General features: G+C 68.8%; 224 protein-coding genes, 3 tRNA genes and 4 pseudogenes (2 of these 231 running past the window's edge). 120 read left to right on the forward strand and 111 right to left on the reverse strand.

All coding sequences use genetic code 11. The features are described 5' to 3' along the window. The 3 genes in view from ACYQZ5_RS09420 to ACYQZ5_RS09430 are tightly spaced (at most 44 nt apart) and all read right to left on the reverse strand, a layout consistent with a single transcriptional unit that may run on beyond the window. Positions 1 to 360 carry the 5' portion of a DUF7346 family protein gene (locus tag ACYQZ5_RS09420; RefSeq protein ID WP_379731406.1) on the reverse strand. It extends 66 nt beyond the left edge of the window, so 360 of the gene's 426 nt are visible here — the first part of the coding sequence; it begins with the start codon at positions 358 to 360; the stop codon falls past the left edge of the window. A gap of 42 nt (positions 361 to 402) precedes the next feature. Then, positions 403 to 816: a DUF7322 domain-containing protein gene (locus ACYQZ5_RS09425; RefSeq protein WP_379731407.1), complete on the reverse strand. Its 414-nt coding sequence runs from the start codon at positions 814 to 816 to the stop codon at positions 403 to 405. A gap of 44 nt (positions 817 to 860) precedes the next feature. Continuing rightward, on the reverse strand, positions 861 to 1,037 hold the full coding sequence (locus ACYQZ5_RS09430) for a DUF7331 family protein (RefSeq protein ID WP_379731408.1): 177 nt from the start codon (positions 1,035 to 1,037) through the stop codon (positions 861 to 863). 108 nt (positions 1,038 to 1,145) lie between these two features. On the opposite strand from ACYQZ5_RS09430, the gene ACYQZ5_RS09435 reads away from it, so the two are divergent. From ACYQZ5_RS09435 to ACYQZ5_RS09460, 6 genes are all read left to right on the forward strand, one after another. Further along, a complete protein-coding gene (locus ACYQZ5_RS09435; protein WP_379731409.1) occupies positions 1,146 to 3,881 on the forward strand; it encodes a DNA-directed DNA polymerase in 2,736 nt (911 codons plus the stop codon). Between the two features lie 68 nt (positions 3,882 to 3,949). Then, positions 3,950 to 4,717, forward strand: a complete 768-nt coding sequence (locus ACYQZ5_RS09440; protein ID WP_379818085.1) for a glycosyltransferase — start codon at positions 3,950 to 3,952, stop codon at positions 4,715 to 4,717. Beyond that, complete coding sequence (locus ACYQZ5_RS09445; RefSeq protein WP_379731943.1) at positions 4,714 to 5,160, forward strand: GtrA family protein; 447 nt, start codon at positions 4,714 to 4,716, stop codon at positions 5,158 to 5,160. The genes ACYQZ5_RS09440 and ACYQZ5_RS09445 overlap by 4 nt, the downstream gene beginning before the upstream one ends. Positions 5,161 to 5,229: 69 nt before the next feature. Further along, positions 5,230 to 5,304, forward strand: a tRNA-Met gene (locus ACYQZ5_RS09450). A 146-nt stretch (positions 5,305 to 5,450) separates the two neighbouring features. Then, positions 5,451 to 5,873: a Rieske (2Fe-2S) protein gene (locus ACYQZ5_RS09455; protein ID WP_379731944.1), complete on the forward strand. Its 423-nt coding sequence runs from the start codon at positions 5,451 to 5,453 to the stop codon at positions 5,871 to 5,873. 46 nt (positions 5,874 to 5,919) lie between these two features. Further along, complete coding sequence (locus ACYQZ5_RS09460; protein WP_379731945.1) at positions 5,920 to 6,069, forward strand: hypothetical protein; 150 nt, start codon at positions 5,920 to 5,922, stop codon at positions 6,067 to 6,069. On the opposite strand, the gene ACYQZ5_RS09465 is transcribed toward ACYQZ5_RS09460, so the two are convergent. The 5 genes from ACYQZ5_RS09465 to ACYQZ5_RS09485 form a co-directional block, all read right to left on the reverse strand. Then, complete coding sequence (locus tag ACYQZ5_RS09465; RefSeq protein WP_379731946.1) at positions 6,066 to 6,953, reverse strand: aminotransferase class IV; 888 nt, start codon at positions 6,951 to 6,953, stop codon at positions 6,066 to 6,068. The two genes, ACYQZ5_RS09460 and ACYQZ5_RS09465, sit on opposite strands and share 4 nt — an antisense overlap. Then, positions 6,950 to 7,549, reverse strand: coding sequence for an anthranilate synthase component II (locus tag ACYQZ5_RS09470; protein ID WP_379731947.1), 600 nt, complete (start codon positions 7,547 to 7,549; stop codon positions 6,950 to 6,952). Before ACYQZ5_RS09470 ends, ACYQZ5_RS09465 begins: the two co-directional genes overlap by 4 nt. After that, on the reverse strand, positions 7,546 to 9,129 hold the full coding sequence (pabB, locus tag ACYQZ5_RS09475) for an aminodeoxychorismate synthase, component I (RefSeq protein WP_459845960.1): 1,584 nt from the start codon (positions 9,127 to 9,129) through the stop codon (positions 7,546 to 7,548). The genes ACYQZ5_RS09470 and pabB overlap by 4 nt, the downstream gene beginning before the upstream one ends. A gap of 44 nt (positions 9,130 to 9,173) precedes the next feature. After that, on the reverse strand, positions 9,174 to 9,755 hold the full coding sequence (locus ACYQZ5_RS09480; protein WP_459845962.1) for a helix-hairpin-helix domain-containing protein: 582 nt from the start codon (positions 9,753 to 9,755) through the stop codon (positions 9,174 to 9,176). Positions 9,756 to 9,847: 92 nt separating this feature from the next. Next, positions 9,848 to 10,660: a shikimate dehydrogenase gene (locus ACYQZ5_RS09485; protein ID WP_379818878.1), complete on the reverse strand. Its 813-nt coding sequence runs from the start codon at positions 10,658 to 10,660 to the stop codon at positions 9,848 to 9,850. A gap of 93 nt (positions 10,661 to 10,753) precedes the next feature. Between ACYQZ5_RS09485 and ACYQZ5_RS09490 the strand changes: the two genes are divergently transcribed. The 4 genes from ACYQZ5_RS09490 (at position 10,754) to ACYQZ5_RS09505 (ending at position 14,045) form a co-directional block, all read left to right on the forward strand. Next, on the forward strand, positions 10,754 to 12,091 hold the full coding sequence (locus ACYQZ5_RS09490; protein ID WP_379818877.1) for a D-aminoacyl-tRNA deacylase: 1,338 nt from the start codon (positions 10,754 to 10,756) through the stop codon (positions 12,089 to 12,091). A gap of 73 nt (positions 12,092 to 12,164) precedes the next feature. Then, positions 12,165 to 13,316: a cell division protein FtsZ gene (gene ftsZ / locus ACYQZ5_RS09495; RefSeq protein ID WP_379731688.1), complete on the forward strand. Its 1,152-nt coding sequence runs from the start codon at positions 12,165 to 12,167 to the stop codon at positions 13,314 to 13,316. A gap of 105 nt (positions 13,317 to 13,421) precedes the next feature. Further along, on the forward strand, positions 13,422 to 13,607 hold the full coding sequence (locus tag ACYQZ5_RS09500) for a protein translocase SEC61 complex subunit gamma (protein WP_053947553.1): 186 nt from the start codon (positions 13,422 to 13,424) through the stop codon (positions 13,605 to 13,607). Next, on the forward strand, positions 13,608 to 14,045 hold the full coding sequence (locus ACYQZ5_RS09505) for a transcription elongation factor Spt5 (protein WP_049980982.1): 438 nt from the start codon (positions 13,608 to 13,610) through the stop codon (positions 14,043 to 14,045). It abuts the gene before it with no gap. A 43-nt stretch (positions 14,046 to 14,088) separates the two neighbouring features. Here the strand turns inward: ACYQZ5_RS09505 and ACYQZ5_RS09510 are convergent, their stop codons facing one another. After that, positions 14,089 to 14,388, reverse strand: coding sequence for a DUF7565 family protein (locus ACYQZ5_RS09510; RefSeq protein WP_379731689.1), 300 nt, complete (start codon positions 14,386 to 14,388; stop codon positions 14,089 to 14,091). Between the two features lie 123 nt (positions 14,389 to 14,511). Between ACYQZ5_RS09510 and ACYQZ5_RS09515 the strand changes: the two genes are divergently transcribed. Continuing rightward, the gene (locus tag ACYQZ5_RS09515; RefSeq protein WP_379731693.1) at positions 14,512 to 15,246 is read left to right on the forward strand and encodes a PHP-associated domain-containing protein; all 735 of its coding nucleotides are present in this window, start codon (positions 14,512 to 14,514) and stop codon (positions 15,244 to 15,246) included. On the opposite strand, the gene ACYQZ5_RS09520 is transcribed toward ACYQZ5_RS09515, so the two are convergent. The 3 genes from ACYQZ5_RS09520 to ACYQZ5_RS09530 all read right to left on the reverse strand — a co-directional run bounded on the left by ACYQZ5_RS09520 (position 15,243) and on the right by ACYQZ5_RS09530 (position 17,601). Continuing rightward, on the reverse strand, positions 15,243 to 15,740 hold the full coding sequence (locus ACYQZ5_RS09520; RefSeq protein ID WP_379731690.1) for a metal-dependent hydrolase: 498 nt from the start codon (positions 15,738 to 15,740) through the stop codon (positions 15,243 to 15,245). The genes ACYQZ5_RS09515 and ACYQZ5_RS09520 overlap by 4 nt on opposite strands. A 130-nt stretch (positions 15,741 to 15,870) precedes the next feature. Beyond that, positions 15,871 to 16,395, reverse strand: a complete 525-nt coding sequence (locus ACYQZ5_RS09525; protein WP_379731692.1) for a CinA family protein — start codon at positions 16,393 to 16,395, stop codon at positions 15,871 to 15,873. Between the two features lie 72 nt (positions 16,396 to 16,467). After that, complete coding sequence (locus ACYQZ5_RS09530; protein ID WP_459845969.1) at positions 16,468 to 17,601, reverse strand: tubulin/FtsZ family protein; 1,134 nt, start codon at positions 17,599 to 17,601, stop codon at positions 16,468 to 16,470. Between the two features lie 84 nt (positions 17,602 to 17,685). Here ACYQZ5_RS09530 and ACYQZ5_RS09535 point away from each other — a divergent pair, with 84 nt between their 5' ends. The 10 genes from ACYQZ5_RS09535 to ACYQZ5_RS09580 all read left to right on the forward strand — a co-directional run bounded on the left by ACYQZ5_RS09535 (position 17,686) and on the right by ACYQZ5_RS09580 (position 28,441). Further along, positions 17,686 to 18,156 (forward strand): DUF7310 family coiled-coil domain-containing protein, encoded by a 471-nt coding sequence (locus ACYQZ5_RS09535; protein ID WP_379818875.1) that lies wholly within the window; start codon positions 17,686 to 17,688, stop codon positions 18,154 to 18,156. Next, positions 18,153 to 18,572 carry a DUF7311 family protein gene (locus ACYQZ5_RS09540; protein ID WP_459845972.1) on the forward strand — a complete coding sequence of 140 codons (420 nt, stop codon included), beginning with the start codon at positions 18,153 to 18,155 and terminating at the stop codon, positions 18,570 to 18,572. The genes ACYQZ5_RS09535 and ACYQZ5_RS09540 overlap by 4 nt, the downstream gene beginning before the upstream one ends. A gap of 62 nt (positions 18,573 to 18,634) precedes the next feature. After that, the gene (locus ACYQZ5_RS09545) at positions 18,635 to 20,569 is read left to right on the forward strand and encodes an ATPase, T2SS/T4P/T4SS family (protein WP_459845975.1); all 1,935 of its coding nucleotides are present in this window, start codon (positions 18,635 to 18,637) and stop codon (positions 20,567 to 20,569) included. Continuing rightward, entirely contained in the window at positions 20,563 to 22,308 is a 1,746-nt protein-coding gene (locus ACYQZ5_RS09550) for a type II secretion system protein (RefSeq protein ID WP_459845977.1), read from the forward strand. Before ACYQZ5_RS09545 ends, ACYQZ5_RS09550 begins: the two co-directional genes overlap by 7 nt. Before the next feature lie 39 nt (positions 22,309 to 22,347). Further along, positions 22,348 to 22,812 carry a DUF7283 family protein gene (locus ACYQZ5_RS09555; RefSeq protein WP_459845979.1) on the forward strand — a complete coding sequence of 155 codons (465 nt, stop codon included), beginning with the start codon at positions 22,348 to 22,350 and terminating at the stop codon, positions 22,810 to 22,812. Beyond that, a complete protein-coding gene (locus tag ACYQZ5_RS09560; protein ID WP_459845981.1) occupies positions 22,781 to 23,188 on the forward strand; it encodes a DUF7285 family protein in 408 nt (135 codons plus the stop codon). Before ACYQZ5_RS09555 ends, ACYQZ5_RS09560 begins: the two co-directional genes overlap by 32 nt. After that, positions 23,185 to 24,030 (forward strand): DUF7284 family protein, encoded by an 846-nt coding sequence (locus tag ACYQZ5_RS09565; RefSeq protein WP_459845983.1) that lies wholly within the window; start codon positions 23,185 to 23,187, stop codon positions 24,028 to 24,030. The genes ACYQZ5_RS09560 and ACYQZ5_RS09565 overlap by 4 nt, the downstream gene beginning before the upstream one ends. Then, the gene (locus tag ACYQZ5_RS09570) at positions 24,027 to 27,101 is read left to right on the forward strand and encodes a DUF7286 family protein (protein WP_459845985.1); all 3,075 of its coding nucleotides are present in this window, start codon (positions 24,027 to 24,029) and stop codon (positions 27,099 to 27,101) included. Before ACYQZ5_RS09565 ends, ACYQZ5_RS09570 begins: the two co-directional genes overlap by 4 nt. Positions 27,102 to 27,137: 36 nt before the next feature. After that, the gene (locus ACYQZ5_RS09575) at positions 27,138 to 27,563 is read left to right on the forward strand and encodes a DUF5791 family protein (protein WP_379732290.1); all 426 of its coding nucleotides are present in this window, start codon (positions 27,138 to 27,140) and stop codon (positions 27,561 to 27,563) included. Further along, positions 27,563 to 28,441: an NAD-dependent epimerase/dehydratase family protein gene (locus ACYQZ5_RS09580; RefSeq protein ID WP_379732289.1), complete on the forward strand. Its 879-nt coding sequence runs from the start codon at positions 27,563 to 27,565 to the stop codon at positions 28,439 to 28,441. Before ACYQZ5_RS09575 ends, ACYQZ5_RS09580 begins: the two co-directional genes overlap by 1 nt. On the opposite strand, the gene ACYQZ5_RS09585 is transcribed toward ACYQZ5_RS09580, so the two are convergent. Beyond that, positions 28,438 to 29,454 (reverse strand): DUF7115 domain-containing protein, encoded by a 1,017-nt coding sequence (locus tag ACYQZ5_RS09585; protein WP_379732288.1) that lies wholly within the window; start codon positions 29,452 to 29,454, stop codon positions 28,438 to 28,440. The two genes, ACYQZ5_RS09580 and ACYQZ5_RS09585, sit on opposite strands and share 4 nt — an antisense overlap. A gap of 97 nt (positions 29,455 to 29,551) precedes the next feature. Here ACYQZ5_RS09585 and ACYQZ5_RS09590 point away from each other — a divergent pair. Further along, positions 29,552 to 29,701 (forward strand) — tRNA-Met (locus ACYQZ5_RS09590). 82 nt (positions 29,702 to 29,783) lie between these two features. Continuing rightward, on the forward strand, positions 29,784 to 30,575 hold the full coding sequence (locus tag ACYQZ5_RS09595; protein ID WP_459845988.1) for an HpcH/HpaI aldolase family protein: 792 nt from the start codon (positions 29,784 to 29,786) through the stop codon (positions 30,573 to 30,575). Between the two features lie 89 nt (positions 30,576 to 30,664). Here ACYQZ5_RS09595 and ACYQZ5_RS09600 read toward each other — a convergent pair whose 3' ends face one another. Both ACYQZ5_RS09600 and sod read right to left on the reverse strand, forming a co-directional pair. Beyond that, positions 30,665 to 30,964: a DUF5827 family protein gene (locus tag ACYQZ5_RS09600; RefSeq protein WP_379733123.1), complete on the reverse strand. Its 300-nt coding sequence runs from the start codon at positions 30,962 to 30,964 to the stop codon at positions 30,665 to 30,667. Positions 30,965 to 31,165: 201 nt separating this feature from the next. After that, entirely contained in the window at positions 31,166 to 31,768 is a 603-nt protein-coding gene (gene sod, locus ACYQZ5_RS09605; RefSeq protein ID WP_379818748.1) for a superoxide dismutase [Mn], read from the reverse strand. Positions 31,769 to 31,911: 143 nt separating this feature from the next. Here sod and ACYQZ5_RS09610 point away from each other — a divergent pair, with 143 nt between their 5' ends. Then, positions 31,912 to 33,099 (forward strand): MFS transporter, encoded by a 1,188-nt coding sequence (locus ACYQZ5_RS09610; protein ID WP_459845990.1) that lies wholly within the window; start codon positions 31,912 to 31,914, stop codon positions 33,097 to 33,099. On the opposite strand, the gene ACYQZ5_RS09615 is transcribed toward ACYQZ5_RS09610, so the two are convergent. Continuing rightward, positions 33,096 to 33,713 (reverse strand): DJ-1/PfpI family protein, encoded by a 618-nt coding sequence (locus ACYQZ5_RS09615; protein WP_459845992.1) that lies wholly within the window; start codon positions 33,711 to 33,713, stop codon positions 33,096 to 33,098. The genes ACYQZ5_RS09610 and ACYQZ5_RS09615 overlap by 4 nt on opposite strands. Positions 33,714 to 33,798: 85 nt before the next feature. Here ACYQZ5_RS09615 and ACYQZ5_RS09620 point away from each other — a divergent pair, with 85 nt between their 5' ends. The 4 genes from ACYQZ5_RS09620 (at position 33,799) to ACYQZ5_RS09635 (ending at position 36,065) form a co-directional block, all read left to right on the forward strand. Then, positions 33,799 to 33,942: a hypothetical protein gene (locus ACYQZ5_RS09620; RefSeq protein ID WP_154018489.1), complete on the forward strand. Its 144-nt coding sequence runs from the start codon at positions 33,799 to 33,801 to the stop codon at positions 33,940 to 33,942. 128 nt (positions 33,943 to 34,070) lie between these two features. Further along, positions 34,071 to 34,568 (forward strand): hypothetical protein, encoded by a 498-nt coding sequence (locus ACYQZ5_RS09625; RefSeq protein WP_459845995.1) that lies wholly within the window; start codon positions 34,071 to 34,073, stop codon positions 34,566 to 34,568. A 43-nt stretch (positions 34,569 to 34,611) separates the two neighbouring features. Next, positions 34,612 to 35,547, forward strand: coding sequence for an RsmB/NOP family class I SAM-dependent RNA methyltransferase (locus ACYQZ5_RS09630; RefSeq protein WP_379818370.1), 936 nt, complete (start codon positions 34,612 to 34,614; stop codon positions 35,545 to 35,547). After that, positions 35,547 to 36,065 carry a DUF7122 family protein gene (locus tag ACYQZ5_RS09635; RefSeq protein WP_379732310.1) on the forward strand — a complete coding sequence of 173 codons (519 nt, stop codon included), beginning with the start codon at positions 35,547 to 35,549 and terminating at the stop codon, positions 36,063 to 36,065. Before ACYQZ5_RS09630 ends, ACYQZ5_RS09635 begins: the two co-directional genes overlap by 1 nt. Positions 36,066 to 36,068: 3 nt before the next feature. Here ACYQZ5_RS09635 and ACYQZ5_RS09640 read toward each other — a convergent pair whose 3' ends face one another. Then, complete coding sequence (locus ACYQZ5_RS09640; protein ID WP_459845998.1) at positions 36,069 to 37,613, reverse strand: DUF790 family protein; 1,545 nt, start codon at positions 37,611 to 37,613, stop codon at positions 36,069 to 36,071. Between the two features lie 253 nt (positions 37,614 to 37,866). Here ACYQZ5_RS09640 and ACYQZ5_RS09645 point away from each other — a divergent pair, with 253 nt between their 5' ends. Next, entirely contained in the window at positions 37,867 to 38,277 is a 411-nt protein-coding gene (locus ACYQZ5_RS09645) for a hypothetical protein (RefSeq protein WP_379731497.1), read from the forward strand. Here the strand turns inward: ACYQZ5_RS09645 and ACYQZ5_RS09650 are convergent. Beyond that, complete coding sequence (locus ACYQZ5_RS09650) at positions 38,274 to 39,635, reverse strand: DEAD/DEAH box helicase family protein (protein ID WP_379731498.1); 1,362 nt, start codon at positions 39,633 to 39,635, stop codon at positions 38,274 to 38,276. The two genes, ACYQZ5_RS09645 and ACYQZ5_RS09650, sit on opposite strands and share 4 nt — an antisense overlap. An 82-nt stretch (positions 39,636 to 39,717) precedes the next feature. On the opposite strand from ACYQZ5_RS09650, the gene ACYQZ5_RS09655 reads away from it, so the two are divergent. Continuing rightward, complete coding sequence (locus tag ACYQZ5_RS09655; RefSeq protein ID WP_379731499.1) at positions 39,718 to 39,870, forward strand: hypothetical protein; 153 nt, start codon at positions 39,718 to 39,720, stop codon at positions 39,868 to 39,870. A 2-nt stretch (positions 39,871 to 39,872) separates the two neighbouring features. Here ACYQZ5_RS09655 and ACYQZ5_RS09660 read toward each other — a convergent pair whose 3' ends face one another. Genes ACYQZ5_RS09660 through ACYQZ5_RS09670 form a run of 3 tightly spaced genes read right to left on the reverse strand, consistent with a single transcriptional unit; the run spans position 39,873 to position 42,447 of the window. Next, complete coding sequence (locus ACYQZ5_RS09660) at positions 39,873 to 40,628, reverse strand: ABC transporter ATP-binding protein (RefSeq protein ID WP_379731500.1); 756 nt, start codon at positions 40,626 to 40,628, stop codon at positions 39,873 to 39,875. Further along, positions 40,625 to 41,413 carry an ABC transporter permease gene (locus ACYQZ5_RS09665; protein WP_379731501.1) on the reverse strand — a complete coding sequence of 263 codons (789 nt, stop codon included), beginning with the start codon at positions 41,411 to 41,413 and terminating at the stop codon, positions 40,625 to 40,627. The genes ACYQZ5_RS09660 and ACYQZ5_RS09665 overlap by 4 nt, the downstream gene beginning before the upstream one ends. Then, positions 41,410 to 42,447, reverse strand: a complete 1,038-nt coding sequence (locus tag ACYQZ5_RS09670) for an ABC transporter substrate-binding protein (RefSeq protein WP_379731502.1) — start codon at positions 42,445 to 42,447, stop codon at positions 41,410 to 41,412. Before ACYQZ5_RS09670 ends, ACYQZ5_RS09665 begins: the two co-directional genes overlap by 4 nt. A 214-nt stretch (positions 42,448 to 42,661) precedes the next feature. Between ACYQZ5_RS09670 and ACYQZ5_RS09675 the strand changes: the two genes are divergently transcribed. Next, positions 42,662 to 43,780: a pyridoxal phosphate-dependent aminotransferase gene (locus ACYQZ5_RS09675; protein ID WP_379731503.1), complete on the forward strand. Its 1,119-nt coding sequence runs from the start codon at positions 42,662 to 42,664 to the stop codon at positions 43,778 to 43,780. Here the strand turns inward: ACYQZ5_RS09675 and ACYQZ5_RS09680 are convergent, their stop codons facing one another. Beyond that, positions 43,781 to 44,527 (reverse strand): proteasome assembly chaperone family protein, encoded by a 747-nt coding sequence (locus ACYQZ5_RS09680; RefSeq protein ID WP_459846002.1) that lies wholly within the window; start codon positions 44,525 to 44,527, stop codon positions 43,781 to 43,783. 110 nt (positions 44,528 to 44,637) lie between these two features. On the opposite strand from ACYQZ5_RS09680, the gene ACYQZ5_RS09685 reads away from it, so the two are divergent. After that, positions 44,638 to 44,913, forward strand: coding sequence for a hypothetical protein (locus ACYQZ5_RS09685; RefSeq protein ID WP_379731111.1), 276 nt, complete (start codon positions 44,638 to 44,640; stop codon positions 44,911 to 44,913). 49 nt (positions 44,914 to 44,962) lie between these two features. Further along, positions 44,963 to 45,253, forward strand: coding sequence for a PRC-barrel domain-containing protein (locus ACYQZ5_RS09690; RefSeq protein ID WP_379731110.1), 291 nt, complete (start codon positions 44,963 to 44,965; stop codon positions 45,251 to 45,253). A gap of 66 nt (positions 45,254 to 45,319) precedes the next feature. Here ACYQZ5_RS09690 and ACYQZ5_RS09695 read toward each other — a convergent pair whose 3' ends face one another. Beyond that, positions 45,320 to 46,771, reverse strand: a complete 1,452-nt coding sequence (locus tag ACYQZ5_RS09695) for a DHH family phosphoesterase (protein ID WP_379731109.1) — start codon at positions 46,769 to 46,771, stop codon at positions 45,320 to 45,322. A 99-nt stretch (positions 46,772 to 46,870) separates the two neighbouring features. Between ACYQZ5_RS09695 and ACYQZ5_RS09700 the strand changes: the two genes are divergently transcribed. After that, positions 46,871 to 46,944, forward strand: a tRNA-Lys gene (locus ACYQZ5_RS09700). Positions 46,945 to 47,373: 429 nt separating this feature from the next. On the opposite strand, the gene ACYQZ5_RS09705 is transcribed toward ACYQZ5_RS09700, so the two are convergent. Further along, complete coding sequence (locus ACYQZ5_RS09705) at positions 47,374 to 47,937, reverse strand: hypothetical protein (RefSeq protein WP_379731108.1); 564 nt, start codon at positions 47,935 to 47,937, stop codon at positions 47,374 to 47,376. A gap of 283 nt (positions 47,938 to 48,220) precedes the next feature. Here ACYQZ5_RS09705 and ACYQZ5_RS09710 point away from each other — a divergent pair, with 283 nt between their 5' ends. Continuing rightward, positions 48,221 to 50,398, forward strand: coding sequence for a hybrid sensor histidine kinase/response regulator (locus tag ACYQZ5_RS09710; protein ID WP_379731107.1), 2,178 nt, complete (start codon positions 48,221 to 48,223; stop codon positions 50,396 to 50,398). Positions 50,399 to 50,450: 52 nt separating this feature from the next. Here the strand turns inward: ACYQZ5_RS09710 and ACYQZ5_RS09715 are convergent, their stop codons facing one another. Then, positions 50,451 to 50,891 (reverse strand): acyl-CoA thioesterase, encoded by a 441-nt coding sequence (locus tag ACYQZ5_RS09715; protein ID WP_379731106.1) that lies wholly within the window; start codon positions 50,889 to 50,891, stop codon positions 50,451 to 50,453. A gap of 91 nt (positions 50,892 to 50,982) precedes the next feature. Between ACYQZ5_RS09715 and ACYQZ5_RS09720 the strand changes: the two genes are divergently transcribed. The 3 genes from ACYQZ5_RS09720 (at position 50,983) to ACYQZ5_RS09730 (ending at position 52,618) form a co-directional block, all read left to right on the forward strand. Then, positions 50,983 to 51,561 (forward strand): DUF8114 family protein, encoded by a 579-nt coding sequence (locus ACYQZ5_RS09720; protein WP_379731105.1) that lies wholly within the window; start codon positions 50,983 to 50,985, stop codon positions 51,559 to 51,561. Next, entirely contained in the window at positions 51,558 to 52,388 is an 831-nt protein-coding gene (locus tag ACYQZ5_RS09725) for an RNA methyltransferase (RefSeq protein WP_379731104.1), read from the forward strand. The genes ACYQZ5_RS09720 and ACYQZ5_RS09725 overlap by 4 nt, the downstream gene beginning before the upstream one ends. Positions 52,389 to 52,453: 65 nt before the next feature. Further along, complete coding sequence (locus ACYQZ5_RS09730; protein WP_379731103.1) at positions 52,454 to 52,618, forward strand: hypothetical protein; 165 nt, start codon at positions 52,454 to 52,456, stop codon at positions 52,616 to 52,618. A gap of 50 nt (positions 52,619 to 52,668) precedes the next feature. Here ACYQZ5_RS09730 and ACYQZ5_RS09735 read toward each other — a convergent pair whose 3' ends face one another. Next, on the reverse strand, positions 52,669 to 53,598 hold the full coding sequence (locus ACYQZ5_RS09735; protein ID WP_459846006.1) for a DMT family transporter: 930 nt from the start codon (positions 53,596 to 53,598) through the stop codon (positions 52,669 to 52,671). Between the two features lie 195 nt (positions 53,599 to 53,793). On the opposite strand from ACYQZ5_RS09735, the gene ACYQZ5_RS09740 reads away from it, so the two are divergent. Further along, positions 53,794 to 54,279 (forward strand): Lrp/AsnC family transcriptional regulator, encoded by a 486-nt coding sequence (locus ACYQZ5_RS09740; RefSeq protein ID WP_379732673.1) that lies wholly within the window; start codon positions 53,794 to 53,796, stop codon positions 54,277 to 54,279. A 19-nt stretch (positions 54,280 to 54,298) separates the two neighbouring features. On the opposite strand, the gene gatE is transcribed toward ACYQZ5_RS09740, so the two are convergent. From gatE to ACYQZ5_RS09785, 10 genes and pseudogenes are all read right to left on the reverse strand, one after another. Then, a complete protein-coding gene (gatE, locus tag ACYQZ5_RS09745) occupies positions 54,299 to 56,173 on the reverse strand; it encodes a Glu-tRNA(Gln) amidotransferase subunit GatE (protein WP_379818377.1) in 1,875 nt (624 codons plus the stop codon). Positions 56,174 to 56,253: 80 nt separating this feature from the next. After that, positions 56,254 to 56,409 (reverse strand): annotated as a pseudogene (locus tag ACYQZ5_RS14880) (hypothetical protein); the annotation flags it as partial. 48 nt (positions 56,410 to 56,457) lie between these two features. After that, positions 56,458 to 56,847, reverse strand: a pseudogene (locus tag ACYQZ5_RS09750) (type II toxin-antitoxin system death-on-curing family toxin); the annotation flags it as partial. Positions 56,848 to 56,914: 67 nt separating this feature from the next. Further along, complete coding sequence (locus ACYQZ5_RS09755) at positions 56,915 to 58,327, reverse strand: class II fumarate hydratase (protein WP_379731998.1); 1,413 nt, start codon at positions 58,325 to 58,327, stop codon at positions 56,915 to 56,917. Between the two features lie 49 nt (positions 58,328 to 58,376). Continuing rightward, the gene (locus tag ACYQZ5_RS09760; protein ID WP_379731997.1) at positions 58,377 to 58,649 is read right to left on the reverse strand and encodes a BolA/IbaG family iron-sulfur metabolism protein; all 273 of its coding nucleotides are present in this window, start codon (positions 58,647 to 58,649) and stop codon (positions 58,377 to 58,379) included. Positions 58,650 to 58,744: 95 nt separating this feature from the next. Beyond that, the gene (locus ACYQZ5_RS09765) at positions 58,745 to 59,332 is read right to left on the reverse strand and encodes a DUF7504 family protein (protein ID WP_379818378.1); all 588 of its coding nucleotides are present in this window, start codon (positions 59,330 to 59,332) and stop codon (positions 58,745 to 58,747) included. Further along, positions 59,329 to 59,682 (reverse strand): hypothetical protein, encoded by a 354-nt coding sequence (locus tag ACYQZ5_RS09770; protein ID WP_459846011.1) that lies wholly within the window; start codon positions 59,680 to 59,682, stop codon positions 59,329 to 59,331. The genes ACYQZ5_RS09765 and ACYQZ5_RS09770 overlap by 4 nt, the downstream gene beginning before the upstream one ends. After that, complete coding sequence (locus ACYQZ5_RS09775; protein WP_379818379.1) at positions 59,679 to 59,963, reverse strand: hypothetical protein; 285 nt, start codon at positions 59,961 to 59,963, stop codon at positions 59,679 to 59,681. Before ACYQZ5_RS09775 ends, ACYQZ5_RS09770 begins: the two co-directional genes overlap by 4 nt. Before the next feature lie 124 nt (positions 59,964 to 60,087). After that, positions 60,088 to 61,068: a flap endonuclease-1 gene (gene fen, locus ACYQZ5_RS09780; protein ID WP_379732858.1), complete on the reverse strand. Its 981-nt coding sequence runs from the start codon at positions 61,066 to 61,068 to the stop codon at positions 60,088 to 60,090. Positions 61,069 to 61,116: 48 nt separating this feature from the next. Then, on the reverse strand, positions 61,117 to 61,752 hold the full coding sequence (locus tag ACYQZ5_RS09785) for a GNAT family N-acetyltransferase (protein WP_379818380.1): 636 nt from the start codon (positions 61,750 to 61,752) through the stop codon (positions 61,117 to 61,119). A 77-nt stretch (positions 61,753 to 61,829) separates the two neighbouring features. Here ACYQZ5_RS09785 and ACYQZ5_RS09790 point away from each other — a divergent pair, with 77 nt between their 5' ends. From ACYQZ5_RS09790 to dnaG, 6 genes are all read left to right on the forward strand, one after another. After that, positions 61,830 to 62,420: a class I SAM-dependent methyltransferase gene (locus tag ACYQZ5_RS09790; protein ID WP_459846014.1), complete on the forward strand. Its 591-nt coding sequence runs from the start codon at positions 61,830 to 61,832 to the stop codon at positions 62,418 to 62,420. 45 nt (positions 62,421 to 62,465) lie between these two features. Continuing rightward, a complete protein-coding gene (locus ACYQZ5_RS09795; RefSeq protein WP_379818775.1) occupies positions 62,466 to 62,867 on the forward strand; it encodes a DUF3054 domain-containing protein in 402 nt (133 codons plus the stop codon). Positions 62,868 to 63,065: 198 nt separating this feature from the next. Further along, positions 63,066 to 63,296: a DUF8015 family protein gene (locus ACYQZ5_RS09800; RefSeq protein ID WP_379733211.1), complete on the forward strand. Its 231-nt coding sequence runs from the start codon at positions 63,066 to 63,068 to the stop codon at positions 63,294 to 63,296. A gap of 51 nt (positions 63,297 to 63,347) precedes the next feature. After that, positions 63,348 to 64,346 carry an ornithine cyclodeaminase family protein gene (locus tag ACYQZ5_RS09805; protein ID WP_459846016.1) on the forward strand — a complete coding sequence of 333 codons (999 nt, stop codon included), beginning with the start codon at positions 63,348 to 63,350 and terminating at the stop codon, positions 64,344 to 64,346. Between the two features lie 4 nt (positions 64,347 to 64,350). Beyond that, a complete protein-coding gene (locus tag ACYQZ5_RS09810) occupies positions 64,351 to 64,728 on the forward strand; it encodes a hypothetical protein (protein WP_379732161.1) in 378 nt (125 codons plus the stop codon). A gap of 152 nt (positions 64,729 to 64,880) precedes the next feature. Next, entirely contained in the window at positions 64,881 to 66,263 is a 1,383-nt protein-coding gene (dnaG, locus tag ACYQZ5_RS09815; RefSeq protein WP_379732160.1) for a DNA primase DnaG, read from the forward strand. Positions 66,264 to 66,269: 6 nt separating this feature from the next. Here the strand turns inward: dnaG and ACYQZ5_RS09820 are convergent, their stop codons facing one another. The 3 genes from ACYQZ5_RS09820 to ACYQZ5_RS09830 form a co-directional block, all read right to left on the reverse strand. Further along, entirely contained in the window at positions 66,270 to 66,743 is a 474-nt protein-coding gene (locus ACYQZ5_RS09820) for a hypothetical protein (RefSeq protein WP_379732159.1), read from the reverse strand. 69 nt (positions 66,744 to 66,812) lie between these two features. Beyond that, complete coding sequence (locus tag ACYQZ5_RS09825) at positions 66,813 to 67,220, reverse strand: GNAT family N-acetyltransferase (RefSeq protein WP_379732158.1); 408 nt, start codon at positions 67,218 to 67,220, stop codon at positions 66,813 to 66,815. Further along, entirely contained in the window at positions 67,217 to 68,572 is a 1,356-nt protein-coding gene (locus ACYQZ5_RS09830) for a DUF92 domain-containing protein (RefSeq protein ID WP_459846019.1), read from the reverse strand. The genes ACYQZ5_RS09825 and ACYQZ5_RS09830 overlap by 4 nt, the downstream gene beginning before the upstream one ends. Before the next feature lie 132 nt (positions 68,573 to 68,704). Between ACYQZ5_RS09830 and ACYQZ5_RS09835 the strand changes: the two genes are divergently transcribed. Then, positions 68,705 to 69,313 carry an undecaprenyl diphosphate synthase family protein gene (locus ACYQZ5_RS09835; protein WP_459846021.1) on the forward strand — a complete coding sequence of 203 codons (609 nt, stop codon included), beginning with the start codon at positions 68,705 to 68,707 and terminating at the stop codon, positions 69,311 to 69,313. On the opposite strand, the gene uppS is transcribed toward ACYQZ5_RS09835, so the two are convergent. After that, a complete protein-coding gene (gene uppS / locus ACYQZ5_RS09840; protein WP_379731683.1) occupies positions 69,314 to 70,243 on the reverse strand; it encodes a polyprenyl diphosphate synthase in 930 nt (309 codons plus the stop codon). Between the two features lie 286 nt (positions 70,244 to 70,529). Here uppS and ACYQZ5_RS09845 point away from each other — a divergent pair, with 286 nt between their 5' ends. Then, positions 70,530 to 70,865: an FUN14 domain-containing protein gene (locus ACYQZ5_RS09845; RefSeq protein WP_379731682.1), complete on the forward strand. Its 336-nt coding sequence runs from the start codon at positions 70,530 to 70,532 to the stop codon at positions 70,863 to 70,865. 24 nt (positions 70,866 to 70,889) lie between these two features. Here ACYQZ5_RS09845 and ACYQZ5_RS09850 read toward each other — a convergent pair whose 3' ends face one another. Then, positions 70,890 to 71,615 (reverse strand): ribosome assembly factor SBDS, encoded by a 726-nt coding sequence (locus ACYQZ5_RS09850; RefSeq protein ID WP_379731681.1) that lies wholly within the window; start codon positions 71,613 to 71,615, stop codon positions 70,890 to 70,892. A 44-nt stretch (positions 71,616 to 71,659) separates the two neighbouring features. After that, the gene (locus ACYQZ5_RS09855) at positions 71,660 to 72,406 is read right to left on the reverse strand and encodes a DUF2797 domain-containing protein (protein ID WP_379731680.1); all 747 of its coding nucleotides are present in this window, start codon (positions 72,404 to 72,406) and stop codon (positions 71,660 to 71,662) included. 155 nt (positions 72,407 to 72,561) lie between these two features. On the opposite strand from ACYQZ5_RS09855, the gene ACYQZ5_RS09860 reads away from it, so the two are divergent. Beyond that, positions 72,562 to 73,743, forward strand: coding sequence for a S8 family serine peptidase (locus ACYQZ5_RS09860; RefSeq protein WP_417353590.1), 1,182 nt, complete (start codon positions 72,562 to 72,564; stop codon positions 73,741 to 73,743). Positions 73,744 to 73,809: 66 nt separating this feature from the next. On the opposite strand, the gene ACYQZ5_RS09865 is transcribed toward ACYQZ5_RS09860, so the two are convergent. The 5 genes from ACYQZ5_RS09865 to ACYQZ5_RS09885 form a co-directional block, all read right to left on the reverse strand. Next, on the reverse strand, positions 73,810 to 73,992 hold the full coding sequence (locus ACYQZ5_RS09865; protein ID WP_379731679.1) for a TFIIB-type zinc ribbon-containing protein: 183 nt from the start codon (positions 73,990 to 73,992) through the stop codon (positions 73,810 to 73,812). A 73-nt stretch (positions 73,993 to 74,065) separates the two neighbouring features. Then, positions 74,066 to 74,698: a rubrerythrin family protein gene (locus ACYQZ5_RS09870; protein WP_379818389.1), complete on the reverse strand. Its 633-nt coding sequence runs from the start codon at positions 74,696 to 74,698 to the stop codon at positions 74,066 to 74,068. A gap of 59 nt (positions 74,699 to 74,757) precedes the next feature. Continuing rightward, positions 74,758 to 75,093, reverse strand: a complete 336-nt coding sequence (locus ACYQZ5_RS09875; RefSeq protein ID WP_379732624.1) for a 2Fe-2S iron-sulfur cluster-binding protein — start codon at positions 75,091 to 75,093, stop codon at positions 74,758 to 74,760. Positions 75,094 to 75,140: 47 nt separating this feature from the next. Continuing rightward, the gene (locus tag ACYQZ5_RS09880) at positions 75,141 to 75,581 is read right to left on the reverse strand and encodes a universal stress protein (RefSeq protein ID WP_379732625.1); all 441 of its coding nucleotides are present in this window, start codon (positions 75,579 to 75,581) and stop codon (positions 75,141 to 75,143) included. A 41-nt stretch (positions 75,582 to 75,622) separates the two neighbouring features. Next, a complete protein-coding gene (locus ACYQZ5_RS09885) occupies positions 75,623 to 75,910 on the reverse strand; it encodes a DUF7964 domain-containing protein (RefSeq protein ID WP_379732626.1) in 288 nt (95 codons plus the stop codon). 126 nt (positions 75,911 to 76,036) lie between these two features. On the opposite strand from ACYQZ5_RS09885, the gene ACYQZ5_RS09890 reads away from it, so the two are divergent. Beyond that, positions 76,037 to 77,689, forward strand: coding sequence for a flippase activity-associated protein Agl23 (locus ACYQZ5_RS09890; protein ID WP_459846026.1), 1,653 nt, complete (start codon positions 76,037 to 76,039; stop codon positions 77,687 to 77,689). 49 nt (positions 77,690 to 77,738) lie between these two features. Here ACYQZ5_RS09890 and ACYQZ5_RS09895 read toward each other — a convergent pair whose 3' ends face one another. Beyond that, positions 77,739 to 78,695: a transcription initiation factor IIB gene (locus tag ACYQZ5_RS09895; RefSeq protein ID WP_379732593.1), complete on the reverse strand. Its 957-nt coding sequence runs from the start codon at positions 78,693 to 78,695 to the stop codon at positions 77,739 to 77,741. A 198-nt stretch (positions 78,696 to 78,893) separates the two neighbouring features. Here ACYQZ5_RS09895 and ACYQZ5_RS09900 point away from each other — a divergent pair, with 198 nt between their 5' ends. After that, positions 78,894 to 79,289 carry a DUF7961 family protein gene (locus ACYQZ5_RS09900; RefSeq protein ID WP_379732594.1) on the forward strand — a complete coding sequence of 132 codons (396 nt, stop codon included), beginning with the start codon at positions 78,894 to 78,896 and terminating at the stop codon, positions 79,287 to 79,289. Continuing rightward, positions 79,290 to 79,910 (forward strand): METTL5 family protein, encoded by a 621-nt coding sequence (locus tag ACYQZ5_RS09905; RefSeq protein ID WP_379818311.1) that lies wholly within the window; start codon positions 79,290 to 79,292, stop codon positions 79,908 to 79,910. Here the strand turns inward: ACYQZ5_RS09905 and ACYQZ5_RS09910 are convergent. Then, the gene (locus ACYQZ5_RS09910) at positions 79,907 to 80,380 is read right to left on the reverse strand and encodes a hypothetical protein (RefSeq protein WP_379818310.1); all 474 of its coding nucleotides are present in this window, start codon (positions 80,378 to 80,380) and stop codon (positions 79,907 to 79,909) included. The genes ACYQZ5_RS09905 and ACYQZ5_RS09910 overlap by 4 nt on opposite strands. A gap of 87 nt (positions 80,381 to 80,467) precedes the next feature. On the opposite strand from ACYQZ5_RS09910, the gene ACYQZ5_RS09915 reads away from it, so the two are divergent. Further along, the gene (locus ACYQZ5_RS09915; protein WP_379732556.1) at positions 80,468 to 81,148 is read left to right on the forward strand and encodes a carbonic anhydrase; all 681 of its coding nucleotides are present in this window, start codon (positions 80,468 to 80,470) and stop codon (positions 81,146 to 81,148) included. A 49-nt stretch (positions 81,149 to 81,197) separates the two neighbouring features. On the opposite strand, the gene ACYQZ5_RS09920 is transcribed toward ACYQZ5_RS09915, so the two are convergent. After that, positions 81,198 to 82,031 carry an MBL fold metallo-hydrolase gene (locus ACYQZ5_RS09920; protein WP_379732555.1) on the reverse strand — a complete coding sequence of 278 codons (834 nt, stop codon included), beginning with the start codon at positions 82,029 to 82,031 and terminating at the stop codon, positions 81,198 to 81,200. A gap of 238 nt (positions 82,032 to 82,269) precedes the next feature. Here ACYQZ5_RS09920 and ACYQZ5_RS09925 point away from each other — a divergent pair, with 238 nt between their 5' ends. The 3 genes from ACYQZ5_RS09925 (at position 82,270) to ACYQZ5_RS09935 (ending at position 86,388) form a co-directional block, all read left to right on the forward strand. Beyond that, a complete protein-coding gene (locus tag ACYQZ5_RS09925) occupies positions 82,270 to 83,220 on the forward strand; it encodes a mechanosensitive ion channel family protein (RefSeq protein WP_459846033.1) in 951 nt (316 codons plus the stop codon). Positions 83,221 to 83,290: 70 nt separating this feature from the next. After that, a complete protein-coding gene (locus ACYQZ5_RS09930) occupies positions 83,291 to 84,316 on the forward strand; it encodes a DNA-3-methyladenine glycosylase family protein (RefSeq protein WP_379732194.1) in 1,026 nt (341 codons plus the stop codon). Positions 84,317 to 84,411: 95 nt separating this feature from the next. Then, positions 84,412 to 86,388, forward strand: a complete 1,977-nt coding sequence (locus ACYQZ5_RS09935; protein ID WP_459846036.1) for a S9 family peptidase — start codon at positions 84,412 to 84,414, stop codon at positions 86,386 to 86,388. A gap of 31 nt (positions 86,389 to 86,419) precedes the next feature. Here the strand turns inward: ACYQZ5_RS09935 and ACYQZ5_RS09940 are convergent, their stop codons facing one another. The 9 genes from ACYQZ5_RS09940 to ACYQZ5_RS09980 form a co-directional block, all read right to left on the reverse strand. Then, positions 86,420 to 87,490 (reverse strand): DUF7350 domain-containing protein, encoded by a 1,071-nt coding sequence (locus ACYQZ5_RS09940; protein ID WP_379732389.1) that lies wholly within the window; start codon positions 87,488 to 87,490, stop codon positions 86,420 to 86,422. Continuing rightward, complete coding sequence (locus ACYQZ5_RS09945; RefSeq protein WP_379818006.1) at positions 87,483 to 88,787, reverse strand: DUF7405 family protein; 1,305 nt, start codon at positions 88,785 to 88,787, stop codon at positions 87,483 to 87,485. Before ACYQZ5_RS09945 ends, ACYQZ5_RS09940 begins: the two co-directional genes overlap by 8 nt. A gap of 68 nt (positions 88,788 to 88,855) precedes the next feature. Beyond that, positions 88,856 to 89,365, reverse strand: coding sequence for a winged helix-turn-helix transcriptional regulator (locus tag ACYQZ5_RS09950; protein WP_379818007.1), 510 nt, complete (start codon positions 89,363 to 89,365; stop codon positions 88,856 to 88,858). Beyond that, positions 89,362 to 89,769 (reverse strand): DUF7471 family protein, encoded by a 408-nt coding sequence (locus ACYQZ5_RS09955; RefSeq protein WP_379818008.1) that lies wholly within the window; start codon positions 89,767 to 89,769, stop codon positions 89,362 to 89,364. Before ACYQZ5_RS09955 ends, ACYQZ5_RS09950 begins: the two co-directional genes overlap by 4 nt. A 203-nt stretch (positions 89,770 to 89,972) precedes the next feature. Further along, positions 89,973 to 91,316 (reverse strand): ABC transporter ATP-binding protein, encoded by a 1,344-nt coding sequence (locus ACYQZ5_RS09960; protein WP_379730845.1) that lies wholly within the window; start codon positions 91,314 to 91,316, stop codon positions 89,973 to 89,975. Then, positions 91,309 to 92,355 (reverse strand): ABC transporter ATP-binding protein, encoded by a 1,047-nt coding sequence (locus ACYQZ5_RS09965; protein ID WP_379730846.1) that lies wholly within the window; start codon positions 92,353 to 92,355, stop codon positions 91,309 to 91,311. Before ACYQZ5_RS09965 ends, ACYQZ5_RS09960 begins: the two co-directional genes overlap by 8 nt. Beyond that, positions 92,352 to 93,572, reverse strand: a complete 1,221-nt coding sequence (locus ACYQZ5_RS09970) for an ABC transporter permease (RefSeq protein ID WP_379730847.1) — start codon at positions 93,570 to 93,572, stop codon at positions 92,352 to 92,354. The genes ACYQZ5_RS09965 and ACYQZ5_RS09970 overlap by 4 nt, the downstream gene beginning before the upstream one ends. Then, entirely contained in the window at positions 93,572 to 94,546 is a 975-nt protein-coding gene (locus ACYQZ5_RS09975; protein WP_379730848.1) for an ABC transporter permease, read from the reverse strand. The genes ACYQZ5_RS09970 and ACYQZ5_RS09975 overlap by 1 nt, the downstream gene beginning before the upstream one ends. Before the next feature lie 180 nt (positions 94,547 to 94,726). Continuing rightward, complete coding sequence (locus ACYQZ5_RS09980) at positions 94,727 to 96,622, reverse strand: ABC transporter substrate-binding protein (protein ID WP_379730849.1); 1,896 nt, start codon at positions 96,620 to 96,622, stop codon at positions 94,727 to 94,729. Positions 96,623 to 97,160: 538 nt separating this feature from the next. On the opposite strand from ACYQZ5_RS09980, the pseudogene nirK reads away from it, so the two are divergent. The 4 genes and pseudogenes from nirK to ACYQZ5_RS10000 all read left to right on the forward strand — a co-directional run. Continuing rightward, positions 97,161 to 98,231: pseudogene (gene nirK / locus ACYQZ5_RS09985) on the forward strand (copper-containing nitrite reductase); the annotation flags it as partial. A gap of 39 nt (positions 98,232 to 98,270) precedes the next feature. After that, positions 98,271 to 98,612, forward strand: a pseudogene (locus ACYQZ5_RS09990) (halocyanin domain-containing protein); the annotation flags it as partial. A 117-nt stretch (positions 98,613 to 98,729) separates the two neighbouring features. After that, positions 98,730 to 99,452, forward strand: a complete 723-nt coding sequence (locus ACYQZ5_RS09995) for a metal-dependent hydrolase (RefSeq protein WP_379730850.1) — start codon at positions 98,730 to 98,732, stop codon at positions 99,450 to 99,452. 84 nt (positions 99,453 to 99,536) lie between these two features. Next, positions 99,537 to 99,932, forward strand: a complete 396-nt coding sequence (locus ACYQZ5_RS10000; RefSeq protein WP_379730851.1) for an OsmC family protein — start codon at positions 99,537 to 99,539, stop codon at positions 99,930 to 99,932. A 6-nt stretch (positions 99,933 to 99,938) separates the two neighbouring features. On the opposite strand, the gene ACYQZ5_RS10005 is transcribed toward ACYQZ5_RS10000, so the two are convergent. Continuing rightward, positions 99,939 to 100,142, reverse strand: coding sequence for a hypothetical protein (locus ACYQZ5_RS10005; RefSeq protein ID WP_379730852.1), 204 nt, complete (start codon positions 100,140 to 100,142; stop codon positions 99,939 to 99,941). A 129-nt stretch (positions 100,143 to 100,271) separates the two neighbouring features. Between ACYQZ5_RS10005 and ACYQZ5_RS10010 the strand changes: the two genes are divergently transcribed. The 3 genes from ACYQZ5_RS10010 (at position 100,272) to cysS (ending at position 103,216) form a co-directional block, all read left to right on the forward strand. Next, positions 100,272 to 100,817, forward strand: coding sequence for a DUF7524 family protein (locus tag ACYQZ5_RS10010; RefSeq protein ID WP_379730853.1), 546 nt, complete (start codon positions 100,272 to 100,274; stop codon positions 100,815 to 100,817). 350 nt (positions 100,818 to 101,167) lie between these two features. Continuing rightward, complete coding sequence (locus tag ACYQZ5_RS10015; protein WP_379732169.1) at positions 101,168 to 101,671, forward strand: DUF7523 family protein; 504 nt, start codon at positions 101,168 to 101,170, stop codon at positions 101,669 to 101,671. A gap of 66 nt (positions 101,672 to 101,737) precedes the next feature. Further along, complete coding sequence (cysS, locus tag ACYQZ5_RS10020) at positions 101,738 to 103,216, forward strand: cysteine--tRNA ligase (protein WP_379732168.1); 1,479 nt, start codon at positions 101,738 to 101,740, stop codon at positions 103,214 to 103,216. A 23-nt stretch (positions 103,217 to 103,239) separates the two neighbouring features. Here cysS and ACYQZ5_RS10025 read toward each other — a convergent pair whose 3' ends face one another. Next, the gene (locus tag ACYQZ5_RS10025; protein WP_379732167.1) at positions 103,240 to 103,539 is read right to left on the reverse strand and encodes a DUF357 domain-containing protein; all 300 of its coding nucleotides are present in this window, start codon (positions 103,537 to 103,539) and stop codon (positions 103,240 to 103,242) included. Positions 103,540 to 103,644: 105 nt separating this feature from the next. On the opposite strand from ACYQZ5_RS10025, the gene ACYQZ5_RS10030 reads away from it, so the two are divergent. Together ACYQZ5_RS10030 and ACYQZ5_RS10035 are read left to right on the forward strand one after the other, a co-directional pair. After that, complete coding sequence (locus ACYQZ5_RS10030) at positions 103,645 to 104,739, forward strand: NAD(P)/FAD-dependent oxidoreductase (protein WP_379818009.1); 1,095 nt, start codon at positions 103,645 to 103,647, stop codon at positions 104,737 to 104,739. A gap of 58 nt (positions 104,740 to 104,797) precedes the next feature. Then, positions 104,798 to 105,082, forward strand: a complete 285-nt coding sequence (locus tag ACYQZ5_RS10035) for a DUF7545 family protein (RefSeq protein ID WP_379731658.1) — start codon at positions 104,798 to 104,800, stop codon at positions 105,080 to 105,082. Positions 105,083 to 105,262: 180 nt separating this feature from the next. On the opposite strand, the gene ACYQZ5_RS10040 is transcribed toward ACYQZ5_RS10035, so the two are convergent. Then, entirely contained in the window at positions 105,263 to 106,780 is a 1,518-nt protein-coding gene (locus tag ACYQZ5_RS10040; RefSeq protein ID WP_379731660.1) for a cryptochrome/photolyase family protein, read from the reverse strand. Between the two features lie 127 nt (positions 106,781 to 106,907). On the opposite strand from ACYQZ5_RS10040, the gene ACYQZ5_RS10045 reads away from it, so the two are divergent. Together ACYQZ5_RS10045 and ACYQZ5_RS10050 are read left to right on the forward strand one after the other, a co-directional pair. Then, positions 106,908 to 107,114, forward strand: a complete 207-nt coding sequence (locus tag ACYQZ5_RS10045; RefSeq protein WP_379731661.1) for a hypothetical protein — start codon at positions 106,908 to 106,910, stop codon at positions 107,112 to 107,114. 51 nt (positions 107,115 to 107,165) lie between these two features. Continuing rightward, a complete protein-coding gene (locus tag ACYQZ5_RS10050) occupies positions 107,166 to 108,143 on the forward strand; it encodes an aldo/keto reductase (protein WP_379731662.1) in 978 nt (325 codons plus the stop codon). A gap of 45 nt (positions 108,144 to 108,188) precedes the next feature. Here ACYQZ5_RS10050 and ACYQZ5_RS10055 read toward each other — a convergent pair whose 3' ends face one another. The 4 genes from ACYQZ5_RS10055 to ACYQZ5_RS10070 form a co-directional block, all read right to left on the reverse strand. Further along, complete coding sequence (locus tag ACYQZ5_RS10055) at positions 108,189 to 109,346, reverse strand: pyridoxal phosphate-dependent aminotransferase (RefSeq protein WP_379731663.1); 1,158 nt, start codon at positions 109,344 to 109,346, stop codon at positions 108,189 to 108,191. Continuing rightward, positions 109,343 to 109,747 carry a 6,7-dimethyl-8-ribityllumazine synthase gene (gene ribH, locus ACYQZ5_RS10060; RefSeq protein WP_379818010.1) on the reverse strand — a complete coding sequence of 135 codons (405 nt, stop codon included), beginning with the start codon at positions 109,745 to 109,747 and terminating at the stop codon, positions 109,343 to 109,345. Before ribH ends, ACYQZ5_RS10055 begins: the two co-directional genes overlap by 4 nt. Positions 109,748 to 109,872: 125 nt before the next feature. Beyond that, positions 109,873 to 111,126 (reverse strand): Glu/Leu/Phe/Val family dehydrogenase, encoded by a 1,254-nt coding sequence (locus ACYQZ5_RS10065; RefSeq protein ID WP_379732525.1) that lies wholly within the window; start codon positions 111,124 to 111,126, stop codon positions 109,873 to 109,875. Between the two features lie 67 nt (positions 111,127 to 111,193). Then, positions 111,194 to 112,045 (reverse strand): HpcH/HpaI aldolase/citrate lyase family protein, encoded by an 852-nt coding sequence (locus ACYQZ5_RS10070; RefSeq protein WP_379818011.1) that lies wholly within the window; start codon positions 112,043 to 112,045, stop codon positions 111,194 to 111,196. A gap of 82 nt (positions 112,046 to 112,127) precedes the next feature. Between ACYQZ5_RS10070 and ACYQZ5_RS10075 the strand changes: the two genes are divergently transcribed. Beyond that, on the forward strand, positions 112,128 to 112,595 hold the full coding sequence (locus ACYQZ5_RS10075) for a MaoC family dehydratase (protein ID WP_379731664.1): 468 nt from the start codon (positions 112,128 to 112,130) through the stop codon (positions 112,593 to 112,595). 7 nt (positions 112,596 to 112,602) lie between these two features. Further along, positions 112,603 to 113,025 carry a DoxX family membrane protein gene (locus ACYQZ5_RS10080; RefSeq protein WP_379818012.1) on the forward strand — a complete coding sequence of 141 codons (423 nt, stop codon included), beginning with the start codon at positions 112,603 to 112,605 and terminating at the stop codon, positions 113,023 to 113,025. 120 nt (positions 113,026 to 113,145) lie between these two features. Here the strand turns inward: ACYQZ5_RS10080 and ACYQZ5_RS10085 are convergent, their stop codons facing one another. Both ACYQZ5_RS10085 and ACYQZ5_RS10090 read right to left on the reverse strand, forming a co-directional pair. Next, positions 113,146 to 114,939 (reverse strand): acyl-CoA carboxylase subunit beta, encoded by a 1,794-nt coding sequence (locus tag ACYQZ5_RS10085; protein WP_379732111.1) that lies wholly within the window; start codon positions 114,937 to 114,939, stop codon positions 113,146 to 113,148. A gap of 99 nt (positions 114,940 to 115,038) precedes the next feature. Next, on the reverse strand, positions 115,039 to 115,902 hold the full coding sequence (locus ACYQZ5_RS10090; RefSeq protein WP_379732110.1) for a 3-hydroxyacyl-CoA dehydrogenase family protein: 864 nt from the start codon (positions 115,900 to 115,902) through the stop codon (positions 115,039 to 115,041). Between the two features lie 164 nt (positions 115,903 to 116,066). On the opposite strand from ACYQZ5_RS10090, the gene ACYQZ5_RS10095 reads away from it, so the two are divergent. Together ACYQZ5_RS10095 and ACYQZ5_RS10100 are read left to right on the forward strand one after the other, a co-directional pair. After that, a complete protein-coding gene (locus ACYQZ5_RS10095; RefSeq protein ID WP_379818014.1) occupies positions 116,067 to 116,822 on the forward strand; it encodes a DUF7409 domain-containing protein in 756 nt (251 codons plus the stop codon). 118 nt (positions 116,823 to 116,940) lie between these two features. Further along, positions 116,941 to 119,037: a hypothetical protein gene (locus tag ACYQZ5_RS10100; RefSeq protein WP_379730570.1), complete on the forward strand. Its 2,097-nt coding sequence runs from the start codon at positions 116,941 to 116,943 to the stop codon at positions 119,035 to 119,037. A gap of 24 nt (positions 119,038 to 119,061) precedes the next feature. On the opposite strand, the gene ACYQZ5_RS10105 is transcribed toward ACYQZ5_RS10100, so the two are convergent. The 3 genes from ACYQZ5_RS10105 to aglJ form a co-directional block, all read right to left on the reverse strand. Then, a complete protein-coding gene (locus ACYQZ5_RS10105; RefSeq protein ID WP_379730569.1) occupies positions 119,062 to 119,190 on the reverse strand; it encodes a DUF7503 family protein in 129 nt (42 codons plus the stop codon). A gap of 133 nt (positions 119,191 to 119,323) precedes the next feature. After that, positions 119,324 to 119,533 (reverse strand): ribbon-helix-helix domain-containing protein, encoded by a 210-nt coding sequence (locus ACYQZ5_RS10110; protein WP_379730568.1) that lies wholly within the window; start codon positions 119,531 to 119,533, stop codon positions 119,324 to 119,326. A gap of 70 nt (positions 119,534 to 119,603) precedes the next feature. Beyond that, entirely contained in the window at positions 119,604 to 120,524 is a 921-nt protein-coding gene (aglJ, locus tag ACYQZ5_RS10115) for an S-layer glycoprotein N-glycosyltransferase AglJ (protein ID WP_379730567.1), read from the reverse strand. A 95-nt stretch (positions 120,525 to 120,619) separates the two neighbouring features. On the opposite strand from aglJ, the gene ACYQZ5_RS10120 reads away from it, so the two are divergent. After that, positions 120,620 to 121,765: a glycosyltransferase gene (locus ACYQZ5_RS10120; RefSeq protein WP_379730566.1), complete on the forward strand. Its 1,146-nt coding sequence runs from the start codon at positions 120,620 to 120,622 to the stop codon at positions 121,763 to 121,765. Then, entirely contained in the window at positions 121,762 to 122,829 is a 1,068-nt protein-coding gene (locus ACYQZ5_RS10125) for a glycosyltransferase family 4 protein (RefSeq protein ID WP_379730565.1), read from the forward strand. The genes ACYQZ5_RS10120 and ACYQZ5_RS10125 overlap by 4 nt, the downstream gene beginning before the upstream one ends. Before the next feature lie 6 nt (positions 122,830 to 122,835). Here ACYQZ5_RS10125 and ACYQZ5_RS10130 read toward each other — a convergent pair whose 3' ends face one another. Then, positions 122,836 to 123,945: a glycosyltransferase family 4 protein gene (locus tag ACYQZ5_RS10130; protein ID WP_379730564.1), complete on the reverse strand. Its 1,110-nt coding sequence runs from the start codon at positions 123,943 to 123,945 to the stop codon at positions 122,836 to 122,838. A gap of 61 nt (positions 123,946 to 124,006) precedes the next feature. Between ACYQZ5_RS10130 and ACYQZ5_RS10135 the strand changes: the two genes are divergently transcribed. Together ACYQZ5_RS10135 and ACYQZ5_RS10140 are read left to right on the forward strand one after the other, a co-directional pair. Continuing rightward, the gene (locus tag ACYQZ5_RS10135; RefSeq protein WP_379730563.1) at positions 124,007 to 125,182 is read left to right on the forward strand and encodes a glycosyltransferase; all 1,176 of its coding nucleotides are present in this window, start codon (positions 124,007 to 124,009) and stop codon (positions 125,180 to 125,182) included. Beyond that, on the forward strand, positions 125,182 to 126,642 hold the full coding sequence (locus ACYQZ5_RS10140) for an oligosaccharide flippase family protein (RefSeq protein WP_379730562.1): 1,461 nt from the start codon (positions 125,182 to 125,184) through the stop codon (positions 126,640 to 126,642). The genes ACYQZ5_RS10135 and ACYQZ5_RS10140 overlap by 1 nt, the downstream gene beginning before the upstream one ends. Positions 126,643 to 126,665: 23 nt before the next feature. On the opposite strand, the gene ACYQZ5_RS10145 is transcribed toward ACYQZ5_RS10140, so the two are convergent. The 3 genes from ACYQZ5_RS10145 to ACYQZ5_RS10155 all read right to left on the reverse strand — a co-directional run bounded on the left by ACYQZ5_RS10145 (position 126,666) and on the right by ACYQZ5_RS10155 (position 129,267). Continuing rightward, positions 126,666 to 127,220: a methyltransferase domain-containing protein gene (locus tag ACYQZ5_RS10145; RefSeq protein WP_379730561.1), complete on the reverse strand. Its 555-nt coding sequence runs from the start codon at positions 127,218 to 127,220 to the stop codon at positions 126,666 to 126,668. A 40-nt stretch (positions 127,221 to 127,260) separates the two neighbouring features. After that, positions 127,261 to 128,157 carry a glycosyltransferase family A protein gene (locus tag ACYQZ5_RS10150; RefSeq protein WP_459846054.1) on the reverse strand — a complete coding sequence of 299 codons (897 nt, stop codon included), beginning with the start codon at positions 128,155 to 128,157 and terminating at the stop codon, positions 127,261 to 127,263. Between the two features lie 183 nt (positions 128,158 to 128,340). Next, the gene (locus ACYQZ5_RS10155) at positions 128,341 to 129,267 is read right to left on the reverse strand and encodes a glycosyltransferase family protein (RefSeq protein WP_379730559.1); all 927 of its coding nucleotides are present in this window, start codon (positions 129,265 to 129,267) and stop codon (positions 128,341 to 128,343) included. A gap of 417 nt (positions 129,268 to 129,684) precedes the next feature. Here ACYQZ5_RS10155 and ACYQZ5_RS10160 point away from each other — a divergent pair, with 417 nt between their 5' ends. From ACYQZ5_RS10160 to thrS, 7 genes are all read left to right on the forward strand, one after another. Next, a complete protein-coding gene (locus tag ACYQZ5_RS10160) occupies positions 129,685 to 130,695 on the forward strand; it encodes a sugar phosphate nucleotidyltransferase (protein WP_379818016.1) in 1,011 nt (336 codons plus the stop codon). After that, positions 130,692 to 131,651 carry an NAD-dependent epimerase/dehydratase family protein gene (locus ACYQZ5_RS10165; protein WP_379730557.1) on the forward strand — a complete coding sequence of 320 codons (960 nt, stop codon included), beginning with the start codon at positions 130,692 to 130,694 and terminating at the stop codon, positions 131,649 to 131,651. Before ACYQZ5_RS10160 ends, ACYQZ5_RS10165 begins: the two co-directional genes overlap by 4 nt. A gap of 61 nt (positions 131,652 to 131,712) precedes the next feature. Continuing rightward, entirely contained in the window at positions 131,713 to 132,771 is a 1,059-nt protein-coding gene (locus tag ACYQZ5_RS10170) for an NAD-dependent epimerase/dehydratase family protein (protein ID WP_379730556.1), read from the forward strand. 44 nt (positions 132,772 to 132,815) lie between these two features. Further along, positions 132,816 to 134,123, forward strand: a complete 1,308-nt coding sequence (gene aglM, locus ACYQZ5_RS10175) for a UDP-glucose 6-dehydrogenase AglM (RefSeq protein ID WP_379730555.1) — start codon at positions 132,816 to 132,818, stop codon at positions 134,121 to 134,123. Between the two features lie 51 nt (positions 134,124 to 134,174). After that, positions 134,175 to 137,567 (forward strand): oligosaccharyl transferase, archaeosortase A system-associated, encoded by a 3,393-nt coding sequence (locus ACYQZ5_RS10180; protein WP_379730554.1) that lies wholly within the window; start codon positions 134,175 to 134,177, stop codon positions 137,565 to 137,567. Beyond that, positions 137,567 to 138,505 carry a DUF368 domain-containing protein gene (locus ACYQZ5_RS10185; RefSeq protein ID WP_459846058.1) on the forward strand — a complete coding sequence of 313 codons (939 nt, stop codon included), beginning with the start codon at positions 137,567 to 137,569 and terminating at the stop codon, positions 138,503 to 138,505. The genes ACYQZ5_RS10180 and ACYQZ5_RS10185 overlap by 1 nt, the downstream gene beginning before the upstream one ends. Positions 138,506 to 138,576: 71 nt before the next feature. Beyond that, positions 138,577 to 140,502, forward strand: a complete 1,926-nt coding sequence (gene thrS, locus ACYQZ5_RS10190; protein ID WP_379731161.1) for a threonine--tRNA ligase — start codon at positions 138,577 to 138,579, stop codon at positions 140,500 to 140,502. On the opposite strand, the gene ACYQZ5_RS10195 is transcribed toward thrS, so the two are convergent. After that, positions 140,503 to 140,658, reverse strand: a complete 156-nt coding sequence (locus ACYQZ5_RS10195; protein WP_379731160.1) for a hypothetical protein — start codon at positions 140,656 to 140,658, stop codon at positions 140,503 to 140,505. A gap of 243 nt (positions 140,659 to 140,901) precedes the next feature. Here ACYQZ5_RS10195 and ACYQZ5_RS10200 point away from each other — a divergent pair, with 243 nt between their 5' ends. The 4 genes from ACYQZ5_RS10200 to ACYQZ5_RS10215 are packed head-to-tail and all read left to right on the forward strand — an operon-like array spanning position 140,902 to position 145,317. Further along, positions 140,902 to 142,185, forward strand: coding sequence for an ABC transporter substrate-binding protein (locus ACYQZ5_RS10200; protein WP_379731159.1), 1,284 nt, complete (start codon positions 140,902 to 140,904; stop codon positions 142,183 to 142,185). A gap of 21 nt (positions 142,186 to 142,206) precedes the next feature. Further along, a complete protein-coding gene (locus ACYQZ5_RS10205) occupies positions 142,207 to 143,250 on the forward strand; it encodes a carbohydrate ABC transporter permease (RefSeq protein WP_379731158.1) in 1,044 nt (347 codons plus the stop codon). Continuing rightward, entirely contained in the window at positions 143,247 to 144,149 is a 903-nt protein-coding gene (locus ACYQZ5_RS10210; protein WP_379731157.1) for a carbohydrate ABC transporter permease, read from the forward strand. Before ACYQZ5_RS10205 ends, ACYQZ5_RS10210 begins: the two co-directional genes overlap by 4 nt. A 19-nt stretch (positions 144,150 to 144,168) precedes the next feature. Continuing rightward, positions 144,169 to 145,317 (forward strand): ABC transporter ATP-binding protein, encoded by a 1,149-nt coding sequence (locus ACYQZ5_RS10215; RefSeq protein WP_379731155.1) that lies wholly within the window; start codon positions 144,169 to 144,171, stop codon positions 145,315 to 145,317. 11 nt (positions 145,318 to 145,328) lie between these two features. Here ACYQZ5_RS10215 and ACYQZ5_RS10220 read toward each other — a convergent pair whose 3' ends face one another. Further along, positions 145,329 to 145,775 (reverse strand): universal stress protein, encoded by a 447-nt coding sequence (locus ACYQZ5_RS10220; protein ID WP_379731154.1) that lies wholly within the window; start codon positions 145,773 to 145,775, stop codon positions 145,329 to 145,331. Then, positions 145,772 to 146,854 (reverse strand): Gfo/Idh/MocA family protein, encoded by a 1,083-nt coding sequence (locus tag ACYQZ5_RS10225; RefSeq protein WP_379818027.1) that lies wholly within the window; start codon positions 146,852 to 146,854, stop codon positions 145,772 to 145,774. Before ACYQZ5_RS10225 ends, ACYQZ5_RS10220 begins: the two co-directional genes overlap by 4 nt. 233 nt (positions 146,855 to 147,087) lie before the next feature. On the opposite strand from ACYQZ5_RS10225, the gene ACYQZ5_RS10230 reads away from it, so the two are divergent. After that, positions 147,088 to 148,047, forward strand: a complete 960-nt coding sequence (locus ACYQZ5_RS10230) for an ROK family protein (RefSeq protein WP_459846062.1) — start codon at positions 147,088 to 147,090, stop codon at positions 148,045 to 148,047. On the opposite strand, the gene trmB is transcribed toward ACYQZ5_RS10230, so the two are convergent. Then, a complete protein-coding gene (gene trmB / locus ACYQZ5_RS10235) occupies positions 148,044 to 149,078 on the reverse strand; it encodes an HTH-type sugar sensing transcriptional regulator TrmB (protein WP_459846064.1) in 1,035 nt (344 codons plus the stop codon). The two genes, ACYQZ5_RS10230 and trmB, sit on opposite strands and share 4 nt — an antisense overlap. Before the next feature lie 132 nt (positions 149,079 to 149,210). Here trmB and ACYQZ5_RS10240 point away from each other — a divergent pair, with 132 nt between their 5' ends. The 3 genes from ACYQZ5_RS10240 to kdgK1 are packed head-to-tail and all read left to right on the forward strand — an operon-like array spanning position 149,211 to position 152,366. Next, the gene (locus ACYQZ5_RS10240; RefSeq protein WP_379818021.1) at positions 149,211 to 150,122 is read left to right on the forward strand and encodes a dihydrodipicolinate synthase family protein; all 912 of its coding nucleotides are present in this window, start codon (positions 149,211 to 149,213) and stop codon (positions 150,120 to 150,122) included. A 31-nt stretch (positions 150,123 to 150,153) separates the two neighbouring features. Next, entirely contained in the window at positions 150,154 to 151,389 is a 1,236-nt protein-coding gene (locus tag ACYQZ5_RS10245; RefSeq protein ID WP_379732570.1) for a mandelate racemase/muconate lactonizing enzyme family protein, read from the forward strand. After that, positions 151,386 to 152,366: a bifunctional 2-dehydro-3-deoxygluconokinase/2-dehydro-3-deoxygalactonokinase gene (gene kdgK1, locus ACYQZ5_RS10250; RefSeq protein ID WP_459846067.1), complete on the forward strand. Its 981-nt coding sequence runs from the start codon at positions 151,386 to 151,388 to the stop codon at positions 152,364 to 152,366. The genes ACYQZ5_RS10245 and kdgK1 overlap by 4 nt, the downstream gene beginning before the upstream one ends. 1 nt (position 152,367) lies before the next feature. Here kdgK1 and gfcR read toward each other — a convergent pair whose 3' ends face one another. Together gfcR and ACYQZ5_RS10260 are read right to left on the reverse strand one after the other, a co-directional pair. Next, positions 152,368 to 152,988, reverse strand: a complete 621-nt coding sequence (gene gfcR, locus ACYQZ5_RS10255; protein ID WP_379818023.1) for a transcriptional regulator GfcR — start codon at positions 152,986 to 152,988, stop codon at positions 152,368 to 152,370. Continuing rightward, positions 152,985 to 154,025 (reverse strand): alcohol dehydrogenase catalytic domain-containing protein, encoded by a 1,041-nt coding sequence (locus ACYQZ5_RS10260; RefSeq protein ID WP_459846069.1) that lies wholly within the window; start codon positions 154,023 to 154,025, stop codon positions 152,985 to 152,987. Before ACYQZ5_RS10260 ends, gfcR begins: the two co-directional genes overlap by 4 nt. A gap of 61 nt (positions 154,026 to 154,086) precedes the next feature. On the opposite strand from ACYQZ5_RS10260, the gene ACYQZ5_RS10265 reads away from it, so the two are divergent. After that, on the forward strand, positions 154,087 to 155,355 hold the full coding sequence (locus ACYQZ5_RS10265; RefSeq protein WP_379818941.1) for an HAD family hydrolase: 1,269 nt from the start codon (positions 154,087 to 154,089) through the stop codon (positions 155,353 to 155,355). Here ACYQZ5_RS10265 and ACYQZ5_RS10270 read toward each other — a convergent pair whose 3' ends face one another. The 3 genes from ACYQZ5_RS10270 to ACYQZ5_RS10280 form a co-directional block, all read right to left on the reverse strand. Next, positions 155,356 to 156,723: an MFS transporter gene (locus tag ACYQZ5_RS10270; RefSeq protein WP_459846072.1), complete on the reverse strand. Its 1,368-nt coding sequence runs from the start codon at positions 156,721 to 156,723 to the stop codon at positions 155,356 to 155,358. A gap of 58 nt (positions 156,724 to 156,781) precedes the next feature. Next, complete coding sequence (locus ACYQZ5_RS10275) at positions 156,782 to 157,762, reverse strand: PGF-CTERM sorting domain-containing protein (protein ID WP_459846075.1); 981 nt, start codon at positions 157,760 to 157,762, stop codon at positions 156,782 to 156,784. 233 nt (positions 157,763 to 157,995) lie between these two features. Further along, positions 157,996 to 159,033, reverse strand: a complete 1,038-nt coding sequence (locus ACYQZ5_RS10280; protein ID WP_379731566.1) for a DUF7827 domain-containing protein — start codon at positions 159,031 to 159,033, stop codon at positions 157,996 to 157,998. 231 nt (positions 159,034 to 159,264) lie between these two features. Between ACYQZ5_RS10280 and ACYQZ5_RS10285 the strand changes: the two genes are divergently transcribed. Next, positions 159,265 to 160,782, forward strand: coding sequence for a cryptochrome/photolyase family protein (locus ACYQZ5_RS10285; RefSeq protein ID WP_379731565.1), 1,518 nt, complete (start codon positions 159,265 to 159,267; stop codon positions 160,780 to 160,782). Positions 160,783 to 160,797: 15 nt separating this feature from the next. Here the strand turns inward: ACYQZ5_RS10285 and ACYQZ5_RS10290 are convergent, their stop codons facing one another. Next, on the reverse strand, positions 160,798 to 161,379 hold the full coding sequence (locus ACYQZ5_RS10290; protein ID WP_379731564.1) for a GNAT family N-acetyltransferase: 582 nt from the start codon (positions 161,377 to 161,379) through the stop codon (positions 160,798 to 160,800). Positions 161,380 to 161,427: 48 nt separating this feature from the next. Next, positions 161,428 to 161,853: a cytidine deaminase gene (gene cdd / locus ACYQZ5_RS10295; RefSeq protein WP_379731563.1), complete on the reverse strand. Its 426-nt coding sequence runs from the start codon at positions 161,851 to 161,853 to the stop codon at positions 161,428 to 161,430. Between the two features lie 253 nt (positions 161,854 to 162,106). Between cdd and ACYQZ5_RS10300 the strand changes: the two genes are divergently transcribed. Beyond that, positions 162,107 to 162,337, forward strand: coding sequence for a UPF0058 family protein (locus ACYQZ5_RS10300; RefSeq protein WP_379731562.1), 231 nt, complete (start codon positions 162,107 to 162,109; stop codon positions 162,335 to 162,337). A 107-nt stretch (positions 162,338 to 162,444) separates the two neighbouring features. Here ACYQZ5_RS10300 and ACYQZ5_RS10305 read toward each other — a convergent pair whose 3' ends face one another. Beyond that, positions 162,445 to 162,897 carry a DUF555 domain-containing protein gene (locus tag ACYQZ5_RS10305; protein ID WP_379731561.1) on the reverse strand — a complete coding sequence of 151 codons (453 nt, stop codon included), beginning with the start codon at positions 162,895 to 162,897 and terminating at the stop codon, positions 162,445 to 162,447. A gap of 80 nt (positions 162,898 to 162,977) precedes the next feature. On the opposite strand from ACYQZ5_RS10305, the gene ACYQZ5_RS10310 reads away from it, so the two are divergent. The 3 genes from ACYQZ5_RS10310 (at position 162,978) to ACYQZ5_RS10320 (ending at position 167,361) form a co-directional block, all read left to right on the forward strand. Beyond that, positions 162,978 to 163,430, forward strand: coding sequence for a bifunctional nuclease family protein (locus ACYQZ5_RS10310; RefSeq protein WP_379731560.1), 453 nt, complete (start codon positions 162,978 to 162,980; stop codon positions 163,428 to 163,430). A 146-nt stretch (positions 163,431 to 163,576) separates the two neighbouring features. After that, positions 163,577 to 166,840, forward strand: a complete 3,264-nt coding sequence (locus tag ACYQZ5_RS10315) for a tetratricopeptide repeat protein (RefSeq protein ID WP_459846082.1) — start codon at positions 163,577 to 163,579, stop codon at positions 166,838 to 166,840. Positions 166,841 to 166,878: 38 nt separating this feature from the next. Continuing rightward, entirely contained in the window at positions 166,879 to 167,361 is a 483-nt protein-coding gene (locus ACYQZ5_RS10320; RefSeq protein WP_379732934.1) for an acyl-CoA thioesterase, read from the forward strand. A 15-nt stretch (positions 167,362 to 167,376) separates the two neighbouring features. Here the strand turns inward: ACYQZ5_RS10320 and ACYQZ5_RS10325 are convergent, their stop codons facing one another. Further along, entirely contained in the window at positions 167,377 to 168,414 is a 1,038-nt protein-coding gene (locus tag ACYQZ5_RS10325) for a S1C family serine protease (protein WP_379818038.1), read from the reverse strand. A gap of 144 nt (positions 168,415 to 168,558) precedes the next feature. Here ACYQZ5_RS10325 and ACYQZ5_RS10330 point away from each other — a divergent pair, with 144 nt between their 5' ends. The 8 genes from ACYQZ5_RS10330 (at position 168,559) to dph2 (ending at position 177,917) form a co-directional block, all read left to right on the forward strand. Then, a complete protein-coding gene (locus tag ACYQZ5_RS10330; RefSeq protein ID WP_379730807.1) occupies positions 168,559 to 170,427 on the forward strand; it encodes an ABC transporter substrate-binding protein in 1,869 nt (622 codons plus the stop codon). Positions 170,428 to 170,651: 224 nt separating this feature from the next. Then, entirely contained in the window at positions 170,652 to 171,740 is a 1,089-nt protein-coding gene (locus tag ACYQZ5_RS10335) for an ABC transporter permease (protein ID WP_379730808.1), read from the forward strand. Continuing rightward, entirely contained in the window at positions 171,740 to 173,293 is a 1,554-nt protein-coding gene (locus tag ACYQZ5_RS10340; protein WP_379730809.1) for an ABC transporter permease, read from the forward strand. The genes ACYQZ5_RS10335 and ACYQZ5_RS10340 overlap by 1 nt, the downstream gene beginning before the upstream one ends. Then, complete coding sequence (locus tag ACYQZ5_RS10345; protein WP_379730810.1) at positions 173,293 to 174,348, forward strand: ABC transporter ATP-binding protein; 1,056 nt, start codon at positions 173,293 to 173,295, stop codon at positions 174,346 to 174,348. Before ACYQZ5_RS10340 ends, ACYQZ5_RS10345 begins: the two co-directional genes overlap by 1 nt. Further along, positions 174,345 to 175,676: an ABC transporter ATP-binding protein gene (locus ACYQZ5_RS10350; protein ID WP_379730811.1), complete on the forward strand. Its 1,332-nt coding sequence runs from the start codon at positions 174,345 to 174,347 to the stop codon at positions 175,674 to 175,676. The genes ACYQZ5_RS10345 and ACYQZ5_RS10350 overlap by 4 nt, the downstream gene beginning before the upstream one ends. Then, positions 175,666 to 176,061: a DUF7555 family protein gene (locus ACYQZ5_RS10355; protein WP_379730812.1), complete on the forward strand. Its 396-nt coding sequence runs from the start codon at positions 175,666 to 175,668 to the stop codon at positions 176,059 to 176,061. The genes ACYQZ5_RS10350 and ACYQZ5_RS10355 overlap by 11 nt, the downstream gene beginning before the upstream one ends. 45 nt (positions 176,062 to 176,106) lie before the next feature. Further along, positions 176,107 to 176,691, forward strand: a complete 585-nt coding sequence (locus ACYQZ5_RS10360) for a DUF7529 family protein (protein ID WP_379730813.1) — start codon at positions 176,107 to 176,109, stop codon at positions 176,689 to 176,691. A 179-nt stretch (positions 176,692 to 176,870) separates the two neighbouring features. Next, entirely contained in the window at positions 176,871 to 177,917 is a 1,047-nt protein-coding gene (gene dph2, locus ACYQZ5_RS10365) for a diphthamide biosynthesis enzyme Dph2 (RefSeq protein ID WP_379730814.1), read from the forward strand. Between the two features lie 4 nt (positions 177,918 to 177,921). Here the strand turns inward: dph2 and ACYQZ5_RS10370 are convergent, their stop codons facing one another. Next, the gene (locus ACYQZ5_RS10370) at positions 177,922 to 178,812 is read right to left on the reverse strand and encodes an immunoglobulin-like domain-containing protein (protein ID WP_379730815.1); all 891 of its coding nucleotides are present in this window, start codon (positions 178,810 to 178,812) and stop codon (positions 177,922 to 177,924) included. A 104-nt stretch (positions 178,813 to 178,916) separates the two neighbouring features. Between ACYQZ5_RS10370 and ACYQZ5_RS10375 the strand changes: the two genes are divergently transcribed. From ACYQZ5_RS10375 to ACYQZ5_RS10385, 3 genes are all read left to right on the forward strand, one after another. Next, positions 178,917 to 180,086: a M24 family metallopeptidase gene (locus ACYQZ5_RS10375; protein ID WP_379730816.1), complete on the forward strand. Its 1,170-nt coding sequence runs from the start codon at positions 178,917 to 178,919 to the stop codon at positions 180,084 to 180,086. 365 nt (positions 180,087 to 180,451) lie between these two features. After that, positions 180,452 to 181,237 (forward strand): prephenate dehydrogenase, encoded by a 786-nt coding sequence (locus tag ACYQZ5_RS10380; RefSeq protein ID WP_459846092.1) that lies wholly within the window; start codon positions 180,452 to 180,454, stop codon positions 181,235 to 181,237. Further along, the gene (locus ACYQZ5_RS10385; protein WP_379730676.1) at positions 181,234 to 182,718 is read left to right on the forward strand and encodes a small ribosomal subunit Rsm22 family protein; all 1,485 of its coding nucleotides are present in this window, start codon (positions 181,234 to 181,236) and stop codon (positions 182,716 to 182,718) included. Before ACYQZ5_RS10380 ends, ACYQZ5_RS10385 begins: the two co-directional genes overlap by 4 nt. A gap of 12 nt (positions 182,719 to 182,730) precedes the next feature. Here the strand turns inward: ACYQZ5_RS10385 and ACYQZ5_RS10390 are convergent, their stop codons facing one another. From ACYQZ5_RS10390 to ACYQZ5_RS10435, 10 genes are all read right to left on the reverse strand, one after another. Next, positions 182,731 to 183,297, reverse strand: a complete 567-nt coding sequence (locus ACYQZ5_RS10390; RefSeq protein WP_379730677.1) for a DUF1684 domain-containing protein — start codon at positions 183,295 to 183,297, stop codon at positions 182,731 to 182,733. A gap of 97 nt (positions 183,298 to 183,394) precedes the next feature. Beyond that, a complete protein-coding gene (locus tag ACYQZ5_RS10395; RefSeq protein WP_379730678.1) occupies positions 183,395 to 184,315 on the reverse strand; it encodes a DMT family transporter in 921 nt (306 codons plus the stop codon). Positions 184,316 to 184,385: 70 nt separating this feature from the next. Beyond that, entirely contained in the window at positions 184,386 to 184,883 is a 498-nt protein-coding gene (locus tag ACYQZ5_RS10400) for a CBS domain-containing protein (protein WP_379730679.1), read from the reverse strand. Positions 184,884 to 184,957: 74 nt separating this feature from the next. Further along, positions 184,958 to 186,442 carry an ABC transporter ATP-binding protein gene (locus ACYQZ5_RS10405; RefSeq protein WP_379730680.1) on the reverse strand — a complete coding sequence of 495 codons (1,485 nt, stop codon included), beginning with the start codon at positions 186,440 to 186,442 and terminating at the stop codon, positions 184,958 to 184,960. Then, positions 186,435 to 187,628 carry an ABC transporter ATP-binding protein gene (locus tag ACYQZ5_RS10410; protein ID WP_379818353.1) on the reverse strand — a complete coding sequence of 398 codons (1,194 nt, stop codon included), beginning with the start codon at positions 187,626 to 187,628 and terminating at the stop codon, positions 186,435 to 186,437. Before ACYQZ5_RS10410 ends, ACYQZ5_RS10405 begins: the two co-directional genes overlap by 8 nt. A 1-nt stretch (position 187,629) precedes the next feature. Continuing rightward, positions 187,630 to 188,703 carry an ABC transporter permease gene (locus tag ACYQZ5_RS10415; protein WP_379730682.1) on the reverse strand — a complete coding sequence of 358 codons (1,074 nt, stop codon included), beginning with the start codon at positions 188,701 to 188,703 and terminating at the stop codon, positions 187,630 to 187,632. Continuing rightward, positions 188,700 to 189,692: an ABC transporter permease gene (locus tag ACYQZ5_RS10420; RefSeq protein WP_379730683.1), complete on the reverse strand. Its 993-nt coding sequence runs from the start codon at positions 189,690 to 189,692 to the stop codon at positions 188,700 to 188,702. The genes ACYQZ5_RS10415 and ACYQZ5_RS10420 overlap by 4 nt, the downstream gene beginning before the upstream one ends. 6 nt (positions 189,693 to 189,698) lie before the next feature. Continuing rightward, positions 189,699 to 191,357, reverse strand: coding sequence for an ABC transporter substrate-binding protein (locus tag ACYQZ5_RS10425; RefSeq protein WP_379730684.1), 1,659 nt, complete (start codon positions 191,355 to 191,357; stop codon positions 189,699 to 189,701). 181 nt (positions 191,358 to 191,538) lie between these two features. Further along, complete coding sequence (locus ACYQZ5_RS10430) at positions 191,539 to 193,794, reverse strand: NADP-dependent malic enzyme (protein ID WP_379730685.1); 2,256 nt, start codon at positions 193,792 to 193,794, stop codon at positions 191,539 to 191,541. A 128-nt stretch (positions 193,795 to 193,922) separates the two neighbouring features. Beyond that, the gene (locus ACYQZ5_RS10435; protein WP_459846099.1) at positions 193,923 to 195,023 is read right to left on the reverse strand and encodes a M24 family metallopeptidase; all 1,101 of its coding nucleotides are present in this window, start codon (positions 195,021 to 195,023) and stop codon (positions 193,923 to 193,925) included. A 106-nt stretch (positions 195,024 to 195,129) separates the two neighbouring features. Between ACYQZ5_RS10435 and ACYQZ5_RS10440 the strand changes: the two genes are divergently transcribed. Together ACYQZ5_RS10440 and ACYQZ5_RS10445 are read left to right on the forward strand one after the other, a co-directional pair. After that, positions 195,130 to 195,972 (forward strand): COX15/CtaA family protein, encoded by an 843-nt coding sequence (locus ACYQZ5_RS10440; protein ID WP_459846102.1) that lies wholly within the window; start codon positions 195,130 to 195,132, stop codon positions 195,970 to 195,972. A 65-nt stretch (positions 195,973 to 196,037) separates the two neighbouring features. Continuing rightward, positions 196,038 to 196,520 (forward strand): hypothetical protein, encoded by a 483-nt coding sequence (locus tag ACYQZ5_RS10445; protein WP_379818605.1) that lies wholly within the window; start codon positions 196,038 to 196,040, stop codon positions 196,518 to 196,520. 3 nt (positions 196,521 to 196,523) lie between these two features. Here ACYQZ5_RS10445 and ACYQZ5_RS10450 read toward each other — a convergent pair whose 3' ends face one another. Then, positions 196,524 to 197,972 carry a replication factor C large subunit gene (locus tag ACYQZ5_RS10450; protein WP_379730910.1) on the reverse strand — a complete coding sequence of 483 codons (1,449 nt, stop codon included), beginning with the start codon at positions 197,970 to 197,972 and terminating at the stop codon, positions 196,524 to 196,526. A 176-nt stretch (positions 197,973 to 198,148) separates the two neighbouring features. On the opposite strand from ACYQZ5_RS10450, the gene ACYQZ5_RS10455 reads away from it, so the two are divergent. Together ACYQZ5_RS10455 and ACYQZ5_RS10460 are read left to right on the forward strand one after the other, a co-directional pair. After that, the gene (locus tag ACYQZ5_RS10455; RefSeq protein ID WP_379730911.1) at positions 198,149 to 198,787 is read left to right on the forward strand and encodes a GNAT family N-acetyltransferase; all 639 of its coding nucleotides are present in this window, start codon (positions 198,149 to 198,151) and stop codon (positions 198,785 to 198,787) included. Then, positions 198,784 to 199,413 (forward strand): GNAT family N-acetyltransferase, encoded by a 630-nt coding sequence (locus ACYQZ5_RS10460; RefSeq protein ID WP_379730912.1) that lies wholly within the window; start codon positions 198,784 to 198,786, stop codon positions 199,411 to 199,413. The genes ACYQZ5_RS10455 and ACYQZ5_RS10460 overlap by 4 nt, the downstream gene beginning before the upstream one ends. Before the next feature lie 6 nt (positions 199,414 to 199,419). Here the strand turns inward: ACYQZ5_RS10460 and ACYQZ5_RS10465 are convergent, their stop codons facing one another. Together ACYQZ5_RS10465 and ACYQZ5_RS10470 are read right to left on the reverse strand one after the other, a co-directional pair. After that, positions 199,420 to 199,905 carry a GNAT family N-acetyltransferase gene (locus tag ACYQZ5_RS10465; protein WP_379730913.1) on the reverse strand — a complete coding sequence of 162 codons (486 nt, stop codon included), beginning with the start codon at positions 199,903 to 199,905 and terminating at the stop codon, positions 199,420 to 199,422. Positions 199,906 to 199,967: 62 nt separating this feature from the next. After that, entirely contained in the window at positions 199,968 to 200,606 is a 639-nt protein-coding gene (locus tag ACYQZ5_RS10470) for a metal-dependent hydrolase (protein WP_379730914.1), read from the reverse strand. 121 nt (positions 200,607 to 200,727) lie between these two features. Between ACYQZ5_RS10470 and ACYQZ5_RS10475 the strand changes: the two genes are divergently transcribed. From ACYQZ5_RS10475 to hmgB, 5 genes are all read left to right on the forward strand, one after another. Then, complete coding sequence (locus tag ACYQZ5_RS10475; protein WP_379730915.1) at positions 200,728 to 201,579, forward strand: TatD family hydrolase; 852 nt, start codon at positions 200,728 to 200,730, stop codon at positions 201,577 to 201,579. Between the two features lie 82 nt (positions 201,580 to 201,661). Continuing rightward, the gene (locus ACYQZ5_RS10480; protein ID WP_379730916.1) at positions 201,662 to 202,249 is read left to right on the forward strand and encodes a DUF2150 family protein; all 588 of its coding nucleotides are present in this window, start codon (positions 201,662 to 201,664) and stop codon (positions 202,247 to 202,249) included. A gap of 39 nt (positions 202,250 to 202,288) precedes the next feature. Next, complete coding sequence (locus ACYQZ5_RS10485; protein WP_379730917.1) at positions 202,289 to 203,947, forward strand: Ig-like domain-containing protein; 1,659 nt, start codon at positions 202,289 to 202,291, stop codon at positions 203,945 to 203,947. Positions 203,948 to 203,949: 2 nt separating this feature from the next. Then, complete coding sequence (locus ACYQZ5_RS10490) at positions 203,950 to 204,801, forward strand: type IV pilin domain-containing protein (protein WP_379730918.1); 852 nt, start codon at positions 203,950 to 203,952, stop codon at positions 204,799 to 204,801. A gap of 63 nt (positions 204,802 to 204,864) precedes the next feature. Continuing rightward, positions 204,865 to 206,202 carry a hydroxymethylglutaryl-CoA synthase gene (hmgB, locus tag ACYQZ5_RS10495; protein WP_379730919.1) on the forward strand — a complete coding sequence of 446 codons (1,338 nt, stop codon included), beginning with the start codon at positions 204,865 to 204,867 and terminating at the stop codon, positions 206,200 to 206,202. A gap of 30 nt (positions 206,203 to 206,232) precedes the next feature. On the opposite strand, the gene ACYQZ5_RS10500 is transcribed toward hmgB, so the two are convergent. After that, on the reverse strand, positions 206,233 to 207,177 hold the full coding sequence (locus ACYQZ5_RS10500) for an aminopeptidase (RefSeq protein ID WP_379818607.1): 945 nt from the start codon (positions 207,175 to 207,177) through the stop codon (positions 206,233 to 206,235). Between the two features lie 95 nt (positions 207,178 to 207,272). On the opposite strand from ACYQZ5_RS10500, the gene ACYQZ5_RS10505 reads away from it, so the two are divergent. After that, positions 207,273 to 208,304, forward strand: coding sequence for a type II glyceraldehyde-3-phosphate dehydrogenase (locus ACYQZ5_RS10505; protein ID WP_379732058.1), 1,032 nt, complete (start codon positions 207,273 to 207,275; stop codon positions 208,302 to 208,304). Positions 208,305 to 208,308: 4 nt separating this feature from the next. On the opposite strand, the gene ACYQZ5_RS10510 is transcribed toward ACYQZ5_RS10505, so the two are convergent. Beyond that, positions 208,309 to 209,538, reverse strand: coding sequence for a phosphoglycerate kinase (locus ACYQZ5_RS10510; RefSeq protein ID WP_379732057.1), 1,230 nt, complete (start codon positions 209,536 to 209,538; stop codon positions 208,309 to 208,311). A 129-nt stretch (positions 209,539 to 209,667) separates the two neighbouring features. Here ACYQZ5_RS10510 and ACYQZ5_RS10515 point away from each other — a divergent pair, with 129 nt between their 5' ends. Continuing rightward, complete coding sequence (locus ACYQZ5_RS10515) at positions 209,668 to 210,009, forward strand: Hsp20/alpha crystallin family protein (protein ID WP_053947354.1); 342 nt, start codon at positions 209,668 to 209,670, stop codon at positions 210,007 to 210,009. Here ACYQZ5_RS10515 and ACYQZ5_RS10520 read toward each other — a convergent pair. The 3 genes from ACYQZ5_RS10520 to ACYQZ5_RS10530 all read right to left on the reverse strand — a co-directional run bounded on the left by ACYQZ5_RS10520 (position 210,006) and on the right by ACYQZ5_RS10530 (position 213,645). Then, positions 210,006 to 210,887, reverse strand: coding sequence for an ATP-grasp domain-containing protein (locus ACYQZ5_RS10520; RefSeq protein WP_459846113.1), 882 nt, complete (start codon positions 210,885 to 210,887; stop codon positions 210,006 to 210,008). The genes ACYQZ5_RS10515 and ACYQZ5_RS10520 overlap by 4 nt on opposite strands. Before the next feature lie 632 nt (positions 210,888 to 211,519). Further along, positions 211,520 to 213,334: a ribosome biogenesis/translation initiation ATPase RLI gene (locus ACYQZ5_RS10525; protein ID WP_379731879.1), complete on the reverse strand. Its 1,815-nt coding sequence runs from the start codon at positions 213,332 to 213,334 to the stop codon at positions 211,520 to 211,522. Further along, positions 213,334 to 213,645, reverse strand: coding sequence for an EMC6-like membrane protein (locus tag ACYQZ5_RS10530; RefSeq protein WP_379731878.1), 312 nt, complete (start codon positions 213,643 to 213,645; stop codon positions 213,334 to 213,336). Before ACYQZ5_RS10530 ends, ACYQZ5_RS10525 begins: the two co-directional genes overlap by 1 nt. A 114-nt stretch (positions 213,646 to 213,759) precedes the next feature. On the opposite strand from ACYQZ5_RS10530, the gene ACYQZ5_RS10535 reads away from it, so the two are divergent. Next, complete coding sequence (locus ACYQZ5_RS10535; RefSeq protein WP_379731877.1) at positions 213,760 to 214,044, forward strand: ArsR family transcriptional regulator; 285 nt, start codon at positions 213,760 to 213,762, stop codon at positions 214,042 to 214,044. A 12-nt stretch (positions 214,045 to 214,056) separates the two neighbouring features. Here ACYQZ5_RS10535 and ACYQZ5_RS10540 read toward each other — a convergent pair whose 3' ends face one another. Further along, on the reverse strand, positions 214,057 to 214,653 hold the full coding sequence (locus ACYQZ5_RS10540) for a riboflavin synthase (protein WP_379731876.1): 597 nt from the start codon (positions 214,651 to 214,653) through the stop codon (positions 214,057 to 214,059). Between the two features lie 91 nt (positions 214,654 to 214,744). Here ACYQZ5_RS10540 and ACYQZ5_RS10545 point away from each other — a divergent pair, with 91 nt between their 5' ends. Then, a complete protein-coding gene (locus tag ACYQZ5_RS10545; RefSeq protein WP_379731875.1) occupies positions 214,745 to 214,996 on the forward strand; it encodes a DUF7533 family protein in 252 nt (83 codons plus the stop codon). Positions 214,997 to 215,150: 154 nt separating this feature from the next. Here ACYQZ5_RS10545 and ACYQZ5_RS10550 read toward each other — a convergent pair whose 3' ends face one another. From ACYQZ5_RS10550 to ACYQZ5_RS10560, 3 genes are all read right to left on the reverse strand, one after another. Further along, entirely contained in the window at positions 215,151 to 216,371 is a 1,221-nt protein-coding gene (locus tag ACYQZ5_RS10550) for a M24 family metallopeptidase (RefSeq protein ID WP_459846119.1), read from the reverse strand. After that, positions 216,368 to 218,239, reverse strand: coding sequence for a UvrD-helicase domain-containing protein (locus tag ACYQZ5_RS10555; RefSeq protein ID WP_379732001.1), 1,872 nt, complete (start codon positions 218,237 to 218,239; stop codon positions 216,368 to 216,370). Before ACYQZ5_RS10555 ends, ACYQZ5_RS10550 begins: the two co-directional genes overlap by 4 nt. Positions 218,240 to 218,311: 72 nt before the next feature. Beyond that, positions 218,312 to 218,485, reverse strand: coding sequence for an HVO_0416 family zinc finger protein (locus ACYQZ5_RS10560; protein WP_202594637.1), 174 nt, complete (start codon positions 218,483 to 218,485; stop codon positions 218,312 to 218,314). Between the two features lie 168 nt (positions 218,486 to 218,653). Between ACYQZ5_RS10560 and ACYQZ5_RS10565 the strand changes: the two genes are divergently transcribed. Beyond that, positions 218,654 to 219,188, forward strand: partial view of an alkaline phosphatase family protein gene (locus ACYQZ5_RS10565; protein ID WP_379732000.1) — the start only. The gene runs 812 nt beyond the window's last position; only the first 535 of its 1,347 coding nucleotides appear in the window; it begins with the start codon at positions 218,654 to 218,656; the stop codon falls past the right edge of the window.

Genomic DNA, 219,188 nt, shown 5'->3' on the forward strand with positions numbered 1-219,188 from the left:
GCCGGCGACCTCACACGTCGTGACCAGGCCCGCCGCGCGGAGTTCGGCGAACAGGCCGTTGAAGTCGCTCTCACACAGTCCGGCGTAGGAGAGCAGGTCGACGACAGCGGTCGGACCGCTGTCGACCAGCGTCACCAGCACGCCCAGCGCGCGCTCGTCGTGGGCGGCCGTCACGACCCGTCGAACCGGTTCGGGGACACCCTCGGCGGCGACGCTCAACGCCCCGTCCCCGACCGGTTCGAGGACGTCCACGTCGACGGTTCGCTCCTCGCCGGTCGCGGGGTCACGGAGCCGTGCCGTCCCCTCGGACTGGGAGAGCAACAGGTGGCGCTGGCCGTCGGGAGTCTCGACCGGTCGCATCGCTCGTCGGTAGCCGGTGGCCGCGCAAAACGCTTCCGGGCCTCACGTGTCGTCGCCATCCCCGATGTCGGCAGCGTCGCCGACAGCGTCGGCGTCTTCCGCCTCCCCTTCCTCGTCGCCGGCAGCGAACCGACGGTACACCCAGTACGCACGCGCCAGCGCGAGCACGCCCCCGGCGACCAGCCCCGCCGAAACGAGGGGGTAGCCGCGGAGCGCGTACACCGTCGGACCGAGCGCGATCAGCAGCACGCCGGCGTTAACGTAGATCACCGCCCCCCAGAACGCGGTCGCCGTCTCGGAGTCGACCTCGGTCAGCTCCTCCTCACCGCCGGCGTTCGTTCCGGTCCGTTCGTGGAGTTCGGCCTCCATGTCCCGCGTCTCCGGGGCCGAGACCCCGTCGTCCTCGCCGTCGAACGTCTCCTCCACGAACGTCTCGACGGGGTCGTCGTCGCTCACGCCTCCCACTCCCCGACCGACCGGCAAAAGGGTTCGCAGTCGTCTCAGCGTCGATCCCCGAGCGACACCGCCGCGTCGCTCCGGAGCCACGCCAGCGGCGCCTCGGCGTCGTAGAGGACCACCCCACCGTCGACCTCGTAGGACTCGACCGTCTCGAAACCGTCGTCGGCGGGTTCGACCGGCTCCGATGCCACCTCCGGCAGGCCACTCTCGTCGGGCATGGGAGGGTCTACCAAACGGTGGAGTATATGCCTTTCGGGGGTGTGCGAACCACCGGCCGCGGCGGTCGGACCACCGTCGTTTTAACGGATCACGGCAAACCACCGCCAATGAGCGAGCGTCAGCAGTCGGGCCTCGGCGAGTTCGCGGGTGCCGACGGGGGCCGACCGGACGAGGAGGCGGCCGTCGTCGCCGGCGACGCCGGCCAGTCAGTCAGCGAGGTGGTCGACGCCGCGGACCTGAAGTTTCCCGACAGCGAGGGCGTCGTCGAACTGAAAGTCTCGCAGGTCGACTACACGATCGAGGGGTCGGGTGCCGAGGAGTACCCCGTCGTCCACGTCTTCGGCCGGACCGCCGACAACGAACCCGAGCACGTCCGCGTGCTCGGGGTCGAGCCGTACTTCTACGTCCCCACGGAGAACGTCGAGGACCGCGCGCTGACCGAGGAGTACGACGCGATCCTCGACACCCGCGAGGAGGACCCCAACGGCGAGCGCTTCGAGTCGATCCGTGGCAAGCCGCTGACGAAGGTGGTCGGCCGCACGCCGCGTGACGTGGGGCAGATGCGCGACGACTTCGAGGAGCACTACGAGGCCGACATCCTGTTCCCCAACCGCTTCCTGATCGACAAGGACGTGAGCGCCGGGCTGCAGGTGCCCGAGCGACGACTCGAGGACGGCCGGATTCAGGTGCGCTACGACGACGAGGAACTGGTCGCCGTCGACGCGCCGACGGCGGCGGACCTCCGGGTCAACACGTTCGACATCGAGGTCGACGACCGCTCGGGGTTCCCCGAGGACGGCGAGGAGCCGATCGTCTGTCTCACCTCCCACGACTCCTACGACGACGAGTACGTGGTGTGGCTGTTCGACGCGCCCGACGCCGAGGTCGACGCGCCGGAAGTGCTCGAGGAGTACGAGCAGATCGCCGACTCGGGCAGCATCGACGTGCGCGTGTTCGACGAGGAGCCGGCGATGCTCGACGCCTTTGTCGAGTACATCGAGGAGACGGACCCGGACGTGCTCACGGGCTGGAACTTCGAGGACTTCGACATGCCGTACGTGCTCGACCGGCTGGAGGCGGTCGACCCCACCACCGAGTACGAGCTCGACATCGACCGGCTCTCCCGGGTGGACGAGGTGTGGCGCTCGGACTGGGGCGGCCCGGACGTGAAGGGCCGGGTGGTGTTCGACCTGCTGTACGGCTACAAGCAGATCGTCATCAAGGAGCTGGAGTCGTTCCGCCTCGACGCCATCGGCGAGCGCGAACTCGACGTCGGGAAGGAGCACTACTCCGGCGACATCGGCGACCTCTGGGAGCAGGACCCCGAACAGCTGCTGGAGTACAACCTCCGGGACGTGGAGCTCTGTGTCGAGATCGACCGCAAGCAGTCCGTGATCGCGTTCTGGGACGAGGTTCGATCGTTCGTCGGCTGTAAGCTGGAGGACGCGCCGACCGCGGGCGACGCGGTGGACATGTACGTGCTGCACAAGGCCTACGGCGAGTTCGGGCTGCCGTCGAAGGGCCAGCAGGAGGCCGCCGAGGAGTTCGAGGGCGGCGCCGTCTTCGAGCCGATCTCCGGCGTGAAGGAGAACGTGACGGTGCTCGACCTGAAGTCGCTGTACCCGATGTCGATGGCGACGATCAACTCCTCGCCGGAGACGAAGGTCGACCCCGACGAGTACGACGGGGAGACCTACCGCGCGCCGGATGGCACCCACTTCCGGAAGGAGCCGGACGGCATCATGCGGGAGATGATCGACGAACTGCTCACCGAGCGCGAGGAGAAGAAGAAGCTCCGGGACCAGCACGACCCCGACTCCGAGGCGTACGAGCGCTACGACCGACAGCAGGGCGGGGTGAAGGTGATCATGAACTCGCTGTACGGCGTCTCCGGGTGGGATCGCTTCCGGCTCTACGACACCGAGGGCGCCGCCGCCGTGACGGCGACGGGGCGGGAGGTGATCGAGTTCACCGAGACGGCCGCCGAGGAGATCGGCCACGAGGTGGCGTACGGCGACACCGACTCGGTCATGTTGTCCCTCGGGGGAGGAGTCTCCAAGGAGGACGCCATCGAGCAGTCCTTCGACATCGAGGAGCACATCAACGAGCGCTACGACGACTTCGCCAGCGAGGAACTCGACGCCGACTCCCACCGCTTCGAGATCGAGTTCGAGAAGCTCTACCGGCGGTTCTTCCAGGCCGGCAAGAAGAAGCGCTACGCCGGCCACATCGTCTGGAAGGAGGGGAAACACGTCGACGACATCGACATCACGGGGTTCGAGTACAAGCGCTCGGACATTGCACCCGTCACCAAGCGCGTCCAGAAGGAGGTGATCGACATGATCGTCCGCGGTGGGGAGCTCGACGACGTGAAGGAGTACCTCCACGACGAGATCACCACCTTCGAGGAGGGCGAAGCGGATCTGGAGGAGGTCGGCATCCCCGGCGGGATCGGCAAGCGCCTCGACGCCTACGACACCGACACCGCACAGGTCCGCGGGGCGAAGTACGCGAACCTCCTACTCGGCACGAACTTCCAGCGCGGCTCCAAGCCCAAGCGGCTCTACCTGAAGAAGGTCCACCCCGAGTTCTGGCAGCGCATGGAGAACGAACAGGGGTTCGACCCGCAGACCGACCCGCTCTACCGCGAGTTCAAGCGCGACCCCGACGTGATCTGCTTCGAGTACGCCGAGGAGGTGCCCCCGGAGTTCGAGGTCGACTGGCCGAAGATGCTCGACAAGACGCTCAAGGGACCGATCGAACGCGTGATCGAGGCGCTGGGGCTGTCGTGGGACGAGGTCAAGTCCGGACAGGAGCAGACCGGCCTCGGGCAGTGGGGCTGAGTCGCCCATCGGCCTGAACGCCGGGGAAGTTCGGACGCTTTTTCCCCGATGGCGCGGAACGCCGCCACATGTCTCGCTCCGTCGGCGTGGTGGTCCCCGCCTACCGGCCGGACGTGGACCGCCTCTCGCGCTACGTGCGCGACCTCGACGAGCGGCTCGCCCCCGCGGAACTCCGCATCGAACTCGACGACCCCGGACCGGGCGACCGGGAGGCGCTGGCCGATCTCCCGGCGACGGTGCACGTCGCCGACCGCCGGCGCGGGAAGGGCGCCGCGATCACCGAGGGGTTCGACGCGCTCGGCACGGACGTGCTCGCCTTCGCCGACGCCGACGGCTCGACGCCGGCCGACTCGATCGCCGACGTGATCGACCCCGTCCTCTCGGGGGCGTTCGACCTCGCCGCCGGCTCCCGGCGCCACCCCGAATCGGAGATACAGTCCCATCAGAAGACGCTGCGGCGCTTCCTCGGCGACGCGTTCGCGTGGCTGGCCCGCCAACTTCTCGACCCGGACCTGCACGACTACCAGTGTGGCGCGAAGGCCGTCTCGGCGAACTTCTGGTCGCGGCTGCGGCGCCACCTCACCGAGTCCGGCTTCGCGTGGGACATCGAACTGCTCGCCATCGCGGGCGCGCTCGGGGGGAAGATAACCGAGGTCCCGGTGGTGTGGGAGGACCAGCCGGAGTCGACGGTCGATCCCGTGAGCGACACGCTCTCGATGTTCACCGGACTACTGACCGCGCGCCACCGCGCGAAGGCGGTCCGGGGCGATCGGCTCCACGAGCTGCTCGCGGCACGGAACGACCGCCCGCCGTTGATCGAGCGGGGTGGGCAGTGAGGGGCATCCCGGACGAACTGCTCGCGATCGACCGGTTCGGGCAGTTCGTCTCCGTCGGCGCCGTCGGCGCCGTCTTCGACCTGACGACCAGTTCGGCGCTGACCGCCGGCCTCGGCGTCTCGCCGGAGATCGCGAAGCTGGTCGGCGCGGAGGTGGCGATCCTCGTGATGTTCGTCGTCAACGAGCGCTGGACGTTCGCCGACCACGGCGACGAGGGCGTCGGCGCGATCCTCCGCCGGCTGCTGAAGTCGAACCTCGTCCGCAGCGGCGGCGTCGCCGTGCAGGTCGGAGTCGTCGCGGGACTGACGCGCCTGCCGATCGTCCTCGAAGCGTTCGGCGTCGACCTCTGGGAGTTGGCGACGTTCCCGATCGCGATCGGCTGTTCGCTGCTGCTGAACTACGTGCTGGAGAGCCTGTTCACGTGGCGCGTGACCGCTGACTGACCACGGGAAGAACCGACAGAGGGCGACCGAAACAGAACGCTTAACCGTCGTACCCGATTTGATACAGGTAGCGGGATGGGATAGCCAGGAGATTCCGCCGGGCTCATAACCCGGAGATCGGTAGTTCAAATCTACCTCCCGCTATATTCTCCTGCCGACCAACGGCGAGCGGCGCGAGCCGTGAGTCCGGTCGGCAGGGATATAGCCACCTCTCGCATTCTCCCGGAACGCCCACTCGACGTCGCTACGGACCCAAACGCCCTTCCTCGCCGACCGAGTAGCCCGACCAAATGAGTGGAGAGCGAATCGCCGACGTCGACGCCGTCCCGGCGGAGAGTAGCCTCCTGTTCACCGTCGAGGACCGCGAGAGCGGCGAGGAACGCGAGGCCGTCCTCGTCGACACCGACGACGGGGTGAGAGCGTGGTTCAACTACTGCCAGCACTGGCGGGACGTGAACCTCGACACCGGCGACGGCGCGGTGGTCCGCGACGGGGAACTGGTCTGTAAGCGCCACGGCGCCACGTTCGAGTGCGACAGCGGCGAGTGCACGTTCGGCCCCTGCGAGGGCGCCGTGCTCGACGAACTCGGAATCCGACGCGCCGACGGCGGCGTGTTCGTCGACGACGACGGCTACGCGTTCGTCCGACTCGGCGAAGCCGAGAACGACGAGGACGACGGTCCCCAGTCGACGGAGTCCCGGATCGGCTTCTGAGTCCGCGAAGGACGGATTCATACCGGCGGGGGCCTTCATCCCGACAATGAGCGAGGAGGACGGCGACCTGTACGACGACGGCCTCCCCGAGGGCGAGACGCCCGAGGAGGACGGGCTGGTGCTCAAGTTCATCGTCGGCGCAGTGCTGCTGATCCTGCTGTACGCGGTCGCGACGATCCTGCTGGCCGCCGCTTAGTAGAACGTCTCCTCGACGCGCTCGCGGTAGCGCTGTGCGAGGAGATCCGTCACCGGCCCGCCGCCGACGCTCGCACCGTCGACGCTCTCGACCGGACGGACCTCCCACGTCGAGTTGGTGCAGAACATCTCTTCCGCCGTTCGGAGCGCGTCCGGGCCGATCGTCACCTCCCGAACCGGGATCCCTTCCTCCTCGGCGATGTCGATCACTGTCGCCCGGGTGATCCCGGGCAGTACCGGCCCCGAGAGTGCCGGCGTGAGCAGGCCGTCGCCGTCGACCGCGAACACGTTGCTCGTCGCCCCCTCGGCGACGTGGCCCGCGGCGTCGAGCATCACCGCCTCGTCGGCGTCGGTGCCGCGGAGTTCGATGCGGGCGAGAATCCCGTTCAGGTAGTTGTGGGTCTTCGCCCGCGCGGGCACGGCGGCGTCGGGAATCCGCTGGGTGGAGACGGTCCGGAGCGTCGCCGGGCCGTCCCAGACGGACTCGCCGTCGAGTCCGCCACGCGGGAGCGGCTTGACGACGATCACGACCGTCGGGTCGACTTCGGGATCGGGGTCGAGCTTCCCGGGCTGGACCCCCCGCGAGATCGAGAGCCGGACGTACGCGTCGTCGAGGTCGTTGGCGTCGAGGGTCTCCCGGATTCGGTCGTGGAGGTCCTCCCGAGCCAGCCCGTGGTCGATCGCGAGCAGGTCACAGGTCTCGGCGAGCCGGTCGGCGTGGGCGTCCCAGCCGAACACGTCGCCGCCGTAGGCCCGCAGCGTCTCGAAGGCGGCGTCGCCGTACTGGAACCCGCGGTCTTCCACCGAGACGGTTGCCTCGTCGGCCGGGCGGAGGTCGCCGTCGACGTGGTACAGCAGGTCGTCCGCGCGTGCTTCGTCGCTCATCGTTCCCACTCTCGACAGATTCCGAGGAAGTTTCTGATCATGGTTTTGCCGTGGTCGGTCAGGATGCTCTCGGGGTGGAACTGCACGCCGACGTGGGGTTTCTCGCGGTGGCGCACCGCCATCACCACGTCCTCGTCGTCGGTGGTCGCCGTCTCCGCCAGCGCGTCGGGAATCGCGTCGCGGTCGACCGCCAGCGAGTGGTAGCGCCCGACCCGGATCCCCTGCGGGAGGCCGTCGAACACGCCCTCGCTGTCGTGGCTGATCTCCGAGGGCTTGCCGTGGACGACCGCGTCCGCGTGGCCCACGGGCGCGCCGTTGTGCGCACAGAGCGCCTGATGGCCGAGACAGACCCCAAGCGTCGGGTAGTCGAGGTCGAACACGTCCATCGAGACGCCCGCCGCCGCGGGCGTGCCGGGGCCGGGCGAGACGACGATCCCGTCGGGGTCGAGATCGCGGATATCCCGGCGGTCGATCGCGTCGTTGCGCCGGACCGTCACCGCGCCGTCGCGCTCCTGCACTGCCTCCCCGAGGTACTGCACGAGGTTGTAGACGAACGAGTCGTAGTTGTCGATCACGAGGATCTCGGGGGCGCTCATCGCTCCACCTCGCCGCCGTCGGCGGTGTCCGCGGCGTCCCCCTGCTCGGGGTCGGCCACGCCGAGGCGGCCCCGATCGAGCGCGTCGTCGACCGCGTCGAGCAGCCCGCGGGCCTTCGCGAGCGTCTCGTCGTACTCGGCGTTCGGGTCGGAATCGTGGACGATGCCCGCGCCCACGCTGAGGTGGTACTCGTCGGCGTGGCGGACCAGCGTCCGGATCACGATGTTGAGCGTCGCGCGGCCGTCGAAGCCGAAGATGCCGATGCTCCCGGTGTACGGCCCGCGGCGCCGATCCTCGAGTTCGTCGATGATCTCCATCGTCCGGGGCTTGGGCGCGCCGGTGATGGTGCCGCCGGGGAACGTCGCCGCCACGGCGTCGGTGAGCGTGCCGTCCTCGCGGAGTCGCCCCTCGATGAGCGAGACGAGATGCATCACCGCCGAGTAGCGGTCGACGCGGCGGTACTCCGTCACCTCGACGCTGCCGTACTCGCTGACCTTCCCGAGGTCGTTGCGTTCGAGGTCGACCAGCATCGCGTGCTCGGCGCGCTCCTTCTCGTCGGTCCGGAGGTCGTCGGCGAGCGCGGCGTCCTCCTCGTCGGTGTCGCCGCGGGGACGCGTGCCGGCGATCGGTTCGGTCAGCAGGCGGTCGCCCTCGCGCTCGAGCAGGAGTTCGGGGCTCGCGCTGACGAGGTCGACGCCGCGGAACTCCAGCAGCCCGGAGTAGGGCGCGGGGTTGACGTCTCGCAGCGCGTCGTACGCCTCGACGGGGTGGACCGCCGCGGGCGCTTCGAGGCGCTGGGAGACGTTCGCTTGGAACGTGTCCCCCTCGCGGATGTACGCCTTCGCGCGGCGGACGCGCTCGCGGAACTGCTCGCGCCCGCACGTGCTCTCGAACGCGGCCGCCTCGGCGTCGACGGGCGCGGGACCGACCGCCGGGTCGCCGACGCGTGCCCGTCGGCCCAGTTCGGCCGCTCTCGTCAGCGCGCGGTCGTAGCAGGCGTCGAGCGTCGCTTCGTCGGCGTCCGCGGGCACGCGCGGGCAGGCGGTGATCCGCAGCGTTACCTCGTCGCCGCGTGGCTCCTCCCACGCCGCGAGACAGTCGTACACGCCGATCTGGAGCGTCGGCAGGTCGCGGTCGTCTGGGGCGCCGTCGCCGAAGGACTCCAGTTCGCGGGCGATGTCGTAGGAGAGCCAGCCGATCGCGCCACAGGGGTAGGGCACGTCGCAGTCGCCGCGGGCGAGCGATTCGCCGTCGAGCAGCCCCGACAGCGCCGCGAGCGTCTCGGAGCGGTTCTGCCCGAATCGGCGGTCGGACCCCTCGGTCGACTCGTGGTCAGCGAGCACCGACTCGCCGGAGACGGTGAGAAACTCCGCGGGCTCGACGCCGAAGTAGCCCCACCCTTCCTGTCCGCCCGACGTTTCGAGGAACACCCCGCCGCGCTCGTGCCGGGCGCGGCGGTAGGCGTCGAACGGGTCGTCGACGACGGTCCGGATCTCGACGGGCACCCGAGCGCCCGCCGGGGCCTCGCGGGCCACGGCGTGGAACTGCTCGGGGTCGGTGATCACCGTCGTCTCGGTCATGCGTCGGCAAACGGCGCCGATCCGCTAAAAACGGGCGGGTTCGGTCACTCGTACTCGTTCGCGCGGTCGATCCACTTCTGGACCGTTCCCTCCGGCGCCGTCGTCCGCTCGGCGACTTCCTCGGCGTCGGCGTCCCGGAGGTCGGCGACGGTCACGATGTCGATCTCGGCCAGTCGCTCGGAGTACGCCGGCCCGATCCCCTTGATCTCGTCGACCGACGGGCCGTCGTCGGCCGCCTCGGACTCCTCCTCTACGTCGGGACCCGTCTCGTCGACGTCGGTGGTCTCGTCCTCGGCGCCCGGCCCGGCCGCCTCCGCCGGCTCGGCCCGCCCGGCGGGCTCCTCCTCCGCGATCTCCTCGTCGACCAACGACTCCGTCGACGCGTCGGCGTCGGTGCCGGCGGCGACGGGCTCGTCGTCGGGTTCGGCCTCGTCGGCGCTCTCGGCATCGCTCGCCTCGTCGCCGTCGTCGCCAGTCGTACCGCTCGATTCGTCGGTTCCCTTCACCGCCGCCTCGCTCTCGGCGTCGGCGTCGGAGCGGTCCTGCACCGTCACGTCGCGCTCGGACCGGCCGTCGCCCTCGTCGGCACCCAGCCCGAGGAGCCGTTTGATCTTCCGGAGTACCATGCTGTCGGCGAAAATGACCCGCGATGGTAAAAAGCCAGCGTCGCCCTCGGCCGGTTCACCCCGGCAAACGCCCCGTCGAGCCGAAACGTGCCTCAGAGCCGATCCCGGAGCGCCTCGTTCATCGCCGCCACCGGCGCGTCGACCCCGGTCCACCGCTCGAACGCGGCGACGCCCTGGAACAACAGCATCCACGCGCCGTCGACGGTCTCGGCGCCCGCGGCGTCGGCGTCCCGCAGGAGCTTGGTCCGGAGCGGGGAGTACACCGCGTCGAGTACCGCCAGATCCTCGTGAAGCACGTCCGCGGGGACGGGCGACGTGTCGGGATCGTCCATCCCGACGCTGGTCGCGTTGACGAGGATGTCGGCGTCGGGAACGTGCTCCTCGAGCGCCGCCAGTCCGCCGGCGTCGACGCCGAGCCCGGAGAAATCGTCCGCGAGCGCCTCGGCGCGCTCGAGCGTTCGGTTTGCGACGAACGTGTCGGCCCCGGCGTCGGCCAGCGCGTAGGTGGCCGCCCGGCCCGCGCCGCCCGCCCCGACGACGACCGCGGACTGCCCCTCGATCGCCACGTCGTGGTGCTCGAACGCGCGAACGACGCCCTCGACGTCCGTGTTGTGTCCCTCGGGAGCGCCGTCGCCGCCGAACGTGATCGTGTTCACGGCACCCACCGCCTCACCGGTCGGGGTCGGATCGACGTGCGGGAGCACGTCCCGTTTGAACGGAACGGTGACGTTGAGGCCGGCGACGCCGATCGCGTCGGCGCCGGCGACGGCCTCGTTGATCCGGTCGGGATCCGGTTCGAGCGTGACGTACCGCGCGTCCAGCGAGCGCGCCTCGTAGCCGGCCTCGTGCATCGGCGGCGAGAGCGAGTGTTCGACCGGCCGCCCGATCAGCCCGTAGACGTCCATGGTCGCCGTGGGCGAGCACGGGAGAAAAAGCCCGCGCCCGCGGCGGGGCCGGAGCCGACGGCTACTTTGCCGGCGGGGTCGGACGCCGAACCGATGACTATCGGGATCGTCGTGTCGCGGGCCGACCACGCCTCGATCCACATCGGGGAGCAGCTGCTCGCGCAGGGGGACTGGACCGAACACGAGGACGAGGAGCGGGCGGACGCCGACGGCGGCGGGACGTACTACCGGGACGGCCCGTTCGAGCTTCGGGAGTTCGACGAGCTCCACATCGGGCTGGGCGACCCCGCGCCGGCGTTCAGCGAGGACCCCCGCCTGCTGGTGTTCGTCTCCCGGCACTCCGGCGAGACGGGCGCGCTGCTGACGGGCCACTTCACGGGGAACTTCGGCGAGGCGGAGTACGGCGGGGGCGAGGGCGAACTCGCGGAAGCGGCGCCGAGCGCGCTCTCGGCGTACGTCGAGGCGCTCGCCGCCCACGCCCCCGAGGGGTACGACGTGGCGATCGAGGGGACCCACCACGGGCCGACCGCGATCGACACGCCGTCGATGTTCGCGGAGCTCGGGAGCGGCGAGGAGCAGTGGGACGACCCCGAGGGCGCCCGCGCGGTCGCGCAAGCGGTGCTCTCGCTGCGCGGGGTAGCGGCCCACCGCGACCGACAGATCGTCGGCGTCGGCGGCGGGCACTACGCCCCGCGGTTCGGTCGCGTGCTGCGCGAGACGCCGTGGGCGGTCGGCCACATTGCCAGCGACTGGCAGTTGGAAGAACTGGGCCACCCGCGAGACGAGGACGCCCGGGCGGTGCTCGAACAGGCGTTCGAGCGCAGCGGCGCCACCCACGCGCTGTTCGACGGCGACCACCCCGAGGTCGCCGATGCGATCGAGGATCTCGGCTACCGGATCGTGAGCGAGACGTGGCTCCGAACCGTCGGCGACCGACCGCTGGCGCTGGTCCGGGCGCTCGAATCCACGGTCGCGACAGTCGACGAGGGGCTTCGGTTCGGCGCCAACGTCCCCGACGATCCGGAGGACTGGAAGACGGTGAGCCTGCCCGACGAGCTACTTGCGACCGCCCAGAACGTCGACGGCGAGGCGACGCGTGACGCGGTCCGGGAGTCGACCGTCGCCTTCGACACGATCGAGAGCGGGACGCGGGCCAACGGCGAGGCGGCGGTGCCCGACGCCGACGCCTACGACGAACTGATCGACGACCTCGCGGCGATCCTGCGGGAGGCGTACGAGGAGGTGGCCGTCGACGACGACGCCGTCGTCGCCCGAGAGGAGGCGTTCGACCCCGAGAAGGCCCAAAAGCTCGGCGTGCCGGAGGGACCGAAGATGGGGATGCTCTCCGGCGGGGAGTCTGTCGAGGTCGACGGCGAGGTGATCCCCCCGTCGGCGGTGCTGAGTCGGCGGGAGGAGGAGTTCCCGATCTGAGCGGTGTCGGTGGTGGCGAGAATCGCCGGAGAGGGAGAAAGGTCAATAGGCTCCGCCTAATACTCAGGGTCAAATGGACTCTATCGTAGAAGAGGCGATCGACGAGGCCGAGGGCGAGGGCGGCGAGGAGCCCGACGCCGCGGCCGAGCAGGAGACCACCTCGGAGACCGGCGGGGAGACGCCGTCGTCGGGGAAGATGACCGACGAGCAGCTACAGGAGGTCCTGCAGGACCTCAAGACCAACATCACGGTGGTCGGCTGTGGCGGCGCCGGCGGTAACACCGTCAACCGGATGCACGAGGAGGGGATCCACGGCGCGAAGCTGGTCGCCGCGAACACCGACGTCCAGCACCTCGTCTCCATCGAGGCCGACACGAAGATCCTGATGGGCAAGGAGAAGACCCAGGGTCGGGGCGCGGGCTCGCTCCCGCAGGTCGGCGAGGAGGCCGCCATCGAGTCCCAGGAGGAGATCAAGGAGTCGATCGCCGGCTCGGACATGGTGTTCGTCACCGCCGGACTCGGCGGCGGCACCGGGACCGGCTCGGCGCCGGTCGTCGCCAAGGCCGCACAGGCCGCCGGCGCGCTGACCATCTCGATCGTCACGACTCCATTCACCGCGGAGGGTGAAGTCCGCCGGACCAACGCCGAGGCCGGCCTCGAACGGCTCCGGGACGTCTCCGACACCGTGATCGTCGTCCCGAACGATCGCCTCCTCGACGCGGTGGGCAAACTGCCCGTCAAGCAGGCGTTCAAGGTGTCCGACGAGGTGCTGATGCGCTCGGTGAAGGGGATCACCGAACTGATCACCAAGCCCGGGCTGGTCAACCTCGACTTCGCCGACGTTCGCACCGTGATGGAGAAAGGCGGCGTCGCGATGATCGGGCTGGGCGAGTCCGACACCGACGACAAGGCCGAGGACTCCGTACAGTCTGCCTTGCGGTCGCCGCTGTTGGACGTGGACATCTCCGGCGCCAACTCCGCGCTGGTCAACGTCACCGGCGGCTCGGACATGTCCATCGGCGAGGCCGAGGGCGTCGTCGAGGAGATCTACGACCGGATCGACCCCGACGCGCGCATCATCTGGGGCACCTCCGTCGACGAGGAGATCGAGGGCCGGATGCGGACGATGATCGTCGTGACCGGGGTCGAGTCCCCCCAGATCTACGGCGGCGGCGAGGCCGCCCAGCGCGGCCCCTCGCCCGACCAACTGCAGGACGTGAACTGATCGCCTCGGCTCTTTTTCGTCGCCGTCACCGGCCGTAGCGACGGTCGCGCCGGCGAAAGCGTATTCAATAGATAGAAAAGGCGTCGGGCTGAACCACACGACAAGATGGACGTCAAATACGACCTCTCGGAGTACGTGCGCGTGCTCAAGCTCGCGAGCACTCCCGAGTGGGAGGAGTTCTCGATGGTCGCCAAGATCTCCGGCGCCGGCATCTTCCTGATCGGCTTCCTCGGGTTCCTGATGTTCGCGATCATGAGCTTCGTTCCGGGCGCGGTCCCGGGTGGTGCGTAGATGCCGATCTACGCCGTCAAGACCACCGCGAGCCAGGAGGAGACCGTCGCGGACATGATCGCCTCGAAGGAGATGCCCGAGATCCACGCCGTGCTGGCGCCGGACTCGCTGACCTCCTACGTGATGGTCGAGGCCGAGGACGACTCGATCATCGAGCGCGTGCTCGACGAGATCCCCCACGCCAACGGGATCGTACCGGGCACGTCGTCGATGACCGAGGTCGAACACTTCCTCTCGCCGACCCCCGACGTGGAGGGGATCGCCGAGGGCGACATCGTCGAACTGATCGCCGGCCCGTTCAAGGGCGAGAAGGCGCAGGTCCAGCGCATCGACGAGGGGAAGGACCAGGTGACGGTCGAACTGTACGAGGCGACCGTCCCGATTCCGGTCACGGTGCGTGGCGACCAGATCCGCGTGCTGGACAGCGAGGAGCGGTAGTTCCTCGTCGATAGTCGACCTTTTTCCGAGAAAACCGTCCCGACTACCCCGAGTTACCGTTGAGTTCGTCGACGACGCTCTGGAGATCCGCGTTCTCCTCGATGGTCTCCTTGATCCCCTCACGCACACGCACGTCGCTCCCGTCGGCGTCGTAGGCGCGGACGTACTCCGCGCGGGTGTGCTCGTCGAACGCGTGGCGGATCGCGAAGTACCCCTCGGGGACGATAGTCCCGCACACCTTACACTCGTGGCGCTGGTGTTCGGTCGTCTGGTGGACGATCACGGCCTCGGGACCGTCGAACTCGCGGCCACAGCCGGCGATCCCGCAGTTCCAGCGGCTCATACGCGGTTCATCGGGGTGGGGGCGTCAAAAGGGTTCTCCCCGACGCCCGGCCTCGAACACGGAGGCTATTTGGGCGACGACCGACTGCGGTGGAACGTGACTACGGCGCCGACGCGGGTGGACATGCACGTCAAGACGCTCGACGGGCGGGTCGTCGAGCGGGCGAAAGCCCGGGGGATCGACGTGCTGGTGTACGCACCCCACTTCACGCGACTGCCGGCGATCCGCGAGCAGGCCGAGCGACATAGCGACGACGAACTGCTGATCGTACCCGCCCGGGAGATCTTCACGGGGAACTGGCAGAACCGCCGCCACCTGCTCGCCGTGGGACTGTCGTCGCCGGTGCCGGACTTCGTCTCCTTCGAGGGGGCGCTCTCCGAACTCGCCGATCAGGGCGCCGCGCTGTGTGTCCCCCATCCGACGCTTCTGAACGTCAGTCTCGGCCGGCCGGAGATCCGCGCCTACGCCGACCACATCGACGCCGTCGAGAGCTACAACGCCAAATCCCTCCCCCACGTCAACGAGCGGGCCAAACGGGTCGCCGAGGAGGCCGGGCTACCCACGTTCGGCTCGTCGTATGCCCACCTCCGGGGGACCGTCGGCGAGGCGTGGACCGAGTTCGACGCCGCCATCGACAGCGAGGCCGACCTCGTGCAGGCGCTGGTCTCCGGCGCCGACCGACAGGTGGTCCACCGCTCGGGCCCGCGCCACCGCGTCCGGAACCTCGCGGAGTTCGCCCACCTGGGCTACGAGAACTCCTGGGGGAAGATCGACCGCCTGTTCCTCTCGGGCACCGAACCTACCCACCCCAACCACATCGCGTACGACGGGCGGTTCGACGACGTGTCCGTCTACTAAGCGCCGATCGTCACGAGGCCGCTCAGCTCCAGCCCCGGCGGGAGGTACTGGGGCAGCAGGTGGACGAACGCCGCGAACACGGCGACCTCGAGCAGCGTGACGACGATCGTGACCACGTCGGCGTACTTGCTGGTGGTCGTCACCCCCGTCGGCGAGCCGAACTCCTCGCTCCAGAACGGGTAGAACAGCGCGATACCCCGCCTACTCCCCAGCATGTCGAGCACGTAGTGGCTCAGGACCCCCGCCCAGACGAAGCCGAGGTTGCCGAAGAAGTAGGGGTACGCCAGCGCGATCCCGAGGACCGGGAGGTTGTGCAGCGTCTTGCGGTGCTTGCCGAACGCGGTGTCCACGTCGGGAAACAGCGCACCCAACACCAGCGGCAGCGACACCTCCGCGATCGCGACGAACGTCGACACGTCACCCGACGGCTCGAGGACGTAGCCGACGCCGATCGCCAGCAGGAGGGCGTTGAGCACGTGACCTTTCTTGTCCATACTCGTGTGCGTGGCCGGCGCCCCGCAAAGCGTTTCGGTCGGCCAACGGCACGCGTCGGCGGTTCGGCGGCTCAGAACTCGGCGGTCCGTTCGTTGTGGTACGTCGAGTCGGGACAGGCGCGACCAACTGTTAGGGTTCCGACAGGTCCCCCGCGTCTTCCAGCAGCAGCGCCAGCGCCTCCCGCGCGATCTGCTCTTTGATCTCGGTCCGATCGCCGTCGAACACGTGCCGGGAGACCTCCGTGTAGGAGCCGCCGGTGCCCCAGTCGGCGGCGTACGAGCGGCCGATGAACACCGTCCCGACGGGCTTCTCCTCGCTGCCGCCCTCGGGGCCGGCGATCCCGGTGGTCGAAAGTCCGAACGTCGTCCCCGCGGTGTCACGAACCCCGGCGGCCATCTGCTCGGCGACGGGCGCCGAGACGGCGCCGTGGTCGTCGAGGCTCTCCCGGGAGACGGCCAGCTCTTGGAGTTTGGCGTCGTAGGAGTAGGTCACGACCGACCGGTCGAAGTAGTCCGAGGAGCCGGGCACGTCGGTCAGGAGCGACCCGATCAGCCCGCCCGTGCAGGACTCGGCGACGGCGACCGTCGCGTCGGTCTCCCGGAGGGCGTCGCCGATGCGTTCCTCGACCGGCGGGTCGGCAGCGTACTCGCGCATGCCCGACGCTGGGGGCGCCGGGAGGAAATAGGCGGCGGGGGTCGGGAAGGAGGATCGGCGGCGCGGCGGCGGTCAGAGCAGGTCGTCGAGCTCGTCGTTCTGGAACGTCTCGGCGGCGTCGCGCTTGCGCTGGCCCTCGGTTCGGTCGTGGGACTCGGCCTGCGCGTCGGCCGCGCGATCCATGAACTCCTGGATCCGATCGGAGCGCTCGACGCCGCTCAACAGGACGAGCGACGAGATCCGGTCGCTGTCGAGCGGGAAGTCGCCGCCGCGGACCTCCATGCTGCCGGTCTCCTCCTCCACCCACGAGCGGGCGCGTTCGACGCCCTTCCGGGAGAGCGAGTCGGGGCGGCCGGCGACGACCAGCAGCGCGGCGTCGGCCTCGCTCGCCCCCGGCAGGCTGGTGCCGCTGAGCAGCGCCTTCCGGGTCGTGCTGGTGACGACGTTGACGTTCTCGTCGGGCTCCTCGCTGGCCTCGGACTCGGCGTAGCCCACTGCCGCGAGCCCGCCCGAGCGGAGGGTGTTGATCACCTCGCTGGTATCGACGACGCTCTGGGCCACGTCGCGGTCGATCCCGCCGCCGCCCAGCCCGAGCGAGCGGTCCTCGACGGGCTCGCCCGCGGCGAGCAGGAGGCCGATCCGGCGGGCGATGCTCTCGTTGATCGCCGCCATCCCTTCGGCGACGCTGTCGCCCGTCTCCCGCCAGGCGTCGTTGTCGATCAGGATCGTCGCGTCGGCCTCGCGGGCGAGCGTCTTGAGCGACCGGCCCGCGTTGGCCTGGTAGAGCGACCCCTCGTCGCGGCCCGGGAGGATGCCGATGGCGTAGACGGGGGTGTCGTACACGCGGCTCAGCTCCTTCGCGAGGACGGGTGCGCCGCCGGAGCCGGTGCCGCCGCCGAGCCCGGCGATCACGAAGATCGCCTCGGTGTCGGAGCCGATCTTGCCGCTCAGCTCGCTCATCACCTCCTCGGCGTCGTTCGCCATCACCTCCGCGCCGAGCTCGTTGTCGCCGCCGACGCCGTGGCCCTTCACCACGTCCTGCCCGATCAACACCGTGTCCAGCGGGAGGCCCTGGAGGTCGGCTTTCGCGCTGTTGACGGCGAGGGCGTCCCGGACCGCGCGGAACCCCATCTCGTCGTCGAACTCGGCCAGCGCCGTCGCCACCTTCCCGCCCGCCTGACCGACGCCAACGAGGACCGTCTTCATGGGTACCCGTTCGCTCCGATCCGCCTTAAGGTTCCCCGCCGGCCGACCCCGGCCCTTATCACCGATCGGGCGACCACCCCGCCCATGCCCGACAGCGACGCGGAACTGGAACGGCGGCTCGCGGCCGTCGAACGCGCGGTCGACGGGGAACGGCGTGGCCCGGCGGTAAGCGACGCCGACGCCGCGGCGCTCGAGTCACGGATCGAGACGCTCGAGTCCAGAGTCGACGAGCTCGACGCGGCGGTACAGTCGGTCAGAGGGTTCCTCGGCGGCGTCTCCGCGGTGAACGAGTCGGTCGAGCGGCGCGCCGACACCGCCGTCGCCGCGGTCGAACGGCTGGAGCGACGCCTCGACGAACGGGACGATGCCCCCGACGGCCGGGGAGATGGCGCGGAGCCAACGGGGGTACCAGCGACGGTCGCCGAGGGGAGCATAGACGAGAACGACAGTGCAGAGAAGACCGATACCGAGGGCACGAGCGACGCCGAAAACGGGAGTGACACCGACGAATCGGCCGAGTCAGGACTGTGCGAGCGGCTCCGGGAGCTTCGGTGATCCGGGCACTGCTCGCGGTCTCGCTCGCGGCCGCGCTGCTCGCTGCCTCGCTTCCGGCGGTCGAGTCCGCGGCGGCCGACCGGACGGCGGCAGAACTCGATCGCGACGTGGACCGACTGGACCGGGCAGCGGAATCGCTGCTCGCCGCCGACGACCCCGGGGCGCGGCGGATCGTCACAGTCACACTCCCGGCGGACTCGCTGGTGGCGGTCGGTGTGGAGACGTTCGTCGTTGACTGCGACCCCGCGTGCGCGGTCCGGTACAGCCTCCAGAACGGCGCGACTCGAACGCGGCGGCTCCCGCTCCCGCTCGCGACGCCGGACGGTCCCGTTCGGTTCGGGCGGCCCGGGAACCACCGGCTACGGCTCGGCCTCGCTCACGGCGACGACGGGCGGGTCGTTACGGTTCGCGGCTGACCGCAGAGCGCCTCGGGAACACCTTCCGAGAGTTCAAGTACGAGAGCGGGGCCAGCCGCGCTATGTCACTGCTTCCGTGGCAGGCCGACGACGACGGGGCGTGTGCCTGCCGGCCGGCGTTCGTCAAGCCCGCCGGGACCGGCGTCGAGGATCGCGTCGAACTCAGGATCGACGCCGACGACTGTCCCGGCGACGGCGACCTCGCGACCGAGCCGGCGTGTCGAGCGACCGCCGTCGACGCGCTCGCCGACCGGGACGCCGACGCCGTTCGGGTCCGCTCGGCGGGGTACGAACGGTGGTACACCGACGGCGCCGTCGGACTGCTCCACGCCGCCGGCCGGTTCGCGGCGCTGGCCGAGCACCACGACGCCGAGATCGCCGCGACCGCGCGGACCGCCCCGCTGCGGGCTGCCCGCGACGCGACCGGTCGCGCCGGCCCGATCGGTCGTCTCGCGGCGGAAACCGGACTCGCAGCGGGCGCGGAGCGTGCCGCCGACCACGAGGAAGCACTTCGCTCCCACGGCGGGCCCGCGATCTCCCGATCCCGGATCGACCACCGGCCGCCGGCCGACGCCCGACTGCGCGGGAGCGTCGAACTCTCGACGGGGGCGACGGCCCGCCGATACGGGCTGGGCCCGGCGGCCGAATCGGACGCGCTCTACCACCTCACGCCCGCGTCGGCGTCGTTCGACGCACGGGCGTTCGAACTGCTCGGCGCGGCGGCGGAGCGACTGGCCGAACGCGACGGCGGTGGTGACCTCGCCCCGGCCCGTGCGGTTCGGGCGGTGGCCGACACCGACGACCCAGTCGCCGAGCTATCGGCGACGCTCCGGAAGCACACCCGCGGCAACGGCGTGCTCGCGGACCTCTTCGCGGACGACCGCGTCTCGGACGTCTACGTCACCGCGCCCGCGGCGGAGACGCCGATCCGGGTCGTCGTCGACGGCGAGACGATGCCCACGAACGTCCGGCTCACGCCCGAGGGCGTCGGGACGCTCGCGTCCCGCGTCCGTCGGAGTAGCGGGCGCGCGTTCTCGCGGGCGTCGCCGCAGGTGGACGCGACGCTCCCCGTCGGCCCGCCCGACGACCGCGAGCAGGTCCGGGTCGCCGGCGTCACCCGACCGCTCTCGCCCGGGCCCGCGTTCGCCGTGCGGCGGCACGACGCCGAGCCATGGACGCTTCCCCGCCTCGTCGCCGTCGGCTCCCTGACGCCGCGGGCGGCGGCGCTGCTCTCGCTGGCCGTCGAACGCGGCGGGACCGGGCTGGTCGCCGGCGCCCGCGGTGCGGGGAAGACGACGACGCTCGGCGCGCTGCTGTGGGCGCTCCCCCGCTCCACGCGGACCGTACTGATCGAGGACACCCCCGAACTCCCGGCCGCGGCACTCCGTGCCGCGGGGCGTGACGTGCAGTCGCTCCGGGTCGCCCGCGGCGACGACGACTCCGCCGAGACGAGTCCCGAATCGGCGCTCCGGACCGCACTCCGACTCGGTGAAGGAGCGCTGATCGTCGGCGAGGTCCGGGGCGAGGAAGCGAGCACGCTGTACGAGGCGATGCGCGTCGGCGCGGCCTCGGGGACGGTGCTCGGTACGGTCCACGGTGACTGCGCCGACGCGGTCCGAACGAGAATGACCGAGGACCTGGGCGTGAGCGAGTCCGCGTTCGCCGCGACGGGGTTCGTGCTCACCGTCGCCGACACGGAACGCGGCCGGCGCGCGGTCGCGATCGAGGAGGTCGAGTCCGTCGCCGGCGGGACCGAGCTCCGGCCGCTGTTCGCACTTGATGACGGTGATCTCGAACCGACCGGCCGCCTCGACCGCGGCGAGAGCAGCCTGTTGGCGGATCTTGCGGCCCCGGGTGAGGGGTACGGCGAGACGCTGACGGCGCTGAACGCGCGGGCCGACCACCTGCGGTCGCTCGCCGCCGACGGCGTGACGCGCCCCGCGGCCATCCGTGCGGAGGAGGACGATCGTCCCGACGCGAGTGAGGAACCGTGGTAGCTCGGTCGTCGGACCGACGGGAGCAGTTCGTTCGGCTCGTCGAGCGAGTCGGGTCGTCGTGGCCACGAACCCCCGCCGTCGACGGGACGTTACGTGACGCCTGTGACCGGCTCGACTGGCCGCTGGCGCCGCAGTTGGTTGCCACGAGCGAGGCGGTCGGGAGCGGTATCGTGATCGTGGGTACGCTCACCACCGTCGTGGCCGGCACGGTCGCGCTGCTCCCGCTCGCGGTCGTCCTCGGCGCGGGACTCCCGCTCGCCGCGCGAAACGCCCCGATCGCCGTCGCGGCGCTGTCCCGTACCCGTGCGGTCGGCGACGCGCCGGCGCTGTTCGGCCGGCTGACGCTCCGACTCCGGGTCGAGCCGAGCCTGGAACGGGCGGTCGCGTTCGCCGGGCGGTCCGGCGACGGCGACCTCGCCGCCTCGTTGCGCGAGCACGCCCGGGATGCCCGCGGAACGCCCGGATCGGGGTTGGCGTCGTTCGCCGCGTTCTGGGGGGAGACGGCACCGGAGATCGAGCGCGCCGCGGCACTGGTCGCCGACGCCGCCGACGCTCCCGCGGACGCACGTGAACGCGGCTGTGAGCGGGCGCTCTCGGCCGTCCGCTCGGGCGTCGAGGAACGCGCCGCGTCGTTCGCGGGCGAGATACGGGCGCCGCTGACCGGGCTGTACGCGTTCGGCGTGTTGCTCCCGCTCGCGCTCGTCGGCGTGCTCCCCGCGGCACGGCTCGCGGGCGTGAACGTCGGCCTTGAGACGCTGGCGGTGCTCTACGACCTACTCCTCCCGGCGGGGCTGCTCGTCGCGAGCGGCTGGCTGCTCGCCAGGCGGCCGATCTCGTTCCCCCCGACCGAAGTCGACAGCGATCACCCCGCCGTGCCCGACCGCCGACGGAGTGCCGCCGCACTCGGCGGGCTCGTGGCCGCCGTCGCGGGCGCGGGCTGTCTGTTCGTGCTGCCGTGGGCCGCCTCCGTCGTCGCCGTGGGCGCCGGATCGGGCGCCGCGTTGCTGTGGCTGTTCGCCCCCGCACGGGAGCTTCGCCAGGAGGTCCGGGAGGTCGAGTCAGGACTGCCGGACGCGCTCACGCTGGTCGGCCGACGGGTCGCCGACGGGACGGCCGCCGAACGGGCGCTCGAAGAGACTGCAGCGGAGCTACACGGCGACACCGGCGACCTGCTCGCCGACGCCGCGGAACGGGGAGAACAGTTGGGAATCCCGACTGAGGAGGCGTTCTTCGGACGGTTCGGCGCGCTCCGGGACGTCCCGAGCCCGCGGAGCCGCGACGCCGGCCGACTGTTCGCTCTCGCGGCGACGGAAGGGGCGCCGGCGGGGGACGCGCTCGTCGCCACGGGCGACCACCTCCGCGAACTCCGTCGCGTCGAGCGCGAAGCGCGCCGGGAGCTGGCGACGATCACCGGCACGCTCTCGAACACGGCGGCGCTGTTCGGCCCGCTGGTCGGGGGCGTCTCCGTCGCGATGGTCGGGCGGATCCCCGCGGACGCTGGTGCGGGCGGAACGCTCGGTGGCGGTGGCGCCTCGTCGGCAGCCGCGCTCGCCCCGGCGTCGATCGGTCCCGTCGTCGGCGTCTACGTGCTCCTGCTCGCCGCGATCCTGACGGGGCTCGCGACCGCGCTGGATCGGGGGATCGACCGGTCGCTGCTCGGCTACCGGATCGGGCTCGCGCTCCCGACCGCGACGGCGGCCTACGTCGCGGCAGTCGTCGCCGCAGGGGCGGTGCTCTGAGCCGAGAGTTCAAGTACGAAACCGGGACCACTCCGGCCCATGATCGGACCTCCCCTCGACTCCGCGGCGTTGCACGCCGGTCTCGTGGTGGCCGCGGCGGCGTTTCTCGCGGTCGCCGGAACGCTCCCCGCTCGCCCCGCGCCCGACGCGGCGGGCGTCGCGGACACCGTCGACGCGGTCGCGGCCGGTGACGCCCCGGCGAGCGCGACACACGAGCACGACGCCGACGCCGTCCGGCTCCGCCCCCACGGGATCGCGATGCGGAACGACGCCGGAACCGCACGGGCGACGTTCGCGTTCGGTCCCGTCGTGCCGGTCCGCGGGGGGCGGCTCCGACGCGTGCTCGTCGGGGCGCTGCCCCGGGCAGTATTCGCTGATCGCGACGCGTTTCGTGACGCGGTCGAAACTGCACGGGAACGCGAGTCCGAGTGGGTCGCGTCGGACGAGATCGCCGTCAGGGAGGTGAGCTGGGATGACTACCGCGTCACGCTCATCGGCGCCTGACCGCGGGCAGGCGTCGCCGACGGCGACACTCGTCGCCGTGGCGGCGGTCGGGATCGGGCTGTCGCTGTACGCGACGGTGTTCGCCGGCGTCGCGCCGACGGCGGACCGCGAGGTCGCGGAGCCGACGCTCTCTCGGGTCCACGACGCCGTCGCGCCGGCCGGTGTCGCGTCGGCCGACCGGCTCGACGTGGCCGTCGACGAGGGACCGACGGGCTGGACACTCAGGATCGAACTCCGTGCCGGGTCCCGACACTGGACGGCCGGCGACGCTCCCGCGCCCATCGAGGGGAGCCAGTCGGCGGGGCGACGAGTCCCGGTGCGGATCGCGCCCGGTCGGGTGGAATCCGGCTGGCTTCGGGTGGTGGTGTACCGATGAGCGCCACCGCACTCGACGCCTGCCTCTGTCTGCTGCTGGTCAGTGCGGCCGCGGTCACGGTGGTCAGCACGCCGACACCGACGGCCGACGAAGACCGTGCCGACGCCGTCGCCGAGACGCTGGCTGCGGCGACCGCGGACGTGCCGTACACGCTGCAGCCGGCACCGGACGAGGGCGGGGACGCCGACACGAACCCGGAGTACGAGCGTGTCGCTCACGGGACGCTCGTCTCGCTGCTGGCCGACGCGGCGGTCCGGACCGTCCGTGTCGACGGTGAGCCGCTCACCGGCACCAACGAGGGGTTCGCGACCGCCGTTCGGGCGACCGTCGCCGAACGGCTGCCACACCGGACACGGGTCGTCGTCCGCTGGCGGCCGTACCCCGGCGCCCACTTGGGTCGGACGTTCACCGTCGGTCCGGAGCCGCCGGTCGACGCCGACGTGAACGCGGCGACGGTTCGCGCACCGAGCGGCGTCGATCCGCCCGCGAACGCGTCGGTCGCGGCGAGCGAGGGCGGGTTCACACGTCTCGGCCGCGCCGTCGCGGCGTCGCTGGTCGCCGGACTGCTCCCGCCCGAGACGGGCCGGCTGGCGCTCGCCGATGATCCGCCGCTCGACGCGCTCGTTCGGCACCGCTACCGACGCGTGAGCCGTCGATACGGCGTCGAGACAGCGGAAGCGATCGAGCGAGGGGACACCCACGCGGCGAACAGTCGGATCGCAGCCGCGATAGCCGACCGCGTCGCGAGTGACCTCCGGCGGCGCGGTGGGCGGCCGGCCGACGCTGCGGCGTCGCTCCAACTGGACACCGTCGAGATTTCCGTCCGGACGTGGTCGCCGTGAGCCTCGCCGACGACGACCGCGCCCGGATCCCGTTCGCGCTCGTCGGCGTCCTGCTGCTGCTCGGCGCCTCCGTGTACGCGACGGGAATCGCGGATCGGGCACAGCCTTCGGTCGAGCGACCCGCAGCGGCCGCGATGGACGGCGTGACCCGGGACGCACGGCCCGCACTCCGAATGGCGGTCCGGGACGCCGCACGCGAGTCCGCCGAAGCGCCGGTCACGGCCCCAGCCGACACGGCTGCGGGTAGAGCGTTGAACGACTCCCGACCGTTCGTCGACGCGCTCAGACTTCGGATCGCCGTCGCGGCCCGCCAGTCGATATCGGAGTTGGATCGCGAGCGCGGCGGCGTCAGGGCGACCGTCGAGCTTCCCCCGATCGATGAATCGACCAACTCTCTCCGGCGTGCGAAGTCGGGCGTCGAAGTCACGTCAGTCGACGGCGGGGCGGCGATGCGTGTGACGATCCGGAACCTCACAATCCGGGCCCGGGAAGGCGATCGAACGGTCGCCCAGCGGCGCCGGAACGTCACGCTCACCGTCGAGACGCCAGTGCTGGCGCTCCACCGGCGGGCCAGCGCCTACGAGTGGCGGCTGAACCGCGGCGCGCTCGACGGTCCCGGGCTGGCTCGCGGGCTGACGACCCGCCTGACCGCGGTGACCATGGCGCGCGGCTACGGTCGCTACGCCGGCGCACCGATCCGGAACGTGCTCGGGAACCGCCACGTCGAGCTCTCGACTAACGGTGCGCTGCTCGCCCAGCAGCGCGCCGCGTTCGGCCGCCACGACCCCGCCGGCGCACGCGCGGTGGACGTAGCGACGCTGAAGGTGGGGGTTCTCGACGTGCTCGGGGGGCGCCACGGCGACGCCGCGGCCGTGACGAAGGCGTTCGTGAACCCCAACGCCGTCGACGGCGCCACGAGCGAGCCGGCGTCGGACGAGTTCACCCCACGCCGACCGGACGCCCCGCCGATCAACGCGTCCCCGGACGCTGCTGCCGACCGTGCGTACCTCGGGTCGATCGACGGCGCGTCGACGGCCGAGAGCTACCGCGTTCGCGGCGAGCTACGGGTCGCGGTCCGCAGTCGAGCGAGCGAGTCGAGACCCGAACCGCGACTGCGCGACTGGACGCTCGTCGACGAGGACACGAGCGAGCGAACGGCCGTCACGACCGTCGAGGACACGTCGACCGAGTCCGACGCCGTCGTCGATATGGTGTTGGACGTGACGACCCGCCACACTGTCGAGCGACGCTGGCGCCGGAACGGGACCGTTCGAACGACCAGCGCCGAGTGGACCGAACACGCCCGGGTCGTAGTACGCGTGATCGCGGCGTACGATCCCGCCGACGGCGCGCCCGATCGGCCGACTGAGCCGCTGTTCGAACCCGGCGGCGCGTTCGGCGGCCCGAACCTCGATGGCGCACGCGAACGGGCGGCCGAGGCGGTTCTCGACGCCAACGGCGGCGCCGACGCCGTGGCCGAACGAGTCGTGACGGGGGAAGGAGGAGGAGACGCCCTCGTTCGGAGCCGGACCGTCACCGCGACGCGGCCGGCGGGGCTCGACGCGTGGATCGCCGCCGACCTGCGGGAGCTCCGCCGCGAAGTCGCGAACGTCTCGGTGTCGATCCCGCGGACTGCGGTCGCCAGCGGCGGCGCGAACGCCCCCGGTCGGCTGGCGGCGGCGATTCGGGAGCGCCGGGGCGCGCTGCTCGACGCGCCGGCGACGTACGACGGCGTCGCCGACCGGGCGCGAGTCGCCGCCCGCGCGGCGTACCTCGACCGCGTGCTCGCGGATCTGGACGCACGCGCCGCCGACACGCAGGAGCGGAACGTCGACTACCGGGACGAGTTCGGGGACCGGGCGACCGCGGGGCTCTCGAAGCTGATCGAACTCGGGCGCGGCGGGACGGGAGAACGGCCGACCGACGCCTACACCGAGCCGGGGAAGTCGGACGACGATATCGTGATCACGCCCGACGCCTCCCCGGGGTATCTCACCCTCCAGTCGGTCGACCACGGACAGGTGCCCAGCGTGCCGACCGGGGAGTCCGCCCACCCCTTGACCGCGCGGACGACGAACTGGATCGCGCTCCCGTACGGTAACGCCGCGTCCGGCATCGTCGACACGCTGCTGGGCGGCGGCAGCCGGCAGGTCAGCCTCGATGCCGCTGCCGGGACGCTGATCGCGGCGAACCGGACCGTGGCGGCGACCTCTCCCGAGAACCGGAGCGACGAGTCGGCGGTGCTCGCCGCGAACCGCGACGAACTGGCTGCCGCCGTCGGGGAGTCGGTCGAGGAAGCGGAGCGGGCAGTCTGTGACGCCGCGACGAACGGTACCGGAGTCGGCCGGTCGACGTGCCGAGCCGCCGTCGTCGACGCTCGCGATCGGTGGCCGACCATCGGGCACCGAGGGCAGGCGATGGCTAACGGCAGTTACGTACCGGCGTTCGCTGCCGCGCTGGCGACCCGCGGCGTCGACGGGGCGACGGCCGACGAGGTGGGCGTCCGAGTTCGGGTCCGGCTCCGCGAACTGAGCGCCGAGCGGGCGGTCGGCGTCCCCGCGGCGACGACCAACCGCACCGCGTCGATGGTCCAGCAGGCGGCCCGCGAAACCGCCCAGAGACAGGTGAGCGGGGCGCTGGAGAACGCCAGCGCGAAAGCGACCCGGAAGCTGACCGGCGCCTCCCGGCTGCCGGCCGGGATGCCCGTCGCGCCGCCGCCGTACAGCTGGATCGCGACGGTGAACGGCTGGAGCGTCACCGTTCACGGGGAGTACCAGCGCTTCGCCCTCCGGGCGCAGGGGGTCGCCCCCGACGGCGGCGGTGGGACGATCCGGTACGTCAGGGACGGGAGCGTGGCTACCCTCGACGTTGACGGGGACGGCAGTGCGGAACGGCTCGGGCGGGGGAAGCGCGTCGACTTCGAGGCGTCGACCACCGTCGTCGCCGTCGTGCCGCCGGGGATGCCCGGCGTCGGCGACGTGGACGGCAACCGGGACGAGCGGTCGCCCGGGTGGCCCTGCCCGGGCGTCGACGGGGACGAGTCGTGTGAGGCGGCCGACGACCCGGAGTAACAACGGTTTTGCCCCGCGGGCGCCGACCGCCGGGTAATGCTGTACGACGCAGTCGAGGCCGACGACGAGGCGTCGCCGGCGGCGTTTCGCACCGCCTACTTCGAGGAGCTCGCGGGGGTCGTCGCCGAACTGGGGGTCGACACTGTCGTGGGGGGGACCGGCCTCGACCGGGCGACCGTCGAAGCGATCGGCGAGGGCGAACGGCCCGAACTCACCCTCGAGGAAGCCTCGGAGATACTGGCACTGACGGAGGGCGCCCCCGACGCCGAGGACATCGCGTGGGAGGCGCGCGACCACGTCCTGATGGGGATGACCACCGCGGTCGTCGACGTGGACACCGTCGCCCGGGAGACCGACATCGGGCTCGACGGGAAGGAGATCCAGCAGGCCATCGAGGGGCGGCTCCCGACCACGCTCAAACAGTTCGCCGCGATCCAGGCGTACATCGACGCCCGACGCTGATGCACGTTCTCGTCCTCGGCTGTGGCTACGTCGGTCGCGAACTCGGCCGACAGCTACTCGACGCTGGCCACGACGTGACCGGAGTCGTCCGATCGGAGACGAGCGCCGAGGCCGTCGCGGCCGACGGGATCGAACCCGTCCGGGCGGATCTCACCGACCCGGGTGCCGTCTCTACGCTTCCCGACGCCGACGCGCTCGTGTTCGCGGCCTCGGCCGGACGAGGGAGCGTCGCCGAGGCACGGTCGCTCTACGTCGACGGCCTCCGGGCGATCGTCTCCGAGTTCGAGGGGCGCGAGTTCCCCCCGGATCGGCTGCTTCTGACCTCCACGACCGGGGTGTACGGCGACCACAGCGGCGACTGGGTCGACGAGTCGACACCGATCGACCCGGAACGGCCGAAGGCGGCCGTGATCGCCGAGGCGGAAGGGATCGTCCACCGGAGCGGTATCGACGGCACCGTCGCGCGGTTCGCCGGGCTGTACGGCCCCGGCCGCTACCGGATCGACGCCTACCTCGACTCGGTCACGGCGGGCTGGCGGAACTCGGTCCACCGCGACGACGCCGCGGGTGCGCTGGCGTGGTTCCTGACCGAGGACGTGGCCCGCGAGGAGACGGTGCTCGTGAACGACGGCACGCCCGTGGACCGGTGGGTGTTCGCCGACTGGCTGGCCGACCGGTGTGACGCGCCGGAGCCGGAGAAACTGACCGTCGAGGAACGGCTGGAGGGGCTGTCGGAATCGGCGTCCCTGCGGGTCGCGAGTCAGAAGCGCTGTCGGAACGACCGGCTGCTCGAACTGGGGTACGAGCTTCGGTACCCATCGGTGTACGAGGGGTACGAGCCGGCGATCGACGCCTACCGGCGCGGCGAGGAACCTTAGCGGCCCTGCCGGAGCTCCTCGATCAGCTGTTCGATCAGGTCGTTCTGCCGTTCGAGCTCGGCCTGCTGGTTTTCGACGGCGTCACGGAGGTCGTCGATCTCGGCCGCGAGGTCGGCAGTGTCGGGGGTTCCGTCTGCGGTGGAACCGTGATCGGCGTCAGTGGAGTCGTCGGCCGGTTCGTCGTCGGTCGCCTCCTCGACCTGTCGGATGAGCTGGTCCCGGGTGTCGTCCTCGGAGTCGGACGCGGCGTCGGATTCGGACTGCTCGTCCGGTTCGGTGTCCGTCGCGATGGACTCCTCCTCGCCGAACAGTTCGGGACCTTCGCCGAACGGCGAGTCCTCGCCGGCCTCGCTGTCGGCGTCGTCGACCTCCTCGTCGGCGTGCTCCGCCCGGAGTTCGTCGAGGTCACGAACGTCGTGGTAGGAGAGCAGCGCGTCGGTGATCGCCGCCTCGACCGCGCGGGCGTCCTCGTTCGGCGCCTTGAACCGCTCCTGCCGGCCGTCGTGGGTGAGGACGACGCTGGTGGCGACGTTCCCGGGCTCGAACGCCAGATCGGTGACGTTCTCGAAGGGGTACTCCTCGTACTCCTCGTCCCAGAGGGCCTGCCCGATGTGTTTGACGACGCGCTCGTCGGTGACGATCAGGGTGAGCTCCGAGAACCGGAACGTGCGCTTGACGGTCTCGCCGGGGTCGGTGATCCCGTTGGCGTCGAGCACGCCCGCGAGCACCGGGTGGAGCACCTCGTCGATCTTCGCCTTCGGCAGCGAGAGCGTCTCCTCGCCGTCGAGCCCGTAGTCGAGCGTGAGCTTCGCCTTCCGGCGGCTCGTGGTGAGGGTGACGCGCTCGGCGTCGTGGGGGAACTCCTCGACGGTCTCGTCGGAGAGCAGCCCCTCCGCGCGGTAGACGAGCGTTCGTGTCGGCGTGACCAACAGTCGATCCTCGCCGCCGAGGTCGACCTCCGCGACCGGCTCCTCGCCGTCGAGGTGGTCCGTGACGGTCTCCGGCAGGGTCATAGATAGCCGTTCACGCCCGTGGGCATAAATCCGCGCCGGTCGATCCGCCGACAGAGATGGGAGGGCTTAAGTTCGACATCCAACTACGGAGGAGTGCGGCCGGGTGGCTTAGCTGGACATAGCGCCGCACTCATAGGGTATCGAGATTCGGTGCGGTACGCCTAGGAAACATCCGCAGCCCACGGGGCCCGCCGAGCCTCGAACCTGGGTCATGCGGAGATCGCGGGTTCGGAGCCCGCCCCGGCCATTCTCGCGGTTCACGAGACGACGAGCGGAGCAGCCGTCCGGAGCCCCGGCGATTTTTTGCCCGTCGGGCGCGCCGAATCTGTATGCCCAACGACGTGCGTACCGACGGGATGGAGCTCCGGAACCGCCTCGCGGCCGGCGAGTCGCCGGTCGGGAGCTGGGTGTCGCTCGGCTCGCCGGCCGCCGCGGAGGTCGTCGGCGGCCTCGAGTTCGACTTCGTCGTCGTCGACACCGAACACACGCCGCTGTCGGTCGAGAGCGCCGGCGAACTCGTCCGTGCGGTCGACGCCGCGGGCGACACAGACACGGTGATCCGGGTGCCGGAGAACGACGCCACGCAGGTCAAGCGCGCGCTGGATCTCGGCGCGGCGGGCGTGATGGCGCCGAAGATCGAGAGCGCCGCCGCGGCCGAGTCGCTGGTCGCCGCCGCCCGATACCCGCCGGAGGGCGACCGCGGCGTCGCCGGCAGCCGAGCGAACGGCTACGGCGCCCACACCGAGGCGTACTTCGAGTCGGCCAACGACGCCGTCGCGGTGCTGCCCCAGATCGAGACCCCCGCGGGCGTCGAGCACGCCGAGGCGATCGCCCGCGTCGACGGCGTGGACACGCTGTTCGTCGGCCCCGCCGACCTCTCGGCGAACCTCGGCTGCTTCGGCGAGTACGACGACCCCGAGTTCCGCGAGGCGTTCGACCGCGTGCTCGCGGCCGGCGAGGCCGCGGGCGTCCCCGTGGGCACGCTCGCGACCGGCCCCGACCAGATCGAGACGTGGCACGACCGCGGCATCGACTACCTAATCGCCGGTACCGACATCGGCTACCTCCGGCGTGGCGCACGCTCGGCGAGGGAGCGGTACGAGTCGCTGTTCGGCGAGTAGTCGAACGGGGAGGGGTCGGTCGTCAGCGGCCTGCTCCTACCGACGCCAAATACCCGGCCCACGCTCGCTACGCGGCAGGGTAGAAGCTGTTACTCCGAGTCGGAGTTTCCGGCCACATCGTCGGGCTGTCGCAGGCCGTAGTAGCCGGGCGCGTCCTCCGCGGGCGGATCGGCGACGACGAGGTCGTCGGCGTTGTTCATCACCCACGGGATCGCCCAGTCGAGCAGCACCGACTCGGTCCCCTCGTCGATCTCCGCGTCGGGGTCAAGCCCCTGCAGCAGGCGGGCGATCTCGTAGATGGTGTACATCTGGTCCTCGACGAGAAGCTCCTCGGGCGTGTAGAAATCACACGGGTGGAGCGCGTCGAAGCTCTCCTTGGCGCGTGGCATACGCCCGTATTCGGCAGGGACGGCGTAAACGCTACCGATCCGGGCCGCCATCGACGCAGCGGGCGCTCCCGGGCGAGCGTCGAAAGAAAGCGGAACGGCGACGCGTTCTGCGTCGTGTTCTACACAGTGGCGTACACAGCCACGGCATCGCGCTCCGAGCAGCAGTCCGACGACTGCTGCCGGTCGCTCGCCGTGACTGGCTTACTCGAACAGCTCGACTGCCTGCTCGTAGCGGGCAGACGGCTCCTCCCAGTCGACGACCTCAAAGAACGCGTCGATGAAGTCCCCACGCGCAGGACCGTAGTCGTAGTAGTAGGAGTGCTCCCAGACGTCGAGCGCGAGGATGGGGTGGCTGCCCCAGAGGGCGCCCTGGTCGTGCTTGTCGACGACGACGTTACGGAGCTGGTTGCTGTAAGAGTCGTAGACGAGCAGGGCCCAGCCGCCGGCGGCGCCGGCAGCGGCCTCGAACTCGCCCTTCCACGCCTCGTAGGAGCCGAAGTCCTCCTCGATACGGTCCGCGAGCGCCCCGGTCGGCTCGTCGCCGCCCTCGGGGCTCATCGACTGCCAGAACAGGTCGTGGAGAATGTGGCCCGACCCGTTGTGGGTCACGTTGCCGATGGCGCCCGGCGAAGAGCCGAACTCACCGTTCTCGCGGTTCTCTTCGAGCGTCTCCTCGGCGCTGTTCCAGCCGTTGACGTAGCCCTGATGGTGCGTGTCGTGATGCCACGTCAGCACCTGCTCGGAGATGTGGGGTTCAAGCGCGTCGTACTCGTACGGAAGCGGCGGCAGTTCGTAATCAGTCATCGGTGAATCACCCACTCGTTGTTGGGTTGCGGTTCATGTTAAAACTTGAGGAGACGTATGGTAGCGGGCCACACACTGCGATCGGCGCTTCGACGTTCTCCGGAACGGGTACACACTTCCGTCGGTGTGCCACAGTGGGGGGTATGAGCTGGCGCGGGGTGTCGCTGGTCTCGGCGTGGCAGTTCACCGCCAGCCTCTGTTTCTACACCGTGTTCGCCGCTACTGCGTTCGTCCGCGAGGGGTTCGGCGTCTCCCTCGGCGTCACGGGGCTGACCGTGACCGCGGTGATGCTCGGGTACACAGCCCTGCTGTTCGCCACCGGCGCGGCGACCGACGCGTTCGGGGAGCGGCCGCTGCTCGTCTACGGCCTGCTCGCGCTGGCGGCGGGGATGGCGTTCGTCGCCGTCGCGCCGTCGTTCCCGGTGCTGCTGGCGGCGCTGCTGTTCGTCGGCTTCGCGTACGCGACGGCGATGCCCGCGACCAACCGCGCGGCGATCCACGTGGCGCCGCCGGGCCGGGAGGCGCTGGCGATGAACGTCAAGCAGGTGGGCGTCACCGCCGGCAGCGCCGTCTCGGCGATACTGCTCACGCGGCTCGCGACCAGCGACGCCGCCGCCGTGCTGGGGATCGTCCGGTTCGACTGGCAGGCGGCGTTCCTCGCGGGCGCCGCGCTGGCCGTCGCCGTCGCGGCCGTCACCGCACTCCGCTACGAGGGGAAGCCGGCGGGCGGGGCGCTGTCGATGCCCGACGTGCGTTCGCTGCTCGACGAACGCGCGTACCGCGGGCTGCTCGTCTCCGGCTTCTTCCTCGGGGCGGCGGTGTTCACCACCACCAGCTACGTCGTCCCCCATGTCACCGACACCGTCGCGGCTACCGCCGGCGTCGCGGGTGCGGTGCTGGCGACGGCGCAGGTGACGGGGAGCCTGGGCCGCCTCGCGGGCGGCGAACTCGCCGACCGCATCCCCGGGCGCCCGACCCGCGGCCCCGCGCTGGTGCTCGCCGGGCAGGCCGCGCTCTCGACGGCGGGCTTTCTCGGGGTCGTCCTCGCCCGCGGCGAGGCGGCGACGTGGGCCGCGTTCGGCTTCCTCGGCGTGTTCATGCTCGGCTTCCCGGGCGTCTACTACGCGGTGATGACCGCGATGGTCGACGACGCGGAGGTCGGCGCCGCCACCGCCGGCGGCCAGACCGCGCTCAACGCCGGCGGCCTGCTCGCGCCGCCGCTGTTCGGCACCGTCGCGGAGACGATCGGCTACGACGTTGGCTGGGCCGGGCTCGCCGCTCTCACGGCCGCCGCGGCCGTCGTCGTCTGGGTCGGCGTCGTCCGGGGTTAGTTCGCGACCAACACGTCGCCGGTCCGCTCGTACTCCAGCGTCGTCGCCACGCTCGCGGCGATCTCGGCGCCGAACTCCCGTTCGACCAGATACAACGCGAGGTCGATCCCGCTCGTCACGCCGCCGGCGGTCACGACCCGCCCGGTGTCGACCACGCGGGCGTCGGCGACCTCGACGCCGGCGTCGCGGAGGTCTTCGACCGCGGACTGGTGGGTAACCGCCGGGCCGTCACCCAAGAGGCCGGCGCGCTCGAGCAGCATCGCGCCCGTACAGACCGAGGCGATCGTCGTCCCGCCCGTGTGGTGGTCGAGGATCTCCGCCGGGAGGTCGCCGGCGTCGTACTCGCGGCGAACGCCGCCCTCGCCCGCGGACCACCCGCCGCCGGGAATCACGAGCAGGTCCGGAGCGTCGTCCTCCTCGGGGTCGGCGAGGGTGCCGTCGACGCCGACATCGAGGCCGTGGCTCGCGACCACGCGCTCGCGTGGCTCGTGGGTGACCAGCGAGACGGTGCAGTCCGCGCCCGCACGGGCGGCGTTCTGGAACACCTCGAACGGGCCGACCGCGTCGAGTTCGTCGAAGCCGTCGTACAGCAGCACGTCGATACGCGTCGTCATGTGGCGGTATGGGCGCCCGGAGCGCAAAAGCGTCCCGGGGTTCCGGGAAGGAAACGGTTAATCCGGGGCAGTCGGGAGCCGAACTATGACCAACTGTCCGTCCTGCGAACGGGAAGTGCGGAAGCTCGAACGCGCGTTCATCGACGCCGACTGGGGTGAGCCGGTGGTCTGGCAGTGTCCCCACTGCGAGACCATCTTGGGGACGACGGATACCGCGACCCACGGGTGAAACAGGCCACGGCCCGCGGTCGGCGGCGGCCGGCGGGCCGCTGTCGGTGACGAGACGCCGTGGGTGTGCCCGCGTCGACGGCCGCGAGCGACAGAAAGCCTATGCCGGCCAGCACGCATGTTCCGGCCGTGTCCCCGAAACGGTATCTCGGTCTCGCACGCGCCGCCCTCCTGCTCGTCGGCGCCGGAGTGTTCTGTTACGGCCTCTACGTCGGTGCGACGATCCCCGAACCACCGCCGAACAGCGACGGGGTTCCGACGGGGTTCGCGGTGATCTTCGTGCTGCTCGCCCAGTCCGTCGGCGCCGCCCTCGCCCACGTCGGCTACGCCTTGCCCGCGGGAAGCGGGCGGTTCCGGTTCGGCCCGCTCGCGGATCGGGCCGCAGTCGTCCGTGCCGGGGCGGCGACCGTCGTGTTCGTCGCTGCGCTCGGTCTGCTGACTGCGCTCGGCTGGGTACTGCCGGAGTCGCTCCCGCGGGCCGTCTCCGGCACGTACGCCTTCTCGTGGCTCGGCGCCGCCGTCGGGAGCCTCACGGGCGTCGTGCTCACCGCCGTGCTCGCGGTCGGTACCGGGCTATGGCGGCTCGTTCAGGACGAACCGATACTCGGCCGTGGCGCCGACGGTTAGCCCGCTCCGAAACCGACAAGCGCCGCGGCCGCCGACCGCCGGTATGAACCCACTCGATCGCTACGAGCGCCTCGTCGACGACGCCGAGGCGTTCCGCGCCGCCTGCGACCGACCCCTCCCCTCGGTGGTCCGGGTCAACGGGATCGCCGCCACCCCCGAACGCGCCCGCGAAGCGCTCGACGAGGAAGGAGTCACGTACGAGATGGTCGACTGGAGCGACCGCCTGCTCCGACTGCCCGACGGCTCCCCCGGCACGACGTGGCCGTACGTCCACGGCTGGCTCCACGGGCAGGAGGAGGTGTCCGCGCTGCCCGCGCTCGCGCTCGACCCCGATCCGGGCGACCGCGTCTGGGACGCCTGCGCGGCGCCGGGGAGCAAGACCTGCCACCTCGCGGACCTGATGGACGACTCCGGCGTCCTGATCGGCAACGACAACAACCTCGGCCGGCTCTCGGCGCTCCGGCACAACGCCGAGCGACTCGGCGTGAGTAATCTGGTCGTGACGAACGACGACGCCCGGAACTTCTCGCTCGACTCGCTGGGGATCGACGCGCTGGACGGCGCGGTCGCGGACGTGCCCTGCTCGTGTGAGGGCACCTGCCGGAAGAACCCCGACGTGCTGGAGAAGTGGTCGCTGGGCCACGTCGAGAGCCTCGTCGGGATCCAGAAAGGGATCCTGCGGCGGGCGATCGAACTCACTCGCCCGGGCGGCGAGGTGGTGTACTCGACCTGTACGTTCGCGCCCGAGGAGAACGAGGCCGTCGTCGACCACGCGATCGAGACCACCGACGCCGAGATGGTCGAGTGGGACGCGCCGCTGGAAACGTCGCCCGGCGTCACCGAGTGGGAGGACCAGCAGTTCGACGACTCGCTCCGGAAGGCCCACCGCGTCTACCCCCACCAGAACGACACGGGCGGGTTCTTCGTCGCGAAACTCCGGGTCGGCGGTGGAGATGCGGGCGAGGAGGTGAGCGCCTAATGGGCGAGAACGACGGCCAGCGGTTCGATCGACTGCCCGCGACGCCCGCGGACCGCGAGGTCGAGGGACGAGCCTCGCGCGAGGAAGTGGTCGACTGGTGGCAGGAGCGCTTCGGCGTCGATCCCGAGACGTTCGACGGCGTGACGTTCTGGGAGAAGGGTTCGGGGAAGATCTGGGCGTTCAGCGCCGAGCTCCCCTCCCCCGTCGAAGCGGAGGGGCTGGGGATCACCGTACTCCGGACCCGACAGGAGCACTGGAAGCCGACGACGACCGGCGTGCGTCGGTTCGGTCGCGACGCGACGCGGAACGTGATCGAACTCGGCCCGGGCGAGGCGGCGGCGTTCGCCGCCGGCCACGACCAGCAGCTCGAGCGCTGGGACGGCGACTGGGGCTACCTGATCGCGGCCCACGAGCTCGCCGGCGAACTCGAACCCATCGGCGTCGGCCTCTACCTCCACGGCGAGCTTCGCTCGCGGGTGCCGAAGGGGTATCAGGAGGAGATGACGACGCTCGACTGAGCGCTACCCCGCCGACTCGCCGTCTTTCTCCCGCACCGTCCCGCCGCCGAGTCCCTCCCACTCGACGCGGTAGCCGAGCGCCGAGAGCGCGGCCGAGGCGTCGGTGAGGCCGTGCTCCGCCAGCACCGCCTCCGCCGCGGAGAGATCCATCCCGGCCTCGATCGCCTCGGCCGCCGAATCGAGCACTGAGGGGCGAACGAGCGTCCGCCCGACGAGGCGGTGCTCGGGGAACGATTTGTCTTCGACCGCGTCGACGCTCACGCCGTACTCGGCGGCCAGTTCTTCGAGGCCGACGGCGTCCGCGTCCGGCACTATCTCCTCGGGCAGCCCCGCGGCGGCGTCGGCCACCAGATCGGCCTCGAACTCTCGGAGGGCGTCGAGAACGTCCTTCACGCGGACCGACCCCGAGTAGGGGATCGCGCGGTGGTCGCGGGCCTCGATCGCCTCGCTCGCGGCCAGCGACTCGTCGACGGCGACGAGCAGCGCCACGTCCTCGACGCTCTCCAGCTGAGAGAGCTTCTTCTCGACGTACTCGGGGGTCCAGAACCCCATAATCTCGAAGTAGACGCGGAAGCGGTCGGCGACCGATTTCGACTCGGCGCCGGCGGGCGCGTAGTCGAACGCGAAGTCCGGGATCATCACGCGATTTCCGGTCTCCAGCAGTTCGGGCTCGCGCACGAGGCTCCAGTCGGTGTCGAGGCTCTCGAAGGCGGCCGCGAACTCCGCCTCGACCGAGGAGTCGTACGTCGGCTCCGCGATCGGTTCGACGCCCGGCACGGACACGTCCTCGTCGGTCAGCGTCATCGTGCGCTCGCGGCCGCGGTCGTCGATCGTCGCCGAGAGCCGCCAGTCGTCGGTCGCCGCGACCGAGCGCAGCAGCCGGGCGAACGCGGTGCCGTAGCGCCGCGTCGCCCGGAACAGCGAGTCCGGCCCGGTCACCACCAACTCCCGCCCCTCGTCCGTCCGCCGAACCTCGTACATCAGGCCGAGTCGCTTCACCGCGCGCACCAGATCCGCCGGCTCCGAACTCCGCACCCGGACCTCGGTGGCGTCGAACAGCGCGGTCTGCGCGAGCGAGAGGTCGTACTGTTTCAGCAGCGTTTCGGGATCCCAGCGCGGCTCGAACGAGGTGAGGATCTGGTTCCCCTCCCGGTCGGCGTACAGCGATCGCTCGACGTCGTCGACCTCGACACCCAACCGCTCGGCCGCAGTCGCGAGTGCCTCCCCGCGCTCGGCATCGCTCGCGACGCCGACCGACTCCGCACTCTCGAACGTCACTCGGCGGGTCCGGCGCGGGGGCACCGGCGCGCGCGTCTCGAACGTCGCATCGCGCTCTAACAGCGCCGCCAGCCCCCGAACCAGCTTGAACGAGTCGGCCTCGCGCTCGGCCGCTTCGAGCGCGTCCCGGAGCCGGGACCGACGTTCGCCGACGTGGCCCTGAAACGTCCCCAGCAGGCTCGCCGCCAGCGCGCGGTCGCCCTCGTCGGTGAACTGGGGGTGGTAGCCGCCGGCGGCCCGCGACACCCGGAGGTGTTCCTTCCGCAGCACACGCGGCGTTGGCGCGGGGAGCCTAAAACGCCGCCGGAGCGGTCGCCCCGGAGTTCAAGTACGATAGCGCGACCAGAGCCGTCGTCGTCTGAACACGACCACGGAGCGGCCGAGGCGGGAGCGCGGAGCACCCTCCGTGGAGCGATCGCGCCGCCTGTTCACCATCGGGGCTGCGAGCCGCCAGTCAACGTTCGACCGAGACCGGAACTCACCACAGGGGAACGCTGATTGTCTCCCCCGAACAGTCACGACTGTGCAGCGACGCCAGTTCCTCCCGCTGGTCGCGGTCGGGCTTGCGGGCTGTGTGAGCGCCAGCGACGGCTCCGGCCCGCGGAACGCGCCGACGGAGGCCGAGGACGGTGAGCCGGTGGAGACCACGCGAGGGCTCAGTATCGTCGACGGGTCGCCGCGCGAGGGCGAGGATGGGGCGCTCGTGCTCGCGATCGGCGTCGAGAACACCGCCGACGGCACGCGAAGCGATACGCTCGTCGGACGGGCGACGGTCGAGACCGACGACTGGACCACCGAGTACGATGCCACCCGGGAGGTCTCGCTCGACGGTGGCGCCGCCGCCGAGGTCGAACTCGTCTTCGACGTGCGCTACGAGACGTGGGCGGGCGGCGGCGGGCTCTCCTACGGCTGGGCCGGGCAGTTCGAGGCCTAACGGCGACGATCGGCGACACGCTCCTCGGCGGTCTCCTCGCTGACGACCTCGTACAGCAGCGCCCGCGAATCGTCATCGGTCGGGCGGAGTATCCGGCCGAGTCGCTGGGTGAACTCGCGTTCGCTGCCCGAGCCGGCGAGCAACACGCCGACGTTGGCGTCCGGTACGTCGACGCCCTCGTCGAGCACGTTCGCCGTCACGACCCGGGAGTACTCCCCGGACCGGAAGCGATCCAGGATCTCCCGACGCTCGGCGGCACCCGTCTCGTTCGTGATCGCGGGGAGGAGGTACCGCTCGGAGAGCCGGTACACGAGGTCGGTGCTCGCGGTGAACACGATCACGCGGTCGTCCCGGTGGCGGTCCAACAACCGACCGAGTTCGTCGACCTTCCGGTCGGCCTCGCGGACGATCCGGCGGGCGCGCTGCTTGGCCAGCAGCGCCTCCCGCGCCTCGGGGTCGCGGCCGGAGCGCTTCACGAGCTCCTGATAGTCGCTCCCGCGTTGCATCGAGATGTTCGATCGCTTGAGGTAGTCGACGAACGTCCCCTGTGCTTCCTCGTAGGCCTCGCGCTCCTCGGGGGTGAGATCCACCTCGATCCGCCGAATCTCGTACTCGGCGAGGTGTTCGCCGGCGAGATCGTCGGCATCGAGCGTGTACACGCGGGGGCCGACGAGGTCGGCGATCGCCTCGTGGGCGCCGTCGGGGCGTTCGAACGTCGCGGTCAGGCCGAGCCGTGCGGGCGCCGCCAGCAGCCGGGCGATCTCGCGGTACCCCTCGCCACCGAGGTGATGAACCTCGTCGAAGACGACGAGCCCGAACTGCCCGCCCACGTTGTCGGCTTTCAGGTACGCCGAGTCGTACGTGGAGACGGTAATCGCTTCCCGGCGTTGCTCGCCGCCGCCGAACTGGCCGATCGCGGTGTCGAACTCCGCTTCGAGTTCGCGGCGCCACTGGTCGAGCAGGTCGACCGTCGGGACGACGATCAGCGTCGGGACGCCGAGCTCGGCCATCGCGGCGATCGCGAGCACCGTCTTGCCCGCGCCGGTCGGAAGCTCCACGATCCCGCGGTCGCCGGCGTCGTGCCACGCGTCGAGCGCCGCCTGCTGGTACTCCCGCAGTTGGTAGCGCGTCGAGAGCGAGAGCGGCTCCGTGTCGAGCACGCGGTCGCGGTAGTCGGCTCCTCGATCGTCGAGCGCGCCCCGGAGGTCGGCGTAGCGGTACGCCGGCGCGCGGTAGCCGCCGGTCCGCTCGTCGGCCTCGAGAAACGCGTACTCGTCGGCGATCTCGGCGAACGTCGAGCCAGCGTCGTCGCTCACGGCCCGAACAGTTCCGTCCTCGAATCGGAGCGTGAGCGTCACGGTCGGCGTTCGGCGCCGTGGCGCTTGTGGATTTCGGGGTCGCTCCGAACCGCTTACCACCGCGGGGCCGATAGCGACGGCCATGACCGACGACACCGACGAGGCAGTCGCGGCGTTTCTCGACGCCGCGGACACCGTGTACGAGGAGTACGACAAGGGGTACATGAACGCCGACGTGGCGCTCTCACAGCTGGAAAGCCGGATCGATACGCTGCGGGACGCCGTGGAGGAGTAAGGCTACTCCTCGATCAGTCCGCGGACGTACTCGACGGTCTCGCCGAAGCCGTCGTCGGCCCGCTCGCGCGGGCGATCGAGGTCCACGTCGACGATCTCCTGCACTCGTCCCGGGCTGGGCGCCATCACGACGATACGATCCGCGAGTGTCACCGCCTCGGTGACGTCGTGGGTGACGAACAGCACCGTCTTATTCGTCTCCGTCCAGATCGACAGGAGTTCCTCGTGGAGCATCGAGCGCGTCTGGGCGTCGACGCTGCCGAACGGCTCGTCCATCAGGAGGATCTGTGGATCGACGGCGAGGGCGCGGGCGATGCCGACGCGCTGTTTCATCCCGCCGGACAGCTCTTTCGGGTAGGCGTCCGCGAACTCCTCGAGCCCGACGAGGTCGAGCATCGACGCGACGCGGCGTTTGCGTGCCGCGTCGTCCATCGGCTGCTGTTCGAGCCCGAACGCGACGTTACCCCGTACGGTACGCCACGGGAACAGGTGGTACTCCTGGAAGACGATCCCCAGATCCGGCGAGGGCTCCGTGACCGGCTCGCCGGAGAGGCGAACCTCGCCCTCGGTCGCCGACTCCAGCCCGCCGATGATCCGGAACAGCGTGGTCTTCCCACAGCCCGAGGGACCGACCACACAGACGAACTCCCCCTCCTCGACGCCGAAGCTCACGTCGTCGAGCGCGTGGACCGGGCCGTCCTCGCCCTCGTACGTCTTCGAGACCCCGTCGACGACGACGCGTCGGTCGGATCCACTCATCGCCACGCCAACACCCGGTTCTGGACCGCGCCGACGCCGCTGTCGAGCACGAGGTACACCAGACTCATCAGCAGGATGTACGCGAGCACCGCGTCCACCGAGAGGTTCTGGGAGGCAGTGTAGAGTTCGCGTCCGACGCCGGAGACGCCCATGAGCTCCGCCGCGATGATCAGCATCCAGCACCGGCCGATCCCGGTCCTGATCCCGGTGACGATCTCCGGCAACGCGGCGGGCAGCACCACCTTCCGGATCAGGCCGAGATCGGTGTCGACGCCGAGGGAGTCCGCCACGTCGACGAACTCCTCGGGGACGCTGTCGACGCCGCCGTACGCGGCGTAGTAGTTGATCCAGAACGCTCCCGCGGCGATGATGAACGCCGCGCCGGCGTGGTTCAGCCCGATCCACGCGATCGCGAACCCGATCAAGGCCAGCGGGGGCACCGGCCGGAGCACCCGCACGAGCGGTGTCGCGACGTCGTCAGCGAGGTCGCTGTAGGCCATCGTGACCCCGAGTGCAATTCCCAGCGTCGTGCCGATCACGGTACCGGGGAGCCAGTGGGTGAAGCTCGCGAGCAGCGCATCCGCCATCGCGCCCGACCGGAGTTCGGTCACGAACACCTCGACGACGGCGACGGGCGACGGCAGCACGTAGGGGGGGTTGAACCACGACGCCACCGTCCAGAGTAGGACGAACGCCGCGACGCCGAGCGTGCCCCGGACGAAGCGTCGACGGTCGTACTCGCCGCCGAACTCGATCCCGAGATCGGTCTCCAGTCGCGTGCTCATTCGAGGCCGTCGTAGAGCGAGTAGTCGAAGATCTCGTCGACGGTCAGTTCGGCGTCGGTCTTGCCGAGTTCGGCGGCGTACTCGGCGAACACTTGGGTTCCCTCCTCGATCGTGTGGGGGTCAGTGATGAAGTTCGAGAGCGGCGAGTCCATGGCCTGCTTCGCCGTCTCGGGGCTGAGCGACGACTCGCCGATCACCGTACTCGCGTGCTCGGCCGCCGTCTCCGGGTTGGCCCGTACGAACTCGGTCGCACGCCGGTGTTGGCGGACGAACTCGGTCCCGGCGTCGCTCCCGCGGACGTCGTCGCTCATTAGCGTCACCGCCGCCGGCTGACCGGGCATGAACTCCCCCGAGGTCGTGACGAACTCGTAGGGCAGCCCCGCGTTGTCGATCTTGGTCGGGACTGGCTCCATGATCGAGGTGCCGTCGACCTCGCCGTTGGCCAGTCCCTGGAACACCGCGTTCGCACCGCCGAGGCCGGTGATCTCGACGTCGTCGTTGGCGGCCGGGTCGATCCCGAGATCGTCGCTGAGCCAGTACCGAAGCAGGATGTCCGGCACCGACCCCTCGGGGAACGTGCCGAACTCGAACGGCCGCCCCTTCTCGGAGGCCCACTGGGCGAAGGAGTCGGCGGGGTTCTCGGGGTCCCACATCGCGAGGAACTCCTCGTGACCGATGATCCCCATCGGCTCCTCGATGTTGGCGGCGACCACCTGTGCGGCGATCCCGCGGTCGATCACGATCATCGCCGGGACGATACCGAACATCGCCACGTCGATCTCGCCGGAGGCGTACGCCTGTACGATGTCGGGACCGCTGGAGAACTCCGTGCCGTCAATCTCGGCGCTCAGTTCGTCGAAGTACCCCTCCTCCTGCATCACGAAGTACTGCATGTCGGGGTAGATCGGCATGTACGCTACGGTGAGTTCGTCGTTGCCGGCGCCGCCGCCCAGACAGCCCGCGAGGCCGAACGTCGCCGCCGCACCCGTCGCCTTCAACGCGTCGCGCCGCGAAACACGGCTGTTCTGACTCATTACGTCCGTTTGTCGGCCACCACTTAATGCACTCCTGCCGTCGGCGAGAACCTCGTTCGGTCAGTGACGCCGAAATCCGGCCGGAGATCGACGGGAAACGCCGCATCTCCGCTAACACCGGCGCCGACGCCGAACGTATCCGTCCGAGGAAGCGGCAATTACGCCCGGTAAACGGAGAGCAACCATTAACGCACTCCCCACCGACCTCGGAGGTATGCCCCAGTTCTCCGACCGCGTGGAGCGTATCGCCATCTCCGGCATCCGGGAAGTGTTCGAGGCCGCCGGCGAGGACGCGATCAACCTCGGCCTCGGTCAGCCCGACTTCCCGACGCCTGATCACGCCCGCCAGGGCGCGGTCGAGGCGATCGAGGCCGGGAAGACCGACGCCTACACCGGCAACAAGGGGATCCCTGAACTCCGGGAGGGGATCGTCGCGAAGCACGAACGCGACCTCGGCCTCGAGTACGACCCCGAGCAGGTGATCGCGACCGCCGGCGGGAGCGAGGCGCTCCACATCGCACTGGAGGCCCACGTCGGCCCGGGGGATGAAGTGATCATTCCGGACCCCGGCTTCGTCGCCTACGACGCGCTGACGAAGCTGACTGGGGCGGAGCCGGTCCCGGTGCCGGTCCGCGACGACCTCACCATCGACCCCGAGGCAATCGAGGATGCGATCACCGAGGACACCGCGGCGTTCGTCGTCAACAGTCCGGGCAACCCCACGGGCGCGGTCTCGCCCGTCGAGGACGTGCGCGAGTTCGCCCGCATCGCCGAGGCGCACGACCTGCTCTGTATCTCCGACGAGGTGTACGGCCGGATCGTCTTCGACGGCGAGCACCGCTCGCCCGCCGAGTTCGCGCCCGAGCAGACCGTCCTCGTCGACGCCTGCTCGAAGACGTACTCGATGACCGGCTGGCGGCTGGGCTGGGTCGCGGCCGCGCCCGAGCGCGTCGAGCGCATGCTGCGCGTCCACCAGTACGTGCAGGCGTGTGCGTCCGCGCCGGCCCAGTACGCCGCCGAAGCCGCGCTCTCGGGTCCCCAAGGCGTCGTTGACGAGATGGTGGACAGCTTCGAGGAGCGACGTGACCTGATCGTCGAGGGGCTGACCGACATCGGCCTCGACGTCCCCACCCCCGAGGGCGCGTTCTACGTGATGCCCGAGGTGCCCGAGGGGTTCGTCGACGAGTGCGTCGCCCGCGGGGTCGTCATCGTGCCGGGCGAGGCGTTCGGCGCGGCCGGCGAGGGGTACGCCCGGATCTCCTACGCGACGAGCACCGAGGAACTGGAAGAGGCGCTGGAAATCATGGAGGAAGCGTACGAGGCGGTGCAGTAGCTACTGGAACATCCCGGTCCGGGAGACCTGCGAGGCCTCGTGCTGGTCGGCCTGCTGCATCTTCTGTGCCAGCTCCTTGCGCTGGTCAACGATCTCCTCGGCCTGGTCGACCAGTCGCTGCGTGTCGATGTCGACACCGGCGATGGGGTTGATCCCCTGTTTGATCAGCGCGTGGGAGCCCTGCGGGTCGGGGAACCGCGGGTCGGTGTCGACCATCAGCCCCACGGCGTCCACGTCGGCGTCGACGGCCTCGAATAGCAGTGCGCCGCAGGGGCCGGAGATCATCCCGCCGTCGTCCGGCGGCGCGACCGCGGCGTCGTCGAGGCGCTCCTGCCCGGCGCCGACGCCGATCCCCTCGACCGACGGCACCTCGTCGGCGTCGCGCTCGGCGGCGAGCCCGCCGAGGTAGACGGGGAGCACGTCGTTGTCGCCGATCCACTCGGTGAGCCGCTCCGCGAACAGCGGTGCGTCCATGACGTGAACCGGCACGTCGCTCCGGAGCGCGACCAGTTCCTCCTCGTCGTCGATGTACAGCCGGATCGGGGAGTTCACGTCCCGATCCGCGCCGTCGAACACCGTCACCGGCGGGATCCCCTCGCCGCGGACGCTCGCGAACTCCTGCATGTCACGCTCGTCGATCAGGTGGTCGGTGGCGATCTTGCCGACCAGCCCGACGCCGGGCATCCCCTCGATCAGCGTCGCGCCCGTCGGGTCCACCGAGTCGTCGGTCACGCGGATCTCGACCATGGGTCGAACGTGTGGCCGGGCGGTGCAAGTGCGTTGTGGCGGTCGGTGGGGCGGCACGGCTCTCCGCCACCCGAAACTTTTGCAGGGCCGCCCCCGTTCGTGACGGACGCATGACTGGACCACCCGAGGATCCCCCGGAGGCACGGCGACTGGACGACTTCTACGAGATCGCGGTCGACGGGCGGACGGTTCTCCGAGTCGAGGAGATCTCCGAGTTCAAGCAGTCCGCCGTCGACGACGCCGTGATCGCACACGTCCTCTCGGGAGTGGGGGAGGCGATCGCGGAGGATATCGAGGAGGAACACGGCAAGACGCCGGAGGAGGTCATCGAGGCGGCCGAGCCGGAGGTCGCCGAGTTCGATCCGGACGTCGGCGAGTGGGAGTAGCGCCGACCGACAGCGAAGAATTATTGTTCATCGGTTCGTCGGCCCGGGTATGAACGTGGATTCCCAAGAGATCACGGCGCTCGTGGGTCGGGAGGTCTACTCCAACAACGGCGTGTTCGTCGGCGAGGTCGAGGACGTCCGCCTCGATCTCGGCGCCGAACAGGTGACCGGGCTGGCGCTGTCGGGGCTGAACGAGGAGTTGTTCCAGGGCAACGTCGAGGGCGACAAGGGCGTGATGGTTCCCTACCGGTGGGTGCGTGCGGTCGGCGACGTGATCCTCATCAACGACATCATCGAACGCCTGCGCGGTCCCGAAGAGGCAGAGGAGACGCTGGCGTAACTCGTTCCCTTCTCACGGCAGTCACGCGATCGAGTTCGTAAAACGGCGAGCATCCGCGCTCGCGGTTCAGGAGCCGTTCGACGTCTCGCCCTCGACGCCCATCGCCTCGAACAGCTTCCGGCGAACCGCCTCCTCGGCGAGGCTGAGCAGCGTGTCGCGGTTCTCCTCGGTGGTCTCGATCCCGCCGAACACGCCCAGCGGGATCTCGACGCTGGCCTGCGTGGAGTGGCCGGCGGCCTCGCCGATCTCGCCGAAGGCGTCCTGCAGCACCTTGCCGATGTTGAGCCGGATGTCCTTCGAGCGCGCCGAGAGGTAGATGGTGTCCTCGGCGATCCCGAACACCGCGGTGGTGGTGATCCCCTCCAGATTGAGGAGGTGTGAGGCGGCCTGGGTGAGCGCGTCGCGGTCGCGGATGAACCCCGCGTTGGAGATCAGGTGGCTCCCCTGCACCTCGCGGTTCTGGATCGCCTCGGCGAGCACGTCGAGCGTCTCGGGCGACATCGACGGCGACTCGACCTGTTCGAGCGTCTCGTGGTCCGCGAACGGGTAGAGGTACGCCGCAGCGGTGAGGTCCGCGGGCGTCGTGTCCCGTTTGAAGTCGAGCGTCTCCGCGCGGATGCCGTACAGGAGCGCGGTGGCCACCTCCTCCGAGGGGGAGATGTCGAACTCCTGCATGTACTTCGTCAGGATCGTCGACGTCGAGGAGACGTTCGGCCGCACGTCGACGAAGCTGGCGTCGATCTCTTCCTCGGGTTCGTAGTGGTCGATAAACACGTCGATCGGCGCGTCGATCTCCAACTCGCCGCTTTTCATGTGGTCGACCAGCGCGAGCGCGCCGTAGGACTCCAGCGCCGGCGCGTCGTCGCGGTCGGTGAGTTCGATCCCGAGGAGGTTCACGAACGCGCGGTTCTCCTGATGGCCGATGTCGCCGTCGTAGAGGATGTCGGCGTTCACGTCGTAGCTCTCGGCGATCGCCCGCAGTGCGACCGCGCTGGCGATCGAGTCGGGGTCGGGGCTGTGGTGGGTCAGAATCGCGAGGTCGCCGTCGGCGTTGCGGAGAATCTCCGCAAGCTGGCGGGCCTTGTACTCCATCTCGCCGGACTCGAGCGTCCGCAGCGCGGAGTCGGCGATCACCTCGGAGGGGTTGATCACCACGTCGGCACCCAGCTCCCGGAGTTCGTCGCCGCTGACGGGATCGGAGGCGCGGACGACGATGAACTGGTCGTCGTCGCGCTCCCGGATCGCCTTCACTGCAGCCTTGTTGGCCTCCACGTCGGAGGCGAGGATCAGCACCACGTCCCGGTCGGCGACGGCGTCGACGACACCGGGGGTGGCGATGTCCTGCACGACCGCGTTGAGGTCCTGATCCCGCAGCGCCTCGACGCGGTCCTCGTCCTTGTCGAGGATGAGGACGTCCTTCCCCTCGGCGTCGAGCGACTCGGCGACGGCGTGACCGACGCTCCCGCAGCCGAGGATGGCGTACGACGACATCGAGGAGATGCTGACCCCGGTGCTCATGTCTACCCGGGATTTCCGCGGGACGACACTTAAGCTCCACCGTTCGCTTCGGGGCGAAAAGGAAACCCTCTTTATCGGCCCGCCGTGACGTGGTCGTGAGGGCCGGTAGCTCAGTTAGGGAGAGCGACGGACTCTTAATCCGTCGGTCGAGGGTTCAAATCCCTTCCGGCCCGCTTCTCGTGTTTCGAACGAACGTGAGAAACCGAGAGCGTCGCGGAAGGATTTGAACGACGGAGCGAGCGGCCACCGGGAGCGAAGTTCCGGTAGTTCACAATCCCTTCCGGCCCATTGTCTTCGACGACATTTCCTGGCGATCCGATTCGCGTGTACACGAACGTTCTGATCCTTATATAGTGATTTTGACCCTTTCCCCTGGTTCAGAGGTTTAGTTTTGTTGCGTCACCGACGCCAGGTCTGCTATGTATGGCGGTCAGCAGGAGTGAATGGCATGACGTATAACTCAATTTCCGCCCAAACTGGCACGCGTAGAATAGTTATCGCTGGGTGCCCATTAGAATGGAGCCGACGATGAGATGAATCAGACAGCAAATGAATATACGAGCTGTAGCAGTCATTTATGATTAAGTCTGTAACTTGATATTTTATGAATTCTTCTCTGGATCATCTATTAGCAATTCTAATTCAACTTCTCTCCCAATCTCTTTCAACTGATCTTTCGCTTCTTTCGCCCTTTTGATGTCGTTTTGTAGACGGCTAATATCCTCTATAATGCCGTGGTCTGAACTGTGTGCGAGATCATTACGTTTTCTCCTTACTCGACTGAGCTCGCCCTTAAGCCCAGAGTCAATCAGTCCGAGGTGGTACAACATAGCCTCTCGATCATGTTGATTGAGGTTCTGTTCAAGGAATTCTATGGAACCCCTTCCATTCGATCCGAAATCAAACACATAGGCATTGATTATGAGGATGCTTTCCTGTTCAATGAGCGCTGAAGTCGTAATGTAGAACGAAATGAGTTCGCTTGCATCTCCGTCTGATAGCTTGTACAACTCCTCTTTCTCGATTTCATCAAGGTTGTCTCCGATCTTCTCTCGTTCTATAATATCGTCTTCTCCGTACTCCTTCAAACTGTTTTGGAGCCGCTCAAATTGCCGTTCTGATAGGCTATCCAGTTCTTCCTCCCCGTCTTCTGATGATGAAGTCATAGAAATAGTTGACAACTCCTTGTTTGAAAGCTCATAGGATACCGACGGCCGTAGCAAGCCTCAGTACGACAGGTAGGGAATCCTGCTTCGCTCCGAGGCGCGCAGAGCGTCAAGGAGGTTGAGGCGGTGAAAATCCCTTCCGCCCTGTGACATTTTCCCCGCGATCACCGACCGGTCAGCCGTCCCTCAGTACGTCACAATCCTCGATATGTGCACTGGATTCACCTCCGAAAACCGGAATCTCTCCCCTACGGTTATCCCGTTCGTTCCCTAACGGTCTGTCATGCCCTTGCCGTCAGACGCGCTACCGGACTACAACGGCCCGGAAACCCCGGTCCAGCGCTCGGTCACGGTACTCCACGTCGACGACGACGCCGACTTCTGCGATCTGGTGTCGATCTACCTCGAACGCGAGAGCGAGCGCCTGGAGGTGCTCACGGCGGCCGACGTCGACGAGGCGCTCGACACGCTCGACGCCGTCGACGTCGACTGCATCGTCAGCGACTACGAGATGCCCGGGCGGGACGGACTGGAGTTCCTCGAGACGGTCCGGGAGCGGGAACTCGACGTGCCGTTCATCCTGTTCACCGGGAAGGGGAGCGAGGAGATCGCCAGCGACGCCATCTCCGCCGGCGTCACCGACTACCTCCAGAAGGAGCGCGGCACCGACCAGTACGCCGTGCTCGCCCACCGCATCGAGAACGCCGTCGAGCAGCACTACGCGACCCGGGAGGTCGAGCGCGGCTTCTCGGCGATCGAGACCGCCCGCGAGGGGATCGCGTTCCTCGACGAGGAGGGGACGTTCCGCTACGTCAACGCCGCCTACGCCGAACTGTACGGCTACGACCGCGAGGAGATGATCGGCAAGCACTGGGAGATGCTCTACCCGGAGGATCACGTCCAGCAGATCCACGAAGAGATCCTCCCGTCGGTGCCGGAGAACGACCGCTGGAGCGGCGAGAGCGTCCAGCAGCGCAAGAACGGCGACCGGCTGGTCGTCGACCACGCGCTCACCTACACCGACGACGGGACCCTGCTCTGTCTGGTGCAGGACATCACCGAGGAGAAGGAGGTCGAGCGAACGCTCGAACGGGAGCGCCGGCGCTTCGAGCAGTTCATCGACGCCGTCGAGGTGTACGCCATCTTCTCGCTCGACACCGAGGGGTTCGTCACGAGCTGGAACCAGGGCGCCGAGCGGCTCAAGGGGTACGACGGCGAGGAGATCATCGGGCGCCACTTCTCGGTGTTCTACCCCGAGGCGAAAGCCGAGATCGGCTACCCCGACGAACTCCTGGAAACCGCACTGGCCGAGGGGTCGGTGCAGGACGAGGGCTGGCGGGTCCGGAAGGACGGCTCGCGGTTCTGGGCGAGAGTGCTCATCACCGCCGTCTTCGACGACGAGGGGACCCATCAGGGGTTCCTCAAGGTGACCCGGGACACGACCGAACAACACGAACGCGTCCGGTCGCCCGACGCGCCGAAGGACCTGCTCGACTACGCGCTCGACGTGCTGGACGACGTGTTCTACCTGTTCGACCCCGAGGGCAACATCGTCCGGGTCGGCGAGCAGGCGACCATGACCGGCTACAGCCGCGAGGAGCTGCTCTCGATGTCGCCGCTGGAGCTGTTCCCGCCCGAGGTCCGCCCGCGGGTGGAGTCGGACATCGAGCGCGCCCTCGAAACCGGCTCGGCGACGACGGAGGCGCCGATCCTGACCAAGGACGGCGAGACCGTCCCCTTCGAGTTCCGGAAACGGCGGATCGTCGACGAGGAGGGGAACGTCTACGTCGCCGGGATCGGGCGGGACATCCGGGACCGGCGGCGGCGCGAGCGCCGGCTAAAACGACAGTTGGCGCAGTTCGACGAGTTCGCCAGCGTGCTCTCACACGACCTCCGGACGCCGCTGAGCGTCGTCCGGGGACGGCTCGAACTCGCTCGCGACACCGGGGAGACCGAACACCTCGAACAGGCCGAATCGGCGCTGGATCGGCTCGACGAGCTCATCGAGGATCTGGCGAGCGTGATGCGCGAGGGCGAACTCGTGAACGACGTGACCGCGGTGGACCTCGGGGCCGCGAGCCGCTCGGCGTGGGACGCCCTCGAGACCGCCGGGGCGACCCTCGCGGTCGAGACCGAGCGGACGATCCGCGCCGACGAGGGCGCGCTGGCACGCCTGCTCGAGAACCTCCTCAAGAACGCCATCGAGCACGGCGAGGGGACGGTGACCGTCACCGTCGGCGACCTCGAGGACGGGTTCTACGTCGCCGACGACGGTCCCGGCATCCCCGAGTCTGAGCGCGACGACGTGTTCGAGATCGGTACCTCCGTCAAGGAGGGCGAACACGGGGTCGGGCTGGCGAGCGTCAAGCAGTTGGCCGTCGCACACGGCTGGGAGATCTCGGTGAGCGAGAGCGAGGCCGGCGGTGCGCGCTTCGAGATCACCGACGTGGAGTCGGTCTGAGGCTCACTTCCCACGTGTCTCTGCTCGCCACCGCCGAGCCGTGGCCGACGGGTCAGTCGTTCCGCCCTTCCAGCGCGCGCTGCCGGAGCCGCTCACCGCGTTCGCTCCCGGTCGTGAGCTCCGGCACCTCCTGCGGTTTCCCCTCGTCGTCGACGGCGACGAACACGAAGTAGGACTCGGTGGTCTGCTCGCGCTCGCCGGTCCGGGGTGCCTCGCGGTCGGCCTCGAGTTTGACGTGGACGCTCGTGCGGCCCGCCTCGTAGACGTACGCCCGGATCACCGCGGTGTCGCCGACGGGGATCGGGCGCTCGAACGACATCTGGTCGATCGAGGCGGTGACACAGCTCTCGCCCGCGAAGCGCATCGCCGAGAGCGCGCCCACCTCGTCCATCCACTTGGTGACGAACCCCCCGTGGGCAGTCCCGTAGTTGTTGGCGTCGGTCGGCTGGACGCGCTCGCGGTTCTCGATGTACGTGTCGAGCAGGTCGGGCACGGGCGTGCTTGGGCGGGGAGGGTAAAGAGCGTGTGCGCCGCCCCGGGCCGGGAACGCGTCCTTTTTGGCCGGCAAGCGGGAACGACCGGTAATGGCGAAAGTGAGCGTCGGCCTTCGCGGCTGGCGGTTCGACGAGGAAGAAGTGTTCACCGACGACGGGGAGTGGGCGCCGCTTGACGAGATGCCCGACGACGCCCGGAACCGGCTGCTGCGTCTCGGCCTGTTGATGGACCAACCCTGCGACGCCTGCTACCTCGAACACGGCGAGGAGGAGAAGCGACGCGCCAACCCCGCGGAGATCGTCTACGGCGAGCCGGGGGACGAGGTGCTGCTGTGCAACGAGCACGAGCCGGACTTCCTCTACTGGTTCCGCGAGGAGGGCGGCAGCGAACTCGCCGGCGAGGAGACGTTCCGCGACGAGTTCCACGAGTGGTTCGTCGCCGGCAACAGCGCGCCCGAGGGGTACGGTCCCGACGAGCACGTCGAGGAGTCGCCGGGCGAACTGCCGAACCTCCCCACCCCCGAGGAGGCTCAGCACCGGCTGGAACAGTCCGTCGAGTTCGAGGAGAAGCGCTACGACCTGCGCGCGCCCGAGAGCGACGACGAGGAGGGCGGAGAGCTCGACGTGTCGGATCTGGATCTGGACACCGACTACCCCGGCAGCGGATGAGCGAGGGAGAGCCGTCCGACGACGCCGGGACGGAGAGGGAGGCATCCGGCAGCGAGGGAGGGCCTGACATCTCGGTCTGTATCGTCGACGCCCAGACGCCCGGCAACGTCGGCACCATCGCCCGGGCGATGAAGAACTTCGGCGTCGAGGACCTGCTGTTGATCGACCCGCCCGAGATCGAGCCGGACGGCGAGGCGTACGGCTTCGCCGGCCACGCCCGGCAGGACGTGCTCCCCGGCGCCGAGGAGATCACGTTCGACGAGCTCTGTGCGAACTACCACACGGTCGGCTTCACCGCGATCACGGGCGAGGACAGCCGCAAGCACGTCCGGTTCCCCTACAGCACGCCCGAGGACCTCGTCGAGGAGCTTCGAGGCGTCGACGCGCCCGTCGCGCTCGTGTTCGGCCGCGAGGACAAGGGACTCTCTAACGAGGAACTGAGCAGGCTGGATCAGGTCGCCTCGATCCCCGCGAGCGAGGAGTACCCCGTGATGAACCTCGGGCAGTCGGCGACCGTGACCCTGTACGAGCTTCGAACGCTCACGCTCGAGGGAACCCAACTGCCCGACACCGAGCCACACCGCGCAGACCCCGAGGAGATCGAGCGACTGCACGACTACTGGGACGAGTTCCTGACCGCGATGGGCCACCGCGAGCACAAACACGAGAAGACCGAGCGGATGTTCCGGCGGCTGCTGGGTCGGGTGAAGCCGACCGACCGCGAGGTCACCACGCTGCTGGGCGTGCTCCGGCGCGCGACCGACCAACTCGAAGACCGTCGGGAACTGCTCGACGAACTCGACGAGGAAGACCAACTGCGCCGCTGACACCGCCGTATTCTGTTGCCGGTCTGACCACAATCATTTTGTGACAGTGGGCAGACCAGTCACTCATGTCCCCGGTCGAAAACCGAGACGAGTTGGTGAAGAACGCCGGCCTCCTGACGATCGGACTGCTCTTCGGCGGTGCCGCGGCGTACCTCACGCAGATTCCGGCTACCGCCGTGTTCGCCGTGGTGTTCGGCGTGCTGATCGTCAGAGAGTTCTCGTCGGCGTAGCCAGTCGAGGGGTACGCCGGACCCCGCAGTCGAGAACCGCTCGACGCGTACTAATCCGCGTAGTGGACTTCGACGCTACCGTTGTCCGAGAGGTCGCTCTGAACGATGCCCTCCGAGCGCAGCCCGAGCCGCGCCAGCGGGTCGTCGGTGGTCGCGAGCGCGAAGCCGGCCGCGACGAGCAGGAACCCCGCCGCGGTCGTCGTCGTCGGCGCGCGGCCGAGCACCGCCCACGCGACCATCGCCGCGGTCACGGGCTCGAGGTAGGCGACGTAGTTCACCCGAACCGGCCCGATCCGCGAGAGCAGGTCGAAGTAGATCAGGTAGCCCACGACGGCCGCGCCGAACACGAGGTAGAGGAACGGTAGCGCCGACTCGCCGCTGACGACGCCGGCGGGGAACGCCTCGCCGCGGAGGACGGCGCCGCCGACGAGCATCGTCGAGCCGAGCAGCATCGCCCAGCCCTGCAGCGACGCCGCCGGAAGTCCCGAGTCCAGCGCGCGAAGGCCGACCGAGCCGGTCGCGAACAGCGCGACGCCGACGAACACCAGCAGGACGCCCGAGAGCGGCACCGAGCTCCCGCCGGGGTTCGCGATCACGACGACGCCCGCGAGGCCGAACAGGAGGCCGAACGCGTCGACGACGCCCGGCGACTCGTCGGCCAGCAGCACGCCGGCGGCGACGGTGGTGAGCACCGGCGAGAGGCTGACGATCACCGAGGAGATCGAGCCGGAGATCACGGCCGTCCCGAGGTAGAGCAGGCCGTGGTAGCCGGCGACGACGAAGCCACCGACCAGCGCGATGGAGAGCCACTCCGAGCGGTCCTGCGGTCGGAACCGCCCGGTCGCGGCGGCCACTCCGGAGATCACCGCACCGGCGAGTAGGTATCGCAGCCCCGCGAACCACAGCGGCGGCACCGAGCCGAGCCCCATCTCGATCGCGACGAACGAGCCGCCCCAGATCGACGCGAGGGAAACGAACAACAGAGCGGCCAGAAGTTGGCCGCGACTCCAGCGAATCGCATTCATTTTCGTGTTTAGACCAAATCTACTGGCGTACTTATGTCTGTCTCTACCGGCTCCGTCGTTTTTGGAACTCTGTTCAGAAAGATGGGTTTCGATTGTTTTTCTCGCTCACTTTTCCACAATCCCTTTGCTTTCCGCTCTCGAACGGGGTGTATGGACGAGCGCGACGTCCGCCTGCTGAAGGCGATCTCCGACCTCGGCACCGGCAGCCCCGAACGCCTCCACGAGGAGACGGACATCCCCGTCTCGACGATCCACTACCGGCTGAACAACCTCCGGGAGGACGGCGTGATCGAGAACGACCTCTACGATCTGGATCTCGACGAACTGGGGCTGGGGGTCACGGTCGTCATCGAGGTGCTGGCGGACTACAGCGGCTCCCACGAACAGCTGAGCGAGCGGCTGCTCGCGATCGAGGGCGTGACGGAGGCGTACTTCACGATGGGCGAAACGGACTTCGTCGTCGTCGCACGCCTGCCCGACAGCGACGACGTGGAGCGACTGATCCGGGCGTTCGAGGACGTCGAGGAGGTCGACCGCACCGACTCGACGTTCGTGATCAAGTCGCTCCGGGACGGGCAGCGGCCGCTGGAGAGCTACTCGCTCGACACGCTGGTGGAGATGCTCGCCGACGAGTAGTTCCGAAAGAGGCCCCGGATCAGGCGCGCTTCTGGATCTCCTCGCGCAGCACCTCGCTCACGAGGTCGCCGCCGGCCTGCCCGCGCAGCGCACCCATGCACTCGCCCATGAGCCCGGAGAAGGCGCCCATCCCCTCCGCCTCGACCTGTTCGGCGTTGCGCTCGACGACCTCCTGCACCGCCTCGCGGACCTCTTCCTCGCTCACGCCGCCGACGCCCTCCTCCTCCATCGCTTCCTCGGGCGTGAGTTCAGGCTCCGCGGCCAGTGCGGTCAGCACGGGGTTGACGCCCTCCTTCGGGAGTTCGCCCTCCTCGACGAGCAGCAGCGTCCCGAGCAGCGCGTCGTCGCGGATGTTCTCCACCTCGACGCCGTCGCGGCTGAGTTCCGTCAGCGTCGACTCCAGCGTGGAGGCGGCGAAGGTGGGGTCGACGCCCGCCTCGACGGCCTCCTCGAACAGCACCATCCGGCGGCCGAACGCGACCTGCTCGGCCAGCCCCTCGTCCAGTCCCAGTTCCTCGGCGTAGCGCTCGACACGCTCGGTCAGGAGTTCGGGCGTCTCCACGTCGCTGGGGTCGGGTTCGACCGGCGGCACGTCGGTCTCGGGGTACATCCGCGCCGCGCCGGGCAGCGGCCGGAGGTAGCGCGTCGTCCCGTCGTCGTTCGCGCCGCGGGTCTCCTCGGGCACGCCCTCGATGGCGGTCCGAGCGCGGTCGGCGGCGGCCTCGATCGCCTGCCCGGCCACGTCGCTGTCGGCGGCGACCAGCGCCACGGCGTCGTTCTCGCCGGCGTCGACGGCGGCTTTCAGATCTTCGACCTCGTCCTCGGTCACGCCGTAGGCCGGCAGTTCGTCGGTGTGGAAGATGCCCCCGGCCCCGGCGCGCTTGGCGTGGTCGGAGAGCTCGGTGCCGAGCCGGCGGTCGGGCTGGATCTCTCGACCGACGAGACCGTCGAAACCGTAGAGGGGGACGGCCAGCACCTCGCCGCCGGAATCGAGCGCGCCGCGGATCACGCCCGAATCGGTGTCTTCGAACACTCCGGCCACGTCGTTGACCTCGCCCACCGCGGCGTCACGGGCTTCGAGTTCGTCGCAGATCGCGAGCAGTTCGACCTGCCGGTCGACCTCGTTGGCGACGATGTCGCGGATGTCGCCCAGTGCCTGCACGCCCTTGATCTCGACGCGGGCGCCCTCCTCGATGGAGACGTTCACGTCCTGCCGGATCGTCCCGAGCCCGCGCTTGACCGACCCGGTGGAGCGCAGCAGCATCCCGATGTGCTCGGCGGCCTCGTGGGCCTGCTCGGGCGAACTGATGTCCGGCGCGGTACCGATCTCCACGAGGGGGATGCCGAGACGGTCCAGCGAGTAGCGAACGCCCTCGTCGGTCTCCTCGACGCGCTGGGCGGACTCCTCCTCGAGCATCACGTCGGTGATGCCCACGCTGCCCTCGCTTGTCTCGATCTCGCCGTTCTGGGCCAGCAGCATCGAGCGCTGGAAGCCGGAGGTGTTCGAGCCGTCGATGACGAGCTTGCGCATCACGTGGCCCTGATCGACCACGTCGGCGTCGAGCAGGTCCGCGATGCTCATCGCGACCTCCAGTGCCTCCTCGTCGATCCGGGCGGGCGGCTCGTCGTCCTCCTCGACCAGACAGGTGGTGTCGTAGGCGAGGTACTCGAACGTGCGGTCGACGCGGCTCTCCTCCATCGCCGCCTCGTCGAGTTCGCCGAGCTCGCTCCGGGTCGGGTGGAGCTCGCGAGTGATGGTGTGGGTCGCCTCCTCGGGCTCGCGGAGTTCGGTGGGCGAGTCGCAGAACAGCTTCGTCTCGGTGTCGAGCTGTTGGTGGATCTCGAGGCCGGCCACGAGGCCGAGCTCCTCGTAGTCGCGGGCGTCGTCGCTCATAGGTAGTTTGGGGGGCGGTGGGGGTAAAAATGGTCGCAGTCGCGGGCGGTCGGGCTACTCGGGGCGGGGTTGGCGAGCGCTCACTCGTCCTCGAGCGCCTCGTAGATCCCGGCGTGGCGTCGGCCGTCGATCTCCCCGATCTCCAGCGCGATCTCGCGTCGCTCCTCGTCGCTCTCGGCCGACCGGTACCGTTCGGAGAGGCGGCGCAGTTCCTCGTCGACAGTCGCCGAGTCGTCGCCGGGAGGTGTCGCGCCCCGAGCGCCCTCGGCGGTCCCGTCGCTCCAGCGGGCACACCGCCGGAAGTAGACGACGGCCGTGTCGGCGTCCACGTCGCCGTCGTCGGCCGCGAACCGGTGGAGCAGCGCCCGGATCTCGTGACCGTACTCGAACGCGCTCCCGTTCAGCGCGTAGAAGACGACGACGGTGCGGAGCGCGGTCCGCTTGTTCCCGTCGACGAACGGGTGCTCCGCGACGAGCAGCCGCATCAGCTGTACCGCCTTCTCGTGTATCGACTCCGGGACCTCGCCGAAGAACCCCTCCGAGACGTACTGCACCGCGGAGCCGACCGACGCCGCAGACCGAACGCCCGGCTCCGTGATCTCCCCGTCCGCGACGATCTGCTCGTGCAGACCGAGAACGGTGTCGGTGGCGGGGTACGCGAGGTCGTCCGTCACGGCCTCGGCTTTCTCGCACGCCCCGATAACCGTTTCCGCTCGGCGGCTCCGAGCCGCGGACCGACTCTCAGTCTTCGTCGCCCAGAATCCCGCGGTGAGTCATCTTCTCGGGGTCAAGCACCGCTTCAGCCTCTTCCTCGGTCAGGTACCCCTCGGCGACAGCGACCTCCTTCACGGACTTCCCCTCAGCCAGGGCCTTCTTGGCGACCTTCGACGCCTTGTCGTAGCCGATAGCGGGGTTGAGTGCCGTCGCCAGCGCCATCGAGCGTTCGACTTGGGCCTCGCAGTGCTCTTCGTTCGCTTCCAACTTCGCGACGAACTTCTCGGCGAACGTCGACGCGCTGTTCGAGAGCAGTTCGGCGGACTCGAGGAAGTTGTGCGCGATGACGGGCTTGTAGAGGTTCAGGTCGATCTGCCCCTCCGCGGCGCCCGCCGAAACTGCGGCGTCGTTGCCCACGACCTGCTTGTGGACCTGGTTCACCGCCTCGGCGACGACGGGGTTGATTTTGCCGGGCATGATGGAGGAGCCGGGCTGGTTCTCGGGCTGCTCGATCTCGCCGAGGCCGTTCCGCGGGCCGGAGGCGAGCAGCCGGAGGTCGTTGGCGATCTTGTTCAGGCTGCCCGCGACCACGCGCAGCGCGCCGTGGGCCTCGCTCATGGCGTCGTGGGCGGCCTGGGCCTCGAAGTGGTCGTCGGCCTCGCGGAAGCCGAGGCCGGTCTCCTCGCTGATGTACTCCGCGGCGAGTTCGGGGAACTCGGGGTCGGTGTTGAGGCCGGTGCCGACCGCGGTGCCGCCCAGCGCCAGTTCCGCGAGCCGCGGGCGGACGCTCTCCAGCCGGTCGATTCCCTTCTCGACCTGCGTGCGGTAGCCGCCGAACTCCTGTCCGAGCCGGACGGGGGTGGCGTCCTGCAGGTGGGTGCGGCCGGTCTTGACCACACCGTCGAACTCCGCTTCCTTCGCTTCGAGTTCGTCGGCGAGCGTCTCCAGCGCGGGCGTGAGGTCCTTCTCGACGGCCTCCAGCGCGGCGACGTGCATCGCCGTCGGGATCACGTCGTTGGAGGACTGCCCGAAGTTCACGTCGTCGTTGGGGTGGACGACGCGGTCGCCGACCTCCGCGCCGATGATCTCGGCGGCGCGGTTGGCGATCACCTCGTTGGCGTTCATGTTCGATGAGGTGCCGGAGCCGGTCTGGAACACGTCGACGGGGAACTGGTCGTCGTGATCGCCAGCGATCACCTCGTCGGCGGCGGCGACGATCGCGTCGGCGGTCTCCTCGTCGAGGTGGCCCAGATCACGGTTGGCCTGCGCGGCGGCCTTCTTCACGACGCCGAGCGCGCGGACGAACCGCCGGCCGAAGGTGCTGTCGGAGATGGGGAAGTTCTGGATCGCACGCTGGGTCTGGGCGCCCCAGTAGGCGTCCGCGGGCACCTGCACTTCGCCGAGGCTGTCCGCTTCGGTTCGGTAGTCCTCTTCGCTCATGCCCGGCCGATCGGCCGGTGCGGCGTAAAACCCTCCGATGTCGGCGAGGCTACTCCTCGCTCTCGCGCTCGGCGTACTCCTCGGGCGTGTACGTCTCGATCTCCAGCGCGTGGACGCTGTCGGTCATCTCGTCGCCGACCGCGTCGTACACCATCTGGTGCTGGTCGACCAGCGTCTCCCCCTCGAAGGCGGGGGAGACGACGACCGCCGCGAAGTGGGCGTCCTGGTGGTTCCGGTCGTGGTGAGCCCGGGGGAGGTCGACTGTCGCCTCCGCGTCGGGGATCTCGGCCTCGATCGTCGCTTCGAGTTCGTCCGTGTCCATACGCTACCCCCGGTCGTGCGGGGTGAAAAGGCAGTCGGTGGGGATCGTCGGGAACACGCGAACCGTCGACGCCGTCGCGGCCGACTGGCTCGGCGTCAGCGCTCGACGACCGTCCCGACGAGCTGGCCGAGCGTCGCGAGCGTCCGCGTCTCGACGGCGCTGCGGTCGACCGCGACCACGCCCGTCACGTCGCGCTCACGCGCCTGTCGGGTGAGGCGATCCAGCAGCCGGACCGCCCGGTCGGCGTCGACGTACATCAGCAGCACCTGCACGTTGTCGATCAGCACCCAGCCCTCGCCGGGTTCGACGTGCCGCATCGCCTCGCAGTAGCGCATCGACAGCCCGGTCAGGTCCGCGGGCGAGACGGCCTCGGTCGTCCAGAGCGGCCCGTCGTAGCGCACCGGCGAGCCGTTGACCGGGATCAGGCCGCAGTTCCCCACCGGCACGCCGCGGTCCCGGAGCGCGGACTCCACCCGGTCGGGCGCCCACGGCGAGACGACGAGGAGGTTCTCGAAGCCGCGCTCGGGCAGTTCGGTCAGCCCGGTGCTCATCGACGGGAGCGTCACCAGCGCCTGCCGGCCGGACTCCTCGGGGAGCGTCGCCGTGTCCTCGGGGACGTCGGTCCCCGCGCGCTCTCGCCCGACTTCGGGCGCGAGCAGCATCGACCGGCTGCCGAAGCTCACTGTTCGCCACCCCCGTCGAACCGGCCTTCGAACGCCGCCGGCTCGGGGTCGTCGTCGGGCGACGGCGTCGGAACGGTCAGGAACGGCCGCGCGAACGATGCGGTGCCGGCGAGGGCGGCAAGTGAGGCCAGCAACACGAGCAGCGAGACGCGGAGACCCGGACCGAACAGGAGCACGTCGACGGCCGCCGCCGTCAGCAGGACGAACGCCGTCGCCAGCGAGAGGAAGCCGGCCGTGTGCGCGACGTTGCCGGAGTAGCGGACGACGGGGTAGACGAGCAACGCGCTGGTGACCGAGAGCGTCAGCGCGTCGAGCAGCGCCAGCAGCCCGACCGGCGTGACCGCGGTCATACGCGGCGCCACCCCGCGAGCAGGACCACGCCCTGGGCGGCGGCGACGAACGCAGCGAGGACGGCAGCGCTGGCGACGACGGCCCGGTAGCGAAGCGGCACCGCGGCGCCGAGCGCGCCGGGGATCGACGCCGCGAGGAAGCCGCCGAACGCGACCGGCAGCGGGCGCAACACGTCGCCGAACGGGGCGTTCCAGTACCCCCGAACGGCGATCAGCGAGAACGCGAACGACCCGAGCAGCGCGAGCGTGGTGGCGACCGTGAGCGCGCGCTCGAGGATCACACCAGTTGGTACTACTGTCACCTGATAAGTCTATCGTCAGCTATACGACGACCACACGACAGGCTCGGGCTTCTTCTCGGGTTTCGAACTATCAGGAAGAAACGACGCTCCCACGGGAGTCGGGCTACGTCCAGTCGTCGAGTCCGGTCTGGACGAGCGAGTCCTCGATGCGCTCGAAGCCGCGCTCGACCTCGTCGGCGTCGACTCCCCACGTCTCGGTCACGTAGCGTTTCGCGGCGTCGATGTCCGGATCCACGTCGAGGTCGAGGTCGTACTCGTCGGTGACCGGCGGGTCGAAAAAGAGCTCCCGGACCCGGTCTGCGTTCTCGACGTACACGTCGTCGGCGTCCATCACGCCCCAGACGTCGCCGTGTTCCTTCACGGCTTTCACGGCCGTCTTGGGGCCGTAGCCGCTGACGCCCTCGTTGAAGTCCGTCCCCATCAGCAGCGCCACGTCCACGAGCTGTTCGTAGGTGATCTCGTGTTTCTCGAGGGTCTTCTGGAGGTCCATCAGCTCCGGATCCCCTTTCGAGGTGAGCTGTCTGAGCGTCAGGGGGGAGCCGAACGTCATCGTGTCGTAGTCCTCGCTGCCGGCGTAGTCTACGTCCCCGACGGCGGCCATGTGAGCACACTGGGCCTCGCCCTCGGCAGGTGCCTCCATGTACGGCACGTCGAGGCGGTCGAACAGCCCGCGGGTAGTCTCGTGGATCGTGTCCGTCAGGCGTTGGGTCCGGGCGTCGAGCCGGGCTGCCTCGACGGAATCACCGGACTCCTCGGCTTCCTGTCGGCGCTGCTCGGCCTTCTCGCGCTGCTCCCGTCTGCGCTCGACCTCGTCGCTCTTGAGGTCGGTGACGCCGCCGTCGAACACGAACACCGGCGTCACGTCGGCCTCGAAGAACTTCGGCAGCCCCTGTACGACGCCGACGAGGTTGGCGACCTCCTCGCCGTCGTCGGTCGTGTACACCGAGTCGGCGGTGAACTTCACCGTCGTCGTGAGGTAGCGGTAGAGCCAGTTGTGCGCGTCGACGGCGACGACGCTCCCCGACAGCGAGTCGAAGGGGACGTCCTCGATGACCGCCACGTCGCGGAGATCCGCGTTGCCCATGGGCCGGGTAGCCGACGCGCGGGCTTGAAGGTGGAGGATCGCGGCCGGTCAGGGCTCCGGCGTCGGCCCCTCGGGCACCGGGACGAGCGCGGGCGCGTCGTCGCCCTCGCGACGGTCGAGGAACGCGCGTTCGTCGTCGCTGAGGTCGCGCTCCTCGTCGGTTCGGAACGTGTCCAGCCCGCACTGGTACGTCGCGGCGTCGCGCTGGCCCGGCCGTTCGAGCACCAGCTCCGCCAGCCCCGTCTCCCGGCCGGTGAACACGAAGCCGGCCTTGTACAGCGCGTGGTACGCGAAGGGGTTGTTGACCGCGATCCGGCAGCGGCGGTACCCCTGCTGCTCGGCGCGTTCGGCGACGAACGCCGCGAGCCGGGCGCCGATCCCCTCGCCACGTCGGTCGTGGCGGGTGGTGATGTAGCGGATCCACAGCACGCCCGGGTCGGTGCGGTCCTCGTTGAACGCGGCGGCGGCGACCACGTCGCGCTCGAACGGGTCGCTCTCGCTCCCCGGCTTGTGGCGCTCCACGTCGGCGTCGACGCTCCGGGGTTCGGCCCGCGGGCCGCCCGGGTCGCGGGCGACCGCCTTGCCCGTGTTGCTCATCACGAACTTCCCCGCGTAGCTGAACTCCCGGAAGTCCAAGCGGAGCGTCGGCCCCGCGGCCGGCCAGCCCAGCAGCGCGAACTCCATATCGGATCGAAACGGCTGGATCCTTATGAGCGTTCGCCGTCGCCGGGTTGATCCCCACGGCCGTCCACCGTAGGGCTATGACCGGCTGGCTCGGCCGCGGCGACGTGCGCTTCTTCGACCGCGTCGCGCGGCTCTACGACGTGGCGATGCCCCCCTCGCGGACCGACTGGGCGACCGAGGCGTTCGCGTTCGCGGAGCGCCCGGTCGAGCGAGTGCTCGATCTCGCGGGCGGAACGGGCCGGGTCGCGGCGGCGCTCGCCCCCGAGTACGACCCCGTCGTCGCCGACGTGTCGGCGGGGATGCTCGACCGCGCGCGAGGCCGCGGACTCCCGGCCGTCCGCGCGGACGCCGGGCGACTGCCGCTCCGGGGCGACGCCGTCGACGCCGCGGTCGTTGTCGACGCCTACCACCACCTGCCCGACCGCGAGGCCGCGGTCCGGGAGGCGTCGCGCGTCGTCGCGCCCGGCGGCGTCGTGGTGATCCGGGACTTCGACCCGACGACGCTGCCGGGGCGAGGGATCATGCTGGGCGAGGCGCTGTTCGGGATGGACTCCCAGTTCGTCGCCGTCGACGCGGCGGCGCGGGACCTGACACGCGCCGGCCTGCAGTCGCGGGTGCTCGACCGCGGCACGGTGTACACGGTCGCCGGGCGCGTCCCCGGCGAGTGAGTCGGGAGCGAAGGAGTCAGTAGGGGGGAGGGGAAACCCGAAGCCATGAGCGAGTCGTTCCTCTCGAAACGGGTCGACGGGTCGGCCGCGCCGCTGGCGGTCGGCGACGCGATCGCGATCCTGGTCGTGATCGCGATCGGCATGAGCAACCACAACTCCCTGACGGGCGTGGTCGCGCTGCTCGAAACCGCCGCGCCGTTCCTGCTGGGCTGGGCGGTCGCGAGCGTCCCGGTGGGCGCCTACTCCGCCGGCGCCGCCGAGTCGGCGAAGGCCGCGGTGCCGCTGGCGATCCGCTCGTGGGTGCCGGCGGCGGTGATCGGCGTCGCGATCCGCGGCGCGCTCCAGAGCAGTTTCGACACGAACCTGGCCATCTTCCTCGCCGTGATGCTGGCCACCGGCTCGGTCGCGCTGGCCGGCTGGCGCTGGGTCGCGTTCAAACTCCGCTGAGGCCGCCGCCCGAACGCTCCGGCGATCGATCGTCGTTACCCTCGCGTCGGGCCAGTACCGGGACGGTCCATAACTTATGGAAATTCATCGGGATGGTTCCGTAGAGTTTCGGTAAACCGTATCGGTGACCACCGTTCGGATTACGTCTGGGCTACGGGAAACAGTTAATACGGATGATTTCGAAGTTCGTACTGGAGTATGACTGGCTACTACGACTACGTACTCGCCCTGATTCCGGGTGTGTTGGTCGGAGTGACGGCAGCGCTCTCGCTCCTCGGGATCCCCTTGCGTGGGGCACTGTTCCTCGGGGCGGGGGCGTCGATGGTCGTAGTCGGCCACGCTCTGTTCGTCCGGACCCCGGCGGTCGACGAGCGGTCCCGGTCGGAGGTACCCCCCCGCTCGGAGCCGCCGGGGACGAACGCCGACTGAGACCGCCGTCAGGCAAGTACTGTTTAGGCGTTCGCCCCCGACTGTGGGGGTATGACCGAGACGCTGTTCCTCCGTAGCGACGACGTCGACGGACTCGCCGATCCCGCGGAGTACGTCGACGCCGTCCGCGAGGGGTACCGCCAGCGCGGCGAGGGCGCCGCCGCCGAGCCGCGAACCAAACTCGGCAGCGGCGACCCGCCGGGGATGCTCACCAGCTACGGCGCGATACTGCCCGACACGGGCGCGATGGGCGGCTACATGTACAGCGCCGGCTTCGGCGCGGAGGACGCGTGGTTCACGACGCCGCTGTTCGACGCCGACTCCGGGGAGCCGCTGGCGGTGCTCGACGGCGCGTCGATGAACCCGTTCAAGACCGGCGCGACGGGCGCGGTGGGCGTCGACGCGCTCGCCCGCGAGGACGCCGACAGCGTCGCGCTCATCGGCTCGGGCGCGCAGGCCCGCGGGCAGCTCCGCTGCACCGCCGAGGTCCGCGATCTCGAAACCGTCTGGGTGTTCTCTCCGACGAAGGAGTCCCGCGAGAGCTTCGCGGGCGAGATGAACGAGCGCCTCGACGCCGCGGTCGCCGCGGTCGCCTCCCCGGCGGCGGCCGTCGAGGACGCCGACGTGGTGATCACCGCCACCACCGCCTCGGAGCCGGTGTTCGACGGCGACGACCTCGAACCCGGCACCCACGTCACCGCAATGGGGCAGTACGACCCCGAGAAGCGCGAACTCGACGCGACGACGATCGAGCGGGCGAAATACGTGCCGGACCTCCGCGACCGGGCGACGAAGGACGCCGGCTCGTTCCTCCACGCGCTGGAAGAGGGCGTCGTCGAGGAGGACCACATCCACGCCGAACTCGGGGAGGTGATCGCCGGCGAAGCCGAGGGACGGACCGACGACGAGGAGATCACCGTGTTCGACTCCGGCGGCACCGGGATCGAGACGGTCGCCGGCGCGTACCTGCTGTACGAGAAGGCCGTCGAGCAGGGCCTCGGGGAGACGATCGAGTTCTCGCCGGCGAGTCAGGCGTTGACCGGGGAGTGAGGCCGTGTTCGAGTGGCTGTTCCCGGGCTGGACGTCCCCGGGGCTGTTGACCGCGCTGGTCGTCGCTCGCACGCTCTGTAACCTCGGACTGACGGCGGCGATCCGTGAAGCGTCGGAGTCGGCGGTCGCGGTCGCGGCCGGCGGCGCGCTGACCGTCGCGACGACGACCCTCACCGTTGGCGTCCTGCGCGGGACGTTCGGGATCACCGCCAGCCACGTCGAGAGCCTCCTCCAACTGGCGCTGCTGGTGCTGGCGGGCGTCGTCGTGCTGCGGGAGGGGGGCACGCGCGGCCGGAACTGGGCGATCCTCGCCAGTGCGGGCGCGGTGCTACTGTACCTGTTCTCGATCCCGCTGTTCGGTGAGGCGACGGTGGCGCCGTAGTCGCCAGTCGTCGGCGAAGCGCAGTCGTCCTTCGGGGGAGCGATCGCGACGGGAACCCGCCCGACGACAGGTATAACCAATCGTATCGCCTCGTTTCGAACGAGCGGAGCGACCGTCTCACATCACCATTCAGCCCGGATCGGGCACTCACTATGCAAGACACAGCGAAATACCTCATTCACGCGAAACTGTCGGCGGACGGTGTCATCGAGAGAAGCGACGTCGTCGGCGCAGTGTTCGGCCAGACCGAGGGCCTGCTCGGCGACGAGATGGACCTGCGTGACCTGCAGGACTCCTCGAAGGTCGGCCGCATCGACGTGAGCGTCGAGACCGAAGGCGGCCAGTCCTTCGGCGACGTGACGATCGCCTCCTCGATGGACAAAGTCGAGACCGCGATCCTCGCGGCGTCGCTCGAGACGATCTCCCGGGTCGGCCCCTGTCAGGCCCGGATCGAAGTGACCGACATCGAGGACATCCGCGCCGCCAAGCGCCGGATCGTCGTCCAGCGCGCCAAGGAACTGCTCGCGAACTCCTTCGAGGAGAGCGTGCTCACCAGCGACGAACTCCACGAGGAGGTCCGCGAGTCCGTCCGCGCCGGCGAGATGGACGAGTACGAGGGCTACCCGGCCGGTCCGAACGTCGCCGACGGCGACGCAGTCGTCGTCGTCGAGGGGCGGGCCGACGTGGCCCGCCTCCTCGAGTTCGGTGTGAAAAACGCCGTCGCCGTCGAGGGCACCAACGTCCCCGCGGAGGTCGCCGAACTCACGACGGAGCGGACCACGACCGCCTTCCTCGACGGCGACCGCGGCGGGCAACTGATCCTCCGCGAACTCGGGCAGGTCGGCGACGTGGACTTCGTCGCGTTCGCGCCCGAGGGGGAGTCCGTCGAGGAACTCCGCCGCGGCGAACTGCTCGCCGCCCTACGGGAGAAGACGCCGTACGAGGTGTACGAGCGCGCCCGGGAGGCCGGCGACGCCGAGTCGGCCCGCGAGGTCGTGACCGGCGACACGGTCCGCGAGACAGGAAGCGCGGAGGAGCCACCGATCGTCGGCGGCGACGCGGTGTCGATCGGCGACGACGACACGAGCGGCCCCGACGAGCCGGGCGGTCCGGCCGACGAGGAGTCGTCGAAGACGGCCGTGACCGACGGGGCGGCGATCGCCGAGCAGTCACTCGTCGAGCAGGTCGACAGCACGACCGAGACGACCGAAGAGACGACGGACGAACCCGCCGAGCCGGCGACACCGACGCTGGCCGAACACGTCCGGGAGGTCGTCGGCGAGAACGCCGGCACCGTCAGGCTGCTCGACGAGGAACTGACGACGCTGACGGAGGCGCCCGCCGGCGACGCCTACGAGACCGTCGACGGCGCCGAGGGCGCCCACGCGCTGGTACTCGACGGCGAACTCGACCAGCGCGTCCTCGACGCCGCAGCCGACCGCGACCTCCAGCACGCCGTCGCCCGCACGACCGGCGAGTTCGTCAAACAGCCCGTGACCCCACACGTCCGGCCGGTGGAAGGGTTCCTCTCCTGACCGGCCCTACCGCTCCGGACACTTCGGGAGGTGGGAAGCGATGTCGGGCACCGAGGAGCCACAGAGGCTACACTCGAAGGGGTCGGTCTGTCTGCCGCCGCGGTCGGTGTAGTCCACCTCGTAGCCGGCCTCCGAGAGCACCTCGCTGACCACGTCGCGCTGCTCGCGGGGCACCGAGGCACGCAGGCGCCGCCGGACGGAGTCGGCGGGGAGCTGCTCGACCTCCGCCTCGTTCACCTCGATCCACGCCCGGACGACGGTCTCCAGATCGTGGCTGTCACGGAGGTACGCGACTTCGGTCAGGCCGCCGGCGACGCCCTCGGTTGACCCGCCGCCGCCCGGGCCGCCGGAGATGTTGAGCGTTCCGATCAGCGCGCGGACGTTCGTCGCGAGGTTCTGTACCGGGAGCTGCTTGCGCGGGGAGGGTCCCTTCTCCGCCAAGTACTCGACGGCCCGGGAGTCGGACGGCTTCTTCGGCATGGGGACACGTGTCACTGTTGACTCCACCAACGTATACGTACGTATCGAGGCACGATTTCCGGCTATCGGTCAGCCGACGACGACCGCACGCATCAGGTAGCCGGCGTCGCCGTCGTAGGCGTCCAGCTCGACGGCGACGCGCTCGAAGCCCAGTTCCTCATAGAGCGCCTGTGCCCCCTCGTTCTCGGCGGCGACCCTCAGCGTCACTTCGGTGCCGGGAGCAAGCCGATCGAACAGGGCGCGGAACAGTGCGCGGCCGCGGCCCGCCCGGCGGTAGTCGGGGTGGACGACCAGTTCGGCGGCGTAGGTCGGCTCCCCGGGGAACCACAGGAGGTAGCCGACCACGGCTCCCTCGTCGGTCGCGACGAGCAGTTCGCCGCCGGCGACCGGGTCGAGCAGCTCCGGAGCCGGCTCGGGGAGGTACTGCTGGAGGCGGCGAACGGCCGCCCGGTCCTCGGGACGAGCCTCGCGGATCACAGGACGACCGTGAGCAGGACGCTCGCCAGCGCGCCCGACAGCGTCGCGAGGAGGTTCACCGTCTCGTTCTCGAGGCGGTCGCCCTCGACGGTGGCGCCGAGCAGGCTGTCGGCCGTCATGCCGACGACCCCGCCGACGGTGACGAGCGCGACCACGACCGGCGGCGAGCGGGTGAGGCCGAGTACCGCCACCGCGAGCACCCCGACCAGCGCGGCGCCGACGACCCCCGCGAGTTCGCCCTGCCACGTGACCGCGCCGTCGGTCCCCGGCGGGACGCGCTCGCCGGTCGTGACCAGCCGCGGGCTGTCGAACAGGCCGCCGATCTCGCTGGAGAGCGTGTCGCCGGTCGCGGTGGCGAGCGAGCCGGCGAACGCCAGCCGGAACAGGTCGGCGTCGATCGGGAGTTCGGGCGCGGCCGCGAAGCCGACGACCGCGACGAGGGCGATGCCGGCGTTACCGAGCACGTTGCCCAGCCCCCGGGCGCCCTCGTTCTCCTCGGCGACGCCGCGGTCGGCTTTCTCCTCGTAGCGGAACTTCGTCGAGAGCGTCCCCACGCCGAAGAACGTGAGTAGGAGGACGAACCAGCCCGGCCCGCCGAGTCCGATGGCGGCCAGACACAGTAACACGCCCGAGAGCATCCCCTCGACGGAGGCCGTGCCGGTGGCGTAGGTGACGCTGCCGAGGAACGCGGCGACGGCCAGCGCGAGCCCCACGTCGAGGACGTGGACCGCGGGCGCGAGCGCGCCGACGACGAGCATCGCCGCGCCGACCGCGAACGTCACCGCGCCGGCGTCGCCCGGCGAGAGCATCGACCGGGTGAGCGCGGCCACCAGCGCCGCCGTCGCGGCGTGGAACGTGAACGTCGGCGCGGCGACCATGAGGGTGGCGTCGACGCTCCCGGGGGTGAGCGGCACGGCCGCCAGCCCGACGACGGCCAACTGGGCGAACAGCGCGGCGGCGAACGCGACGACGGTGAACGTCGAGACGACGAGGAACTGCTCCTCGAAGCGGTCCCGGACCGCGGTGGCGCCGAGGTTGCCGACGCCGACGGCGACGACGCTGGCGGCGAACGCCGGCAGCGGCATGGTGTAGGTGGCGGCGACCGGCGGCGCCGCGAGGACGGCGAGGACGGCCGCCGACAGCGAGAACGCCGCGAGGCCGTAGAGGCGGCCGGCCTGTCGGTCCCGCGGGCGGGCGAACAGCTCGAACAGCGGGCCGTCCTCGATCAGCAGCGCCGCGGCGCCGGCGACGGCGAGGAACGGCAGCGCCGTCGCCCGGCCGAGCAGCGGCGCTGCGAGCGCGAGCAGGGAGACCGCGGCGAAGCCCGCGTCACGCCTGAGCCTCCGGTTCACGTCGTCGGCTACCCCCGACGCCCACTTAACGGTCCCGACACCACGCCGGTGCCGACCGGTCCACTGTGGTGTGGTTCCGCGGCTTGAGCGCCCAGCGAAGGCTTTTCGAGCGCGCACCACCCAGAGGGAGCCGTGGGAGCGTACGACGCCTACCTCGCCCTCCGCCACCGCCTCGCCGACGCCGACGGTCCCGACCACGTCGCGCTCGTACTGACGGAGCGTGACCTGCTGGAGCAGGGCGCCTACGACACGCTCGAACGGACGCTCGGCTGGGCGTTCGACTACGGCGCCGAGCGGGTGACCGTCTCGGTGTCGGTGCTTGACGAGGCGGTCGTGCCGACGCTCGTCCGGGAACTCCGCGGGATCGACGCCCCCAGAGCGGTCGCCGTCCGGGGACCGGACGGCGCCGAGCGCGCCGACGCCCCGATCCGGATCAACGTCGGCCTCGGCGGCCGCGGGGAGTTCGCCCGCGCAGTCCGGGAGATGGCCGAGGACGTGGCGGCCGGCGACCTCGACCCCGAGGCGGTCGACGAGGAGACGGTGACAGACCACCTCGTGTTCCCGGAGGAGCCGGACCTGCTCATCAAGACCGGCGCCGAGCGGCTCTCCGATTTCCTGATCTGGCAGTCGACGTACTCGGAGCTGTACTTCACGGACGTGAACTGGCGGGACTTCCGGAAGCGGGACTACCTCCGGGCGGTGCGGGAGTTCGAGAACCGCCAGCGTCGGTTCGGGGAGTAATCAGTCCGCGGACTCGGCGGTACTGCCGTCGAGTTCGGCGTCGAGTTCGGGTGCCGCCGTACCGGGGAGCTTCTCGCGCAATCGGCCCGCCACCGTCCGGGCTTCGGCGAGTTCGGTCTCGGCGACCGCGCGCACGATCGCGGCTGCCCGCTCCCGGCGGGTGCGCTGCCACGAGCGCTCGCGGGACTGGTAGGTTCTGATTCCGCGCAGGAAGTCGGTCTTCGAGAACTCCGGCCAGTACGGCGCACAGAAGTACGCCGCGGCCTCGTTGCCGTTGGCGTGCCACGGGAGGAAGTTCGAGGTGCGCTCGTCGCCGCCGGTGCGGATGATCAGGTCCACGTCCCGGACCTCCCGGCCGTAGAGGCGGTCGTCGACGAGGTCGGTGTCGATCGCCGCGGGGTCGAGTTCGCCGGCCTCGACGTCTTCGAGTACGTCCCGGGCGGCCCGGAGGAGTTCGTTTCGACCGCCGTAGGCGAGCGCGACGTTGAGCCGGAACGAGTCGTAGCCGGCGGTGCGGTCCTCGGCGTAGCGGATCGCCTCCCGGACGCGGTCGGGCAGGCGGCCGGTCTCGCCGATGGCGCGGATCGCCACCCCGTTCTCGTGGATGCGGTCGTTGTCGGCGATGGAGGTGAGTTTCTCTTCGAGCAGGTCGTAGAGTTTTTCGCGCTGCTCCGGGGGGCGTTTGAAGTTCTCCGTCGAGAACGCGTAGAGGGTGAGTTCCTTCACTCCGAGGTCCTGACACCACTCCAGCACTTGCTCGGTCGTCCGGGCGCCGGCGTCGTACCCCTCGGTCGCCTCGTCGCCCCGTTCGCGGGCGTAGCGACGGTTCCCGTCCTGAATGATCGCGACGTGGGACGGGCCGCCGTCGCCCTCGCGGCGGAGCAGGCGCTGGTAGGCGCGTGCAACCTGCTCCCGGAGCCACTGCTTCATGGGTGGCTGTGCGCCGTCGGCGAGTATGAGTCTTGTGACGCTATCGCGGCACGCGAGCGTCAGCGGCCTCCGTATCGCTGACTCGGAGCGACTGCCGCGATCGGGTGTGACGTACCGAGACCGCGGCGCGCGACCGACCGTGACCTCCGTGTCACGGTCGAAGAGCGGATGCCGCGGTCGTGGGCGAGCAACAGCACGCGAGCGTCAGCGACCTCCGTGTCGGCGATTCGGAGCGACTGCTGCGGTTCCCACAAACGACTTAACCCGGAGCGACAGAGTACCGTCCATGGATCCCCTCGCGTTACAGATAGACCTCAACTTCCGGCAACTCGGCGTGGAGGCCGGCTCCGGTGCGCTGATCGGTGCCATTATCGGCTTCGCCGCGAAGAAAGTCGCCAAGATCATCGCCGTGCTCGTCGGCATCGAACTGGCGCTGTTCAAGTTCCTCGAGTCCCGCGAGATCATCACCGTCGACTGGGACAAGCTCACCTCCGGGCTGATGGGCGCCAGTCAGGACGCCGCCAGCGGGGCGCCGCCGACGTGGCTCCAGACGATCCTCTCGACGCTGTCGGTCTCCGCGGGCTTCACCGGCGGCTTCTACGTCGGGTGGCGGCGGGCCTAACGGTCGAGAACCGTCGATCGCCGATCAGCGCGTCTTCAGGTCGTCTTTCTCCTTGACGATGCTCGTCTCCGCCTCGCCGCTGGTCTCCTCGTTGACGAGGTCGTAGAAGTCGTTCTGCATCCCGGCGGGGAACGTGACCACGCCGATCCAGGAGCCGTCGGCCTGCCACTCCTCGCGTTCGAGGTCGCCGTACTGGCGGATCTTCGCCTGTGCGCTACCCGCGTAGTCGGCGGGGACGTTCACCGCGACGGTGATCTCGTCGAACCGGATCGGGATCACCGGCCGGAGCGCGTCGAGCGCGTCGTCGACCTGTGACTCCACAGGCTCCATCGGGTCGATCGAGAAGCCGGCCTCCTCCAGCGCCCGCTCGATGCGCTCGGGCGGGTGTGGGGCGTTATCCATCTGGGGGTTGACCGCGTTCCGGGCGATCTTGTTGACCAGCGCGTTGTGCTTCTGCTCCTCCATCTCCTTGCGCTGCTCGGCGGTGATCTGTATCTCCCCGCGCTCGACGACCTCGGGGATGATCTCCAGCGGGTCGGTCGTGCCGAACACCTCCTCCAGATCGGCCTCGGCCGGGCGGTCCCCCCGCGAGGCGTTCTCGAACACGTCCTCCGCGGCGATCACGTCCTCGAGGTCGCCCTCGAACTCGCCGCGCTTGATCTCCAAGGCGGCGTCGGGGTCGATGAGCACTTCGAAGCGCTCGCCGTGTGACTCGAGCCGGGCGGTGACGGCGTCGTCGAGCGGAATCATGCTTCAGGGTTCCACGGCCGGGCCTATAAACCGTCGCCCTCCGGTCAGCCGAACGCTCCCAGACTCGACTGCATCTCGCGCTCGCTCGCCCCCTCGCTGACCTCGTACCCCACCAGTTCGCGCAGGTCGACGGCGTACGTGCTGCCGCCGCGATCGAGCAGCAGGATCCGGCCCTTCACGCCGCGAACCGTCCCGGTGGCCATCGTCTCCGCGACCGGGCGGCCCGCGAGATCGAGGCCGTAGTCGAAGTCGAACGTCTCGATCGGGTCGAACTCCCCGAGCAGGTCCTGCCATGCCTCGTCGTCGACTGAGCGGCCGAGTCCGTCGATCTTCGTGGGCACGCGGACGCGATCCGGGATGCGCTCGGCGATACCGGCCTCGATCCGCCGGGCGGCGCGGCCGTCGTCGACGGTCCGGATGTGGGCCGCGCGGTCGGCGCCCTGCTCCAGTAGCCGGGTTTCGAGGCGCCACTCGCGCGTGACGCCGACCTTGAACGTGTCCGGGGCGAAGGCGGCGAGGTACACCGCGTGGTCCTCGAAGCAGTCCATCTCGTCTTTCAGACACTCGCCGGTACAGCGTGCACAGACCCAGACGTGGCTGTGCTGGTCGCAGTACGGCGCGGCGTCGGCGTCGCAGGCGACGTGTTCGCCGTCGTCGACGACGCCCGCGCAGTGGCGGTCGCCGAGCGTGTAGGCGAGTTCGGCTCCGGGCGTCAGATCGACGTACTCTACCCCGTCGTCGGCGGCCAGCAACAGGCCTCCGTCGCCCGAATCGTAGCCCACGAACTGCACACGCCGGCTTGGGTGTGGGTCCGCATATGGCTGTTCATCGCGGCGTCCACCTATCTATCCTCTCGTTTATCGGATGATTTTCCATCCTATACGAGTTATTTACTCTATAAATTAGCAAAGATTTATCTACTCGCCAGTTTGTGGTACGAGTCGTCATGCCACGAAACGGCTCGACACGTCGTGACGCGCTGAAACTGGTCGGTACCGCCGCCGGGGCGTCGACGCTCTCGGGGGTCGCCGCCGCGAAGGACGACGAGAAGATCGAGGTCAACATCGGCTGGGCGAACGGGCGGGGCCGGTCGAAGGCCAAGGGAGCGCCGGGCGAGGAGGTCCGGGAGTTCGCGTTCGGCGCGATGACCAAGCGGATGCCCGCACAGGCCGCGAAGGGGCTCCGGAACAACCCCAACATCCGCTACGTCGAGGAGAACGGGACGATGGAGGCGCTGGCCCAGTCCACCCCGTGGGGGATCGACCGGACCGACAGCGAGGTGGCGCACACGAACGGCGACACCGGGGACGGCGCCGACATCGCGATCATCGACACCGGGATCGACGACGACCACCCCGACCTCCAAGCGAACGTCGGCGAGGGGAAGGCGTTCGCGACGTGTGGCTCCGGCGGGCCGTTCGGCGGCTGTTACTTCTCGGGCAACTCGAACAGCTGTAACACCGACTGGTCCGACGACAACGACCACGGCACCCACTGCGCCGGCACCGCGAACGCGGTGAACAACGAACAGGGCGTCGTCGGCGTCTCGACCCAGGCGACGCTGCACGCGGTGAAGGTGCTCGACTGCGGCGGCTCGGGAAGCTTCTCCGACATCGCGGCGGGCGTCGAGTACGTCGCCGATCAGGGCTGGGACGTTGCCTCGATGAGCCTCGGCGGCTCCAGCAGTTCGCAGACGCTGAAGGACGCGGTGGCCTACGCGGCGGACGCGGGCGTGTTCCTCGTCGCCGCAGCGGGCAACTCCGGCTCCTGTACCGACTGCGTGGGCTACCCGGCCGCCTACGACGAGGTGATGGCCGTCTCCGCGACCAGCTCCGACGACAGCCTCGCCTCCTTCTCCTCGACGGGACCGGAGGTCGAGATCGCGGCGCCCGGCGAGAACGTCAACTCCACGGTCGCGGGCGGCTACGGCCAGAAGAGCGGCACGTCGATGGCCTGCCCGCACGTCGCCGGCGCCGCCGGCCAGCTCGCCGCCCAGGGCCTCTCCCGGACGGAGATCCGCGACACGCTCAAGAGCACGGCCGAGGACATCGGCCTCGGCAGCAACGAGTCGGGCAGCGGCCTGCTCGACGTGGCGGCCGCGCTGGGCTACGACTCCAGCGACAACTGACGGCGCCCCGCTATCGGTCGAAAACGGAGAGAACGGCCGGTCGAGCGCTCGACCGGCGAGCCGGCCTCACTCGGAGGCGTCCCGGACGTCCATCGAGCGGCAGTCCGGACAGCGGACGCCGATCATGCGCGTCTTCGGCAGGTCGAACTCGGTGCCACACGACGCACACTGGTAGGTGAACACGTCGTCGTCACCGTCGGACCCGCCGGAGATCGCGTCCGAGATTGTGCTCAGGAGTCCTACGCTCATTGCTCTCCCCACGGATTTGTTCGGCGAGCCGCTTCAAAGTTGGGCCGGCCCTGACCGGGTGGAGCCGGCGGGATCACCGCACTGAACTCGGGTCGCCACCCGTCCGTGCCAGCGCGTCGGCGAAGTCGTCGCGGGCGATTTGGATCGTGTACTCCGCGACGCCGTGGGCGTCCGCCCACTCCTCCTCGGAGTCACACAGCGCTTCCAGCAGTTCCAGCCCGCGTTCAGTCCCCGAGTCGGTCTCCTCCCGGAGCGTCCGGAACAGGTCCGCACGCTCGGTATCGCCCTCGTCAGCGAAGAACGAGACCACCTGCCGGTGGGTTCGGTCGGCGACCAGCCCCCGCCCGACCATCCCCGCGGCAGCGCGGACGATTGGCCCCTCGCGCCCGCGGAGATAGCTGTGGAGCGTGCCGCCGTCGCTCGGCTCGTACTCGCCGTCGATCGCGTCGAGGACGCGTTCGCGGTGGCCGGCCTCCCGCTCGGCCACGGCCGCGAACGCTTCGCGGGCCCGGTCGTTCGGTTCGTCGTCGGCCCACTGCGAGAACGTGAGGTGTGCGGCGTGCTCGGAGTCTGCGGCGGCTTCGAGCACCCGCCGGACCGTCGGCTCGCCGTCCGTGAGCGCGGTCAGTAGCGCCGGCGAGTCGAGCCCGTCCAGTTCCGTCCGTTTCGCGTCGGCAACCCGCTCGCGGAACGTCGCGCCGTCCATGGTCGAGCGTCGGTGGGCGGGAGGAAAAGATGTCCCGTCGGTCGGTCGCCCGGAGGAGATCAGTCGTCGTCCGCCGCGGCGTCGGCGGCGTCGGCCTCGGCATCCTCGATGCTCGGCGGGTAGCTCCCGCGGTCGAGTTTGAGGTCGGACTTGGGGCGGGCCATACACGTCAACGCGTAGTTCTCGGCCTCCTCCTCGGTGAGCGCGCGCTGTTCGACGACGGTCTGTTCGACCTCGCCCTCGATGATCTCCGCAGAACAGGCCAGACACATTCCGACGCGACAGGAGTACTCCTGGGCGATCCCCTCCTCCATGCAGACCTGCAGGATCGGCCGGGTCTCGGGAACCTCGATGGTCTCGCCGGTGCCGACGAACTCCACGGTGTGCTCGGTCATCCTCCGAGGCTGGGTGGGGAGCCGAGAAAAGCGTTTCCCGATCCGGCCTACGCCTCGTCCTCGGACTTGTGTCGGATCGTGAGCACGGGCACGTCCGAGGTACGGACGACGCGCTCGGTGACGCTGCCGAGCAGGAACCGCTCGACGCCGCTGCGGCCGTGGGTGCCCATCACGACCAGATCGACGCCCTCGCTGTCGACGTAGTCGAGGATGCGGCGGTACGCGGTGCCGGAGACGACGTGAGTCTCGATGTCGACGCCCGCGGCCTCGGCGGCGTCGACGACCTCGTTGACCGCGCGCTGGCCCTCCTCCTCCAGCGCGTCGATCACCAGCTCGGAGCCGGACTCGATCGAGGAGAACGCGCTGGCGTCGACGACGTACAGCGCGTGGATGGTGGCGCCGTACGTCTCCGCCAGCGAGACGGCGTGATCGATCGCGTCGGTCGCGGCGGGGCTTCCGTCGGTGGGAACGAGGATGTCGTCGTACATCTCGTGGGGAGGATCGGGCGGGAGGGATTAGAAACCCCGGTTCAGTCGAGTGCCGCCCGAACCGCCGACTCACACGTCTGCATCCCCTCGTAGCGCTCGTTCTCGCCGTCGCCCAGCGCCTCCGTCTCCACGACGCGCCAGCCGTCCCGTTCGTAGACCAGCCCCTTCACCCAGTCCTCGGTCGCGAGGAGCAGCCCGGCGATCGCCCCCGCACCGGCGCCCTCGCGGTCGGCCACGTCGACGGCGATGTCGAGCGCATCCGAGTGGTTCAGCGAGGCGAGTTCGGCGTCGGTCAGCGGGCGATCCGGGAGGGAGTCGAGCACGCTCATAGTCGACAGTTAGGGCTCGCGTAGAAGGCGCTTCCGAACGGTCCCTCGCGGCGGGGCCGCTTCCGAACGGTCCCCCGACCAATACGCTTCCGAACCTTCTTGCCACAGCGCGCGACAGGGACGGCCATGCGCCGACTCGATCGGGTCGAGCGGGGCGTCGTCGCGCTGGCGGCGCTGGCGCTCCTCGCCCGGCTGGTCGGCCTCGGGACGCGCCCGTTCCACTGGGACGAGGCCCGGGTCGGCTACTGGGCGCTCCGATCGCTCGAGACGGGCGTCTACGAGTACCGCCCCGTCGCCGGCGGGCCGTTCCTCTACGTCGTCGGCCGACGGCTGTTCGCGCTCGGACTCACCAGCGACGCCGCCGCCCGATTTCCGGTCGCACTGATCGGCGGGCTGCTGCCGCTCGGGGCGCTGCTGTTCCGGCGGGCCACGGACCGGGAGTCCCGCAGCGGCCTCTCCGGGACCGAGACCGTCGCGCTCGCGGCGCTGCTCGCGCTCGCGCCGCCGCTGCTGTACTACGCCCGCGTCCTCCGGGGCGACCTCCCGCTGGCGGCGTTCTCGCTGGTCGCCGTCGGCTTCGCGTGGCGCGCGTGGGACCGGGAGAGTCGTCGCGCGCTGTACGCCACGGCGGCGGCAGTCGGTCTCGCGCTCACCACCTCCGGGTTCGTGTTCGCGGTACTGGGCTGCTGGCTGCTCGCCGCCGTCCTCACGCTCGACGAAGCACGCGTCCGGGGCGAGGACCCGGCGGCACTCCGCGTCCGCGTCCGTTCGGTCGTCGATAGCGTCGCCGGGCGGTCCGTCGCGCTGCTCCGCGCCGCCGCGATCACGGTCGTCGTCGCTGTCGCGTTCTACCTCCCGCGGGGGCGGATCGACCTCGGCGATCCGGCGACGCTGCTGACGGCGCTCGAAGCCGGCACCGTCGGCGCACTCCAGCGGTTCCTCTCGGTGCGCGTGCTCGGCCGACACGCGCCGCCGACGTACACGAACGACCACCCGCTGCTCCCGTTCGTCGCCGGCACCGCGGAGGTGCTACTGGCGGCGGCGCTGCCCGTCGTCGCCCTCGCCGTCTGGGGGTTCTTCCGGGAGCGGTACGCCGGCCGGTCGCGGCCGCTGGTGAACTTCGCCGCCTACTGGGCCGGCGCGGGGCTGCTGCTGGTCCCCGTCGCGTCGGAGGTGAACGAGCCGTGGGTCGCGGTCCACGTCCTCGCGCCGGCGACGGTCCCCGCGGCCGTCGGGCTGGCGAGGCTCTGGAACGTCGCCGCCGAGAGCGTCGCCGTCGGTGACGCCGCCCGGATTGCCGCCGCGCTGCTGCTCCTCTCCGCCGCCGGCCTCCACTCCGGCGCAGTGATCGCCGGCGAGGTGTACGACGATCCCGCGGCCGGCGACGCGCTCCCGGGGTACGCCCAGCCGGGGAGCGAGTACCGGACGGCCGTGAGCGCGATGGAGGACGCTGTCGCCGGGAACGAGGGAACGGGCGTGCTCTACGTCGGCGAGGCGCTCGCCGTTGAGGACGAGACAGTGCTCGATCGGCCGCCGGTGCCCGGGCGGGCGCGCGCCGCGTTCACCGCGCGGCTCCCGCTGTCGTGGTACGTCGAGCGCGCCGGCGCGGGGACCGAGAGCGTCGCCGCGCCGTCGGCGATGCCCGACTCGGCGCCGCCGGTGGTCGTCACGACGCCCGACCACCGGCTCGCGGTCGCCGATCGGCTCTCCGAGTACGAGCGCTACACGATCGAGCAGGGCCTCACGAACCGACGGCTGATCGTGTTCGTGGCGGCCTGAGGCGGAAGAGAACGTCGAGTGGGAAGAACGTCGGAGCGGACCGTGCGGGCTACCGGAAGCCCATCGCTTCGATCTGTTCCTGGTAGCGGTTCCGGATGGTGACCTCCGTCACCTGCGCCACGTCGGCGACCTCGCGCTGGGTCTTCTTCTCGTTACAGAGCAGCGAGGCGGCGTAGATCGCCGCGGCGGCGAACCCGGTGGGGGACTTCCCCGAGAGCAGCCCCTGCTCGGCGGAGACGTCGATGATCTCGGTCGCCTTCGACTGGACCTCCTCGCTCAGGCCGAGTTCGGAGGCGAACCGCGGGACGAACTGCTTGGGGTCGACCGGCTTGAGCTCGAGGCCGAGCTCCTGGGAGATGTACCGGTAGGTGCGGCCGATCTCCTTCTGGGGGACGCGGGAGACCTCCGCCACCTCGTCGAGGCTGCGCGGGATCCCCTCCTGCCGACAGGCGGCGTACAGCGCGGCGGTCGCGACGCCCTCGATCGAGCGCCCGCGGATCAGGTCCTCGTTGAGCGCGCGGCGGTAGATCACCGACGCGACCTCACGGACCGATCGCGGGACGCCCAGCGCGGAGGCCATGCGGTCGACCTCCGAGAGCGCGAACTGGAGGTTGCGCTCGCCGGCGTCCTTCGTCCGGATGCGCTCCTGCCACTTCCGCAGGCGGTGCATCTGACTGCGCTTCTCGGAGGAGAGCGACCGCCCGTAGGCGTCCTTGTCCTTCCAGTCGATCGTCGTCGTCAGCCCGCGGTCGTGCATCGTCTCGGTAATCGGCGCACCCACCCGGGACTTGCTCTGGCGCTCGGAGTGGTTGAACGCCCGCCACTCCGGGCCGCGGTCGATCTGGCGCTCGTCGAGCACCAGTCCGCAGTCGTCGCAGACGAGCTCGCCTTGGTCGTCGTCGGTGACGACCTCGTCTGACCCACACTCCGGGCAGGTGAGAACTTCGTCGGCCGACTCCTCCTCGTCCTCCGACTCCCGCTGTCGCTCCCGGCTCGGACGTTCCATTAAAAGGTTTCTGGTGACCCCGACAGATAAGACTTTTTCCGTCCTCAACATGAGCACAGAACTAATCGCCGTACGTGGCGGAGTCCGGGAATTCTTGCCGCATCCCACCTGTCGCCCCGGCGGGCCGGTAGTCGCCCGTCTCTGATTACTACTGCGTATTGAGAAACCTTTTTGGATAACCAGTGGCTATGGAGTCGTATGAGCACGAGCCCCACGCGCGTCGAATCGGCAGTGGACTCCTGTCGCCCGTCGAACGTCGAGCCTGTCGAACTCACCGCGTCGTCGCTGTCGACGACCGCCCCGGAGTACCTGCGGGAGCTGAAGGCCGAACTCGCCACCGAAGGGTACCAGCCCGCGGAACTCACCGTCGAGGCCTGTTTCGCCGAGGACTGCTCGCTCGCGACGCAGGAGGAGGCCGACCGCCTGCGTGACGTGGTTCGGGCGGGCGCGTTCCTCGGCGTCGGCGTCGTCCGCGTCGAGATCGAGGACGTGAGCGACCCCGAGAAGGTCCGCCCGGCGCTGGAGGCGCTCGAGGAGCGCGCCCGCCGGGAAGGCGTCACCCTTTCGGTCGACGGTCTCGACGTGGCGGCCTGAATGGGCAAACGGGCGCTGGCCGAACGACTCCACGGGCTCGCGGGGTTCCGCGACCCCGACGTGGCCCTCGAACAGTACCCGACGCCGCCGGACCTCGCGGCTCACCTTCTCCACCTCGCGGATCTCCAAGGCGACATCGCCGGTCGAACGGTGCTCGACCTCGGTGCCGGCACGGGACTCCTCGCGCTCGCGGCCGCCTGTCGCGATCCCGCGCGGGTGCTCGGACTCGAACGCGACGCCGACGCGCTCGCGGTCGCGCGCGAGAACGAACGCGCGGTCGCCCCCGAAACGGCGGTCGACTGGCTCCGCGCCGACGCGACGCACCCGCCGCTCCCCGCGAACTCGGTCGCAACGGCCGTCACGAACCCGCCGTTCGGCGCCCAGTCGGGCAACGAAGGCGCCGATCGGGCGTTTCTCCAAACCGCGGCGTCGGTCGCCGGCGTCTCCTACTCGATCCACAACGCCGGGAGCCGCGAGTTCGTCGAGTCGTTCGCCGACGACGAGGGCGGCGAGGTGACCCACGCCTTCGCCGCGGAGTTCGAGATCCCGCGGCTGTACGAACACCACGAGCGCGAGCGGGCGGAGATCGAGGTCGAAGTGTTCCGGATCGAGTGGCGTTAGTCGGCGCGTCTCGGGGACCTGAACCGACCGACGTTCGGTAGCTCGTCCGCCGCGAGCCAGAGCCCGGCCGACAGCAGCCCGTAGCCGAGCACCAGCAACGCGCCGTTGGAGAACGTCACGCAGTCGCCGACGGCGACGCCGATGCGGACGCCGCTCCGGAACAGGATCGCCCCCCGGTCGGCCAGCCCGCAGCCGCCGCCGAACGCCGTGACCGGCGCGGCGACGATCAGCACGACCCCCGAGACAGCGAGCGACGCCTTCCCGCCGGCGCGGCGACGAACCCCGACCGCGAGCGCGGCCGCGGCGAGGCTGACGACCACGATCGGGAGCAGCGATGCGGAGCGCGGGACGACTCCCGCCGCGGAGAGGCCGACCGAGAGCGCGATCGCGGCGAGTTCGGCGACGACGACCGCAGTGGCCCCCACGAGCGCGAGCGTGATCCGGGCGGACTGCCCGTGGAGCCGAGACACGTCACTGGATCGTTGAGTCAGTGTCCTAACTGTTTCGGGCCGGCGCGGATCGTCGGAGCTATTTGACGACGGACCGCGGGGTCGCACATGGACGAGACGTTCCTCGACATGCTGGACCGCAACGCCGACCACGCCGCGGCGTTCGACGATCGGTTCGACGACCTCCAGCACGGACAGCAGCCGGACGCGGTGACGGTCTGCTGTTCGGACTCCCGGGTGCTGCAGGATCACGTCTGGGGGAACGACGAGCCGGGCCACCTGTTCAGCTGTGGGAACATCGGGAACCGCGTCGTCCAGCAGACCGACGCCGGCCAGCGAGTCTCCGGCGACGTGCTCTACCCGCTGGCACACACCGACACCGACCTCGCCGTCGTCCTCGGCCACACCGGCTGCGGGGCGGTGACGGCGACGTACGACCAGCTCACCGACGGCGTGTCGGAGCCGCCGGGGATCGAACACTGCATCGACCTGCTCGCGCCGGGGCTGGAGTCCGGCCTCGAGAAGCTCCCGGACGGGCTGGACCACGACGAGGCCGTGAACCGGCTCGTCGAGTACAACGTCGACCGACAGGTCGAGTTCCTGCGCGACAGCGAGGACGTCGACGACCGCGTGCAGGTCGTCGGCGCGGTGTACGACTTCCAAGACGTCTACGGCGGCCAGCGGGGGGAGGTCCACGTGATCAACGTCGACGGCGAGACCGACCCCGAACGGCTCCGCGAGCGCCACCCGGCGATCGACTCCCGGGTGCAGCGGCTCTGGACGTACTGAACGCGAAACCGGGCGGCGGTCTCGGATCGCTCCTCGGCCTCGCCGCCGATCAGATATCGACTCGGTCGCCGATCTCGACCAGCTCCAGCGACCGCGGGTGCTCGAAGGAGTCGACGTGCTCGTGGAGCGCGGTCGGGTCGGCGGTGAGTCCCTTCCACATGTCCCAGTGGGTCGGCAGCAGCCGGTCGACCCGGAGCGCGCTCGCGGCCTCGACGGCCTCCCCCTCGTCGTTGTACCACTTGGTGTACGTCGGCTCCCGCGTCTCCTTGTCCGGGATCATCCCCGCGCTCCCGAACGCGACGATCCCGAGGTCGATGTCGAACTCTCGGCCCAGCCGCCCGAAGGAGTCCGCCGGCCGCGAGTCGCCGGGGTGGAACACCGTCCCGGACTCGTGTTCGAACACGTACCCCACCGGATGCTCGGCGTCTGGGTCGTTCACCTCGACGACGTGGACCGTGAACTCGCCCACCTCCAGCACGTCGCCCTCGGCCACTTCTTGGAACTGGCCGTCGTCGAGCGCCCAGCGGTCTTCCCACGACTGCGCCTCGCGTGCGGCCGCGATCGACGCGTCGGGAGCGACGAAGGGCGCGCCCGTAGTTTCGAGGATCGGCGCCTGCGACTCGCCGTGGACGTGGTCGCTGTGCTCGTGGGTCGCGAACACCGCGTCGGCATCGGTCACGTCCGCGGGATCGAACGGGACGGGGATCATCCGGACCGTCCGCGGCGGGTCGCCGGTGCCTACGTAGGGATCGACGAACAGCGTCGTCCCCTCGCTCCCCTTCAACACAAACCCGTTACAGCCGAGATACCAGACCGCGACGGAGTCCGGATCGGCCGACTCGATCGCGCGGGGGAGCCAGTCGCCCCAGTCGCTCGTCGTCATGGGACGGAATGGGGCCGGGCGTCCCATAGCCGTTGTGCCATACCCCCCGAAGATACTCAAGGGAGGACCGTGTGAGTTCGTGTCATGCGACCCTCCACACGCGACACCGCCGCGTTCGCCGAGATGCGCCACGCGATGGAGCACGCCGCGGGCGCCGTCACCGACGGCGCCGGCCGGGAGCTGTTCGACGGGTAACTCCGACGCGAGGTTTTTGTCGCTCCGGACACGCCGGGAGAGAGTGAGCAGATCATCGTTTCTCGGCGCGATCGTCGTCGCCGTCGTCGCGGGCGTCACCGGCTGGTACGTCGCGACGACGGCGCCGCTCGGGGTGGCCGTCGGCGACACGCCGCTCGATCCGCTGGTGGCCCGCGCGCTGCTCGCGCTCTCGTTCACGGCCGTCGTGTTCGGCTGCTACCGGCTGGTGTTCTCGTGGCTCACGCGCGGGGCGACCAAGCGCCGGCAGCACGACCTGCGGAACGTCCTTCGGTTAGGGTTCGGCGTCGTCGGGCTGGTCGGCGCCCTCGGCGCGCTGACCGACCAGTGGCTGGGCGTGCTGTTCTCGCTGGGGGTCGTCGGCTTCGCGATCACCTTTGCGCTCCAACAGCCCCTGCTCTCGCTGCTCGGCTGGGTGTACATCACCGCCAAACGACCCTACGGCGTCGGCGACCGCGTCCGGATCGGCGACGTGAAAGGCGACGTGGTCGCGGTTGACTTCCTCGTCACCACGCTCTGGGAGGTCGGCGGCGAACTGGTCTCCACCAATCAGCCCTCCGGCCGGCGCGTGACGGTGCCCAACAGCGTGGTGCTCTCCTCGGATCTCACGACGTTCGGCGGCGCCGGCGGCGAGTTCGTCTGGAACGAGCTCTCGGTACAGGTCGCATACGAGACGGAACTCCCCTACGCCCGCGAGGTGATGGTCGAGGAGGCCGAGGCGCTGCTCGGCGACGAGATGCGCCGGCGGGTCGAGCGCTACCGCGACGAACTCAGCGAGACCGCGGTGGAACTCTCCGTCGACGAGGAGCCGACGGTGAACGTCGTCCAGCAGGAGTCGTGGGTGGAACTCCGCCTGCGCTACCTCGTGGACCCGCGACGGGCGACCCGGACCCGGAACCAGTTGTACGAACGGATCCTCGGTCGGTTCAACGAGGCGCCCGATCGGGTCCGCTTCCCGGTCAGCCGGAACCGCTGAGACGGACCGGCCGCCCCCGGCGGCTGACGGGACCGAAACCGGGAAACCCGCCGCCGGCCTCCGCCCGATAATGGAGTCGGGCCGCATCGACGTTTCGACACTCGACGGACCGTTCGACCTGCAGTCGACGCTGGAGAGCGGGCAGAGCTACCTCTGGGAGCGCGCCGACGGCGACGGCTACACCGAGTCCGCCGCCCACGGCGGCGATGCGTGGTACGAGACCGTCCTCCCGCCGACGCCGGGGCTGGTCGACCAGCCCACGGTCGTCCGTGCCCGGCAGCGTGGCGGCGTCGACGACGGGACGATCGAGTGGGAGGCCGGCGGTGTTCCGGCCGACACAGGGAACGACGCAGATCCCGCGGCACCGACCGAGTCGGTCGACGGCGAGTCGATCCTCACACATCTCCTCCGGCTCGACGACGACCTCGCGGCGATCTACGACGCGACCGACGACGGCGCGCTGCTCTCGCGGGCGTACGACCGCTACCGCGGGCTGCGGCTCGTCCGGGATCCCGCCTTCCCCTGCCTGATCTCCTTCATCTGCTCGGCACAGATGCGCGTGAGCCGGATCTTCGGGATGCAGCGGTCGCTCCGGGAGAGCTACGGCACGCCGGTCGATCTGGGCGACCGGACGCTGTACGCCTACCCGACGCCCGAGGCGCTGGCCGCGCGGACCGAGGACGAACTACGGGATCTGAGCCTGGGCTACCGCGCGCCGTACGTCCAGCGCACCGCCGAGATGGTGGCCTCGGGGGAGGCCCACCCCCGCGACGCGCGCGGCCTGCCGTACGAGGACGCACGCGAGGAACTCACCCAGTTCGTCGGCGTCGGCGACAAGGTGGCAGACTGCGTGCTGCTGTTCTCGCTCGGCTACCTGCAGGCAATCCCGCTTGACACGTGGATCAAGACCGCCATCGGCGACTACTTCCCCGACTGCGAGGGCGGCAACTACGCCGAGACCTCGCGGTCGATCCGGGAGCGCCTCGGCGCCGGCCTGCCCGAACGAGACGAGCCGTTCGGCGAGAGCGGCCCCGACGCGTACGCGGGCTACGCCCAGACGTACGTGTTCCACCACCTCCGCACCGACGGCGACTGACCACCCTCGCCGAACCGGCGACGACACCTCGAACCGAATCGGCGACACCCTCGTCCACCCGAACTGTCAAGCCGGCGTCCGCCGAAGCGACGCGCATGTCCACAACCCCGTACGGCGAGTGGGAGTCGCCCGTCGCCGCGGCCGACGTGGCCGCCGACACGCTCCGCTTCGGCCCCGTCTCGGTCGACGACGGCAGCGTCTACTGGCTCGAACGCCGGCCCGACGAGGAAGGACGAGGTGTCGTCGTCCGCGCCGACGGCGACGGCAGCGATCCCGCCGAAGTCACGCCCGAGGACGCCGACGTGCGCACGCTGGTCCACGAGTACGGCGGCGGCGACTTCGCGGTGCAGGACGGTACCGTGTTCTACGCCGCGTTCGACGATCAGCGGCTCTACCGGCTCGACCCCGACGGTGAGCCGACGCCGATCACCCCCGAGCCGGAGACCGAACGCGGCCACCGCTACGCCGACGTGGAGGTCAGTCCCGACGGGGAACGCCTCTACGCGGTCCGGGAGCGCCACGAGGGCGACGACGCCGAGAGCGTGATCAACGAACTCGTGACGCTCCCGGCCGACGGCAGCGAGGCGCCCGCCGTCGTCGCCTCGGGCCACGACTTCTACTCGTTCCCGCGGCTCGACCCCGACGGCGAGCGACTCGCGTGGACGACGTGGGACCACCCGCGGATGCCGTGGGACGGCACCGAACTCCACGTCGCCGACGTGGGCGACGACGGCTCCCTCTCCGGGGAGCGCGTGGTTATGGGCGGCCCCGAGGAGTCGGTGTTCCAGCCTGGCTGGAGTCCCGACGGTCGGCTCCACGCCGTCTCGGACCGAACCGGCTGGTGGAACCTCTACGAACTCGACGCCGCGGGCGAGGAGGAGCCGCGGAATCGAACGCCCGAGGACGCGGAGTTCGGCGTCCCGCAGTGGTCGTTCGGCTCGGCGACGTACGCGTTTCTCGACGACGGCCGCGTCGCGGTGCTCCGCAACAGCGACGGCGAGTGGTCGCTCTGTCTGCTCGACGAGGACGACGAACTCCGGGAGGCCGGCCTCCCGTACTCGGCGTACCCTCACGCCCGGATCGCGACCGACGGCGAGGCGCTGGCGTTCGTCGCCGGCGGTCCCGAGACGCCGGCGACCGTCGCGCGCTTGACGGCCGGCGACGACGAACCGACGTCCCTCCAGCAGTCGTTCTCGCTCGATCTGGACGAGGAGATGGTCGCCGAACCCGAGCACGTCGACGTGCCGACCCGCGACGGCGAGACGACCCACGCCTACTACTACCCGCCGACGAACGCCGACGAGCGCGCGCCCGAGGGCGAGGACCCGCCGCTGGTGACGATGGTCCACGGCGGCCCGACGAGCCAGACGCTGCCCGTCGCGGATCTCGCGATCCAGTTCTTCACGACCCGCGGCTTCGCGGTCGCGGACGTGAACTACCGCGGCTCGACGGGCTACGGCCGCGCGTACCGCGACGCGCTGCAGGGCGAGTGGGGGGTGCTCGACACCGCCGACGTGGTCGACACCGCGGAGTACCTCGCGGAGACGGGTCGGGCGAATCCGGACCGCCTCGCGATCACCGGCGGCAGCGCCGGCGGCTACGCGGTGCTCTGTGCGCTGGCGTTCCACGACACGTTCGACGCCGGCGCGAGCCACTACGGCGTCGCGGATCTCGAGGCGCTCGCGACGGGGACCCACAAGTTCGAGTCGCGCTACCTCGACGGGCTGGTCGGCCCGCTGCCCGAGGCGCGAGAGACCTACGAGGAACGGTCGCCGGCGTTCCACGCCGAGGAGATCGACGCGCCGCTGCTGCTCCTACAGGGCGGCGAGGACCGCGTGGTTCCGCAGGAACAGGCCGAGGATATGGTGGACGCGCTGGTCGCGACGGAGACACCCTACGCCTACGCGCTGTTCCCCGAGGAGCGCCACGGTTTCCGGACCGCGGAGGCGAGCCGGCGCGCGCTCGAACTCGAACTCGCGTTCTACGGCCGGACGTTCGGCTTCGAGCCAGCCGACGAGATCCCCGAGATCGGACTCCACGAGGGGCAGCGGTCGGTGCAACGGGTGGAGTAGCGCGGCACCGAGAAAGCAACTTCGCGACCGTTCAGAGCGTCAACGTCGCGTCGGGCATGTTCAGGAACGCGGTCTCGTACCCCTCGTGCCGGGAGACCTGTGGGGGCGTGCCAATGCTGATCGTGAGTTCGTCGCCGGACTCGACACCGTCGACGACCGCGCCGTAGTGGACGCCCAGATCCGGATCCATCCACTCGTAGAGGTAGTCATCGAACACGGTTTCGCCATCACGGGAAAGCGTCGCCGACAGCGACATCAGCGGCAGCGGGAAGCGGTTGTACGGCGTGCGCGGCGAGACCGCGAGGTACTGCTGATCCTCGCTGCCGTCGAAGCGCGCCGCGTCGTCGAGGCTCTGGACCGCCAGCACGGCGTCACCGCTCTCGGTCGTTCCGTGGCCCATCCCGGGCAGGTCGTCGACCACCGGGACCTGCCTCACAGGCACCATGTCCATCTCCATCGGCTCGACGGCGCCGAGCGTCCCCTGCCGGGCCTCGGGGATGTCGGTGAACGGCACCGCCTGCAGTTCGGATCGCTGGTAGTCGATCGTGAACTCGAACTTCGCCGACTCAGTCTCCGCCAGCGAGCCGGTGCGGCGGCTGCTTCCCTCGCCGACCGTGACGGTCACGTCGTACTCGCCCTGCTCGGGGAGTTCGACGTTGTCGCCGAAATGAAAGCCCATGTTCTGGGAGAGCATCGCCCAGGGGTTGAGCCCGCTGACGACCGACTCGCCGTCGCGGGTCACGTCGACCGAGGGGTTCACGTCCGAGGGGACGACGCCGGTCTCGCTGTGCCAGAGGAACGGCATGAGGTGGAGCGCGTCGTCCGAGCCGACCTCGACCTGCGTGGTGTCGCTGCCGGTGATCGTCCAGAAGCGGTGCGGGAAGCTGTACGTCAGCGCACAGCTGTACCCGCCGTCGCTGGCCATCCCGCCCATCAGCATCCCCTCGGTGTGGGTGGGGTAGTAGACGCCGTCGGGGCGGTTCTCCACCAGCGGCGGCTCGCGGTTGCCCGACTGGAGTTCGAACCCCAGACAGCCCGCGACGCTCCCGATACCGGCGGCGCCGACGCCCGCGAGGAACGACCGGCGGGACGGCCTACGCATGGGCCACCTCCGCGTCCTCGGCGGCCTCGGGGTTCGCGGGCGGGAGCGCACGCAGCGAGCGCGGCGGGACGAGGAAGTTCCCCCGGCGGACCGTGTTGATGTACTGGAGGATCCCGTTGTTGGTGCGCTGGCCGACCGCGGAGTTGCGGTCGATCTCCTCGCCGTTCATCGCTTCCCGGGTCGTCACGAAGTCGGCGATCTCGCGCTGCAGCGAGAGGAAGTGGACGCCCGCACGGCCCTGATCGGTCGAGTCGAAGTCCCGGCGCAGGATGATCGGCGCGTCGTCCTCGCGGACGTCGACCATCTTCTGGCCGTGACCGACGACGCCGTCGCTCCGGGCGCTGTCCATCGGATCGGCGCAGTCGTCCATCCGCGGGTCGGTGCCGAGGTTCTCGCCGGTGCCCTCGACGACGTCGTTGTTGGCGTGGTGGGGACAGAACATCTTCGCGACGCGCTGCTTCCGGGTGTCCTGCTCGTACCACTGGTTCAGGTTCAGCGTCAGCGTCGAGAGCTGCTGGGTCGTGCCGCCGGCGAAAGGTCCCTCCTGTATCGTCACGCGGTCCTCGGTGGGCTGGTTCCCCTCGTAGGCGGACTCGAACCCCATGTACAGCGGCGCGTCCTCCGGGACAGGGCCGTCGTCGGGGACGCCGTCGACGTCCTGATTCTCGGCGGGGAGGCCGTCGCCGATGAAGCCGGTCCGGCGCTCGCGGATCGAGAACGCGTCCGTCAGCGCGGCGTCGGGCTGAGAGACGCCGTTGAGTTCGTCGATCTCGCCCTTCAGCGCCTCCTCGGCGCCCATCACGACCTCGCCGTGGTCGCTCGCGAGGTGGACGATCGCGTCGGGGTCGTCGGAGTTCGGGTTCTCGAACGAGGAGAGCGCCCGTGGCTCGGGCAGGTCGACGCTCTCGGGCAGGTCGGCGTCGAAGCGGTCGAAGTAGTACGGCGAGTAGCTGACCGTGAGCAGCAGCCCCGCGGCCGAGCGCTCGTAGGCGCGCTCGACGCCGGTCAGCGCCGCCTCGACGGCCTCGCGCTCGGCGTCGGTCGGCGTCCCGTCGCCGTAGTCCAGCGGGAGCAGCACGCGGTGGCGCGGGTGGTGGTTGTTCCCCTCCTCGGTGGTCGGGAGAAACTCGTTCCAGGCGTGCTGGCGCTCCGGGAACGCGGAACCGGGCTCCTCGGGGCCTCGCGGCACGTCGATCTCCGGCCCCCGGTTCAGACAGGCCGACAGCGCCGCCGCGCCGCCGATCGCGACGGCGGACTTGACGAACTCGCGGCGGTCGATCCCGTGGGAGTCGCTCATACGTGGGGTAGGGGATGGACGGGAAAGTGGGTTCTGGTGCGACTGTCGAAACGCCGCCGAGACCGGCGCTACCCGTCGAGTAGCTCGTCGACCAGCCGGGTGAAGCGGTCGACGAGCCGGTCGCCCGCGTCGGGGTCGACCGTCGCGAGCAGCGACCGCGTGGCCTCGGGATCGACGAGCGAGAGGTGGACCCGGCCGCGATCGTCGCGGCGCTGGTCGACGAGCGCGGCCCCGCGGAGGCGGTCGACGTGGTAGGAGAGCGTGCTCCGGGCGACGTCGAGCCGATCGGCCAGCGCGGCAGCGGGCGTCTCCCCCGCGAGCAGCGCCGCGAGAACTGCTCGGGCGGTCTCCCGCCGGGCCAGCGCGATCCGCTCGCGTTCGCGCTCGTCGTACCCCGGCGGGAAGTAGTGGGTGCGGCCGTACCGCTCGTCGGCGACGACGCTGCCCGCTCGGCGGAGCCGCCGCAGGTGGTACTGGCACTGCCCGCTCGCGAGGTCGAACTCCCGGCCCAGCGCGCTGGCGTGCCGGCCCGGGTGGTCCCGGACGTGCTCGAGCAGTCGCTCACGGATCTCGCTCATCGGTCGTCCCCTCCGTCCTCGTCCCGATCGCTCCCGTCGGCCCGGGTCGCGTCCGAGTACGTCGGCTTGCCGACGAGGTAGACGGCGGCGATCACCAGCGCCGCCATCGACACGTCGAGCGCGTGTTCGAGCGTGTGGTGAAGCCCCGGGCCGATCGTCCCGAGGTAGGCGCCGACGCCGACCGCACTGCGGGCGAGCAGCGTCGACAGCGCCAGCGCGATCAGCAGGTAGCGCCGCGAGCGCCGCCGGACGAACGCCGCGATCGCGACGCCGGCGACCACGGCGGTCAGGGCGGCCGCCAGCGAGAGCAGGACGAACATCGCGGGGTCCTGCCCGTGGACGCCGGCCGCGAGCGGGGCGCCGATCCCGGAGAGCATCACCCCCGTTTGCGCCTCGACGGGCATACCCCTCTCGGTCCCGCGTCGACGGCCGGCAACCGCCCCGGCCCGTACGACCGATATGGGCCTTCGACCCGACCCACGGGAATGTCCGACCACGAGGTGACGGGCGACGTACGACGAGGACGGCACCCTTGCGGCGTCGATCACCTCGACGTGCGGCTACGGCGGAACGGGTCCAGACAGCAGAAGAGCGCTGAGCGCGCCGCTCAGTCGTCGGCGAGCGGGGCGCCGTGTTCGGTGTCGGGTTTGTTGCGCAGACACGCCGAGAGGTGGCCGTTCCCGTGGTCGGTCTCCTCGGGTTCCTCCTCCTCACAGGGCGTGGTGAACGTCGAGAGCTCGTCCTCGGCCGTCTCGATCTCGCCGTCGGTGAGCGCGTCGAGCGCGCGGTCGACGATCGCCTCGGCGTCGTCGTCGGCGAGCGTCTCGGGGAGCTCGAACTCCATCCTGAGTTCGTCCTCGACCGTCTCGTCGTCGACGACCGACGGGTCGGCGTCGGGCGGGGAGAGCGCCTCCCGGATCCCCTCGGGGTCGATCTCGCCGGCCCGAACCTTATCCCGGAACGTCAGCAGCGCCCGCCAGTCCTCCTGTTCGAGGTCGTACTCGTCGGACTGGATCACCATGTGACAGCGCGTGTGGAACTTACAGCCCGACGGCGGGGAGATGGGGCTGGGGACCGTCCCCTTGAGTTCGATGTTCTCGCGCTGGTCCGACGGGTCCGGCCGCGGGATCGCCGACAGCAGCGCCTCGGTGTAGGGGTGCTGGGGGTTCGAGAACACCTCGTCGGTGTCGCCGATCTCGACGATCTCGCCCAGATACATCACCGCCACGCGGTCACAGACCTCCCGGACGACGCTCATGTCGTGGCTGATGAACAGCATCGAGAGGCCGAACTCCTCCTGAATGTCGTTCAGAAGCGAGAGGATCTCCGCGCGGATCGACACGTCGAGCGCGGAGACCGGCTCGTCGGCCACGATGAACTCGGGGTTGAGCACGAGCGCGCGCGCCAGCGCGATGCGCTGTTTCTGCCCGCCGGAGAACTCGTGGGGGTAGCGGTCGTAGTAGTCCGCCTCGAGTCCAACGCGTTCGAGCAGGTCCTCGACGATCTCCCGGCGGCGCTGCTTGTCGGTCATCCCGTGGACCATCAGCAGCTCCGCGACCGACCGCCCGACGGTCATCCGCGGGTCGAGGCTGGAGGAAGGGTCCTGGAAGATCATCTGGGCGTCCCGGCGGAACGCCTTGAGCTCCTCGTCGTCGAACTTCGTCACGTCGTTGGGGTGGGTGCCGTCGGCGTTCCGCTCGCGGCCGGCGCGGCCGCCGCCGTTGAAGATGACCTCGCCGTCGGTGGCCTCCTCCAGCCGGATGATCGAGGACGCCGCGGTCGACTTCCCGCAGCCGGACTCGCCGACGAGGCCGAGGGTCTCCCCCTCGGCGATGTCGAAGCTGATCCCGTCGACGGCCTTGGCGGCGCCGACCTGCCGGGAGAGCACCCCCTCGGTGATCGGGTAGTGCTTCTTCAGGTTCCGGACGGAGACCAGCGGTTCGTCAGTCACTGGTGACACCCCCGGTGGTCGCGCCGTCGTCCTGAACGATCTCCTCTTTCACCGTCGAGGGATCGTACCCCTGCTGGTAGTGGACACACGAGACGGCGTGGGTGTCCGACAGCGGCTCCTCCGGCGGCTGCTCCCCGGCGGTGCACTCCTCGACCGCGTAGTCACACCGCGGCGCGAACCGGCAGCCGTCGGGCGGGTTGATCGGCGAGGGGAGCGTCCCCGGGATCCCCTCCGCGGCGCGGGCCTGCCCGGGCAGACACTCGAGCAGCGCACGCGTGTACGGGTGGGAGGGGTCCTCGAAGATCTCGGTGACGGTGCCCCGTTCCATCACCTTCCCGGCGTACATCACGACGACGTGGTCGGCGATGCCGGCGACGACCCCGAGGTCGTGGGTGACGAAGAGGATGGACATGTTGTACTCCTCCTGCAGGTCCTCGAGCAGGTTCAGAATCTGGGCCTGCACCGTCACGTCCAGCGCGGTCGTCGGCTCGTCGGCGATCAGCAGGTCGGGATTGGTGACCAGCGCCATCGCGATCATCACGCGCTGTTTCTGGCCGCCGGAGAACTCGTGGGGGTAGTCGTCCAGCCGGGCGGCCGCGTTGGCGACGCCCACGTCGTTGAGCAGTTCGACCGCGCGCTCGCGGGCCTCCTGCTTGGAGACGTCCGGCTCGTGGGTCTGGACCGCCTCGACGATCTGCCAGCCGACCGTGTAGCAGTGGTTGAGCGCGTCCTGTGGGTTCTGGAATATGTGGGCGATCCGCCCGCCGCGGATCTCCTCCAGTTCGGACTCGCTCATCGTCGTGACCTCCTGCCCGTCGAACTTCACGCTCCCGGAGACCTCGCCCGGGGGCGTCGGGACGATACGCGTGATCGACTCGCTGGCGACGGTCTTTCCCGATCCCGACTCGCCGACGAGACACACCGTCTCGCCGCGGGGGATCTCGAAGTCGATACCGTCGACGGCGACGAGCGTTCCCTTGTCCGTCGTAAACTCCGTCGTGAGTCCTTCGACCGTGAGTAGTGGTTCGTCTGTCATCATTCTGACTCCGCGTCGGCTTCGGGGTTCAGTGCGTCGAGGAGGGCGTCCCCGAGGAAGTTGAACGCCAAGATGGTGAAGAAGAGGAACATCCCGGGCGCCAGCGTGATCCACGGGGCGAACCCGAGGTCGCTCCGGCCCGCGGAGATCAGCTGTCCCCACGAGGGGACCGCCGAGTCACCGAGGCCGAGGAACGCGAGCTGTGCCTCCGCGAGGATGAACGCCGGCACCAGCAGCGTGATGTTGGTGATGATGCTGCTCGCGCTGTTGGGCACGATGTGGGCCCGGATGATCCGGTAGGTGCTCGCGCCGCTGAGCTGGGTCGCCTTGATGTACTCCTCCTCCGTCTTCGCGAGCGCGTTGCTCCGCACGTAGCGTGCGGTCCCCTCCCAGGCGAACAGCCCGAAGAGGACGATGAACAGGAACAGCCCGCCGCCCCAGATGTAGAGGATCAGCAGGTAGAGGATGAACGTCGGGAACGACTGCTGGATGTCGACCCAGCGCATCAGCACCTCGTCGACGAGGCCGCCCGCGTACGCCGACACCGTCCCGACGGCGGTCCCGACGGTGATGACGATCAGCGTCGCGATGAAGCCGATCTTCATGCTGATCTGCATCCCGTAGATGATGATCTTGAAGATATCCTTGCCGTTCTGGGTCGTCCCCAGCGGGTACTGCATCGTCCCCTGACAGGCGCCGTCGACGACCGGCCCGACACAGTTGATCGGGTAGTTCTGGGAGATCTCCATGAACACCGGCGGCTGGTACTTCAGGAACAGTTCCGACTCCGGCGCCGGGATCACGATCGGCCCCAGCACGCCGATGACGAAGATGAAGATCAGCCAGCCCAGGCTCACCATCGCCGGGCGGTTGCGCTTCATCTCCCGCCAGTAGTACTTCGTCATCCGGGCGTTCTGGTACAGCGGCAGCACCACGTAGAACCCGAACAGCACCAGCGACACCGCGAACAGCCAGTCGAGCTGGGTCACGTCGTAGTTCCAGCCGATCGGCGCGAACGTCGGCGTGTACTGCCCACCCAGATCGAGGCCGAGCATGCTGTCGTAGCTGCCGGTCACCAGGAAGTGATCGTACAGCATCAACAGCACCAGCACGCCCAGCGACACGACGGTGCCGAGGAAGTTCACCGACAGCTCGCGGTCGGACTCCTCGGTGATCTGGTCCCAGTCGACTTGATCGAAGGTAGCTCTGTCCGTCGCCATTATCGGTCCTCGAAGCTGATCCGCGGGTCGAGCATCGTGTACACCAGGTCCTGTAGCAGGTTCCCGATGGTCGCGACGAAGGTGAAGAACAGGGTCGAGCCGAGCACGAGGCTCGTGTCCTGCGAAGTGATCGCTCGGAACAGCGTCGTCCCGAGTCCGGGGATGCTGAACACCACCTCGACCAGCAGCGAGGCGCCGGTGAACAGCGCCAGCAGCTGGCTCACCATCGTCGTCGACAGCGGTACCATCGTCGGACGGAGGATGTGCTGGAAGTAGATCTTGTACGTCGACACCCCCTTCGCCCGCGCGGTCTTGACGAAGTCAGCGTTGACGTACTCGGCGGACTCGTTCCGCGAGACGCGCATGATCCCGCCGATCGAACCCGTGACCAGCACGAACACCGGCACCGACAGCTGGATCGCGTTCTCGACGCTGAACACCCCCACGTCGGTGTTGTATATCACGGGGATCCATCCCAACGTCACCCCGAATATCAGCAACAGGATGATCCCGAAGAAGAAGTTCGGGATCGCATAGCCGAAGAAGGCGAAGCCTGTCGCGACGTGGTCCTTCCAGCTGTACTGGTTAGCTGCCGAGTACAGCCCCACGAGCGGGCCGATCAAGATAGTCAAGATCGTCCACGGGACCGAGTACTGGGCGGTGTAGTAGAGCGCCTCGAGTAGCGCCGCCGTCACCGGTTGGTTGCGACTGTCGGACCACCCCCAGTGCAACGTGTAGATGCCGACGACGTAGTCCATGTAGCGCACGTGTGCCGGGCGGTCGAGTCCCAACCGTTCCTCGGCACGCTCGGCCGCCTCTTCGGGGTTGTCACCGGCGAGCGCCGCTTGTGTCACTGCCTGCTGGACGTTGGGGTTCGGCGCCGCCATCATCAACCCCCAGGTGATCGAGACGATGATGAACGTCACGATGGCCGCCCACGCGACCCGTCGGACGATGTACCATTCCATTCCCATATGTTAGATCCTCATGTGTGTCTGTCTCCGAAATCGCTGTATCCGCTGGCGACAACCGTCACCGCCGTCGATCCACTGGTGCCGGTTGTCACACTGGGTGTGTCTCTGTACCGCATCTCGAACAATGTGTGTTTCGGTAGCCGACCCGTGACTCCCGAAAGAATTCACCGCCGTCGGTGATCAGCCCTGCCGGTACCAGGCCGGGAAGTCCCAGCCGCTGAAGAAGTCCTCGATGGGCCCTTCGATGTCTGCGGCGTAGCCGACGGTGTCGGCACTGAACGTCAGCATCCCGATCGGCTGCGCTTGGTTGAGGTTGATGAAGATCTCCTCCATCGCCTCGGCGAGCTCCTCCCGGCTGGTCGCGTTGTTCGCCTGCTGGTACAGGCCTTCGGCGTCCCACTGCGGGTAGTACCCCTGCGGGTTCGTGCTCCCGTCCTGCAGGAAGAACACGTCGCTGACCGTCGGGTTGAGCGGGTAGGTGTTGTAGCCGTAGATGACGCTCATGTCCCAGGACTCGGCGCTGGTCACGTCACGCGGGCCGCGGTTGAACGGGCCGGCGTTCCACTCGGTTTCGCCCTCGGGCGCCTCCTGCTGGAAGTAGTTGGTCAGGAACTGCGAGGACTGGGTCGCCGTCGTCTCGACGACGATCCCCGCGTTCTCCTCGTACTCCTGGGCAATGAACTCCGCGAGGGACTGGTTGGTGTTCGACGACGCCGAGTGGTGCAGCGTGATCGTACACTGATCGCCCTCGGGGTTGAGCAGGCGGCCCTGCCCGTCGTAGCTGTAGTCGGTGTCCTCGATCGCGTCCTGGATGCGGCTCTGGGCCGGCTCGGGACCGTAGAGGTCCCCCGTCCCGAACTCCTCGATCGCGGAGTCGTCCTCGGGGTAGAACGTGGACCACTCGGGCTGGAACGTGTACGCCGGGTCCGCGAAGCCGCGGTAGATCCCCTCGACGACCTGGTTCTTGCTCACGGCACAGGCGAGGCCCTGTCGGAACGACTTGTCGCGGAAGAGGTTGCCCGGGCCGGTGTTCCAGCCGTTGTCACGCATGTTCCAGGTGATGAGGCTCTGGAACGGCGTCGGCGTGATGTTCACGTCGACGCTTTCCATCTCCTGGAACTCCGAGACGCGGTTCGGCGGGAGGCCGGCCACGTCGGACTCGCCCGTCTCGAGGGCGCCGAGCCGGGAGGCCTCCTCCTGGACGACCTGGGACTCGATCCCCTCGAAGTACGGCGCCTCCTCGAACAGCGGGTCCACGTCGGTCGCCTCGCGGAGGTAGTACTCGTCGTTGCGCGAGAAGATCTGCTCGCTGCCCCGGTTCCACTCGTCGAGCTGGTAGGCGCCGAGGTTCCCGGTGAACGTGAGTTCGAGCAGGTCCTCGTCCTCCTGGAGACCCTGGGCGTCCTCCTCGGCAACGTACGGCTCCATGATCTCCTTGGGGATCGGGTACAGCAGCGGTTCGTAGGACTCGGGGTAGAGCACGTTCGGCCCCGGGAGCTCGATCTGGAACTCCAGCTCGCCGGTCTGCTCGATGTTGTACTCCGACGGCCAGTTGGGCGCGTCGGGAGTGCCGGCCCAGCCGCCCTGGTGAATCTCCTGCACCTGGTAGACGAAGTCCTCGGCGGTCACCTGCCGCTCGTACTCGCCGCCGAACATGAGGTTGTCACGGAGCTCCGCGACCCAGACCTCCCCGTTGTCCGAGGAGAGGTCGTAGAGCTGCGGGAGGTACTCCGTGCCGGGCATGAACGTGTACCCCATGTCCAGCGTGTAGCCGATCAGCGTGCCGACCCCGTCCACGTTGTTGTAGAGCGGGTTGAGCGTCGACGCCGCGTTGGCGATCGTTCGGCGGTACGGGCCGGTCCGCTCGGGAAGCTCCTGACGCGGCGTCCCCGTCTCGGTCGGCTCGTCGGTCGCTCCGGGATCGACCTCGGTCGCGCTCTCGGTCGGCGTATCGGTGCTGCCGCCGTCCGTACAGCCGGCAAGACCGGCCGCGCCAGCAATTCCGAGACCCTGTAGCCACCGTCGACGGTTCATCTTCGGGTGGCCGTCGTCACCATGCTTGGTAAGGTCAGACATGTGCTCTGCGTATTGCCGGAAACCCAATATAAAACTGTCGTTCAGTACCATGGTTGCTTTACTCATAGGTACTCCCTATATATCGTCGGCCGACACGCCGCGGGGCCGACGGCGGCCGAGCGGTTAACGCCCCGCCGAACGCGGTCACGAGGAACTCCACCTGCTCGGTCTTCTCCTCGGAGGCAACGAGTCCGACGTCGTAGGCCCCGGCGGAGCGCCTCGGTCGCGACGGTCCGGTCGAACGTGCCCCTTCGACTGGCGATCGCGACCGTTCCCCCTCGTCGGTGAGGTCGGCTGCCCGCCGGTGGACTCTCATTGGGTGTACTGGCCGCTCTCGGGAGTGAGGGGTGGCGTACGCGACGATGGACCGCTGGCGCCGTGGCGTCGTCGACCCCTCCCACTTCCAGCCCCCCACATACCGTGGGGGATTTATCCCAGATGTGTCGATAGGGCGCCTCTATCCCGCGGTTTCTAAGAAATTGAGAATCGGCATCCCCCCATATATCCCTCCGGTGCCATGTTCCAGATGTGATCGACGATGACCTCCGTTCCCACCACTACCCGACGGCGCGTGTTGCAGAGTCTCGGCGCGGCCGGCGCGACGGCCGCAGCCGGCTGTATCTCGGCCCCCCCGGCTGAGGAAGAGACGACGGAGACGACCCCCCAATCCCCGAAGATGAACGGAAAACAATCGATCGACACCGAGCGAGTCGCGGCGAACCCGACGGCGATCCCGAACCCGATCGACCGCGACAGCCCGAAGACCGTCAGCGTGGAGCTGACCACCCTCGAACAGGTGGCGGAGGTCGAGCCCGGCGTCACCTACACGTACATGAGCTTCGACGGGCGGATTCCGGGGCCGATGATCCGGGCCCGCGTCGGCGACCACGTCGAGATGACCGTCACGAACGACGAGTCGAACTCGATGCCCCACAACATCGACCTGCACGCCGTCCGCGGGCCGGGCGGCGGCGCCGAGGCGACGACGGTCGCCCCGGGGGAGACGAAGTCGTTCACGTTCAAGGCCACCTACCCCGGCCTGTTCACGTACCACTGCGCGGTGCCGAACATGGACTACCACATCTCCAGCGGGATGTTCGGGGCCATCCTGATCGAGCCGGAGGAGGGGCTGCCCGAGGTCGACCACGAGTTCTACCTCGGCCAGCACGAGCTCTACACCACCGGTGACCACGGCGAGGAGGGCCACCACGACTTCGACTTCGAGGCGATGAAGGACGAGGAGCCGACGTACGTCCTCATCAACGGCGAGAAGTACGCCATCGGTCCCGACGGCTACAACGAGATGCAGATGGAGACGGGGGAGACCGCCCGCGTCTACTACGTGGTCGGCGGGCCGAACCTCGACAGTTCGCTCCACCCGATCGGCTCGGTCTGGGACGAGGTGTACCCACAGGGCGGCATCGGCAGCGACGTCCACCGGAACATCCAGACGACGCCGGTCAAGCCGGGATCGGCGACGATCACGTCGCTGCACACGCCCGTTCCGGGGCCGATCAAGATCGTCGACCACGCGCTCACCCGAGTGGGTCGGAAGGGCGCGCTGGCCGTCATCGACGTTCAGGGCGAGCCCAACCCCGACGTGTTCGACGCCGGGACGGAGACCAGCGGCGGGAGTCAGGGTCCCGCCGAGTTCGACGGCTGGTTCGACGACGTCGAGAACTACGACGGCGTCGTCGACCGGACCGGCGAGGACGAGGTGACCGTACAGGTCGGCTCGCAGGCCAACGGCGGCGCGTTCGGCTTCGGTCCGGCCGCCATCTCGGTTTCGTCCGGGACGACGGTGACCTGGAAGTGGACCGGCGACGGCGGCAGCCACGACGTGCAGGCCGACGACGGCTCCTTCGCGAGCGACCTCACCGACGAGGGCGGCCACACGTTCAGCCACACGTTCGACAGCACGGGGACGACGAAGTACTACTGCATGCCCCACAAGACGATGGGGATGAAGGGCGCCGTCGTCGTCGAGTAAACTGCCGCACTCCCTTTTCAGCGCGGTCCGGGCGCGACAGCGAGTTCGTCTCAGCCATCCTGACCTTCCGACACGGCAGAAACATTCAGGGTCGGTGAGGCCGTAGCCACGGCCGTAATGACCTTCGAACTCACGTGGTACGGCCACTCGACCTGGGCAGTGACCGTCGACGACACCGAGCTCCTGATCGATCCGTTCTTCGACAACCCCAAGACCGACACCGATCCGGAGGAGCTCGACCCGGATCACGTCCTCATCACGCACGGGCACGCCGACCACATCGGCGACGTCGACCGCTTCGGAGGGAGCCACTTCGTCTCCACGCCCGAGATCACGGGGTATCTCGCGGACAACTACGGCATCGAGGAGTCGACGGGGATGAACCTCGGCGGCACGGTCGAACTCGGCGACGCGTTCGTCACGATGGTCCGCGCCGACCACACCAACGGTCTCGACACGGGCTACGGCGCCTCCGGCGGGATGCCCGCCGGCTTCGTGATCAGCGACAAGAAGCCCACACAGGAGTCCGACGCCGACACCACCACGTTCTACCACGCCGGCGACACGTCGCTGCACTCCGAGATGCGGGACGTGATCGGGACGTTCCTCGAACCCGACGCCGCCGCGGTGCCTGTCGGGGATCACTTCACGATGGGGCCGGCACAGGCCGCGGTCGCGGTCGACTGGATCGACGTCGACGTGGCGTTCCCGATGCACTACGACACCTTCCCGCCGATCGAGATCGACACCGACGAGTTCGTCCGCGAGGTGAAGGCGACGGGCAGCGACGCCGACGTGGTCGTCCTCGACGGCGACGAGAGCTACACGCTGGCCGAGTGACGGCCGGCGGACCGACAGCCGGCGGGCGGCGGGCCGGCCGGGGCAGTAAGGTTTAGGCCCCGAACGGTCCAACCCTCGGCCGCGATGAGCAAACAAGTCACCACTGTCTCCGAGGACGGCTACGCCTCTACGACCGAGATCCGCGACTTCTCCGTCGACATCGACCCCGGCGGCGAGTCCGCGCCCGACACGCTGGAGTCGTTGCTCGCCTCCTACGGCGCCTGCTACGTTCCGGCGCTGCGCGTCGGCGCCAAGCAGCGCGACGTTGGCGAACTCGGCGAGATCGAGCTCTCGATCACGGGCGAACTCAACGACGACGACAAGCTGGAGAGCATCCACTTCGACATCGCCGTCGGCGCCGACGTGACGGAAGCGGAGGGCGAGGAGGCGATCGACCGCGCGTTCGACCTCTGTAAGGTCCACGACGCGCTCAAGAGCGACCTCCACGCGGAGACGACGTTCGAAGGCGACGCGTTCTGAGGCGGGTCAGCGTTCGACCACGAGGGTCGTCTCGCGGCGGTCGACCGTCGTCGTCCGCTCGCGGGCGTCCGCATCCCGTCGCCGGTACTCGGCGTAGGTCATCACCTCGCCGTCGGCGATGACGAGGTCGGTGCCGACCGGCGACAGGTCCGGCCCCTGATCTCGCGACGCCTCGTCGCGAACGACGGGCGGTGTGGTACTCGTGCCCATACACGGAGAGTGCGACGGGTCGGAGATAAATCTTTCCCGAAAACACCCCGCAGCGGGCGTCTGAACTGGTTTTCTTGCTCCCCCGCTCTCGGGTGAAGGCTTTTGCTCTCAGGGGTCCCACCCACGAACGTGTCGGCACTCGAGATCCACCTCAACCGAGAGCGCCCCCGCGCCATCGACGCGCCGGCGTCGTTCGTGGCCGACGGCCCGTTCGACGTGGCGCTCGTGAACCACGGCGGCGGGGCGCACGTCCACCTCGCGCTCGACGAGTCGCTGGCACGGGCGGCGAAACTCCGGGCGGAGACGGAGTACGTCGATCGGGAGACGACCGCCCGCGTCGGGGTGGATATCGCCGACGTCGACCAGCCAGTCACGGGGACGCTCACGGTTTCCACCGGCTACGGGAACGAGGCCGAGCACGTCGACCTCCGGGTCGAGCCGTCCCGCGCCGAGGGATACGGGATCGACGTCGACGAGGATCTCGGGCAGCCACAGTCGGAACCGTCGATCCGGGAGGCGCTCGACGCCGAGTCGGTCGGCCTGTTGGTGCTCGCCGGCGGTGCGCTGCTGGCTGCGGTCCTCGTCGCCGTGCTGATCGAGAGTGCGGTCGTCGTCGCCGCCGCGGCGTTCGTCGCACTGGTCACCGTCGTCGGGGTCGTCGTGGCGTTGACGTGATTAGTTGTCGGGAGTCGGAGTTTTTCTCGGTCGTTGACTGCTGGGACGGCAACCGCGACAGCAACTCTATCGTTGACCACTTGCGACCGCAGTGCGCCGGACACGAGGCCCGCCATCAGAAATCATAGATTTCTGATTGGCAGACGAGAGCTTCGCTCTCGTCGACGGCGCAGCACCGAGTCCCCACCCCTCCCCCCGCGGCGGCCGACGGTCGGCCGCCGCGAGGCGTCCACCGCACCGCAACCGCCACCGCGCCACCGCAACCGCCGGCCAGCCGACACCGGACGCCACCACCAGAATAGCCACGCCGGGTGGATGGACTTTTGCCGTCGCCGTCGTCAGTTCCGGCCATGTCCACCGCAGCCGCCACCCGCGACGCGGTCCGCGAGCAGCCGTTCCTCCTGCTCTCGCTCCGCGCCGGCGTGCTCAACTACACCGCCGCCGCCGAGTTCCTCGACGTCGACGGCGCCGCCGACACCGACGCCGTCGCGACCGCGCTCCGACGGTTCGCCGACGAGCTGCCCGACTTCGAAACGGCCGACAGCGACGCCCGCGTCCGGATGGAGAGCGGCGTTGGTGTCGTCGACTCGGCAAGCGAGGAGACCACTGATCCATTGCTCTCAGTCGGTGGCGTCGCCGTCAGCCCGGACGCGGGGTCGATGACGGCTGTCGTCGCGACTGGCGAAGTCGATACGACCGCGCTCGGGGGAGTCTGTGCCCGCCTCGACGCCGAGGGGATCGACGCCGCTGCCGCGGCAGTCGCCGACGGGACGCTGCTGGTCGTCGTCGATCGACGGGACGGGGTGGCGACGCTCCGGGCGGTCGAGGACGCGCTCGCCCGAGTGCCCGCCTGAGCCGGCGCGGCCGGCGCGAGTCCCGGTTCCGACGGCTTCAAACCGCCGGCTGGAGAACCTTCCTCCATGACCCTGTCGCTGACCGACACCCTGTCGGGCGATCGCGAGGAGTTCGAGCCGAGCGGCGACGCGGTTCTGCTGTACGTCTGCGGGCTGACGGTCTCCGACGATCCCCACCTCGGCCACGCGCGCCTCTGGGTGCAGGCGGACATCCTCCACCGCTGGCTGGCCCACGAGGGGTACGACGTGCGCCACGTCGAGAACGTCACCGACGTGAACGAGAAGATCACGGCCCGCGTCGGCGAGCGCGAGGACTGGGAGAGCGAGGCCGACGTGGCCCGCCACTACACCGACGAGGTGCTCTCCCGGATGCGGGACCTGAACCTCCTGCGCGCGGAGGTGTACCCCCGGGTCTCCGAGCACGTCCCGGAGATCGTCGAGCTCGTGGAGACGCTGATCGAGGGGGGGTACGCCTACGAATCCAACGGCTCGGTGTACTTCGACGTGAGCGAGTTCGAGGGGTACGGAAAGCTCTCGAACCAGACCGTCGACGAACTCGAGGAGCAGGGCGACCCCGACGAGCGAGCCGAGAAGCGCAACCCCGCCGACTTCGCGCTCTGGAAGGCCGGCGGCGTCGGTGCCGACGCGGTCGAGGAACACCGCAAGCACGAGCACGACGGCGAACTCCCCGAGGGGCAGACGTGGGAGTCACCGTGGGGCGAGGGGCGCCCCGGCTGGCATATCGAGTGCTCCGCGATGTCGATGACCCACCTCGGCGACACACTCGACATCCACATGGGAGGGCAGGACCTCGTCTTCCCGCACCACGAGAACGAGATCGCCCAGAGCGAGGCCGCGACGGGCCAGCGCTTCGCGAACTACTGGCTCCACGTCGGCTTCATGCAGGCCGGCAGCGAGAAGATGTCCTCCTCGCTGGGCAACTACTTCACCGTCGGCGACGCAGTCCGGGAGTTCGGAACCAACGTGCTCCGGACGTTCTACGCCTCCGCGGAGTACCGCTCCCAGCAGGCCTACACCGAGGAGACGATCGAGGAGGCCCGTCGGCGTTGGGAACGACTCGAACGAGCCTACGAGACCGCCGTCGAGCACGCCGACGACGCCGACGCGCTCACCAAGACGGAGGACAGCGAGTTCCGCGACGACCTCGCCGCGGCCCGCGCCGGCTTCGAGGCGGCGATGAACGACGACCTCAACGCCCGCGAGGCGATGGCGGAGCTACTCGAAGTCGCGAACGCGGTGAACCGCCACGTCGAGGCGGGCGCTCCCTACGACTACCCCGCGCTCCGGGATGCGATCGAGTTCTTCGAGGAGTACGGCGAGGGCGTGTTCGGCCTCCAGTTCGGCGACGTGACCGAGGGCGAGGCCGAGATCGCCGAGGACCTCGTGGAACTGGTGCTCGACGTGCGCGAGGAGGAGCGCGACGCCGGCAACTACGAGCGCGCCGACGACCTCCGGGACCGACTGCAGGCGCTCGGTGTCGAAGTCGAGGACAGCGACGACGGGCCGTCGTACCGCTTCGACTGATACCCGTCGCGGGGACGGGTCGACTACTCGCCGCCCGCGTCGGTCGTGAACAACTCCGTGTCTTCCGGGATCTCGAACAGCCCGAACCGGACGCCCGCGTCGAGCCAGCCGTAGCCGTAGGAGAACGACGCCAGCGCGTTCACGGGGTCGTCGGCCTCGCGGAAGTGCCGGCCGTCGTCGAGGTAGGAGTCGGCCATCTCGTACGTCTCGGCGGCGGCCTCGCCCAGCGGCGTCCCCGGCGGTGCCGCGGGCTCGGCGGCGGCCAACGCGTCCGCGAGCATCTCGCCGTAGCGGTCGGTCTTCTCCTCCAGATCGGCGGCCATGGTCGGGGGGTCAGGCCCGCCGGCGGTAAGGCTGTCGGAGCGTGTCGTCATCCCCTAAGTGCCCACAGCATAACCTACATACCCGCCACTCCCCTACCCTCGAGTATGACCGAGAACGTCGAGGAGGCGGTCGAACACCGTCGCCTGATCATCGCCGGCACGGGGATCGCGGGGCTGACCGCGGCGATCTACGCCGGCCGATCGAACAACGAACCGCTGGTGCTCGAGGGCGACGAGCCGGGCGGCCAGCTCACCCTCACCACCGAGGTCGACAACTACCCCGGCTTCCCCGAGGGGATCTCCGGGCCAGAGCTGGTGAACAACATGAAGGAGCAGGCCCAGCGCTTCGGCGCCGAACTCGACCACGGGATCGTCGTCGACGTGACGCCGCTGGGCGAGGTGGACGGCACCGACGGCTCGCCGTTCCGCGTGGAGATGCGCGATGGCGACGTGTACACCTGTGACGCGTTCATCGCCGCTTCGGGCGCCTCCGCGCGCACGCTGGGCGTCCCCGGCGAGGACGAACTGATGGGCTACGGGCTCTCGACCTGCGCCACCTGCGACGGCGCGTTCTTCCGCGGCGAGGACATGCTCGTCGTCGGCGGCGGCGACGCCGCGATGGAGGAGGCGAACTTCCTCACCAAGTTCGCCGACACCGTCTACATCGCCCACCGCCGCGACGAGTTCCGCGCGGAGGACTACTGGATCGACCGCATCATGGACAAAGTCGACGACGGCGACGTGGAGATCCTCTGGAACACCGAGCTCACCGAGATCCACGGCGATCCCGACGAGGGGATCGACCACGCCAGCCTCGTCCGCCACCCCGACGGCCACCCCAAGGAGAAGTTCGAAGCCGGCGACGACAGCGTCGAGACGTTCGAGATGGACGTCGGCGCGGTGTTCTACGCCATCGGCCACACGCCGAACACCGACTACCTCGACGACACGGGCGTCGAACTCGACGACGAGGGGTACATCATCACCGAGGGCGGCCGCGGCGGCGGGCAGACCGCGACCGGCGTGCCCGGCCTCTTCGGCGCCGGCGACGTGGTCGACCACCACTACCAGCAGGCAGTCACCGCCGCCGGGATGGGGAGCGAGGCCGCGCTCGACGCCGACGACTGGCTGGAGCAGCGCGAACGCGCCGGCGAACTCGGCGTCGACGCGGCGCCCGAGCCCGCCGCGGGCGACGACTAGCGACCCGCCGACGAGCCGAGACCCACAGAGCCTTACGTCCGACCCTCGATTCTCCCCTATGAGCGATACGAAGACGTTCACGGTCGAAGGCCCCGACGGCGAAACCGACACTGTCGACGTGCCGCCCGTCATGCTCGAACTGATGCGCGACGGCGACGAGCCCGACGCCGAGATCCTCGCGGACATCGTGCTGCAGGCGTTCGCCCAGCAGGCTCACGCCCGCGTTCACCACGCCGAGGGCGGCGTCGCGAACGAGATCGAGGACGCCAACGAGACGCTCGAGGAGCTGTTCGAGGATCGCTTCGGCATCTCGCTGGCCGACGCGATGGGTCACCAGCACTAACGCCGCTCCCGTTCTCACCGCTTTTTCACCGTTCCCCAGCGCCAGCGCCGGCGAAGGTTTATCACCGAGAGCGCGACCAGCCGCCCCGTGCGGTGAAAGCCACCGCGAGCCGAACGAGGCGGGAGTGCGACCCACCGGCTCGCGGAGCAGTCGGGTCGCCTGTTCGCCACCGTCGACCGATCAAAGCGTCCCGTTCCGGGCCATCTCCCGGACTGCCTCGGCCCGCTCCTCCAGCGCCGTCCACTCCGCCTCGTCCTTGTCGTCGACGTGGGCGTACATCAGCCCCATCCTCCCCGTCCCCCGGAGCGTCTCCTCGTGCTCTCGGAGGAACGTCCAGTAGAGGCTGTTGAACGGGCACGCCCCTTCGCCGGTGTCGCGTGAGACGGCGTAGGGACACGACGAGCAGTAGTCGCTCATTCGGTTCACGTAGCTCCCCGACGAGGCGTACGGCTTCGAGGAGAGCACGTCTGTCGCGAACGACCCCATCCCGACGACGTTGGGCGTCGTGACCCAGTGGAACGCGTCGACGAACCCCCGATGGAACCACTCGTTGAGTTCGTGGGGGTCGGCGCCGTAGACGAGCGCGAAGTTCGAGAGCACCATCAGGCGCTCGATGTGGTGGGCGTAGCCCCGCTCCCGGACGTGTTCGACCGCCTCCGAGAGGCAGGTCATCTCCGTCTCCCCCGTCCAGTACGCCGGCGGCAGCGTTTCCGTCTGCCCGAGTTGGTTCGCCTCGGCCATCGCGGGCATCGAGCGCCGGTAGACGTGACGCACGAACTCCCGCCACCCCAGCACCTGCCGAACGAACCCCTCGACGCTGTTGATCGGCGCGTCTCCCTCCTCGTACGCGCGATCGGCCCGTTCGATCACCTCCATCGGCCGGAGCAGCCCGAGGTTGATCGATGCCGACAGCAGCGAGTGGGCCATCGCCCACTCCCCCTCGACCATCGCGTCCTGATAGGGACCGAACGCCGCGAACCGCGCGTCGACGAACTGCTCCAGCGCGTCGAGCGACTGCTTCCGGGTGACCGGCCACCGGAACGGCGCCGCCTCGTCCGTGTCGACGAACGTCTCGAACTCGGCCTCGACCCACGACGCCACCTCACGGACCGTTTCGCCGGGTTCGAACAGCGGCGGCGCCGGTGGCTCCCAGTCGTCGGGCGGGGTCTCGCGGTTCTGTTCGTCGTAGTTCCACTCGCCCCCTTCCGGTGAGTCACCGTCCATCAGCACGCCCGACCGACGACGCATCCACCGGTAGAAGTCCTCCAAGCGGTAGGTGTCTGGATCGCTCGTTCCCCGACGATCCGCCCACTCGTCGAACTCCTCGGGGGTGAGAACGAAGGTGGGGTTCGGGACGAACGAGATGCGCCCGCCACGATCGTCGACCAGCTCCCGGAGTCGATCCTCGGCGCCGTGTGCGGCCGGTCTGGGCATCGTCAGGTCGTCCCCCGGATGCTCGTCGAAGTGGTCGTCAAGCCCCTCGCCGAACGTCTCGGCCCGTCGGTAGTCGACGGTCAGGCCGCGCGCTCTGAGGTCGTCACGGAACCGACGCATCGCCGCGAACACGAGCGTCAGCTTGTGCGGGTGGTACGGGCGGCGGTCCGCGAACGCGGTCGCCTCGATCAGGAGGACGTGGTCGTGTTCGTCGAGGTAGTCGGCAGTGCGGTCGAGGTGGGTGCCGAGCAGCCACAGCGTCATTGTGGCGCGAACAGGGAGGCTGGGACGCGGGGCGGTTCCATGCGCGTCGTGTCGGCGGGGCGGGGTAAAGTTCGTCCGGCCGGCCGTCGGTCGGTGGAGTTTCCCTGCCGGGTCGGGAACGACCCGTATGGAGTACGAAAACGTCCTTCGAGACTGGCTGCTGGGGCTGATCGCCGCGCTGCTGGCGGCGATCGCGCTGTCGACGACGCCCGCCGGCGAATCGTACCTCGGTGTTCTGGCGCCGGTGGTGGTCGTGCTCGCGGTCGTGACGTTCCTCGCGTTCGTCCTGATCACCGGGGCGTTCCTCGTCTACACCGCCAGTTTCCGGGACTGAGGAGTTGGCCGGGGGACGTGGGTTTTTGTCACACCGGTACAACGACTCCCCATGGAGTACACCACGCTCGGTGACACCGGGATCGAGGTCTCGCGCATCGCGCTCGGCTGCATGAGCTTCGGCGACCCCTCGTGGCGCGACTGGGTGCTCGAAGAGGAGGCGAGCCGGGAGCTGATTGACCGAGCGGTCGAGCTCGGGATCAACTTCTTCGACACCGCGAACATGTACTCGAAGGGCGAGTCCGAGCGGATCCTCGGGAACGCGCTCGCGGAGTACGACCGCGACGAGATGGTGGTCGCGACGAAGGGGTACTTCCAGATGCGGGAGGGCGACCCCAACTCCGGGGGGCTCTCCCGGAAGGCGATCGAGCAGGAGCTCGACGCCTCGCTCGATCGGCTGGGGATGGACACCGTCGACCTCTACCAGACCCACCGCTGGGACGACGACACGCCGATCGAGACGACGATGCGGGCGCTCGACGACGCCGTCCGCCGGGGGAAGGCCCGGCACGTCGGCACGTCGTCGATGTGGGCCCACCAGTTCGCCGACGCGCTCCACACCAGCGACCGCGAGGGGCTGGAGCGCTACGCCACGATGCAGAACCACTACAACCTCCTCTACCGCGAGGAGGAGCGGGAGATGCTGCCGCTGTGTCAGCGGGAGAACGTCGGCGTGCTCCCGTGGTCGCCGCTGGCTCGGGGCTTCCTCGCGCGCCCACACGAGGAGCTGGAAACCACGACCCGCGGGCGGAGCGAGGCCGAGGCCGACCGCCACCCGTATCTGGCAAACGGCGGCCGCGAAGTGAACGAACGCGTGGAGGAGCTCGCCGCGGAGAAAGACCTGAAGATGGCCCAGATCGCGCTGGCGTGGCTCCTGCACAAGGACGCCGTCGACGCGCCCATCGTCGGCACGACCAGCGTCGAACACCTCGAAGACGCCGTCGAGGCGCTCTCGGTGTCGCTGAGCGACTCGGAGATCGAGTACCTGGAGGAGCCGTACCAGCCGGTCGAGGTCTCGGAGATCGAGTAAGCGACCCGTCCCTCGATTCAGGAGAACAGTCGGCTGCGCAGTGAGTCAGATCAGCCCTTCGGCGGCCAGCCGTTCGAACCCTTCCTTCAGTCGTTCCTCGCTGGCGGCGTAGGAGACCCGTGCGTAGCCCGGGGCGTTGAACGCGCTACCCGGAACGGTGGCGACGTGGGCGTCCTCGATGGCGGCGTCGGCCCACGCCACGTCGTCGCTCGGGGTCGGGATCATCGCGTAGAACGCCCCCTCGGGCTTCGGGATCTCCTTCCCGTGGTCCGCGAGCAGGTCGACCACGAGGTCGCGGCGCCGCTCGAACGCCTCCACCATCGTCGCGACGTCGCTCTCGACGCTCCGAAGCGCCTCGACGCCCGCGTGCTGGACGAAGTTCGGCGCACACGTCACCGAGTGGCCGTGGATCTTCGACACCTGATCGACCAGCGGCTCGGGCGCGGCGAGGTAGCCCAGCCGCCAGCCGGTCATCGAGTACGCCTTCGAGAACCCGTTGACCGTCACCGTCCGCTCGGCCATCCCGTCGAACGATGCGAGGGAGGTGGGGTCGGCGTCGTAGGTGATCCGGTCGTAAATTTCGTCGGCAATGACGGTCACGTCGTGCTCGACCGCCAGATCACGGACGCCTTCGAGCGCGGCGTCGGAGAACACCGCACCCGTGGGGTTGGAGGGCGAGTTCACGAGCAGCAGCTGCGTCTCGTCGGAGATCGCGGCCGCCAGGTCGTCCAGCGCGGGTTCGAGGTCGAAGCCGTGTTGGCCCAGATCGACCCGCGTGAGGTCGCCGCCGGCGAGTTTCACCATCGCCTCGTAGGAGACCCACGCCGGATCGAGCAGGATCACCTCGTCGCCCTCGTCGACCAGCGCCTGCACCGTCTCGAACAGCGCCTGCTTCGCGCCGGGCGTGACGACGACGTTCCCGGGTTCGCAGGCGACACCTTTCCCTTTCAGGTCGGTCGATATCGCCTGCCGGAGCTCCGGGATGCCACTGGAGGCCGTGTAGCCCGTGTGGCCGTCCGATATCGCCTGCCGGCCGGCCTCCCGGATGCGCTCGGGCGTCGGGAAGTCCGGCTCGCCAACGGAGAGGTCGACCACGTCGACACCCTGCTCTTGGAGTTCGCTCGCCTTGTTGCCGACCGCGACGGTCGCCGACGGCTCGACGCGGCCGACGCGCTCGGCGAAGTTCCACTCGCGCTCGCTCATGGCAGGGCCTCCACGAGGTCGACCGCAGCGTCGACGGCCGCTGCCCCCTTGTCGACGCGCTCGCGGGCCTCGGCACCGCTCTGTCCGGGGCCGGTGACGCCGAAGGTGACCGGCGTGTCACGGTCGAGTCCGACCGACTGGAGCGACTCCGCGGTCGCGTCGCTGATCACCTGATCGTGATCCGTATCGCCCGTGACGACCGCGCCGACGACCGCGACGGCGTCGATCTCCTCTCGCCGCGCGAGCCGGTCCGCGGCCAGCGGGCTGTCGTACACGCCGGGCACGTGTACGGTTTCGCCGATATCGACGCCCCGGTCCGCGGCGGCGTCTGCCGCCGCCTCCGCCATCCGCTCGGTGACGGAGGCGTTGAACTCCGCTACCACGAGTCCGAGATTCACCATACGCGATGCTTGGCGCCGGCGAAGAAAGAACTACCGAAGCGGGCGGTCGCGACAGCCGCGGCTCGGGGGCGAACGACGCGGAGAAACACACAGCGGGCGATACAGTGCGGTACGACGAGAGCCGTCTACGGCCAGTTGCCGTTATCGGTGAACGCGTCGACGACGCGCTGGATCGCGACGACGTACGCCGCGGTGCGGAAGTTCGGGAGGTCGAAGCTCGCGTACGCGTCCGTGAGGTCGTCGAACGCGTCGGTGATGACCGCCTCCAGCTCCTCGTTGACGCGCTCCTCGTCCCAGTAGAAGCGCTGGCGGTTCTGGACCCACTCGAAGTAGCTCACGGTCACCCCGCCGGCGTTGGCGAGGATGTCCGGGAACACGTGGACGTCCTTCTCGGTCAGCACGTCGTCGGCGTCGGGCGTGAGCGGGCCGTTGGCGGCCTCGACGATCACGTCGGCGCTGACGTCCTCGGCGAGGTCGCCGTCGATGGCGTTCTCCAGCGCCGCGGGCACCAGCAGGTCGACGTCCATGGTGAGCAGCTCCTCGTTGGTCAGCGCCTCGGTGCCCTCGTAGCCGGAGACGGAGCCGGTGTCACGCTTGAACTCCTTGACCTCGACGGGGTCGAGCCCGCTGGGGTCGTAGATCCCGCCGGAGGAGTCGGAGACGGCGACGACGTTGGCGCCGAGTTCGTCGATGAGCTTCGTGGCGATCCAGCCGGCGTTGCCGTACCCCTGGACGGCCACGTCGGCGCCGACGATGTCCCGGCCGAGGTAGTCGAACGCCTCGCGGGCGGTGATTGCGGTCGAGCGCCCCGTGGCCTCGACGCGACCCTCGCTCCCGCCGGCTTCGAGGGACTTCCCGGTGACGACGCCGGGCTCGGTCGTGTTCTCCAGCGTCTCGTAGGTGTCCTTGATCCAGTTCATCTCCCGCTGGCCCGTGTTCACGTCGGGCGCGGGCACGTCCTTGTCCTCGCCGATGAACGGGCGCAGCTCCTCGGCGAAGGATCGCGTGATGTTCTCGATCTCGTTCGCGGAGTACTCCGAGGGGTCGATCACGATCCCCCCTTTCCCGCCGCCGTAGGGGATGTCGACGACGGCGCACTTGTACACCATCCACCCGGACAGCGCCTTGACCTCGTCGCGGGTGACGCCGGGGTGGTAGCGAATCCCCCCTTTGTAGGGGCCTCGGTCGCCGTTGAACTCCGATCGGAACGCCTTGAAGCGCTCGATCGACCCGTCGTCCATGTCCACAGAGAGGTTCGTCTCCAGCACGCGCTCGGGGTACTTGAGCCGGTGGATGACGTCGTCGTCGACGTCGAGGTACGCGGCCGCGTCGTCGATCTGCTCCTGCAGACTCTCGAACGGGTTTGCTTCGTCTGACATTCCGGCGCGGAATTCGCCCGTAGCTCGAATAAGCCTGCCGAAGTCCCGACGGAACGTTTGTGAAGGATTACCGCTTTTCGCCCGCGGCCGCCCGCTCCAGCACGCGCTCGGCCTGCGCGATCAACGGCGCGTCGATCATCTCGCCGTCGACGCTGAACACCGCACGGCCCTCGCGTTCGGCCTCGTCACGCGCGTCGAGCACGCGCTCGGCCCACTCGACGCGCTCGGGTGCGGGCGTGAACGCGTCGTTGATCACGGGCACCTGTGCGGGGTGGATCGCCATCTTCCCGTCGTACCCCAACTGGAGCGCGAACTCGGTGGCCTCGCGCAGCCCCGCCTCGTCCTCGAAGTCGGTGAACACGGTGTCGATGGCGTCGATGCCCGCCGCGCTCGCGGCCAACACTACCTGCTGGCGCGCGTGCAGCACTTCGGTCCCCTCGTCGGTCCGGGTCGCACCCACGTCGGCGGCGAGATCCTCCGCGCCGAACACCAGCGCGTCCGTCGCCCGCGCGTCGGCGATGTCCTCGGCGCGCAGCACGCCGCGGGCGGTCTCCACCAGCGCGAGCAGCGCGGGGTCGGCGTCGTGCTCGTCGAGCAGGTCCGCCACCCACTGCACGTCCTCGGGCTCGGCGACTTTCGGCACCATCACGCCGTCGAGGCGCAGCGAGTCGGGCGCGTCGTCCAGCAGCGCGTCGAGGTCGGCCGCAGCGTCGACGCTCACCCGGACGGTCACCTCACAGTCGGGATCGAACGCCGGGTCTGCAAGTACCTCGCGAACCGACTCCCTCGCGGCGGCGCGCTGGCTCGGTGCGACGGCGTCCTCGAGGTCGAAACAGACCGTGTCCGCGCCCGATTCCGGCGCCTTGCGCATCAGCTCCGGGCGGTCGCCCGGCGAGAACAGGAGGCTTCTGCGTGCCATACCTACCGACTCAGACGGCGCGGAGTTAACTGGTCGGGATCGAGTCGGCAGCGTTTTGCGCCGACCGATCGATCCGGGGGGTATGACGGGACGCTACTACGAGGAGTTCGAGGTCGGCGAGACGATCGAGCACGAGAAGCGCCGCACCGTCTCGGAGTCGGACAACCAGACGTTCTGCGATATGACGATGAACCAGCAGCCGCTCCACCTCGACAGCGACTTCGCCGGGGAGACGCAGTTCGGCGAACGGCTGGTCAACGGGCTGTACACGATGTCGCTGGCGGTCGGGCTCTCCATCCCCGACACCACCGACGGCACCATCGTCGCGAACCTCTCCTACGACAACGTCGAACACCCCAACCCCGTGTTCCACGGCGACACGATCTACGCGCGGACGACGGTGACCGACAAGCGCGAGACCAGCGACGGCGAGCGCGGGATCGTAGAGATGCACGTCGAGGCGTTCAAAGTCGAGTCCGACGGGGAGGACACGCTCGTCTGTGAGTTCGATCGGACGGCGCTGAGCCTGAAGCGCGAACACGCCGAGTAGGGCACGGATGGACCCAGTCACCGAGCGGCTCCGGGCGTTGCTTTCCCCCGTGATCGCGGCCGCGGGCACCGCGACGGTCGCACGGCTCGGACTCGGCCTGATGCTGGTGCTCGCCGGGGTGCACAAGCTGCTGGCCCCGGCGGCGTGGGCCGTCTACGTGACCGACTGGCTGGCGCCGTGGCTCGTCGTGCATCCGAGGCTGTTCATGCTCGCGAACGGGCCGCCGGAGATCCTCGTCGGCGCCCTGCTGCTCGCGGACCGCTACGTCGCGCCCGCGACGGCCGTCGCCGCCGTGTCGCTTCCGGTGACGGTCCTCTACCTCGCGGTCGTCGCCGCCACGGACGGCCGGTTCGTCGACGTGTTGATCCGGGACGTGGGGCTGGCCGCTCTCGCGTGGGTGGTGCTGCTCGACGCGCTCGGGGCGGAGTGAGGTGGCGGCGACGCTGGCGAACAGGCGATCGAACGGCGCCGCGGTGGGGGATCGCGCTCCCGCCCAGTGCCACCGCGGTCGGCGGGTCAGGGCACGGGAGCCGTGCCCTCGCCATCCGGCTTAAAGAACGGTGCCGTGTTTCTTGTCGGGCAGGTCCTTCTCGACGTCCTCGTAGAACGCGAAGCGGTTGACCAGCTCCCCCCGCAGCGTCGACGGCGGCACCACGTCGTCGATGACGACCTCGCTGGCCATGCGGTGGGCGTCGATGTCCTGTCGGTACTCCTCGCGGAGCTCCTGTTCACGCTGCTTTCGCTCCTCGGGGTCGTCGATGGCGTCGAGCTTGTTGGCGTAGACGGCGTTGATCGCCGCCTCCGGCCCCATGATCGCGATTTCGCCGGAGGGGAGTCCGAGCACGCTCTCGGGGTCGTAGGCGGGACCGCCCATCGCGTAGATGCCGGCGCCGTAGGCCTTCCGCACGACGACGGTCTGTTTCGGCACCGTCGCCGAGGAGGTGGCGTAGATGAACTTCTTCCCCTTCTCGAGGATCGCGTCCTTCTCGACCTCCGAGCCCGCCATGAACCCCGGCGTGTCACACAGGTACAGCAGCGGAATCTCGTAGGCGTCGCAGGTCCAGATGAACTCCGCCGCCTTCTCGGCGGCGTCGGGGAAGATCGCGCCCGATCGGTGGTTGGGCTGGTTCGCGACGACGCCGACCGGCCGGCCGTCGATCCGCGCGAACGCGGTGACGATCTCCTTGCCGTACTCGGGCTTCATCTCCATGACCGACTCGGCGTCGCAGATCCGGTCGAGCAGGTCGTGGACGTCGTACGCCTTGTTCGGGTTGTCTGGGACGACCTCGTCGATCCCCTCGGGGGAGAATTTGGGGTTCTCCGGCTCCGAGCGGGGGGGCTTCTCGCCGGCCTTGTCCGGGAGGTAGCTCATCAGCTTCGCGGCCATCGCGCGCGCCTCGCGTTCGTCTTTCGCGACGAGGTCGGCGCTGCCGGAATGCTTGGCGTGGACGGCGGGGCCGCCGAGGTCCTGCATGTCGATCTCCTCGCCGGTCACCATCTTCACCATCCGCGGGGAGGCGATCGCCATCGCGGACATCCCCTCGACCATGATCGTGAAGTCGGCGAACACCGGGGTGTAGGCGGCGCCGGCGATGCAGGGGCCGTACAGCACGCAGATCTGCGGGACGTACCCCGAGAGCATCGAGTGGTTGTAGTAGTACTTCCCGATCCCCTCGCGGTTGGCGAAGAAGCCGGTCTGCTGGTCGATCCGGCCCCCCGAGGAGTCCATCAGGTAGAGCACGGGGTTGCCCGACTTGAGCGCGCGCTGCTGCATCCGGAGGAACTTCTCGACCCCGCGGCCGGCCATCGACCCCGCCTTGACGGTGAAGTCGTTGGCCATCCAGTGGACGTCGCGATCCTCGAACGTCGCCGCCCCTGTCAGGAGGCCGTCGCCGGGCAGTCGGGTGTTCTCGTCGTACTCCTCGACCTCCGGGGAGTCGGGGTGCCACTCGTCGAACGCGGCGAACTTCCCGTCCTCGAACTGGATCCCGTCGGCGGCGCCCTCGCGGTCGGCGTCGCCGGGACCGCCGTCGCCGTCCTCGCCGAACCAGAGGTCAAGCCGGTCACGGACGAACAGTTTGCCCTGCTCGGGCAGGCGCTGCTTGTACTTCTCGGGACCGCCGCCGAGGATCTCCTCGATCTCCTCGCGGAGCTTCCGTTCGCGCTCGGTCGGCCCGAGGTCGTCGTCGAGGGGGTACTCCGTCTCGGGGGCCGCGGCCGTGGCCGCGGGCTCGTCGGCGTCGCCGACCAGCACCTCGATGTCGGCGCCGAGATGTTCGGCCAGCGCGGCGGCGACCGCCGACGCCTCCTCGTCGGTGGCACCGTCGCCGATGCGGACGTGCATAGGGGGGTGGTCGGTCGAACGGGGCAAAAAGGGTCCGAAAATGGAGTCGGTCCGGGGAGGGACCGTCGCTCGCCGCGGAGTCGCCGTCCCGTCTGCCGACTACTCGTCGTACTCGTAGAAGCCGCGCCCGGTCTTCTTCCCGAGGTCGCCCGCCTCGACTTTCCGCTTCAGCAGGTACGCGGGGGTGTAGCGGTCGCCGAGCTCCTCGTGGAGCGTCTCGCTGGCGTGGAGACAGACGTCGAGGCCGATGTGGTCGGCGAGTTCGAGCGGCCCCATCGGGACGTTCGTCCCGAGCGTCATCCCGCGGTCGATGTCCTCCTTCTCGGCGACCCCCTCGTCGAACGCGCGGATCCCCTCGTTGATCCACGGCATCAGGATGCGGTTGGTGACGAACCCGGGCTTGTCGTCGGACTCCCACGTCTCCTTCCCGAGGTCCTCGGCGAACGCGTGGGCCAGCGCCGTCGTCTCGTCGGCGGTGCGCTCGCCGGTGACGACCTCGACGCCGTCCATGATCGGGACGGGGTTCATGAAGTGGAGGCCGACCACCGCGTCCGCGCGCTCGGTCGCGCTCGCGATGGTCGTGATCGACAGCGTCGACGTGTTGGTCGCGAGCAGCGCCTCCTCGTCGAGCACGTCGTCCAGATCGGCGAAGATTGACTGCTTGAGCTCCATCTCCTCGGGCGCGGCCTCGACGACGAGCTCGGCGCCCGCGAGGTCGTCGAGCTCGGTGGTCCCCGTGATCCGCGCTTTCGTGTCCTCGGCCTCCTGCTCGCTCAGCGCGTCCCGGTCGACCAGCCGCGAGAGCGAGTCGTCGATCGTCTCGAAGCCGTCGTCGACGAACGACTGCTCGATGTCCCGCATCACCACGTCGTAGCCCGCGGTCGCGGCGACCTGTGCGATCCCGGCACCCATCGTCCCGGCGCCGACGACACCGACCGTCTCCACGTCGTCCAGTTCGTACATGGTCGGCGCTCGGCCCGGCAGCACCGTAAGGGTAGCGACAACCGCCAGACTGCATCGCCGCGGATATCTCCCTCGTATCGTGAGGTAGAAGCGCTCTACGTCCGGTAACCGGCAGTCAGCTCACACAAAGCTTCAAGTGTCTTTGGCAACGATTGCGAGCCAACGTGACCCGCCTGCTGGAGCATCTGATGGCCGACGTCGACGAGGAGGAGCGACGCTCGGTCGACACGCCGACCGACCTGAAGTTCGTCGGCCCGGCGACCGCCGACGCCATCGAGTCGGCCGGGTTCTCCGCACAAGACGTCCTCGAGAAGGACGTCTCCTACCGGATGCTGCTCGAAGCGGGGGTCAACCCCGGCGTCGCCGCGAAGATCCGCCGCCACCACTCGCTCCCCTGGTCGTTCGACAACGACGGGGATCTGGACCGGCGGTCCGAGCAGGTCCGGGGGCTCGGGGACGAGGAGGCCGCGTGGGTCGCCTCCAGCCACGGTGACGGGGAGACGAGCGACGACGGGGGAGAGACGGACAACGACGATCTCGACGAGGAGGCGGCGTGGATCGACGGCTCCGCCGGCGAGCCCGAGGCGCTCGACGAGGTGGAACCCGACGACGACGGAGACGACACCGACGACGAGGCCGCGTGGGTCGCGAACGCCACGAGCGGCGGTGACTCGGCGACCGCCGACGGGAGCGGCGACCCGCTGGCGGCCGAGGCGGCCTGGCGCGAGCGGTCGAAGCCGACGCCGCTGACCGACATCTCGGGGATCGGGGAGAGCTACGCCGAGCGGCTGGCGGAGGCGGGCGTCACGTCCGTCCGGTCGCTCGCGACCGCCAGCCCCGAGCTGCTGTCGGACGTGACCGGCATCTCCCGGGACCGCCTCCAGCGGTGGCACCACGAGGCGAGCGAGCGGGCGGACTGAGCCGGCGGGACAACCGCGCGGCCGCGTCGGGCCGACGAAGCCTTTATACTCGAAGCATCAACATCGATACGTAGATGGCGAGACCCGGGCAGGCGGTTCCGTCGGGGGTGGCGTCCCGGTGAGCATCGACATCGCCACCCGCGGGACATCCCTCCACGTCACGGACAGTATCGAGCAGCGCCAGTGCGTGCTGCGGATGCCCGAGCCCGCCGAGGTCGAGACGATCGACGGCGATCGGTTCTACTTCCCGGTCGACGCCGCCGCACGGGTCGATACCGAGAGCATCACGCTCGGGAGCTACGTCGCGACGTTCGTCCGGAACGGCGACGGCGACGTGGTCGCGCAGATGGATCGGACCGACGGCGTGGACCTCGGCTCGGGCGAGTACCTGATCGAACTCGAGCAGCCGGTGAAGCTGTACGTCCGGATCGAGGGGTCGCTGACCGTCGAGACAAACGGGATGACGACGACAGTCGGTACCGACGGCGACCTGTTCGTCGCCGGGCGCTCCCGGCACAACCACCCCGCGGGGACGATCACGACGACAGCGGAGTCCCGGGAGATGATGCGTGCGGTGTCGGCGATGTCCTCCTCGCTGAAGACCACGTCCGTCGAGCGGTCCTACCCGACGCTGCGTGGGCACCCCCCCGAGATCGAACTCGGCGACGAACTGGACATCCCGGAATCGATGGCGCCGGCCGACGCCGGCGTCCGGGTCGAGGTGCCGCCGCGACTCCGGTTCGTCTACCCGGTCGCCCCGCTCGCATTCTACCTCGGCGCCGAGGTGGTGCCCGGAAACGTCCCTCGGCTTGTCGGGGAAGACGGATTCAGCTACCGACTCGACGGCCCGGGCGGCTTCGAGGAGACGGTCGCGCAGACGCTCAAGCAGACGCTGCTGTTCGACTGCGTCGCGCGGACGGAGGGGTTCTACGAGGTCGAACTCGCCGAGCGCGACGAGGTCGACCAGCGCGTCGACCTCGACTGGGCGGACCTCTACGGCCGAGCGCTCTCCGAACAGTTGGACGCGTACCTCTCGGTCCCCTACGAGCGGATTGCCGACTGCGTGCCCAAGTGGAAGACCGCGGGCTACGTCGCGCCCGAGGCGGAGAACGCCGAGCTGCTGCCGTACCTGATCGACGATCTGGCGACGATCAAGGCGCCAGCCGGGGAGGCGACGACCCCCGAGCAGGTGCAGTCCGACTCGTTGTTCGACTTCGCGCGTGCCGGCTCCGGGCCGGACGTAGCGGCGCTCACGGGACCGACCCGCAGTACGACGCGCAGCATGGGGGAGGAGCGTGCACAGAGGCCCGAGGGGTCGCTACCGGATCTGGTCGAGCCGGAACCGACCGGTGCGTTCGAGACCGTCTGGGCAGACGATGGCGTCCCCGTCGGCGCGATCAAGGCGTCGGTCGACGGCTACCGCAACGGTATCGAACACACGCCCTCGCAGGAGATCGGCGTCACCGTCGTCGTCAACGACGAGGGGATGACCGAGGAGGGCGACGTCGCCGAGGAGGTGTACGGCGATGACACGGACTTCCCGTTCGACCTGCGGGTGTACCGCAACCTCACCACCGAACGACTCTCGGCGGTGCTCGAGACCGAGCGGGAGTTCCTCCACTACATCGGCCACGTCGAGTCAGATGGGTTCCAGTGCTCCGACGGGCGCCTCGACGCGCGCAATCTGGATTTCGTCGGCGTCGATGCGTTCTTCCTCAATGGCTGTGCGTCGTACGATCAGGGGATGGCGCTGCTGGAGAACGGCGCCGTCGGCGGCGTCGTCACGCTCACCGAAGTAGTCAACAGCGGTGCGACACGAGTGGGAAAAGCGATGGTAAAGCTGCTGAACTATGGATTCCCACTCCACTCGGCACTTAGCGTCGCGAGCAAGCAGTCGTTTGTCGGGGGACAGTATTCGGTCGTTGGTGACGGTGATGTCGACATCGTGCAAGGAGAGAGTATCGGCGCACCGATTACAGATATCGAACAAGTCGATGACGGGTACATCGCGAGAGTGCGACTGTACCCCGACTCCGATCTGAGTACCGGCGGAATGGCGTCGATAGACATCGCCGACGATCGGCGTCAACACCTCGCACCGGGTGTTTTGGGGGAGGTGTTCTATTCGGATCTCGAAAGTTTGCTCGAAGATGCCGAAGACGACCTCGTCCGTTACGAGGGAGAAATCAAGTGGCTATCGGAGCTTTCGCAGTAAGATGCGCTTCTTCTAGTGGTTGACTCAGGGACCTGCAACCGGACTCGAGTGACCAGCGACGGCGCTCCCCGCCTGCGAGAGGAATAGCATCATCGTGAACAGGACGCCCATCATCTTCGGGTTGTCGGCCAGGAACGACTTGAGTTCGGACATGACATCCTATGCCACACAGCCACTGTATTTGTGAATAGATATTCCCGGCTTTGATATTAGGGATTGATAAATCGGCGAGAGCAAAGAACCGCAAGACAGAGCCGAGCTGTACCGGCCGTCGATCCGCGACCTTTCACTCGAGATAGCCCAGATCTTCGAGCTGCTGGGCGATCTCCTCGAACTCCGCCTCCGTGAGCTCCCCGCGTTTCTGGTGTTTGATCACGATACTGCGCAGCAGGAATCGAACGAGGTCGCTCGTGCTCGAGAAGCTCGTCCCCTCGATTGTCTCGTCGACGCGCTCGGCGAGTTCGGTGGGGATCGAGACGGTGGTGTAGTCGGTCATTACGCGCCGGTCGGGCGCGGGCGGGGAAAAGCGCGCCGGCTGCGGGCAGGGCCGTCGACGCCCGATCACGTCACTCCTCGTCGGCGATGGACTCGATCCGGTCGAGCTGTTCGCGGTGGAGGGTGAGGATCAGGTCCGAGAGCACGCCGAACATCAGCAGTTGGACGCCGAGCAGGATCCCGGCGGCGCCGACGAGCGCCCAGATCTGGTGGGGGACGCCGTAGACGAACCACTCGATCGCGACGAAGGCGGCGACCGCCGCCCCGGCGAGCCCGGAGACGACGCCGACGCTGCCGAAGTAGAACAGGGGATTGCTCGTCTTCGCACGCCGGAACAGCTCGAGGAAGATGATCCCGCCGTCCCGGATCGGGTGGAGGTTCGTGTTCGAGCCTGCGGGCCGTTCGAGGTACGTGATCGGCACGACCGCGGTGGGGATCCCCTGCTTCGCACACTCGACGGCCATCTCCGTCTCGATGCCGAACCCGTCCGCCGAGAGGCGCAGGCGCTCGAAGGAAGCGCGGCTGAACGCGCGGTAGCCGCTCAGGATGTCGTCGAAGCTCTCGCCGTGGATGAAGCTGAACAGGCGGTTGGTGAGCTTGTTGCCGACCTTGTTCAGGCGGGTCATCGCCCCGTCCTCCATGTCGGCGAACCGGTCTCCGATGACGTGCTCGTACCCCTCCTCCAGCGGCGCGAGCATGCGGTCCGCTTCCTCTGGGCGGTAGGTGCCGTCGCCGTCGGCCATCAGGACGTACTCGCGGTCGATATGTTCCCGGACGGCCTCGCGGATCGCCTGCCCCTTGCCCGAGGCGGACTGTATCTCGACTCTGGCGCCGTGCTCGCGGGCTATTTCGCGGGTGTCGTCGTCTGAGCCGCCGTCCATCACGAGCACGTCGTCGAACCCCTGCTCGCGGAAACCGTCGACGCAGTCGCCGATAGTGGCGGCCTCGTCGTAGGTGGGCAGAAGGACTGTGACGCGCTCGGGATCGGGCATATCGTTTCTCGTGTGGTAGTGGGTGGAGTGAAAAGGCTTCTACTTGGGGCGACGACACCGGCGGGGTTTTTGGCGCTCGTGTCGCATGGGGGAGTATGCGACGTTTGGTCGAGGCTCTCGGCAGCCTCCTCGCGCTGACCGGGCTTCCCTATCTGGCCTACGTGGGGCTGTACTGGCTCCTCGGACCGGAGGGATCGCCCGCGGAGAAGGATTACGACGCCGAGCCGACTGTGAGCATCGTCCTCCCGACGTACAACGAGGAAGGAATCGTCGAGGCGAAACTCGAGGAACTGGTCTCGCTCGACTACCCGATGGAGAAGGTGGAGATCGTCGTCGTCGACTCCAGCGAGGACGAGACGCCGGAGCTGGTGGAGTCGTTCTTCGAGGAGCGGGACGCGCCAGAGCTGACGCTTATCCGCGAGGAGGAGCGTCGCGGGCTCGCGGTCGCGCTGAACGAAGCCTACGCCGCAGCGTCGAACGAGATGGTCGTCAAGACCGACTGCGACTCACGGATCGCCGACGACGCCCTCCGGGAGGCGGCGGCGAACCTCGCCGACCCCGAAGTTGGTGCGGTGACGGGACGGAACGCCGAGACACTCGGCGGGAGCGAGGTCGAAGAGGGGTACCGCGACGTGCAGGCGCACATCCAGACGCTGGAGTCACACCTCGACTCGACGCTCATCTTCCACGGGCCGTTCTCGGCGTTCGAGAACGGCGCGATCGTCCCCATCGACGAGGACTCCATCGCCGACGACACGGAGCTGGCGCTGAAGATCCGGAAGGACGGTGATCGGGTGGTGTTCGACCCCGAGATCGAGTACAAGGAGGCTGCCCATTCGACGTTCCGGAAGCGCCGTCAGCAGAAGGATCGACGGGCGATGGGGCTGATTCGGTTGCTCTGGCGACAGCGCGAGATGCTGGGGGGGTACGGGGCGTACGGGCGGGCAGTACTGCCGTTCAACTGGTGGTTCATGATCGTCTCGCCGTGGCTCGTGATGGCGTCGATCGGGCTGGCGACGCTCGGTGGGTTGGCTGTTGGTGGCCCGCTGGGGCTGGTAGTTCCAGGGGCAGTTTCGGGGTTCGTCCTGTTGGGATCGCGTGAGAAGCTCGGTTCGTTGCAAGCGGCGTACTCGCTGTTCGACACGCAGGTGTCGCTGTTCCGTGCGAGCCTGAAGCTGTTGAGCGGTGAGGGTGACGGGACGTGGGAGATCGACGAGGAGCTGCGGGAGGTGTACGGGTGAAGATACTGCAGGTCACGCCTCGGTATCCCCCACGCACGGGCGGTGTGGAGACACACGTGAAGGAGATCAGTGAGCGACTGGTAGAGCGCGACCACGAAGTCGTCGTCCATACCGCGGATCTGGGGCAGGATGTGGAGGGGTGGGAGCTCCGGAACGGCGTCGAAGTTCACCGCCATCCAGGGTTCTCACCCGGCAGCGCGTTTCACATCGCGCCGGAGATCGTCTCGGCAGTTCGTCGGAGTAACGCGGACGTCGTTCACGCGCACAACTATCACTCGCTCCCGGTCTTCTTCGCCGCGCTGGGTGTGACCGACGAGCGGTTCGTCGTGACGACTCACTACCACGGTGAGAGTGCGAGTGGGTTCCGTGACCGTCTGCTGTCGGTGTACGAACCGTTCGGGAAGTGGGCTGTCAGGCAGGCCGACGAGGTGATCGCAGTGAGCGAGTGGGAACGTGACCGGCTTCAGGAGGACTTCGGCGTCGACGCGACGGTGATTCCGAACGGCGTCGAGGTGGAGCGGTTCGCTTCGACAGAGCCCGAGGTCCATGATCGGCCGTATCTGTTGACTGTCGGTCGGCTGGAGGAGTACAAAGGAGTACAGCACGTGATTCGAGCAATGCCGGAGTTGGAGGAGTACGACCTGTTAGTGGCGGGCTCTGGGTCATATCGGCGGGAACTGGAGCGAATTGCTTCTGAAGTGGGTGTTGACGACCGAGTGGAGTTTCTGGGCTACGTCGACGACGATCGGTTGCCCGGACTGTACGCGGGCGCGGACGTGTACGTGACGCTGTCTGAGTTCGAGGCGTACGGGATGACAGTCGCGGAGGCGTTGGCGGCCGGGACGCCATGTGTCGTGCGGGAGTCGGGAGCATTGGTCAACTGGAGCGAGATCGGCGAGTGCCTCAGTGTTTCCACGACGGACCGGGACACCGTTGCCGACGCCGTTCGGCGCATTTCGGGAGCCACGTCCGATCGATCGCGAGTGTCGGGGTGGGATGAAGTGACCGAACAGGTCGAGACACAGTACAGCCGTGCCCTCACGAGATCATTGGGGCGGACCTGACTCCCCTCAACGCTTGACCGCAGTCTCGATCGCCTCGGCCATCCCGTCGACCATCCGCTCGTAGTCGAACTCCCGTATCCGTTCCCTGGCCCGGTTACCGAACGTCGCCGCTTTCTCCGAGTCATCAAGGAGCGACGCCAGTCTGTCCGCGAGCGCACGGGCGTTGCGTTCCGGAACGACATAGCCATTCACGCCGTCCTCAACGACTCCTGCGGCCGCGGCACCCACCTGTCCTGTCGCGATGACCGGCGTCCCCGAGCTCATCGCCTCGTTCACGACCAGTCCCCAAGGCTCACGGAAGATCGCTGTCTGGACGGATGGCAGGACGAAACAATCAGCGAGCGCGTAGTACGCGGGCAGATCATCGTTATCGACGTACCCCGTGAGTGTCGTGTTCGGTACGTCCTCGGCCTGCCGTTTGAAGGCGTCGTAGTCGTCGCCGTCCCCGACCAACAGGAGGTGTGGCTCGGCGTCGGTGCGCCATCGAACGGCCTTGAACGCGTCGATCAGATACCGGACGCCCTTGGACTCTATCATCCGCCCGACGAACAGCGCGATGGGGCTGTCCGACGGAATACCCAGTTCCCGACGGAGTTCGCCCGGGTCCCGCTCGCTCGACGCGAACTTCGTGGTGTCGACGGTGTTCCACGCAACCGAGACTTTGTCCCGGTCGACACCCAGATCGGCGAGGTAATGCTCAATGTGGGGGCCGTACACTGCGATCGCGTCTGCCCCCTCGTAGATCCGCGAGACCAGGGGGAACGTCGTAGTCCGGAGCGTCGTCAACGGGAGATGCCACTCACCTGTCCAGAGGACGAACGGGGTCCCGGTTACTCGGGCGTACAGGTAGCTCGCTTGCCCGCCGAACCCCTCAACAGGGGAACCGACGATGACATCTGGATTGTACTCCCGAAGTGCGCCGAAAACACCTGGAGCAACGGCGTATCGGTCACGGAGTTCGTAGTTCGATAATTCGAGGTAGGGAAACTGCCCGAAGGCCCGCCACGACTCCTTGGTATTACAGAAGAACACCTTCGACTCGAAGCGATCAGCGAACGCCTCGTAGAAGCCCGTCCGATACGGCGGGCAGAACTCCGACACGATAGCGACGCGCATGCCGGCTATCGCTCTCGGAGCGACATATACATTTACGGTTCCGCCGAAAAGCAACCAACTAGTGAACCACGCGACATCCCTCTCCTCGCCCGACATCGTCGTCACACACGACCAGATGTGGACGTACGGAGGAGCGGAGCGTGTGGCCCTCCATCTTGGCTCGGCGCTCGACGCTCCGGTATATACGACCTACATCGGGGAGTCAGCACGCGAAGCGGCGATCGACCTCGGCGTCGACGTGACTGCGTTCGCACAGAGCCGCTACGACGGACTGGGGAAGTGGCGTCGCGCGGAAGGATTCAAGAGTGCCTCGCTCACGCTGAACTGGCAGGACGCCCCGCTAGAGGAGTTCGACCTGATCTTCTCGGCGCACATGTTCTCGCGGCACTACCGAACACTCGACCACCAGTACATGCTCAACTACTGCCACTCCCCGCCGCGGTGGCTCAACGACCTGATGGGCCACCGTCTCTCCTCACTGCCGTCGGCCGTCCGCACGCTCGCGAAGTCGTACATGACCGGGATGGACGTACTCGACGCACGGTCGACGGATCGTGTCGACGCATTCGTCGCCAACAGCGAGGTGATTCGGGATCGAATCCGGCGTTACTACCGGCGCGACGCATCGATCGTCTATCCACCGATCGAGACGGACGAGATTGAGTACGGGGAATCGGACGGAGAGTTCTACCTTATGGTCGGTCGTGTGGTGGAGTCCAAACGGCCCAAGACCGTCGTCGAAGCGTTCGATCGACTGGACGACGAACTGAAGATCGCCGGTGGTGCCGACAACGAACCCGTCTTCGGGACGAGCACCTTCGAGGAAGTCCGTTCGCTCGCGGGACCGAACGTCGAGATGCTCGGCTACGTCGCCGACGAGCGCAAAGAGGAACTCCTCCGCCAGGCGAAGGCGGTCGTCTACCTCCCGGTGCGGGAGGATTTCGGCATGGTCCCGATCGAAGCGCTGGCCGCCGGGACGCCCGTCGTCGCCGCGAACGAAGGGTTCCCAGCAATCGCGATCGAGGACGGCGAGACCGGTGCGGTGGTGGAGCCGACCGCCGAGGGCGTGATCGACGGCGTTCGGCGGATCGAGGAGGCGGAGTTCAATCCCGAAGCGTTGGCCGCCGTCGCGGAACAGTATTCGGTGGATCGCTTTGAGGAACGGATCCGCGAGGTTGTCTCGCGGTTCTGTGAGGAGCCCGAACGGTATCGGGCGGGCGAGGACACCCTGCGGTAATGCCAGAGGAGCAGAGCCCCGCCGACATCAGTCCGAGCGGCGAAGCGACGAAGGCGACGCTCGCGAAGTTCGCAATGGCGGCCATCGGCTTCGCCGGGAACATCTACTTCGCTCGGGAGCTGGGGCCGAACCGGATCGGCGGGTTCTACCTGTTCGTCGCGGTGGCGGCGTTCCTCGGACGACCGATGGCCGGGATGGGGGCGGCAGTACAGAAGCGTGCGTCGGAAGCGGGGACCTCGATGGCGGAGTCGGTCGGGGCGTTGGGGCTGTTCGGGGCCGCGTGGTTCGTCATCGTCACGGCCGGAACGATCATCGGTCGCGGATGGCTCCAGTCCTACACCGGTATCGATTCCGTCGCCCTGTTCTTGGTGCTCTACTTCGCCACCGAGATGCTGTTCGGGACGTTTGTCCCGGTCCTGCAGGCACGGGGACAGATCGGCTTTTCCAACGGAATGGACGCGCTACGCTCGTACATCGGGATCCCGATACAGCTGGTGCTCGTGACGCTCGGTTTCGGCGTCCCGGGGCTGATCGTCGGCCTGATCGCCGCCAACGTGATCGCGGTCCCGATCGCGGTGCGGGAACTCGGTACGGCGCTCGAGAAGCCGTCGAAGCGCCTCGTCGCTCGCGTGGCGGACTACGCCCGCTTCAGCGTACCCAACGCCGTCGTCGGGACGGCGTACGGCCGGTTCGATACGTTCCTCCTCGGAGCACTCCTCTCACAAGCCGTGGTTGGCGACTACGGTGTTGCAGCGCGGATGACGCTACCAGCGATCTACGTCGCAAGCTCCGTGTCCGCGACGACTTTCGTACGCGTGAGCGAAGGCCACAGCAGGGACGAAGCGGTCCACGAGGACGTAACCAACTCGCTCGCGTTCGCGTCCGTGCTCTCGGTCCCGCTATTTTTCGGCGGTGCCGTAGTCGCGACGCCGCTCGTCAACGTCGTGTACGGATCGGAGTACGCGGGAGCGGCGGCGTTCCTCGTACTGCTCGGGTTGCAGCGGATCTTCCAGTCACAGACACAGGCACTTCTCAAAATCGTCGACGGACTCAACCGTCCGGATTACTCGCTCAAACTGTCAGCAGTAGCGCTCGGCATCAACGTTCCGCTGGGAATCGTCCTCGTTCAACGGATCGGCGGGGTCGGCGTCGTCATCGCCACCGTCCTCGTGGAACTGTTTCGTTACCTCGGAGCGTGGCGATTCGTCGCTCGCGAGGTCCCCGAGGCGAGCGTGCTGACGACGACGTTCCTGAAGCAACTGCTCGCCGGTGTGGTTATGGGTTCTGTAGTGTACTTCCTCCGGGAATGGATTGACCTCGTTCAACCGATCGAACTAGCTATCTTGCTGACATTTGGGGCAGTGACCTACGGTTGTGTGTTGCTGTTGATAAGCCAGAGAGTCCGTGCCACAGCTACCGAAGTGGCCCTGCTTACCCAACGGCGGCTGAATATGCTCTGAGTGGAGAAAACCTCGAACAAGGGTTACTCTACGATTTCGAGTTCCAGTTGAATCTCGTCAATGAGGAACCCAAGGTGATCGGCCCACCACATTGCCCAGCGGTCTGGAAGCATCCGACCAAACCGAACCTTCGAGACGTTAGTGTGGGTTATTTCCCATCCGTCCGGGGCGAGCTCGTGCTGGAACGTCTCGGGGAGCAGAGTGTGTTCGTGTGTCGGGTCAATCCACTGTGACCGTCCCGCAGGGTGGGGGAACGCCACGGCGATAGTTCCTCCCGGACTGACGATACGGTGCAGTTCGTTAAGAGTATGGTGAAGGTCTTGAACGTGTTCCACGACGTTCCAAGCACGCACGTGTTCGAACGTGTCGTCTTCCCAAGGCCAAGGATACTCGTCAAGATCGACCACTTCGTCGGGCTGGCACTCCTCTCGGATATCCACGTTATGCCAGCCGTCTCGATAATCCCACCCACATCCCAAGTTTAACTTCTCCGGAAGATCCTCTAGTGAATCATCCACGCTAGTCATTGGGTAGCTAGACGCTCTACAATAGGATAAACGCCATGGAGTAAGGGCCATGAAAGATTAGTTTATCTACATTATCTAGGGATAGTGAGACCTAAACACTACCGAACACCCGGTCTTGCAAGTCCGTGAGATTCAACTCACTGCGATTGATCCCAAACTCTGCTTCTAGGCCAGCGAGATTGAGCGAAACCTCCTCAGCGACCGAATCAATCTGACCCTTTCGTTTGAACTGATCCGGGAGGTCGTACTGTGGCCGGGCAGAGGCAAGCAGGTATGAATACGCCGAGAGCGGGAGCTCGGCAAGGTGTTCGTGAAGGTCTCGGTTACCACTTCTCCACTGTCGGTGGCTCCAACGGATACGACTCAGTAATGAGAGCCCGGTCTGAAACTCCCCAGTTCTCACCTGCACTCCCCGGACGAGGCCGCTCCTCATCCGACCGTACACGTTCTCCGAGATGCCGATCTCCTTGGCAGGGTCCCGGTGGACGAACCAGACAACGGAACCTTCCGCGAGGAGTCGTCGCCACATATCCAAATCTTCGGCGCCGACCGGGAGGTTCCGATAGGGACCACGCTGCTCAAGGAACGCCTTCGGAGCAACTGTGAGATTTGTCGCTCTGAGGAGGAAAGCCTCCTCGCGGTGGTCGCGCAACCGTTCGTAGATTTCGACGAACCCCTTAAGCACATCCTCGTAGACATCGTCGGCGTCTATCTGAAGAATGACGTGGTCCCCCTTCGCGTGTCTGACGCCGATGTTCCTTGTTTCGCCGAGATGTCGCCCCGGATCAGGGGGAAGACGGATCAGTCTGAGCCGGTCGTACTCCGCCTGCAATGATTCGACGATTTCGGGACTATCGTCGGTTGACCCGTCGTCCACGACGAGGACCTCGAACTCGTCATTTATTTGGTTTAAAATAGATCGTAAAGAATGTTCTATAGTTTCCGACATATTGTAATTACAAACCGAAATAGTGTACTTGACCATCATTGTATGAAAGCCCGCCACCGGGTATGATATTTACGGGAGTGATTATCTGCAGTGTTCATAAATATGAGGAAAGGATTATATAAATATTTAGAATTAAATACTCGTATCGTGTACTTTGGCAGAGATTCCGATCATTTTTGAGTCGGTTTTTGTAGAGAATGAACAACTTGTATCGATGAATCACTACGAGATCTCTCGAAAGAGATGATTAACTCGTCTGCGGTAACTGTGCTCCTCCATCACTTTCTGAGAGTAATCATTGAACTCAGACTGAATACTCTGATCGGACCTTTGTCGGAACCGCTGCACCATCTCTCTCAATTCATCTTGGGATGTGATCTGGTATGGATATTCAAAACCAAGGACGTTCGATAAGTTGTTATGTTCTTTTAATATTATAGGAGTGCCTGAGGCTAATGTCTCAAAAACACGGTTGTTGACCATTCCCCAGGATTTCTGACCCTCCTTATGCATCCCTATTGTGACTTTCTTTACATTGTACCAACAATTCAACTCTTCTGGGAATCGGAAATGAGATACTGCTTCAAATTTTGAAGAACCACGATACAATCCTAACATCATCTCTTCTTTGCCAGATCTTTTGTGGCCTATTGTGCCTGCATAACCAATACCACTGCGGTCAAAACCCAATGGTTCAAATGCATAAGTTCCAAGAGGGAAATAAATTGTTTCAAACCCCGCTTGTTGGGCTTCCTTCTCTGTTTTACTGGATGGGCAGAGAATGATGTCCGGGCGAACAGATACTCTCTCAAGATAATCATCAAGAAACTGTTCCGGCGAACCGTCAAATTCCCCGAAAGACCACCACCACAAAAGGTTTAAATCTCCTTGAAGCGGTTCATAGGCAGGCGGCGTAGCTCCCGTAGATATTACAATATCTCCCTGTTCAGGATCTCCTTGGTCTCGAAAGAAATCTTGTATTGCGCGGCCGAATTGTCTAATAATCATTAAATCACCCAGTCCGCCACCATGAATCGTAATAGATGTATCTGCTGCGGCATATTGCCAATAGTTTTCGCCGGCGACTTGATTGCTTCTACTAGGAATTAAGTTCAGAATACGCTGAGCAAACCGTTTAGGAAACGACATTGGGGTTGCCTACGGGATGGTGTGGTAAGTATCTCACGTACCAGAAAGAAGTCATGAGAGGTACGGCCTTCCGGCGTAACCTTTCTTGTGAACCGGTCAGATATTATCCCACCTCAAATCTGACCCTAGATAGCGCCACGTTTGCTCCATCATAAAACCCCGTACCATAGATGGTGTACGGAAACACCGAAACCTCTACCACAGACTACTTGCTGAAATGTCCTCATGGTACCAGTCACTAACAAGTTCTCCAAAAGTTCATCACCTGTATTTTTCTTATGAATATCCACTTTTTTGTTCCTGTATCCCAATGATTTGCTGGATAAAGAAGGATAAGCGGGATCTGGCATACTTTACTGAACGATGTGCTGTAGAGACGGTAAAGACTATACGACTCACCATCACGATACTCAAAAGATGAAGGCAGTCATCCCTGCCGCCGGCCAGGGCACTCGTTTGTACCCGCAGACCCACACCAAACCGAAGGCGATGGTGCGTATCGCCGGGAAGCCGATCCTCGGCCACATCCTCTCCCGCCTCTCGGAGACTCGCGTCGACGAGGTCGTGATCGTCATCGGCGGGCCGATGCAGGACCAGATCGTCGAGTACGCCGAGGGCTCTTTCGGCGACGAGTTCACCTTCCGGTTCGTCGAACAGGAGAGCGCCGAGGGGCTCGGACACAGCATCTACCAGACCGAATCGGTCGTCCGCGGCGAGCCGGCGCTGATCGTGCTCGGGGACATGCTGTTCGAGAACGGCTACGGCACCTTCCTCGAGGCCCACGACGCACTCGACGACCCGGACGCGAGCATCGGCGTCAAGACCGTCGACGAACCACAGCACTACGGCGTCGCCGAACTGGGGGAGGGAACCGAGATCGACCGCTTGGTCGAGAAGCCCGACGACCCGCAGTCGGACTACGCGATCAGCGGCGTGTACATCGTCGAGAACACCGACCTGCTGTTCGACTGCCTCGACGAGCTCGTCGAGAACGACGTCCGCGGCGCGGGCGACGAGTACCAACTCACCGACGCCCTCCAGCGGATGATCGACGCCGACGCCCGGATCGACATCTTCGAGGTCGAGGACTGGTACGACTGCGGCCGCCCAGAGACCCTCCTCGAAGCGAACCGAGTCCTGCTCGCGAAGGGCGACAACGACGGAGCCGACACGCTCGACAACGCGGTCGTCGTCCCCCCGGTCGACTTCGGGGACGACGTCGTCGTCGAGGAAGCGATCGTCGGCCCGGATGTCAGCGTCGATTCCGGTTCCCGAATCACCGACAGTATCGTCCGAAACAGCATCGTCGGGCAGGACGCGACGCTCGAGAGCGTGAACCTCGAAGGCAGCATCGTCGGCGACGGCGCGACCGTTCGGAGCGAGGCGAACCAACTGAACGTCGGTGACAACAGCACGATCGAGCTATGAGTGACGCCCCGCACGCGGTCGTGACGGGTGGTGCCGGGTTCGTCGGCAGCCACTTGGTGGACTCCCTGCTCGACGACGGCTTCCGAGTCACCTCCCTCGACAACTTCGGGAGCGGTCGACCGAGCAACCTCGAACACATCGACACCAGTCGGTTCGACTCCCTCGAACACGACGTCCGCGAGCCGTTCCCGGAACTGGACGGCGTCGATTACGTGTACCACTTCGCGTCGCGTGCGAGCCCGACGGACTTCGAGTCACACCCCGTCGAGATCGCGCTGACGAACAGCGAGGGGGCGCACAACGCACTCGAGTTCGCCCGGGAGAACGATGCACGGACCGTGCTCGCGTCGACGAGCGAGGTCTACGGCGACCCCGAGGTTCACCCTCAGCACGAGGAGTACAACGGGAACGTGAACGTTCGCGGTCCTCGCGCGCCGTACGACGAGAGCAAGCGGTTCTCGGAGGCGCTCGCCGTCGCGTTCCAGCAGCAGTACGACGTGGACATCCGAACGGTCCGTATCTTCAACACGTACGGGCCGCGGATGCGCCCCGACGACGGGCGGGTCATCCCGAACTTCCTCTCGCAGGCGCTCCGTGACGACGATCTCACGATCTACGGCGACGGCACACAGACGCGGAGTTTCTGTTACGTCTCCGATCTCGTCGCCGGAATCCGTGCGTTCGCGGACGCCGACCCCGCCGTCGCCGCGGGCGAAGTGATCAACCTCGGGAACACACACGAGATCGAGATCCGGGAGCTCGCGGAGATCGTCATCGAGGTCCTCGACGCTGACTCGGACACCGTTCGCCGGGAGCTACCGGAGGACGATCCAGAGCTCCGCCGTCCCGACATCGGCCGGGCACAGGAGCTTCTCGGTTGGGAGCCGACGGTCGGCCTGGAGGAGGGTCTCGAACGGACCGCCGAACAGTTCGCCGAGGAGCTGGGTACGGAGTAGCCGACGGCGGTTCCGGACTCGAAAGGTAACCTATTACCCGACTCGAACAGTGTGTCGAGCCATGCCTTCGTCTCCGGAACGGGTCCTCGTCACTGGCGGTGCCGGGTTCGTCGGGAGCCACGCGGCGGCGTACTACGACGACCGCGGCAGCGAGGTGACCGTCCTCGACAACCTGAGCCGCGTCGACACCCTCGAAACGGCCGACGAATCGCGGAACACGGCCGCGTACAACTGGAACTACCTCGAAGAACACCACCCCGACGTGGAGCTGATCGAGGGCGACATCCGCGACCACGATCGACTCGAAGAGATCGTCGAGGGACACGACGCCGTCGTCCACACTGCGGGCCAAGTGGCGGTGACGGCGTCGATTCAGGATCCCCGGACCGACTTCGAAGTCAACGCTCAGGGAACGTTCAACGTCCTCGAGGCGGCTCGAAAGGCCGAGAGCGACCCTGCAGTCGTCATCGCGTCGACGAACAAGGTCTACGGGGACAACGTGAACGAGATCCCGGTCCGGGAGGAGGAGACCCGGTACTGGTACGACGACCCCGATTTCGAGGAGGGGATCCCCGAGAGCCTCTCGATCGACGACTGCGAGCACACGCCCTACGGCGTCTCGAAGCTCGCGGCCGACCTCTACGTGCAGGACTACGCGGAGCGAAACGAGGTGGACGCCGCCGCGTTCCGGATGAGCTGTATCTACGGCACGCGCCAGTTCGGAAACGAGGACCAGGGGTGGGTCGCCCACTTCGCCCTGAGCACGCTCCGTGACGAGCCGCTGACGATCTTCGGCGACGGCAAGCAAGTCCGCGACGTCCTCTACGTCGAGGACCTGATCCGTGCCTACGACGCCTTCCTCTCCGATCCGGAGGGGAAGCCGGCAGTGTACAACATCGGCGGCGGAGCCGAGAACACCACCAGCCTGATCGAGTTCCTCGACCTGCTCGAAGCCCAGACCGGGAAGCGGACCGACGTGAGCTTCGACGACTGGCGGGAGGGCGACCAGAAGGTGTACGTCTCGGACATCTCGCGTGCGCGTGAGGAACTGGACTGGGAACCCCGCGTGGGGTTCGAGGAGGGGATCGAGCGGTTCGTCGACTGGTACGAGAGCGACTGACGGAGCGGACCATTCTTATCCGGTGCTGCCGAAACTGAGAGGGAATGCAACTCTCAGTCGTCGGCTCCGGCTACGTCGGAACAACCATCGCCGCGTGTTTCGCGGACCTCGGTCACGACGTCGTGAACGTCGACATCGACCAGGGGATCGTCGACACGATCAACGACGGCGAGGCGCCGATCCACGAGGACGGGCTGGCCGAGCTGGTCGCCGAGCACGCCGGCCCCGACTCGACCGGGCGGCTTCGGGCGACCACCGACTACGAGGAGCTGCTCGACACCGACCTCACGTTCCTCTGTCTCCCGACCCCCGCCAACGACGACGGCTCGATCGACCTCTCGATCATGAAGGCCGGCGCCGAGCAACTGGGGGAGACACTCGCCGAAAAAGATGACCGCCACAACGTCGTCGTCAAGAGCACCGTCGTCCCGGGCACGACCGAGGACACGCTCGCACCGCTCATCGCCGAGGCCGGCGACAAACGGCTCGGCGACGATCTCGGCGTCGGGATGAACCCCGAGTTCCTGCGAGAAGGCTCGGCGGTGGCCGACTTCCTGAACCCCGACAAGGTCGTGCTCGGCGCCGCCGACGACCGAACCCGCGACCGGATGAAGGAAGTGTTCGCCCCGCTCGTCGAGCGGGCCGACGAGCCGCCAGTCGTGGAGACGGCGACCCGGGAGGCCGAGATGATGAAGTACGCCAACAACGCGTTTCTCGCGTCGAAGATTTCGCTGGCGAACGACCTCGGGAACATCTGCAAGGAACACGGCGTCGACATGTACGAGGTCGCCGACGCGATGGGGCTGGACGGACGGATCCAACGGGCGTTCCTGGACAGCGGCCTCGGCTGGGGCGGGAGCTGCTTCCCGAAGGACACCGCGGCCATCATCGCCGCCGCCGAGGCGAAGGGGTACGACGCACCGATGTTGAACGCGGCGACGGAGGTGAACGATCGACAGCCACAGCGCTTCCTCGACCTGCTCGATAGGCACGTCGACGTGGACGGGAGGCGAGTCGCCGTCCTCGGACTCGCGTTCAAGCCCGGCACCGACGACATCCGGAACACGCGCGCGGTTCCCGTGATCGAAGGCCTCCTCGAACGGGGGGCGGACGTGGTCGCCCACGACCCGGTCGCGATCGAGAACATGCGCGATCGCTACCCGGAGATCGAGTACGCGGACTCGGCGTCGGACGCCCTGAACGGCGCGAGCGCCTGCCTCGTCGTGACCGACTGGGACCAGTACGAGGTGCTCGATGAGGAGTTCGACGAGATGGCCGACCCCGTCGTCGTCGACGGCCGCCACTGCATCGACCGTCGGGAGGGGATCACGTACGAGGGGCTGACCTGGTAGCGCGCCCGCCGTTTCACAAACCTTATCCCCTTTTTGCTACGATTCACGCCAATGAGTTCGCGCAGCGAAAGCGACGACTTACGCCAGTCACTCCGCCGGACGGCAACTGACTGGTACCACGTCCCCGCGCTCCTCCTCGCGATGGCGTGGATGTTCTGGGTTCGGATGCAGAAATACTCCCAGTTCCTTCAGAACGGCGAGGTGTACTTCAGCGGGAACGACGCCTGGTACCACCTCCGCCAGACGAACTACATGGTCCGGGACTTCCCCTCCGCGATCCCGTACGACATCTGGACCGGGTTCCCCGTCGGGACGTTTCAGGGGCAGTTCGGGACGCTCTACGATCAGCTGATCGCACTCGTCGCGCTGATCGTCGGTCTTGGCGCCCCCTCCGAGGCTCTCGTCGCCAAGGTCCTCCTCGTGGCCCCCGCGGTGTTCGGGACCCTCGCCGTCGTCCCCGTCTACGTCATCGGCAAGCGATTCAGCAACCGCATCGGCGGCCTGTTCGGCGTGTTCCTGCTCGCGCTCCTCCCCGGGCTGTTCCTCCGGCGGACGCTGGTCGGCGCCGCCGACCACAACGCCGCCGAGCCGCTGTTCATGGGGCTGGCGATGGTCGGCCTGTTCGGCGCCATCGCCGTCGCGGACCGAACGATGCCCGTCTGGGAGGTGATCCGCGAGGAGCTCTACGAGTCCCGCGAGCTCGACACCCTCAAGGAGCCGCTCGCGTGGTCGCTCGGTGCCGGCGTGCTCGTCGGCCTGTTCCTGTGGGTGTGGCCGCCCGCGGTGTTCCTGGTCGGTATCGTCGGGCTGTTCCTGACCGTGAACGTGGTCACCGACGTCGTCCACGGCGAGACGCCGGAGCCGATCGCGTTCACCGTGGCGGTCTCGATGCTCGTCGTGACGGTGATGAGCCTGCTGGGGCTGGATACGGTCGGCATTTCGACGACGACGCTCTCGCTCCTCCAGCCGCTGGCCGCGCTCTCGGTCGCGGTCGCTGCCGTGTTCTTCTGTGCGCTCGCACGCTACTGGGAGCGCGAGGGGATCGACGCCGCCTACTACCCGGCGGCGATCCTCGGGATCGGCGTCGTCGGCGTCGGCGTGATCTCCGTCGTCGCTTCGGGGCTGTTCGAGACGATCGCCGGGAACCTCCTCCGGATCGTCGGGTTCAGCGCCGGCGCGCAGATGCGGACCATCTCCGAGGCCCAGCCGTTCCTCAGCCCGACCTCCATCCAGCAGTACGGCCTCAACACCGGCGCCGAACGCATCATCCTCGAGTACGGGGTCACCCTGTTCACCGCGATCCTCGCAGTCGTGCTCATGCACGCCCGTCCGCTGCTCCGTAAGGGTACCCAGCGTGCGTACACCTACCTCGGCGGGAGCCTCCTGACCGCCGCGCTGATCTTCCTGACGCCGCTGCCGAGCGTGGTCGGCGGCGTCGTCGGCATCGACCAGCAGGTGCTCGGGCTGGCGATCGTCGCCGCGCTCCTCGTGGGCGCGCCGCTGATCGCGGAGTACGAGGCGACCGACCTGCTGTTCGTGGTCTGGGCGGCGTTCATCACCTCGATGGCGTTCACCCAGGTCCGCTTCAACTACTACCTCGCGGTCGTGATCGTGGTCGCCAACGCCTACCTGTTCGGCCGCGTGCTCGACTACATCGACGCCGACAGCGCGCTTTCTGCGGCCGATCTGGAGGTCCGCACGGTCGGGCTGGCGACCGTCCCCGTCGTGTTCGGGCTGCTCCTGCTCAACCAGACGCTCGCGGCGGTCGTCGTCGCGGTCGCGGCGCTCGTAGGCGCGATCATGTTCGTCGAGGAGTTGGAGGGCCACCAGGTGCTCACCGTCGCCGCCGTCCTCCTGCTCGTCGCCGCGCCCGTGCTCGCCGTCCCGGTCACGCTCGGCGGCAGCGCACAGAGCGCCGGCACGCAGACCGCCACGTCCGTCCAGACCGGCAACAACACCGGTCCCGGCGCGATACTGGCGTGGGAAGGGACGTTCGACTGGATGCAGAACAACACCCCCGAGGAGGGGAACCTCGGCGGCGCCGGCAACGCCGAGGACATGGAGTACTACGGCGCCTACGAGAAGACGGACGACTTCGAGTACCCCGAGGGCGCCTACGGCGTGATGTCGTGGTGGGACTACGGCCACTGGATCACGACCCAGAGCGAGCGGATTCCGAACGCGAACCCGTTCCAGCAGGGCGCGACCAACGCCGCGAACTACCTGCTCGCGCCCAACGAAAGTCAGGCGCAGAACGTGCTCGACCGGCGCGCCCAGCCGGGTGAGGAGACCCGTTACGTGATGGTCGACTACCAGATGGCGTCGGTCACCTCGAAGTTCAGCGCGCCCGTGACGTTCTACGACGACCAGAACGTCTCCTACAGCGACTTCGCCAAGGGGATGTACCAGCTCCAGGAGACCGAGCGCGGCACGTTCGTCAGTGGCTCGGCCCAAATCTACGAGCAGCGGTACTACGAGAGCCTGATGATCCGGCTCTACCGCTACCACGGCTCCGCACAGGACGCCGCGCCGTTCGTGGTCGACTGGGAGACCCGCGAGCTGACCCGTCCCAACGGCGAGACGTTCGAGGCCCGGACGACGATGGCCAACGACACGATGCTGCGACGCTTCCCGAACATGAGCGCCGCCCGCGCGTACGTCGAGGAGGACGGTAGCGCCCAGATCGGCGGCGTCGGGCCGTTCCCGCAGGAGGACATCCCCGCGCTGGAGCACTACCGGCTGGCGAAGGCCAGTCAGGCCCAGAACCAGAACTTCCAGCTGAACGACCGGCGACAGGCCGCGATGGCCGGCGACCAGCTCTACGGGCTGATCTACCAGCAGTCCACCACGACGCCGTCGTGGGTGAAGACGTTCGAGAAGGTGCCCGGCGCGACCGTCGAGGGGTCGAACGCCCCCGCCAACACCGAGGTGACCGCGTCCGTCCAGATGCGGATGCCGTCCTCGAACCAGACGTTCACCTACACCCAGCACGCCCAGACGAACGACGAGGGCGAGTTCACGCTGACGCTGCCGTACTCCACCACCGGCTACGACGAGTTCGGGCCGGAGAACGGCTACACGAACGTGAGCGTCCGGGCGGTCGGAAACTACACCGTCACGGCGCCGGCGACAACCAACGAGAGCGGCTACTCCATCCAGTACGGTCAGGAGTTCGAGGTCTCCGAGGGCAAGGTGCTGGGCGTCGACGAGGAGGCCAAGCAGATCACCCTCGAGAAGCGCACACAGCCGCCCGAGGGCGCACAGAACGAGAGCAGCGGGAACGAGACGAACACGAGCGAGAACACCAGCAGCCTCGCCGGCCCGGAACCGATCGGGACCGTCGACGGTGAGAGCCGACAGTCGGCCGACTCGACGGCCGACGGCCCGAGCGTGATCGGCGTCGGGGCCGACACGCTCGCCCCGGCGGCACGGGTCACGAACTGATGCGCGGACGGGACTCCCTGAGCGTCTACCTCCGCGGGGTGGCGATGGGCGCCGCCGACGCGGTGCCCGGCGTCTCTGGGGGGACCATCGCGCTGCTGACGGGGATCTACCCCCGACTGATCGCCGCGATCACCGCCGTCGAGCCTGACAGACTGCTCGACATCGTCGCCGCGCCGCTGCCCGACCGCCGCGGCGACGCCGTCGCGGCGTTCCGTGAGATCGACGGACTGTTCCTCGCGGCGCTGGGGCTGGGGATCGCGACCGCGATCGTCACCGTCTCGCGCGTGCTCGAACACGCGATGGCTGCCTATCCGGCGGCGACGTTCGGCGGCTTCTTCGGGCTGATCGGCGCCTCGGCGTGGCTGCTGCGCCGGGAGATGCGGTTCGACACGCGCGGCCGACAGGCCGCCGCCGTCGCCGGCTTCGGCGTCGCCTTCCTGCTCTCCGGGCAGGCCGAGGGGGCGCTCGGCCACGGCCTCCCCGTGACGTTTCTCGCCGGCTCGGTCGCGGTGACCGCGATGATCTTACCCGGCGTATCCGGCTCGCTGCTGCTGCTACTGCTGGGCCAGTACGAGTACATGATCGGCCACCTGAGCGCGTTCGTCGACGCGGTGTACGCGATCGCGACGGGCGAGCCGGCGGCGGTCCCCCCGGGGACGGCCACGATCGTCACGTTCCTCGCCGGCGGCGTCGTCGGGCTGTTCACCGTCGCCCACGCGGTCCGGTGGGCGCTGGAACACCGGAAGCGGGCGACGATGACGTTCCTCGTCGCGCTGGTCGTCGGCGCGCTGCGGGCGCCGGTCGTCCAGACCGCGACGCGGCTCGACGCCGGGTGGACGACCGCCGCGATCGGCCTCTTCTGTGGCGCAGCGGTCGTCGGCGCCGCCGTCGTGGTCGGCCTCGAGCGGGCCGCGGGCGGCGAGGCGATCGAGATCTGAGTGGAAAGCGTTGTGGGCGTCCGTCAGCGCGTCTCAACAAGGCTTAATCCCCGCGGGGAGTTGCGTGGCGTATGAGCGATATCACGGTCGTGCTACCGGACGGCTCCGAGCTCTCCGTGCCGGAGGACGCCACGGTCGAGGACGCCGCCTACGAGATCGGTCCCGGACTGGGCGACGACACCGTCGCGGGCGTCGTCGACGGCGAACTCGTCGCGAAGGAGGACGAACTCCACGACGGCGCACAGCTCGAGATAGTCACCGACCAGTCCGACGAGTACCTCGACGTGCTGCGCCACTCCGCGGCTCACGTGTTCGCACAGGCGCTCCAGCGCATCCACCCCGAGGCGAAGCTCACCATTGGTCCGCCGACGGAGGACGGCTTCTACTACGACGTCGCCGACGTCGACCTCGAGGAGTCCGACCTCGAGGCCATCGAGGCCGAGATGGCGGAGATCGTCGAGGCGGACTACGAGATCGAGCGCGTCAAGCGCTCCCGTGAGGAAGCGTTCGAACAGTACGCGGACAACCGCTTCAAGCGGGAGATCCTCGAGGAGGAGGCCGCCGGGCAGGACCCGGTCAGCTTCTACCGGCAGGACGACTGGGAGGACCTCTGTCAGGGTCCCCACGTGGAGTCGACGGGTGAGATCGGTGCGGTGGAGCTGCTGAACATCTCCTCGGCGTACTGGCGCGGCGACGAGGACAACGAGACGCTGACCCGCGTGTACGGGACGGCGTTCGAGTCGGAGTCCGACCTCGAAGAGTTCCTCCAGATGCGCGAGGAGGCCAAGGAGCGCGACCACCGCCGCATCGGGCAGGAGATGGATCTGTTCTCGGTGCCCGACGTGACGGGGCCGGGGCTTCCGCTGTACCACCCCGCGGGGAAGACGATCCTGCAGGAACTGGAGAACTACGTCAACGAACTCAACCGCGAGGCGGGCTACGAGCAGGTCGAGACGCCCCACCTGTTCCGGACGGAGCTGTGGAAGCAGTCGGGCCACTACGACAACTACCGGGACGACATGTTCCTCCTCGACGTGAACGACGAGGAGTACGGGCTGAAGCCGATGAACTGCCCGGGGCACGCCACCATCTTCGACCAGTCCTCGTGGTCCTACCGGGACCTGCCGATCCGGTACTTCGAGAACGGGAAGGTGTACCGGAAGGAGCAGCGCGGCGAGCTCTCGGGCCTCTCCCGGACGTGGGCGTTCACCATCGACGACGGCCACCTGTTCGTCAAGCCGGAGGACATCGAGCGAGAGGTCCGGGAGATCATGGAGCTGATCTTCGAGCTCATCGGCCACTTCGACCTCGAAGTGGAGGTCGACCTCGCGACCCGACCCGAAAAATCGGTCGGCGGCGACGAGATCTGGGAGAGTGCCGAGGAACAGCTCCGTGAGGTGCTCGACTCCGGCGGCTACGACTACGGGATCGAGGCCGGCGACGGCGCGTTCTACGGCCCGAAGATCGACTTCTCGTTCCGCGACGCGCTGGGGCGCTCCTGGGACGGCCCGACGGTCCAACTCGACTTCAACATGCCCGAGCGGTTCGACCTGACGTACACGGGCGAGGACAACGAGGAGCACCGGCCGGTGATGATCCACCGCGCGCTGTACGGCTCCTACGAGCGCATCTTCATGGTGCTGATCGAGCACTTCGACGGTCAGTTCCCGCTGTGGCTCGCGCCCGAGCAGGTGCGCATCCTGCCCGTCTCCGACGACGCGCTGGGGTACGCCCACCGCGTGAAGAACGAACTCGACGGGTTCCGCGTCGAGGTCGAGGACCGCGACTGGACGGTCGGCCGGAAAATCCGGGAGGCCCACGACGACCGACTGCCGTACATGATCATCGTCGGCAGCGACGAGGAGGAGGCCGGCACCATCTCGGTCCGGGACCGCTTCGAGCGCGAGGCCGACGGCGTCGATCCCGAGGCGTTCCGCGAGCACCTCAAGGCCGAGCGCGACGAGAAGCGCATCGAGCCGGACTTCCTCGACGAGTAGTCAGGCCGGGAGGAAGGCGGTCAGGAACCCCACGAGCGAGCCGACGAGCAGGAGGGCAGCGAGGAGGATCGCGACCCACCTCCGGCCGCGCCCCCGGAGCGCCGGCGTCTCCGACGGGAAGAACGGCGAGAGCGCGCCTCTGGAGTCGTCGTCCATACGCCGCCGTTCGTGGCGCGGAGCTATCAACCCTCGCCAGCCACGGCCATCGCGCTCGGTGACAACCGCGCCCACCGAGCGGTGGGTCCGGGCCACCGACGACGCCGTGCGGGCCGAACGAGTTCGGCCGAGCCGCCGCGACCCACACCGTCGGTTTCCGGCGAACGCGCCCTCTCACGGGCAGTTCCGGGCGTGAGGGAGTACCACAAGATTTACTCGTAAGTGTGTATACGTTCGTCACATATGTCCTCGGACACGAACGGAGAGGGGCTTTCCCGTCGTACAGTACTCGCGTCCGCCGCCGCGGCGGGCGCGACCGGACTGGCCGGCTGTAGCAGCCTCACCGGCGGCGGCGGCGGGCCGGAGAACCCGATCGAACTGCTCCACGCGTGGTCCTCGGGCGACGGCAACGCCGCGATCGCCGCGCTGATCGAGGGGTTCCAGGAGGCCCACCCCGACGTAGAGTTCGCCGAGGAGCCGGTCAACGGCGCCGCACGCAGCAACCTCGACAACGTCATCTCGAACCGACTGCAGGCCAACGACCCGCCGAGCACGTTCCAGACGTGGCCGGGCGCCACGCTGGAGAAGTTCGGCGACGCCTACGCCAGCATCGAGGAGGACGTCTGGACCGACGAGGTGGAGGAGAACTACCTCCCGGGACCCAAAGAGCAGGCCAAACTCGACGGCACGTACGTGACGGTGCCGCTGAACATCCACCGCATCAACAACCTGTTCTACAACACGGCGGTGCTGGAGGAGGCCGGCGTCGACCCCGAGTCGCTCTCCTCGCCGGCGGACGTGGTCGAGGCGTGTGCGGCCGTCGCCGAGAACACCGACGCGGTGCCGTTCGCCCAGCAGACCAGCGGCCCGTGGTCGACGATTCAGCTCTGGGAGACGGCGCTGCTCGCCCAGGCCGGCATCGACGGCTACACCGCCTTCACGGAGGGTGAGGGCGACGTGGAGCAGGTCCGTGCGGCGCTGGAGCACGTCGTCGAACTCAGCGAGTACTACCCCAGCGACGCCTCCTCGATCAGCTTCACCGAGGCGAACACGATGGTGATGGAGGGCGAGGCGGCGTTCATCCACCAGGGCGACTGGGCCGCGGGCGCCTACAGCGGCGACGACGAGTTCAACTACGGCGAGGACTGGGGGCAGGTCACCTACCCCGGCTCGGAGGGGAGCTACCTGCTCAACATGGACTCGTTCCCGTACTTCGACAACAACCCCTCGCCGGAGGCGACCAAGACGTTCCTCAGCTACTGTGCCGGCACGGAGGGGCAGGTGCTGTTCAACCGCGAGAAGGGGTCGATCCCCCCGCGGAAGGACGCCGACGTGTCCGAGCTCAACACGTTCCAGCAGGACCAGTACGAGGACTTCACGAGCGCGGACAGCCAGCCGCCGTCGATCCAGCACGGGCTGGCGGTCTCGACCGGAATCAAGACGAACATCACCAGTGCTTTCAGCGGCTTCCTCGAAGACTACGACGCCGACGCCACCGCGGAGGCGCTCGTCGGCGCGTTCGAGTAACGACCCCCTGGAAGCACAGGTATGCGTGATCCGATAGCCACACTTCGTAACCGCTGGTCCGACAGCGACGCCCGCACCGACGGCGGCGAGACCGCCTCGAAGCGGTCGCTGCTCTCGCGGGACTCGGTGCGGTCGGCCCCGTTCTGGCTGCCGCCGTTCCTGCTGGTCGGACTGTTCGTGTACGGCGCCGTCGTCTGGAACTTCCTGCTCTCGCTGACCGACTTCTCCGGCATCGGCGAGCCCGACTACACGGATCTGGACGTCGAGAACTACCTCGTCGCGTTCGCCGACCCGATCGACGGTCTCCTCTCGACGGTCGGCCTCGGCGGCGAGGTCAACGGCACGGCGCCGGGATGGTCGGAGCTGACCGTCGATCCGGTCTGGAACTCGCTGGGCAACACCGTCGCCCTGATGGTGGGGTTCTCGGCGGTCTGTCTCGCGGTCGGCCTGCTGCTCGCGATCCTCGTCGACCGCGGCATCCGCTTCGAGAACACGTTCCGGACGATCTACCTGCTGCCGATGAGCCTCTCCTTTGTCGTCACGGCGAAGTTCTGGCTCTACATGTACAACCCCGACACCGGGCTGATCAACGTCGCCCTCGGCGCCGTCGGGATCGGGCCGGTACAGATCGTCCAGAACCCCGACCTGAAGCTCGGGGCGGTCGCGTTCGCGCTGATCTGGCAGTTCAGCGGCTACGCGATGATCGTCTACCTCGCGGCGCTGCGTGGCATCCCGTCGAGCCACTTCGAGGCCGCCCGCGTCGACGGCGCGAGCACGGTGAAGATGTACTGGCGGGTGATAATCCCGCAGCTCCGGACCGCGACCGTGAGCGCGCTGGTCGTGATCACGGTGTTCGCGCTCAAGGCGTTCGACTTCCTGTTCTCGATGTACGGCGGCTACCAGCCCGGCCCGTCGGCGGACATCCTCGCGACGCGGATGGTCAGGGAGGCGTACGCCAACCAGAACTGGGCGTACGGGTCGACGATCGCGGTGATCCTGTTCGTGATGGCGCTGTGTATCGTCGCGCCGTACGTCTACTCGCAGTATCAACGGGGTGAGCTATGAGCACGAGCGAGGAGGACCGGCTCCGGCTGAAGCGGATCGGCCTCTACGCCGTGCTCGTCGGGATGGCGGGGTTCTACCTCCTGCCGATCCTGACGGGGCTGTTCACCTCGATCACCAGCCCCGAGAGCTACACCGGACAGGCGCCGTTCCTCCCGCCGCTGGAGCCGCTGATCCCGGAGACCGGTTCGTTCTCGCTCCAGCCGTGGGGGAACGCGTTCGACGGCCTCGCCCGCGGGCTGGCCAACAGCGTCATCCTCGTGATCCCGGCGACGATCCTCTCGGGGCTGTTCGGGAGCATGGCCGCCTACGGGCTGACCAACGTCGACTGGCGCGGGCAGGTCGGAATCTACGCGCTGTTCGTCGCCGGCATCTTCATCCCGTATCAGGCGGTGTTGGTGCCGCTGACGCAGTTCTGGTACAACGTCGTGCCGCTGCAGTCGCTGTTCGCGCCGCTGGCGGCGTTCCCGCTGGTCCAGGAGTACCACTGGAAGCTGGTGGCGCTGATCGTCACCCACACGGCGTACGGGATTCCGATCTGTACGCTGCTGTTCCGTGCCCACTACAAGAAGCTCTCCACGGAGATGATCGAGGCGGCCCGGCTCGACGGCGCCTCGGTGTCGACGATCTACCGACGGATCGTGCTGCCGCTGTCGATTCCGATGTTCGCGGTGGTGTTCATCTACCAGTTCACCCAGATCTGGAACGACCTCCTGTTCGCCCTGACGATCGTCCAGTTCGGCGACGCGTCGGTGGTGACACAGGAACTGGTGGGGATCGGGGTGTCCCAGTCGGGGACGAACTTCCCGCTGCGGATGGCGGCGGCGCTGCTGGCGGCGCTGCCGACGCTCGTGGTGTACGTCCTGTTCGGCGACAAGTTCGCCGAGGGGGTGGCCACATGAGGTTCAGAGGTGATCTACGATGGCAGAACTAACGCTCGACTCGGTAACGAAGGTGTTCAACGAGGGGGGAAGCGACGAGATCGTCGCCGTCGACGACGTGACGATGGGGATCGAGGACGGGGAGTTCCTCGTGCTCGTCGGCCCGTCGGGCTGCGGGAAGTCGACGACCCTGCGCATGATCGCCGGGCTGGAGACCGTCACCGACGGCGAGATCCGGCTCGGCGGGCGCGCGATCAACGACACGGGACCCGCGGACCGGGACATCGCGATGGTGTTCCAGTCCTACGCGCTCTACCCCCACATGACCGTCCGGGAGAACATGAGCTTCGGGCTGGAGGAGTCCACCGACATGCCCGACGACGAGATCCGCGCCACCGTCGAGGAGACGGCGGCGATGATGGGCATCGAGGAGCTGCTCGACCGCAAGCCCTCGGAGCTCTCCGGCGGCCAGCAGCAGCGCGTCGCGCTCGGCCGCGCGATCGTGCGCGACCCCGCGGCGTTCCTGATGGACGAGCCGCTGTCGAACCTCGACGCCAAGCTCCGGGCGACGATGCGCACGGAACTCCAGCGCATCCAGGACGAACTGGGCGTGACGACGGTGTACGTCACCCACGACCAGACCGAGGCGATGACGATGGGCGACCGCATCGCCGTACTCGACGACGGCGTGCTCCAGCAGGTGGGGACGCCGCTCGAGTGCTACCACACCCCCGCCAACCGCTTCGTCGCGGGGTTCATCGGCGAGCCGTCGATGAACTTCTTCCCGACGACCCGCGAGGGCGACGCGCTCTCGAACGAGCGGTTCACCTACCCGCTTCCCGAGGATGTCCGGGAGACGCTCGGCGACGCGACGAACGTGACACTCGGCGTGCGCCCGGAGGACGTCGAGTTCGCGGCCGAGGCCGAGACGCTCGGCCCACACGACTTCGAGTGCGTCGTCGACGTGGTCGAGCCTGTCGGGGAGTCGAACAACGTCTACCTCCGGTTCGCGGACGCGCCCGACGGGGAGACGTTCATCGCGACGATCAGCGGGATGCGCACCGTCTCCTCGGGCGACCGCGTGGTGGCGACCATCCCGCCGGAAGCGATCCACCTGTTCGACGACCGGACCGGCGAGGCGCTCAAGAACCGCTCGCTCGACGACGTCGAGGGCGTGACGCCGACCTGAGGGGTAGCCCTCTATGGCGCCCTGACGTACGTCACCGGACAGGACGCGTTCGAGAGGATCTTCTGAGCCGTCGAGCCGAACACCGCCTTCCCCGCCGCCGAGCGGCCGCGCCCGCCGACGATCAGCATGTCGGCGCCCACTCGCTCCGCGAGTTCGAGCACTTCCTCGCTCGTGTCGCCCACGGCGCCGTGTGACTCGTACTCGATACCTGCCTCCGAGAGCATCGCGCCGACCTCCCGGATCGTCGCGTGCCGCGCGGCCACGTCGTCCGGCGCCACCTCGGCGTCGGGACCGAACTCGAGTTGGTCTTTCACTCTCTCGTACCCCTCCTCGGAGAAGACGTGGAGGAGCCGAACGGTCGCGCCGGCAGGCCCCGCCACGTCGATAGCCGTCCGCGCGACTGACTCCGTCCGTTCAGCCTCGTCGCCGACCGCGACGACCACCGTATCGAGGCTCATCCGACCGTCACCTCCTCACCGACTTCGGCGCTCCGCTGAACGGCGTCGAGGACGCGCTGGACCGCCAGCCCGTCGTCGAAGTCCGGCGCGTACGCGCTCCCCTCCTCGACCGCCGAGAGGAACGCGTGGTTCTCGTGGACGAACGTGTGCTCCCAGCCGAGCGCGTGCCCGGGCGGCCACCAGTGCTCGAGATACGGGTCGTCTTCCTCGGTCACGAGCACGGTCTCGAAGCCGCGATTGCCCGGCCGGAACAGTTCGAGTTCGTTCAGTCGTTCGAGCGAGAAGCGGATCGCGCCCTCGGTCCCCTCGATCTCGATCGTGTGGTCGTTCTTTCGACCGACGGCGACCCGGGAGGCTTCGAGCGTTCCGGCGGCACCGTTTTCGAACCGGACCTGCGCGCTGTAAGCGTCGTCGACGGTGACCGGCTCGCTCCCTTCGCCGTCGGCCGCGGGGCGCTCGTCGACGAACGTCGTGGTCTGCCCGCTCACGCGCTCGATGTCACCGACGAGGAAGCGTGCGAGGTCGATCGTGTGCGCGCCGAGGTCGCCCAGCGCCCCGCTGCCCGCGCGGTCGGCGTCGGTCCGCCAGCTCGCGGGCGCCTCGGGATCGACCAGCCAGTCCTGCAGGTACTTCCCGCGGAACTGCCGGATCTCGCCCAGTTCGCCGGCGTCGATCAGCCGCTTGGCGTACTGGATCGCCGGGACGTACCGATAGTTGAAACCGACCGCTGCGGGGGCGTCGGCGTCCGCCGCGGCTGCCGCCATGCGTTCGGCACCGGCGAGCGTCGGCGCCATGGGTTTCTCACACAGCACAGGCGTCCCCGCCTCCAGCGCCGCGATCGTGGGCTCGGGGTGGACGTGGTTCGGGCCGAGGTTGTAGAAGACGTCCACGTCGGCAACGACCTCGCGCCAGTCCGTCGCCGTCCGTGCAAAGCCCAGCCTGTCGGCCGCCTCGGCGAGCGCGGCCTCGTCGCGGCCGATCAGCACGTCGCGTTCGACCGCCGGGGCGTCCGGGACGAACATCGGCAGTCGCGCGAGCGCGTTCGCGTGGGCCTTCCCCATGAAGCCGTACCCCAGCATCCCGACCGAGAGCGGGTCGCTCACGGTCGCACCCCCCGGGCCGTCCCGCGCTTCGCTCCCCCGGGCCGCCCGTCAGTGGCCGGGAGCCGTCCGGGATCCGTCCCGAAAGTGGCTATGACTGTCACACCACACGGTCACGACCGACGCGTAAGAAATTTACTTACCTTCGAATCAATAGTTCACAGGATGCGCTGGCACCGAGTCCGGACGGTCACGCCGCGAGCGGTGGACGGATGACCGCGTGGTACGCCGCGGTCGATCTCGGTGCGAGCAACATCAAGGCGGTCGTCGGCGACGAGGACGGCACCGTCGTCAGCCGGGCGCGACGCCGGACCCCTCGCGGCCCGGACGGCGACGCGGTCGCCGACGCGATGGTCGCCGCGACCCGGGCGGCGCTTTCTGACGCCGGCGTCGCGCCGACAGAGATAGTCCGCTGTGGCGTCGGCTCGATCGGCCCGCTGGACAAGGCCGCCGGCGAACTCGGCCGCTCGGCCAACCTCGGCCCGAACGTCGATCGGGTCCCCCTCGCGAAGCCGCTCGGCGAACTGCTCGACGCGGAGGTGGTCGTCATCAACGACGCCAACGCGGGGGTGATCGGCGAGCGCTTCTACGCCGATCGGAGTCCCGACGATATGGCCTACCTCACTATCTCCTCGGGCATCGGCGCCGGCGTCGCCGTCGACGGCCGCGTGCTCTCGGGCTGGGACGGCAACGCGGCGGAGGTGGGCCACGACACGCTCGAAGTCGGGGGGATCACCTGCGGCTGTGGCGCCGAGGGCCACTGGGAGGCGTACTGCTCGGGGAAGAACATCCCCCGCCACGCGCGGTACGTCCACGAGACCGAGGGCGTCCCGACGGAGCTACCCCTCGACGAGATCGACGCCAAGGACGTGTTCGACGCCGCCGACGAGGACCCCCTCGCCGAGCGAGTGATCGAGCGCGTGCAGGCGTTCAACGCCGCCGGGATCGCCGATCTGGTCCACGCCTACGCCCCGCTGGTGGTGTACGTCGGCGGCGCCGTCGCGCGAAACAACCCCGAACGTATCGTCGATCCGGTCCGGGAACGGCTCCCTGATCTGGTGATGACGAACGTCCCCGAACTCCGGCTCACCTCGCTGGGCGACGAGGCGGTCGTCCGCGGCGCGCTCGCGGCCGCGATCACCGCGGCCGACCGCTCGCAGCTCCGTCCTTAGGCGCGCTCGATCGTGATCTCGTGGGCCTCGACGTCCTCCAGCGCCGCGACTCGGCCGCCGACCCGGACCTCCCCGTCGCCGGTGTCGAGCGTGAGCGACGCGATCGACTCCTCGTCGTTGCGCGTCGTGTCGACGACCTCGCCCGCCACGTCGCGGGGCTCGCCGCCCAGCACGTCCCGCCCCTCGACGGTCGCCCGGAGCGGCCCGTCGAGCGCCTCGACCTCCTCGACACAGCGTCGGAGCGACGCGTACCGGCGGGGGAGGCTTCGGTCGGGCGTGGTCGCCAGCGTCTCCCCGGAGGCCCACAGCACCGTCGAGACGAACCCCGAGACGAGGAAGCCGAGCTCCGAGCGGTTGAACACGACCCCGTAGCGCTCCTCGCCCCGGCTGACCGCCTCGCGGGTCGCGTACAGCGAGAACTGCCCGTCGCCGACCGCCGCGACCGGGGTGGTGACGCCGCGGCGCGAGCGCGCAGTGGTCGCGACGTCGGTGTAGTCGTACTCCTCGGGGTCGGGTACCTCGGCGGCCGGCGAGACGAGCAGTTCGATCGTGACGCCGGCCTCCCGCTTCTCGCGGAGTTCGTCCTCGAACTCCGCCAGCAGGTCGGGCGTCAGCGACAGCAGCAGTTCGAACTCCGCGGACTCGATCACCTCCCCGAGGTAGCGCTCGATCGTCGCGGGCGACTTGATCAGCGTGACCGCCTCGGCGTCCCGCGCCGGCGCGGTGTAGCGCTGTTCGAGGCCGCTGACGAGTTCGTCGAGCGAGGAGCGAACGCCGCCGAACGCCTCCTCGGGCTCGATCGCGAGCACCTGCATCGGCCGGGACTCCTGTAGCTCCACGAAGCCGTGGTCCGCGAGGCTCCGCACCGTGTCGTACACGCGGGGCTGGGGGATGTCGGTCCGCTCGGCGATCTCGGTCGCGGTGAGCCGGCCGTGTTCGAGCACGGCCAGATACGCCTCGATCTCGTACTCGCCGAAGTCGAACGTCTCCCCGACCCGCTCCAGCGCCGCGCGCAGGTCGTCGTCGTGCATACCCCGGGGATGCCCGCCCGGTCACATAAACACCGTTCGTCCGTCCCGCCGCCCGGCGGTGAAATAAACGTTCACTCGCGTCCGAATACCCGTCCCGGTAGGTCCAAGGGATGCCGGCCCCTGTCGCCGGGCATGACCGCACCCGCCCCCGGCGCGGCCGACCCGCTCTCGCTGCACGGCGTCGTCCCGCCGACCGTGACCGCGTTCGACGACGACGGCGAACTGGACGCCGAGACGACCGCCGCCCACGCCCGGTTCGTCGTCGACCGCGGCGTCCACGGCGTGTTCCCGCTCGGGACGAACGGCGAGTTCGCGCTGCTCGGCCCCGAGGAGCGCGACGAGGTCGTCCGGGCCGTCGTCGACGAAGTCGGTGACGAGGTGCCGGTGATCGCCGGCGTCGGCGAGCCCGCGACCCGCCGCACGGTCGAGCGCGCACGCGCGGCTGAGGAGGCGGGCGCCGACGGCGTCGTCGTCGTCACCCCCTACTACTACCCGCTCGACGGCGACGCGGCAGTCGAGCACTACCGCACGGTCTGCGATGCGGTCGACTGCCCGGTGTACGTCTACCACATCCCCTCGAAGACGGGGAACGACCTGAGCCTCGAGACGCTGGACGAACTCGCGGCGATCGACAACCTCGCCGGGCTGAAGGACTCCTCGAAGGACGTGCCGTGGCTGGGGCAGGCCGTCGCCGCCAACGACGAACTCACCTTCCTCGCGGGCTCGGACTCGCTGCTGAAGCCCGGGCTCGACCTCGGCTGCACCGGGATGGTGTCGGCGGTCGCGAACGCCTTCCCCGAACTTGTCGTTGACCTGTACGAGGCGTACGACGCCGGCGACCGTGAGCGCGCCGCGGACCTGCAGGAACGGGTGTACGAGGTCCGCTCGGCGATCAAGCGCGGCCCGTACATGGCCGGCGTGAAGGAGGCGCTCTCACACCGCGGGTTCGACGCCGGACCGCTTCGCTCGCCGCTGCGACGGATGGACGACGAGGACAGCGCGGCGCTCCGGGCCGATCTCGAGGCGCTGGGGCTGTTGGAGTAATCTTTTACTACGCGTGTAGTAACCGTTCGCCATGGTCGACTACTCGGAGCTCCACGATCCGAACGCGGAGTACACGATGCGGGAGCTCTCCGCCGAGACGATGGGCGTCACACGCGAGCGCGGCGGCGGGCGGGACGTCGAGATCACCGACGTGCAGACGACGATGGTCGACGGCAACTTCCCGTGGACGCTCGTCCGGGTCTACACCGACGCCGGCGTCGCGGGCACGGGCGAGGCGTACTGGGGCGCCGGGGTCCCCGAACTCATCGAGCGGATGAAGCCGTTCCTGCTCGGCGAGAACCCGCTGGACATCGACCGCCTCTACGAGCACCTGATCCAGAAGATGTCCGGCGAGGGCTCCGTCGAGGGGGTGACCGTCACCGCCATCTCGGGGATCGAAGTCGCACTGCACGACCTCGCGGGCAAGATCCTCGACCTGCCCGCCTACCAACTGCTCGGCGGGAAGTACCGCGACGAGGTCCGGGTGTACTGCGACTGCCACACCGAAGCGGAGGCCGACCCCGAGGCCTGCGCCGACGAGGCCGAGCGCGTCGTCGAGGAACTGGGGTACGACGCGCTGAAGTTCGACCTCGACGTGCCCAGCGGGCTGGAGAAAGATCGCGCGAACCGCCACCTCCGGTCGGGCGAGATCCGCCACAAAGTCGAGATCGTCGAGGCGGTCACCGAGCGCGTGAAAGACCGCGCGGACGTCGCCTTCGACTGCCACTGGACGTTCTCCGGCGGCAGCGCGAAACGGCTCGCCGAGAAGCTGGAACCGTACGACGTGTGGTGGCTCGAGGACCCCGTCCCGCCGGAGAACCTCGACGTGCAGGAGGAAGTCACCAAGTCGACGACGACGCCGATCACCGTCGGCGAGAACCGCTACCGCGTGACCGAGCTCCGCCGGCTGATCGAGGACGGGGCGGTCGACATCGTCGCCCCCGACCTGCCCAAGGTCGGCGGGATGCGCGAGACCCGGAAGATCGCCGACGTGGCGAACCAGTACTACGTCCCGGTGGCGATGCACAACGTCGCCTCGCCGATCGCGACCGTGGCGGCGGCCCACGTCGGTGCCGCGGTGCCGAACTCGCTGGCGGTCGAGTACCACTCCTACGAACTCGGCTGGTGGGAGGATCTGGTCGAGGAGGACGTGATCGTCGACGGTTCGATCGAGGTGCCCGAAGAGCCGGGGCTCGGCGTCACCCTCGACCGCGACGCCGTGGCCAAACACTTAGTCGACGGCGAGGAACTGTTCGACCCGGTATGAGCCTACCCGCCGGCGGCGACGGTCCGGAACCGACACTCGCCACCTTCGGCGAGAGCATGCTGCGGTACAGCCCCCCGGCCGGCAACCGCCTCGAGACGGCCGACGAGCTCGCGGTCCACGTCGGCGGCGCCGAGAGCAACGTCGCCGCCGCGGCGGCCCAACTGGGCTGCGAGGCGGCGTGGCTGTCGAAGCTGCCCGACTCGCCGCTGGCCCGCCGGGTCGAACGCGGCGTCCGCGAACACGGCGTCGAGCCGCTGGTCGCGACGGGTGAGGGGCGCGTGGGGACGTACTACCTCGAACCCGGGGGGAGGCCCCGCGGGACCACCGTCGTCTACGACCGCGAGGACGCCGCGATCCGGACGGCGACGCCCGACGAGCTGGCGGTCGACCGCGTCCGCGCCGCGGACGCGTTCTACACCAGCGGGATCACGCCCGCGCTCTCGGAGACGCTACGGGAGACGACCGCGGCGCTCCTGAAGGCGGCGGGCGAGGCCGGCGTCACGCGCGCGTTCGACCTCAACTATCGGTCGAAGCTCTGGACGCCCGCCGAAGCAGCCGAGAAACTCCGCCCGCTGTTCGAACACGTCGACGTGCTGATCGTCGCCGAGCGCGACGCCGAGACGGTGCTGGACCGCGACGGCGAGGCCGGGCAGATCGCACACAGCCTCGGGGTCGAACACGACTGCGAGGCGGTGGTGGTGACCCGCGGCGAGGCGGGCGCGGTCGCGGCCCACGGCGGCGAGATCCACGAGGCCGACGCGCTGGAAACCGACACCGTCGATCCGGTCGGGAGCGGCGACGCGTTCGTCGGGGGGCTGCTCGCCGGCCTGTTGACCGGCAGTTCGGTGCCCGTCGCGCTCGACGCCGCGACCGCGACCGCCGCGCTGAAACGGACCGTGGCGGGCGACGCCGCGGTCGTGACGCCGGAAGACGTGACGGCGGTGATCGACGGCGGCGCCGACGAGATCGACCGCTGATTCAGGCGCCGTCGCCGACCCGGATCACCTGCAGCAGCGAGTACACCGGCACGCCGTCGACCTCGTCGACGCCGCGCTTGTCCGCGAGCACGCCGCAGGCGACCGGCTCGCCCCCGCGGGCGCGCACGGCGTCGATCGTCTCCTGTATCGTGGTGCCGGAGGTGACGGTGTCGTCGACGATGTAACACTCCCGCTCGCGGACCTCCGCGAAGTTCCGGGAGAAGCCGCCCTCGAGGTTCTCGATGCTACCCTCCTCCCACTGGTGTTTCCGGGGCGTGTACGTCGCGAGATCCGTGTCCAACTCAGTCGCGACCGTCGTCGCGAGCGGGCTGCCGGCTTTCTCGACGCCGACGGTCAGGTCCACGTCCTCCCCCTTCTTCGAGAGCAGGTCCGCCAGCGCGGCCGCGACGTGTCCGAGCCGCGAGGAGTCCCGGCCGACCGCCGACCAGTCGACGTGGATGTCGCCCGGGCCGCCGCCCTGTGCGGGCGTGGCGCCGGCGCGGTCGACCAGCCACGAGGCGGTCTCCCGGGAGACGTTGAGTTCGTCGGCGATCTCCCCCTTCGAGAAGCCGCGGTCGGCGAGCGAGCGTGCCTCCTCGATCAGGTCGTCGACGTTCTTCATGGGTGGAGTTCGACTGCCGCCTTGATAACGTCGCTGTCCAGCGCCGCCTCGAACTCCTCGATCGGGTAGACGTGCTCGGCGAACGGCGACCGCACCGAGGCGGGCATCGCGTCGAGCCACTCGACCGCCCGCTCGAAGTGGGTGTAGCCGGCGTTGACCGAGCCGACCGTCGCGCGGTTGCCCAGCACCATCTCGCGGTGGAAATCGGCGAGATCCACCTCGGCGGTGTGTGGCTCCGGCACGCCGAGCAGCGCCGCGACGCCGTTGGGCGCCAGCGCCGACACCGACTTGACCGCGTGTGGCGCGTGGCCGGTCGCCTCGAACACCAGATCCATCGGCGCGTACGCCTCGGGGACCGCCTCGACGGGCGTCTCACGGGAGTCCACGTACGTCGCGCCGGCCTCGATCGCGAGTTCGACCGCCGGATCGTCGCGGTCGCGGCGACCGAGGCAGTACACCTCCTCGAACCGCTCGGCGAGGACTGGGACCGTCAGGAGTCCCAGCGACCCCGTCCCGAGCACCAGCGCCCGGTCGCGGTCCCACGTGAACGGCTCGCGGGACGCCGCCGCCAGCTCCAGCGCCTTCGCGGTGATCGACAGCGGCTCGACGAGGAACCCGTACGGCGCCAACCGCTCGGGGAGCGGGACGAGGTACTCGCTCGGGACGGCGACGTACTCCGCCATGAACCCGTCGGCGCCGTCGATCCCGCACTCCAGCGTCTCGTCCATCGGCGCCATGTCCGGCTCGCCCCGTCGGAAGTACTCGTTGTACGCTCCCGGCGGCCGCCGGACGGTCGGGACGACCGTCTCGCCGACCTCGAACCCCGTTCCGTTCGGTTCCGCGACGCTGCCGACGGCCTCGTGGCCGAGCACCATCGACGCCTCGACGCCGCCGTGTACGCCGTCGAGCACCTCGCGGTCGGTGCCGTCGATGCCGACCCGATCGACCCGGACCAGCGCCTCGCCCGGCCCCGGATCCGGCCGCGGCCGGTCGACGAGCCGCGGCGAGCCGTCCTCGCTCAGCACAACTGCGTCCATGTAACACCGTATCACACAACCGCACAAAACGTTTATCCTATAGTGAGTAAAGATTTGAGCCATGCGAAACCGCGACCGCTCGGGCGTCGACCACCGCGAACGGCTCGACCGGCTGTACGACGAGTTCGACACCGCGTCGATCCGTTCCCTGCGGGACTTCGTGGAGCTGTTCCCGCCGGTCGACTCGACGGCCGCGCTGGAGCGGTGGGAGACCGCGCGTGCGGACTTCGAGAGCCGGAACGGCCGGATCGTCGACGCGTTCGGCGAGGCCTACGCCGACATCGCCAGCCGCGCGACCCGGGAGACCGCGAGGACGGCCGCCGACCTCTGGGACCGCGAGGGCCGGGCGATCAACGTGCTCGTCCTCGACGTGGACGAGACGCTGCGCTCGGCGGGGAGCACGGACAACGAGATCCCCCGCGAGACGCTCCACCTGCTGACGGAACTGCACGACGACGGCGTGCCGATCGTGATCTGCACCGGGCAGACGCTGGAGAACGTGAAGGGCTTTCTCGTCCAAGGGCTCGGCAGCGAGCTCGTCCACTCGGGCGAGCTCTCGGTCGTGTACGAGGCCGGCAACGGGGTGTTCACGCCCGGCCACGGCTCCGACACCAAGCAGCTGCTGTACGAGGAGCTGGCGCCGTCGATCCGCCGGGTGTTCGAGCAGGTCCGATCGAGCGCGCTCGGGGACGCCCCCTCGGCGGTCGCCCGGGGCTGTCACCTCCAGGGCAACGAGTTCAACGTCACCCTCAAACCCAACCACGAGACCGGCAGCGACGACGCGCGGGCGGTGATCGACGAGGCGCTGCGCCACCAGATCGACTCGCTCGGCCGGGCGGTCGCGGCCGAGACCGGAATCGAGGGGGACGCGGAAGGGTGGGCGCGGTCGTACTACGCCGCTGCCGACGCCGAGATCGCCGCCGTGCTCGACCGCGTTGGTGCGTCAGTCCCCGAAATCACCGTCCCGGAGCCGGTCCGGGAGCTGTTCGAACGCGTCGACGTGGGGTACTACGAGGCCGACGCCGCGGAGATCACGTCGCTCGAACTCGACAAGGTCGCCGGCGTCGAGGCCGCCTTCGACGTGCTCGGCATCGACGACCCGTTCGCGCTGGTGCTCGGCGACTCGAAGTCGGACCTGCGGGTGATGGAGTGGGTCGACCGGACCGACGCCGGCATCGCGGGCGCGCCGGAGCACGCCTCCGAAGTGGTGCTGGACCACGTCCGTGACACCGACGGGCTGCTGTTCGACCGCGGCGACGCCGGAACGCCGCTGCGGACGGCGATCGCGCTGAACCGACTCGCGGCGTTCGAGCGCGGCGACGGTCGCTGATCACCACTCCGTCAGCGCGCCGCGGCCGTGGAACCACGTGAGCACGACCGCGAACGTGAGCGCGCCCGCCACCGCGAACGCGCCGCCGACGAAGAACACCGTCGCGATGCCGTACTGGCTCCAGAGCCAGCCGGCGAGCACGGGACCGAGCACGCTGCCGGGCCGCCAGACGAGTTCGCGGATGCCGAAGCTGGCGGCGATCCCGCCCTCGTCTGCCCCCTCGTCGGCGAACAGCGCCATGCTCGCGGGCTCGCGGAACGCGTCGACGACGCCGAGCAGCCCGTTGACGACGAGGAGGGGAATGAAGGCCGGACCGAGCTTCCCGAGCAGCGAGTAGCCCGCGCCGACACCCGCCACGTCGCTGAGCAGCGACGGGACGATCAGCTCGTACGTCTCGGGGAGGCCGATCGCCGCGCCGATCGCCGGCGTGAACGGAACCGCGAGCGCGACCAGCCCGTACGCGCCGCCGCCGGCGAACACGAACAGCGAGCGGCCGTAGTCGTCGGAGAGCCGGCCGGTGAACGGCTGACAGAGCATGTTCGTGAGCTTCTCGGCGACGAGGACGAACGCGACCGCCAGCCCGGCGTACGCCAGCCCGCCCCGGGCCGCCGAGACGCCGGCGAAGATGCTCACCCACGACCGGACGACAGTGACGGCGACGGCGTACTGCGCGCGGAACGAGGTGAGCGTGATGATGCGCTTGTTGAGCGCCAGCCCCGCGAAGGGATTGCCGTACGAGCGGCTCTCGTCGGCCGGGAGATAGAGCCAGACGCCCGCGAGCGCGAGCGCGAAGGCGGCGACGATCACCGTGTAGATCGGCGTGAACCCGATGACCTGGTACAGCCCGCCCGCGATGATCATGCCGAGGATCGACGCGAGGAAGCGGACGGAGTTGGCCTTCCCGATGCTGTTTGCCCGCTCGCCGTGGTCGGCGAGCTCGCCCACGAGCGAGAGCGTCATCAGCCCCGAGCCGGTGACGACGACGCCCTGCAGCGCGCGAACGCCGATGAACGCCGTGCTGTCGGCGAAGCTCGTCGAGAGCTCCACGCCGAAAAGCGAGGCCGCGACGCCGGCGACGGCGTCGCCGATCGGCTGGACGTTCGCGAACGCGACGTAGGCGAGGACGCTCACGCTCAGCACCCCGAGCAGCACTTTCTTCTTGTCGGAGCGGTCGCCCGCCCACGCCAGCGGGATCACCACGATCGTCTGCGCCAGCGTGAAGCCCGTGATGAACAGCCCGCCCATGAAGTCCGAGGCGTTCAGCACCTCGATGTAGAAGGGGATCAGCAGCGCGAGCGTCGAGTAGCCGAAGCCCGTCGCGAACCGCGAGAGGTAGAGCGACCAGAACTGCAGGCGTTCCTGGTTCACACGGCGACTGCGGGGGAGGATCGAAAAGGGGTTTCGTTTCGATGCTTCGGCGGTGGAGCTACGCGCGGCGGCCGACGACGGCGCCGGCACCGAGCAGCGCGAGCAGCGCGGCGACGACGCCGAAGCCGGGTCCGGAGGTGCTCGTCTCCGACGGCGTTGTCGCGTCAGTGCTCGTCGCGGTGTCGGTCGACGCCGCCGTGTCGGTCGCCGCCGCCTGCGTCGTCCCCGTCACCGTCGCGTTCAGGTCGGTCTCCTCGGCGGTGACGCGAACCGTGTACTCCTGACCGGCGTCGAACCCGTCGAAGGAGAGCTCGCCGGTCGCGCGGCCGTCCGGGCCGACGGTCAGCTGCGTGGTCCGCGTTTCGCCGCCCTCGTTGGGCGCGAGTGCGACCGTCAGCGAGGTGCCGGGCGCGAGCAGCGTCGCGGCGGTGAACTCGACGCTCCCGCCCGCGGTCGCTTCCTCGACGCCGTCGACGAAGTTGACCGACGGCTCGACGACGCCGAACGTCGCCCGCCGGGTGTAGTTCTCGCCGTCGGTGACCGCGTCGGTCACCGTCGCCGTGGCGGTGAAGCTATCGCCGACCGCCGCGGTCGCGGTGCCGTTGCCCTGCTGGAACGCCGCCGTCGCGAGATCAACGGCGACGTAGACGGCGCTCTCCGTGGCGCGGACGGCGACGCCGTCGCTCTCGGCGGTCGCGTCGAGCGTCTTCGCGGTGGCGTTCGCGTCGACGCTGCTCGCGGTCTGCCGGAGGGAGAGCGTTAGTTCGTCGCCGAGCAGCGTGCCGTCGTCGTCGGCTTCGGCGGGCACGCCGGAGGCGTTGAGTCGGAACACGGCCACGTCGCTCGCGGCGACGAGGCTGTCGGTCGAGTCCGACGGCGTGGCGGCCTCGGCGGCGGCGGAGGCCGAGGCGGTCGCCGGCGCCGTGGTCACGGTGAGGTCGCCGACGGCGTCCTCGCCGACGGGCGCGGCCGCCGCGGGCGCGACGGCGGCGACGAGCAGTACGACTGCGAGTGAGAGCGCGGTGTGTCGTGCGTTCATGGGTCGTGTCGGATCGACTGCCCGCGAACCCGTCCGCGGTCGCCCCGTGCCTCGGAGGCGTCAGCCGGGGCTGGGAGCACGGGTGCTCCGGCGGAGGGCGACACTGGGCGGGAATTGGGCGACGATCCGACCGCTATCTGTCGGTTTTCCGGGGGAAACTAAACGCTTCCCTTCCGAACGGCGTCTGGGAGCCGTTAGCGCCCCTCTATCGGCAAAATTCTCCGGTCGTGGGGTCAGAACTCCAGCCGGTTTCCTCGCACCGCGAACACGACGGCCGCCAGCGCGAGCAGCGCGGGCACGACACCGAACCCGGGGGAGTCGGTCGTCGTCGCGGCGGCTGTCGTCGTCGTGGTCTCAGTCGGTGTCGGCGACTGCGTCGGCGTCGATGCGTCGGTCGCTGTCGGGGTCGGCGATCCGGTAGCGGGCTCGTCGACCCTCAGCACCGGGTCCCAGTCGTACCGCTCCGCGGCGACCGTTTCTAGCTCCCCGACGCCGGCGCCGAGACGGTACTCACCCGGCGGCAGCGACCCGTTCCACGTCGTGAAGTCGGCTGCTGGGTGGGGTCGAACCGTGTCCGCACCGACGGCGGTGAACGCCGCCTGGGGAGTCTCGGCGCCGGTGTCGATCCGAACGCGTACCATGCCGTCGGCGTCCTCGTCGACGACTCGGAGGCCGGTGCGGGAGGCAGCGTCCTCGGTGCCGACGACGAGCGTCGCGGCCCGCGTGCCGGACATGCCGACGGTCAGGGTCGCGACCTCGCCGGCGTCGACCGCTACGTCACCGTCGATCTGGGGTTCAGTCAGTTGGATCGTCGTGTTTCGGGACGTCGTCGTCCCGTTCGCGGTGATCGTCAGCGTCGCGACGTACCCCTGCCCGACCCGGGGCCGGGGGCCGAGGGCGTGGGTGCCGGGTTCGCTGTCGTACTCCCACGTCGCGTTCGGGAGATCGACGACGACGTGTCGGTCCTCGTCGACGACGAACGTCCGGACCGCGTCGCCGGACCGGGACGTGTTCAGCCGGAGCGGAAGCCGCTCGGGCGTGGTCGACTCCTCGGTCTGCCGCATGCCGAACTGTAGTTCGTCGCCGAGTTCGGCGTCGTTCGACGGCGCCGCGGCCGTGCTGTTGTTCAGCCGGAACACCACGGTGCCGTTCGGGTGGACGGCGTCGGTCGGCGCCAGTCGCCCGGACGCCGCGGCGGAGCGGATCTCCTCCGGTCCGGCGTCGGGCGGCGGGAGTGTCGCGCTGAGGTTCCCCACGGCTGGAGCAGTCATTTCGTCGGGATGCTCGGCCGTGCCGGGAGCGCCGACGGCAGCGACTGTCGGCGGCGCAGCCACCGACAGGACGAGCACCGCAACGACGACTCCGGTTCGGAGGGGAGGGAAACGGGGAGGTCGCGGGGACATAGTCAGTCCTCGTACGGGGAGACTGGCGCGCGATACCGCATAAACGTTTGCCGGGGCCGGTGCCAGTAGTTTCAGGGAACCGCCGTCCCACGGACCAATATGCCGATCTTCTGGCACCGCCGGGATCTGCGGGCGAGCGACAACCGCGGGCTGGCGGCAGCGGCCGACGACGCCGACGGAGTGGTTCCGGCGTTCGTCTTCGATCCGGACGTGCTCGAACACGGGAGCGATGCCCGGGTGCGGTTCATGCTCGACTCGCTCGCGGAACTTCAGGAGTCCTACCGGGAGCGTGGGAGCGATCTCGTGCTGACCCGCGGCGACCCCGCCGAGGTGCTGCCCGCGCTCGCGGCGGCCGTCGACGCCGGGACGGTCCACTGGAACGCCGACTACTCCGGGCTGGCACAGGATCGCGACGACCGGGTCGAGGCGGCACTCGACGGCGCGGGCATCGACACGGAAACGCACCACGATGCGGTGCTCCACGAGCCGGGAACGATCCGGACCAACGCCGGCGAGCCGTACTCGGTGTACACCTACTTCTGGAAGAAGTGGCGCGACCGCGAGAAGCCTGAGCCGTTCGAGGCGCCCGACGGGACGAATCTCGCGGACGCCAGCGCGCTCGCGACGGACGCGCTCGCTGACTCGTTTGCAGGGGCGTTCGACCTCGACGACGCGCTCCGGGCGGAGCTTCCCTCGATCGAGCAGTTGGGCTTCGAGAAGCCGGACGCCGACGTGCAGGACGGCGGGACCGCGGCCGCCCGCGATCGGCTCGACGCGTTCTGTGAGTCGGCGATCTTCGAGTACGAGGAACAGCGCGAGTACCCCGCGAAGGACGGCAGCTCGCGGCTCTCGCCGCATCTCCGGTTCGGGACGATCGGCCTCCGCGAGGTGTACGAGGCGACCGAGGCGGCGATGGCCGAGGCAGAACGCCGGGACGAAGCAGTGAGGGGGGCGGACGGCGACGACGAACTGGGGCCGGCACAGGAGAGCGTCCGGACGTTCCAGTCGCAGTTGGCGTGGCGGGAGTTCTACACGCAGGTGCTCTACTTCAACCCCGAGATCGTGACGGCGAACTACAAGTCCTACGAGGCGCCGATCGACTGGCGGAACGACGACGACGAACTCGCCGCCTGGAAGGCCGGCGAGACAGGCTACCCGATCGTCGACGCCGGGATGCGCCAGCTCCGCGAGGAGGCGTGGATGCACAACCGCGTGCGCATGATCGTCGCCTCCTTCCTCACGAAGGACCTGCTGTGGGACTGGCGGGCGGGCTACGACCACTTCCGCGACCGCCTCGTCGACCACGACACCGCGAACGACAACGGCGGCTGGCAGTGGGCGGCGTCGACCGGCACCGACGCCCAGCCGTACTTCCGGATCTTCAACCCCGTCACGCAGGGCGAGCGCTACGACCCCGACGCCGAGTACATCAGGGAGTACGTGCCGGAGCTTCGTGGACTCGACGCGGCGGAGATCCACGGCTGGGTCGAGAAGAGCGACGCGGAACGTGCGGAACTCGATGTGGACTACCCGGATCCGATCGTCGACCACGGCGAGCGCCGGGAGCGGGCGCTCGCGATGTACAAGCGGGCTCGCGGGGAGGACCCCGACGAGTAGAACCGACCGAGCTGACTAGCCGGTGTCGTACTTGTACGTCGCCTCCTCCGCGTCGATGCCGAAGTCCTCGGCGCTCTCCTCCGGCTCCTCGGCCTCGCTGCCGCCTTTCTCGGCGTTCTTGAACCGTTCACGGAGTTCGGCGGGCATCTCGAAGGCGCCGGTGTCGATCGCCACGACGACCACGTTTTCGTCGACCTCCTCGCGCTTCTGTTCGAGGCGGTCCTCGATCACCGTCGGACGTTCCTCGGCGTCGACGCTCTCGAAGCCGAACTGCCGGAGGTAGTCGTCGCTGTCGGTGATCGAGTACACCGTCTCGAACTCGTTGTCGGCCGCGAGGTCGATTAGCCGCTCGACGACGTGGGCGCCGACACCCTGCCCGCGCCAGCCGTCCACGACGCCGATCCCGGTGAGCTCACAGACCTCGCCTTCGTCGGTCTTGTGGATGCGGTAGCGCCCGAAGCCGGCGCGCTCGTTCGTGCGTTCGTCGACCGCGATCACGTAGTCCCGCGAGCGGAAGGCGGTGCTGTCGAGCCCCATCTCCTCGATCCGGTCGAGCAACCACGCCTCGTCCCGGTTCCGTGCGTCGCGGACGTACATGTGCGGCAGTACGGCCCGGGGGGGCAAATGGCTTCCGCGGGTTCGGGGTCAGTCCTCGGCCTCGGGGTCGATCCCCAGCATCCCCGGAGTGATCGTGTCGGGGATGAGTTCGCCCAGCGAGTACTCCTTCCACTCGCCGTCGCCCGTATCGCAGTACACCGGCACGTCCTCGTCGCCGAACTCCGCGAGGGTCTGTCGGCACATCCCACACGGGGTGACGCCGTCGCGCTCCCCGGAGGAGACGGCGACCGCCGCGATCGAGCGGTGGCCCGCCCGGACCGCGCTGCCGACCGCGACCTCCTCGGCGTGGAGCGCGTTGCTGTAGTTGGCGTTCTCGATGTTACAGCCGGTGAATATCTCCCCGTCGTCGGTCAGGACGGCGGCGCCGACGCGGTACTCCGAGTAGGGGACGTAGGCGGCGTCGAGGGCGTCGCGGGCACGCTCGATCAGCGACGCCGGATCGGTGGTCTCCATACCCGAACCTCCGTGTGGACCGACTTGAAACGTCTGAAACCCGACGGCTCCCTCGCGAGCACGGCGACGATCCACGCGAGGGCGTCGGTACCGGTCCGGCGGTGCGTCCGGACACCGCGATCGGTCCCGTCCGTCATGTCGAGAAAATCATCGCTTCCTCCGATTTCGGGCGAACCAGCCGCTCTATTGGCCTTGTGTGTTAACAATACTCAAAGTAACCCTATAACCCTTCGGACGGTAGACGACAATGGATATGAAGAAACAGGAGCTCATCCACCTCCACGGTCTTCTCTCGGAGGTACGAGCCGAGTACGAGGACGCCGGAGAGCCGGAAGTCGACCTGAGCAGCTACGAGGAGTTCGGGGTCCAGCCGACGTCGATCCACCGTTCGAAGACCGACCACAAGCGCGCCGTCTTCGAGCTCGTCAACGGGCTGACCGACTCGCTGGACGACGAACAGGCGATCCCCGCGACGGCCGACTGACGCGCCGACACCGCCTCCTGCGATCCCACGCCTCGGAGCGGCGGCGCCGTCACAAGTGAACGATACGCGCGACGGAGCACGCGGCAGGTCACGCGCCGTGACCGGTTTCACTCCCGGTGCTGTTCGACCATCTCCTCGAACTCCGGAAGCAGCGTCTCCTCGTCGCCGTCGGCCGCCGGCTCGGTCTCCTCGGTGGCGTCGTCTTCCCCAGTCTCGCTCTCGGCCTCCTCGGCCGGCTCACAGGAGAGGCGTTCGAGCGCGATCCCCTCAAGCCGGCTGCCGATCTCCGAGCGCGCGATCCGGACGGCGTGGTCCTCGCTCTCGACGTCGTAGACGGTCATCCCGAGTTCGAGCGCGACCAGCCCCTCGCCGGCGGCGACGGTCGCGGGCGGGAGTTCGGCGCCGCGGGGCGAGCGACGGCTGCGCGGCTCGATGTCCACGTAGGAGAGGTCGGGATTGAGCCGCTCCCCGACCTTCGAGATGGCCGCGCCGACGGCTGCCTCTGGCGTCACCACGTCGTAGACCGGCACCGCCGCCTCCAGCACGACTCGGCAGTCCATCGGTCGCGTGTTCGCGACCCGGGAGCATGAACGTTCGGTCCCGCGACAGCTATTTGCTGGTCCGAGCCGACCCCGTGACCATGAGCCACGTCGCCGAACTCACGGGCATCGCGACGGGGGATACGCCGTCGGGCGAGGAGGTCCCGGCCGCGCTGCTGCGCGCCCGAGGGGAGTACCTCCCTATCTTCGTCACCGACGATCAGGCCGACGCGATCCGGCGCGGGCTGGCGGGCGAGCCGTTCGATCGGCCGCTGACCCACGACCTGCTGGTCGAGATGGTCACGGAGTTCGGCGGCGCGTTCGACCGCGTGCGGATCGACGAACTGCGGGAGGGGACGTTCTACGCGAAGATCGACGCCCAGCGCTACGAGGACGGCGAACCGGAGTCGCTCACCTTCGACGCCCGGCCCAGCGACGCCGTCGCGATCGCACTGCGGGCGGACTGTCCGATCGAGGTCGCCGACGACGTGCTCGACGCCGCGGGCCGCAGCCGCGAGGAACTCGGCGTCGACGGGCACGGCGGCGACGAGTAGCGCGGTCAGTCCCGCTCTCGTCCTGGCTGTCCTCGCTGAACGCGGCCGGGGGGCGCCGAGGTACCGTGGTGGATCGGCGGGCAGGCTCCACCGGCGAAACGGTGAAGTGATTTACACACTCGGTACACATTCACGGGAAACCCGGGATGTCGTCACACACCACCATCGACGAACTGTTGGATCTCGTCGGCGACCGAGCGGAGTTCCTCCGCCTCCTCCGTGACGGGCCGCTGTTCAAGCGCGACATCATCGACCGGCTCGACACCTCCCGCTCGACGGTTGACCGGGCCGTCGACGATCTCGTCGAGGCGGGACTGGTGGCGAGCGTCGACGGCGGATACCGGACGACGAGAACCGGACGGCTGGTGTTACAGCGGTACGAGACACTCCGGGAGGACATCGAGAACGTCATCGACGCCGCGTCGGTCGTCGACGCGATGCCCGCGGGGGCGACGCTCTCGGCAGCGACGGTGGCGAAGTCGACCGCCCGTCGGGTCGACCCCCACGACGTTGCCGATCTCGTCCGGGAAACGATCGACGGGGCCGAGAGCGTGGCCGCGTGCCTGCCGCGGCTCTCGGACTCGGTAGTGCTCGACGCCTACCGGGGGCACGCCGGGCCGGAGACGCGGACGCGCCTCGTCGTCGCCCCCTCGCTGGACGACGCGCTCGTCGACCGGCTGCCGGCGCAGTACCGGCGGCTCGCGACCGCCGACGTGCGGGTGTTCCGCGGCGGCGTCCCGGATATCGGGATCGTGGTCGCCCGGGGCGGGACGGACCGGGCGCTGATCGTCGCCTACACCGGGTTCGGCGGCGTCGCCGGGGTGCTCGAACTGACGGAGCCGGCGGCCGTCGACCGACTGGAGGCCCGCGTCGAGGGGCGGATCGCGGCGGCGACCGAACGGACGGACGAACTCGCGACGATCGACGCCGCGCCCGCGGCGTCGGCGCCCCCGAGCGACGACGCGCTTCCGGTCGATCTGGAGGCACAGGGGGTGGTCAAACTCACCGACGAACTGCTGGCGCGTCGGGGGGCGGCCTCGCTGCTGCAGGCGTGGCGGACGGGCATCTCTCTGGCGGACGCCGACACCGGACACCCCGTGGACCGCGTCCCGGCCGACGGCGAGCGGTCGCCGACGGCGGCGGCCCAGCGGCGGCTGCGTGCCGGCGAGGACGTGGTCCTGACCGGGCCGCCGGGGTCGGGGAAGAGCACGACCTGTAAGCGGATCGCGGTCGCGTGGCACCGGAACGACCGGGGGACGGTGCTGTACCGCGAGCCGGACGGCGAGCGGTCGCTCCAATCGGTGCCGGCGCTCCGGCGGGCCGTCGACGCCGCGGCGGGCCACACGCTGGTGGTCGTCGAAGACGTGGTCGATCCGGGCGCACGGCGCGCGCTCGACCTCCGGGCGGAGTTCGCGGGGCGGGACGACGTGAGCTTCCTGTTCGACGCACGCACGGCGGCGTGGGAGGGCGCCGACACGCCGACCGACGGGCCGACCAGACTGTCGATGCCGACGCTGTCCGTCGACGACTGCGAGGCGTTGCTCGCCCGCGCTGCCGAGGGGCGCGAGTCACCGCTCCCCCTCTCGGCGGCCGAACTCCACGACGAGGTCTCGGGCGAGGGAACCGCCGGCGGGTTCGTCGTCGCGGCCCACAGAGTGGCGAGGCTGGCCGACCCGCTGGCCGTCGCGGCCGACGACGCCCCGACCGGCCTCTCGGCCTCGGCTGCGGCGACGTTCGACCGGCTCCAGTCCCGGGGGCGCCTCGCGGTCGACCTCGGGATCTGGGTCAACCTCCTGAACCTGAGTGACCTCCCCATCCGGCCCGGCACCGTCGGGCCGTTGGGCGATCCCGCGTTCCTCGACGACGCGCTGGCCGTGTTGGACGGCGAGGTGCTGTTCGGCCGCCGTGCGGACCCCCTCGGCGTCGGCGCGACGGTCCACGACGCCTGGTCGACGGCGTTTCTCGATCACGCGATCGACCGGCTCGGGGAGCGTGGGGCACAGGAGGCGCTCGGCCGGGCGCTCACGGCCGTGCTCGACGGCGGAGCGCAGGCGGCCGAGGGCGAGTCCCCGCTCCCGCGTACCGACGACTGGCGGGAGACGTTCGTGGAGGCGCTGTTCGACGCGCTGCGGGCCCGACCCCGACTCGCCGGGCTGGTCGGGGAACGGCTTCGGGAGCGGCTCCCCGACGCCGTCGCGACGCTCCGGCGCCACCGCTGGCACGGCCGGCTGGCGCTGAACGCCGGGAGTCCCGCGGAGGCCGAGGCGGCGTTCGACCGGCTGCTGGCGGAGGCCCGCGCTGCCGGGAACCCCCACGCGATCGCACGGGCCCGGCGTGGGCTCGGTAGCGTTGCGCTCCAGCAGTCGGCGTACGACGACGCCGTCGAACAGCTCGCCGCGGCGCTCGGGCTGGCGCTCCGACTCGACGACGGCGACACCGTCGTCCGGGCGCTGCTCGATCTGGGTACGGTGGCACAGCGACGCGGCGACGATACGACGGCGATGCGTCGGTACGAGGCCGCCGACCGGCGCGCGACCGACGTCGGCGACGACGTGCTGCTCGCGACCTGCCGACAGAACCTCGGCACCGCGGCCGCCGAACGCGCTGACTACGACGCGGCGGTCGCACACGCTCGGGCCGCCCGGGAGACGTTCGAGGCGGCCGACGAGCCGCTCCGGGTGGCCAACTGCCTCGCCAACGCCGCCAACGCGCTGGTGAACGTGGGCGCGTACGACGACGCCGCCGGCCGGTACGAGCGGGCCGTCGACATGCAGTCCGAGCGCGGCGACGACCACGGCGCGGCGGGGACGCTCACCAGCCTCGGCGACCTCGAACGCCGGCGCGGGAACGACGAGCGGGCGCTGTCGTACCTCGAACGGGCCGAGTCGCTATTCCGGCGGATCGGCGACGACCACCGGCTGGCGATCTGTCTCAACAACCTCGGGATCGTCCGGAAGGACCTCGGGCGGCTGGAGGCGGCCGTCGACACCCACCGCGAGGCGCTGTCGATCCGCGAGGAGATCGGCAACCCCCACGAGATCGGCATGAGCGAGCACAACCTCGCCGTCTGTGCATTACGGCGCGGCGAGGTGGACCGCGCCGAGGAGTTCGCCCGGCAGTCGATGACGCATCTCTCGGCGGCCGGGAACCAGCGCTCGGTGGGCGTCACCCGCTCGCTGCTCGCGGACGTGCTGGTCGAGCGCGACGAGGTCGGCGACGCAATCGAACAGTTGGAGACCGGGATCGAGGAGCTGCGCAACTGCGGCGCCGACCCGCAGGCCGAGGCGCTCACGTCGGAGCTGATCGGGCTGCATCTGACGGCCGGCGACGTGGCGGCCGCGCAGGCGCTGGCTCGAACGGCGCACGACCGACTGACTGGGGGGCGGGACGTGGCCGCGGCCGACGACTGACCGGCGGGTTTGAGTGCGCCGCGGCCGGAGCGGTCCCCATGACCGAGACGGCGACGCTCGCGGAGTCGTACACCGAGATGACCGAGCTCCTGCTCCCGAACGACACGAACAATCTCGGGCGGGCGCTCGGGGGCGCCGTCCTCCACTGGATGGACATCTGCGGCGCAATCGCGGGGATGCGCTTCGCGAACAAGCAGGTAGTGACCGCGTCGATGGATCACGTCGACTTCATCTCGCCGATCGACCTCGGCGAGGTGGCGGTCGTGCAGGCGTACGTGTTCAACACCGGCCGCACCAGCGTCGACGTGAAAGTTGACGTGCGCGCGGAGGACCCCCGGGAGGGCGAGGAGCGGAAGACGACGGCCTCCTTCTTCACGTTCGTCGCGCTCGACGACGACGGGACGCCGACGGAAGTGCCGTCCTTGACGTGTCCGACGGAGGACGAGGAGGTGCTGCGCGAGGAGGCCGTTCAGGAGCGCAAACAGCAGTTCGAGGATCTCGTCGCACGGATGGAGGACTGACCGGGCCGCAGGCCGTTACTGTGGCTCCGGGCGGGTGCCCAGCGTCACCCCCACGGTCCGGCGCTCGCCCTCGCGGCGCACGGTCACTGCGACCGTATCGCCCGGGCTCGTCTCCAGCGCGAGGTACGTGCCGAGCTGGCCCGTCGTGTCGATCCGGGTGCCGTCGAGCGCAACGATCACGTCGCCGCCGGTCGGTTGGGGGGAGCCTTCGACAGTCACGCTTCCGCTGCCGCCCTGCAGGGCGCCGTCGGCGGGGCTTCCCTCGGGGACCGCCGAGACGTAGACGCCGCGTGCCTCGTCGAGGCCGTTGGCCGCCGCGAGCAGCGGCGTGACCGGGCGGATGCGCACGCCGAGGTAGGAGTGTTCGTAGCTCCCCCTCTCGACCAGTTCGGGGATCACCCGCTCGGTCAGCGCGGCGCTGATCGCGAACCCGACGTTCTCGGCGCCGGCCTGCGTGACGACGCCCGCCACGTCGCCGTCGAGGGTGAGCAGCGGGCCGCCGCTGTTGCCGGGGTTGACCGCCGCGTCGGTCTGGACCGCGCCGGAGATGGTGAAGTTCTGGATCGAGGAGATCGTCCGGTTCACGCCGGAGACGACCCCGGAGGTGAGCGACCCCGCCAGCCCCAACGGCGCGCCGACGACGGCGACGCGGGTGCCGACCGCGGGCTGTTCGTCGAGCAGCGGCAGCGGGTCGGCGTCGACGGGCGGGTCGACCGAGAGCGCGGCGAGGTCGCTGTAGGGGTCGCTCCCGAGTATCTCCGCCTCCGCCCAGTCGCCGTTTGCGAACTGTGCGCGCACCGTGTCCGCGTCCGTGACCACGTGCGCGTTGGTGACCAACACGCCGTCGTCGAAGAGCCAGCCCGATCCCTCGCCGAGGGGGCCACGGTCGTCGTACACGCGTAAGCGGACGACTGACGGCGAGACCGCCTCGTAGAGGTCGGCGAACGGCTGCTCGCCGTGGAATTCGGCGTCGCCTTCGGGGGCGGAACAGCCCGAGAGCGCGGCGATCCCGGCACCTGCGGCGGTGAGAAACCGGCGGCGGGAGTAGTCCATGACCGTTTTCGGGAAGCGACGAATAAACGGGTTGGGGTCGGGGATACTCTCCGGCTCCGATGGATTCTTGTGCCGTGGTAACATTCACCACGTAATTATCACTACATAACGTTTAAGTTCGCCACGGTGGGATACGTTGTCAGGATGTCCGAAGAAAGTGATTTCGATCGTCGTAAGTTCCTCCAGGCGACTGGGGCTGCGGCACTGACAGCCAGCGTCGCCGGCTGTACCGACGGCGGCGAGGGTTCGCCGACCGAAGGCTCCGGCAACGGCGGCACCGACACCGGGACCGACGGGCAGGGCGGTGACGGGGAGTTCACCGGCCTCGACTCCTACCCGTACTCGCCGGGCGAGACGGACGTGGAGAGCGCCCGTCAGGTGATGGAGGAGGCCGGCTACGGCCCCGACAACCGCTTCGAGCTCGACTGGCTCCAGTACACGAGCCCGGCGTGGAAGGAGATGGCCAACACCATCCGTTCCCGCCTCGAGAGCGCCTACATCGACATGAGCATCGCCGAGGCCGACTTCAGCGGCCTCCTCAACCGCACCGAGAAGGGCGACATGCAGGCGTTCACGCTGGGCTGGATCGCGGACTACCCCGCGCCCCAGAACTTCCTTCAGCTGGTCGACCCCGAGAACACCATCTACGACGGCGAGGGGCCGGCGCCCAACGGCGCGCGACTGTTCTGGACCGAGGACTCCGAGACGGACACGGACGTCCGGAACTTCATGACCGAGCAGTTCGACCAGATCCAGAACAACCCTCAGCAGTCCGAGGAGGCCCAGCAGGCCCGTGACGAAGCCGCCGTGAAGATGGAGGAGGGCCTCTGGGAGTCCGCCGCGCTGCTGCCGATGTACCACCAGGTGTCCCAGAGCTTCTGGTACGACCGCCTCGACTACAGCCCGCCGGGCGGGATGGGCGGCTCGCGCTCGAAGGAGAACATCTCCGTCAAGGGTCTGGAAGGCAAGGACCGCCTCGACAAGATCTCGGCGACGTTCAGCGCGCTCGACCCGATCGCCTCCGGTAACACGGCCTCGGGCGGGAAGGTCATGAACCTGTTCGACGCGCCGATGAACTACCACAACGGGACCACCGAGGTCCGGAACCTCCTCGTCGAGGACTACAGCGTCAGTGACGACCTGACGGAGTACGAGTTCACGCTCAAGGAGGGGATCCAGTTCCACGGCGACTACGGCGAGGTCACCGCCGACGACATGGTGTACTCGATCCGCCGCCTCGTCGAGTCCTCCAACTCCACGAACACCTACTTCCCGAACTCGGTGCTCAACATCGAGCGGGAGACCGACGACGACGGCAACGTCGTCCCCGGCTCGACCGGCGTCGAGGCCACGGGCGACTACACGTTCACGGTCACGCTCCAGAACTCGTTCCCGTTCGCGCTGTCAGTGCTCGCCTACTCCGCGTTCTCGGTCGTCCCCGAGGGCATCGTGGGCGACATCGAGGGGTACGAGGGCGAGATGAGCTGGGAGGAGTTCTCCACCAACCCGGTCGGCTGTGGTCCGTTCCAGTTCGCGAACTGGGAGTCCGGCAACGGCGGCGAGTTCAACGCCGACAAGTTCGACGACTACCACGGCCAGGAGCCCGCGATCGAGGGGATCGACGCCGCGATCATCACGGACACCAACGCTCAGTACAACTACTTCCTGAACGGGAACGCCGACGTGTCCGCCATCCCGACCTCGAAGTACGACCCGAACAAGGTCAGCATCGAGGAGACGGTCGACGGGATCGACCGCGGGACCTACGGGCCGATGGAGAACGACGAGACGGTCAACATGGCCCAGACGCCGACGATCAACACCTACTACGTGGCGTTCAACATGCAGGAGGTGCCCAAGCCGGTGCGTGAGGCGATGGCGTACGTCATCAACCGGCCGCAGTTCGTCGACAGCGTGTTCAAGGGCCGCGGTGCGCCCGCCTACCACCTGACCCCGACGCAGGTGTTCCCCGGCGGCGCCTCGGCCTACGAGAGCCACTGGCAGGGCGAGTAACTCTCGGCCCGCGCTCGCCCCGCTCGAGCGCATCGACAGGGTGAAAACCTCGCCGGCCGATGTTCCTCGTAGTCGTGCCGGTGTGACACAGCCACGATATCATTGTTCGGTATGATTAGACTTCCATCCTCTCGTCGCCAACCACGTCGGTACCCGGTCCGTACCGACACTGACGTATCGTCCCGCTTCGCTCGTCGACCGAGCCATGCTGAAGAGACTCACACATGAATCGTTCACTGTACATCCTGAAACGGCTCGGGTTGGGTATCCCCGTCATACTGTTCGGGCTGACGATGTCGTTCCTCATCATGTATCTCGGCCCGCTCGACCCGGTGCTGGCGATCCTCGGCCGCGACGCCACCTCGAGCGACATCCGACAGCTCCGGATCGCGCTCGGCTACATCCAGCCCGACGGGACCCCCGTCCCGGTCTGGCGCCAGTACGGGAACATCATGTACGACCTGTTCACGCTGCAGTTCGGGCAGTCGTGGGTCCTCCAGCGTGGGGTGCCCGTCACCGACGTCATCGCGAACCGGATGCCCGCGACGCTGTGGCTCGGCTTCTGGTCCGTCGTGATCGCGCTCCTGTTCGGGATCCCGCTCGGCCTCTACGCCGGCCTCCGCGCCAACACCTGGGGTGACTACCTCGCCTCCGGTGGTGGCATCATCTGGCGTGCGATGCCGAACTTCTGGCTCGCCGTGATGATCGCCGGGAGCCTCAGCGCCGGCGGCGCGCTCTCGTGGTACCGAGGATTCGGCATCAGAACGGACGTGATCGGGACGCCCGACGAAGTGGCGAACCTGTTCACGGTGGTCGAACTGTTCAACGGGGTGCCGGTGCTCGAACTGCTGTTTATCCCGATCCCCAACCTCCAGAACATGCTGATCGCGTTCAAGTGGATCCTGCCCGCGGCGCTGGTGCTCGGCTCGGCGTCGATGGGGAACGAGATCCGTATCGGCCGCACCGCGGTTCTGGAGAGCATCAACTCGAAGTACGTGGAGACGGCCAAGGCCAAGGGGCTCTCCCCGCGGCGGATCGTCGTCAAACACGTCGGTCGGAACGCGATCGTCCCGCTGCTGCCCGTCATCATGGGTGAGACCTACCTGCTCATCGGCGGCTCGGTGCTCGTCGAGAGCGTGTTCAGCATCAACGGGCTCGGCAACCTCTTCTTCCGGGCGATCCTCGGGCCGGACATCCCCGTCGTGATGGCGCTCGTGTTCATCTTCGTTATCATCCAAGTACTGATGAACATCCTTCAGGACGTACTCTACACACTGATCGACCCGCGTATCACACTGGGGGACACCCAATAATGAGCACGAACACCGCCTCGGAAACCGAGACCGGGCCGAGGTTCGAGTACGACGACCGGCCGCTGTGGTCACGCGTCGTCGACGACCCCGGGCCCGCGCTTCGCTGGCTCGCTGTCATGGCCGCGCTGATCGCCGTCGAGTTCGGCGCGTTCGTCGGGGCGATCCTGACGGTGCTCGACGCGGTCTTCATCGGCGTGACCGCGATCTTCGACGTGCTGTTCGGCCTGCTCGGACTGGGCGGGCTCTCCGCCGGCGTCGTCAACTTCCAGTCGAGCGTCTCCGGCGCGATAACGGGCGTCCGTGACGCCGCGGAGGGGCTTCCGACGCTACTGAGCAGGGAGACGATCCCCAACCAGGGCCACATGGCCAGCGCCGACGGCCCGTGGGTCGACACGTTCCTCGGCTGGGAGCCCGCGCTGGCGTGGGCGTTCCGCGTCCTGCTCATCGTCGCGTACTCGCTGTTCGCGTTCTACTGGGTGTTCCGTGGCTGGCTCGTCTTCCGCGAACACTACCGTCAGGCCGACTGGACGCCGTCCGACGACATCGTCGACCGGCTCCGTGACCACCGCTGGGGGCAGTTCGGCATCTTCGTGCTCGCGCTGTTCCTGATCATGGCGCTGTTCGGCCCGGCGCTGGGCCCGACGACGGTCGCGGGCAACATCCAGTCGCCGTACAGCACCGAGGTCAAACACTTCGACGAGGAGGCCGGCGAGGTCGTGACGATCACCGCCGGCGCCGCCAACTTCGACTCCAAGTCGAAGGGCGCCGGCAGCCAGAACGTCGGCCCGATGACGTACGACAACTTCGAGCGGTTCCACCCGTTCGGCACGCTCCCGAACGGCCGTGACCTGTTCACCTTCATGATGGGCGGGGCGCGGATCACGCTGATCGTCGCCGGGCTCGCGATCGGCCTCAGCGCGCTGATCGCCGGCGGGCTGGCGATGGTGTCGGCGTACTACACGGGGGTGATCGACCTCGGTATCCTCACGACCGCCGACGGGATCGTCTCCGTCCCGCGGCTGCTCCTGCTGATCATGATCAGTGCGGTGTTCGCGAACCACTGGATCGCGAGCGTGCTCGACGGCGGCTTCCTGTTGGCGCTGATCTTCGGGTTCACCGGCTGGCCGTTCCTCTGGCGGGCGGTCCGTGGCCCGGCGCTGCAGGTGGCCCAAGAGGAGTGGATCGACGCCGCCGAGAGCTTCGGACAGGGGTCGCGGACGATCATGCGCAAACACATGTTCCCCTACATCACTGGCTATCTACTCGTGTACGCCTCGATGTCCACCGGCGGGATCATCGTCGGCCTCGCCGCGCTCTCGTTCCTCGGCAACGGGCTGGGGATCACGCCGCCGACCCCCGCGTGGGGGCGTGCGGTGTCGCTCGGCCAGTCGTACGTCTCCGGGCCGTCGTGGCACATCTCGTTCATCCCCGGCGCGATGATCGTCGTGCTCGTCACGGGGCTGAACGCGTTCGGCGACGGCATCCGCGACGCGATCGACCCCGAAACCGAGAGCGACGAAGGTGAAGAGGCCGCCGCAGGGGGTGGTGCCTGATGGCCGCCGAGGAGGACGTGGTGCTCTCGGTCCGGAACCTCCAGACCGTGTTCCACACCGACCGCGAGACGATCAGGGCCGTCGACGGCGTCGACTTCGACGTCCGCAAGGGCGAGACCGTCGGTATCGTCGGCGAGTCCGGCTCCGGGAAGTCCGTCACCGCCCGCTCGATCATGGGACTCATCGAGAGTCCCGGCGAGATCATGCCCGGCTCGTCGATCAAGCTCAACGGCGAGGAGCTGACCGAGTTCGACGACATGCAGTACCAGCAGGTCCGGGGCAGCGGCATCGGGATGGTGTTCCAGGACCCCCAGAAGTCGCTCAACCCCGTCTACACCGTCGGGAACCAGATCATGGAGGCCCTGGAAGTGAACCAGGGCCTCACCGGCGAGGAGGCTCGCAAGGAGGCGATCAGGCTGCTCGAACGGGTCGCCATCCCCGACGCCCCCCGTCGGCTGAACGAGTACCCCCACGAGTTCTCGGGCGGGATGCGCCAGCGCGCGGTGATCGCGATGATGCTGGCCTGCGATCCCGAGTTCCTCATCTGCGACGAGCCGACGACCGCGCTCGACGTGACGATTCAGGCCCAGATCCTCGAACTGCTGCAGGACCTGCAGGAGGAGCGTGGCCTCTCCATCCTGTTCATCACCCACGACATGGGCGTGATCGCGGAGATCGCCGACCGCGTGAACGTGATGTACGCCGGCGAGTTCGTCGAGAAGGCGCCGGTGGAGGAGCTGTTCGCGAACCCCCGTCACCCCTACACCGAGGGGCTGCTGGGGGCGATCCCCGGCGAGCAGACCGCCGGCGAACAGCTTCGGACGATCGACGGCGACGTACCGACGCCGAACGAGGAGGCAACCCACTGTCGGTTCGCCCCGCGGTGTCCGGAGGCGTTCGACGCCTGCGACGCCGTCGCTCCACAGCACGTCCAGGTCGGCGAGAACGACGACCACACCGCGGCCTGCCTGCTGTACCCCGACGGCGAACCCGAGGACCGCCGGGTCGAGCACCACCGGGAGCTCGCCGCGGCCGACGGAGGTGAGAACGAATGAGTCAACAGCTTCAGCGGGACGATCCGACCGGCGAGGAGACGCTCATCGAGGTCGAAGGCCTCAAGAAGTACTACGGCGGTGACGGCGTGCTGGCGCCGCCGCCGGTGAAGGCCGTCGACGGCGTCGACTTCGAGATCAAACGCGGCGAGACGTTCGGGCTGGTCGGGGAGTCCGGCTCCGGGAAGAGTACGCTCGGCCGGACGCTGATCCGGCTCGAGCAGGCCACGGAGGGGACCGTCTCCTTCGACGGCACCGACATCACCGAGCTCTCCGGGAAGGACCTGAAACACTGGCGGCGGAACGCCCAGATGGTGTTCCAGGATCCCGAGTCCAGCCTGAACGACCGGATGACCGTCGGCGAGATCGTCCGTGAGCCGCTGGACGCCCACGACTGGAAGACCGACCGCGACCGCCGAGAGCGCGTCCGGGAACTGCTCGAGAAGGTCGGGCTGCAGGAGGAGCACTACTTCCGCTACCCCCACCAGTTCTCGGGCGGGCAGCGCCAGCGCGTGGGGATCGCCCGCGCGCTCGCGCTCAACCCCGAGTTCGTCGTGCTCGACGAGCCCGTGAGCGCGCTCGACGTCTCGGTGCAGGCGAAGATCATCACGCTGCTCGAGGACCTCCAGGAGGAGCTCGATCTCACCTACCTGTTCATCGCCCACGACCTGAGCGTCGTCCGGCACATCTGTGACCGCGTCGCGGTGATGTACCTCGGGAAGATCATGGAACTCGGCGAGACGGAGGAGCTGTTCAACTCCCCGTCGAACCCCTACACGAAGTCGCTGCTGTCGGCGATCCCGCGGCCGGACCCGACGGCGACGATCGACCGGATCACGCTCCCCGGGACGCCGCCGAGCCCGCGGGACCCGCCCCAAGGCTGTCAGTTCTCGACGCGCTGTCCGGCCAAGATCCGGCCCGAGCCGTACCAGGATCTCGACGACGACGTCTGGGAGGCCATCGAACGGTTCCGGGAGATCGTCCGGGAGCGGACCCGGGTCGAGCTCTCGATCACCGACCGCGTGAAGCGGCGGACCGGCAGCTTCTCGAAACACGACGACATCGAGGAGGCGGTCGCCGACCTGTTCGACGGCGTCGACAGGCCGGCGTCGGTCGAGGAGCCGATCGAGCGCGCGCTCGAACGGGTGAAAGCCGGCCACCCCAGCGAGGCACGCGACATGCTCCGCGAGGAGTTCGGCGGCGTCTGTGACAATGAGCGCCCCGAGCACTACACGGTCAGCGACACGGGGCGGAAGAGCTACTGTCACCGCCACTCCGACGAGTACGCGGACGTAGAGGCCCGGCTGGGTCGAGAGACCCGTGGCGAGTAGACGCCTCCTCCGCTACGTCGAGTTCGCCCTCTGGGTCGTCGCAGCGACGGCGCTGATCGTCGCCGGCGCCGCGGTGCCGGCGTTCCTGCTCGGGGCGGGGCTTCCCACCCTGAAGCTGCTGCTGTTCGTGATCGGGACGCTGCTGTTCGGCGTCGGGAGCTTCGGCATCCAGCCCGAGCGCCCCAAGCGCGACGGGCAGCTCGTCGACCTCGAGAGCGGGGAGCCGAACCGCTTCGAGGACAAGATTCAGGAGCTCCCGCCGCTGCGAGGGGAGCGGCTCCCCTTCTCGGACCGGGTGGACCGAAACGTGAAGCTATTCGTTACCGCGGTCGCCGTGCTCGCGGTGTCGGCGGCGCTCGAACTCGTCTTCGGCGTCCCGGGCTGAGCGGGAACGCACACCTTTTATCAGCGACGCCACCCCTGTGTCGGTATGGTCAACCCCGACGGCGAGGGCGTGCCGGACGAACTCGACCGGATCGCCGACGACGCCGACGTGATCCGCGACGGCTGGCAACGGACGGTCGAGGACACGCGAGCGATGGCCGCCGACCGCGAGGACGCCGGCTACGAGACGCTCGTCGTGTTCTCACAGGACACCTCACCCGTCGCCCCCGACGCCGAGGGGGCCGAGCACTGGGGCCTGACGTATCTGGTCGACGGCGACACCGCCGACACGGTCGCCGACGCGCGCGAGCGTGCCGAGTTCGACGAGACTGCGGTGTATCAGGCCGGCGCCGGCCCGACGACGTTCATCGTCACCGAGTGTCTCGATCACGACGAGGAGTTCGTGGTGTTCGTCGCCGGCGCGTTCCGGAAGCGAGAGGCGGCCGGGCTGGTCCGCGCCGCGACCGAGCGCGGGGAGATGCACACCCACTTCCGGACGCTCGACGGCACCGTGATCGCCTCGGTCGAGCACGACGACGTGTCGGCGTTCTTCCCCGATCCGCAGGAGTACTACTCCTACGGCGGCCAGTTCGCCGCCGACGCGGTGCCGGCCGAGGACGACGACGAGTAACTGCCGCCTCAGAGCATAGACTAACGGTTTAGGCGGGACGAGCCGTACCCACTGTCGGAGGTGTCGGATCCTGCGAGTGGGTACCGGAGTACGACCGGGAGCCGGCAAATCGTGGGTCGCGGCAGCACGTGACTGACGGAAACGCGGGGATTATCCGTCCGTACCCGGTAACGACGCTAATGAGTCAGGACGCCGCCGGCGACGCCACGAGCGAGGGGGACCTCCGGAACACCGGGATGTCCCTGCGCCACGACCGGGAGTGGGACTACGAACTGGAGCGCATCATCGAGGAGATCGAGGAGAAAGACGCCAAGAAGGTCGGCCTGCAGTTCCCCGAGGGGCTGAAGCGCCGCGGCCCCGCGGTCGCCGACGACCTGCGGGCGCTGGCGCCCGACGACGTGACGTTCATGCTGTCGGGCCAGCCCTGCTACGGCGCCTGCGACCTCGACACGTTCCTGATGCGCCGCACCGACGTGTTCGTCCACTTCGGCCACTCGCCGATGAAGAACTCGGACAAGATCATCTACGTGCCGCTGTTCTCCAACGTCGATCCGTTCCCGATGATGGAGGAGGCGCTGGAGGAACTCCCCGAGGACGACGTGGGGCTGGTGACCACCGCCCAGCACATGAACCTCTTCGACGACATGAAGGAGTGGCTGGAGGGCGAGGGGTACGACGTCCACACCCGGAAGGGCGACGACCGCCTCACCCACGAGGGGCAGGTGCTCGGCTGCAACTACGCCTCCGCGGACATCGACGCCGACCAGGTGCTGTACGTCGGCGGCGGGAAGTTCCACCCGCTCGGGCTGGCGATGGAGCACCCCGACAAGAAGGTCGTGATCTGTGACCCGGTGAACAACGTCGTCACCGTCGCGGACACGGAGAAGTTCATGAAGCAGCGCTACGGCGCGGTCCACCGCGCGATGGACGCCGAGAAGTGGGGCGTCATCTTCTGTACCAAGATCGGGCAGGGCCGCTGGGAGATGGCCGAGAAGATCGTCGACGAGAACGAGAACGCCTACCTGATCACGATGGACGAGGTGACGCCGGACCGCCTCCGCAACTTCGACATGGACGCCTTCGTCAACACGGGCTGTCCCCGGATCACCACCGACGACGGCCCGCAGTTCCACAAGCCGATGCTGACCCCCGGCGAGTACGAGATCGCCGTCGGCAACAAGCCGCTGGACGAACTCTCCTTCGACACGTTCCACGGCACGTGGTAGGCCGTTAGCCGGATTCCGCCTCCCCGTCGCCCGTCGTCACTTCGTACAGATCTTCCTCGTAGCGGATCGCGTACGGCTCGTCGATGCCGAACGACGGCGTGATCGCGTGGTTCTCCTCGACGTACCGGACGCGCTCGACGCCGTCCTCGAAGTACGACAGCGTGTTCCGCAGCCGGTAGTCGTGTGCCGCCCGCTCGGGGATAATTCGCACCGGTTCCTCGGCGGTCTCGACGCATCGGACGGTTAGCTCGGCGCGGGAGCCGTCTTCGTCTACGCCCTCACCTCGGACGGTCACCACGCCGCCGTCGCGGGCAGCGTCGACGACCCGTTCGGTCGGTTCGAGCGTCAGTTCCGGGGCGTCGACGTCGAAGCGGGCCGCGAAGCCGAGCGTCTCCCCCTCGGAGTCGCCGAGGACGCCGTCCGCCGTGAACGCGTACTCGCCGCCGCCGAGGCCGCCGACGGTCCCCGCTTCGAGCCACGCGTCGTAGTACCGGCCCGGGTCCGGCGGGAGGTCGTGCTCGGCGGAGAGCGTCCACTCGTGGCGCCCGCCGGGGTCGAGAGTCATCAGCGGCTCCCGCCAGATGTCCGGGACCACGCGGTACCAGTCGCCGTCGGCGCGCTTCCAGAGCGTCCACGCGTAGAAGTTGGTCGACAGCGTCCGGTCCGATCCGTTCTCGAGGGAGAACGTCACCGTCTCGGGCGGCGAGACCGACTGCGCGTCGGCGGTCAGCACGACCGCGACCGATTCGGAGTCCGTCTCGGGGACGCAGACGATTCGGTCGCCGACCGACGGGCAGTCCGACGCGTCGGTGGGGACGCCCATGGCGTCGGAGCCGGGCGCGGTACAGCCGGCGAGCGCGAGCGCGGACAGTGAGAGGAGGGCACGTCGTCGCACGGCGGCCCTGCGACCCCGCTCGGCAAATCCTTTGTGTTGCGGTTCTCGCCGCGGGCGTCGCCGCGACGACAACGCCTTTGGCCGCGCCGGCCGCTACCACGGGCATGGAGATCGACACCAGTTCGCTCGACGAGTACCTCGACGAGCAGGGCCTCGACGGCTACGCCGTCTACGCCGACAGCGACGACTCGACCCAGCGCTACCTCTCCGGCTTCGACGCGCCGGATCCGTTCTTCACCGTCTACACGCCCGAGGAGACCGCGCTCCTCACCTCGGGGCTGGAGTACGGCCGCGCGACGAAGGAGGCCCGCGGCACCGTCGACCGCACCTCCGAGTACGACTACCAGTCGCTCCGCGAGGCACACGAGTCGGGCGTCGCCCGGGCGAAGCTGCAGGCGGCGTTCCTCGACGCCCACGGCGTCGACTCGATCGCGGTGCCGGAGACGTTTCCCGTCGGCGCGGCCGACGGCCTGCGCGAGGAGGGCGTCGCGCTGGCGGTGGACTCCGAGGGCGTCGTCGACGACATCCGCGCGGTGAAGACCGACGAGGAGATCGAGCACGTCCGCGAGGCCACCATCGCGAACGAGAAGTCGATGCAGGCCTGCGAGGAACTGCTCGACGCCGCGGAGGTCCGCAACGGCACGCTCTACCACGAGGGCGAACCGCTCACCAGCGAGCGCGTCAAGACTGAGATCGAGGTGACGCTGCTCGAACACGGCTGCGCGCTGGACGAGACGATCGTCGCCTGCGGAACCGACGCCGCGGACCCCCACGACCGCGGCAGCGGGCCGCTGGAGGCGGGCCAGCCCATCATCGTCGACATCTTCCCCCGGAGCAAGGAGACGGGCTACCACTCCGACATGACCCGGACGTTCGTCAAGGGCGACGCGAGCGAGGCGGTCGCGGAGTGGTACGAGCTCACCCAGGAGGCAAAGCGCGCAGCGTTCGAGGAACTCGAGGCCGGCGCGACTGGCGCCGACGTTCACGCAGCGGTGTGTGACGTGTACGAGGCGGCCGGCTACCCGACGCTTCGGGACGATCCCTCGACCGAGACGGGGTACATCCACAGCACCGGCCACGGGGTGGGGCTGGACGTGCACGAGGCGCCGTCGCTGTCGCCCCGTGGTGGGGAGCTGGAGGCCGGCCAGATCGTGACGATCGAGCCGGGGCTGTACGATCCGGAGCACGGTGGCGTACGGATCGAGGATATCGCGGTGGTGACCGAGGACGGCTACGAGAACTTCACCGACTACCCGGAGCAGTTGGAGGTATGAGGCGATAGAGGCAGGCTTGCTGCTGCTATCGGCTCGACGAGGATTGGCGTCACGAACACCGTGAAAGCCCCTGACGGCTCGGCTCCCAGGACTCGCTGCGCGCGCTCACTTCGCTCGCGTGCTTACTTCGTCCGGGTTCGCCGAGCCGTCAGCCCCTTTCAGTCCCACCCGTACAGCCCACAAACCTCCCCAACCGACTCACTCGCTCACGTCCGTTCGCTCGTTCGTCCCTCGCGCTCGGTCGGCGCACGGAGGCGCCGACGCTTCGCGCCACCGCACAGCGAATCAGTTTCGCACGACGACACCCACAGCGAACTACCGGCATCCGCGCCCCTTTTCACCCGACGACTACCAGCTACGGGTAGATGACGCTCTGTATCGTCGGCGCCGGCGCGATGGGCCGCTGGCTGGCCGGGACGCTCGTCGACGCTCGGCCGACGGTCGACCTCGCGTTCGCCGACACCGACACCGCGGCCGCGGAGGACGCCGCCGCCGAGTTCGACGCCGTGGCTATCGCGCTCGCGGAGGGCCTGCCGGCGACGGACCGAACGTTCGAGACGGTCGCGCTGGCGGTCCCGATCCCCGCCGTCGAGGCCGCCGTGGCGGACTGGGCACCGTACGCCGAGACAGCGATGCTCGACCTCTCGGGCGTGATGGCCGCGCCCGTGGCGGCGATGGGCGACCACCTGCCCGACCGCGAGCGCGCGAGCCTCCACCCGCTGTTCGCCCCCGAGCGGGCGCCGGGCAACGTCGCGCTCGTCGCCGACGCGGTGGGGCCGACGCTCTCGCCGCTGCTCGACGCGCTGCGGGCGGCGGGCAACGAACTGTTCGAGACGACGCCCGCCGAGCACGACGAGGCGATGTCGACGATTCAGGCCAAGAGCCACGCCGCCGTGCTCGCGTGGGCGCTGGCAGGCGACGACGTTCGCGAGGAGTTCCACACACCCGTCTCAGCCGGCCTGCGCGACCTCGCCGCGACGGTGACCGACGGCGAGGCGCGCGTGTACGCCGACATTCAGGACGCCTTCGGCGGCGCCGACGCGGTCGCCGACGCCGCACGCGAGATCGCCGACGCGGACGACGAGGCGTTCGCGGCGCTGTACGACGAGGCCGGCGACGCCGCCGACGAAATCTCCGGGGGTGACCGATGAGCGTCGACCGCGATCGCCTCCGGGACACCGTGAACTACCTCCGGGAGGTCCGACCGATCGACCCCGAGGAGATCCAGGCGTACTTCGACGACACCCCCCACCCCGCGGTGATCAGGCAGGAACTCCGCGCCGCGGCGTTCGACCTCGACCTCGTGGAACGGGAGGACGGCACGTTCGTCCCCGCCGACGACACGCCGGTCACTCCGCCGGGGTGGTCGCCCGAGACGCTCCCCGACGAGTACGAGCGCGTGGTCGTCGATCGACTCGTCGAACGCTTCGGGCTCGACTGGTACGACGGCGACTCCGGCGACGAACTCCGGGAGGCGATCCGCCGGCTCAAGGCCGACTACTACCACGGCAACCCCGTCGAGTACGACGAGACCGCGGCGCTGGGGTACGCGATCTACCACCTCCCGGACTACTACGCCGCGATGGGGTACGTACTCGACGACCTCGCGGCGAACGGCGACCTCCCGCGGAAACTCCGCGTGCTGGACGTGGGTGCGGGCGTCGGCGGCCCTGCGCTGGCGCTGATCGACTACCTCCGCGCGGCGGCAGGCGACGACGGCGAGCCGCCACTGATCGAGTACCACGCGCTGGAGCCTTCGCCGGCCGCAGACCTGCTCGAAGCGCTGCTCGAAGAGACGCCGCGCAACGTCCGAACCACGGTCCACCGCGAGCGCGCGGAGGCGTTCGACCCCGATTCGGTGGGCGACGTGGACCTGCTCACGTTCTGTAACGTGCTCTCGGAGCTCGCCGACCCCGTGGCGACGGCGGAACGGTATCTCGACGCCGTCGCCGACGACGGGACGATGCTCGCGATCGCGCCCGCGGACTTGGAGACCGCGACCGGACTCCGGGAGGTCGAGCGCGCGCTCGCCCGACCCGGCTCGGGACCGTCGGTGTACTCGCCGACGCTCCGGCTCTGGCCCGGCGAGTCGCCGTCGGACCGGGGCTGGTCGTTCGACGTTCGCCCCGACGTGGCGGCGCCGCGGATGCAGCAGCAGTTGGACGAAGGTGACCGTGGGGCCGACGGCGCCACGGAGCACGACGAACCCGGGACGTTCACGAAGACGTCGGTCCAGTTCGCCTACGCGCTGTTGCGCCCGGACGGGAAGCGTCGGACACAGATCCTCGCCTCCGAGGACCGCCACGCTAAGGCCGCGGAGATGGAGCGCCACGTCAGCAACCGCATCGACCTGTTGACGGTGAAGCTCAGCCCCGATCTCAGCCGGCAGGGCGAGCGGGCACGGGAGTACGGCGCCGACCCCAACCCGATCTTCAAGATCGGCGACGGCAGCGAGGACGTCGAGCAGTACGCGGTGCTCACCCAGCACACCGAACTCAACCGCGCGCTGGGCGAGGCCGACTACGGCGCGGTGCTGTCGATGGAGAACGCGCTCGTGCTGTGGAACGACGACGAGGAGGCGTACAACCTCGTCGTCGACGGCGAGACGGTCGTGGATCTGGTCGTCCCGTAGGTCGGCGGCGGCTCAGTCCTCGCCGAACTCGGGCGTCTTCTCCCCGGCGGGGACGACTACCTCGAGCCAGTTCTCCTCGGGCGGCAGCGGACAGGCGAACGTCTCGCTAAACGCACAGAACGGCGAGTACGCGAGGTTGAAGTCGAGCGTGACTGTGTCGCCCGTCTCCAGTTCTCCCTCCGGTTCGAACTCCATGTACCGCCCCCCGGAGTACGTCTGCTGACCCGTCGTTTTGTCCCGGAACGGGACGAACAGCGTGTCGTCCTCGCTGTTCTCCTGTCGGTAGGCGTGGAGCTTGCAGTCCTCGCCGCGGAGTTCGAACGCGAACGTCGCGACCCGAAGGTAGCGCGTCGGCGGGCCGTTTGTGGTCTCCATCTCCACCGGCTCGGGCTCGTCGTGGACGGTCACCTCGGCCTCGACCCGGAAATCGGGATCGGGGTCGAAGTAGTCGAGGCCGTCGAAATCGTCCCGGTGCTCCGGCGGCACCGGCGACTGCGGGTGCTCGGCGAAGAACTCGTCTTTCTCCTCGCGGTTCTGCCGGAGCTGTGTCTCCCAGCCGTCTGGCGTCGAGTCGCTCATACGCACGGTTAGGCCCGCGCGGGGATGAGTCCGGCGTTCGTCGACCTCCGGGTGGCGGCTCGTCAGCGAGAGGAGTCCTCGAGACAGTCGAACGTGGCTACCCGCCGACGCCGACCCGGTCGAGCTCCGCCGCGATCTGTCGGCGTTTCAGCAGCGCAAAGCCCGCGAGGATCAGCACGAACCCCGCGACCGTCTCGACGGTGACCACTTCGCCGAGCACTATCCAGCCCGACAGCGCCGCGAACACCGGCGCCACGTAGGAGACGAGGTTGATCTCGATCGGTCCCAGCCGGTCCAGCAGGTCGAAGTAGATCAGGAAGCCGACCGCGCTGGCGAGGATCGAGAGGTAGCCCATGCTCAGCACGGCCCGGAGGTTCAGTTCGACGGCCGCGAACGACTCCCCCAGCCCCGCGCTCACGACGTGCATCAGGAGCGCGCCGAGCAGCATCGACCACCCCTCCATCGCCTCGATCGGGAGGTCGGTGTCGAGTCGGCGGGTGAGCACGCTGCCCAGCGCGAACGACGCCGCCGCGGCGACGATCAGCAGCTTCGCCCCCATCCCGCCGGAAAGCAGGTTCGCCGGGTCGGGGTTCGCGATCACGACCGCGCCGGCGAGCCCGAACACCAGCCCGACGAACCCGGCGGGTTCGAGCCGTTCCTGCGGGACGAGCAGCCGGGCGAACCCGGTCGTCAGGATCGGGCTCAGGCCGACCAGCACCGACGCCGACGCGCTGGTGACGGCGTCGTCGGCCTCGCCCACGAACAGCAGCGCGTGGTAGGCCGCGATCACCAGCACCGCGCCGACGGCGACGCTGGCCCACTGGTCCCGGCCTCGCGGGATGGGGTCGTCGAGCACCCACCACGCGTAGCCGAGCATCAGCACGCCCGCGATGTCGTACCGTATCGCCGCGAACAGCACCGGCGGAAACACCGCCAGTCCCGCCTTGATCGCCATGAACGCCGACCCCCAGATCGCAGCGAGCGTCAGAAAGAGCGCGAGGTTCCGGTAGCGAGACACGACCGGAGCGTGGGCCAGCGACGGCTTAGGGGTACTGTTTCGGTGGCGGTTCGGGGACTCCTCCCGAACGTCACTCCGCGCCCGCGACGCCCGCCGCGTCACGTTCCCGCCGGAGGCCGCGCAGCAGGTCCTGTCGGGTGATGATGCCGACCAGTTCGTCGCCGTCGAGCACCGGCAGTCGGTTGATGTCGCGCTCGGGGTTGGCGAGCAGATCCAGCAGCGCGTCGAGGCTCGCGTCGGCGTCGACGGTCACGGGGTCTTCGGTCATCACGGAACTGATCGGGTCGTCTGCGTGGGCGGCGATGTCAACGTCGTCGCCCGGGAGGTCGAACGCGTACGTCAGCGTGTCGACGATCGGCGGGATGCCGATCGGGATCCAGAGCACGCGGTCCTCGACCTCGAACAGGTCGACGAGGTCGCCCTCGGTGACGACGCCGACGAGGCGCCCCTCGTCGACGACCGGGAAGCCGCTGAAGTTCACGTCCGCGAGGCGGGCGAGCACCTCGCCCACCTCGTCGTCGGGTGCGACAGTCTCCACGTCGGCGGTCATCACGTCGGCTGCGTTCATAGCCCAAGCGTGGGGCGGGGGCTACGTGAACGTTGCTGCCCGCAGTCTGAATACGAGAAGAGGGAATCGGCGGCTCAGTCGTGGAGGTGACAGGCCACGACCTCGCCGTCGGCGTTCGGCTCGTCGTCGGGCGGCGTCGTCTCACACACCGTCTCGAAGCGCTCCCGGAGCGTCTCCGCAGCCGTCTCGAACTCGCCGTCGGCGACGGCCTCCAGCGCCTCGTCGACGACCGCCGCGTTCTCGCCGGCGATCCCGGAAATCTCCCGCTCGCGGTACGCCGCGGGCTCGACCTCGCGTATCTCCTCGGGGTCGAGGTTCCGGGCTTCGACGTCCTCGCGGAGATCCATCACGTCGCGGAACGCCGACTGCTCGATGTCGACGTCGTCGGGCGGGATCACCTTCGGGCAGCGCGTCCGGAACCGACAGCCCGAGGGCGGGTTCCGCGGCGACGGCACGTCGCCGGAGAGCGTCGCCACGCGGCGACCCTGCTCTTCGACCTCCGCGCGCGGGACGCTCTCCAGCAGCGCCTCGGTGTAGGGGTGGTCGGGGTTCTCGAAGATCTCGTCGGTCGGCCCGAGCTCCGCGATCTTGCCGAGATACATCACCGCGACGCGGTCGCAGATATGCCGGACGACGCTCAGGTCGTGGGCGATGAACAGGTACGTCAGCCCGAAGTCGTCCTGCAGGTCGTCGAGCAGGTTCAGCACCTGCGCCTGCACCGAGACGTCGAGCGCGCTCACGGGCTCGTCGAGCACGATGAACTCCGGATCGAGCGCGAGCGCGCGGGCGATGCCCACGCGCTGGCGCTGCCCGCCCGAGAACTCGTGTGGGTAGCGGTCCACCTGATCCGCCGAGAGTCCCACGCGTTCGAGCAGCGCGCCGGCTCTGGCGTTGCGGATCTCCCGGTCCGACCCCGTGACGCTCACCTCGACGCGGAGGCCGCCGTCAGTCTCCTCAACGGTCGCGTCGAGCAGCTCCTCGTGGGCGTCGACGGTCGCTTCGGGACCCTCGCTACCCATTCGGACCGTCACGGGGACGCGGGCGACGCCGTCGTCGCCCGCCTCGACCACGCGGTCGAGGTCGTCCGCGACGGTCACGTCGACCATCCGGTCGATCCCGTCCGCGATCGTGAGTTCGGCGTCGGTCGCGACCGTCGGGTCCGACTCGGGCAGCCCGTGGATCCGCATCCCCTCGGCGACGATGGCGCCGACGGTCATCCGCGGATCGAGGCTGGAGAACGGGTCCTGGAACACGATCTGGGCCCGGCGGCGGAACGCCGACAGCGACTCGTCGTCGAGGTCGAACACCTCCTCGCCGTCGAACGCGACCGTGCCGCCGGTCGCCTCGCGCAGGCGGAGCAGCGTCTCGCCGGTCGTGGACTTCCCGCAGCCGGACTCCCCGACCAGCCCGAGCGTCTCGCCCTCGTACACGTCGAAGCTGACGCCGTCGACGGCTTTCACGCTGGTCGCCTCGCGGCGGAGCAACCGGTCGAGCAGCCCCCCGCCGTCCTCGTAGTACTTCCGGAGGTTCCGGACCTCCAAGAGCGCGTCCTCAGTCATTGGAGACCACCTCCTGTTTGGCTTCGGGACCGAGCGCTTCGGACTCGTCGTACTCCCGGTCGGCGAGTATACAGCGCACGTGGTGTGCGGCGTCGTCGACCGTCGACTCCGCCTCGTGCTCGTCGATGCGGTGGAGACAGGACTCCATCGCCTTCGGACACCGATCGGCGAAGTAGCACTCCTCGCCCATCTCCGAGTCCAGCAGGCTGGGGACGTTCCCCTCGATCGGCGAGAGCCGCGGCGCCGGATCCTCGACGTCCGGGATCGACCCGAGCAGCCCCTCGGTGTAGGGGTGCACGGGGTTCTGGAACACGTCCTCGAGCGCGCCGCGTTCGACCACCTCGCCGGCGTACATCACGCCGACGCGCTGGCACATCCGCGCGATCACGCCGAGGTTGTGGGTGATCAGGACGACGCTCATGTCCTCCTCCTCCTGCAGATCGCGGAGGAGGTTCAGGATCTGCGCCTGGATCGTCACGTCGAGCGCGGTCGTCGGCTCGTCGGCGATCAGTACGTCGGGCTCGCCGGCCAGCGCCTGTGCGACCATCGCGCGCTGGAGCATCCCCCCCGAGAACTCGTGGGGGTACTCCTGGGCGCGCTGTTCGGGGTCGGGGATGCCGACCTGTTCGAGCAGTTCGACCGCCCGCTCGTGGCTCTCCTCGCTGACGTAGCTCTGGGAGGGCAACAGCGAGTCGACGACCATCCGGCCCAGCCCGTAGCCCTGGGTCCGCGAGCGGGTGCGCCGCGGGTTCGCGCGGGCGCGGCGCTGGACCTCGACCGCCTCGGCGATCTGCTCACCGACGGTGATCGAGGGGTTGAGGCTGCTCATCGGGTCCTGGAAGATCGTCGCGAAGGCGGGGCCGCGCAGCCACCGCCGGGTCGCCTCCGGCAGTTGGCGCACGTCGACGTAGTCGCCGTCGACGGCGTCGGGGTGGGACTCCCGGTGCTCGTCGGCGAGGTCGGCGTCACGGTACCACACCTCGCCCTCGACGATCCGCCCCGGCGACTCCACCAGGTCGATCAGCGAGAGCGCGGTGACGGACTTCCCGGAGCCGGACTCGCCGACGATGCCGAAGACCTCGCCGTCGCGCACGTCGAAGTCGACGTGTTCGACCGCGTTGACCTGCCCCTCCTCCGTGAAGAAGCGGGTCGTGAGGTCCCGGACCTTGAGTATCTCGTCGGCCATCTTACATCCCCCCCTCGCCCTCGATTCCCGGGTCGAGGGCGTCCCGGAGCCAGTCGCCGACGAGGTTGATGCCGATCACCGTCAGGACGATGGCGATCCCCGGCACGGTGGCGATCCACCACGACGAGGAGAGATACCCCCGCCCCTGCGCGATGTCGAAGCCCCACGAGAGCGTCGTTCCGGAGAAGCCCAGGAACGACAGGGAGGACTCGAGCAGGATGATGGCCGCGACCTGAATCGTCGCGAGCACCAGGATCGGGGTGATGGCGTTGGGCAGGACGTGGCGGACGACCGTCCGCGTGTCGGAGGCGCCCAGGGCCTTGGCGGCCTTGACGTACTCCTCCTCGCGGATGGACATCGCCTCGCCGCGGGCGATGCGGGCGAACCAGACCCAGTTCACGAAGCCGACGACCAGGATGACGACCGACGGCAGCACGAACGTCTCCGGCATCGGCGTCGGTAAGCCGACGGCGTCGCGGAACGCACCCGCTACCCCCGTCGTGACGAACGGATCGGTCACTCCGACGGCCACGTCGGCCTGGAACCGACTGAACAGCCCGATGAGCGCGATGGCCAGCACCAGCGACGGGAACGCCAGCGACACGTCGGCCACGCGCATCAACACGTCGTCGGTGCGCCCGCGGTAGTAGCCCGCGACCAATCCGACGGTCACCCCCAGTACCGCGGCCAAGACAGTGCCGAACAGCCCGACCAGCATCGAGGTCCGGGCGCCGTAGATGGCCCGCGAGAGCATCCCCTGACCGAGGGAGTTGGTCCCGAGCGGGTAGGTGGCCGTAGCGTTGACCTGCACGGTCTCGTTGACCACCTGGAGCGAGCCGTTGACCATCTCGGTGGAGGTCTGTTCGGTGGTCTTCGTGAACCCCAGCGGCGGGAGCTGTGACCGGTCGAGGTTCTGCGCCCGGGGGTTGTGCGGTGCGATGAACGGGGCGAAGACGGCCATGAGCACCATGATGGTGATGAGCACCACGCCGATGCGGGCCAGCCCCGAGGACCGGAACTCCTTGCGGAGGTTCCGGACCGTTCGTGGGGAGATAGAGATGGGTCCGATCTTCATTCTGCCATCACCCGTGGGTCGAGGTAGGCGTATATCGCGTCGACGGCGATGTTGACCAGGACGAAGCCCGCACCGATGACGATGAGGCTGCCCTGGAGGATGGGCCAGTCACGCGCGTTGATGGCCCGGATGATCTCGCTGCCCAGCCCCGGCCACGCGAAGACGGCCTCCGTGATGACCGCCCCGCCGATGAGCGTCCCGAGTTGGAGCCCGAGGACGGTCACGACCGGGACCAGCGTGTTGCGGAGCACGTGTTTGTACTTGACCAGCGACTCCGGCAGCCCCTTCGAGCGGGTCGCCCGGACGTACTGCTTCGAGAGCTCGTCGAGCATCCCCGAGCGGACCAGCCGCGTGATGAGCGCCGTGAAGTAGGTGCCCAGCGTTATCGCCGGGAGGAACAGCGACGCCAGCCACTCGACGGTCACCTCGAAGAACGGCGCTGGCCCCGTGAAGGCCGCCAGCACCTGCACGAAGCCGTGGGCGCGCCCGCTTGTCGGGAACACGTTCAGCTGGACCGAGAACAGCAGCACGAGCATGATGCCGAGCCAGAAGTTCGGCGTCGAGATGCCCAGCAGCGAGAACGTCGTCGCGGCGTAGTCGGCCGGCTGGTGGCGCCTGGTCGCCGAGATGACACCCAGCGGGATGGAGAGCACGATGGCGACGACGCTCGCGGCCACCGCCAGCTCAAGCGTCGCCGGGAGCTTGGCGAACACCTGCTGGGAGGCGGAGATGTTGGAGATGTACGAGTAGCCCATGTTCCCCTGCAGGAGCTCCCAGAGGTAGTCGAGGTACTGCAAGTACAGCGGCCGGTTCAGCCCGAGCTCCTCGGCGATGCGCTGACGCGTCTCCTGGCTCGCGTCCAGCGGCGCGACCGTGTCGATCGGCGAGCCCGGCGTGATGAACCGCAGCAGGAACACCACGGTCACGACGCCCCAGACGACGCCGACACCCTGCACTCCGCGTTTCAAGAGGAAACGACCGTAGCCCATGCTGCCTTACGAGGACTCGCTCGGCAGACTCTGGGCTTCGTCGAGCAGTGCGTCGAACTCGTCGTTCTTGTAGGAGGTCAGCGACCCGTCGCTCGCGAGCAGCGGCTGGAGCGTCTGGATGGCGTCGAACGTCGCGTTCCCCCAGCCGAGCAGGTACCACGGCGGCTTGTCCTCGATGTTGCCCGTGGTGACCTGACTGACCAGCGTCGAGAACTCGACCTGGCGGGCGGTCGCGGAGACGTTCGAGAGCTCGTCGACCTGGGCGGCGACGGCCTGGGCGACCTCCACGTCCTTGAGGTAGCGGCCGATCGGCGTCACCAGCTCGATCTCGGCGCCGGCGTAGCCGGATGCCTCGACCAGTTCCTCGGCGCGGGCCTGGTCCTGCGGGTAGATGTCCAGATCCTCGTTGTAGCCGAAGAAGTTCGGCAGCGTCGGCTGACTGGAGGCGTCACCGAACGTCTGCAGGACGTTCTGGATGATGGACTCGATGTCGATGGCGTAGTTCATCGCGCGGCGGAACTCCGGCGAGTCGAACGGCTCCACGTCGTAGCGCATCGCGTTGAAGATGACGCGCGTGGAGGGGACCGCCGAGACGGTCGTCCCGTCGTTGTCGTTGACGCGGCCGACCTCCTGGGGCGGGATGTTGACGATGATGTCCGCCTCGCCGCTGATGAGGCGGTTGACCCTCGTCGAGGACTCGCTGGCGGAGGTGATGGTGAACGTCGAGATGGCCGCTTCCTCCTGCCAGTAGTCGTTGTTCCGGGTGAACTCGACTTCGACCCCCTGCTCGTAGTTGGCGAGCTTGAAGGGGCCGGTCCCCTCCATGTTCTGGTTGATGTACGCCGAGTCGTGGTTCTGGACCCACGACTTGTTCATCACGTCGCAGTAGGTCGCGAACGACTGGAACACGATGGGGTTGAGCCCCGAGAGGTTGACGTTGACCGTCCGGTCGCCGCTGGAGGCGACCTCCGCCCCCTCGACGCCGACGAGCTGGTCGGACTGCGGCGAGGTGAACCCGACCGAGTCGTCGACGATCCGGTTGATCGAGTAGGCGACGTCCTCGGGAGTCAGCGAGTCGCCCGAGTGGAACGAGACGTTGTCCCTGATGGTGAACTGCACGGTCGTCTCGTCCAAGCGCTGGTAGTCGGTCGCCAGCATGTCGATGATGGCACCCTCCCGGTCGCGCTCGAGCAGCCCCTCGTAGGCCTGGAGGACGATGTTGTCCGTCGGCGTCTCGCGGTGGTCCTGCGGGTCCAGCCCCGAGTCCATCTGGGACTGGGTCATCACCACGTCGTCCCCGCTGTCGGTCGCCGGCTCGATGGCGTAGGCGTCGACGCGCTCGTCCGAGCGGGGCTGCCACTCGATGTCGTTGGACTGCCCGTAGACGGAGTACTGCTGGTGGAGGAACACCCACGGTGCCTGGTCGTGTGCGTGCCGGTTCGCGCGCTGGAGGTAGCCGTCGCGGGTCTCCGGCTCCGGCCGCTCAGTCGGCGTCCCCTCAGGCTCGGTCGGCTCGTCGGTCGGCGTGTCGGTGTCGCCGCCGCCGGGCTGTTCGGTGTCTGTCCCCCCGCCGTCGGTGCAGCCGGCCACGGCCGTCGCCGTCGCCGCGCCAGCGAAGCCGAGGAACTTCCGTCGACTCACGTCCGGACTGTCTTTGTCAGCCATAGACACTCGGATGTGGCGGATTGACTTATACCCTGTGCCGGGGACGCACACCCCACACCGCCCGCCGGCGACGGAATACGTCAGGGGTTCGGTGTGAAAACCCGGCTGTAGAAGCGGCTGTTCGACCTAAGTATCGGGAAAACGGCGTGGGTTGCCGGTAGGACGGGAGCCGCGTCGTCGGCTACTCCTGCTGTGCGTCGACGGCCGCGACGCCCGCGAGGTTGACGATGTCCTTCACCTCGTCGCCGCGCTGCATCACGTGGACGGGCTTGTCCATCCCCACGAGCATCGGACCGATCGCCTCGGCGCCGCCGAGGCGCTGGAGCAGCTTGTACGCGATGTTGCCGGCTTCGAGGTTCGGGAACACCAGCACGTTCGCGGGCTGGTCCAACTCGGAGAACTCGTAGGTGTCGGTCAGGATTTCCTCGACGACCGCGGTGTCGGCCTGCATCTCGCCGTCGACCGGGAAGTCCACGTCGGGGTCCTCACGCAGGCTGGCGGCCGCGGCGCGGGGCTTGCGGGTGCCCTCGTTCTCCACGGAGCCGAAGTTGGAGTAGGACAGCAGCGCCGCGCGCGGTTCGACGTTGAACCGCCGGGCGAGTTCGGCGGTGTGTCTGGTGATCTCCTCCAGCACCTCCTCGTCGGGGTCCTGGTTCACCGTCGCGTCCGCGATGAACACGACCCGGTTTTTGAACGTCAGCATGTAGACGCCGGCGGCGTAGTCGGCGTCGTCGGCGGTGCCGATCACTTCCAGTGGCGGCCGGAGCGCCGACGGGTAGTGGTGGGTCAGCCCCGTCAGCAGCGCGTCGGCGTCGCCGGCCTCGACCATCGCGCTCCCGAGGTAGTTGGTGTCGCGCTGGACCAGTTCGCTCGCCTCGCTGCGGGTGATCCCCTTGCGCTGGCGGAGCTCGTGCAGCCGGTCGGCGTACCCCTCGGTCTCGTCGACGCGCGGGTCGACGATCTCCGGGGTGAAGTCCAGCCCGAGGTCGGCGGCGATCCCCTCGATCTCGTCGCTGTTGCCGAGCAGGACCGGGTCGCCGATCCCCTGCTCCTGGATCTGGGCGGCGGCCCGGACCATCTTCTCGTCGGTCCCCTCCGCCAGCGCGATGCGCTGGTCGGTGCTCTTGGCCTTGTTGAGCACGACCCGCATCATCTCGCGGGACTTGCCCAGCCGGGCCTCGAGCTTCTCGGAGTAGGCGTCGATGTCGATCTCGGTGCGGGCGACGCCCTCGTCCATCGCCGCCTCGGCGACGGCGGGCGCGACCTCGAACAGCACGCGCGGGTCGACCGGCTTGGGGATGACGTACTCGGGACCGTACTGGAGCGGCTGGTCGCCGTAGGCCTTGACGACCGCGTCGGGCACGTCCTTGCGGGCGAGTTCGGCCAGCGCCTCGGCGGCGGCCATCTTCATGTTCTCGGTGATGCTCGTCGCGCGCACGTCGAGCGCGCCGCGGAACAGGAACGGGAAGCCGAGCACGTTGTTCACCTGATTGGGGTAGTCCGAGCGCCCCGTCGCCATGATCACGGTGTCGTCGCGGGCCTCGCGAGCCGCCTCGTAGCCGATCTCTGGCTCGGGGTTGGCCATCGCGAACACGATCGGGTCCTCGGCCATCGACGCCACCATCTCCTGTGATACGATGCCGCCGACGGAGAGGCCGACGAACATGTCCGCGCCCTCCATCGCGTCCGCGAGGTCGCCCTCGGGCAGGTCGCGGGCGAACTCCTTCTTGTACTCGTTCACGTCGTCGTTCTCGGCTCGCTGCTCGGTGATGATCCCCGAGGAGTCACACATCGTGATGTTGTCGGGGTCGGCGCCGAGCTCGACGTAGAACTTCGCGGTCGCGATCGCCGACGCGCCGGCGCCAGAGAACGTGATCTCCATCTCGGAGATGTCCTTGTCGAGGATGTCGACGGCGTTGAGCAGCCCCGCGCCGCTGATGATCGCGGTCCCGTGCTGATCGTCGTGGAACACGGGGATGTCCATCGACTCCCGGAGGCGCTGTTCGATTTCGAAACACTCCGGCCCCGCGATGTCCTCGAGGTTGATCCCGCCGAAGGTAGGCTCCATCGCCTCGACCGACCGGCAGAACGCGTCCACGTCCGTCTCGTCGAGTTCGATGTCGAACACGTCGATGTCGGCGAAGCGCTTGAACAGCACGCCCTTCCCCTCCATCACGGGCTTGGAGGCCTGTGCGCCGATGTCGCCGAGTCCGAGGACGGCCGTGCCGTTCGAGACGACGCCGACCATGTTCCCCTTGGCGGTGTACTCGAACGCACGCTCCTCGTCCTCGTCGATGTCGAGACACGGCGCCGCGACGCCGGGGGAGTACGCGAGCGAGAGGTCCCGCTGCGTGTTCGTCGGCTTCGTCGTCGAAATCTCGATCTTGCCGGGCGGATCGGTTCGGTGATACTCCCGTGCGTCGTCCTCGAGTCCCATACGCCCGACTGAGCCGGAGCGCTGAAAAAGCTATCCACCGCGTCGTAATCCGATTCGACGATCGTCGATCACCCGTCTCGTCAACCACGACCGTACCGGAACGACCGCGTTCGGGACCGACGGAGGGGTCAAGGCGCGTACGGCGCGTGGCGCTCGAGCGTCAGGTCGAAGCCCACCGCCTCGGCGTCGAACGTTGGCCAGTTCGGCGTCGCCGTCAGACACTCGAAGCCGTCGTCGGACGCCACGAGGTAGGTGTCCTCGCTCCGCGCGCCGACGACGACGGGGTTGAACGCGTACCCCATCGGCGCCCGCACGTCGTGGGTCGCGTGGGGCGCGGCGAGCCACTCGCGCCGTGCGAACCCCGCAGCGCCGCCCTGCTCGCCGTCCTCCCACGCGGCCGGGAAGCCGAGTTTGTCGTACGCCTCGCGGATCGCCGCGAACACGTCCCCGGCCGTACCGTCGGACGCCACGGCCTCGCGGGTCGCCGCCAGCGCGGTCGCCTCGATCCGGGCCGCCGCACGGAACTGCTCCTCGAAGCGCGCCGGCGGGTCGAACGCGACGGTTCGCGTGAGCGAGGCGTGCAGTCCTCGCCGTTCAGACGTGACGGTCACGACCGCGTAGTCGCCGAGTTCGTCGGCACCCGCCGGCGGGGAGTGGTACGCCTCGGCGCGCTCGCTGCCCGCGACGCGGACCACCGGTGCGGACATCTCGCCCGAGGAGAGTGCGATCCGCAGCGCCGACGCGGCCTCGTACTCCGCGTCCTCGGGATCGAGCTCCCGGCAGACGCGCTCGACCGCGGCGGCGGTCTCCTCCGCCAGCGAGCGGTAGCGGTCCACGTCATCGGCGGCGAGCGGCTGTCTGAGTGAACTGGCGTCGACACGGTCCATCCCCGGGGCGTCGAAGTCGGCCGCACCCGCCCCGGGCGACTCTACGGCGACGGCCTCGCCGAGCGACTCGTGCCACGGAACCGTCTCGACGGCGAACTCGTCGGGCAGTTCCTCGCTGACGATGCGTTCTGCCTCCCCCGCGGGCGCGACGGCGCGGAACGCGGGCGCGTCGTCGGGGACGTAGCCCGCGGCGGCGACGCCGACGCCGTTCTCGCGGGTCGGCGTGTTCCGGCCGCCGGTGAGCCACGCGAACGCGTTCGGTCGCGCGAACCAGACGGCGTCGTGGCCCGTCGCCGCCAGATACGCGTCGAGGCGGTCGGCGCGGGCGTCGAGATCGACCATACCGGCGCTGGCGGCGGCGGCGACTTGAACGCGCCGACTCGGGGTCCCGCGCGCGAGCGCGCCTGCAGCGGAACGCCCAAGTGACCGCGAGCCCGAGTTCCTGCGAATGAAGCGTCCCAGCTACCGGCGGTTCGCCCTGTTCACCACGGCCCTGACCGGGACCCTGGTCGCGCTCGGCGTCTACACCGCGGCGACAGGCTCCGGGCTGGCCTGCTCCCAGCAGTGGCCGCTGTGTGACGGGGGTGTACTGCCACAGACGATCCCGAGTTTCATCGAGTGGTTCCACCGCCTCGTCGCGATGATCACCGGGTTCGTGATCGTCGGCGTCGTTGCCGCCGCGTGGCGCGGCGAGCAGGACCGCCGGACGGCGCTGTACGCCACGGCGGCGCTCGTGCTGCTCCCGTTCCAGATCTCGGTGGGGGCGATCACGGTGACGCTCAACGGCGCGATCCCGTGGGGGTACTCGGTGCCGACCCACGCCGCCCACCTGCTGTTCGCGCTGAGCATCTTCACCGCGCTGACGCTGGCGACGATCACCGCCTACCGCGGCCACTACGAGCGCTCGCTGTTCGACCGGAGCCGGCTCGCCGTCGGCGCGGCGCTGCTGTTGATCCCGACGAACTTCCTCGTCAGCCGGGTCAGCCCGCTGATCGAGTACGGGCCGCCCGCACAGGGCGCGTTCGCGCTGACCGCGCTGGCGTCGTTCGCCGCGCTGGTCGCCGCCGCCGTCTGGCTGCCCGACACGTCGCTCGCCCGCTACCGGCCGGGCGTGTTCGTCGCCGGCGCCGCGGTGTTCCTCGTGACGCTGCTCGGCCGCGATCTGGTGGTGTACACCGACGAGGCCCGCCTCGTGAACGGCCTGCTCTACCTCGTCGCGTTCGTCGCCACCGCCGTCGTCGCCTACGCGGCCCGCGAGGGCGCCGGCGAGGAGCGACACTCGCTCGCCTGAGTCGGGAGGTCGGCGCCGGTCCGACAGTCCAAACGCTCTTCTCCCCGCCCGCGCAGCTATCGGCCATGCAGCGGTCACGCCGCGCCGTGCTCGCCGCCGTCCCGGTCGCCCTCGCGGGCTGTGGCCGGTCGCTCCGGGAGAACACGGTCCCCGGCGGCCTCCACCTCCGGAACCGCCGAACCGATCCGGTGACCGTCTCGGTCCGCGCGGCGCTGCTACCCGAGCTCGAAGGGGGCGACGGCGGCGGTGTCGGAATCACGGAGTCCCCGACGGCGACGCCCGAGACACCCCGCGACGCGGATCTCGAGGAACCGGACGTGACCGGCGAGTACCGGGTTCAGGCCGAAAGCGAGCGCATGGTCCCCGATTTCTTCCCGCGAGCGGGGCGCTGGGCGTTCGAGGCCGTTGTCGAGTCCGAGAACGGGGGCGACGGCGACCGCACGCGGATCGTACTCCACGCCGCGCTGCCCGGGCCGACGGGCGCCGACACCATAGTGGTCACCGTCAGACAGCAGCGCGTGACCGCGCGAGCGACCACCGTCGACTGAGAACTAGACGAAGTCCGAAAGGCCCGCCTGTGAGTCGTCCGCCTCCTCTTCCTCCTCCGGCTCCGGTTCCGCCGCGTCGTCCTCGGGATCGGACTCGGCGTCGCCGGGTTCGGCCTCGGCGGGCTCGCCCTCTCGGTCGGGGAGTTCGCCCGCGAACGCGCCGCCGGCGTGCTCCTCCAGTTCGTCCTCCCGGAGCTCTTCGGCGTCCTCGACGATCCCCTGAACCTTGTTGGTGGACTCGCCGCTGCCAGAGACCGCCGCGAGGTCCTCCTCGTCGAACTCGAAGTACGCCGTCACGGCGACCGTGAGCTCGCGGGGCTTGCAGTGGTGGATCATCGCCGAGAGGAACGGGAGCACCTCCCGCCGGGCGGTCTCGATGCTCAGCCCGCCCGAGACGGCGATCTTCCGGCAGATCTCGTCGATCGTCGCGTCGGAGGAGGGCCACATCTGGGGGCGGCCGCCGTACTGGGTCCAGCCGCCGTAGGTGCCGTCCCGGGAGGCCGCGACGCCCGCGGCGACGTTGTCGGTGACGTAGCGCCAGTAGGAGTAGTCCTGCGTGGCCTGCACGCGGCCGAGCCAGCGGTCGGCGTTGGCGATGAACTCGTAGGCCCGAACGGTCTCCTCGGGATCGTACACCTTCATCACCTTGTCCTCGACCCACGCCGTGAGGTCGTCCGGCGTCTCGTCGGCGTCGTAGGCGACGTGCAGCGCGTCCTGTGCGCTCTCCTCCTCCTTCAGGATCGCGTCGAGGACGGTGAAGATCCCCGCCGTGGTGTCGCGGTCGCCGGTGACCACGTCCTCGACGGTGAGGTGGTCCTTCCCCTCGGCCGTCGCTTGGAGGTCCTTCACCGCGCCGCGGAGGTCGCCGCTGTTGGCGTCGGCGATCCGCTGGAGCGCGTCGGAGTCGAACTCGATCCCCTCCTTCCGGCAGATGTCACGCAGGACGGGGACGATCGAGCGCGCGGACACGTCCCGGAACTCGATGTCTTGGCAGGCGTTCCGGAGCCCGCGGCTCATCTCGTAGAACTCGTTTGCGATCAGGACGATCGGCTGGTTCGCCTCCTTCACCAGCTTCGTGATCGCTCCCGCGCCGCCGCGGTCGTAGTTGCCGTGGATGTTGTCGGCCTCGTCGACGATGATGAGTTGGCGGCCGCCCTCGTCGGTGGAGTCGCCGCCGAGGGTCTCGTTGCGCGCCGCGCGACCCGCGAACCGCTCGATCTTGTCGGCGGTCCGCTGGTCGGAGGCGTTGAGTTCGACCGTCTCCCACCCCATGTCCGACGCCAGCGCGTGGGCCGCGGATGTCTTCCCCACGCCGGGGCTGCCGTAGAGGATCACCGCCTCCCGGTGGTCGTCCCACGTCCGCCCCCACTCCTCGAAGGCGTCGCGGGCCTTGTCGTTCCCCCGGACCGCCGAGAGCGTGTCGGGCCGGTAGGACTCGGTCCAGTCAGCCATTACCGGAGGGAGGTGGCTGCGGTGGTTAGTTGTTCCGGAGGCTCACTCTTCGTCGGCGGCGGTCGCCGGCAGCGGCAGTTCGACCGCGACCGGATGAACCGTTCGGTGGTGCGTTGTGTGCAAGCGCCCCTCACAGCCGAGGCAGACTTTTTCAGTTCCCCGCCGTCCACCCGAGTATGTTCCCCGCAATCATCGAGACCGAGCGACTCCGGCTGGAGCCGCGGACGCCCGAGTACGTCGACGTGCTCGAACTGTACGACCACTGCCGGGCGGACCACCCACACATCGACGAGATCACCGAGTACCTGCCGTGGGAGCCACACCCCCACCCGAAGGAGACTGCGGAGTTCCTCGAACGCGGCGCGTCGATGCGCGAGGAGCACGAGGGTGCCGACTACGTCATCCGACCCAAGGAGGGCGAGGACGGGGCGGGCGAGATCGCCGGCTTCGGCGGCCTCACGCTCGACTGGGAGACCGACAGCGCCGAACTCGGGACGTGGTTCCGCAAGCCGTTCTGGGGCCGTGGCTACTCGGGCGAGCGCGCGCTGGCGCTGGCGGAGCTAGCGTTCGAACACCTCGATATCGAGGTGCTGACGGTGACCCACGACGCCGACAACGAGAAGTCGGAGCGGGCGATCGAGAAGTACATCGATCGCATGGGCGGCCGCCGCGAGGGGACGCTGCGGAACTTCCACAACGACGGCGACAGCCCGGTCGACGCCGTGCGCTACAGCATCACGCAGTCGGAGTATCGCGACGCCGACCCCGACCAGGAAGTGACGTTCCGCGACGGGGACGGGGAGGCGTGGCCGTGAACGGACTGTTCCCCGAGACGGTGCTGACTGACCGCCTGCGGCTGGAGCGGCTGGGCCCCGAGAACCCCGGCCCGTCGACGTTCTACGAACACACCCGGGAGGCGGCGCCCGACATCGAGGAGACCACGGAGTACGTCTCCTGGAGCCCGAACCGGACGCCGGCCGCGGGCGTCGAGTTCCTCGAGAACGCCGCCGAGTCCTGGGAAGCCGGCGAGGGGGCGACGTACGTCGTCCGGCCCCGCGAGGGCGAACCGAATGCGGGGGCGTTCGCCGGCACGACCGGACTCGGGCTGGACTGGGACCGAGACCGGGGCGAGCTCGGAATCTGGCTGCGAAAGCCGTTCTGGGGGCGGGGGTACTCCGGCGAACGGGCCGACGCGCTGCTGGCGCTGGCGTTCGAGCGGCTCGACCTCGAACTGGTCGGCGTCTCCCACCTCCCGGAGAACGAGAACTCCGAGCGCGCGATCACGAAGTACGTCGAGCGCCACGGCGGCCGGCGCGCGGGACGGTTCCGGAACCGCCTCGCCGACAGCGACGGCGCCGTGCACGACGCGGTCGAGTACTCCGTGAGCCAACGGGAGTGGCGCGCGGCCGACGGCGCCGAAACCGCAGTCGAGTTCCGGTAGATCCCCTCAGAGCTCCCGGGCGACCATCTCGCCCCAGTGCTCGAAGCCGTGGCGCTCGTAGAACGCACCCGCCCGATCGTTCTCCCGATCCACGTCGAGCACGAGTCGATCCAGTGGGAGGTCCTGCTCCCGGGCGAGATCGACGGCGGCGTCCATCAGGTCGTCGGCGACGCCGGTCCCGCGGTGGGCGGGCGCGACGTAGATCTCGTTCAGCACCGCCGCGTCCCAGATGAACCGGTGGGACTCGGGCAGGACGAACACGTAGCCGGCGACGCCCTCCTCGTCGAACGCGACCGTGACACACCGCGAGTCGGCGTCGACGCAGCGCTCGACCCAGTCGAACCACTCCTCACGGTACTCGCGATCGAGCTTCCCCTCGTACTTCGTCTGTTTCTCCTCGCCACCGGTGCCGCTGCCGAGGCCGAGTTCGAAGGCGCGCTTGCAGTCCCACAACCCCTCCGCATCCCCGGGTTCGTACGGGCGGATCTCCATGGGCGTGGTGGCGCCCGACCGCTGTTGAGGCTATCGCTCTCGCGAGTCCGGGCGCCTGCGGTTCAGCGCCCGCGGGTCTGCCACGAGCGCACGCTCACCGTCGTCGCCGAGATTCCGACGAGCATGAGCTGCCAGCCCGCGGTCACCAGCGGGAACACGCGTTCGACCGGCCCCTGATCCTCCTGCCACGGAGTCGGGTCCGCACCGGTACTGTACCGCGTATTGTCGGTGGTCGACGGCCGCGAAGTCTCCTCGGGCGTCGGCGAGAGGTCGACGAACGTCTGGACGATCCCCTCCGTCGTCGAGAGCTTCAGTTCGCCGTCGACCGTGTAGAACTGGTCGTGGAGCGGCCAGAGGGCGTTGACGCCGTTGGTGACCATGTCCGGCAGGATCCCCCCGGCGAGCAGCGCGACGACCGCGACGCCGGCGACGTAGGGCGCGTTCGCCCCCCAGTGCTTCCGGAGCCACGAACGGTCCCGGTGGCCGTCGGCGTACACTGCGGCACCGAGCAGCGCGGGGAGGACGAGCGTGTGGAGCGCGGATCGGTGGGCGCCCGCGATCACCGGGGCGAGAAAGGAGTCCAGATCGGGGACCGCGGCGGCGACCAGCACGACCGCGATGGCTCTCGGCGTGAACCGATCGCCCAGCAGCGCGGCGCCGACGAGGCCGCCGACGGCGACGTGGACCAGCGTCGAGGGCACGCGTGTGGGTGAGCGACACACGGGTATAGCGTTTGTGTCGGCCGCGGCGACGACCAACAGCCCGCGTGGGTGGCGGCGCGACAGGACAGCGTTCAAGGGTCACTCGCCCCCTCGGAGGGGTATGGACGAACTCGACACGCCGGTGCTGGACAACCACCTCCACCTCGACCCCGAGCACGGACAGGGGATGGACGCCGTCCGGGACTTCGAGCGACTGGGCGGCACCCACCTGCTCGTGGTGAACAAGCCCTCGTGGCACCTCGGGCCGGTGCCGAGCGAGCAGGGCGACTTCCGGCGGGCGTTTGAGGCGACGCTCGACGCCGTCGCCGACGCGAACGAGATCCTGCCCGGGAAGGCGTGGCCCGTGCTGGGCGTGCATCCCGGGCTGATCAGCCACCTGCTCGATGAGGGGTACAGTCCGGAGGAGGCCCGGGACCTGATGCAGTCCGGGCTGGATCTCGCGGCGGAGTACGTCGACGACGGGCACGCGCTGGCGCTCAAGACCGGGCGCCCCCACTACGAGGTCAGCGACGCGGTGTGGGACGCCTCGAACGCGGTGCTCAAACACGGACTGGAACTGGGCGCCGAGCACGATTGCGCCGTCCAACTCCACACCGAGGGGACCGACGACCTGACCGAGGTCGCCGAGTGGGCCGAAGCGCGCGGGCTGCCGGCCGAGAACGTGGTGAAGCACTACGCCGGCGGCGAGCTCGCGGGGCCGACGCCGAGCGTGATGAGCGAGAAGGAGCGCCTGCTGACGGCCGCCGAGGCGGGCGAGCCGTTCCTGATGGAGACGGATTTCGTCGACGACCCGGACCGGCCGGGCGCGGTGCTGGGACCGAAAACCGTCCCGCGGCGCGTTCGGTGGCTGCTGGCGGAGGGCCACGACGACGCGGTTGCGACCGCCCACGTCGAGACGCCGAAAGACGTGTACGGCATCGACACCGAGGCGACACTCGACCGGGACGAGTAGCCCGCTCGTCCGTGTTACAGGGTATCTCGGTCGGTGTAGCCGATAGGAAAACCCTTTGCGTCGTGGGGGAGCACATGGGGGCATGACCGACGAAGACGAGCCGGTGGAGACGTTCTACACCGAGGAGCGCTGGCAGAACTGGATCGACCGCCTACGGGAGGAGGACTTAGACCTCGAAGATGAGGACTCCGCGCGGCTCCTGATGAACCTCCAGGAGGACACCGCCATCGCGGTCGCGAAGGTGATCGAATCCTACGAGGACGGTACGATCGACGAGGAGCGCGCCCACGACGAACTCACGGAGATGCAGGAGATCGTGCTCGCCGAGGCGCCCCTCGAGAACGAGGAGAAGGCGATGCTGGTCGAGAGCGTCCAGATGAGCCTCGAAGTCGTGTTCTACGCCGCCCAGGAGTACATCGCCGCGGGGGCGGCCGATGAGGCGAGCGTCGAGGAGTACATCGAGGCCGCCGCCGACGCCGAGGCCGAGGAGGACATCGACACCGCGGTCGGCTACATCGTCCAAGCCGGGACGCGTGTGATCGACGGCGACGAGATTGATCCCGCGCTGGCCGACGAGATGGAGTACGGGCTGGTCGCGGAGTGGGTAAACGGGCTGGAGTCGCTGCAGAACGCGCTGGCGTCCCCCGAAACCGTCGAAGAAGAGGACTGACGGCGCACCTTTTTGCGTGACCAGCGTTTGGGTGGGGGTATGGAGTTCCGGGGTGACGACAGGGGGCAGTCCGTCCAAGTCGGGGCGATACTGCTGTTCGGCATCCTGATCGTCCTGCTGGCGACGATCCAGACGACGGTCATCCCGGGACAGAACGCCGCCGTCGAGTTCGACCACAGCCGGGCGGTCCAGTCGGACATGCAGGACCTCCGGAACGGGCTGTTACGAGCCAGCAGCGGCGACGCCGTGCCGACGCGGGTGAAACTCGGGACGACGTACCCGAGCCGGCTGTTCTTCGTCAACCCGCCGCCGGCGGCGGGCCGGCTCCGGACGGTCGGCAACGAGGAGTCGGCGATGAACGTCACCGTCGCCAACGGGAGCGGGCGCGTGACCGTCGTCAGCGACTACGAGAACGCCCGAGAGTACTGGGCTGCCGCCTCCGGGGCTGGCGTCTACAACACTTCGGGGATCGAGTACGTGCCGAACTACGCTCAGTACGACGGGGCGCCGACGACCGTGTACGACAACAGCGTGCTGTTCAACACGTTCGACAACGGCGCCAACCGGACGCTCACCGGCCAGCGCTTGGTGCAGGGGAACACGATCGACCTGCTCGCGCTCCGTGGCGATCTGGCGGAGGGCGGCACCGGTACCGAGACGGTCGACGTGGAGACGCTGAGCGAGCAGCGACGGACTGTAACCGTCAACAGTAGTGCGACCGACCCGCTGTACCTCAACGTCACCTCGCGGCTCTCGGCGGAGGTGTGGAACGACGACCTGCTGGGGAGAACTGCGGTCGCCACCGACACCGGACCCGTGACCGTCGACGGGACCGAGTACCACCGGATCTCGATCAGGCTCGACGAGGGGAGCTACCGCCTTCGCGCCGGCGCTGTCGGCGTCGGCGCGGTGAGCGACACGGTACGCAATCGGTCCACCGAGCCAGCGTACATGGTGGTGACCGACGGGTACGACGTAGTCTCGAACGGGAGCGACGAAACAGGCTCGATCACCGTCGAAGTTCGCGATCGGTTCAACAACCCCGTCACCGGCGCTCAGGTGAACGCGAGCGCCGACGGGAGCTACCTCCAACTCCTGGCGGACGGGAGCGAAACCAACACGACGACGATCCGGACCGACGCCGAGGGGCAGGCGACTGTCGAGTACACCGGCGTCGCGCCCACGAGGGGGGACGCGTGGCTGAACGTCAGCATCGGTAACGAGACCTACGAGGAGTCGGTGTTCGAGGACCTGGCCGTGCCCGAGTTCGCCGTCGGTGGCGGTGACGGCGGCGGTCTCAACCCGGGAACGACGGGAGACCTGATTCTGGACGACGCGTCCAACCCGAACGGGAACAACGTCGATCTGACGTTCAACAACACGATCGGCACACAGGTGAACATCACCACGATCAGACTGAACTTCTACTACTACTCGGGTGGTGGATCCGGGCCTACCGTCGCGAACAGTGTAACCGCCGACGGTACCGAGCGGGCCACGAACGTCGAGATCGGCGGAGACTACCGATCGCTCAGCCCCTCTATCGTCGTGCAACCCAACGACACCGGGACGACGTTCAGGCTAACGTTCGATCGGAGTCCCTCGTCGAGCGGTGGGAACCGCGACTTCTTCGTGTTGAGCCTCGTGTTCGAGGTCGACGGAACCCAGTACCGAGAGACCTACTTCGCGGGACTCTAACGATGTCCACTCGCGCGCAGTCGGAGTCGATCGGCATCATCCTCCTCACCGCAGTCGTCGTCGTCACCGTCGGTACGGCCGGCAGCATCGTGCTCGCCGACGTGGGCGGCGAGGAAACGACGCGGGCGGATCTCTCGGTCGAGATCGCCGACGAGGGCGTTTCGGTCGCCCACAACGGCGGCGAGTCGGTCGCGTTCGACGACCTCCGGGTCGTCGTTCGGCACGGGAACGAGACATGGCGGCCGCCGATGAACGGGAGCGGGCTCCTCGATAACGACAGTAACGCCCGGTTCGACGCCGGGGAGCGGTGGGTGTGGTCCCAGCCCCTCGACACGAGCGAGATCACCGTCGTGCAGGTCTTCGACCGACGGACGGGGACGCTGCTGGCCGAGGAGCGACGCTACCCGACCGTGGAGTCGTCGCTGACGCCGACGGCGACGCCGAACGAAACCGCGACGGCGACGGTAACGGTCACGTCGACCGGAACCCCAACGGCGACCCCGGCACCGAGTGAAACGGCCACACCGACCGACACCGTGGCACCGACCATCGATACGTCGTGGAAGAGTCAGGTCACTGCCGACCGGAACGCCGACGAGGTGAGGATCAGTTCCCTCACCGTGAGTGACGACCGAAGCCTCGACCGCGTCGAGATAACTGTCAAGCAAGACGGCAGCACTGAGGGGACGAGGACGATCACGAGCGGTGTTTCAGGGACCACATGGAGCGCGTCTTCGCCCGTCGTAGTCAGTCTCAAAAACGTCAAGAACAAGCAGTACACGGTCAGCGTGACCGTCTACGACGCCGCCGGGAACTCGGCGACCCAGACCACGACCGTACAGGGCACGAAGTGACGTTCGACACGCGACGTAACGCCTATCGACAAAGCCAAATAGCGTACCGCCCCATTCCGAGCCATGACCACGGTCGGCATCGACGCCGTCGAGATTTGGGCCGGTAAGTGCAAACTCGACCTCCCGGGGACGTTCGCGCCCGAGAAGGACGAGGACCCCGACAAGTACCGCAAGGGGCTGGGGCTGGAGAACTCCTCGTTCCCGGACGTGTACGAGGACATCGTCACGATGGGCGCCAACGCGGCCAAGCGCCTGATGGACCGCAAGGACCTCGAACCCGACGACATCGGCCGCATCGACGTGGCGACCGAGTCCGCGTTCGACAACTCAAAGCCCGTCTCCACGTACATCGCGGGCTGTCTGGAGGAGGTGTACGACGGCGACTTCCACCACGCCAACAAGGGCGAGCGGAAGTTCGCGTGTATCGCCGGCACGCAGTCGATCGACGATGCGTACAACTGGATCAAGGCCGGCCGGAATCGGGGCCGCTCGGCGATCGTGATCGCGACCGACACCGCACTCTACGCCCGCGGTTCCAGCGGCGAGGCGACCCAGGGCGCCGGCGCAGTCGCGATGCTGATCACCGAGGACCCCAGCCTCGTGGAACTCTCGACGGAGCAGGGGTACGGCAGCGCCGACGAGACCGACTTCCTCAAGCCGAACCAGCAGTTCCCGAGCGTCGACGGCAAGCGCTCGATGCAGGTGTACCTCGCCCGGATGCGCGAGGCCGTCGAGGACTTCGAGTCCGTCGCGTGGGACATGCACCCCGACGACTTCGCGTACATCCCGTTCCACACGCCGTTCCCGGGGATGGTCCGGAAGGCCGGCCTGCTCGGCTACCGGCACATGATCCGCGACACCGAGATCGAGGACGACCTCGCCGACGAGATCGGTCGCCAGCCCCGCGAGGGCGAGTTCGAGGACTGGGACGCCTACGAGGCGGCGATTCAGGAGTACATGGACGACCTCAAGCGGACCGACACGTACCAGTCGTGGTACGCCGACACCATCGACCCGACCCTCTCCATCTCCCGGGAGGTCGGGAACTGGTACACCGGCTCCGTCCACGTCGCCCGCGCGAGCGCGCTCAAGACCGCCGCCGAACAGGGTCGGGACCTCGCCGGCGAGAAGCTGCTCGTCGGCTCCTACGGCTCGGGCGCGCAGGCGGAGATCCACGCCGAGACCGTCGCCGACGGCTGGCTGGAGGAGATCCAACAGCTGAACATCGACGAGCAGCTCGGGGACCGCTACGACCTCGACTTCGAGGAGTACGAGCAGATCCACGACGCCCACAACCACGACATGACCGTCGACGTCGAGGAGTTCACCACGCCGGAGGGCGAGTTCGTGTTCGCCGGCCGCGGCCGGATGAACGAGCGGCTGTACGAGTACGTCGAGTAACCGTCACGAACCGAACCGCGACGCCCTGCCTCACTCGGGCAGGCTGATTTCTCCGCCGTCGGCGTACACCGTCGGCTCGCGGAGGATCCCGTCGAGGTGGATCGGCGCCTCCGTCTCGCCGCCGATCGAGGCGTTGTCGCCGATGGCGATGTGGACCGTGCCGGCGGCTTTCTCGTCGAGCAGCACCGATCCGACCAGTTCGTCGACCCCGACGTTGGTGCCGATCCCGAGCTCCGCGACGTTGGTCGCGGCGTCGCCGACCTCCTCGCGGGCGGCGTCTACGTCCTCCCGAACGCCCTCGTCGGAGATGTGGGTGACGTGGCCGTCCTCGACCTCGAACCGCAGTTCCTGTCCCTCGTCGAGCAGCCCGTGGGGCATCATCGTCCCGTCGACGACGAACGTTCCCTCGGCGCTCTCGGGCGCGACGAACACCTCGCCAGCGGGGAGGTTCGAGAAGCTCCCGGACTCGCGGATCATCCCGGTGTCCTCGTGCCACTCGCGGCCGCCGGCAGTGAACGTGATGTCGGTGCCGGCGGGGCTGGTCACCCGGATTTCCTCGGCGTCTGCGACCTGTTCGAGCACGGCCTCGCAGTGCTCGGCGATCGCCTCGTAGTCGGCGTCCAGCCCCTCGACCATCACGCGCTCGGTGATCCCGGGCAGCGTCGCGCCGCGGGCGCCCGCCTCGCAGGCGGCCGAGCGGGCGCGGGTGTGCGAGAGGCTGCGCGTCGTCGGTGCGAGGAAGGCGTCGGCGGCCTTCATCGCCGCCGCGACCGGCTCGGGCGGTTCCTGTCCGTGCTGGTCGCCCGGCGGGTACTGGAGACACGTCGCGTCGTCGGTGGTCTCGGCGGCTACCTCGTACAGCGCCTCCGCGATGGGGCGGCGCTCGTCGTCGGTCACGATCGCGATCGACTCCTCGGCTCCGAGATCGAGACACTGGTGGATCGCCGTCTCGGCGGCGTTGCGAAGATCGGTCACGGTCCGAGTTCGCCCGAGGGCAGAATAGGTCTTGCGACGGGCGGCAGTCGGGCGGAACCGCCGCCTACTTATCGGCTAGCGCCCCAGGTACGGCCATGATCCAAGTCGGTGTGGTCGGCTACGGCACGATCGGGAAACGCGTCGCCGACGCGGTCGTCGCACAGCGCGACATGGAGATCGTCGGCGTCGCAAAGACTTCGCCCAACTTCGAGGCCGAGGCCGCCGTCTCGAAGGGGTTCGACCTCTACGCGGCTATCGAGGAGCGCCGCGAACTGTTCGACGAGGCCGGTATTCCCGTCGCCGGCGATCTCGACGACCTCGTGAGCACGGCGGACGTGATCGTCGACGCCACGCCCAGCGGCATCGGCGCGCAGAACCGCGAGGTGTACGAGGCCCACGACACCCCCGCGATCTACCAGGGCGGCGAAGACGCCGACGTGGCGGACACGTCGTTCAACGCCCGCGCGAACTTCGAGGACGCGGTCGGCGCCGACCACGTCCGCGTCGTCTCCTGTAACACCACCGGACTCTCCCGGCTGCTCGCGCCGCTTCGCGAGGAGTACGGCGTCGAGAAGTCCCGCGTGACGCTCGTCCGGCGCGGCGGCGACCCCGGCCAGACCGGCCGCGGTCCGATCGACGACATCCTCCCCGACCCCGTCTCGCTGCCGAGCCACCACGGCCCGGACGTGAAGACGATCTTCCCCGACATCGATATCGACACGCTCGGGCTGAAGGTGCCGGCGACGCTGATGCACATGCACTCGGTGAACGTCACGCTGGAGAGCGACGCCGACGCCGAGGAGGTTCGGGAACTGCTCGCCGAGGAGTCCCGCCTGTTCCTGATCCCCGAGTACGCGGGCATCGACGGCGCCGGCAAGCTCAAACAGTTCGCGCTGGACGCCGGCCGCTCCCGCGGGGACATCTGGGAGAACTGCATCTGGGGCGAGTCGATCGCGGTGCGGGGGAACGACCTCTACCTGTTCCAGGCGATCCACCAGGAGTCCGACGTGGTGCCGGAGAACGTCGACGCGATCCGGGCGATCACCGACTCGGCGAGCAAGGCCGAGAGCATCGCGACCACCAACGAGACCCTCGGGATGGGACTCGGTCGGACGTTCGAGCGGTAGGTCCCTACTCGGGGCGGTTCGCTTCCAGCGCCTCGACGGCGACCAGCGGTTCGCCCGTGAGCGCGCGGATGTACGCCCCGCCCGCGATCGAGACGTGCGAGAACGCGGTCTCGTCGAGCCCGTACATCCCGATCGCACGGGAGGTGTCGCCGCCGCCGACGACGGAGAAGCAGTCGGTCTCGGCGATCTGTTCGAGCACCCCGACGGTGCCGTCGGCGAAGCGGTCGTCCTCGAACACGCCCAGCGCGCCTTTCACGAATACCGCCTCGCTGTCGGCGACGATCTCGCGGTAGCTGTCGATCGTCGCCGACCCCACGTCGAGAAACGGCGTGCTCTTCTCGTCGATCTGCCAGAGCGCGATCTCCGCACGCTGGCCGTACTCGTTCTCGTAGGCCAGATCGAGCGGGAGGTGGATCTGATCGCCGCGCTCGTCGAGCACCGAACGGATCGTCTCCTCGTTCTCGGCCCACTGCTCGTCGAAGCGCTCGGAGTCGCCGACGTCGTAGCCGACGGAGTGGCCCGCCGCGCGGAGGAACAGTTCGCCAGCGATGCCGCCGAGACAGAACGCGTCGACCTTGTCGCCGATCGCGTCCATCACCTCGATCACGTCAGTCGCCTTGGTGCCGCCGACGGCCATCGTCACTTGCCCGTCGAACTCGCGGGTGGCGATGGCGGAGTTCGCCTCGTACTCCGTCTCCATCACCCGGCCGGCGTAGGCGGGGAGCGCGTACGGGAAGCCGACGAGCGAGGCGTGACCGCGGTGGGCCGCCGAGTAGGCGTCGTTGACGTAGGCGTCCGCGGCGTCGGCGAGGCGGGTGACCAGCCGCGACCGGGCGTGCTCAGCGGGCTCGCGGTCGGCGAGTTCGTCGTCGTCCATCCGGACGTTGTCGAGCAGCAGCACCTCGCCGGGGGCGGCGTCCTCGATCGCGTCGATCGCCGTCGGCCCGCAGATGTCGTCGACGAACCGCACGTCGTGGTCGAGGTAGTCGGCGAGCACGCCGGCGTGCTGGTCGAGGTGCGTGAAGTCGTCGCGACCGGGGCGGCCCTGGTGGGCCAGACAGATCACCCGGTGGCCGGCGTCGGCCAGCTCGGCGACGGTGCGGGCGTGGCGCTCGAACCGACGGTTGTCCCGGACCGTGCCGTCCTCGACCGGGGAGTTGAGATCGAGACGGACCAGTACCCGCGCCTCCGAGAACCGCTCGTCGAACGCGTCGAGCGTCGCGAAAGAACCCATCGTCGCGCGGTTGGTCGTTGGGACACTTCAAACTGACCGGTTTCGGCGTCCCGACCGGGGAAACCGCACGACGGGGCGGTTTCCCCCGCCGACAGAAGGCTTTTGCCCGGCGCAGGTGTACGAACGTCCATGCGTAGGGACGACCGCGAGGACCCGTTCGGCGACATCTTCGACGAGATCGAGCGGATGATGGGCGGCGGCCCGGAGGACGACGGCGCCGACGCGCACGTCGACGCCTTCGACGAGGGCGACCAGCTCCGGCTCGTCGCTGACCTCCCCGGCGCGGAGAAGGAGGAGATCTCGCTGCAGTGCGACGGGGAGACGCTGACGATCGCCGCCGGCGAGTACCGCGAGCGCGTGCGGCTCCCGACCCGGGTCGACGAACACTCCGCCGAGGCGACGTTCAACAACGGCGTGCTCGAGGTCAGCTTCGAGAAGCTCGACGACGCCGCCGACATCGACCTCTCCTAACTGTTCTCGGCCGTCTTCCGTATCAGCGCCGCCAGCCGGTCGTAAAAGTCCGGCTCGTACTTCGTCGCGTCGTCGACGGTCGGGCGCGCGTTGGTTTCGTTGACCACCAGTCGGTCCTCGGTCTCCAGTAAATCCACCCCGAGGTAGTCGATCCCGAGCACGTCAGCCGCCCGCTCGGCGAGTTCGCGAGCGTCCGGGGGGAGCGAGACGCCCTCGGCGACGGCGCCGCGGTGGACGTTGTGCTTCCACTTGCCCGCCGCGGTCTCGGACTCGGGCAGCCGGCGCTCGACGGCGCCGGCGTACTCGCCGTCGACGATCATCGCCCGGTAGTCCCGGGCGTCCGGGAGGTACTCCTGGAGCAGGAACGAGCGGTCGCCGGTCGCCCGGAAGTCGTGGACGAGGTCGAGATAGTCGGTGACGCCGAGCAGCGAGTCCGGGTCCGCGACGCGGGCGACGCCGACGCCGCGGGTGGTGGAGTTAGGCTTGATAACGAGCTCCTCGGTGTCGGTCCGAGTCTGGAGCGTCTCGGCGGCGTCGGCGACGGCGTCGTCGTCGACGGGGTTCGAGACCAGTGTGGTCTCGGGGGTCGGGACGTCGGCGGCCGAGAGCGCCGCAAGCACCTCTGCCTTGTTGCGTGAGGTGAGGATCGCCTCGCGCCCGTTCACCCACGGGACGCCGAGCGCGGCCGAGACGGCGCCGCCCTCCATCAGGCGCGAGGGGAAGACGAGGCCGGCGTCGACCTCCGGGAGGTCGGGCGAGGAGAGCGAGAGCGCGCGCTCGCTGGCGCGGACGGGAACGACCTCGATGCCGCGCTCGGCGAGGGGGTCGCGGATGCGCTCGAACGTCTCTCGCTGGGTGGCGACGGCGAGCCGGAGCATTACGTCGAGCTTGTTGGGTGGAGTGGGTATAGCTTCGTGGTTCCGGCGTGGTTTGTTTCCGTAGTTTACTCGCCTTCTTGGTGCTGTTAAGTGGGTGATTAGGACGACGACACCGTGAAAGCCCCCGGCCTCTCCGGTCGGTACGCTCGCTGCGCTCCTCGGCTCACTTCGTTCGCCTGCGGTGCTTACTTCGCGTGCCTTCCCGGAGAGACCGGCCCCTTTCAGCCCCACCCGACAGCACAGCCCACAGCCCTCCCCAGCCGACTCACTCGCTCACGTCCGTTCGCTCGTTCGTCCCTCGCGCGCTCGTTCGCGCACGGAGGCGCTCACGTCGCGCGCCACCGCCGACTGCGGTGCGGTAGCGGTGGACGCCTCGCGGCCGGCGACGATCGCCGGCCGCGGGGGAGGGGTGGGGATTCCGGGCTGCGCCGGACCTCGTGTCCGGCGCCGTGCGGTCGCAAGTGGTCAACGATCGGGGTGCTGTTGCGGTTACCGTCTCAGTTGCCAACGATCGGGCTGCTGTCGCCATCGCGGTCGCTGTTTCCGGAGCTACCTACCGAGGGTCGGTTTGCAACGCCGGCGTCCCACACAGAACCTGAATGACGAGCTACCTGACCGAAAAAGACCGAAAATCAGTCCGAGTAGTAGTACTCGCCGTTCCGCTTCTGCTCGCGGTCCTTCTGACTCCCGGGCTTGTTGATCCGCGGCCGGCCGGTTCGCTCGTCGCGGCGGAACGTAATGTCCAGATCCGCGAGGAAGTCGTTCATCCCCGCGCGCATCTCCTGTGGCGGGCGGGCGGTCCCGTGCTCGGCGGGCTCGCCGTCGAACACCATCAGGCGATCCGACAGCAGGTCGATCATGTAGATGTCGTGGTCGATCACCATCGCCGTCGCGTCGTGGTTCTCGGTGTAACGCCGGATCGCCGAGGTGGCCTGCACGCGCTGCTCCACGTCGAGGTGGGCCGAGGGCTCGTCGAGCAGGTAGAGGTCGGCGTCCTCCGAGAGACACGCTGCAATGGCGACGCGCTGGCGCTCCCCGCCGGAGAGGTCGTCGAGGTTCTGCTCCATGATCCCCTCCAGCTGGAGCGGCTGGGCGATCTCGGTGTTCCAGTAGGAGGAGCCGAACTGGTCGGTGATCGAGGAGAGGAACGCGTCGACACGCATCGGCTGGTCGATCTCGATGTACTGCGGCTTGTACGCGATGTCGAGCTGCGTGTCGAGTTCGCCCTCGTCGGGCTCCAGCGCCCCCGTGAACATCTTCGCGAGCGTCGACTTCCCGATCCCGTTCGGGCCGACGACGCCCAGCACCTCCGACTCGTAGATCGTCCCGCCCTCGACGTCGAGCGAGAACTCGCCCTCGCCGTAGGACTTGTGCATGTCGGGGTACTCGACGAGGGGCTGGCCCTTCGTCGCGGCACGCGGGGCGTGCTCCTCGAAGGTGATCTCCTCGGGCCGGATGCGCATGTTCTCGTTGTCGAGGTAGCCCGAGAGGTACTCGTTGATCCCGTTGCGGACCGACTTGGGGTCGGTGACGACGCCGTAGGCCCCAGGCTCCCCGTAGGTGACGTGGAGCGTGTCCGCCAGCAGGTCGAGGATCGCGAGGTCGTGCTCGACGACGAGCATCGAGCGGTCGCCGTCGTCGGCCATCTCGCGGATCAGCCGCGCGGCGGTCATCCGCTGACTGATGTCGAGATACGGCGTGATCTCGTCGAGGAAGTAGAAGTCCACGTCGCGGGCCAGCGTCGCCGCGAGCGCGACCCGCTGGAGCTCGCCGCCGGAGACGGAGTCGATCGGCTGGTCCATCACCGGCCGGATCGAGAGCTCGTCGACGAGGTAGTCGAGTTCGCCCCGCTCGTCGGTCCGTTCGAGCAGCTGTCGGACCTCCCCGTCGAACTGGTTGGGGATCTGATCGACGTACTGGGGCTTGCGTGCGACCTCAACCTCGCCGTCGATCAGCTTCTGGAGGTAGTTCTGGAGCTCGGTGCCGCGATAGCGGTCGAGCACCGACTCCCAGTCGGCCTCCCCCTCGAACTCGCCGAGATTGGGCGTCATCTCGCCGGCCAGTGCGTGGACGGCGGTCGACTTCCCGATCCCGTTCGGTCCGAGGATCCCGGTCACCTTCCCGGGTTCGGGCGTTGGCAGCCCGTAGAGCGAGAACGCGTTGTCACCGTAGCGGTGGACAGGTTCCTCGTCGAGCTCGTTCGGGAGGTTGATGATCTCGATGGCGTCGAACGGACACTTCTCGACGCAGATCCCGCAGGACTCGCCCAAACAGATCTCCTCGGAGATGTGGATCTGGTCGGGGTCGCCCTCGTCGGCCTCCTCGCCCCGGAGCGTGATGCACTCCTTGCCCGTCCGGTTGGGCGGGCAGAAGTTCTGGCACTCGTAGTTGCATCGGTCGGGCTGGCAGCGGTCCAGGTCCACGACCGCGATACTGTCGCTCGACATCAGAAGCTCACTCCGGTCGAGAGCACCACGGTGTAGCTCAGGAACCAGAGCGCGAACGTCATGAACGCGACGTAGAGGTTGTCCTTGATCCCGAACTCGCCGACGTCGACGCCGATCGCGTAGAGGATCGGCTGCTGGACGATCACGAACGCCGCGACGACCGCCAGCTGGGTCGTCATCCCCACCGACCCGGGGTCGGTGAACACCATCGCGCTCACGACGGTCGCGACCACGCCGGCCAGACAGGCGAGGGTCGTGACGGTCACCCCGCGGACGTGGTCCGAAAGCCCGCGAGAACTCTCCGTAGCCATAGAACCGACTCCGTGACGCGCCGACAAAAGGGGTTCGCTTGGGTCCCAAGCCGTGCTGGGGTGCGTCACCAGTCCACGAAGATTTATGGCGATGGGCAGTTTCGATCCGAAACGATGACCGAGACAGACGAGGAGGCCCTTGACGACCTCCCGCCAAGCGCCAAGCTCGTGTTCAAAGTACTCGAGTACGACGGTCCGCTGACCCAGAAGGGGATCGTCGAGGAGTCGATGCTCTCCGCACGGACGGTCCGGTACGCCCTCGAACGGCTGGAGGGGATCGGCGTCGTGGACGAGGACGTCTACTTCGCCGACGCCCGCCAGAACCTCTATCAGCTGAACCCCCCCGAACCGATGCAGGCCGACGGCGGCGCCGACGCCTGCTCGGGGCAGGCCGACTGATCGTCTCGACGGCTACTGGTAGCCCTCCGTCATCCGCTCGACGTACTTCGCCACCACGTCCACCTCCAGGTGAACCGGATCGCCGACCGACTTCTCCGACAGCGTCGTGATCTCCCGGGTGGCCGGGATGATCGCGACCTCGAAGGACGATTCGTCGCGTTCGGCGACGGTGAGGCTGATGCCGTCGACCGCGATCGACCCCTTCGAGACGACGTACTGGCTGACCGCTTCGGGGAGCGAGAACGTGTATCGCCAGTCCTCGCCCACCTGCTCGATCGCCTCGACCGTCGCCGTGGTGTCGACGTGGCCCTGTACGACGTGACCGTCGAAGCGCCCGTCCGCCGGGAGCGCGCGCTCGACGTTGACCGCGTCGCCGACCGCGAGCTCGCCGAGATACGTCTTCTCGACCGTCTCGCTCGCGAGGAACACTTCGAACCACTCCTCGTCCGTGTCGAACGCCTCGACGGTGAGACAGACGCCGCTGACGCTGATCGACTGCCCGTGGTGGAGGTCGTCCAGTCCCGGCGCCGCGACGGTGAGGCGCCGCCCGTCCGCAGTCTCCGTCACGTCGGTGATCTCGCCCGTCCGCTCGACGATTCCGGTGAACACGCCCTGCACTCCGCGCTGGCGTCTCAAGAGCGTTTCCACTCCCAGTTCTGTGGCGGGAAGGTTTTGCCCGCCGCCCGCCTACGGCGGGGCGATGCGACTGGGACTGCTGGAGACCGTGGGCGTGGCAGGCAGCCTCGTGTTCGCGATCCCGCTGGGGATCTACGCCGCCGAGCGACTGCTGGGTGGCGATCTCGTGGTCGGCGGCGCCTTCCTCGGCGTCGCGATGCTGATGGTGCTCCTCCCCAAGTACCTGACCACGCCCGGCGACCTGCCGGGGATGGCCGCCGAGCGGGCGGTCGAGGGCGTCGTCAGCGATCCCACGGAGTCCGACGAGGAGGAGTAGACCGAGCGAGGGTACGATCGCCGTTCGAGATGGCTGACAGACGGCGCGTCGACGGCGCCGCAGGGGGTGCGCCGTACTCCCGCCCGGACCACCCTGCGGCCGCGTTCAGACCACGGGGAGGCTGGTCGCGCTCTCGTTCAAAAAGTCGAGGCCGTTACTCGGGTGATACCGGCGTGAACCGAACCGGATAGCTCGCCAGCCGTTCGAAGCCGTTCTCGGTGACGGCGACGAGGTCTTCGATCCGGACGCCGCCGATTTCGGGGTCGTAGACGCCGGGCTCTATCGTGACCACGTTACCCGGTTCCAGCGGCGTCTCGGCCCGGAGCGACGGCCGCTCGTGGAGGCTGACGCCGACGCCGTGGCCCACGCCGTGGGTGAGGCCGACCTCGTCCGAGTCGATCCGGAAGCCGTGGGCCGTAAGCTCGGCAGCGGCCTCCTCGTGGACCGTTCCGGCCGTCACGCCCGCCTCGACGTGTTCGAGCGCAGTCTCGTGGGCCTGCTCGACCGCGACGAACGCGCGACGCTCCCAGCCGCCGTCGCTGTCGACGGCGAACGTTCTGGTGAGGTCGCCGTAATAGCCGTGCGGGCCGCGCGGGGAGATATCGAGCAGCACCGTCTCGCCCGGCGCGATGTGATCGACGCCGGTGTAGTGGAGGTCCGCGGCGGTCGGGCCGGCACCGACGACCGTGTTCCCCGCGCCTCTGACCCCGTGGCGAGCTATCTCCGCCTCGACCTCGCGACGGAGCCGTTCGGTCGTGAGCGGGTCGCCCTCGAACAGCAGGTCGTCGCCGTCCGGTTCGGCGGCCGCGAGCACCGCCTCGGCGCGGGCCATCCCGCGGCAGGTGACAGCCTGCACACGGCGGAGGCAGTCGAGTTCGGCCGCCGTCTTCTGCCGGCGGGCGTCGGCGACGACGGTCGTCGATTCGAGTTCGTAGCCGGCGTTTTCGAGGTAGAGTGCGGCGTCGTGCGGGATGCTCGCCGGCGTGAGAACCGTCGAGCCGGCGGAGGAAGCGAGGTCGTCGAGCGCGGCGGCCGCGCGGACGCCCGCGGGATCGCCCTGCCTCGCGGTCCGGATCTCGCGGGCGAGACCGTCCTCGGGCGCGCCGTGGACGAACTCCCGCTGGGCCTGCTCGTCGAACAGCGCCGGCGCGGTCAGTGCGGCCCGGTCCGGTGTCACGACGACGGCGTACGCCCGGTCCGGGCCGCCGAACCGCGAGAGGTAGCGCAGGTCGTCGTCGAAGCGGTCGCCGACGGCGACGAACCCGGCGGCGTCGGCCTCGGCGACCGCTCCCGCGATCGGCGACAGATCGGTCTGTGGGGCGTCGGGGTGGTCCGTGGCGACTTCGGGTGCGCCGGGGGCGAGCGGCCGGCTCACGGCTCCGGTTCCGGCGCCTCCAACGACTCCTGTACCTCGTCGATCAGCTCCGACGGTGGCTCGTCTCTGAGTTCGTCGAACAGCACCACGCTGATCGGCAGCGTCGGCGCGCCGGTGACGAGGTTCTCCATCAGCACCAGGCGTTCGCGCGCCCGGGACATCCCGACGTAGAACACGCGGCGCTCGTTGTCCGTCAGCATCGGGACGGGATCGGTCGTCTTGGTGAACTCCTCGTCGCCCGGGATGTCGAGCCCCTGCTGGTCGGCCTGGGCGGCCATCTGTTCGACCACCTTCTCGGTCAGGTCGGTCGCGACGAACACGTGGTCGGCCTCGCGACCCTTCGCGGAGTGGATCGTGCCGACGCGGACGCGGTCGGGGTCCATCCCCTCGTAGTCGCCCTCGAAGTACGCCTTCATCGACTTGCGCTGGAACGAGGTGATCTTCCGGGCCATGTCCGCCGCGCTACGCGGGTCGGGCATGAACGGCACCACGTCCTCGACGGCGTCGGGCGCGACCGGGATCTCCGCGAGGTCGTCCGTCGCGGACTGCTCCTCGACCTCGTCGATCAGGTCGTAGAGGTCGTCGCGATCGCCGCCGCCGAAGGCGGACTCCTGGAGGATATCCGCCAGCCGCCGCGCTTGGAGCGCGGTGAGTCGCTCGCCGGCCTCGACGGCCTCGATCGCCCGAACGTAGTCGGTCAGCCGGTCGGTCCAGAGCCGCTGGTCGGTCAGCGAGGAGAACGGCATCCCCTCGTCGATGAACTCGTCGACGAAGTCGAACATCTGGTAGCGGGCCCGGAACAGCAGCATCACGCTCCCGTCGCCGTCCTCGCGGGCGTTCTCCTGCTCGATCGTGTGCCGGACGTTCCGCACCAGTTCGAGCATCGACGGCGACTCGGCGGCCTCGACGGTGCCGCCCTCCTTCCGGGGCCGGAGGTCCTTCTCCTGTCGCTTGTCGATGTGCCGGATCTCCTTGTTGACGACGTTGAGCACGCGGGAGGGCAGGCGGTAGGAGTTCGGCAGCACCACGTCCTCGTCGACCTCCTCGTCGAGCAGCAGGTCGGGGTCGGCGCCCTGCCAGGCGTACACGACCTGGTCGTCGTCGCCGGCGATCAGCGCCTTCTCCAGGTGGGGTTTCCACTCCTCGTACACCTTCGACTGCAGCGTCGTGATGTCCTGGAACTCGTCGATGATCAGGTAGTCGACGTTGGGCTGGAGCGAGCGCTGGGCGACGCGTTCGAGCATGTCGGCGAAGCCGATGACGCCGTTCTCCCCCTTGTAGCTGCGCCAGCCGCGGATCGCCTCGGGCACGTCGAGGCGGTCGTCGTCGGAGGGCCACGTCGGCGTGTACTTGTTCCCCTCCTGTGCGTTGGGGTCGATGTCCGGCGGGAGGCGGACCTCCTCTACGTCCCACTTGAACGGCACATCGTACCAGTCGGCAACGTCGCGGTCGGTGCGCTGGAGCCACTGGGAGGTGGCGATCACCTTGTTGCCCAGCGTCGTCGATCGCGCGGTCCGTCGGCCGGCGCCGGACTTCTCGTCCTCGTACTCGACGCCGTACTCCTCACAGAACTCCTCCTTGTCGCTCTCGCCGACCACGTCGCCCCGCGAGAGGTCGAGCAGCTCGTACGCCTTCGCGTGCATCGTACAGACGTTGCCCTGTAGCGCCCGCGGCGTCGTGTCGAGGCGCTCGGCGAGCCGCTCGCGGATCTCCGCGGCGGCGGCGCGAGTGTAGGAGACCACGAGCACGTCCCGAACGGTGACGTCCTCGTCCTCGAGCAGCTCCTCCACCCGATCGAGGAGGGCCGTCGTCTTCCCGCTCCCGGGGCCGCCGAACAGGCGCGTGACGTGCGCGTCCGTCTCGGTCATTGGAGGTTACAAGGACCCATCCCCCATAAGGGAGTGGGTTCGCGAGAAAGGCGAGAACGGAGCGTCCGTGGCTCAGGGCCGCCAGCCACAGACCGAACACTCCACCGCGTTGGACTCGTGAAGGCCGCCGCAGTCCGGACACTGTTTCTTGTTGTAGGACTCCTCCCATCCCCGTGTGTCGTGCCCACGGTCTTCGAGGAACTCGTCGAACAGTTCGTCGGCGGAGTGCTGCTCTGACGTCGCCATGCATGTCACAGTATGCCACACGACTAAGTAAATCTTGTGCCCCTATGCCACACCCCCTCCGCGTCGACGCTCCCCCCACCGGCGTCGACGGCGCGGGCCGCACGACCGTCGGCCCGAGAACACTCCGTAGAGGGAAGGTTCTTAAGGTAATCGACGGTACGACGAGGCATGGGACTGTTCGACCGACTCCGGGGCGAGAGCGATCCCCGAGTCGTCTTCCTCGGTATCGACGGCGTGCCGTTCAGTCTGCTCGACGAGCATCCGGACGAGTTCCCGAACTTCGCCGCGCTCGCCGAGGAAGGGAGTGCCGGTCCGATCGACAGCATCGTCCCGCCCGAATCGAGCGCCTGCTGGCCCTCGCTCACGACCGGCGTCAACCCCGGCGAAACCGGCGTCTACGGCTTCCAAGACCGTGAAATCGGCACGTACGACACGTACGTCCCGATGGGCCGGGACGTGCAGGCCACCCGCCTCTGGGACCGCGTCGCCAACGACGGCCGCGACGCGACGGTGCTGAACGTCCCGGTGACGTTCCCGCCCCAGCGCAACGTCCAGCGCATGGTCTCGGGCTTCCTCTCGCCGTCGGTCGAGAAGGCCGCCTACCCCGACGCGCTCGCCGAGTACCTCCAGTCGATCGACTACAAGATCGACGCCGACGTGAAGCAGGGCCACGAGGACAAGTCGGCGTTCATGCAGGACGCCC

It is taken from the genome of Halolamina salina, assembly GCF_054653455.1.

Bases quoted from the DNA above. Each gene is read 5' to 3' on its own strand.
- ACYQZ5_RS09430 (WP_379731408.1), bottom strand. From the start codon at position 1,037: ATGCCCGACGAGAGTGGCCTGCCGGAGGTGGCATCGGAGCCGGTCGAA.
- ACYQZ5_RS09435 (WP_379731409.1), top strand. From the start codon at position 1,146: ATGAGCGAGCGTCAGCAGTCGGGCCTCGGCGAGTTCGCGGGTGCCGAC.
- ACYQZ5_RS09440 (WP_379818085.1), top strand. From the start codon at position 3,950: ATGTCTCGCTCCGTCGGCGTGGTGGTCCCCGCCTACCGGCCGGACGTG.
- ACYQZ5_RS09455 (WP_379731944.1), top strand. From the start codon at position 5,451: ATGAGTGGAGAGCGAATCGCCGACGTCGACGCCGTCCCGGCGGAGAGT.
- ACYQZ5_RS09460 (WP_379731945.1), top strand. From the start codon at position 5,920: ATGAGCGAGGAGGACGGCGACCTGTACGACGACGGCCTCCCCGAGGGC.
- ACYQZ5_RS09465 (WP_379731946.1), bottom strand. From the start codon at position 6,953: ATGAGCGACGAAGCACGCGCGGACGACCTGCTGTACCACGTCGACGGC.
- ACYQZ5_RS09470 (WP_379731947.1), bottom strand. From the start codon at position 7,549: ATGAGCGCCCCCGAGATCCTCGTGATCGACAACTACGACTCGTTCGTC.
- pabB (WP_459845960.1), bottom strand. From the start codon at position 9,129: ATGACCGAGACGACGGTGATCACCGACCCCGAGCAGTTCCACGCCGTG.
- ACYQZ5_RS09480 (WP_459845962.1), bottom strand. From the start codon at position 9,755: ATGGTACTCCGGAAGATCAAACGGCTCCTCGGGCTGGGTGCCGACGAG.
- ACYQZ5_RS09485 (WP_379818878.1), bottom strand. From the start codon at position 10,660: ATGGACGTCTACGGGCTGATCGGGCGGCCGGTCGAACACTCGCTCTCG.
- ACYQZ5_RS09490 (WP_379818877.1), top strand. From the start codon at position 10,754: ATGACTATCGGGATCGTCGTGTCGCGGGCCGACCACGCCTCGATCCAC.
- ftsZ (WP_379731688.1), top strand. From the start codon at position 12,165: ATGGACTCTATCGTAGAAGAGGCGATCGACGAGGCCGAGGGCGAGGGC.
- ACYQZ5_RS09500 (WP_053947553.1), top strand. From the start codon at position 13,422: ATGGACGTCAAATACGACCTCTCGGAGTACGTGCGCGTGCTCAAGCTC.
- ACYQZ5_RS09505 (WP_049980982.1), top strand. From the start codon at position 13,608: ATGCCGATCTACGCCGTCAAGACCACCGCGAGCCAGGAGGAGACCGTC.
- ACYQZ5_RS09510 (WP_379731689.1), bottom strand. From the start codon at position 14,388: ATGAGCCGCTGGAACTGCGGGATCGCCGGCTGTGGCCGCGAGTTCGAC.
- ACYQZ5_RS09515 (WP_379731693.1), top strand. From the start codon at position 14,512: ATGCACGTCAAGACGCTCGACGGGCGGGTCGTCGAGCGGGCGAAAGCC.
- ACYQZ5_RS09520 (WP_379731690.1), bottom strand. From the start codon at position 15,740: ATGGACAAGAAAGGTCACGTGCTCAACGCCCTCCTGCTGGCGATCGGC.
- ACYQZ5_RS09525 (WP_379731692.1), bottom strand. From the start codon at position 16,395: ATGCGCGAGTACGCTGCCGACCCGCCGGTCGAGGAACGCATCGGCGAC.
- ACYQZ5_RS09530 (WP_459845969.1), bottom strand. From the start codon at position 17,601: ATGAAGACGGTCCTCGTTGGCGTCGGTCAGGCGGGCGGGAAGGTGGCG.
- ACYQZ5_RS09535 (WP_379818875.1), top strand. From the start codon at position 17,686: ATGCCCGACAGCGACGCGGAACTGGAACGGCGGCTCGCGGCCGTCGAA.
- ACYQZ5_RS09545 (WP_459845975.1), top strand. From the start codon at position 18,635: ATGTCACTGCTTCCGTGGCAGGCCGACGACGACGGGGCGTGTGCCTGC.
- ACYQZ5_RS09555 (WP_459845979.1), top strand. From the start codon at position 22,348: ATGATCGGACCTCCCCTCGACTCCGCGGCGTTGCACGCCGGTCTCGTG.
- ACYQZ5_RS09560 (WP_459845981.1), top strand. From the start codon at position 22,781: ATGACTACCGCGTCACGCTCATCGGCGCCTGACCGCGGGCAGGCGTCG.
- ACYQZ5_RS09565 (WP_459845983.1), top strand. From the start codon at position 23,185: ATGAGCGCCACCGCACTCGACGCCTGCCTCTGTCTGCTGCTGGTCAGT.
- ACYQZ5_RS09575 (WP_379732290.1), top strand. From the start codon at position 27,138: ATGCTGTACGACGCAGTCGAGGCCGACGACGAGGCGTCGCCGGCGGCG.
- ACYQZ5_RS09580 (WP_379732289.1), top strand. From the start codon at position 27,563: ATGCACGTTCTCGTCCTCGGCTGTGGCTACGTCGGTCGCGAACTCGGC.
- ACYQZ5_RS09585 (WP_379732288.1), bottom strand. From the start codon at position 29,454: ATGACCCTGCCGGAGACCGTCACGGACCACCTCGACGGCGAGGAGCCG.
- ACYQZ5_RS09595 (WP_459845988.1), top strand. From the start codon at position 29,784: ATGCCCAACGACGTGCGTACCGACGGGATGGAGCTCCGGAACCGCCTC.
- ACYQZ5_RS09600 (WP_379733123.1), bottom strand. From the start codon at position 30,964: ATGCCACGCGCCAAGGAGAGCTTCGACGCGCTCCACCCGTGTGATTTC.
- sod (WP_379818748.1), bottom strand. From the start codon at position 31,768: ATGACTGATTACGAACTGCCGCCGCTTCCGTACGAGTACGACGCGCTT.
- ACYQZ5_RS09610 (WP_459845990.1), top strand. From the start codon at position 31,912: ATGAGCTGGCGCGGGGTGTCGCTGGTCTCGGCGTGGCAGTTCACCGCC.
- ACYQZ5_RS09615 (WP_459845992.1), bottom strand. From the start codon at position 33,713: ATGACGACGCGTATCGACGTGCTGCTGTACGACGGCTTCGACGAACTC.
- ACYQZ5_RS09620 (WP_154018489.1), top strand. From the start codon at position 33,799: ATGACCAACTGTCCGTCCTGCGAACGGGAAGTGCGGAAGCTCGAACGC.
- ACYQZ5_RS09630 (WP_379818370.1), top strand. From the start codon at position 34,612: ATGAACCCACTCGATCGCTACGAGCGCCTCGTCGACGACGCCGAGGCG.
- ACYQZ5_RS09635 (WP_379732310.1), top strand. From the start codon at position 35,547: ATGGGCGAGAACGACGGCCAGCGGTTCGATCGACTGCCCGCGACGCCC.
- ACYQZ5_RS09655 (WP_379731499.1), top strand. From the start codon at position 39,718: ATGACCGACGACACCGACGAGGCAGTCGCGGCGTTTCTCGACGCCGCG.
- ACYQZ5_RS09660 (WP_379731500.1), bottom strand. From the start codon at position 40,628: ATGAGTGGATCCGACCGACGCGTCGTCGTCGACGGGGTCTCGAAGACG.
- ACYQZ5_RS09665 (WP_379731501.1), bottom strand. From the start codon at position 41,413: ATGAGCACGCGACTGGAGACCGATCTCGGGATCGAGTTCGGCGGCGAG.
- ACYQZ5_RS09670 (WP_379731502.1), bottom strand. From the start codon at position 42,447: ATGAGTCAGAACAGCCGTGTTTCGCGGCGCGACGCGTTGAAGGCGACG.
- ACYQZ5_RS09675 (WP_379731503.1), top strand. From the start codon at position 42,662: ATGCCCCAGTTCTCCGACCGCGTGGAGCGTATCGCCATCTCCGGCATC.
- ACYQZ5_RS09680 (WP_459846002.1), bottom strand. From the start codon at position 44,527: ATGGTCGAGATCCGCGTGACCGACGACTCGGTGGACCCGACGGGCGCG.
- ACYQZ5_RS09685 (WP_379731111.1), top strand. From the start codon at position 44,638: ATGACTGGACCACCCGAGGATCCCCCGGAGGCACGGCGACTGGACGAC.
- ACYQZ5_RS09690 (WP_379731110.1), top strand. From the start codon at position 44,963: ATGAACGTGGATTCCCAAGAGATCACGGCGCTCGTGGGTCGGGAGGTC.
- ACYQZ5_RS09695 (WP_379731109.1), bottom strand. From the start codon at position 46,771: ATGAGCACCGGGGTCAGCATCTCCTCGATGTCGTCGTACGCCATCCTC.
- ACYQZ5_RS09705 (WP_379731108.1), bottom strand. From the start codon at position 47,937: ATGACTTCATCATCAGAAGACGGGGAGGAAGAACTGGATAGCCTATCA.
- ACYQZ5_RS09710 (WP_379731107.1), top strand. From the start codon at position 48,221: ATGCCCTTGCCGTCAGACGCGCTACCGGACTACAACGGCCCGGAAACC.
- ACYQZ5_RS09720 (WP_379731105.1), top strand. From the start codon at position 50,983: ATGGCGAAAGTGAGCGTCGGCCTTCGCGGCTGGCGGTTCGACGAGGAA.
- ACYQZ5_RS09725 (WP_379731104.1), top strand. From the start codon at position 51,558: ATGAGCGAGGGAGAGCCGTCCGACGACGCCGGGACGGAGAGGGAGGCA.
- ACYQZ5_RS09730 (WP_379731103.1), top strand. From the start codon at position 52,454: ATGTCCCCGGTCGAAAACCGAGACGAGTTGGTGAAGAACGCCGGCCTC.
- ACYQZ5_RS09740 (WP_379732673.1), top strand. From the start codon at position 53,794: ATGGACGAGCGCGACGTCCGCCTGCTGAAGGCGATCTCCGACCTCGGC.
- gatE (WP_379818377.1), bottom strand. From the start codon at position 56,173: ATGAGCGACGACGCCCGCGACTACGAGGAGCTCGGCCTCGTGGCCGGC.
- ACYQZ5_RS09755 (WP_379731998.1), bottom strand. From the start codon at position 58,327: ATGAGCGAAGAGGACTACCGAACCGAAGCGGACAGCCTCGGCGAAGTG.
- ACYQZ5_RS09760 (WP_379731997.1), bottom strand. From the start codon at position 58,649: ATGGACACGGACGAACTCGAAGCGACGATCGAGGCCGAGATCCCCGAC.
- ACYQZ5_RS09770 (WP_459846011.1), bottom strand. From the start codon at position 59,682: ATGACCGCGGTCACGCCGGTCGGGCTGCTGGCGCTGCTCGACGCGCTG.
- fen (WP_379732858.1), bottom strand. From the start codon at position 61,068: ATGGGCAACGCGGATCTCCGCGACGTGGCGGTCATCGAGGACGTCCCC.
- ACYQZ5_RS09785 (WP_379818380.1), bottom strand. From the start codon at position 61,752: ATGGAGTTCGCGCTGCTGGGCTGGCCGGCCGCGGGGCCGACGCTCCGC.
- ACYQZ5_RS09790 (WP_459846014.1), top strand. From the start codon at position 61,830: ATGACCGGCTGGCTCGGCCGCGGCGACGTGCGCTTCTTCGACCGCGTC.
- ACYQZ5_RS09795 (WP_379818775.1), top strand. From the start codon at position 62,466: ATGAGCGAGTCGTTCCTCTCGAAACGGGTCGACGGGTCGGCCGCGCCG.
- ACYQZ5_RS09800 (WP_379733211.1), top strand. From the start codon at position 63,066: ATGACTGGCTACTACGACTACGTACTCGCCCTGATTCCGGGTGTGTTG.
- ACYQZ5_RS09805 (WP_459846016.1), top strand. From the start codon at position 63,348: ATGACCGAGACGCTGTTCCTCCGTAGCGACGACGTCGACGGACTCGCC.
- dnaG (WP_379732160.1), top strand. From the start codon at position 64,881: ATGCAAGACACAGCGAAATACCTCATTCACGCGAAACTGTCGGCGGAC.
- ACYQZ5_RS09820 (WP_379732159.1), bottom strand. From the start codon at position 66,743: ATGCCGAAGAAGCCGTCCGACTCCCGGGCCGTCGAGTACTTGGCGGAG.
- uppS (WP_379731683.1), bottom strand. From the start codon at position 70,243: ATGAAGCAGTGGCTCCGGGAGCAGGTTGCACGCGCCTACCAGCGCCTG.
- ACYQZ5_RS09845 (WP_379731682.1), top strand. From the start codon at position 70,530: ATGGATCCCCTCGCGTTACAGATAGACCTCAACTTCCGGCAACTCGGC.
- ACYQZ5_RS09850 (WP_379731681.1), bottom strand. From the start codon at position 71,615: ATGATTCCGCTCGACGACGCCGTCACCGCCCGGCTCGAGTCACACGGC.
- ACYQZ5_RS09860 (WP_417353590.1), top strand. From the start codon at position 72,562: ATGCCACGAAACGGCTCGACACGTCGTGACGCGCTGAAACTGGTCGGT.
- ACYQZ5_RS09865 (WP_379731679.1), bottom strand. From the start codon at position 73,992: ATGAGCGTAGGACTCCTGAGCACAATCTCGGACGCGATCTCCGGCGGG.
- ACYQZ5_RS09870 (WP_379818389.1), bottom strand. From the start codon at position 74,698: ATGGACGGCGCGACGTTCCGCGAGCGGGTTGCCGACGCGAAACGGACG.
- ACYQZ5_RS09875 (WP_379732624.1), bottom strand. From the start codon at position 75,093: ATGACCGAGCACACCGTGGAGTTCGTCGGCACCGGCGAGACCATCGAG.
- ACYQZ5_RS09880 (WP_379732625.1), bottom strand. From the start codon at position 75,581: ATGTACGACGACATCCTCGTTCCCACCGACGGAAGCCCCGCCGCGACC.
- ACYQZ5_RS09885 (WP_379732626.1), bottom strand. From the start codon at position 75,910: ATGAGCGTGCTCGACTCCCTCCCGGATCGCCCGCTGACCGACGCCGAA.
- ACYQZ5_RS09890 (WP_459846026.1), top strand. From the start codon at position 76,037: ATGCGCCGACTCGATCGGGTCGAGCGGGGCGTCGTCGCGCTGGCGGCG.
- ACYQZ5_RS09895 (WP_379732593.1), bottom strand. From the start codon at position 78,695: ATGGAACGTCCGAGCCGGGAGCGACAGCGGGAGTCGGAGGACGAGGAG.
- ACYQZ5_RS09900 (WP_379732594.1), top strand. From the start codon at position 78,894: ATGAGCACGAGCCCCACGCGCGTCGAATCGGCAGTGGACTCCTGTCGC.
- ACYQZ5_RS09905 (WP_379818311.1), top strand. From the start codon at position 79,290: ATGGGCAAACGGGCGCTGGCCGAACGACTCCACGGGCTCGCGGGGTTC.
- ACYQZ5_RS09915 (WP_379732556.1), top strand. From the start codon at position 80,468: ATGGACGAGACGTTCCTCGACATGCTGGACCGCAACGCCGACCACGCC.
- ACYQZ5_RS09920 (WP_379732555.1), bottom strand. From the start codon at position 82,031: ATGACGACGAGCGACTGGGGCGACTGGCTCCCCCGCGCGATCGAGTCG.
- ACYQZ5_RS09930 (WP_379732194.1), top strand. From the start codon at position 83,291: ATGGAGTCGGGCCGCATCGACGTTTCGACACTCGACGGACCGTTCGAC.
- ACYQZ5_RS09935 (WP_459846036.1), top strand. From the start codon at position 84,412: ATGTCCACAACCCCGTACGGCGAGTGGGAGTCGCCCGTCGCCGCGGCC.
- ACYQZ5_RS09940 (WP_379732389.1), bottom strand. From the start codon at position 87,490: ATGCGTAGGCCGTCCCGCCGGTCGTTCCTCGCGGGCGTCGGCGCCGCC.
- ACYQZ5_RS09945 (WP_379818006.1), bottom strand. From the start codon at position 88,787: ATGAGCGACTCCCACGGGATCGACCGCCGCGAGTTCGTCAAGTCCGCC.
- ACYQZ5_RS09950 (WP_379818007.1), bottom strand. From the start codon at position 89,365: ATGAGCGAGATCCGTGAGCGACTGCTCGAGCACGTCCGGGACCACCCG.
- ACYQZ5_RS09955 (WP_379818008.1), bottom strand. From the start codon at position 89,769: ATGCCCGTCGAGGCGCAAACGGGGGTGATGCTCTCCGGGATCGGCGCC.
- ACYQZ5_RS09965 (WP_379730846.1), bottom strand. From the start codon at position 92,355: ATGATGACAGACGAACCACTACTCACGGTCGAAGGACTCACGACGGAG.
- ACYQZ5_RS09970 (WP_379730847.1), bottom strand. From the start codon at position 93,572: ATGGCGACGGACAGAGCTACCTTCGATCAAGTCGACTGGGACCAGATC.
- ACYQZ5_RS09975 (WP_379730848.1), bottom strand. From the start codon at position 94,546: ATGGGAATGGAATGGTACATCGTCCGACGGGTCGCGTGGGCGGCCATC.
- ACYQZ5_RS09980 (WP_379730849.1), bottom strand. From the start codon at position 96,622: ATGTCTGACCTTACCAAGCATGGTGACGACGGCCACCCGAAGATGAAC.
- ACYQZ5_RS09995 (WP_379730850.1), top strand. From the start codon at position 98,730: ATGACCTTCGAACTCACGTGGTACGGCCACTCGACCTGGGCAGTGACC.
- ACYQZ5_RS10000 (WP_379730851.1), top strand. From the start codon at position 99,537: ATGAGCAAACAAGTCACCACTGTCTCCGAGGACGGCTACGCCTCTACG.
- ACYQZ5_RS10005 (WP_379730852.1), bottom strand. From the start codon at position 100,142: ATGGGCACGAGTACCACACCGCCCGTCGTTCGCGACGAGGCGTCGCGA.
- ACYQZ5_RS10015 (WP_379732169.1), top strand. From the start codon at position 101,168: ATGTCCACCGCAGCCGCCACCCGCGACGCGGTCCGCGAGCAGCCGTTC.
- cysS (WP_379732168.1), top strand. From the start codon at position 101,738: ATGACCCTGTCGCTGACCGACACCCTGTCGGGCGATCGCGAGGAGTTC.
- ACYQZ5_RS10025 (WP_379732167.1), bottom strand. From the start codon at position 103,539: ATGGCCGCCGATCTGGAGGAGAAGACCGACCGCTACGGCGAGATGCTC.
- ACYQZ5_RS10030 (WP_379818009.1), top strand. From the start codon at position 103,645: ATGACCGAGAACGTCGAGGAGGCGGTCGAACACCGTCGCCTGATCATC.
- ACYQZ5_RS10035 (WP_379731658.1), top strand. From the start codon at position 104,798: ATGAGCGATACGAAGACGTTCACGGTCGAAGGCCCCGACGGCGAAACC.
- ACYQZ5_RS10040 (WP_379731660.1), bottom strand. From the start codon at position 106,780: ATGACGCTGTGGCTGCTCGGCACCCACCTCGACCGCACTGCCGACTAC.
- ACYQZ5_RS10045 (WP_379731661.1), top strand. From the start codon at position 106,908: ATGGAGTACGAAAACGTCCTTCGAGACTGGCTGCTGGGGCTGATCGCC.
- ACYQZ5_RS10050 (WP_379731662.1), top strand. From the start codon at position 107,166: ATGGAGTACACCACGCTCGGTGACACCGGGATCGAGGTCTCGCGCATC.
- ACYQZ5_RS10055 (WP_379731663.1), bottom strand. From the start codon at position 109,346: ATGAGCGAGCGCGAGTGGAACTTCGCCGAGCGCGTCGGCCGCGTCGAG.
- ribH (WP_379818010.1), bottom strand. From the start codon at position 109,747: ATGGTGAATCTCGGACTCGTGGTAGCGGAGTTCAACGCCTCCGTCACC.
- ACYQZ5_RS10065 (WP_379732525.1), bottom strand. From the start codon at position 111,126: ATGTCAGACGAAGCAAACCCGTTCGAGAGTCTGCAGGAGCAGATCGAC.
- ACYQZ5_RS10070 (WP_379818011.1), bottom strand. From the start codon at position 112,045: ATGGCACGCAGAAGCCTCCTGTTCTCGCCGGGCGACCGCCCGGAGCTG.
- ACYQZ5_RS10075 (WP_379731664.1), top strand. From the start codon at position 112,128: ATGACGGGACGCTACTACGAGGAGTTCGAGGTCGGCGAGACGATCGAG.
- ACYQZ5_RS10080 (WP_379818012.1), top strand. From the start codon at position 112,603: ATGGACCCAGTCACCGAGCGGCTCCGGGCGTTGCTTTCCCCCGTGATC.
- ACYQZ5_RS10085 (WP_379732111.1), bottom strand. From the start codon at position 114,939: ATGCACGTCCGCATCGGCGACGGTGCCACCGACGAGGAGGCGTCGGCG.
- ACYQZ5_RS10090 (WP_379732110.1), bottom strand. From the start codon at position 115,902: ATGTACGAACTGGACGACGTGGAGACGGTCGGTGTCGTCGGCGCCGGG.
- ACYQZ5_RS10105 (WP_379730569.1), bottom strand. From the start codon at position 119,190: ATGTCCGAACTCAAGTCGTTCCTGGCCGACAACCCGAAGATGATGGGC.
- ACYQZ5_RS10110 (WP_379730568.1), bottom strand. From the start codon at position 119,533: ATGACCGACTACACCACCGTCTCGATCCCCACCGAACTCGCCGAGCGC.
- aglJ (WP_379730567.1), bottom strand. From the start codon at position 120,524: ATGCCCGATCCCGAGCGCGTCACAGTCCTTCTGCCCACCTACGACGAG.
- ACYQZ5_RS10120 (WP_379730566.1), top strand. From the start codon at position 120,620: ATGCGACGTTTGGTCGAGGCTCTCGGCAGCCTCCTCGCGCTGACCGGG.
- ACYQZ5_RS10130 (WP_379730564.1), bottom strand. From the start codon at position 123,945: ATGCGCGTCGCTATCGTGTCGGAGTTCTGCCCGCCGTATCGGACGGGC.
- ACYQZ5_RS10140 (WP_379730562.1), top strand. From the start codon at position 125,182: ATGCCAGAGGAGCAGAGCCCCGCCGACATCAGTCCGAGCGGCGAAGCG.
- ACYQZ5_RS10145 (WP_379730561.1), bottom strand. From the start codon at position 127,220: ATGGCCCTTACTCCATGGCGTTTATCCTATTGTAGAGCGTCTAGCTAC.
- ACYQZ5_RS10150 (WP_459846054.1), bottom strand. From the start codon at position 128,157: ATGATGGTCAAGTACACTATTTCGGTTTGTAATTACAATATGTCGGAA.
- ACYQZ5_RS10155 (WP_379730559.1), bottom strand. From the start codon at position 129,267: ATGTCGTTTCCTAAACGGTTTGCTCAGCGTATTCTGAACTTAATTCCT.
- ACYQZ5_RS10160 (WP_379818016.1), top strand. From the start codon at position 129,685: ATGAAGGCAGTCATCCCTGCCGCCGGCCAGGGCACTCGTTTGTACCCG.
- ACYQZ5_RS10165 (WP_379730557.1), top strand. From the start codon at position 130,692: ATGAGTGACGCCCCGCACGCGGTCGTGACGGGTGGTGCCGGGTTCGTC.
- ACYQZ5_RS10170 (WP_379730556.1), top strand. From the start codon at position 131,713: ATGCCTTCGTCTCCGGAACGGGTCCTCGTCACTGGCGGTGCCGGGTTC.
- aglM (WP_379730555.1), top strand. From the start codon at position 132,816: ATGCAACTCTCAGTCGTCGGCTCCGGCTACGTCGGAACAACCATCGCC.
- ACYQZ5_RS10180 (WP_379730554.1), top strand. From the start codon at position 134,175: ATGAGTTCGCGCAGCGAAAGCGACGACTTACGCCAGTCACTCCGCCGG.
- ACYQZ5_RS10185 (WP_459846058.1), top strand. From the start codon at position 137,567: ATGCGCGGACGGGACTCCCTGAGCGTCTACCTCCGCGGGGTGGCGATG.
- thrS (WP_379731161.1), top strand. From the start codon at position 138,577: ATGAGCGATATCACGGTCGTGCTACCGGACGGCTCCGAGCTCTCCGTG.
- ACYQZ5_RS10195 (WP_379731160.1), bottom strand. From the start codon at position 140,658: ATGGACGACGACTCCAGAGGCGCGCTCTCGCCGTTCTTCCCGTCGGAG.
- ACYQZ5_RS10200 (WP_379731159.1), top strand. From the start codon at position 140,902: ATGTCCTCGGACACGAACGGAGAGGGGCTTTCCCGTCGTACAGTACTC.
- ACYQZ5_RS10205 (WP_379731158.1), top strand. From the start codon at position 142,207: ATGCGTGATCCGATAGCCACACTTCGTAACCGCTGGTCCGACAGCGAC.
- ACYQZ5_RS10210 (WP_379731157.1), top strand. From the start codon at position 143,247: ATGAGCACGAGCGAGGAGGACCGGCTCCGGCTGAAGCGGATCGGCCTC.
- ACYQZ5_RS10215 (WP_379731155.1), top strand. From the start codon at position 144,169: ATGGCAGAACTAACGCTCGACTCGGTAACGAAGGTGTTCAACGAGGGG.
- ACYQZ5_RS10220 (WP_379731154.1), bottom strand. From the start codon at position 145,775: ATGAGCCTCGATACGGTGGTCGTCGCGGTCGGCGACGAGGCTGAACGG.
- ACYQZ5_RS10225 (WP_379818027.1), bottom strand. From the start codon at position 146,854: ATGCTGGGGTACGGCTTCATGGGGAAGGCCCACGCGAACGCGCTCGCG.
- ACYQZ5_RS10230 (WP_459846062.1), top strand. From the start codon at position 147,088: ATGACCGCGTGGTACGCCGCGGTCGATCTCGGTGCGAGCAACATCAAG.
- trmB (WP_459846064.1), bottom strand. From the start codon at position 149,078: ATGCACGACGACGACCTGCGCGCGGCGCTGGAGCGGGTCGGGGAGACG.
- ACYQZ5_RS10240 (WP_379818021.1), top strand. From the start codon at position 149,211: ATGACCGCACCCGCCCCCGGCGCGGCCGACCCGCTCTCGCTGCACGGC.
- ACYQZ5_RS10245 (WP_379732570.1), top strand. From the start codon at position 150,154: ATGGTCGACTACTCGGAGCTCCACGATCCGAACGCGGAGTACACGATG.
- kdgK1 (WP_459846067.1), top strand. From the start codon at position 151,386: ATGAGCCTACCCGCCGGCGGCGACGGTCCGGAACCGACACTCGCCACC.
- gfcR (WP_379818023.1), bottom strand. From the start codon at position 152,988: ATGAAGAACGTCGACGACCTGATCGAGGAGGCACGCTCGCTCGCCGAC.
- ACYQZ5_RS10260 (WP_459846069.1), bottom strand. From the start codon at position 154,025: ATGGACGCAGTTGTGCTGAGCGAGGACGGCTCGCCGCGGCTCGTCGAC.
- ACYQZ5_RS10265 (WP_379818941.1), top strand. From the start codon at position 154,087: ATGCGAAACCGCGACCGCTCGGGCGTCGACCACCGCGAACGGCTCGAC.
- ACYQZ5_RS10275 (WP_459846075.1), bottom strand. From the start codon at position 157,762: ATGAACGCACGACACACCGCGCTCTCACTCGCAGTCGTACTGCTCGTC.
- ACYQZ5_RS10280 (WP_379731566.1), bottom strand. From the start codon at position 159,033: ATGACTGCTCCAGCCGTGGGGAACCTCAGCGCGACACTCCCGCCGCCC.
- ACYQZ5_RS10285 (WP_379731565.1), top strand. From the start codon at position 159,265: ATGCCGATCTTCTGGCACCGCCGGGATCTGCGGGCGAGCGACAACCGC.
- ACYQZ5_RS10290 (WP_379731564.1), bottom strand. From the start codon at position 161,379: ATGTACGTCCGCGACGCACGGAACCGGGACGAGGCGTGGTTGCTCGAC.
- cdd (WP_379731563.1), bottom strand. From the start codon at position 161,853: ATGGAGACCACCGATCCGGCGTCGCTGATCGAGCGTGCCCGCGACGCC.
- ACYQZ5_RS10300 (WP_379731562.1), top strand. From the start codon at position 162,107: ATGAAGAAACAGGAGCTCATCCACCTCCACGGTCTTCTCTCGGAGGTA.
- ACYQZ5_RS10305 (WP_379731561.1), bottom strand. From the start codon at position 162,897: ATGGACTGCCGAGTCGTGCTGGAGGCGGCGGTGCCGGTCTACGACGTG.
- ACYQZ5_RS10310 (WP_379731560.1), top strand. From the start codon at position 162,978: ATGAGCCACGTCGCCGAACTCACGGGCATCGCGACGGGGGATACGCCG.
- ACYQZ5_RS10315 (WP_459846082.1), top strand. From the start codon at position 163,577: ATGTCGTCACACACCACCATCGACGAACTGTTGGATCTCGTCGGCGAC.
- ACYQZ5_RS10320 (WP_379732934.1), top strand. From the start codon at position 166,879: ATGACCGAGACGGCGACGCTCGCGGAGTCGTACACCGAGATGACCGAG.
- ACYQZ5_RS10325 (WP_379818038.1), bottom strand. From the start codon at position 168,414: ATGGACTACTCCCGCCGCCGGTTTCTCACCGCCGCAGGTGCCGGGATC.
- ACYQZ5_RS10330 (WP_379730807.1), top strand. From the start codon at position 168,559: ATGTCCGAAGAAAGTGATTTCGATCGTCGTAAGTTCCTCCAGGCGACT.
- ACYQZ5_RS10335 (WP_379730808.1), top strand. From the start codon at position 170,652: ATGAATCGTTCACTGTACATCCTGAAACGGCTCGGGTTGGGTATCCCC.
- ACYQZ5_RS10340 (WP_379730809.1), top strand. From the start codon at position 171,740: ATGAGCACGAACACCGCCTCGGAAACCGAGACCGGGCCGAGGTTCGAG.
- ACYQZ5_RS10345 (WP_379730810.1), top strand. From the start codon at position 173,293: ATGGCCGCCGAGGAGGACGTGGTGCTCTCGGTCCGGAACCTCCAGACC.
- ACYQZ5_RS10350 (WP_379730811.1), top strand. From the start codon at position 174,345: ATGAGTCAACAGCTTCAGCGGGACGATCCGACCGGCGAGGAGACGCTC.
- ACYQZ5_RS10360 (WP_379730813.1), top strand. From the start codon at position 176,107: ATGGTCAACCCCGACGGCGAGGGCGTGCCGGACGAACTCGACCGGATC.
- dph2 (WP_379730814.1), top strand. From the start codon at position 176,871: ATGAGTCAGGACGCCGCCGGCGACGCCACGAGCGAGGGGGACCTCCGG.
- ACYQZ5_RS10375 (WP_379730816.1), top strand. From the start codon at position 178,917: ATGGAGATCGACACCAGTTCGCTCGACGAGTACCTCGACGAGCAGGGC.
- ACYQZ5_RS10380 (WP_459846092.1), top strand. From the start codon at position 180,452: ATGACGCTCTGTATCGTCGGCGCCGGCGCGATGGGCCGCTGGCTGGCC.
- ACYQZ5_RS10385 (WP_379730676.1), top strand. From the start codon at position 181,234: ATGAGCGTCGACCGCGATCGCCTCCGGGACACCGTGAACTACCTCCGG.
- ACYQZ5_RS10390 (WP_379730677.1), bottom strand. From the start codon at position 183,297: ATGAGCGACTCGACGCCAGACGGCTGGGAGACACAGCTCCGGCAGAAC.
- ACYQZ5_RS10400 (WP_379730679.1), bottom strand. From the start codon at position 184,883: ATGAACGCAGCCGACGTGATGACCGCCGACGTGGAGACTGTCGCACCC.
- ACYQZ5_RS10405 (WP_379730680.1), bottom strand. From the start codon at position 186,442: ATGACTGAGGACGCGCTCTTGGAGGTCCGGAACCTCCGGAAGTACTAC.
- ACYQZ5_RS10410 (WP_379818353.1), bottom strand. From the start codon at position 187,628: ATGGCCGACGAGATACTCAAGGTCCGGGACCTCACGACCCGCTTCTTC.
- ACYQZ5_RS10415 (WP_379730682.1), bottom strand. From the start codon at position 188,703: ATGAAGATCGGACCCATCTCTATCTCCCCACGAACGGTCCGGAACCTC.
- ACYQZ5_RS10420 (WP_379730683.1), bottom strand. From the start codon at position 189,692: ATGGGCTACGGTCGTTTCCTCTTGAAACGCGGAGTGCAGGGTGTCGGC.
- ACYQZ5_RS10425 (WP_379730684.1), bottom strand. From the start codon at position 191,357: ATGGCTGACAAAGACAGTCCGGACGTGAGTCGACGGAAGTTCCTCGGC.
- ACYQZ5_RS10430 (WP_379730685.1), bottom strand. From the start codon at position 193,794: ATGGGACTCGAGGACGACGCACGGGAGTATCACCGAACCGATCCGCCC.
- ACYQZ5_RS10435 (WP_459846099.1), bottom strand. From the start codon at position 195,023: ATGGTCGATCTCGACGCCCGCGCCGACCGCCTCGACGCGTATCTGGCG.
- ACYQZ5_RS10440 (WP_459846102.1), top strand. From the start codon at position 195,130: ATGAAGCGTCCCAGCTACCGGCGGTTCGCCCTGTTCACCACGGCCCTG.
- ACYQZ5_RS10445 (WP_379818605.1), top strand. From the start codon at position 196,038: ATGCAGCGGTCACGCCGCGCCGTGCTCGCCGCCGTCCCGGTCGCCCTC.
- ACYQZ5_RS10450 (WP_379730910.1), bottom strand. From the start codon at position 197,972: ATGGCTGACTGGACCGAGTCCTACCGGCCCGACACGCTCTCGGCGGTC.
- ACYQZ5_RS10455 (WP_379730911.1), top strand. From the start codon at position 198,149: ATGTTCCCCGCAATCATCGAGACCGAGCGACTCCGGCTGGAGCCGCGG.
- ACYQZ5_RS10465 (WP_379730913.1), bottom strand. From the start codon at position 199,905: ATGGAGATCCGCCCGTACGAACCCGGGGATGCGGAGGGGTTGTGGGAC.
- ACYQZ5_RS10475 (WP_379730915.1), top strand. From the start codon at position 200,728: ATGGACGAACTCGACACGCCGGTGCTGGACAACCACCTCCACCTCGAC.
- ACYQZ5_RS10480 (WP_379730916.1), top strand. From the start codon at position 201,662: ATGACCGACGAAGACGAGCCGGTGGAGACGTTCTACACCGAGGAGCGC.
- ACYQZ5_RS10485 (WP_379730917.1), top strand. From the start codon at position 202,289: ATGGAGTTCCGGGGTGACGACAGGGGGCAGTCCGTCCAAGTCGGGGCG.
- ACYQZ5_RS10490 (WP_379730918.1), top strand. From the start codon at position 203,950: ATGTCCACTCGCGCGCAGTCGGAGTCGATCGGCATCATCCTCCTCACC.
- hmgB (WP_379730919.1), top strand. From the start codon at position 204,865: ATGACCACGGTCGGCATCGACGCCGTCGAGATTTGGGCCGGTAAGTGC.
- ACYQZ5_RS10505 (WP_379732058.1), top strand. From the start codon at position 207,273: ATGATCCAAGTCGGTGTGGTCGGCTACGGCACGATCGGGAAACGCGTC.
- ACYQZ5_RS10510 (WP_379732057.1), bottom strand. From the start codon at position 209,538: ATGGGTTCTTTCGCGACGCTCGACGCGTTCGACGAGCGGTTCTCGGAG.
- ACYQZ5_RS10515 (WP_053947354.1), top strand. From the start codon at position 209,668: ATGCGTAGGGACGACCGCGAGGACCCGTTCGGCGACATCTTCGACGAG.
- ACYQZ5_RS10520 (WP_459846113.1), bottom strand. From the start codon at position 210,887: ATGCTCCGGCTCGCCGTCGCCACCCAGCGAGAGACGTTCGAGCGCATC.
- ACYQZ5_RS10525 (WP_379731879.1), bottom strand. From the start codon at position 213,334: ATGTCGAGCGACAGTATCGCGGTCGTGGACCTGGACCGCTGCCAGCCC.
- ACYQZ5_RS10530 (WP_379731878.1), bottom strand. From the start codon at position 213,645: ATGGCTACGGAGAGTTCTCGCGGGCTTTCGGACCACGTCCGCGGGGTG.
- ACYQZ5_RS10535 (WP_379731877.1), top strand. From the start codon at position 213,760: ATGACCGAGACAGACGAGGAGGCCCTTGACGACCTCCCGCCAAGCGCC.
- ACYQZ5_RS10545 (WP_379731875.1), top strand. From the start codon at position 214,745: ATGCGACTGGGACTGCTGGAGACCGTGGGCGTGGCAGGCAGCCTCGTG.
- ACYQZ5_RS10555 (WP_379732001.1), bottom strand. From the start codon at position 218,239: ATGACCGAGACGGACGCGCACGTCACGCGCCTGTTCGGCGGCCCCGGG.
- ACYQZ5_RS10560 (WP_202594637.1), bottom strand. From the start codon at position 218,485: ATGGCGACGTCAGAGCAGCACTCCGCCGACGAACTGTTCGACGAGTTC.